General features: G+C 59.4%; 218 protein-coding genes, 2 tRNA genes and 7 pseudogenes (1 of these 227 running past the window's edge). 88 read left to right on the top strand and 139 right to left on the bottom strand.

Annotation, left to right across the window (positions count from 1 at the left end; all coding sequences use genetic code 11):
* Window positions 1–382: 382 nt before the first annotated feature.
* Window positions 383–1,006, top strand: a complete 624-nt coding sequence (gene coq7 / locus HEQ17_RS15940) for a 2-polyprenyl-3-methyl-6-methoxy-1,4-benzoquinone monooxygenase (protein ID WP_296293652.1) — start codon at window positions 383–385, stop codon at window positions 1,004–1,006.
* Between the two features lie 70 nt (window positions 1,007–1,076).
* Here the strand turns inward: coq7 and HEQ17_RS15935 are convergent, their stop codons facing one another.
* Window positions 1,077–1,529, bottom strand: a complete 453-nt coding sequence (locus tag HEQ17_RS15935) for an OsmC family protein (RefSeq protein ID WP_296293651.1) — start codon at window positions 1,527–1,529, stop codon at window positions 1,077–1,079.
* A gap of 316 nt (window positions 1,530–1,845) precedes the next feature.
* Between HEQ17_RS15935 and HEQ17_RS15930 the strand changes: the two genes are divergently transcribed.
* Together HEQ17_RS15930 and ilvA are read left to right on the top strand one after the other, a co-directional pair.
* Window positions 1,846–2,421 (top strand): transcriptional regulator, encoded by a 576-nt coding sequence (locus HEQ17_RS15930; protein ID WP_296293650.1) that lies wholly within the window; start codon window positions 1,846–1,848, stop codon window positions 2,419–2,421.
* Between the two features lie 99 nt (window positions 2,422–2,520).
* Window positions 2,521–4,068, top strand: a complete 1,548-nt coding sequence (ilvA, locus tag HEQ17_RS15925) for a threonine ammonia-lyase, biosynthetic (protein WP_296293649.1) — start codon at window positions 2,521–2,523, stop codon at window positions 4,066–4,068.
* 16 nt (window positions 4,069–4,084) lie between these two features.
* Here the strand turns inward: ilvA and HEQ17_RS15920 are convergent, their stop codons facing one another.
* Window positions 4,085–4,555 (bottom strand): general secretion pathway protein C, encoded by a 471-nt coding sequence (locus HEQ17_RS15920; RefSeq protein WP_296293648.1) that lies wholly within the window; start codon window positions 4,553–4,555, stop codon window positions 4,085–4,087.
* Between the two features lie 9 nt (window positions 4,556–4,564).
* Here HEQ17_RS15920 and HEQ17_RS15915 point away from each other — a divergent pair, with 9 nt between their 5' ends.
* The 3 genes and pseudogenes from HEQ17_RS15915 to HEQ17_RS15905 all read left to right on the top strand — a co-directional run bounded on the left by HEQ17_RS15915 (window position 4,565) and on the right by HEQ17_RS15905 (window position 6,212).
* Window positions 4,565–4,690, top strand: a complete 126-nt coding sequence (locus HEQ17_RS15915; protein ID WP_366938055.1) for a prepilin-type N-terminal cleavage/methylation domain-containing protein — start codon at window positions 4,565–4,567, stop codon at window positions 4,688–4,690.
* Window positions 4,684–5,244, top strand: a pseudogene (locus tag HEQ17_RS15910) (type II secretion system F family protein); the annotation flags it as partial. The gene HEQ17_RS15915 and the pseudogene HEQ17_RS15910, both read left to right, overlap by 7 nt.
* A gap of 68 nt (window positions 5,245–5,312) precedes the next feature.
* A complete protein-coding gene (locus HEQ17_RS15905; RefSeq protein WP_296293646.1) occupies window positions 5,313–6,212 on the top strand; it encodes a 5'-nucleotidase in 900 nt (299 codons plus the stop codon).
* Here the strand turns inward: HEQ17_RS15905 and HEQ17_RS15900 are convergent, their stop codons facing one another.
* The 7 genes from HEQ17_RS15900 to tyrS all read right to left on the bottom strand — a co-directional run bounded on the left by HEQ17_RS15900 (window position 6,213) and on the right by tyrS (window position 12,608).
* Entirely contained in the window at window positions 6,213–6,839 is a 627-nt protein-coding gene (locus HEQ17_RS15900; RefSeq protein ID WP_296293645.1) for a DUF3299 domain-containing protein, read from the bottom strand.
* Between the two features lie 19 nt (window positions 6,840–6,858).
* Window positions 6,859–8,148: an ABC transporter permease gene (locus tag HEQ17_RS15895; RefSeq protein WP_296293644.1), complete on the bottom strand. Its 1,290-nt coding sequence runs from the start codon at window positions 8,146–8,148 to the stop codon at window positions 6,859–6,861.
* Window positions 8,145–8,834: an ABC transporter ATP-binding protein gene (locus HEQ17_RS15890; protein ID WP_296293643.1), complete on the bottom strand. Its 690-nt coding sequence runs from the start codon at window positions 8,832–8,834 to the stop codon at window positions 8,145–8,147. Before HEQ17_RS15890 ends, HEQ17_RS15895 begins: the two co-directional genes overlap by 4 nt.
* A 113-nt stretch (window positions 8,835–8,947) precedes the next feature.
* Window positions 8,948–9,886, bottom strand: a complete 939-nt coding sequence (locus tag HEQ17_RS15885; protein ID WP_296293642.1) for a DMT family transporter — start codon at window positions 9,884–9,886, stop codon at window positions 8,948–8,950.
* A gap of 73 nt (window positions 9,887–9,959) precedes the next feature.
* Complete coding sequence (gene dtd / locus HEQ17_RS15880) at window positions 9,960–10,403, bottom strand: D-aminoacyl-tRNA deacylase (protein ID WP_296293641.1); 444 nt, start codon at window positions 10,401–10,403, stop codon at window positions 9,960–9,962.
* Window positions 10,400–11,326 carry a cation diffusion facilitator family transporter gene (locus tag HEQ17_RS15875; RefSeq protein ID WP_296293640.1) on the bottom strand — a complete coding sequence of 309 codons (927 nt, stop codon included), beginning with the start codon at window positions 11,324–11,326 and terminating at the stop codon, window positions 10,400–10,402. The genes dtd and HEQ17_RS15875 overlap by 4 nt, the downstream gene beginning before the upstream one ends.
* Window positions 11,327–11,375: 49 nt before the next feature.
* Window positions 11,376–12,608: a tyrosine--tRNA ligase gene (gene tyrS, locus HEQ17_RS15870; RefSeq protein ID WP_296293639.1), complete on the bottom strand. Its 1,233-nt coding sequence runs from the start codon at window positions 12,606–12,608 to the stop codon at window positions 11,376–11,378.
* Between the two features lie 85 nt (window positions 12,609–12,693).
* Between tyrS and HEQ17_RS15865 the strand changes: the two genes are divergently transcribed.
* Both HEQ17_RS15865 and HEQ17_RS15860 read left to right on the top strand, forming a co-directional pair.
* Window positions 12,694–14,217: a peptidoglycan DD-metalloendopeptidase family protein gene (locus HEQ17_RS15865; protein WP_366938054.1), complete on the top strand. Its 1,524-nt coding sequence runs from the start codon at window positions 12,694–12,696 to the stop codon at window positions 14,215–14,217.
* A 66-nt stretch (window positions 14,218–14,283) separates the two neighbouring features.
* Window positions 14,284–15,423 (top strand): anhydro-N-acetylmuramic acid kinase, encoded by a 1,140-nt coding sequence (locus HEQ17_RS15860; RefSeq protein ID WP_296293638.1) that lies wholly within the window; start codon window positions 14,284–14,286, stop codon window positions 15,421–15,423.
* A gap of 32 nt (window positions 15,424–15,455) precedes the next feature.
* Here HEQ17_RS15860 and erpA read toward each other — a convergent pair whose 3' ends face one another.
* The 3 genes from erpA to rplM all read right to left on the bottom strand — a co-directional run bounded on the left by erpA (window position 15,456) and on the right by rplM (window position 16,825).
* Window positions 15,456–15,821, bottom strand: a complete 366-nt coding sequence (erpA, locus tag HEQ17_RS15855; RefSeq protein WP_108354256.1) for an iron-sulfur cluster insertion protein ErpA — start codon at window positions 15,819–15,821, stop codon at window positions 15,456–15,458.
* 168 nt (window positions 15,822–15,989) lie between these two features.
* On the bottom strand, window positions 15,990–16,382 hold the full coding sequence (gene rpsI, locus HEQ17_RS15850) for a 30S ribosomal protein S9 (RefSeq protein ID WP_053172304.1): 393 nt from the start codon (window positions 16,380–16,382) through the stop codon (window positions 15,990–15,992).
* Between the two features lie 11 nt (window positions 16,383–16,393).
* Entirely contained in the window at window positions 16,394–16,825 is a 432-nt protein-coding gene (gene rplM / locus HEQ17_RS15845) for a 50S ribosomal protein L13 (protein WP_296293637.1), read from the bottom strand.
* A 197-nt stretch (window positions 16,826–17,022) separates the two neighbouring features.
* On the opposite strand from rplM, the gene rlmJ reads away from it, so the two are divergent.
* From rlmJ to HEQ17_RS15815, 6 genes are all read left to right on the top strand, one after another.
* Window positions 17,023–17,910: a 23S rRNA (adenine(2030)-N(6))-methyltransferase RlmJ gene (gene rlmJ, locus HEQ17_RS15840; RefSeq protein ID WP_296293636.1), complete on the top strand. Its 888-nt coding sequence runs from the start codon at window positions 17,023–17,025 to the stop codon at window positions 17,908–17,910.
* A 177-nt stretch (window positions 17,911–18,087) separates the two neighbouring features.
* Window positions 18,088–19,119 carry a 1,2-phenylacetyl-CoA epoxidase subunit PaaA gene (gene paaA / locus HEQ17_RS15835; protein ID WP_296293635.1) on the top strand — a complete coding sequence of 344 codons (1,032 nt, stop codon included), beginning with the start codon at window positions 18,088–18,090 and terminating at the stop codon, window positions 19,117–19,119.
* On the top strand, window positions 19,116–19,424 hold the full coding sequence (paaB, locus tag HEQ17_RS15830; protein ID WP_296293634.1) for a 1,2-phenylacetyl-CoA epoxidase subunit PaaB: 309 nt from the start codon (window positions 19,116–19,118) through the stop codon (window positions 19,422–19,424). Before paaA ends, paaB begins: the two co-directional genes overlap by 4 nt.
* Window positions 19,425–19,480: 56 nt before the next feature.
* Entirely contained in the window at window positions 19,481–20,293 is an 813-nt protein-coding gene (gene paaC, locus HEQ17_RS15825) for a 1,2-phenylacetyl-CoA epoxidase subunit PaaC (RefSeq protein ID WP_296293633.1), read from the top strand.
* Between the two features lie 9 nt (window positions 20,294–20,302).
* The gene (gene paaD, locus HEQ17_RS15820; RefSeq protein WP_296293632.1) at window positions 20,303–20,839 is read left to right on the top strand and encodes a 1,2-phenylacetyl-CoA epoxidase subunit PaaD; all 537 of its coding nucleotides are present in this window, start codon (window positions 20,303–20,305) and stop codon (window positions 20,837–20,839) included.
* 36 nt (window positions 20,840–20,875) lie between these two features.
* A complete protein-coding gene (locus HEQ17_RS15815; RefSeq protein ID WP_296293631.1) occupies window positions 20,876–21,979 on the top strand; it encodes a 2Fe-2S iron-sulfur cluster-binding protein in 1,104 nt (367 codons plus the stop codon).
* An 80-nt stretch (window positions 21,980–22,059) separates the two neighbouring features.
* Here HEQ17_RS15815 and HEQ17_RS15810 read toward each other — a convergent pair whose 3' ends face one another.
* Entirely contained in the window at window positions 22,060–23,904 is a 1,845-nt protein-coding gene (locus HEQ17_RS15810; protein WP_296293630.1) for an ABC transporter ATP-binding protein/permease, read from the bottom strand.
* 39 nt (window positions 23,905–23,943) lie between these two features.
* Here HEQ17_RS15810 and HEQ17_RS15805 point away from each other — a divergent pair, with 39 nt between their 5' ends.
* A complete protein-coding gene (locus HEQ17_RS15805) occupies window positions 23,944–24,354 on the top strand; it encodes an acyl-CoA thioesterase (RefSeq protein ID WP_296293629.1) in 411 nt (136 codons plus the stop codon).
* A 29-nt stretch (window positions 24,355–24,383) separates the two neighbouring features.
* Here the strand turns inward: HEQ17_RS15805 and HEQ17_RS15800 are convergent, their stop codons facing one another.
* Both HEQ17_RS15800 and HEQ17_RS15795 read right to left on the bottom strand, forming a co-directional pair.
* Window positions 24,384–24,866, bottom strand: a complete 483-nt coding sequence (locus HEQ17_RS15800) for a thioesterase family protein (RefSeq protein ID WP_296293628.1) — start codon at window positions 24,864–24,866, stop codon at window positions 24,384–24,386.
* A gap of 52 nt (window positions 24,867–24,918) precedes the next feature.
* On the bottom strand, window positions 24,919–31,215 hold the full coding sequence (locus HEQ17_RS15795) for an excinuclease ABC subunit UvrA (protein ID WP_296293627.1): 6,297 nt from the start codon (window positions 31,213–31,215) through the stop codon (window positions 24,919–24,921).
* Between the two features lie 188 nt (window positions 31,216–31,403).
* Here HEQ17_RS15795 and HEQ17_RS15790 point away from each other — a divergent pair, with 188 nt between their 5' ends.
* Window positions 31,404–33,263, top strand: a complete 1,860-nt coding sequence (locus HEQ17_RS15790; RefSeq protein ID WP_296293626.1) for a DUF294 nucleotidyltransferase-like domain-containing protein — start codon at window positions 31,404–31,406, stop codon at window positions 33,261–33,263.
* A gap of 13 nt (window positions 33,264–33,276) precedes the next feature.
* On the opposite strand, the gene HEQ17_RS15785 is transcribed toward HEQ17_RS15790, so the two are convergent.
* Window positions 33,277–35,460: a 3'-5' exonuclease gene (locus tag HEQ17_RS15785; RefSeq protein ID WP_296293625.1), complete on the bottom strand. Its 2,184-nt coding sequence runs from the start codon at window positions 35,458–35,460 to the stop codon at window positions 33,277–33,279.
* A complete protein-coding gene (locus tag HEQ17_RS15780; protein ID WP_296293624.1) occupies window positions 35,457–35,831 on the bottom strand; it encodes a response regulator in 375 nt (124 codons plus the stop codon). Before HEQ17_RS15780 ends, HEQ17_RS15785 begins: the two co-directional genes overlap by 4 nt.
* A gap of 320 nt (window positions 35,832–36,151) precedes the next feature.
* Here HEQ17_RS15780 and HEQ17_RS15775 point away from each other — a divergent pair, with 320 nt between their 5' ends.
* From HEQ17_RS15775 to HEQ17_RS15755, 5 genes are all read left to right on the top strand, one after another.
* Window positions 36,152–36,442, top strand: a complete 291-nt coding sequence (locus tag HEQ17_RS15775; protein WP_296293774.1) for a DUF4212 domain-containing protein — start codon at window positions 36,152–36,154, stop codon at window positions 36,440–36,442.
* Between the two features lie 342 nt (window positions 36,443–36,784).
* The gene (locus tag HEQ17_RS15770; protein ID WP_296293623.1) at window positions 36,785–37,081 is read left to right on the top strand and encodes a hypothetical protein; all 297 of its coding nucleotides are present in this window, start codon (window positions 36,785–36,787) and stop codon (window positions 37,079–37,081) included.
* Window positions 37,072–37,689, top strand: coding sequence for a tetratricopeptide repeat protein (locus tag HEQ17_RS15765; protein ID WP_296293622.1), 618 nt, complete (start codon window positions 37,072–37,074; stop codon window positions 37,687–37,689). The genes HEQ17_RS15770 and HEQ17_RS15765 overlap by 10 nt, the downstream gene beginning before the upstream one ends.
* Before the next feature lie 79 nt (window positions 37,690–37,768).
* Complete coding sequence (locus HEQ17_RS15760) at window positions 37,769–38,032, top strand: DUF4212 domain-containing protein (protein WP_296293621.1); 264 nt, start codon at window positions 37,769–37,771, stop codon at window positions 38,030–38,032.
* Window positions 38,029–40,143, top strand: coding sequence for a sodium:solute symporter family protein (locus HEQ17_RS15755; protein ID WP_296293620.1), 2,115 nt, complete (start codon window positions 38,029–38,031; stop codon window positions 40,141–40,143). The genes HEQ17_RS15760 and HEQ17_RS15755 overlap by 4 nt, the downstream gene beginning before the upstream one ends.
* Window positions 40,144–40,255: 112 nt before the next feature.
* Here HEQ17_RS15755 and HEQ17_RS15750 read toward each other — a convergent pair whose 3' ends face one another.
* Window positions 40,256–40,894, bottom strand: a complete 639-nt coding sequence (locus tag HEQ17_RS15750) for a 2-hydroxychromene-2-carboxylate isomerase (protein ID WP_296293619.1) — start codon at window positions 40,892–40,894, stop codon at window positions 40,256–40,258.
* Window positions 40,895–41,043: 149 nt separating this feature from the next.
* Here HEQ17_RS15750 and HEQ17_RS15745 point away from each other — a divergent pair, with 149 nt between their 5' ends.
* Window positions 41,044–41,499: a universal stress protein gene (locus HEQ17_RS15745; protein WP_296293618.1), complete on the top strand. Its 456-nt coding sequence runs from the start codon at window positions 41,044–41,046 to the stop codon at window positions 41,497–41,499.
* A gap of 55 nt (window positions 41,500–41,554) precedes the next feature.
* Here HEQ17_RS15745 and HEQ17_RS15740 read toward each other — a convergent pair whose 3' ends face one another.
* From HEQ17_RS15740 to HEQ17_RS15690, 11 genes are all read right to left on the bottom strand, one after another.
* A complete protein-coding gene (locus HEQ17_RS15740; protein ID WP_296293616.1) occupies window positions 41,555–41,794 on the bottom strand; it encodes a DUF1289 domain-containing protein in 240 nt (79 codons plus the stop codon).
* Window positions 41,791–42,345, bottom strand: coding sequence for a YbaK/EbsC family protein (locus HEQ17_RS15735; protein WP_296293615.1), 555 nt, complete (start codon window positions 42,343–42,345; stop codon window positions 41,791–41,793). The genes HEQ17_RS15740 and HEQ17_RS15735 overlap by 4 nt, the downstream gene beginning before the upstream one ends.
* Before the next feature lie 3 nt (window positions 42,346–42,348).
* Entirely contained in the window at window positions 42,349–43,257 is a 909-nt protein-coding gene (locus HEQ17_RS15730; protein ID WP_296293614.1) for a hydroxymethylglutaryl-CoA lyase, read from the bottom strand.
* A 16-nt stretch (window positions 43,258–43,273) separates the two neighbouring features.
* The gene (locus tag HEQ17_RS15725; RefSeq protein ID WP_296293613.1) at window positions 43,274–44,194 is read right to left on the bottom strand and encodes a glyoxylate/hydroxypyruvate reductase A; all 921 of its coding nucleotides are present in this window, start codon (window positions 44,192–44,194) and stop codon (window positions 43,274–43,276) included.
* 147 nt (window positions 44,195–44,341) lie between these two features.
* Entirely contained in the window at window positions 44,342–46,351 is a 2,010-nt protein-coding gene (locus tag HEQ17_RS15720; RefSeq protein WP_296293612.1) for an acetyl/propionyl/methylcrotonyl-CoA carboxylase subunit alpha, read from the bottom strand.
* Between the two features lies 1 nt (window position 46,352).
* Window positions 46,353–47,510, bottom strand: a complete 1,158-nt coding sequence (locus HEQ17_RS15715) for a hypothetical protein (protein WP_296293611.1) — start codon at window positions 47,508–47,510, stop codon at window positions 46,353–46,355.
* Window positions 47,511–47,520: 10 nt separating this feature from the next.
* A complete protein-coding gene (locus HEQ17_RS15710; RefSeq protein WP_296293610.1) occupies window positions 47,521–48,306 on the bottom strand; it encodes an enoyl-CoA hydratase/isomerase family protein in 786 nt (261 codons plus the stop codon).
* Window positions 48,303–48,836 carry a DinB family protein gene (locus HEQ17_RS15705; protein WP_296293609.1) on the bottom strand — a complete coding sequence of 178 codons (534 nt, stop codon included), beginning with the start codon at window positions 48,834–48,836 and terminating at the stop codon, window positions 48,303–48,305. Before HEQ17_RS15705 ends, HEQ17_RS15710 begins: the two co-directional genes overlap by 4 nt.
* Window positions 48,824–49,231, bottom strand: coding sequence for a PIN domain-containing protein (locus tag HEQ17_RS15700; protein WP_296293608.1), 408 nt, complete (start codon window positions 49,229–49,231; stop codon window positions 48,824–48,826). Before HEQ17_RS15700 ends, HEQ17_RS15705 begins: the two co-directional genes overlap by 13 nt.
* The gene (locus tag HEQ17_RS15695) at window positions 49,228–49,548 is read right to left on the bottom strand and encodes a type II toxin-antitoxin system VapB family antitoxin (protein WP_296293607.1); all 321 of its coding nucleotides are present in this window, start codon (window positions 49,546–49,548) and stop codon (window positions 49,228–49,230) included. The genes HEQ17_RS15700 and HEQ17_RS15695 overlap by 4 nt, the downstream gene beginning before the upstream one ends.
* Before the next feature lie 44 nt (window positions 49,549–49,592).
* Complete coding sequence (locus HEQ17_RS15690; protein WP_296293606.1) at window positions 49,593–51,200, bottom strand: carboxyl transferase domain-containing protein; 1,608 nt, start codon at window positions 51,198–51,200, stop codon at window positions 49,593–49,595.
* A gap of 132 nt (window positions 51,201–51,332) precedes the next feature.
* Between HEQ17_RS15690 and HEQ17_RS15685 the strand changes: the two genes are divergently transcribed.
* Window positions 51,333–52,385, top strand: a complete 1,053-nt coding sequence (locus HEQ17_RS15685) for an AraC family transcriptional regulator (RefSeq protein ID WP_296293605.1) — start codon at window positions 51,333–51,335, stop codon at window positions 52,383–52,385.
* Between the two features lie 289 nt (window positions 52,386–52,674).
* Here the strand turns inward: HEQ17_RS15685 and HEQ17_RS15680 are convergent, their stop codons facing one another.
* The 20 genes and pseudogenes from HEQ17_RS15680 to HEQ17_RS15585 all read right to left on the bottom strand — a co-directional run bounded on the left by HEQ17_RS15680 (window position 52,675) and on the right by HEQ17_RS15585 (window position 71,178).
* Window positions 52,675–53,322: an HAD family phosphatase gene (locus HEQ17_RS15680; RefSeq protein WP_296293773.1), complete on the bottom strand. Its 648-nt coding sequence runs from the start codon at window positions 53,320–53,322 to the stop codon at window positions 52,675–52,677.
* Between the two features lie 33 nt (window positions 53,323–53,355).
* Complete coding sequence (locus HEQ17_RS15675) at window positions 53,356–53,745, bottom strand: YchJ family metal-binding protein (RefSeq protein WP_296293604.1); 390 nt, start codon at window positions 53,743–53,745, stop codon at window positions 53,356–53,358.
* On the bottom strand, window positions 53,745–54,176 hold the full coding sequence (locus HEQ17_RS15670; protein WP_296293603.1) for a rhodanese-like domain-containing protein: 432 nt from the start codon (window positions 54,174–54,176) through the stop codon (window positions 53,745–53,747). Before HEQ17_RS15670 ends, HEQ17_RS15675 begins: the two co-directional genes overlap by 1 nt.
* Before the next feature lie 45 nt (window positions 54,177–54,221).
* Complete coding sequence (locus HEQ17_RS15665; RefSeq protein WP_296293602.1) at window positions 54,222–55,685, bottom strand: potassium transporter TrkG; 1,464 nt, start codon at window positions 55,683–55,685, stop codon at window positions 54,222–54,224.
* Complete coding sequence (gene trkA / locus HEQ17_RS15660; protein ID WP_296293601.1) at window positions 55,685–57,076, bottom strand: Trk system potassium transporter TrkA; 1,392 nt, start codon at window positions 57,074–57,076, stop codon at window positions 55,685–55,687. Before trkA ends, HEQ17_RS15665 begins: the two co-directional genes overlap by 1 nt.
* 49 nt (window positions 57,077–57,125) lie before the next feature.
* Window positions 57,126–58,253 carry an acyl-CoA dehydrogenase family protein gene (locus HEQ17_RS15655; RefSeq protein ID WP_296293600.1) on the bottom strand — a complete coding sequence of 376 codons (1,128 nt, stop codon included), beginning with the start codon at window positions 58,251–58,253 and terminating at the stop codon, window positions 57,126–57,128.
* Between the two features lie 34 nt (window positions 58,254–58,287).
* Window positions 58,288–59,046 carry a DUF1028 domain-containing protein gene (locus HEQ17_RS15650; RefSeq protein ID WP_296293599.1) on the bottom strand — a complete coding sequence of 253 codons (759 nt, stop codon included), beginning with the start codon at window positions 59,044–59,046 and terminating at the stop codon, window positions 58,288–58,290.
* 43 nt (window positions 59,047–59,089) lie between these two features.
* Window positions 59,090–59,767, bottom strand: a complete 678-nt coding sequence (locus tag HEQ17_RS15645) for an SDR family oxidoreductase (protein ID WP_296293598.1) — start codon at window positions 59,765–59,767, stop codon at window positions 59,090–59,092.
* Window positions 59,768–59,770: 3 nt separating this feature from the next.
* Window positions 59,771–60,955, bottom strand: coding sequence for an acetyl-CoA C-acyltransferase (locus HEQ17_RS15640; protein WP_296293597.1), 1,185 nt, complete (start codon window positions 60,953–60,955; stop codon window positions 59,771–59,773).
* An 11-nt stretch (window positions 60,956–60,966) separates the two neighbouring features.
* Complete coding sequence (locus HEQ17_RS15635; protein WP_296293596.1) at window positions 60,967–61,467, bottom strand: hypothetical protein; 501 nt, start codon at window positions 61,465–61,467, stop codon at window positions 60,967–60,969.
* A gap of 13 nt (window positions 61,468–61,480) precedes the next feature.
* A pseudogene (gene can, locus HEQ17_RS15630) lies at window positions 61,481–62,125 on the bottom strand (carbonate dehydratase).
* A gap of 10 nt (window positions 62,126–62,135) precedes the next feature.
* Window positions 62,136–63,317 (bottom strand): isovaleryl-CoA dehydrogenase, encoded by a 1,182-nt coding sequence (locus HEQ17_RS15625; protein ID WP_296293595.1) that lies wholly within the window; start codon window positions 63,315–63,317, stop codon window positions 62,136–62,138.
* 100 nt (window positions 63,318–63,417) lie between these two features.
* Window positions 63,418–63,852, bottom strand: coding sequence for a PaaI family thioesterase (locus HEQ17_RS15620; protein ID WP_296293594.1), 435 nt, complete (start codon window positions 63,850–63,852; stop codon window positions 63,418–63,420).
* A gap of 89 nt (window positions 63,853–63,941) precedes the next feature.
* Entirely contained in the window at window positions 63,942–64,346 is a 405-nt protein-coding gene (locus tag HEQ17_RS15615; RefSeq protein ID WP_296293593.1) for a MerR family DNA-binding transcriptional regulator, read from the bottom strand.
* 307 nt (window positions 64,347–64,653) lie between these two features.
* Complete coding sequence (locus tag HEQ17_RS15610) at window positions 64,654–65,604, bottom strand: SprT family zinc-dependent metalloprotease (RefSeq protein WP_296293592.1); 951 nt, start codon at window positions 65,602–65,604, stop codon at window positions 64,654–64,656.
* An 18-nt stretch (window positions 65,605–65,622) separates the two neighbouring features.
* On the bottom strand, window positions 65,623–66,390 hold the full coding sequence (locus HEQ17_RS15605) for a 1-acyl-sn-glycerol-3-phosphate acyltransferase (RefSeq protein ID WP_296293591.1): 768 nt from the start codon (window positions 66,388–66,390) through the stop codon (window positions 65,623–65,625).
* A 31-nt stretch (window positions 66,391–66,421) separates the two neighbouring features.
* Complete coding sequence (gmhB, locus tag HEQ17_RS15600; protein WP_296293590.1) at window positions 66,422–66,997, bottom strand: D-glycero-beta-D-manno-heptose 1,7-bisphosphate 7-phosphatase; 576 nt, start codon at window positions 66,995–66,997, stop codon at window positions 66,422–66,424.
* A 13-nt stretch (window positions 66,998–67,010) separates the two neighbouring features.
* Window positions 67,011–69,149 carry a glycine--tRNA ligase subunit beta gene (glyS, locus tag HEQ17_RS15595; protein WP_296293589.1) on the bottom strand — a complete coding sequence of 713 codons (2,139 nt, stop codon included), beginning with the start codon at window positions 69,147–69,149 and terminating at the stop codon, window positions 67,011–67,013.
* A gap of 10 nt (window positions 69,150–69,159) precedes the next feature.
* Window positions 69,160–70,065 (bottom strand): glycine--tRNA ligase subunit alpha, encoded by a 906-nt coding sequence (gene glyQ, locus HEQ17_RS15590; protein WP_296293588.1) that lies wholly within the window; start codon window positions 70,063–70,065, stop codon window positions 69,160–69,162.
* 144 nt (window positions 70,066–70,209) lie between these two features.
* The gene (locus HEQ17_RS15585) at window positions 70,210–71,178 is read right to left on the bottom strand and encodes an AEC family transporter (RefSeq protein WP_296293587.1); all 969 of its coding nucleotides are present in this window, start codon (window positions 71,176–71,178) and stop codon (window positions 70,210–70,212) included.
* 119 nt (window positions 71,179–71,297) lie between these two features.
* Here HEQ17_RS15585 and HEQ17_RS15580 point away from each other — a divergent pair, with 119 nt between their 5' ends.
* The 8 genes from HEQ17_RS15580 (at window position 71,298) to HEQ17_RS15545 (ending at window position 77,145) form a co-directional block, all read left to right on the top strand.
* Window positions 71,298–71,552, top strand: coding sequence for a type II toxin-antitoxin system prevent-host-death family antitoxin (locus HEQ17_RS15580; RefSeq protein ID WP_296293586.1), 255 nt, complete (start codon window positions 71,298–71,300; stop codon window positions 71,550–71,552).
* Window positions 71,549–71,983, top strand: a complete 435-nt coding sequence (locus HEQ17_RS15575; RefSeq protein WP_296293585.1) for a type II toxin-antitoxin system VapC family toxin — start codon at window positions 71,549–71,551, stop codon at window positions 71,981–71,983. Before HEQ17_RS15580 ends, HEQ17_RS15575 begins: the two co-directional genes overlap by 4 nt.
* Window positions 71,984–72,017: 34 nt before the next feature.
* On the top strand, window positions 72,018–74,105 hold the full coding sequence (locus HEQ17_RS15570) for an ATP-dependent helicase (protein ID WP_296293584.1): 2,088 nt from the start codon (window positions 72,018–72,020) through the stop codon (window positions 74,103–74,105).
* Entirely contained in the window at window positions 74,102–74,536 is a 435-nt protein-coding gene (locus HEQ17_RS15565; protein ID WP_296293583.1) for a hypothetical protein, read from the top strand. The genes HEQ17_RS15570 and HEQ17_RS15565 overlap by 4 nt, the downstream gene beginning before the upstream one ends.
* 91 nt (window positions 74,537–74,627) lie before the next feature.
* Entirely contained in the window at window positions 74,628–75,326 is a 699-nt protein-coding gene (locus HEQ17_RS15560) for an energy transducer TonB (protein WP_296293582.1), read from the top strand.
* Between the two features lie 77 nt (window positions 75,327–75,403).
* Entirely contained in the window at window positions 75,404–76,264 is an 861-nt protein-coding gene (locus HEQ17_RS15555) for a MotA/TolQ/ExbB proton channel family protein (protein WP_296293581.1), read from the top strand.
* Window positions 76,264–76,692, top strand: coding sequence for a biopolymer transporter ExbD (locus tag HEQ17_RS15550; protein ID WP_296293580.1), 429 nt, complete (start codon window positions 76,264–76,266; stop codon window positions 76,690–76,692). Before HEQ17_RS15555 ends, HEQ17_RS15550 begins: the two co-directional genes overlap by 1 nt.
* Window positions 76,693–76,716: 24 nt before the next feature.
* Complete coding sequence (locus HEQ17_RS15545) at window positions 76,717–77,145, top strand: biopolymer transporter ExbD (protein ID WP_296293579.1); 429 nt, start codon at window positions 76,717–76,719, stop codon at window positions 77,143–77,145.
* Window positions 77,146–77,217: 72 nt separating this feature from the next.
* On the opposite strand, the gene HEQ17_RS15540 is transcribed toward HEQ17_RS15545, so the two are convergent.
* From HEQ17_RS15540 to HEQ17_RS15505, 8 genes are all read right to left on the bottom strand, one after another.
* Window positions 77,218–78,204 carry a tripartite tricarboxylate transporter substrate-binding protein gene (locus HEQ17_RS15540; protein WP_296293578.1) on the bottom strand — a complete coding sequence of 329 codons (987 nt, stop codon included), beginning with the start codon at window positions 78,202–78,204 and terminating at the stop codon, window positions 77,218–77,220.
* 143 nt (window positions 78,205–78,347) lie between these two features.
* A complete protein-coding gene (locus HEQ17_RS15535; RefSeq protein ID WP_296293577.1) occupies window positions 78,348–79,604 on the bottom strand; it encodes an AMP-binding protein in 1,257 nt (418 codons plus the stop codon).
* 53 nt (window positions 79,605–79,657) lie between these two features.
* Complete coding sequence (locus HEQ17_RS15530; RefSeq protein WP_296293576.1) at window positions 79,658–80,467, bottom strand: ABC transporter ATP-binding protein; 810 nt, start codon at window positions 80,465–80,467, stop codon at window positions 79,658–79,660.
* Window positions 80,468–80,604: 137 nt separating this feature from the next.
* A complete protein-coding gene (locus HEQ17_RS15525; protein WP_296293575.1) occupies window positions 80,605–81,939 on the bottom strand; it encodes an ABC transporter substrate-binding protein in 1,335 nt (444 codons plus the stop codon).
* 106 nt (window positions 81,940–82,045) lie between these two features.
* Window positions 82,046–83,122, bottom strand: a complete 1,077-nt coding sequence (locus HEQ17_RS15520; RefSeq protein ID WP_296293573.1) for a branched-chain amino acid ABC transporter permease — start codon at window positions 83,120–83,122, stop codon at window positions 82,046–82,048.
* 12 nt (window positions 83,123–83,134) lie between these two features.
* A complete protein-coding gene (locus HEQ17_RS15515; RefSeq protein WP_296293572.1) occupies window positions 83,135–84,064 on the bottom strand; it encodes a branched-chain amino acid ABC transporter permease in 930 nt (309 codons plus the stop codon).
* A 12-nt stretch (window positions 84,065–84,076) separates the two neighbouring features.
* Window positions 84,077–84,859, bottom strand: a complete 783-nt coding sequence (locus tag HEQ17_RS15510) for an ABC transporter ATP-binding protein (protein WP_296293571.1) — start codon at window positions 84,857–84,859, stop codon at window positions 84,077–84,079.
* Window positions 84,856–86,802, bottom strand: a complete 1,947-nt coding sequence (locus HEQ17_RS15505) for an AMP-binding protein (RefSeq protein WP_296293570.1) — start codon at window positions 86,800–86,802, stop codon at window positions 84,856–84,858. The genes HEQ17_RS15510 and HEQ17_RS15505 overlap by 4 nt, the downstream gene beginning before the upstream one ends.
* Before the next feature lie 156 nt (window positions 86,803–86,958).
* Between HEQ17_RS15505 and HEQ17_RS15500 the strand changes: the two genes are divergently transcribed.
* The 3 genes from HEQ17_RS15500 to htpG all read left to right on the top strand — a co-directional run bounded on the left by HEQ17_RS15500 (window position 86,959) and on the right by htpG (window position 90,683).
* Window positions 86,959–87,669: a Crp/Fnr family transcriptional regulator gene (locus tag HEQ17_RS15500; protein WP_296293569.1), complete on the top strand. Its 711-nt coding sequence runs from the start codon at window positions 86,959–86,961 to the stop codon at window positions 87,667–87,669.
* Between the two features lie 61 nt (window positions 87,670–87,730).
* Window positions 87,731–88,639, top strand: coding sequence for a pseudouridine synthase (locus HEQ17_RS15495; RefSeq protein WP_296293568.1), 909 nt, complete (start codon window positions 87,731–87,733; stop codon window positions 88,637–88,639).
* Between the two features lie 76 nt (window positions 88,640–88,715).
* Complete coding sequence (gene htpG, locus HEQ17_RS15490; RefSeq protein ID WP_296293566.1) at window positions 88,716–90,683, top strand: molecular chaperone HtpG; 1,968 nt, start codon at window positions 88,716–88,718, stop codon at window positions 90,681–90,683.
* A 97-nt stretch (window positions 90,684–90,780) separates the two neighbouring features.
* Here the strand turns inward: htpG and HEQ17_RS15485 are convergent, their stop codons facing one another.
* Entirely contained in the window at window positions 90,781–91,800 is a 1,020-nt protein-coding gene (locus HEQ17_RS15485; protein ID WP_296293564.1) for a serine/threonine protein kinase, read from the bottom strand.
* A 78-nt stretch (window positions 91,801–91,878) separates the two neighbouring features.
* Between HEQ17_RS15485 and HEQ17_RS15480 the strand changes: the two genes are divergently transcribed.
* The gene (locus HEQ17_RS15480) at window positions 91,879–92,331 is read left to right on the top strand and encodes a potassium channel family protein (RefSeq protein WP_296293563.1); all 453 of its coding nucleotides are present in this window, start codon (window positions 91,879–91,881) and stop codon (window positions 92,329–92,331) included.
* A gap of 87 nt (window positions 92,332–92,418) precedes the next feature.
* On the opposite strand, the gene HEQ17_RS15475 is transcribed toward HEQ17_RS15480, so the two are convergent.
* Entirely contained in the window at window positions 92,419–93,267 is an 849-nt protein-coding gene (locus HEQ17_RS15475) for a 3-hydroxybutyryl-CoA dehydrogenase (protein WP_296293562.1), read from the bottom strand.
* Window positions 93,268–93,799: 532 nt separating this feature from the next.
* On the opposite strand from HEQ17_RS15475, the gene HEQ17_RS15470 reads away from it, so the two are divergent.
* The gene (locus HEQ17_RS15470) at window positions 93,800–94,048 is read left to right on the top strand and encodes a DUF2789 family protein (protein ID WP_296293772.1); all 249 of its coding nucleotides are present in this window, start codon (window positions 93,800–93,802) and stop codon (window positions 94,046–94,048) included.
* A gap of 100 nt (window positions 94,049–94,148) precedes the next feature.
* On the opposite strand, the gene HEQ17_RS15465 is transcribed toward HEQ17_RS15470, so the two are convergent.
* A complete protein-coding gene (locus HEQ17_RS15465; RefSeq protein WP_296293561.1) occupies window positions 94,149–94,955 on the bottom strand; it encodes an ABC transporter permease in 807 nt (268 codons plus the stop codon).
* Window positions 94,956–94,957: 2 nt separating this feature from the next.
* Window positions 94,958–95,887 (bottom strand): ATP-binding cassette domain-containing protein, encoded by a 930-nt coding sequence (locus HEQ17_RS15460; RefSeq protein ID WP_296293560.1) that lies wholly within the window; start codon window positions 95,885–95,887, stop codon window positions 94,958–94,960.
* Window positions 95,888–95,980: 93 nt separating this feature from the next.
* On the opposite strand from HEQ17_RS15460, the gene asd reads away from it, so the two are divergent.
* On the top strand, window positions 95,981–96,844 hold the full coding sequence (gene asd, locus HEQ17_RS15455) for an archaetidylserine decarboxylase (protein WP_296293559.1): 864 nt from the start codon (window positions 95,981–95,983) through the stop codon (window positions 96,842–96,844).
* Window positions 96,845–96,883: 39 nt separating this feature from the next.
* Here asd and HEQ17_RS15450 read toward each other — a convergent pair whose 3' ends face one another.
* From HEQ17_RS15450 to HEQ17_RS15435, 4 genes are read right to left on the bottom strand one after another with little or no spacing between them, the layout of a single operon-like run.
* Window positions 96,884–97,771 (bottom strand): uracil-DNA glycosylase, encoded by an 888-nt coding sequence (locus HEQ17_RS15450; RefSeq protein ID WP_296293558.1) that lies wholly within the window; start codon window positions 97,769–97,771, stop codon window positions 96,884–96,886.
* Between the two features lie 8 nt (window positions 97,772–97,779).
* Window positions 97,780–98,271, bottom strand: coding sequence for a ribosomal protein S18-alanine N-acetyltransferase (gene rimI / locus HEQ17_RS15445; protein WP_296293557.1), 492 nt, complete (start codon window positions 98,269–98,271; stop codon window positions 97,780–97,782).
* Between the two features lie 8 nt (window positions 98,272–98,279).
* Entirely contained in the window at window positions 98,280–99,080 is an 801-nt protein-coding gene (gene tsaB, locus HEQ17_RS15440) for a tRNA (adenosine(37)-N6)-threonylcarbamoyltransferase complex dimerization subunit type 1 TsaB (RefSeq protein ID WP_296293556.1), read from the bottom strand.
* Entirely contained in the window at window positions 99,077–99,385 is a 309-nt protein-coding gene (locus HEQ17_RS15435) for a hypothetical protein (RefSeq protein ID WP_296293555.1), read from the bottom strand. Before HEQ17_RS15435 ends, tsaB begins: the two co-directional genes overlap by 4 nt.
* Window positions 99,386–99,551: 166 nt before the next feature.
* On the opposite strand from HEQ17_RS15435, the gene dacB reads away from it, so the two are divergent.
* Window positions 99,552–101,006 (top strand): D-alanyl-D-alanine carboxypeptidase/D-alanyl-D-alanine-endopeptidase, encoded by a 1,455-nt coding sequence (gene dacB / locus HEQ17_RS15430; RefSeq protein WP_296293554.1) that lies wholly within the window; start codon window positions 99,552–99,554, stop codon window positions 101,004–101,006.
* Window positions 101,003–101,257, top strand: coding sequence for a SemiSWEET transporter (locus HEQ17_RS15425; protein WP_296293553.1), 255 nt, complete (start codon window positions 101,003–101,005; stop codon window positions 101,255–101,257). The genes dacB and HEQ17_RS15425 overlap by 4 nt, the downstream gene beginning before the upstream one ends.
* Window positions 101,258–101,546: 289 nt before the next feature.
* Here the strand turns inward: HEQ17_RS15425 and HEQ17_RS15420 are convergent, their stop codons facing one another.
* From HEQ17_RS15420 to purE, 3 genes are read right to left on the bottom strand one after another with little or no spacing between them, the layout of a single operon-like run.
* A complete protein-coding gene (locus HEQ17_RS15420) occupies window positions 101,547–102,545 on the bottom strand; it encodes an L-threonylcarbamoyladenylate synthase (RefSeq protein WP_296293552.1) in 999 nt (332 codons plus the stop codon).
* An 8-nt stretch (window positions 102,546–102,553) separates the two neighbouring features.
* Complete coding sequence (locus HEQ17_RS15415; RefSeq protein WP_296293551.1) at window positions 102,554–103,738, bottom strand: 5-(carboxyamino)imidazole ribonucleotide synthase; 1,185 nt, start codon at window positions 103,736–103,738, stop codon at window positions 102,554–102,556.
* Window positions 103,735–104,244, bottom strand: a complete 510-nt coding sequence (gene purE / locus HEQ17_RS15410; RefSeq protein ID WP_296293550.1) for a 5-(carboxyamino)imidazole ribonucleotide mutase — start codon at window positions 104,242–104,244, stop codon at window positions 103,735–103,737. Before purE ends, HEQ17_RS15415 begins: the two co-directional genes overlap by 4 nt.
* 81 nt (window positions 104,245–104,325) lie before the next feature.
* Between purE and trxA the strand changes: the two genes are divergently transcribed.
* Window positions 104,326–105,279, top strand: a complete 954-nt coding sequence (gene trxA / locus HEQ17_RS15405; RefSeq protein ID WP_296293549.1) for a thioredoxin — start codon at window positions 104,326–104,328, stop codon at window positions 105,277–105,279.
* A gap of 57 nt (window positions 105,280–105,336) precedes the next feature.
* Here the strand turns inward: trxA and HEQ17_RS15400 are convergent, their stop codons facing one another.
* From HEQ17_RS15400 to pyk, 3 genes are all read right to left on the bottom strand, one after another.
* Window positions 105,337–106,257: a phosphoribosylaminoimidazolesuccinocarboxamide synthase gene (locus HEQ17_RS15400; RefSeq protein WP_296293548.1), complete on the bottom strand. Its 921-nt coding sequence runs from the start codon at window positions 106,255–106,257 to the stop codon at window positions 105,337–105,339.
* Between the two features lie 73 nt (window positions 106,258–106,330).
* The gene (fba, locus tag HEQ17_RS15395; protein ID WP_296293547.1) at window positions 106,331–107,395 is read right to left on the bottom strand and encodes a class II fructose-bisphosphate aldolase; all 1,065 of its coding nucleotides are present in this window, start codon (window positions 107,393–107,395) and stop codon (window positions 106,331–106,333) included.
* Between the two features lie 151 nt (window positions 107,396–107,546).
* Window positions 107,547–108,977, bottom strand: coding sequence for a pyruvate kinase (pyk, locus tag HEQ17_RS15390; RefSeq protein ID WP_296293546.1), 1,431 nt, complete (start codon window positions 108,975–108,977; stop codon window positions 107,547–107,549).
* A 184-nt stretch (window positions 108,978–109,161) separates the two neighbouring features.
* Between pyk and HEQ17_RS15385 the strand changes: the two genes are divergently transcribed.
* A complete protein-coding gene (locus tag HEQ17_RS15385; protein WP_296293545.1) occupies window positions 109,162–110,274 on the top strand; it encodes a fatty acid desaturase in 1,113 nt (370 codons plus the stop codon).
* 14 nt (window positions 110,275–110,288) lie between these two features.
* Here the strand turns inward: HEQ17_RS15385 and HEQ17_RS15380 are convergent, their stop codons facing one another.
* The 6 genes from HEQ17_RS15380 to HEQ17_RS15355 form a co-directional block, all read right to left on the bottom strand.
* Window positions 110,289–111,506, bottom strand: coding sequence for a phosphoglycerate kinase (locus HEQ17_RS15380; protein WP_296293544.1), 1,218 nt, complete (start codon window positions 111,504–111,506; stop codon window positions 110,289–110,291).
* Window positions 111,507–111,610: 104 nt separating this feature from the next.
* Window positions 111,611–111,946, bottom strand: a complete 336-nt coding sequence (locus HEQ17_RS15375; RefSeq protein ID WP_296293543.1) for an AzlD domain-containing protein — start codon at window positions 111,944–111,946, stop codon at window positions 111,611–111,613.
* The gene (locus HEQ17_RS15370) at window positions 111,943–112,674 is read right to left on the bottom strand and encodes an AzlC family ABC transporter permease (protein WP_296293542.1); all 732 of its coding nucleotides are present in this window, start codon (window positions 112,672–112,674) and stop codon (window positions 111,943–111,945) included. Before HEQ17_RS15370 ends, HEQ17_RS15375 begins: the two co-directional genes overlap by 4 nt.
* Window positions 112,674–113,648, bottom strand: coding sequence for a methionyl-tRNA formyltransferase (gene fmt, locus HEQ17_RS15365; RefSeq protein WP_296293541.1), 975 nt, complete (start codon window positions 113,646–113,648; stop codon window positions 112,674–112,676). The genes HEQ17_RS15370 and fmt overlap by 1 nt, the downstream gene beginning before the upstream one ends.
* A 7-nt stretch (window positions 113,649–113,655) precedes the next feature.
* The gene (gene def / locus HEQ17_RS15360) at window positions 113,656–114,162 is read right to left on the bottom strand and encodes a peptide deformylase (RefSeq protein ID WP_296293540.1); all 507 of its coding nucleotides are present in this window, start codon (window positions 114,160–114,162) and stop codon (window positions 113,656–113,658) included.
* Between the two features lie 26 nt (window positions 114,163–114,188).
* Window positions 114,189–114,452 carry a hypothetical protein gene (locus HEQ17_RS15355; protein WP_296293539.1) on the bottom strand — a complete coding sequence of 88 codons (264 nt, stop codon included), beginning with the start codon at window positions 114,450–114,452 and terminating at the stop codon, window positions 114,189–114,191.
* Between the two features lie 164 nt (window positions 114,453–114,616).
* Between HEQ17_RS15355 and dprA the strand changes: the two genes are divergently transcribed.
* Complete coding sequence (gene dprA, locus HEQ17_RS15350) at window positions 114,617–115,804, top strand: DNA-processing protein DprA (RefSeq protein WP_296293538.1); 1,188 nt, start codon at window positions 114,617–114,619, stop codon at window positions 115,802–115,804.
* Between the two features lie 4 nt (window positions 115,805–115,808).
* Here the strand turns inward: dprA and secF are convergent, their stop codons facing one another.
* The 3 genes from secF to yajC all read right to left on the bottom strand — a co-directional run bounded on the left by secF (window position 115,809) and on the right by yajC (window position 119,054).
* A complete protein-coding gene (gene secF / locus HEQ17_RS15345) occupies window positions 115,809–116,759 on the bottom strand; it encodes a protein translocase subunit SecF (protein WP_296293537.1) in 951 nt (316 codons plus the stop codon).
* A 12-nt stretch (window positions 116,760–116,771) separates the two neighbouring features.
* Window positions 116,772–118,652 carry a protein translocase subunit SecD gene (gene secD / locus HEQ17_RS15340; RefSeq protein WP_296293536.1) on the bottom strand — a complete coding sequence of 627 codons (1,881 nt, stop codon included), beginning with the start codon at window positions 118,650–118,652 and terminating at the stop codon, window positions 116,772–116,774.
* A 69-nt stretch (window positions 118,653–118,721) separates the two neighbouring features.
* Window positions 118,722–119,054 (bottom strand): preprotein translocase subunit YajC, encoded by a 333-nt coding sequence (yajC, locus tag HEQ17_RS15335; protein ID WP_296293535.1) that lies wholly within the window; start codon window positions 119,052–119,054, stop codon window positions 118,722–118,724.
* A gap of 238 nt (window positions 119,055–119,292) precedes the next feature.
* Between yajC and HEQ17_RS15330 the strand changes: the two genes are divergently transcribed.
* Window positions 119,293–120,147 carry a DMT family transporter gene (locus tag HEQ17_RS15330; protein WP_296293534.1) on the top strand — a complete coding sequence of 285 codons (855 nt, stop codon included), beginning with the start codon at window positions 119,293–119,295 and terminating at the stop codon, window positions 120,145–120,147.
* A gap of 38 nt (window positions 120,148–120,185) precedes the next feature.
* Here HEQ17_RS15330 and HEQ17_RS15325 read toward each other — a convergent pair whose 3' ends face one another.
* Window positions 120,186–121,283 carry a hypothetical protein gene (locus HEQ17_RS15325; protein ID WP_296293533.1) on the bottom strand — a complete coding sequence of 366 codons (1,098 nt, stop codon included), beginning with the start codon at window positions 121,281–121,283 and terminating at the stop codon, window positions 120,186–120,188.
* A gap of 325 nt (window positions 121,284–121,608) precedes the next feature.
* Window positions 121,609–122,166, bottom strand: coding sequence for a TIGR01841 family phasin (gene phaP / locus HEQ17_RS15320; protein WP_296293532.1), 558 nt, complete (start codon window positions 122,164–122,166; stop codon window positions 121,609–121,611).
* A 240-nt stretch (window positions 122,167–122,406) separates the two neighbouring features.
* On the opposite strand from phaP, the gene HEQ17_RS15315 reads away from it, so the two are divergent.
* Window positions 122,407–123,006 carry a hypothetical protein gene (locus HEQ17_RS15315; RefSeq protein ID WP_296293531.1) on the top strand — a complete coding sequence of 200 codons (600 nt, stop codon included), beginning with the start codon at window positions 122,407–122,409 and terminating at the stop codon, window positions 123,004–123,006.
* Window positions 123,007–123,020: 14 nt separating this feature from the next.
* On the opposite strand, the gene HEQ17_RS15310 is transcribed toward HEQ17_RS15315, so the two are convergent.
* A complete protein-coding gene (locus HEQ17_RS15310) occupies window positions 123,021–125,042 on the bottom strand; it encodes a hybrid sensor histidine kinase/response regulator (protein ID WP_296293530.1) in 2,022 nt (673 codons plus the stop codon).
* 83 nt (window positions 125,043–125,125) lie between these two features.
* A pseudogene (locus HEQ17_RS15305) lies at window positions 125,126–125,283 on the bottom strand (3'-5' exonuclease); the annotation flags it as partial.
* Window positions 125,284–125,326: 43 nt separating this feature from the next.
* Here HEQ17_RS15305 and HEQ17_RS15300 point away from each other — a divergent pair.
* The 4 genes from HEQ17_RS15300 to HEQ17_RS15285 all read left to right on the top strand — a co-directional run bounded on the left by HEQ17_RS15300 (window position 125,327) and on the right by HEQ17_RS15285 (window position 129,799).
* Complete coding sequence (locus HEQ17_RS15300) at window positions 125,327–126,415, top strand: alkene reductase (protein WP_296293529.1); 1,089 nt, start codon at window positions 125,327–125,329, stop codon at window positions 126,413–126,415.
* 183 nt (window positions 126,416–126,598) lie between these two features.
* Window positions 126,599–127,777, top strand: coding sequence for an ATP-binding protein (locus HEQ17_RS15295; RefSeq protein WP_296293528.1), 1,179 nt, complete (start codon window positions 126,599–126,601; stop codon window positions 127,775–127,777).
* A 23-nt stretch (window positions 127,778–127,800) separates the two neighbouring features.
* Window positions 127,801–128,472 (top strand): metallophosphoesterase, encoded by a 672-nt coding sequence (locus tag HEQ17_RS15290; protein ID WP_296293527.1) that lies wholly within the window; start codon window positions 127,801–127,803, stop codon window positions 128,470–128,472.
* A 94-nt stretch (window positions 128,473–128,566) separates the two neighbouring features.
* On the top strand, window positions 128,567–129,799 hold the full coding sequence (locus HEQ17_RS15285; RefSeq protein ID WP_296293526.1) for a hypothetical protein: 1,233 nt from the start codon (window positions 128,567–128,569) through the stop codon (window positions 129,797–129,799).
* A gap of 75 nt (window positions 129,800–129,874) precedes the next feature.
* On the opposite strand, the gene HEQ17_RS15280 is transcribed toward HEQ17_RS15285, so the two are convergent.
* The 6 genes from HEQ17_RS15280 to HEQ17_RS15255 form a co-directional block, all read right to left on the bottom strand.
* A complete protein-coding gene (locus tag HEQ17_RS15280) occupies window positions 129,875–130,972 on the bottom strand; it encodes a MaoC/PaaZ C-terminal domain-containing protein (RefSeq protein WP_296293525.1) in 1,098 nt (365 codons plus the stop codon).
* A gap of 445 nt (window positions 130,973–131,417) precedes the next feature.
* Entirely contained in the window at window positions 131,418–133,034 is a 1,617-nt protein-coding gene (locus HEQ17_RS15275) for a Na/Pi symporter (RefSeq protein WP_296293524.1), read from the bottom strand.
* A gap of 19 nt (window positions 133,035–133,053) precedes the next feature.
* Complete coding sequence (locus HEQ17_RS15270) at window positions 133,054–133,398, bottom strand: STAS domain-containing protein (protein WP_296293523.1); 345 nt, start codon at window positions 133,396–133,398, stop codon at window positions 133,054–133,056.
* Between the two features lie 61 nt (window positions 133,399–133,459).
* The gene (locus HEQ17_RS15265; protein WP_296293522.1) at window positions 133,460–136,000 is read right to left on the bottom strand and encodes a SpoIIE family protein phosphatase; all 2,541 of its coding nucleotides are present in this window, start codon (window positions 135,998–136,000) and stop codon (window positions 133,460–133,462) included.
* A 5-nt stretch (window positions 136,001–136,005) separates the two neighbouring features.
* The gene (locus HEQ17_RS15260; RefSeq protein WP_296293521.1) at window positions 136,006–136,482 is read right to left on the bottom strand and encodes a hypothetical protein; all 477 of its coding nucleotides are present in this window, start codon (window positions 136,480–136,482) and stop codon (window positions 136,006–136,008) included.
* 13 nt (window positions 136,483–136,495) lie between these two features.
* The gene (locus HEQ17_RS15255) at window positions 136,496–137,869 is read right to left on the bottom strand and encodes a hypothetical protein (RefSeq protein ID WP_296293520.1); all 1,374 of its coding nucleotides are present in this window, start codon (window positions 137,867–137,869) and stop codon (window positions 136,496–136,498) included.
* Between the two features lie 85 nt (window positions 137,870–137,954).
* Between HEQ17_RS15255 and HEQ17_RS15250 the strand changes: the two genes are divergently transcribed.
* The gene (locus HEQ17_RS15250; RefSeq protein ID WP_296293519.1) at window positions 137,955–138,296 is read left to right on the top strand and encodes a DUF924 family protein; all 342 of its coding nucleotides are present in this window, start codon (window positions 137,955–137,957) and stop codon (window positions 138,294–138,296) included.
* Between the two features lie 237 nt (window positions 138,297–138,533).
* On the opposite strand, the gene HEQ17_RS15245 is transcribed toward HEQ17_RS15250, so the two are convergent.
* The 4 genes and pseudogenes from HEQ17_RS15245 to HEQ17_RS15230 form a co-directional block, all read right to left on the bottom strand.
* On the bottom strand, window positions 138,534–140,537 hold the full coding sequence (locus HEQ17_RS15245) for a CPBP family glutamic-type intramembrane protease (protein ID WP_296293518.1): 2,004 nt from the start codon (window positions 140,535–140,537) through the stop codon (window positions 138,534–138,536).
* Window positions 140,534–141,406, bottom strand: a complete 873-nt coding sequence (locus HEQ17_RS15240) for a class I SAM-dependent methyltransferase (protein ID WP_296293517.1) — start codon at window positions 141,404–141,406, stop codon at window positions 140,534–140,536. Before HEQ17_RS15240 ends, HEQ17_RS15245 begins: the two co-directional genes overlap by 4 nt.
* Before the next feature lie 35 nt (window positions 141,407–141,441).
* Window positions 141,442–145,215, bottom strand: a complete 3,774-nt coding sequence (locus tag HEQ17_RS15235) for an AAA family ATPase (RefSeq protein ID WP_296293516.1) — start codon at window positions 145,213–145,215, stop codon at window positions 141,442–141,444.
* A gap of 211 nt (window positions 145,216–145,426) precedes the next feature.
* Window positions 145,427–145,633 (bottom strand): annotated as a pseudogene (locus HEQ17_RS15230) (transposase); the annotation flags it as partial.
* A 254-nt stretch (window positions 145,634–145,887) separates the two neighbouring features.
* On the opposite strand from HEQ17_RS15230, the gene HEQ17_RS15225 reads away from it, so the two are divergent.
* From HEQ17_RS15225 to HEQ17_RS15215, 3 genes are all read left to right on the top strand, one after another.
* Window positions 145,888–146,745, top strand: a complete 858-nt coding sequence (locus HEQ17_RS15225) for a dienelactone hydrolase family protein (RefSeq protein ID WP_296293515.1) — start codon at window positions 145,888–145,890, stop codon at window positions 146,743–146,745.
* A gap of 701 nt (window positions 146,746–147,446) precedes the next feature.
* On the top strand, window positions 147,447–147,731 hold the full coding sequence (locus HEQ17_RS15220; RefSeq protein WP_296293514.1) for a hypothetical protein: 285 nt from the start codon (window positions 147,447–147,449) through the stop codon (window positions 147,729–147,731).
* A 236-nt stretch (window positions 147,732–147,967) separates the two neighbouring features.
* On the top strand, window positions 147,968–149,530 hold the full coding sequence (locus HEQ17_RS15215) for a DNA cytosine methyltransferase (protein ID WP_296293513.1): 1,563 nt from the start codon (window positions 147,968–147,970) through the stop codon (window positions 149,528–149,530).
* Between the two features lie 101 nt (window positions 149,531–149,631).
* Here HEQ17_RS15215 and HEQ17_RS15210 read toward each other — a convergent pair whose 3' ends face one another.
* A complete protein-coding gene (locus tag HEQ17_RS15210; RefSeq protein WP_296293512.1) occupies window positions 149,632–151,701 on the bottom strand; it encodes an AIPR family protein in 2,070 nt (689 codons plus the stop codon).
* A gap of 128 nt (window positions 151,702–151,829) precedes the next feature.
* On the opposite strand from HEQ17_RS15210, the gene HEQ17_RS15205 reads away from it, so the two are divergent.
* The 6 genes from HEQ17_RS15205 to HEQ17_RS15180 all read left to right on the top strand — a co-directional run bounded on the left by HEQ17_RS15205 (window position 151,830) and on the right by HEQ17_RS15180 (window position 162,959).
* Window positions 151,830–152,831: a hypothetical protein gene (locus tag HEQ17_RS15205; RefSeq protein ID WP_296293511.1), complete on the top strand. Its 1,002-nt coding sequence runs from the start codon at window positions 151,830–151,832 to the stop codon at window positions 152,829–152,831.
* 8 nt (window positions 152,832–152,839) lie between these two features.
* Complete coding sequence (locus HEQ17_RS15200; protein ID WP_296293510.1) at window positions 152,840–154,504, top strand: hypothetical protein; 1,665 nt, start codon at window positions 152,840–152,842, stop codon at window positions 154,502–154,504.
* Window positions 154,504–156,285 (top strand): NERD domain-containing protein, encoded by a 1,782-nt coding sequence (locus HEQ17_RS15195; protein WP_366938051.1) that lies wholly within the window; start codon window positions 154,504–154,506, stop codon window positions 156,283–156,285. The genes HEQ17_RS15200 and HEQ17_RS15195 overlap by 1 nt, the downstream gene beginning before the upstream one ends.
* Window positions 156,285–159,971: a helicase-related protein gene (locus HEQ17_RS15190; RefSeq protein WP_296293509.1), complete on the top strand. Its 3,687-nt coding sequence runs from the start codon at window positions 156,285–156,287 to the stop codon at window positions 159,969–159,971. The genes HEQ17_RS15195 and HEQ17_RS15190 overlap by 1 nt, the downstream gene beginning before the upstream one ends.
* Window positions 159,968–162,085, top strand: a complete 2,118-nt coding sequence (locus HEQ17_RS15185; RefSeq protein WP_296293508.1) for a DUF1998 domain-containing protein — start codon at window positions 159,968–159,970, stop codon at window positions 162,083–162,085. Before HEQ17_RS15190 ends, HEQ17_RS15185 begins: the two co-directional genes overlap by 4 nt.
* A gap of 238 nt (window positions 162,086–162,323) precedes the next feature.
* Window positions 162,324–162,959 (top strand): DUF3427 domain-containing protein, encoded by a 636-nt coding sequence (locus HEQ17_RS15180; RefSeq protein WP_296293507.1) that lies wholly within the window; start codon window positions 162,324–162,326, stop codon window positions 162,957–162,959.
* 108 nt (window positions 162,960–163,067) lie between these two features.
* Here the strand turns inward: HEQ17_RS15180 and HEQ17_RS15175 are convergent, their stop codons facing one another.
* Window positions 163,068–163,379: a helix-turn-helix domain-containing protein gene (locus tag HEQ17_RS15175; RefSeq protein ID WP_296293506.1), complete on the bottom strand. Its 312-nt coding sequence runs from the start codon at window positions 163,377–163,379 to the stop codon at window positions 163,068–163,070.
* Window positions 163,380–163,554: 175 nt separating this feature from the next.
* Here HEQ17_RS15175 and HEQ17_RS15170 point away from each other — a divergent pair, with 175 nt between their 5' ends.
* The 3 genes from HEQ17_RS15170 to HEQ17_RS15160 all read left to right on the top strand — a co-directional run bounded on the left by HEQ17_RS15170 (window position 163,555) and on the right by HEQ17_RS15160 (window position 164,988).
* A complete protein-coding gene (locus HEQ17_RS15170) occupies window positions 163,555–163,929 on the top strand; it encodes an antitoxin Xre/MbcA/ParS toxin-binding domain-containing protein (RefSeq protein WP_296293505.1) in 375 nt (124 codons plus the stop codon).
* Between the two features lie 56 nt (window positions 163,930–163,985).
* Complete coding sequence (locus HEQ17_RS15165; protein ID WP_296293504.1) at window positions 163,986–164,630, top strand: RES family NAD+ phosphorylase; 645 nt, start codon at window positions 163,986–163,988, stop codon at window positions 164,628–164,630.
* A 187-nt stretch (window positions 164,631–164,817) separates the two neighbouring features.
* Window positions 164,818–164,988: a hypothetical protein gene (locus HEQ17_RS15160; RefSeq protein WP_366938067.1), complete on the top strand. Its 171-nt coding sequence runs from the start codon at window positions 164,818–164,820 to the stop codon at window positions 164,986–164,988.
* Window positions 164,989–165,019: 31 nt separating this feature from the next.
* Here HEQ17_RS15160 and HEQ17_RS15155 read toward each other — a convergent pair whose 3' ends face one another.
* The gene (locus HEQ17_RS15155) at window positions 165,020–166,291 is read right to left on the bottom strand and encodes a type II toxin-antitoxin system HipA family toxin (protein WP_296293503.1); all 1,272 of its coding nucleotides are present in this window, start codon (window positions 166,289–166,291) and stop codon (window positions 165,020–165,022) included.
* Between the two features lie 87 nt (window positions 166,292–166,378).
* Window positions 166,379–166,720, bottom strand: a complete 342-nt coding sequence (locus HEQ17_RS15150) for a helix-turn-helix domain-containing protein (RefSeq protein ID WP_296293502.1) — start codon at window positions 166,718–166,720, stop codon at window positions 166,379–166,381.
* Between the two features lie 35 nt (window positions 166,721–166,755).
* Between HEQ17_RS15150 and HEQ17_RS15145 the strand changes: the two genes are divergently transcribed.
* Window positions 166,756–167,067 carry a DUF3427 domain-containing protein gene (locus HEQ17_RS15145; RefSeq protein WP_366938066.1) on the top strand — a complete coding sequence of 104 codons (312 nt, stop codon included), beginning with the start codon at window positions 166,756–166,758 and terminating at the stop codon, window positions 167,065–167,067.
* Window positions 167,068–167,079: 12 nt separating this feature from the next.
* Here HEQ17_RS15145 and HEQ17_RS15140 read toward each other — a convergent pair whose 3' ends face one another.
* The 5 genes from HEQ17_RS15140 to dnaA form a co-directional block, all read right to left on the bottom strand.
* On the bottom strand, window positions 167,080–167,670 hold the full coding sequence (locus HEQ17_RS15140) for a mobile mystery protein B (protein WP_296293501.1): 591 nt from the start codon (window positions 167,668–167,670) through the stop codon (window positions 167,080–167,082).
* Window positions 167,661–168,122 carry a mobile mystery protein A gene (locus HEQ17_RS15135; RefSeq protein WP_296293500.1) on the bottom strand — a complete coding sequence of 154 codons (462 nt, stop codon included), beginning with the start codon at window positions 168,120–168,122 and terminating at the stop codon, window positions 167,661–167,663. The genes HEQ17_RS15140 and HEQ17_RS15135 overlap by 10 nt, the downstream gene beginning before the upstream one ends.
* A 216-nt stretch (window positions 168,123–168,338) precedes the next feature.
* Window positions 168,339–170,942 (bottom strand): DNA topoisomerase (ATP-hydrolyzing) subunit B, encoded by a 2,604-nt coding sequence (gene gyrB / locus HEQ17_RS15130; RefSeq protein WP_296293499.1) that lies wholly within the window; start codon window positions 170,940–170,942, stop codon window positions 168,339–168,341.
* An 85-nt stretch (window positions 170,943–171,027) separates the two neighbouring features.
* Window positions 171,028–172,137: a DNA polymerase III subunit beta gene (gene dnaN / locus HEQ17_RS15125; RefSeq protein ID WP_296293498.1), complete on the bottom strand. Its 1,110-nt coding sequence runs from the start codon at window positions 172,135–172,137 to the stop codon at window positions 171,028–171,030.
* Window positions 172,138–172,288: 151 nt separating this feature from the next.
* Window positions 172,289–173,689: a chromosomal replication initiator protein DnaA gene (gene dnaA / locus HEQ17_RS15120; RefSeq protein WP_296293497.1), complete on the bottom strand. Its 1,401-nt coding sequence runs from the start codon at window positions 173,687–173,689 to the stop codon at window positions 172,289–172,291.
* Window positions 173,690–173,929: 240 nt separating this feature from the next.
* On the opposite strand from dnaA, the gene rpmH reads away from it, so the two are divergent.
* The 5 genes from rpmH (at window position 173,930) to mnmE (ending at window position 178,037) form a co-directional block, all read left to right on the top strand.
* On the top strand, window positions 173,930–174,064 hold the full coding sequence (gene rpmH / locus HEQ17_RS15115) for a 50S ribosomal protein L34 (protein WP_028820859.1): 135 nt from the start codon (window positions 173,930–173,932) through the stop codon (window positions 174,062–174,064).
* Window positions 174,065–174,131: 67 nt separating this feature from the next.
* The gene (locus HEQ17_RS15110) at window positions 174,132–174,581 is read left to right on the top strand and encodes a ribonuclease P protein component (RefSeq protein WP_296293768.1); all 450 of its coding nucleotides are present in this window, start codon (window positions 174,132–174,134) and stop codon (window positions 174,579–174,581) included.
* Window positions 174,581–174,853: a membrane protein insertion efficiency factor YidD gene (gene yidD, locus HEQ17_RS15105; protein ID WP_296293767.1), complete on the top strand. Its 273-nt coding sequence runs from the start codon at window positions 174,581–174,583 to the stop codon at window positions 174,851–174,853. Before HEQ17_RS15110 ends, yidD begins: the two co-directional genes overlap by 1 nt.
* On the top strand, window positions 174,850–176,553 hold the full coding sequence (gene yidC / locus HEQ17_RS15100) for a membrane protein insertase YidC (RefSeq protein WP_296293496.1): 1,704 nt from the start codon (window positions 174,850–174,852) through the stop codon (window positions 176,551–176,553). Before yidD ends, yidC begins: the two co-directional genes overlap by 4 nt.
* Window positions 176,554–176,624: 71 nt before the next feature.
* Window positions 176,625–178,037 (top strand): tRNA uridine-5-carboxymethylaminomethyl(34) synthesis GTPase MnmE, encoded by a 1,413-nt coding sequence (gene mnmE, locus HEQ17_RS15095; protein ID WP_296293495.1) that lies wholly within the window; start codon window positions 176,625–176,627, stop codon window positions 178,035–178,037.
* Between the two features lie 61 nt (window positions 178,038–178,098).
* Here mnmE and HEQ17_RS15090 read toward each other — a convergent pair whose 3' ends face one another.
* Window positions 178,099–178,653: an adenine phosphoribosyltransferase gene (locus HEQ17_RS15090; protein ID WP_296293494.1), complete on the bottom strand. Its 555-nt coding sequence runs from the start codon at window positions 178,651–178,653 to the stop codon at window positions 178,099–178,101.
* Between the two features lie 129 nt (window positions 178,654–178,782).
* On the opposite strand from HEQ17_RS15090, the gene HEQ17_RS15085 reads away from it, so the two are divergent.
* Genes HEQ17_RS15085 through lptC form a run of 3 tightly spaced genes read left to right on the top strand, consistent with a single transcriptional unit; the run spans window position 178,783 to window position 180,948 of the window.
* Window positions 178,783–179,760: a KpsF/GutQ family sugar-phosphate isomerase gene (locus HEQ17_RS15085; protein WP_296293493.1), complete on the top strand. Its 978-nt coding sequence runs from the start codon at window positions 178,783–178,785 to the stop codon at window positions 179,758–179,760.
* Between the two features lies 1 nt (window position 179,761).
* On the top strand, window positions 179,762–180,340 hold the full coding sequence (locus HEQ17_RS15080) for an HAD hydrolase family protein (RefSeq protein ID WP_296293492.1): 579 nt from the start codon (window positions 179,762–179,764) through the stop codon (window positions 180,338–180,340).
* A complete protein-coding gene (gene lptC, locus HEQ17_RS15075; RefSeq protein WP_296293491.1) occupies window positions 180,337–180,948 on the top strand; it encodes an LPS export ABC transporter periplasmic protein LptC in 612 nt (203 codons plus the stop codon). Before HEQ17_RS15080 ends, lptC begins: the two co-directional genes overlap by 4 nt.
* 65 nt (window positions 180,949–181,013) lie before the next feature.
* On the opposite strand, the gene HEQ17_RS15070 is transcribed toward lptC, so the two are convergent.
* Window positions 181,014–181,586: an RNA-binding protein gene (locus HEQ17_RS15070; protein WP_296293490.1), complete on the bottom strand. Its 573-nt coding sequence runs from the start codon at window positions 181,584–181,586 to the stop codon at window positions 181,014–181,016.
* Window positions 181,587–182,133: 547 nt separating this feature from the next.
* Here HEQ17_RS15070 and HEQ17_RS15065 point away from each other — a divergent pair.
* The gene (locus HEQ17_RS15065) at window positions 182,134–182,700 is read left to right on the top strand and encodes a TMEM165/GDT1 family protein (RefSeq protein ID WP_296293489.1); all 567 of its coding nucleotides are present in this window, start codon (window positions 182,134–182,136) and stop codon (window positions 182,698–182,700) included.
* Window positions 182,701–182,818: 118 nt separating this feature from the next.
* Here HEQ17_RS15065 and HEQ17_RS15060 read toward each other — a convergent pair whose 3' ends face one another.
* A complete protein-coding gene (locus HEQ17_RS15060) occupies window positions 182,819–183,634 on the bottom strand; it encodes a formate/nitrite transporter family protein (RefSeq protein ID WP_296293488.1) in 816 nt (271 codons plus the stop codon).
* Window positions 183,635–183,824: 190 nt separating this feature from the next.
* Between HEQ17_RS15060 and HEQ17_RS15055 the strand changes: the two genes are divergently transcribed.
* Both HEQ17_RS15055 and metW read left to right on the top strand, forming a co-directional pair.
* On the top strand, window positions 183,825–184,979 hold the full coding sequence (locus HEQ17_RS15055; protein ID WP_296293487.1) for a homoserine O-acetyltransferase: 1,155 nt from the start codon (window positions 183,825–183,827) through the stop codon (window positions 184,977–184,979).
* Window positions 184,976–185,560, top strand: a complete 585-nt coding sequence (gene metW, locus HEQ17_RS15050; protein ID WP_296293486.1) for a methionine biosynthesis protein MetW — start codon at window positions 184,976–184,978, stop codon at window positions 185,558–185,560. The genes HEQ17_RS15055 and metW overlap by 4 nt, the downstream gene beginning before the upstream one ends.
* Window positions 185,561–185,620: 60 nt before the next feature.
* On the opposite strand, the gene HEQ17_RS15045 is transcribed toward metW, so the two are convergent.
* The 3 genes from HEQ17_RS15045 to HEQ17_RS15035 are packed head-to-tail and all read right to left on the bottom strand — an operon-like array spanning window position 185,621 to window position 188,159.
* Window positions 185,621–186,157 carry a VOC family protein gene (locus tag HEQ17_RS15045; protein ID WP_296293485.1) on the bottom strand — a complete coding sequence of 179 codons (537 nt, stop codon included), beginning with the start codon at window positions 186,155–186,157 and terminating at the stop codon, window positions 185,621–185,623.
* A 37-nt stretch (window positions 186,158–186,194) separates the two neighbouring features.
* The gene (locus HEQ17_RS15040; RefSeq protein ID WP_296293484.1) at window positions 186,195–186,437 is read right to left on the bottom strand and encodes a DUF2783 domain-containing protein; all 243 of its coding nucleotides are present in this window, start codon (window positions 186,435–186,437) and stop codon (window positions 186,195–186,197) included.
* Window positions 186,438–186,455: 18 nt separating this feature from the next.
* On the bottom strand, window positions 186,456–188,159 hold the full coding sequence (locus HEQ17_RS15035) for an FAD-dependent oxidoreductase (protein ID WP_296293483.1): 1,704 nt from the start codon (window positions 188,157–188,159) through the stop codon (window positions 186,456–186,458).
* A gap of 179 nt (window positions 188,160–188,338) precedes the next feature.
* Between HEQ17_RS15035 and HEQ17_RS15030 the strand changes: the two are divergent.
* Window positions 188,339–188,641, top strand: a pseudogene (locus tag HEQ17_RS15030) (GntR family transcriptional regulator); the annotation flags it as partial.
* An 18-nt stretch (window positions 188,642–188,659) separates the two neighbouring features.
* Here the strand turns inward: HEQ17_RS15030 and HEQ17_RS15025 are convergent.
* The 13 genes from HEQ17_RS15025 to hpaR form a co-directional block, all read right to left on the bottom strand.
* Window positions 188,660–189,589 carry a DMT family transporter gene (locus HEQ17_RS15025; protein WP_296293482.1) on the bottom strand — a complete coding sequence of 310 codons (930 nt, stop codon included), beginning with the start codon at window positions 189,587–189,589 and terminating at the stop codon, window positions 188,660–188,662.
* Window positions 189,590–189,593: 4 nt separating this feature from the next.
* The gene (locus tag HEQ17_RS15020; RefSeq protein WP_296293481.1) at window positions 189,594–190,601 is read right to left on the bottom strand and encodes a 2-dehydropantoate 2-reductase; all 1,008 of its coding nucleotides are present in this window, start codon (window positions 190,599–190,601) and stop codon (window positions 189,594–189,596) included.
* Window positions 190,598–190,825 carry a hypothetical protein gene (locus tag HEQ17_RS15015; RefSeq protein ID WP_296293480.1) on the bottom strand — a complete coding sequence of 76 codons (228 nt, stop codon included), beginning with the start codon at window positions 190,823–190,825 and terminating at the stop codon, window positions 190,598–190,600. The genes HEQ17_RS15020 and HEQ17_RS15015 overlap by 4 nt, the downstream gene beginning before the upstream one ends.
* A gap of 66 nt (window positions 190,826–190,891) precedes the next feature.
* Window positions 190,892–191,707 (bottom strand): HpcH/HpaI aldolase/citrate lyase family protein, encoded by an 816-nt coding sequence (locus HEQ17_RS15010; protein ID WP_296293479.1) that lies wholly within the window; start codon window positions 191,705–191,707, stop codon window positions 190,892–190,894.
* Window positions 191,708–191,859: 152 nt separating this feature from the next.
* Window positions 191,860–192,675 carry a 2-oxo-hept-4-ene-1,7-dioate hydratase gene (gene hpaH / locus HEQ17_RS15005; protein ID WP_296293766.1) on the bottom strand — a complete coding sequence of 272 codons (816 nt, stop codon included), beginning with the start codon at window positions 192,673–192,675 and terminating at the stop codon, window positions 191,860–191,862.
* Between the two features lie 9 nt (window positions 192,676–192,684).
* Window positions 192,685–193,116 (bottom strand): 5-carboxymethyl-2-hydroxymuconate isomerase, encoded by a 432-nt coding sequence (locus HEQ17_RS15000; RefSeq protein WP_296293478.1) that lies wholly within the window; start codon window positions 193,114–193,116, stop codon window positions 192,685–192,687.
* A gap of 2 nt (window positions 193,117–193,118) precedes the next feature.
* Window positions 193,119–194,045, bottom strand: coding sequence for a 3,4-dihydroxyphenylacetate 2,3-dioxygenase (gene hpaD / locus HEQ17_RS14995; RefSeq protein WP_296293477.1), 927 nt, complete (start codon window positions 194,043–194,045; stop codon window positions 193,119–193,121).
* A 37-nt stretch (window positions 194,046–194,082) separates the two neighbouring features.
* Window positions 194,083–194,478, bottom strand: coding sequence for a type II toxin-antitoxin system VapC family toxin (locus HEQ17_RS14990; protein WP_296293476.1), 396 nt, complete (start codon window positions 194,476–194,478; stop codon window positions 194,083–194,085).
* Window positions 194,475–194,750, bottom strand: coding sequence for a hypothetical protein (locus HEQ17_RS14985; protein ID WP_296293475.1), 276 nt, complete (start codon window positions 194,748–194,750; stop codon window positions 194,475–194,477). Before HEQ17_RS14985 ends, HEQ17_RS14990 begins: the two co-directional genes overlap by 4 nt.
* 69 nt (window positions 194,751–194,819) lie before the next feature.
* Window positions 194,820–196,289, bottom strand: a complete 1,470-nt coding sequence (hpaE, locus tag HEQ17_RS14980) for a 5-carboxymethyl-2-hydroxymuconate semialdehyde dehydrogenase (protein WP_296293474.1) — start codon at window positions 196,287–196,289, stop codon at window positions 194,820–194,822.
* Window positions 196,286–197,056: a fumarylacetoacetate hydrolase family protein gene (locus HEQ17_RS14975; RefSeq protein WP_296293473.1), complete on the bottom strand. Its 771-nt coding sequence runs from the start codon at window positions 197,054–197,056 to the stop codon at window positions 196,286–196,288. The genes hpaE and HEQ17_RS14975 overlap by 4 nt, the downstream gene beginning before the upstream one ends.
* Window positions 197,053–197,700: a fumarylacetoacetate hydrolase family protein gene (locus HEQ17_RS14970; RefSeq protein WP_296293472.1), complete on the bottom strand. Its 648-nt coding sequence runs from the start codon at window positions 197,698–197,700 to the stop codon at window positions 197,053–197,055. The genes HEQ17_RS14975 and HEQ17_RS14970 overlap by 4 nt, the downstream gene beginning before the upstream one ends.
* Window positions 197,697–198,191: a homoprotocatechuate degradation operon regulator HpaR gene (gene hpaR / locus HEQ17_RS14965; RefSeq protein ID WP_296293471.1), complete on the bottom strand. Its 495-nt coding sequence runs from the start codon at window positions 198,189–198,191 to the stop codon at window positions 197,697–197,699. Before hpaR ends, HEQ17_RS14970 begins: the two co-directional genes overlap by 4 nt.
* Before the next feature lie 152 nt (window positions 198,192–198,343).
* Here hpaR and HEQ17_RS14960 point away from each other — a divergent pair, with 152 nt between their 5' ends.
* The 6 genes from HEQ17_RS14960 to HEQ17_RS14935 are packed head-to-tail and all read left to right on the top strand — an operon-like array spanning window position 198,344 to window position 203,369.
* Window positions 198,344–199,387 carry a nitronate monooxygenase gene (locus HEQ17_RS14960; RefSeq protein WP_296293470.1) on the top strand — a complete coding sequence of 348 codons (1,044 nt, stop codon included), beginning with the start codon at window positions 198,344–198,346 and terminating at the stop codon, window positions 199,385–199,387.
* Between the two features lie 47 nt (window positions 199,388–199,434).
* The gene (gene radA, locus HEQ17_RS14955; RefSeq protein WP_296293469.1) at window positions 199,435–200,820 is read left to right on the top strand and encodes a DNA repair protein RadA; all 1,386 of its coding nucleotides are present in this window, start codon (window positions 199,435–199,437) and stop codon (window positions 200,818–200,820) included.
* Between the two features lie 31 nt (window positions 200,821–200,851).
* Entirely contained in the window at window positions 200,852–201,253 is a 402-nt protein-coding gene (locus tag HEQ17_RS14950; protein WP_296293468.1) for a glycerate kinase, read from the top strand.
* Window positions 201,254–201,300: 47 nt separating this feature from the next.
* Window positions 201,301–202,251: a branched-chain amino acid transaminase gene (locus tag HEQ17_RS14945; RefSeq protein WP_296293467.1), complete on the top strand. Its 951-nt coding sequence runs from the start codon at window positions 201,301–201,303 to the stop codon at window positions 202,249–202,251.
* A gap of 11 nt (window positions 202,252–202,262) precedes the next feature.
* Window positions 202,263–202,469: a zinc-finger domain-containing protein gene (locus HEQ17_RS14940; protein ID WP_108428199.1), complete on the top strand. Its 207-nt coding sequence runs from the start codon at window positions 202,263–202,265 to the stop codon at window positions 202,467–202,469.
* A gap of 6 nt (window positions 202,470–202,475) precedes the next feature.
* The gene (locus HEQ17_RS14935; protein ID WP_296293466.1) at window positions 202,476–203,369 is read left to right on the top strand and encodes a glycosyltransferase family 2 protein; all 894 of its coding nucleotides are present in this window, start codon (window positions 202,476–202,478) and stop codon (window positions 203,367–203,369) included.
* A 268-nt stretch (window positions 203,370–203,637) separates the two neighbouring features.
* Here HEQ17_RS14935 and HEQ17_RS14930 read toward each other — a convergent pair.
* Window positions 203,638–204,015: pseudogene (locus HEQ17_RS14930) on the bottom strand (transposase family protein); the annotation flags it as partial.
* A gap of 52 nt (window positions 204,016–204,067) precedes the next feature.
* On the opposite strand from HEQ17_RS14930, the gene HEQ17_RS14925 reads away from it, so the two are divergent.
* Together HEQ17_RS14925 and HEQ17_RS14920 are read left to right on the top strand one after the other, a co-directional pair.
* Window positions 204,068–204,394, top strand: a complete 327-nt coding sequence (locus HEQ17_RS14925) for a hypothetical protein (protein WP_296293465.1) — start codon at window positions 204,068–204,070, stop codon at window positions 204,392–204,394.
* 77 nt (window positions 204,395–204,471) lie between these two features.
* Complete coding sequence (locus HEQ17_RS14920; RefSeq protein WP_296293464.1) at window positions 204,472–204,873, top strand: hypothetical protein; 402 nt, start codon at window positions 204,472–204,474, stop codon at window positions 204,871–204,873.
* A 259-nt stretch (window positions 204,874–205,132) separates the two neighbouring features.
* Here HEQ17_RS14920 and HEQ17_RS14915 read toward each other — a convergent pair whose 3' ends face one another.
* Together HEQ17_RS14915 and HEQ17_RS14910 are read right to left on the bottom strand one after the other, a co-directional pair.
* A complete protein-coding gene (locus HEQ17_RS14915) occupies window positions 205,133–205,441 on the bottom strand; it encodes a hypothetical protein (protein WP_296293463.1) in 309 nt (102 codons plus the stop codon).
* 8 nt (window positions 205,442–205,449) lie between these two features.
* The gene (locus HEQ17_RS14910) at window positions 205,450–206,163 is read right to left on the bottom strand and encodes a hypothetical protein (RefSeq protein ID WP_296293462.1); all 714 of its coding nucleotides are present in this window, start codon (window positions 206,161–206,163) and stop codon (window positions 205,450–205,452) included.
* A gap of 161 nt (window positions 206,164–206,324) precedes the next feature.
* Here HEQ17_RS14910 and HEQ17_RS14905 point away from each other — a divergent pair.
* Together HEQ17_RS14905 and HEQ17_RS14900 are read left to right on the top strand one after the other, a co-directional pair.
* Window positions 206,325–207,542 (top strand): annotated as a pseudogene (locus HEQ17_RS14905) (ISL3 family transposase); the annotation flags it as partial.
* Between the two features lie 112 nt (window positions 207,543–207,654).
* Complete coding sequence (locus HEQ17_RS14900) at window positions 207,655–208,605, top strand: hypothetical protein (protein WP_296293461.1); 951 nt, start codon at window positions 207,655–207,657, stop codon at window positions 208,603–208,605.
* On the opposite strand, the gene galE is transcribed toward HEQ17_RS14900, so the two are convergent.
* On the bottom strand, window positions 208,602–209,585 hold the full coding sequence (gene galE, locus HEQ17_RS14895; RefSeq protein WP_296293460.1) for a UDP-glucose 4-epimerase GalE: 984 nt from the start codon (window positions 209,583–209,585) through the stop codon (window positions 208,602–208,604). The genes HEQ17_RS14900 and galE overlap by 4 nt on opposite strands.
* Before the next feature lie 120 nt (window positions 209,586–209,705).
* Window positions 209,706–211,052, bottom strand: a complete 1,347-nt coding sequence (locus tag HEQ17_RS14890) for an AmpG family muropeptide MFS transporter (protein WP_296293459.1) — start codon at window positions 211,050–211,052, stop codon at window positions 209,706–209,708.
* Between the two features lie 85 nt (window positions 211,053–211,137).
* Between HEQ17_RS14890 and HEQ17_RS14885 the strand changes: the two genes are divergently transcribed.
* A complete protein-coding gene (locus tag HEQ17_RS14885) occupies window positions 211,138–212,010 on the top strand; it encodes a M48 family metallopeptidase (RefSeq protein WP_296293458.1) in 873 nt (290 codons plus the stop codon).
* A 15-nt stretch (window positions 212,011–212,025) separates the two neighbouring features.
* On the opposite strand, the gene HEQ17_RS14880 is transcribed toward HEQ17_RS14885, so the two are convergent.
* Together HEQ17_RS14880 and HEQ17_RS14875 are read right to left on the bottom strand one after the other, a co-directional pair.
* Window positions 212,026–212,667, bottom strand: a complete 642-nt coding sequence (locus HEQ17_RS14880) for an MBL fold metallo-hydrolase (RefSeq protein WP_296293457.1) — start codon at window positions 212,665–212,667, stop codon at window positions 212,026–212,028.
* A 238-nt stretch (window positions 212,668–212,905) separates the two neighbouring features.
* Window positions 212,906–213,709, bottom strand: a complete 804-nt coding sequence (locus HEQ17_RS14875; protein WP_296293456.1) for an exodeoxyribonuclease III — start codon at window positions 213,707–213,709, stop codon at window positions 212,906–212,908.
* On the opposite strand from HEQ17_RS14875, the gene pyrE reads away from it, so the two are divergent.
* Complete coding sequence (gene pyrE, locus HEQ17_RS14870) at window positions 213,708–214,412, top strand: orotate phosphoribosyltransferase (RefSeq protein WP_296293455.1); 705 nt, start codon at window positions 213,708–213,710, stop codon at window positions 214,410–214,412. The two genes, HEQ17_RS14875 and pyrE, sit on opposite strands and share 2 nt — an antisense overlap.
* Window positions 214,413–214,456: 44 nt before the next feature.
* Here the strand turns inward: pyrE and HEQ17_RS14865 are convergent, their stop codons facing one another.
* Window positions 214,457–215,791 carry a transposase gene (locus HEQ17_RS14865; RefSeq protein ID WP_296293454.1) on the bottom strand — a complete coding sequence of 445 codons (1,335 nt, stop codon included), beginning with the start codon at window positions 215,789–215,791 and terminating at the stop codon, window positions 214,457–214,459.
* Between the two features lie 419 nt (window positions 215,792–216,210).
* Window positions 216,211–217,251 carry a MobA/MobL family protein gene (locus HEQ17_RS14860; protein WP_296293453.1) on the bottom strand — a complete coding sequence of 347 codons (1,041 nt, stop codon included), beginning with the start codon at window positions 217,249–217,251 and terminating at the stop codon, window positions 216,211–216,213.
* Between the two features lie 264 nt (window positions 217,252–217,515).
* On the opposite strand from HEQ17_RS14860, the gene HEQ17_RS14855 reads away from it, so the two are divergent.
* On the top strand, window positions 217,516–217,767 hold the full coding sequence (locus tag HEQ17_RS14855) for a hypothetical protein (protein WP_296293452.1): 252 nt from the start codon (window positions 217,516–217,518) through the stop codon (window positions 217,765–217,767).
* 337 nt (window positions 217,768–218,104) lie between these two features.
* Here the strand turns inward: HEQ17_RS14855 and HEQ17_RS14850 are convergent, their stop codons facing one another.
* From HEQ17_RS14850 to HEQ17_RS14830, 5 genes are all read right to left on the bottom strand, one after another.
* The gene (locus tag HEQ17_RS14850; RefSeq protein ID WP_296293451.1) at window positions 218,105–218,506 is read right to left on the bottom strand and encodes a hypothetical protein; all 402 of its coding nucleotides are present in this window, start codon (window positions 218,504–218,506) and stop codon (window positions 218,105–218,107) included.
* Window positions 218,503–219,495 carry an IS481 family transposase gene (locus HEQ17_RS14845; RefSeq protein WP_296293450.1) on the bottom strand — a complete coding sequence of 331 codons (993 nt, stop codon included), beginning with the start codon at window positions 219,493–219,495 and terminating at the stop codon, window positions 218,503–218,505. Before HEQ17_RS14845 ends, HEQ17_RS14850 begins: the two co-directional genes overlap by 4 nt.
* A gap of 1,284 nt (window positions 219,496–220,779) precedes the next feature.
* A tRNA-Ile gene (locus tag HEQ17_RS14840) sits at window positions 220,780–220,880 on the bottom strand.
* 55 nt (window positions 220,881–220,935) lie between these two features.
* Window positions 220,936–222,171, bottom strand: a complete 1,236-nt coding sequence (locus HEQ17_RS14835; RefSeq protein ID WP_296293449.1) for a site-specific integrase — start codon at window positions 222,169–222,171, stop codon at window positions 220,936–220,938.
* A gap of 252 nt (window positions 222,172–222,423) precedes the next feature.
* Window positions 222,424–222,499, bottom strand: a tRNA-Arg gene (locus tag HEQ17_RS14830).
* Window positions 222,500–222,639: 140 nt separating this feature from the next.
* On the opposite strand from HEQ17_RS14830, the gene HEQ17_RS14825 reads away from it, so the two are divergent.
* On the top strand, window positions 222,640–223,161 hold the full coding sequence (locus tag HEQ17_RS14825; protein WP_296293448.1) for a c-type cytochrome: 522 nt from the start codon (window positions 222,640–222,642) through the stop codon (window positions 223,159–223,161).
* A 40-nt stretch (window positions 223,162–223,201) separates the two neighbouring features.
* On the opposite strand, the gene HEQ17_RS14820 is transcribed toward HEQ17_RS14825, so the two are convergent.
* The 3 genes in view from HEQ17_RS14820 to HEQ17_RS14810 are tightly spaced (at most 4 nt apart) and all read right to left on the bottom strand, a layout consistent with a single transcriptional unit that may run on beyond the window.
* Window positions 223,202–223,759: a DUF2946 family protein gene (locus HEQ17_RS14820; protein ID WP_296293447.1), complete on the bottom strand. Its 558-nt coding sequence runs from the start codon at window positions 223,757–223,759 to the stop codon at window positions 223,202–223,204.
* Complete coding sequence (locus tag HEQ17_RS14815) at window positions 223,752–224,765, bottom strand: alpha/beta fold hydrolase (RefSeq protein WP_296293445.1); 1,014 nt, start codon at window positions 224,763–224,765, stop codon at window positions 223,752–223,754. The genes HEQ17_RS14820 and HEQ17_RS14815 overlap by 8 nt, the downstream gene beginning before the upstream one ends.
* Before the next feature lie 4 nt (window positions 224,766–224,769).
* Window positions 224,770–225,052: the 3' portion of a nuclear transport factor 2 family protein gene (locus HEQ17_RS14810; protein ID WP_296293444.1), read on the bottom strand. Its footprint extends 167 nt past the window's final position; the window shows 283 of its 450 coding nt (coding positions 168–450); its start codon lies off the right edge, out of view — the gene reads right to left on this strand; the stop codon is at window positions 224,770–224,772.

Below are 225,052 nucleotides of genomic sequence, written 5' to 3'. Positions count from 1 at the left end.
CAAAGCAGCCAGAGCAATCAGAGTTTTTTTCATTGCAAATTTCTCCAAGGTTAATAAAGGGCCCAAATCAGGTAGGTGGTTGTCACCCTTCGAGACCCTGAGCCAACCTCCAATTCAGGAAGTTGTGTGTATTCCACCAGACGTAAATGACTTCGCCAAGACATATGCAAAAGATAAGGCCTTTTTGTTGCTGTCGTGCAACAGACCCTAGGAGCACCCCTTGATTCCAGCATTCAGGTGTGCGTTTCCACCAATGAATTCAATGACTTCCGTCAAGTTTCGAATTGAAAGCATCAAAACCTCAAAAACCATTTTGGCTACCTGTGCATCGGTCTGGCCCTTGCCGCAGACAGGCTTTGCGCCGCCTAGGTAAACTTTGCCCATGATGAATGCTCTGATTTTGGCCACCGACAGCGCTTTGCGCACCCTGTTTGCCGAGCCCCGCGCCAGCCGTCCCAACCCGGCTGCCAACGTAGCTGATTTGGAATTGAATGAAGCTGAACGCCGCCAATCGGGCGCGCTGATGCGCATCAACCATGTGGGCGAGGTCTGTGCCCAGGCGCTTTACACCGGTCAGGCCTTGGCCTGCCAGAGCCCGGCGCTGCGGGCCCAACTGGCCGAAGCCAGCCGCGAAGAGACGGACCACCTGGCCTGGACCCAGCAAAGGCTCCATGATTTAAGCGACCGCCCGTCTTGGCTCAACCCGCTTTGGTATGCGGGGGCTTTTGCCATTGGCTTTGCTGCGGGCAAGTTGGGGGGCGACAAGGTGAGTTTGGGCTTTGTGGTGGAGACCGAGCGGCAGGTGGAGGCGCACTTGCAAAGCCACATGGATTTGCTGCCGGCCTCAGATTTGGCGTCGCGCGCCATCGTGTCGGCCATGAAAGCCGATGAGATCGCCCATGCCCAGATGGCGCAACAAGCGGGCGCGGTGGAGCTGCCCACCCCCGTCAAGGCCCTCATGCAGGCCGCAGCCAAGGTGATGACGACGGTGGCGCGCCGGGTTTGATGTCGGTGCGAGAGGTCTAAGGGGGATCAATCTCAGAATAAATGGAAAGCGATTCCATTTATTCAAAATTTCACGCCATTTCGACCACTTCAAAACTGGTCGTGATCTCAGCGGTCTTGCCCAGCATGATGCTGGCCGAGCAGTATTTGTCGTGGCTCATGGCAATGGCGCGCTCGACGGCGCTGGCGGGCACGCCTTTGGCAGTGACAGTGAAATGCATGTTGATGCGGGTGAACACCTTGGGGTCGACCTCGGCGCGTTCGCTGCTGAGCTTGACGCTGCAGCCGCGCACGTCGTGGCGTCCGCGCTTCAAGATCAGCACCACGTCATAGGCGGTGCAACCACCCGCGCCAGCCAGCAGCATTTCCATGGGTCGGGGGGCCAGGTTTTGGCCGCCGTTTTCGGGCTTGGCGGCGTCAGGGGCGCCGTCCATGGCGACCATGTGGCCTGAGCCGGTTTCGGCCAAAAAGCCCATACCTGAGCGGGTGCCGGCAGCGCCGGTCCAAGTGACTCTGCAATCCATAATTTTTCCTAAAGAAGTGGTGGCTTGGCATGCCGAAGCTCGACCGAGATGGTAACCAAGCAAGTAAAAGCCAAACGGTGACTGTGCGCTTGCACAAACCATGGCCAACAAGTCGCACATTTTTTCATTTTGATCTGCCAATTCTGCTGCATTGCAACAATTCGCGCCTACAATTGCGAACAGGCGTGCTTTTTTAGCCCGCACCGTTTGTCTCCTCCACCCTCTGAAAAGGTGGATTTGCCCCAAGTCGCAAGACTTGGGGCATTTTTTGACTTGTTCATGCTATTTTTTGGCTTGATCATGCTAAATTCTCGACATGCCGCTGGCCAATGCCTTGTTCACAGACCGCCGCTCCCGCCTTTTTCGGTGGTTGTTTGGCCTGCCTGAACGTTCTTTCCACCTCAACGAGCTGCTTCGGCTGACTCAGCTGGGCAGCGCATCTCTGCAACAAGAACTGAAACATCTGACCGAAGCCGGAATTGTTCGGGCAGAGCGCGTTGGAAATTTGAGGATTTTTCAGGCCAATCCTGACAGCCCTGTGTTCAAAGACTTGGTCTCACTGACCCGCAAAACGGTTGGCATGCAAGCACTTTTGACGCGAGCACTATTGCCCATCAAACACAAACTGGCGAAAGCATGCATTTATGGGTCAGTGGCTCAACAAACTGACACGGCTGCCAGCGACATTGACCTGCTGCTGGTCGGCGATGGCTTGAGCTTGTCAGAAGTGCTTCAATGCTTGGGCGACTTGGAGTCTGAGTTGGGAAGGAAAATCAACCCCAACTGCTACACACAGCAAGAATTTGCCATTCGGCAGGCGGACCCCAGTTCGTTTGTGAACAAAGTTTTGCAAAAATCCGTCCTCGATTTACTGGAAGAGAAATTTGGCTGAATACGAGGGCTATTGGGACATTGAAGAAAGTGCAATCGTCGAAATTTGCGACTTGCTGCCCCAATTGATTGCTGCAACAGAAAAACTCAAATCAACAACATGACCACCCCACACCTCCAACCCGCTGATTACCTGATCAAAATTCTCAACGCCAAGGTCTATGACGTGGCGACCGAGTCCGCCTTGGAAACGGCCAAAAACCTGTCCAAGCGCTTGGGCAACCAGGTGCTTTTGAAGCGCGAAGACCAGCAACCGGTGCACAGCTTCAAGCTGCGCGGGGCTTACAACAAGATGGCGCACCTGAGTCCTGAGCAGCTCAAAAAGGGCGTGATCTGCGCATCAGCCGGCAACCACGCGCAAGGCGTGGCGCTCAGCGCCAGCCGCTTGGGCACGCGCGCCATCATCGTCATGCCCACCACCACGCCGCAGGTCAAGATCGATGCGGTCAAAGGCTTTGGCGGCGAGGTGGTCTTGTTTGGCGACAGCTATTCAGACGCCTACAACCACTCGCTGGCGCTTCAGAAAAAGCAGGGCCTCACGTTTGTGCACCCCTTTGACGACCCGGACGTGATCGCGGGCCAAGGTACGATTGCCATGGAAATGCTGCGCCAGCACCCAGGGCCGCTGGATGCGGTGTTTGTGGCCATTGGCGGCGGTGGCCTGATCAGCGGCGTGGCCAACTACATCAAGGCGGTGCGTCCAGGCGTCAAGGTGATTGGCGTGCAGATGAACGACTCGGATGCCATGATTCAGTCGGTGGCCGCTCAAAAGCGCGTGACATTGGCCGATGTGGGCCTGTTCTCGGACGGCACGGCCGTGAAACTGGTGGGCGAAGAGACCTTCCGCGTGGCCAGCAATTTGGTGGACGCCTACATGACGGTGGACACCGATGCGGTGTGCGCGGCCATCAAGGATGTGTTTGTGGACACCCGCTCGATCGTGGAGCCCGCAGGCGCGCTGGCCGTGGCGGCCATCAAGCAATACGTGGCCACGCACAAATGCAAGGGCCAGACCTTTGCGGCCATCTTGTGCGGTGCCAACATGAACTTTGACCGCCTGCGCTTTGTGGCCGAGCGGGCCGATGTGGGCGAAGAAAAAGAAGCGCTGTTTGCCGTCACCATTCCGGAAGAGCGCGGCAGCTTCAAACGCTTTTTGGAGCTGATCGGCAGCCTGCCCGGTGGCCCGCGCAATGTGACCGAGTTCAACTACCGAATGAGCGACTCGGACAAGGCCCATGTTTTTTTGGGCCTGAGCACGCACGGCAAAGGCGAAAGCGGCAAGATCACCGCCAAGTTCAACAAGCAGCAGTTCAAAGCCATTGACCTGTCGCACGACGAGCTGGCCAAAGAGCACATCCGCCACATGGTGGGCGGGCATTCGGCCCTGTCACAAGACGAACGCTTGCTGCGCTTTGAGTTCCCCGAACGCCCGGGCGCGTTGCTGAAGTTTTTGAGCCTGATGCGTCCAGGCTGGAACATCTCTTTGTTCCACTACCGCAACCAGGGTGCCGATTACGGTCGCATTTTGGTGGGCTTGCAGGTTCCCGCCAAAGACGACAAAGCCTTTAAAAAGTTCTTGCAAGCGCTGGGGTATCCGTATGCGGAAGAGACCGACAATCCGGTTTATCGCTTGTTTTTGCGGGCTTGAGATGCCGGAGTCCAGGTCAAAGGGCTTGGTCCTGACCCTGCAAGGACAAGGTGAATGTCCCTACACCCCCGCCCTGAGGGCCCAGACTGGCCTGCCTCGGACCCAGGTTGAGCAGGGCCACACCCTCACTGACCACTTGTTCCACACGAAAAGCCTTGGGCGGCAGCCCATCGACCGAAATCAAGGCGCTGCCTTGGCCGGAAGCACTGGCCACCACGCCCCACAACTGAAAACGCGCCGACAGGCCCATGCTCACTTGCGGGGCCGCAGTGGCAACACCCCAAACACGGGCGCTTTGGGCCGAGGCGTCTGAGACCGGACCCACGCTGGCAGCAGTCACCGGCACTGCCCCCTGAGCGCCCCCTTCTTGTGCTCGTGGAAAAGCCAAGACCCAAAACACCGCTGTAGCAAAGGCCACCAACCAAATCACGGCCGTCAAAATGTCGAGTCGACGTTGCTGGAATTGGGAAACGGGAGATTGAAACATTCGCAGATTATGATTCAAGGCATGCAAAACCCAGCCCCCACCTTGAACCACCCCGCTGCCCGCCACCAACGCGGCTTTACCCTGATCGAGCTGATGGTCGTGCTGGCCATCATTGGCGTGTTGGCCGCGCCGTGATAGCAGCGGGCGAACAAAGCGGCCACCTGGCCGACGTGCTCAACCCACTGGCCAATGATCTGGAAGACCAGCAAACGCTGCGTGCAAAACTGCTGTCAGCATCGCTTTATCCGGCCATCGTGAGCTTGGTAGCGCTGGCTATTGTGATTTTTTTGGTCACTTCGGTGGTGCCCCAAGTCGCAGGGGTGTTTGCAGGCACCAAGCAGCAATTGCCTGGTTTTACGGTCGCCTTGCTGGCCATCAGCGACTTTGTGCGAACTTGGGGCTGGTTGATCTTGCTGGTGTTGGTTGCTGGTGCCTGGACGTTGCGGCTGGCCTTGCGTCAAAGCGCACTGCGGCTGGGTGAGCAAACCGGACAACTGCCCGTCATGCTGCAGCGCGCGGCGCAGCAACTGTCCGGCGAAGTGCAGCGCCGCGCCCTGGCGCTGGCCACCGTGCTCGAACCCCTGCTGATCGTGGCCATGGGCGGTGTGGTCATGCTGATCGTGCTGGCGGTGCTGATGCCGATGCCGATGCCGATGCCGATCATGCAACCGAACCAGTGGGTCAAGTGATCGTCCTTCTTGAACGGCCCCACCAGACCCCAAAACCATGACCCGAACATTTTTGGAAGGAGCCCGCGATGCCCGCATCTCTTGAAGGCCAGTTGGTGGTGGCGATTTCGTCGCGGGCCTTGTTCGACTTCGAGGAAGAAAACCGGGTGTTTGAACAAGGCGACGACCGCGCTTACATGCAACTGCAGTTGGGCCGTCTGCATGCGCCCGCCAAGCCGGGCGTGGCGTTTTCGTTGGTGCGCAAGCTGCTGGCCTTCAACACCGCCGAGGCCCAGCGGGTGGAGGTGGTGATCCTGTCACGCAATGACCCGGTTTCGGGCATGCGGGTGTTCCGCTCGGCGCAGCATTACGGGCTGCCCATCCAGCGCGGCAGCTTCACGCGGGGGCAGCCCCCTTGGCGTTACCTCAAGCCCCTGAACGCCAACCTTTTTTTGTCGGCGCATTTGTCGGATGTGCGGGCGGCGCTCGAAGCGGGTGTGCCAGCGGCGCAGGTTTACCCGCATTCGGCTTTGGCGTCGGAGGCGCACCCGCATGAAGTGCGCATCGCCTTTGACGGTGATGCCGTGTTGTTTTCGGATGAAGCCGAGCGGGTGTTTCAGGCCGAGGGTTTGTCGGCGTTCCAGGCGCACGAGCGGGACAAGGCTGGCCAACCTTTGCTGGCAGGCCCCTTCAAACCGCTGCTCGAAGCCTTGCATCGGCTGCAACAGGCCGGCACCCCATCGATGCGCATCCGCACCGCGCTGGTGACCGCGCGCAGCGCCCCGGCGCACGAGCGCGCCATCCGCACCCTGATGGACTGGAACATCGAGGTCGACGAGGCGATGTTTTTGGGAGGCTTGCCCAAGGGCGAGTTCCTGCGGGAGTTCGAGCCCGACTTTTTCTTTGACGATCAAACGGGCCACATCGAATCGGCCGCCCGGCATGTGCCATCCGGCCATGTGGCTTCGGGCGTTTCCAACACCGGATGATCAGCGTTTTTTCTCGTTGTAGGGCGCTACTTGCCGGGCTTCGATGCGGTAACTGGCCACCCCCATGTGCGAATCGGTTTGGGTGGCGCTCAGGGGGCCAGTCACCCAAACCACATCCATCAGACGCAAGCGTTTGGCGGGTTTGGCGAGCACCACGTGAACGATTTGGTTGGCCGGGGGCGGAGGCGAATGGATGCATGCGCCAAAGTAGGGCACCAACAAAAATTCTTTCATCCCCTCTGGCAGGTCTTCCAGCGGCACCACATAGCCGGGCAGGCGAACAGACAGTCCCAGTACAGATGGGTTAATGGGGGCGTTGTCCCACATCTTGCGTATTTTTTTGAGTGCCTCTTCGGCCCTGGGGTCGTTGTCTTTGAGTGAATCCAGGTTCAAAGCCTTGAGTTCCTTGAAAGGGTCCCAACCCGCAGGAATCAATTGCTCCCATGTCAGGGTACGTACCGCTGCTGGGGCGCTGGCACCCAGCGGCGGCGCTTCAGACGACAGCGCGGGTTGAATCTGCGGCACCAGTTCGCGGGCGGTCTCGCGCACACTTTGGGCCATGGCCTGGCTTAACAGCCCGCCACTCAAGAAGCTCAAGCCCACCAATACGGTTGTTCGGGTGTTCATGCCCCTAAGCCCTTTCCTCTCATACCCGCGGCGACAAGCCATCAGCCAAGGACATGCGATAGGCGCGCCAAGCCGGACCCAGACTGGCGAGCCACCCTGCACACAACACCGCAGCCGCCAACCCCATCTGGGTGGGCAATGGCGCTGCCCATTGCAAACGAATACCCAGCGACTGCTGCAACCATGGGGTCAGCCATGTCATCCCTACTTGGGCCAACAACACCCCGACCAACACCCCGGCACAGGTGACCCACAAGCCCTCGAGCGTGAGCAAGGCCAACACATGGCGCGGCCCCGCACCCACGGCGCGCAGCACAGCCAATTCGCGGCGGCGCTCATTGAGACCAGCCAGCACCACCGCCATGAGCGAGACCACACTCACCAAAGCCACCAGCGCAGACACCGCCAGCAAAGCGTTTTCACCCACGCCCAGCACGGACCACAACTCACCCAGGGCCACACCGGGCATCACCGCCATCAGGGCCTCGTCTTCGTAAAAGTTGACAAATCGCTGTACATTGAAAACCGCTGCACGGGTTTTCAAGCCAACCAAAGCGGCGGTGACTTCTTCGGGCTCGAGCTTGAATTTCCGTGCCTGCTCTGCAGGAATGTGCCCACCCGGCATGGGGGCACCAGCCACCCAATCCAGATGCAGCGCCTCCAGGGCTTGCAAACTGACATGCACGGTGCGGTCCACCGGGGTGCCGGTAGGCGCCAGGATGCCCACCACCTTGAACGGTTTGTCGGCATGGTCATCTTGTGACTCATCGGCATGGTCATGTTCGTGCAAGCCGTGCGACAAGGTGATGCTTTGGTCCAGGCCATAGCCCATTTGACGGGCCACCTCGGCACCAATCACCGCTTCGTACAAACCATCCAGGGTGTCTGCAAATACCGCGCCTTGGCGCAAGACCAAGGGCTGTTTGTCACCGTAAGCAAAGTGTTGAAAAAAAGCGGGCGTGGTGCCCAGCACCGGAAATCCCCGATGCGAATCACCCAGACTCAGGGGCACCACCCATGAGACCGAGCGGTGTCGCGCCAGGGCGTGCACACTGTCCATGGACATGCTTTGCGGCACGCTGCCGATGTGGAAGACCGAGAACAGCAGTAGCTGTACCGGGCTGCTGCGCGACCCCACAATGAGATCGACTCCACTGACCGACTGGGAAAAACTGTTGCGTATGTCGTGGCGCAAGCGCTCCAGCGTCCAGAGCAAGGCCGTCGCCAGAGCCAGAGACACCACAACCCACACCAAGGTGCTGCGCCGATTCCAGGTGCTTTGCCTGGCCATGCGCCACAGGCTGTTCATGCGTCACCCCCCATTTTTTGCATCTCGGGCAAAGACCACTGCACATCAAAACGCGTAGCTTGTTGCTGGTCATGGCTGACGCACACCAAAGCGCTGCCTGCCTCACGCGCGGCTTGCAACAACAAGTCCATGAAGTCTTGACGCAATGCGGCATCGAGTGCCGAGGTAGGCTCATCGGCCAGGATCAATTCGGGCTGTCCGATCAGGGCGCGTGCAGCGGCCACACGCTGCTGCTGCCCGACCGACAAGGCGTCGGCGCGCCGCGCCCATAGCGTTTCCGGCAAATCCATGCGCTGCAACCAGTTTTGTGCCGCCGCCCGAGGCCCACCAGCGGCTTGACAACGCGCGTTGCGCAAACCCGAAAAACGGCATGGCAAAGTCACGTTATCCAACACGTTCATGTATGGCAATAAATTGAATTGCTGAAAAATCACGCCCACATGCTGCGCCCTGAAGGCGTCACGCTGGCTGGGCCGCAAGGCAGCCCAGTCCTGCCCCAGCAAGGACACACGCCCCTGTTGGGGTGACAAAACGCCCGCCAACAACCCCAGCAGGGTGCTTTTGCCACAACCGCTGGGGCCTTGCAAAAAAACGGTTTGGCCTGGCTCCACTCGCCAGCGACCCAAAGCCAGGGTGTCGGTGCCCCCACGGGTCCATGCAAAGCGCAGTGGCTCAATGTCGATCACAAATCCTCTCCCGTTCAAAGTGCCGTCATCGATGGGCGACCCCGGGGTGACTTGGCGATGGCAGCGGCGCTCGTCATGGAGTGCGCTGCGGGCAATATAACCGCTTGGGATCTTCAGGGTGTCTTTCTCCGACCTTCCCTGCGGGCAATCCACACCGTAGCCCACAAAATCACAAATGCCCCCAACCAAGTGGACTGGCTGGGCACATCATCAAACACCAGCCATCCCAGCAGCGAGGCCCAGACCAGGTCCAGGAATCGCAGCGACTGAGTGGACGAAATGTCGGCCAGAGCGAATGCCCGGGTCAGGCAATAGTGGGCCAGCGTCCCAAGCACTCCGGTGGCGGCAAAGCCCCACCATTGCATGGTCGTGGGCATTTGCCAGTTGGGCACGGCCATGGGCAAACTCAGCACGGTCACCGTGATGGCTTGCCACAACACGATGACACCCGGTTTTTCGTAACGGGTCAGCGCTTTGGTGATGAGGAACGAGGCCGCAAACACAGGGGCAGACGCCAACATGACCAGGTTGTACCACCCACCATCTCCCGTCATTTTGGGCAAGACCACCACCATGACACCCGCAAAACCAATGATCGCAGCGATCCACCGGTCTTTGCGCATGGGCTCGCCCAGAAACCAGGCTGCACCGATCATGATGAATATCGGTCCGGTAAAACCAATGGCAGTCATGTCGGCCAGCGATATTTTAGGCAAAGCCGTGAACCACAGCACCAGCCCCAGGGTATGCACGCCACCGCGCCAGAACTGGCCGACCATGTTGACAGGCATACAGGCCCGCCAACCGTCCCTGTAAACCCAGGGCAGGATCACCAACAAACCAAAAAGGTAACGCAAGAATTGGGACTGATAGACATCCAGATGCAGCGTCAGATCTCGGGCGATGGTGTTGAGAACGGAAAACAACAATCCACCCAGAACCATCCAGACCATACCGCGCACGGCCGGGGGCCAGTTGGCGAGTGTGCGCAAACCCCGTCGTTGGGCCAGGGACCAACGGCGTCTGGGGTCAGAGGGTTTGCGCCGACTCAAGCGTTAACCCGTGGTGAGAAAAGCATCACACCGGCATCTTAGGGGGTGGACGGGGCCCAATGCGTCGCTTGGGTTACGCGCTCATGCGCATGGGAATGGTGACGGGACCGTCATTGATGAGCGTCACTTTCATGTCGGCAGCAAAGCGACCGGTTTGCACCACAGGGTGCGCCTTTTTCGCCTGGGCTACAAAGTGCTCGTACAAACGGCGGCCATCTTCTGGAGCGGCGGCCTGAGTGAAGCTCGGGCGATTGCCTGCAGTCACATCCGCCGCCAGGGTGAATTGACTCACCACCAGCAAGCCACCGGCCACATCTTGAACACTCCAATTCATCTTGCCGGCTGCGTCACTGAAGATGCGCAGCTTGAGCATTTTGCTCAGCAGGCGTTCGGCCACAGCTTCGGTATCGCTTTTTTCGGCGCACAACAGCACCAGCAACCCCGCGCCGATCTGGCCCACCACAGCGCCCTCCACTTTGACGCTCGCTTCGCTCACCCGTTGCAGCAGCGCCATCATTTCAAGTCCTTTGCATCGCCAAAATGCCCTTCCACATCGCTGGGCAAGAGCTGAATGGTGGCGCGCAAACCGGGCACCTCGCTCATCAATGCCTGCTCTACGCTGGTGCGCAAAGCAGCGGCACGGCCCAAGGTCCAGCTGGCGGGCATGTGCATGTGCACATCCACAAAACGGCGTTGTCCGGCTTTGCGGGTGTTCAGGTGATCAAAACGGATGATCTCGGTCTCGCCACGCTGGTGCGCAAAGCCATCCAGAACCCTTTGCACATCGGCCAGCACCTCTGGCTCCAGTGCCTCGTCCATCAGGCCTTGCGAGGAGCGCCAGACCAAGCTCCAGCCTTCTTTCAGAATGTTCAGGGCCACGCCGATGGCGACCACCGCATCCAGCCACAGCCAGCCACTGACACTCACCAGACCGATGCCCACCACCACCCCGACCGAGGTCCAGACGTCGGTCACCAAATGCCGGGCATCGGCCTCCAGGGCCAGTGAGCGGTGTTGCCGGGCGGCGCGAAACATCAGCCAGGCCAGCAACCCGTTCAGGGCCGAGCTGCCCACCGACAAGGCCAGGCCCCAGCCTACCTGCTCAATCGGTTGTGGGTCGAACAAGCGATGAACCGCCACCCAAATGATGCCCAGGGCAGCCACCAAAATCAGGATGCCTTCGAAGCCGGAAGAAAAATACTCGGCCTTGTGGTGACCGTAGGGATGGTCGTCGTCTGCGGGGCGCGCCGCGATGGTGACCATCATCAAGCCAAACACCGCACTGGCCAGATTGACCAGCGACTCCATCGCGTCCGACAGCAAGCCGACTGAATCGGTCAGCCACCAGGCACCGGTTTTGAGCGCGATGGTGATGCACGCCACCACCACCGCAGCCCACAGCATGCGCTTGGGTGTCATCCAAAGGTCAACCGTTTTCATGTGCTCAAAATAAACCCGCCAAAGCGATCTGTCCGTGCGTCAGCCCCGCTCAAGCCAGCGTCACCTTGGCAAACTTGCGCTTGCCCACTTGCACCACGTAAGTGCCCGCTTCCAGCCTCAGCCCCTTGTCGCTGACCAAACCGGAGTCCACGCGCACGCCGCCGCCGTCCACCAAGCGGCCTGCTTCGGTGGTTGAAGGCGCCAAGCCGGCGGCCTTGAGCAAGGCCCCAATGCCCATGGGCGCACCGGATAAAGACACTTCGGCGATGTCGTCGGGTACGCCGCCCTTGCTGCGGTTGATGAAGTCCTGCTCGGCCGCTTCGGCTGCTGCCGCGCTGTGGAATCGCGTGGTGATCTCCTTGGCCAACATGCCCTTGACGTCTTTGGGGTTGCGGCCAACCTCGACCTCTTTTTTGAGCGTCTCGATCTCGGCCATCGATTTGAAGGACAGCAGGGTGTACCAGCGCCACATCAGGGTGTCCGAGATGGAGAGCACCTTGGCGAACATGGTGTTGGGCTCTTCGGTGATGCCGATGTAGTTGTTCTTGGACTTGGACATCTTGTCCACGCCATCCAGGCCTTCGAGCAGCGGCATGGTCAGGATGCACTGCGGCTCCTGGCCGTATTCAGCCTGCAGGTGTCGGCCCATCAACAGGTTGAACTTCTGGTCTGTGCCGCCCAGCTCCAGGTCGGCCTTGAGGGCCACCGAGTCGTAGCCCTGCATCAGCGGGTACAAAAACTCGTGCACCGATATCGGCGAGCCCGCCTTGAAGCGATCATGGAAGTCGTTGCGCTCCATCATACGGGCCACGGTGTACTTGGCCGCCAACTGGATCATGCCCATCGAACCCAAAGGTAGCGACCACTCGCTGTTGTACCGGATCTCTGTTTTGGAGGGGTCCAACACCAGACTGGCCTGTTTGTAATAGGTCTCGGCGTTCGCCTTGATCTGCTCAGGTGTGAGCGGCGGGCGGGTGCTGTTGCGGCCCGACGGGTCGCCTATCAGGCTGGTGAAGTCGCCAATCAAGAAGATCACCTGATGCCCCAGGTCCTGGAGCTGGCGCATTTTATTGAGCACCACGGTGTGGCCGATGTGGATGTCGGGCGCGGTCGGGTCCAGCCCCAGCTTGATGCGCAGCGGCACACCCGTGGCCTCGGACTTGGCCAGTTTATGCAGCCAGTCCTTCTGCGGAATCAGCTCCTCACAGCCCCTCAAAGTGACTGCCATGGCCTCACGGGTCTCGTCCGTGACCGGGAGTTTTGTATCAAGCGCTTGATTCATAAGGGTTTTTTCTGAAGTCAGATGGTTTTAGACAGGTACAATACCCCGTTCTGTCCAAGTCGCCCATTTTAGGACGGCCAGAAGATTGCTCACCGCCCCCTTGCAGGCTTTGATCTACAAGGGGATGAAGACCCTCGAATTCATGTCGTTTTTTGCTGCCCTCCTGTCTCGTCTGGCTTCCCTGTTAACCCGTATTTTGTTCCTGTGCACCTCCGTGCTGGGCGCATTGTTGGCGGGTGTGCAGCGCGTGCTGAATTGGTTGGATGGGCAACACCCCGTCCTTGCCTCCAGCACCAAAGCCCTGACCGCTTGGCTGGCCCGCCACCCCAAAACCATCAGCGCCAGCGTGGCTTCGATTTTGCTGGCTGGCGGGGGCGGAGCATTTGCCATTGCCAACCTGGGGCCTGATATCGCCGACTCGCCCGTGGTCATGGTCACCGTTCCTGTGGCCATTGCCCAACTCCAGGAGCAAGCCCAAACGCTCGATCAGTTCAGCATCAACCTGACGCGCAGCGATACCACCCGCTCGTCTGACAACCCCGCAAGTCTGCTTCGCCGATTGGGAATCGTGGACGCAGAGTCTGCCCTTTTCTTGCGCAACCACCCCTTGGCCAAGCAGGCCCTGCGTCCTGCCGGACGAGCCGTCACGGCCGAAGTGGACAACCAGCAACGCCTGCTGACCCTGAATGTTCGTTGGCTCAACAAAGAAACGGACACCTTTTTTCAGCGCTTGGTGATTCAACGTGGCGACAAGGGACTGCAAGCGGCGCTTGAAACCTCTCCCATGAACACCAGTATCCGCATGACCAGCGGTACAGTGACCCGCTCTCTCTACGATGCGGCCGACGAAGCCCGTTTGCCCGACGCCGTGATCAACCAGCTCACCCAGATTTTCTCCAACCAAATCGACTTTCATCGGACCTTGAAAAGAGGTGCCCGTTTTTCGGTGGTTTATGAGGTCCTGGAAGCCGATGGTGAACCGGTCCGCACCGGACGCGTGCTGACCGCGGAGTTCAACAATGGCAACAACACCTATGAAGCCATATGGTTCCAGGAACCCGGTCAAAAAGGCAGTTACTACAGCCTTCAGGGGAAAAGCCTGAGCCGCGCCTATTTGGCATCGCCTGTCCCCTTCTCTCGCCGAACCAGTGGTTTCACCATGCGTTTGCACCCAATCTTCAAAACCCTACAGGCCCACCGGGGCGTTGACTATGCAGCCCCCACCGGAACGCCTGCCCAATCCGTGGGAGATGGTGTCGTGATTTTCGCGGGCATGCAGGGCGGGTATGGCAATGTGGTTGAGATCCGCCACGGCACTGGTCACACCACCTTGTACGCGCACTTGAGCAAGATCCATGTGCGAAAGGGTCAATCTGTGCAAAAAGGCCAAACCATTGGCGCTGTCGGCTCCACAGGCTGGTCCACTGGACCCCATCTGCATTTCGAATTCCGAGTCAACGGTGTTCATGTAGACCCACAAAAAGTCATTCAGCAAGCGCAAGCGCTGCCTGTCGCGCCAGCTGCCATGCCCCGGTTCAACGCCCACGTAGCTCAGGCCAAGGCTCAGCTCTTGGCTGCAGCGCAAATGCGAGAAAGCAATATCCAGTGACGACAAAGGGCCGCAAGGCCCTTTTTTGATGCCCAACCTTTTTTCTACCCGCCTTTTGTCCTTTTGATGGCTTCCTCGTTCTTCATCGGCCTGATGTCGGGAACCTCGCTGGATGGCGTGGATGGCGTCCTCGCGCAAGTGGAAAGTGGCGGCCGTCTGATTGTGATCGCCCATGAATTTGAGGCTTTCTCAGCGCCATTCCGCAGCGAATTGCTGCGACTCAACGAACCTGGACCGGATGAACTGCACCGCAGCGCTTTGGCGGGCAACGCCATTTCGCGCCATTATGCGCAGGTGGTTCATCAATTGCTGCAAACGACCGGCTTGTCCCCTGCACAACTGGTTGCCATAGGCGCACATGGCCAAACCGTTCGCCACCGCCCCCTGGCTTTTGATGGCGACGCTGCGACCCAACAACCTGCCAACGGCTACACACTGCAACTGATCAACCCCTCCTTGCTGGCCGAGCTGACCGGCATCGACGTAGTCGCTGACTTTCGCAACCGTGACCTGGCCGCAGGTGGCCAGGGCGCGCCGCTGGTCCCCGCTTTTCATCAGGGCGTGTTCGCGCAAAACTCGGCTTGTGTGGCTGTACTCAACATAGGTGGCATTTCCAACCTGAGCGTACTGGGCGAAGACTCAAGCGTGCGCGGCTGGGACTGTGGGCCCGGCAACGCCCTGATGGATTTTTGGTGCCACACCCACATGGACCAGCCCTTTGACCACGATGGAGCCTGGGCTGCACAAGGCCGCATTCAGCCCGCCTTGTTGCAGACGCTGATGGCCGAAGACTTTTTGCACCAAACGCCCCCAAAAAGCACTGGGCGCGACCTGTTCAATCCGGCTTGGCTGCAACACAAACTTGCCCAGCATGCAGACCTGGCCCCACAGGACATTCAGGCCACACTGACCGAATTCACCGCGCTGGCCTGCGCCAAAGATGTGCTGCAACATGCAGCCAAGGCCTGCGAGCTGGTGGTGTGTGGCGGCGGTGCCTTGAATGGCCACTTGATGACACGACTGGCATTGCACCTGCCCCGCTTGAATGTGCTCAGCAGCGATGCACGGGGATTGCCACCCCTGCAAGTCGAAGCGGCGGCTTTTGCATGGTTGGCCTACAAAACCATGCGGCGTGAAACCTCCAGCCTTCCCAGCGTCACGGGCGCCCGAGGCGCCCGTATTTTGGGGGCGATTTACCCCCGCTGATGCCCGGCGAGTCCAGCTCGCCGATGAAAAATTCAGGTCGAAAAAGATGAACCGCAGCCGCAAGTCGACGTGGCGTTCGGGTTCTTGATCACAAACTGTGCACCTTGCAGGTCTTCTTTGTAATCGATCTCGGCACCCGTCAGATACTGGTAGCTCATGGCATCGATCAGCAGGGACACCCCGTTTTTGCTCATGGTGGTATCGTCTTCGTTGGTGATTTCATCGAAAGTGAAACCATACGAAAAACCCGAGCAACCACCACCTTGCACAAACACGCGCAACTTCAAATCTGGGTTGCCTTCTTCTGCGATCAGATCGGCCACTTTGGCGGCCGCACTGTCGGTAAAGACAATCGGATCGGGCATGACAGTTTGGATATTTTCAGCAACAGCGCTCATGGTGTTTCTCCGGTTCAGTGCAGAATAGTATAGCGCGCTGATCGGGAATTACCGACTGTGCCAAGCAGTAACGCTACTGGCCTCATGGGCTTTTCGCCCAACAAGCGCCCAAACAAAAAGCCGCCACGGCGAACCGGTGCGGCTTTTTGATGAAGCAGAAAAAGCGGATTAACGCTTGGAGAACTGCTTGCGGCGGCGAGCGGAGTGCAAGCCGACCTTTTTACGTTCGACTTCACGAGCATCGCGAGTGACGAAACCAGCTTGGCTCAGCATAGGCTTGAGCGAAGCATCGTAGTCAATCAGGGCGCGGGTGATGCCGTGGCGCGATGCGCCGGCTTGACCGGATTCGCCACCGCCGTGCACGTTGATCATGATGTCGAAAGTTTCGGCATGGTTGGTCAACATGAGGGGTTGCTTGGCGATCATGATCGAAGTCTCGCGACCAAAGTAGGCTTGGATGTCCTTGCCATTGACCGTGATCTTGCCAGTGCCTTTTTTCAGAAACACGCGGGCGACGCTGGATTTGCGACGGCCTGTGCCATTGTTCCATTCACCAATCATCTCAAGGCTCCTTAGATGTCCAGCACTTTAGGCTGTTGGGCGGTGTGTGGGTGCTCAGCGCCACCGTACACCTTGAGTTTTTTGATCATGGCGTAACCGAGTGGGCCCTTGGGCAGCATGCCCTTGACAGCCTTCTCGAGTGCGCGGCCAGGGTGCTTGGCTTGCATGTCGCGGAAGTTGGTGGCAGTGATGCCGCCTGGGTAGCCGGAATGGCGGTAATAAATCTTGTCGGTCGTCTTGGCGCCCGTCACTTTGAGCTGGGCAGCATTGATGATGACGATGAAGTCACCGGTGTCGACGTGAGGCGTGTAAATGGCCTTGTGTTTGCCGCGCAAACGGAGAGCAACTTCGCTGGCTACTCGTCCGAGGACCTTGTCGGTCGCGTCAATCACAAACCACTCGTGCACGACCTCAGCGGGTTTGGCGCTGAAAGTTGTTGTCATGAGTTTTCTCTTTGAAGAAAGGTTTGTCGGGCCCTTTTCCACGGTCGGTGCTCCTCTTTTGGGAGCCTCTTAGGTGGGAGATTGCTTGAACCTTTTCAGGATCAGGCATCTTCGCCGCGGGGCCACAAAATCGCTGCGAAGCCCGCCATTATACGAAAAATCAAGGACTTGCAGAAGTTATTGGTTACCATCAAGCCATGTTCAGTTACCGACACGCTTTTCACGCGGGCAACCATGCCGATGTGCTCAAACACATCACATTGCTCGCCACCATGCGCCACCTCATGCAAAAAGAGGCTGGCATCACCCTGATTGACACCCATGCTGGGGCGGGCTTGTACCGTTTGGACGGCGATTACTCGCAAAAGGGAGGAGAGGCTGAAGACGGCTTGTTCAAACTTCTGGCCGCCGCCGAAAAGCTCGACACTCTGCCTGACCCCGTCCAAGACTACCTCGAGCAAATTGCCAGCTTCAACCCGAACGGGCAAGCCAAGATTTACCCCGGCTCGCCATTTTTGATGCACAAACTCATGCGCCACGCGTCACGCGACCGCCTGCGTCTGTTTGAGCTGCACCCCACCGACAGCAAATCTCTGACCTCCAACGTGGCGCAACTGGAAGCCGGTCGCACCATCACCGTCAGCCGCGAAGACGGCTTTGAGGCGCTCAAAAAGATCCTTCCGCCCCCGCCATCGGCCACTGGCTCCAAGCGGGCCATGGTGCTGATCGACCCCAGCTACGAGATCAAATCGGATTACAGCAAGGTCGCCGGCGTCATTCAGGAATACCTCAAGCGCTTTTCGACCGGCACATACTTGGTTTGGTACCCCATCATTCCAAGGCCTGAAGCGCACGACCTGCCCAAACGCCTGCGCACCCTGTCCAACCAGGCTCAAAAGCCCTGGCTCAATGCCACGCTGGCGATTGGTAGGGGACCCGGCGACGAAGGCGGCCTGGTGGCCAGCGGCATGTTTGTCATCAACCCGCCTTTCACGCTGAAGGACCAGATCCGCAAGGCTCTGGACATGGTGGGACCGGCTTTGGCTCGCGGATCCGGCAAAAACTGGGCCGTTGAGTCCTCTTGAACGTCATGGCTTGGCCTGCATTGACGATCTTGGCCAGGCCTTTTTGATTCCAAAAATCAGGATCAGGGAAAAACCTGATCGCCGAGTCTCCAGATTAACCGACCGCACGGTCGGTTAATGGGTATACTGGCACCTGCGCCAAGATCATTCCGTCCTGTTTGGCGCAGGAGACCCGCCATGTACACCCAATCATTCAGCGTCCCGGACGGTTCCGAAGACGTCAAGTCGGCCAACCTGAAGGCCGTGCCCAAAGCCCTGAGTGCGCAAGACGCTGCCCTGCAAGCGGCCTTTGACGCCCGCATCGACGCCGATGGCCGCATTGAACCCCGCGAGTGGATGCCCGAGGCCTACCGCAAGACCCTGGTGCGCCAAATCAGCCAGCACGCCCACAGCGAAATCGTGGGCATGCTGCCTGAGGCCAACTGGATCAGCCGAGCCCCCAGCCTCAAGCGCAAAACGATTTTGATCGCCAAGGTGCAAGACGAAGCCGGGCACGGCCTGTACCTGTACAGCGCCGCCGAAACCCTGGGCACCAGCCGCGACCAGATGCTGGATGCGCTGCACACCGGCAAGGCCAAATACAGCTCCATCTTCAACTACCCCACGCTCAACTGGGCCGATGTGGGCGTGGTCGGCTGGCTGGTCGATGGCGCGGCCATCATGAACCAGGTGCCCCTGTGCCGCTGCTCTTATGGCCCCTATGCCCGCGCCATGGTGCGCGTATGCAAAGAAGAAAGCTTCCACCAGCGCCAGGGCTACGAAGCCTTACTGGTGATGATGCAAGGCACGGCCGAGCAAAAAGCCATGGTGCAAGACGCCGTCAACCGTTGGTGGTGGAAGTGCCTGGCCATGTTTGGCCCACCCGATGCCGACAGCCCCAACAGCGCGCAAGGCATGCGCTGGGGCATCAAACGCATCAGCAACGACGATCTGCGCCAGAAGTTTGTGGACGCCACCGTGCCACAAGCCAAGGTGCTGGGCGTGACCCTGCCCGACCCGGATTTGAAGTGGAACGAGGCGCGTGGTCAACACGACTACGGCCAGATCGACTGGGACGAGTTTTGGGCCACGGTGAATGGCAACGGGCCTTGCAACAAAGAACGCCTGGGCGCCCGCGTCAAGGCTTGGAACGATGGCGCCTGGGTGCGCGAAGCGGCTCTGGCCCACGCCCGCAAACAACAAGCACGCCAAATGAAGGAGGCCGCATGAACGCCACTGCCAACACCGCCGCATTGAAAGAATGGCCCCTGTGGGAAATTTTTGTTCGCTCCAAGCAAGGCCTGGAGCACAAGCACTGCGGCAGCCTGCACGCATCCGATTCGGAACATGCCCTTCAAATGGCACGCGATGTGTACACCCGCCGCCAAGAAGGCGTGAGCATCTGGGTGGTGCCCTCGGCCAACATCTCGGCCAGCGAGCCCAACGACAAGCCCGAGTTCTTCGACCCGGCCAGCGACAAGGTGTACCGCCACCCGACCTTTTACCAAATCCCCGACGAGGTCGGCCACATGTGATTCATGTTTGGCGTTCAGCGATCAGCGTTGAGCGTCAAGCCCACGACTCGTCCAATATGAACACGCTCAACACCCAACACTCAAAGCCCAACGCGCCAGTCGACTACCTGCTGCACTTGGCCGACAACGCGCTCATCCTCGGTCAGCGCAATGCCGAATGGTGTGGCCACGGCCCCATCCTCGAAGAAGACATCGCGCTGTCCAACAACAGCCTGGACCTGATCGGCCAGGCCCGCATGCTTTACCAGCACGCGGCCTCGCTGCAAGGCGCCGGTGCCACCGAAGACACGCTGGCTTATTTCCGTGATGTGCCGGACTTCAAGAACTACACTTTGTGCGAATTGCCGCACACACCTTTGATGTCGGCCACAGCGCAGGGCGACCGCGATTTCGCCATGACCATGGCACGCAACTTTCTGTACAGCAGCCTGATGGTGCTGGTCTGGGACCAGTTGCAAAACTCCAAAGATACGCAATTGGCAGCGATTGCCGCCAAGTCGCTCAAGGAAGTGCGTTACCACTTGCGCCACTCGCGCGACTGGCTGGTGCGTCTGGGCGACGGCACTGACGAGTCCCACGCCAAAGCGCAATCGGCCATCGACCAGCTGCTGCCTTACACCCAGGAGTTTTGGGCCAGCAGCCCGCATGAAGCCGCCGCACTGGCCAATGGCACGGGCGTCGACCTGGCCGCCTTGCAAAAAGACTGGAACCAGATCGTTCAGGATGCCCTGCAAGAAGCCACCCTGCAGCGCCCAGCCGATGGCGGCTTTGTGCCCACAGGCAAGCAAGGCCTTCACTCCGAGCACCTGGGTTTCGTGTTGGCCGAGATGCAAAGCCTGGCCCGCACCCACCCACAAGCCACCTGGTAAGCCCTGCGCATGTCTTCCTTCACTTCGCAGCCCAGCACCGCCGATGTGGCCCGCGCTTGGACCCTGCTCGACAGCTTGACCGACCCGGAAATCCCGGTGGTCACTTTGCGCGAGCTGGGCATTTTGCGCGACGTGCGCGCAAGTGATGAGGGGTTGGAGGTGGTCATCACGCCCACTTACAGCGGCTGCCCCGCCATGGGCGCGATCGAGGACGATGTGAAAGCCCTGTTGCAGGTCCACGGCTTGCAAGGCCGCGTGGTCACGCAGCTGGCCCCCGCCTGGACCACCGACTGGATGAGCGAAGCCGCCAAAGACAAGCTGCGCGCTTATGGCATCGCGCCGCCGCATGCCTGCGCCAGCAGCGGCACAGGGGCGGCCAGCGTAGTGCAGTTTGCAGCGCGCGGGGCCAAAGCCGAGGTGGTGCACTGCCCGCAGTGTGGCTCGACCAACACCACCGAAACTTCCCATTTCGGCTCGACCGCTTGCAAGGCCCTTTACCGGTGCCTGGCCTGCATGGAGCCCTTCGATTACTTCAAACCTTACTGAGCGGCCACAAGCCGCCCAGCTTCAGAGCCTCAAGCCATGTCCGCACCCCGATTTCATGACCTCCCGATCGCACGCATCAACCCCGAAGCGGCTGGAGCGGTGGCGATCACGCTGAACGTGCCCACCGAGCTGCGCAGCAGCTTCGACTTCCAGCCCGGCCAGTTCCTGACCTTGCGCGCCGACATTGCTGGCACCGATGTGCGACGCAGCTACTCCATCAGCTCGGCCCGCAGCCAGCTGCAAAAACAAGGCATGCTCGAGGTGGGCATTCGCCCGGTGCATGGGGGCGTGTTCTCCAACTGGGCCGCCACCCAACTCCAAGCAGGCGACACCTTGCGCGTGATGCCGCCCGATGGGCGCTTTGTGGTGCAGCGCCCCCGTGCGATTCACCGCGTGGGCTTTGCAGCAGGCTCGGGCATCACGCCCATCCTGTCCATCTTGTCGAGCACCCTCGAAGAGCAACCCGACTCGAAGTTCACCTTGGTCTACGGCAACCGCCGCATGGACAGCGTGATGTTCAACGAAGCGCTGCAAGACCTGAAAGACCGCTACCCTTCGCGCCTGACGCTGATCCACATCCTGTCGCGCCAAGCGCAAGAAGTGCCCTTGCTCGAAGGCCGCATTGATGCCGACAAAGTGCAAGCCATCATCGACGCGTTTTTGCCTGTGGGCAGCATGGACGAGGTGTTTGTGTGCGGACCCGAGGCCATGATCGAAGCCACCGAGCAAGCCTTGCTGACGGCCGGCGTGAAAGCCGAACGCATCCGCACAGAGCGCTTCAGCTCACCCACACTCGATGCACTGCCGCCCGAAACCCGCGCCAAAGCCGTGCTGGGCCATCCCGCCACGCGCGAGCAAGGCGAAGTGCAGCTCACGCTGGTGTTGGACGGCAAGCCCTACAACCTGCCGATGAACCGCAACGAAAAGATTCTGGACATCGCCTTATCGCTGGGCCTGGACCTGCCCTACTCGTGCAAGGCCGGGGTGTGCTGCACCTGCCGCTGCAAAGTCATGGAAGGCACAACCGAGATGGAGAAGAACTTCACCCTCGAAAAACCCGAAGTCGAGCAAGGGTTCATCTTGTCCTGCCAGGCACGCCCCACCAGCGGCCGCGTGGTGGTGAGTTTCGACGAGCGCTGATCAAGGAAGCACCCGTCAAAGAACGGCTTGCTCGCGTCAGCTCAGGCGTAGATGCAGCGACATCTTGGCAGGGCCGGCACTCATTCGGCCGACTGCTGCATCGCCCACATGCTGGCGTAGCGGCCTTGCTGGGCCAGCAACTCGGCATGGTTGCCGCGCTCGATGATTTGCCCGGCCTCCATCACCAAAATCTCGTGCGCGTCCACCACCGTGGACAGGCGGTGCGCAATCACCAGCGTGGTTTTGTTTTGCGCCACGCTGGCCAACTCGGCCTGAATGGCGCGCTCGTTGGCAGAGTCGAGCGCCGAAGTGGCTTCGTCAAACACCAGAATCGGTGGGTCTTTGAGCAATGTCCGGGCAATGGCCACGCGCTGCTTTTCGCCACCCGATAACTTCAGGCCGCGCTCGCCAACCGAAGTTTGGTAACCCTTGGGCGTAGAGGCGATGAAGTCGTGGATGCGGGCCGAACGGGCTGCACCCTCGATCTCGGCCTGGCTGGCACCGGGCCGACCATAGGCGATGTTGTAGGCCACGCTGTCGTTGAACAGCACCGTGTCTTGCGGCACGATGCCCAAGGCTTGGCGCACACTCGATTGCGTGACCTGCCGAATGTCTTGCCCTGCAATGCGGATGAAGCCCTGCTGCACATCGTAAAAACGGAACATCAGGCGCGCCAGCGTGGACTTGCCCGAGCCCGAAGGGCCGACCACCGCCACGGTTTTGCCGGCCGGAATCATGAAGCTGATGTCTTTCAAGATCGGGCGATCGGGTTCGTAAGCAAACGACACGCGGTCAAACACCACATCGGGTGCGCCTTGCAAGGTCAGAGCGGGCGCACCCGGCGCATCGGCCACTTCGCGCTCGCGGTCCATCAGCACAAACATCTTGTCCAGGTCGGTCAGGCTTTGCTTGATCTCCCGGTACAGCACACCCAGAAAGTTGAGCGGGATGTAGAGCTGGATCATGAAGGCATTGATCATGACCAAATCGCCCAAGGTCATGCGCCCAGCCACCACACCTTCGGTAGCGCGCCAAAGCATGGTCACCAGAGCCGCAGCGATGATGAGCTGCTGCCCGGTATTGAGCAAGGACAAAGAGGTTTGCGCCTTCAGGCGCGACAAGCGCAGGCGCTCCAGGCTTTCGTCGTAGCGACCCGCCTCGAACCGCTCATTGCCAAAGTATTTGACGGTTTCGTAGTTCAGCAGCGAGTCTATGGCGCGGGTGTGTGCCGCCGAATCGAACTCGTTGGCTTGCTTGCGGTAAATGGTGCGCCACTCGGTGACGCGCACCGTGAAAAAGATATACAAGCTCAAAGCCATCAAGGTGATACCGGCAAACCAGGCATCGAATTTGACAGCCAGAATCGTCAATACCAAACACACCTCGATCAAGGTGGGCACGATGCTGTACAGAGAGTAAGAAATCAAGGACTCGATGCCGCGCACCCCGCGTTCAATGTCCCGCGTCATACCGCCGGTCTGCCGCGCCAGGTGGAAACGCAGGCTCAGCGCGTGCAAGTGCTCAAAGGTCTGCAAGGCAATGCTGCGCGATGCGCCTTGTGTAGCTTTGGCAAACACCAACTCGCGCAACTCGGTGAAGGCCGAGGTCAGCAAGCGCAAAGCGCCGTAACCCAACAGCAGCGCCACCGGCACCACCAACACCGCTTGCGGATCGCTGGGTTTGAGGCTCATGGCATCGACCAACTCCTTGAGCAGCAGGGGCACACTCACATTGGCCAGCTTGGCAAACACCATCAGACTCAGTGCAATGCCCACCCGCCACTTGTACTGCCACAGGTAAGGCATGAGACGCGAAAGGGTTTTCCAGTCGCCGCCTGGAAGCGACTTGACCATCGCCCCGGCGACGGCGTCCGACTGGGGTGAATGGGGAGTTGCAGAGGCAGCAGGCTCGCCGTGGTGGCGCATAGGGGACAATCCGGTTTTGAGTTCAACCCCATTGTGCCCATGTCTAACGCCCCTAACCCTCAAACCATGTCTTTGCCCACTGACCAGGAGTTGGTGCTCAAGGTCATCCCCATGCCCGCCGATTGCAACGCCAGCGGCGATATCTTTGGCGGTTGGGTCATGGCCCAGGTTGACCTGGCCGGGGCTGTGCTGCCCGCGCGGCGCGTGCGAGGACGCATGGTCACAGTGGCCGTGAACGAGTTCATCTTCAAGCAACCGGTCAAAGTGGGCGACATCCTGTCGTTTTTCTCACGCATCGTGCGCGTGGGCCGCACCTCGGTCACTGTCAAGGTGGAGGTGTTTGCCGAGCGTTTTCGGCTGCAGGGCCAGTACATCAAGGTGACTGAGGCGAACCTGACCTATGTGGCAGTAGACGAACAAGGTCACCCGCGCGCCGTTCCCACCGAATGAGCGTTGAGGCCAGGGTCTCAGATGCAGAATCAGGACACGATGTAGGCGGCCGCACCCGTGGACATCAAAGTCCCGTCCGGACCAAAAAACTCCATACGAGACGAACCCACCCGCGAGCCCACGCGCAAGGCGTTTGCGGTGATGATGAAGTAATCGCCAATACCGGGGCGCAAGTAATCCACCCGCAAATCGATGGTGCCCAGCTTGGCAAAGCGCTCGAGGCGTTTGGAAGGAGGCTCGTCCATGTGCTTGGCCGCCAGCGCAGCCATCACGGCCGCGCTGCCAATGGCATCCAGCACCGCGCTGATGACCCCGCCGTGAATACGGTTGTAGGCAAAATGCCCCACCAGCTCGGGTCGCATGTCGATGCGGGCCTCCACCCCTTCGGGCGCGATTTTGACCAGCTTCAGACCCAGCGTCTTGTTGAAAACGATTTTTTCTTCATAGATCTGGCGAAAGCCTTCGATGTATTCAGGCTCCAGAGCAACGGATGTGTGTGGGCGGCTGGGCATGACCTGATTCTATTGAATGCCGGGGCACCGACCTGATTCGTCTTGAATCACATCAAACCCGGGCCAGCACCGGCCCCAGCGCCACGCCGGTGTGCGTGCCCAACAGCACCAAGGCCTCGGGCGTCATGGCCGCCACAATACGGCCTCCAGCGTTGCCGCCTTCAGGTCCCAGGTCAATGACCCAGTCGGCTTCGGCGATCACATCCAGGTCGTGTTCGATCACGATCACGCTGTGACCGGCGTTGACCAGTCTGTGCAGCACGCTGATGAGTTTGTCCACGTCGGCCATGTGCAGGCCCACCGTGGGTTCGTCCAGCACATACAGGGTGTGCGGCGCTTTGTTGCCGCGCTTGCCCACCTCGTCGCGCACCTTGGTCAGCTCGGTCACCAGCTTGATGCGCTGGGCCTCACCACCGCTCAATGTCGGTGAAGGCTGGCCCAGCGTGAGGTAACCCAAACCCACATCCTTGAGCAACTGCAGCGGGTGCGCGATGCTGGGCATGCTGGCAAAGAAGTCCACGGCCTCGTCGACTTCCATCTTCAGCACATCGCCAATGCTTTTGCCGCGCCAGGTGACCGCCAGCGTCTCGGGGTTAAAGCGGGCGCCACGGCAAGTTTCGCAAGGCACTTTCACGTCGGGCAAAAAGCTCATCTCGATGGTGCGCATGCCCTGGCCTTCGCAGCCGGGGCAACGGCCTTCACCGGTGTTGAAGCTGAAGCGCCCGGCGTCATAACCACGGGCTTTGGCCTCCAAAGTTTCGGCGAACAGTTTGCGAACCGTGTCCCAAAAGCCGATGTAAGTGGCAGGGCAGGAGCGCGGTGTTTTGCCAATCGGTGTCTGGTCCACTTCGAGCACGCGGTCAATGGTTTCAAAGCCTTGTACATCCGTGCAGGCCGACAAAGCCACGCGTTGGCCAGCGTCTTGTGCGGTGCGTCCGGCAAAGGTCGATCGCTGGTTGACCAGCGCTTGCACGTTGGTCAACAACACATCGCGGGCCAAGGTGGATTTGCCCGAACCGCTGACGCCGGTCACGGCCACCAGTCGCTTGAGAGGCACCTGCACATCGACCTGGCGAAGGTTGTGCAGGTTGGCACCTGTCAAGCTAAGCCATTGCAGGGGAGTCGCTGCAGTCTCTGAAGCTTCTGCGTGGGGCCGTGGCGTGGGCGCTGATTTTGGCGTACCCCCGCCATATGAAGCGGCCGCGCCACCGCCCCGCGCAGAAGTACCCACAACGCGACGAACCTGCATCGGATGTTTCATCGCATGCAACAAATAGCGCCCGGTTTGCGAATCGGTCGACGCCGTGATGTCAGCCACCGACCCTTGGGCCACCAAGCGGCCACCGCGTTTGCCAGCACTCGGGCCGATGTCGATGATGTGGTCGGCGCGGCGGATGGTGTCTTCGTCGTGCTCCACCACCACCAGCGTGTTGCCCTTGTCGCTCAGGCTTTGCAAGGCGTTGAGCAAAATCCGGTTGTCGCGCGCGTGCAGGCCAATGGTGGGCTCGTCCAGCACGTAGCACACGCCTTGCAAGTTGCTGCCCAGTTGCGCGGCCAGGCGAATGCGCTGCGCCTCGCCGCCCGACAACGTGGGCGCACCCCGATCCAGCGTGAGGTAACCCAGGCCCACTTCTTCCAAAAATTCAAGGCGGCTCTTGATCTCGGGCACCAGATCGCGGGCAATGTCGGCGTCGCGGCCGGTGAGGTGCAGCTTGTCAACCCATTGCCGCACATCGGTGACCGACAAACTGGCGATGTCGGTGATGCGCCAGCCCTGGCCTGGGGCTGCGCCCAAACGCACAGCACGCGCCGTGGCATTCAGACGGGTGCCTTCGCAGCGGGGGCAGGCCACATTGGCCAGGTCTTCGATCTCGGGCTCAGCAAAGGTCTGCTCGCGGCCCTTGTCTTTGTCGTCGCGCACCGAGTCGTCGAACACTTGGCGTTCGTCTTTGCTGAGCTTGACGCCCGTGCCCACACAGTCGGGGCACCAGCCATGTTTGCTGTTGTACGAAAACAGACGTGGGTCGAGTTCGGCATACGAGGTGTCGCATGCGGGGCAAGCGCGCAGTGTGGAGAAAACGCGGTGCTGCCCGATGCGGGCGGTGGACTCGCCACTGAACATGGCTTCACGCAAACCGTCCAGATCGCTCAGCACATGGACCACGCCTTTGCCGTGCTCCAGCGTTTTGGTCAGGACTTGGCGCAGCGCGGTTTCTTGGGCGGGCAACACATCCAGGCTCGCCACGGGCAACTCGATGTTGTGTTCTTTGAACCGGTCAATGCGCGGAAAACCTTGCGTGGGCAAAAAGTCGCCGTCCACGCGCAAGTGCGTGTAACCCCGCGGCCGCGCCCAATCGGCCAGCTCGGTGTACACGCCCTTGCGGTTGACGACCAGCGGCGCCAGCAGGCCAATGTGCTGGCCCTTGAACTGCGTCATCAACTGGGCAATGATGCTGTCGGGCGTTTGCGGCTGCACGGGTGTGTTGTCGTGCACGCAGTGCTGAATGCCGAGCTTCACGAACAAAAGACGCAAGAAGTGCCAAACCTCGGTGGTGGTGCCCACGGTGGATTTTCGACCACCGCGCGACAAACGCTGCTCAATGGCCACGGTGGGCGGAATGCCATACACCGCATCGACCTCGGGGCGGCCTGCGGGCTGCACGATGCTTCGGGCATAAGCGTTCAGGCTTTCCAGATAGCGGCGCTGCCCTTCGTTGAACAGGATGTCAAACGCCAGCGTGGACTTGCCCGAACCGCTGACGCCGGTGACCACGTTGAACTTGCCGCGGGGAATGTCCACGCTCAGGTTTTTGAGGTTGTGCTCTTTGGCGTTGACGATCTGAATGTTGTTGTTCAAAACAGGCGCGCGTTTGGCAGGTATTGCGAGAGATCCTGCAGCCTCGCGACCCCGAACGCTCGCCAGCGAGGCTGCGGTGTCAGAGGGTGACGATTTGGGCGTACCCCCGCCGTATGAGGAACCCGGTGACACCGCAGCCTCGCCCCCATAGACATTCGATCGACCACCCTCACCCCCATAAGTGCTCAAACGCTCAGCCACACCCAACACCTCCCCCATGGACTCGGCGTACTCACGCAACGCCAGCCCCGTGTGCGATGTCGCGTGCTGACGCACATCTTCGGGCGTGCCCTCGGCCACGATCAAGCCCCCGGCATAACCACCCTCTGGCCCAAGATCGATCAACCAATCGCTGGCGCGGATCACATCCAGGTTGTGCTCGATGACGACGAGCGAATGCCCGGCTTCGAGCAGCTTGCGCAAAGCGCGCATGAGCTTGGCAATGTCGTCAAAGTGCAGGCCGGTGGTCGGCTCGTCAAACAAGAACAGCGTGCCTTTGCGCGCCAAACTCTGACGACTCTTGGACGCGCTTTTGGCGGCCTCGGCCAAAAAGCCTGCGAGCTTGAGGCGCTGCGCCTCACCACCCGACAAGGTGGGCACGGGCTGACCCAGACGCACGTATTCCAGGCCCACATCCACAATGGGCTGCAGGGCGCGGATGACTTCGCGGTCTTGCGCAAACAAAGCTGCAGCCTCGCTCACGGTGAGCTGCAAAATGTCGGCCACGTTGAGGTGGCGCACCCCGCCGCCGATGGCCTGGCGCTCGATGGTGATCTCCAAAATTTCGGGGCGGTAGCGCTTGCCGTCGCAATCGGGGCAACGCAGATACACATCGCTCAAGAACTGCATCTCGACATGCTCAAAGCCCGAGCCACCGCAGGTGGGGCAGCGGCCATCGCCACCGTTGAAGCTGAATTTGCTGGCGGTGTAGCCGCGCTGGCGCGAGAGTGGCGCGGTGGCAAAAATCTCGCGGATCGCATCCCATGCACCCACATAGCTCACCGGGTTGGAGCGGGCGGTTTTGCCAATCGGTGACTGGTCCACAAACACCACATCGCTCAGGTGGTCCGCACCCAGCAGGCGGTCGTGCGCGCCGGGTGTTTCGGTGGCTTTGCCAAAGTGGCGCATCAGCGCCGGGGCCAACACGTCCTGGATCAAACTCGACTTGCCCGAACCACTGACACCCGTGATGGTGACCAGGCGCTGAAGCGGAAAGTCCACGCTGATGTTTTGCAGGTTGTGCTCGCGGGCGCCTTCCAGAATCAAACGCGGTGTGCTGTCGCTCACCATGCGCTTGAAGCCCAGGCCGACTTGCTTGCGCCCGCCCAAATAAGCGCCCGTCAGCGTGTCGGCGTTGCGCAGGTCTGCGGTGGTGCCGTCAAAAACGATCTGCCCGCCGCGCTCACCGGGGCCGGGGCCCATGTCGATCATGCGGTCGGCCGCCATCATCACGGCCGGGTCGTGCTCGACCACCACCAACGTGTTGCCCGCGTCGCGCAGGCGGTGCATGGCCAAGGTGATGCGGTGCATGTCACGCGGGTGCAGGCCGATGCTGGGCTCGTCGAGCACAAACAGCGTATTGACCAGGCTGGTGCCCAAGGCGGTGGTGAGGTTGATGCGCTGCACTTCGCCGCCGCTGAGGGTGCGGCTTTGGCGGTCAAGGGTGAGGTAGCCAATGCCCACGTCGCACAGGTATTTGAGGCGGGTGGTGATTTCTTCTAACAGCAGTTGCAGGGCTTTTTGTTCGGCGCTTTTGCTTTGCCCTGGTTCTTTGGAGGTTCGGTCTGCATCAGAGCGGGGGGCGGGCTCCTCATGAGGCGGGGGTACGCCAAAATCGTCGCCCGCCCCCCGCTCTGACGCAGACCTTGTGGTCGATCGAGCGTCTAGCGACATCTCTGTCGCTGCCTGTGTCTGTGCCTTTGCCTGTGCTTCTGTGTGTGCACCCGCCCCTACGGCTTCGGCCGGGGATGGGCTGGGCGACGATTTTGACGTACCCCCGCCGTATGAGGAGCCCAGCCCATCCCCAGCCGGAGCCTCCCCAGTAACCAGGGACACATGCCCAGAAGCAGACACCCGGTCGAAGAACAAGCGCAACCGATCTAGCGGCATGATCATCATGTCGTGCAAGCTCAAACCCGGCAGCGCCTCCAACTGCGCGCGGGTCCACTTCACACCTGCGGGCATGAAGCGTTTTTCAACAGGCAACACCCCATCGGCATCTGAATGACTGCCAATGCGCCACAACAAACTCTCGGTCTTCAGACGTGCCCCTTGGCAACTGGGGCATTCGGTGTAGCTGCGGTACTTGGACAAGAGCACGCGGATGTGCATCTTGTAGGCCTTGCTCTCCAGGTACTCAAAAAAGCGCTTCACGCCGTACCACTGGTGGTTCCAGCGGCCCTTCCACTCGGGCGAACCGTTGATGACCCAGTCTTGCTGGGCTTTGGTCAGCTTGTCCCACGGCGTGTCACGCGGAATGCCCGCCGCCTCGGCATGCCGCATCAGGTCGTCCTGGTTTTCTTGCCATGCCGGGGTTTGCAAGGTCTTGATGGCCCCAGCGCGCAACGTGAGCTTGGGGTTGGGAATGACCAGGCCGTAGTCGACTCCGATGACGCGGCCAAATCCCCGGCAGGTCTCGCACGCGCCCACGGCCGAGTTGAAGGAAAACATCGACGGGATCGGATCGGTGTAGCGCTGGTCGCTGTCGGGGCAATGCAGACCTGTGGAAAAGCGCCAGATGTCGAAAGCGGGCTCAGAGGAAGAAGATAAATTGGGATCTGACCCCAATTTTTCTACATACACATTCAGACGACCGCCACGTTTGAGGGCCACTTCAATGGCTTCGACCACGCGGGCTTTTTCGGCGGTGCCGATGCGAAAGCGGTCGGCGATCACGTCCAACATTTTGCGCGGGCCGGTGGGGGTGGCCACTTCGCGCTCGGCCTGCACCTTGGTGAAGCCGCTGGCCGAGAGCCATTGCTCAACCTGCTCGGCGCTGGTGTTGGCAGGCAGCTCGACCGGGAAGGTCAGGTACAAGCGCGGGTCACCCGCTTGCGCGGCACGCTGCGCCAGCTCGGCATAAACCGTGTCGGGGTTGTCGTGGCGTACCGGCTGGGCGGTGTCTTTGTCAAACAACTGGCCCAAGCGTGCAAACAACAACTTGAGGTGGTCGTTCAGCTCGGTCATGGTGCCCACAGTGGAGCGTGAGCTGCGCACCGGGTTGGTCTGGTCAATCGCAATGGCCGGGGGCACGCCTTCGACCTTGTCGACTGCCGGTTTGTCCATGCGGTCCAAAAACTGGCGGGCGTAGGCGCTGAAGGTCTCGACATAGCGGCGCTGGCCCTCGGCGTACAGCGTGTCAAACACCAGGCTCGATTTGCCCGAACCGCTGGGGCCAGTGACCACCGTGAGTTCACCGGTGCGGATGTCCAGGTCGAGGTTTTTGAGGTTGTGCTGACGGGCACCACGGATGCGGATGAGACCTGGGGACATGCTGGGCTTTGGGGTATGGAGGCCAAACATTCTAGGGCCCGCAGCGATGACCCACGCGTTGGCGTGCCTTCTGAGGGTTTATTGACCCAGGTCATGAACCAGGCTAGCCCCAACACCCCCCAGGCACATCATCTGCCACAATAAAATTGATTCACCGTTGTGAAGGATCGGCTTTGCGAACAACACCCATGCCCCCTGACCTGTTGGGCTTTTTGGCGCAGCACCGCGTCTGGGGTTTGATCAGCGACAGCGCACGACAAGAACTGTTGGCGCACAGCGAAGTGCTGAGCCTGCACGCTGGCGAACAGGTGTGCAGGGCGGGCCAGTGGAGCGCGCACCTCTGGCTGATCGTGCAAGGCGGTGTGAACCTGGACGACCCCGAATTGGCACAAACCCACACCCTGCTCCCCGGCGAGTCCTTGGGCGCGGGCATGACGCCCTGGCCACTACAGCAAAACTGTCACATTCTTTGCACCACCGACACGCGCTTGCTGCAAGTGCCCGAAGCCATGCTGAAACAACTGCTCTCGCTTGAGCCTGCTTTGGCCCCGTTTTTGCCTTTGCCGCTCAACGGCCGAAACGCAGAGACTGCAGCAGACCGCCAGATCGCAACCCCAAGCCACGACACCCAGTTGCTGAGCATGCGCCTGCAGGCCTTGATCAAGCACACACCAGTGACCTTGCCACCCGAGGCCAGCGTGCTGGAAGTGGCGCGCACCATGCGCGAGCGCGGTGTGTCTTCGGTCATGCTGGTCCAGGACGAGCAATTGCTGGGCCTGGTGACTGACCGCGATCTGCGCAACCGGATACTTGCGAACGGGCTGGATCTTTCAACACCAGCGGTCGAAATCGCCACCCTGAACCCCATGACGCTGGACCCACGCAGCCCAGCATGCGAAGCCTTGCTGCTGATGTCCAGGCACAACATCCACCATGTGCCCATCACCCATGGCAAACGCTTGGTGGGCATGGTGACCGCCACCGACCTGACCCAACAACAAAGCACATCGCCGATCTACCTGGCGGGTGACATTCACCGTCAAAACACTCTGGAAGGTCTGGTGAGCATCAGCCGTCGCATCAAACGTCTGCAACAAAACCTGAGCGCCGCGCACACCAGCGCCTACAACACCGGCCATGTCATCACCACCATCACCGACGCGCTGACCAGCCGCCTGATCCACTTGGCCGAAGCCGAACTCGGCCCATCGCCCGTGGACTATGTGTGGGTGGCGGCCGGCTCGCAAGGGCGCTGCGAGCAAACCGCCAAGTCTGACCAGGACAATTGCATGGTGCTCCATGACGCCTACGACCCGGCGCTGCACGGCGACTATTTCAAGGCCCTGGCCCGCCGCGTGTGCGATGGCCTGGCCGCTTGCGGCTACATCCATTGCCCCGGCGAAATGATGGCCATGACCGACCAGTGGCGTCAGCCCCTGCGTGTTTGGAGGCAGTATTTTCATCACTGGATCAAAGTTCCGGATCCCAAGGCCTTGATGCTGGTCACGGTGTTTTTTGACCTGCGGGTCGTATATGGCCAACACGCGCTGCTGCACAGCTTGCGCCAAGAGGTGCTGGCGCACACCGCCAAACAAAGCCTGTTTATCGGGCATGTGGTGAACAATGCTTTAAAACAGCGCCCTCCGCTCAACCTGTTCGGACAGATCGCACTCATCCGCAACGGCGAGCACGCTGGCACTGTGGACCTGAAGCATCAGGCGATTGCCCCCATCGTGGACCTGGGCCGCATTTATGCACTGGCCGCTGGCTTGCACGATGTCAACACCAGCGACCGCATCGAAAAAGCCGCTGGGGCGGTCGATCTGTCCGAGCAAGGCTCACGCGACCTGTGCGACGCCCTCGAGTTCGTCTCCAGCCAACGCATTGCGCACCAGAGCCAGCGCATGCAGCAAGGCTTGGAGCCAGACAACTACCTGCACCTGGCCGAGCTGTCCAACTTCGAGCGCAGCCATCTGCGCGATGCCTTCTCGGTCATCCAGTCCTTGCAGGAAGTCCTGGGCCAGCGCTACCAGTCAGGCCTGCTCTAAAAAACCTGGCACCTCAGTACTCCAGGCGTGCGTGATAGGTTTTTTGTGCCGCTTCGCGGGCTTGCCCCAGGGTGAGGATGCCCATCTCGGCCAACAACGGGATCATGCGCAGAAACACCTCGGCCGTGACCAAGGCATCACCCAAAGCGGTGTGGCGCCCCAACACCGTGATGTTCATGCGCTGGGCAATGGCTTCCAGGCGGTGCGAATCTTGGTGCGGGTGAATCACGGCCGACAAGAGCAAGGTGTCCAGCACCGGCTGGTCAAAGCGCAAGCCAGTGCTGCGCTCCTTGAGCTGCAAGAACTTCATGTCGAAAGCGGCGTTGTGCGCCACCAGCACGGTGTCGCTGGCATAGGCATGGAAGACGGGCAAGACCTGCCCAATGCGCGGCTGGCCTTGCACCATGGCGGGCGTGATGCCATGGATCGGGATGGATGCGGCCGGAATGCTGCGCCCCGGATCGATCAGTTGCTCAAATGCGTCCTGACGCAGCAGCTTGCCGTTGACGATGCGGGTGGCCCCGATCTGGATGATCTCGTCGCCTTGCGAAGGGTTGAGTCCGGTTGTTTCGGTGTCAAACACGGTGTAAATCAGACTTCTCAGCGGACGGTCATCCAGCGCGTGGTGGCCTTCCGACATCTGAAACAGGTCAAAGTCGTAGTACTCGGGTCGACTGTCGTTGGGCAGCAGTTGCGCAGACTCAGTGCCCTCTTGCGCCCTCGCCATCGGCAGCACCATCCGGAAGAATGCCTGATGGCGCGAGCGTTCGCGCTCGAACCAGATCACGCCGCCATGGCGGTCCATCACATCGCGCACGGTTAGCGGATTGCGCTCAGCCACCAAGTGCATCGGGTTCAGCTCCCAGCTCATCACAGTTTCGGTGCTCATGGCCTGGCCTGTCCAAACCAGGTCCAGGTGCACCTTGCCCGCCTCCGGCGAACACCCCAAGCGCAGCTGCACAAAGCGCACCTCGAACTCGTCAAACAAACGGCTGGCCAGGTAGGTCAAGGCCTGCAGCAAAGCAAAGCTGTCCACCTTGAGCCAGACCTGCGGGTCCACCGCATCCAGCACCACATCGCGCCCGCAGTGCGCGGCCATGTGCCGCTGCGCCGCATGCAACAGGTCGACCCCCAACATGTTTTCCAGCGGCCAGCGGGTTTTCAGGGTTTCATGAGAGCGTGCAAGCAGGTCGGTGATGCGCTGGCCCATCGCGCCAACCTCTTCACGCACCACGCATAAAAACTTCGTGCGCATCTCGGGTGCCAGGTCGTCAAGGGCCAGCATCTCTACAGCGGCCTGTACATTGGCCAGCGAGGCACGCGAGCCCTCGGTCAGATCCAGCAGCAGCTGGTCGCGCCGGGTGTCTTCTTCGAAGCTGTGGGTCACGTTGTCCAGCGTCAACACAAAGCCGTGGATGTCGGTCCCACCTTCGGCCACCTCGCTGCCCGAGCGCACCGGAGCCATGTGCACGCGCAGCAACTGGCCCGAGGCGGTGCTGGTCAAAAACTGGGTGGTAGGCTGGCTGGCCCCACGCGCCATGCGCTGGCGAATGTTGTCCAAACTGTGCGCCAGCAAGGCGCGGTCGAGCACCGCATAAATCGAGCGGCCAATGCCCACCCATTCGGCCCCACCCGCCCCCGAAGCATCGGGTACCCCGCAAGCGCCGCCCGGCATGCGTTTGAACTGCAAACGCGCCCGGTGGTTGAACAGCACGATGCGGCCATCGAGGTTGCACACCACCACGCTTTGGTTCAATTCGGACATGAGCGCGGCCAGGCGGTTGCGTTCTTGCTGCAAGCTTTGGTTGGCCTGGGCCACCTGCGCTTGCACATCGCTGCGCCAGCGGTCGCGCTCAGCGGCCAGCGCGTTGATGGCCTGTGTCAGGCGGGCCATGGCGGGTGAATCTTGCGCCGCCTCGATCTGCTGGCTTTGCGTGGCGGCACTGAGCAGCTTGACCTTTTCCATCAGACGGTCAGGTGCCTTGTCCTCCCGCGCATCATGCAAGTGCCAAAACCACACCGCCAGTCCCGACAGCGGCAATACGGCCAGCAACACCACGGGCCAAACTCCTGACAAAGCCTGAACCACCCCAAAGCGCGCCGCCTCGCCCAAGGTCAGCAGCATCAAGCCCAGCGACAGCGCCGCAAACAACAGGGCCACCGCCACACTGATCGCGGCTTTGAGCGCCCAGTTCATGCCACTGCCTGCAGCATCTGGGCCACTTTTTGCGTCAAGCCCTGGGTTGAAAACGGTTGGGTCATGCAGGCATTGGCTCCCAACGTTAGGCCCTTGGCGATGTCGGCCTCGCGGCCTTTGGCAGACAACATCATGATTTGGATGTCATCGCATTCGTGGCAGACACGAACCGCGGCGCAAACTTCATCGCCATTTTTTCGGGGCATCGTCACATCCAGCACGACCCGCGCCGGGTGCAGCTTTGCCAAGGCCTCCATGGCCTCTTGTCCGTCGCAGGCCATGTGCACCTCATACCCTTCACGCCTGGGCAAGGAGTTGAGCGACACCAAGAGGTTCGGATCATCGTCAACGATCAATACTTTGATGGCCATGGCCCCTCCAAAACATCCATAACTGCTTCGAGCCATTCTGATCAGATTCTTCCTTGTTATTCGCATCCAAACCGTGCGCTTGGCGACAAAAAACCGATGAGGCATGTCAGTAGAACCACAAAGTAGAATTTGCCAAGAATGTGGCCTCCATTCCGCTCGACAGCACGGTGATTATCCTACCCAACAGATGGGTCATCGGCATGCAGGTGTAACCTTTTCCACAACAAATGCTTAACTCTTGAAGCCCAAGACAAGTGATCACCATCATCACTGGGCATCTAACACGACTGAACTGGATGGGTCTTTAAATAGCCTTGTGCATGATTGAAATACACACACCCTCCGCTGCACTCAAAAAGCGTCAAGGCCGTTTGCGGTTGACCTTGATGCTGATTTGGTTCTGCGCCAGTTTTGGTCCCAGTTTTTTTGCTCGCGACTTGACCATGGACGTCAACGGTTGGCCACTTTATTTCTGGATGGCGGCACAGGGTTCTGTGTTGGTGTTTGTGGCCATTGTGGTGCTCTACGCATGGCTGATGAACCGGTGGGAAGCGGAAGAAGCAGCCAACATGCCACCGAAAAATAATGGCCTGCATGACAAGGAAAATTGAAGACCCATCCGCGCCATTGGACACCCGAGTCAGCGCATGTCGGACCCGTTTGGTCCTGCGCTCAACATGCAAGACCCACCGTTAAATCAACTTCACAAGACGTTTTTTGCTAAGTGTTTTCCCTTGAATTTAGAGTGCATGAGAGAGATGCAAAAGAACCCAAAGATGTCAGGTGCTTGTCAGAAAAATAATTTTCCCGAATGAGGCAGGTGAATTGATCATTCAAAAAAAGGCAGACTGATGCGCAGATGGTGTTTTGACCATGATTTGCACACTTTGAACTTTTGCAAACTTGCCCATAGAATCAAAAAAATTGATTTGGTCAACCCCAACTGAAATCTTATGCTGTTAGCTGTAGTTATCGCCAAGAGTCTGATTGAACTTTCCTTGATGTTCATCATCGGGCGTTTCTTGCTGGGATTGCTGGCGGGGTCCAACCGTGACAACAATGTTTTTTGGCAATTGCTCGACGTGGCCTCCAGACCTGCGCTTTGGATCACTCGCAAAATCAGCCCCAAATTGATCCTGGACCAACACATCCCTTTGGCCACCAGCAGTTGGCTGCTCATTGCGTGGGTGGTGGTGGTGCAGTTGAAAATCGAGATTTGCCTTGAGTTGGGAGTGGCCGCATGTCAGTGAACGCCCATGTGGCCCCCGCCAAGCTTGACACCTCCCTGCGCAGCAAGTGCCTGTGGTTGCGATTCAAGGCCAAGGTTCTTTTGGTGTTTGGCCTGCGCACGCAAGCCCATGCTGTTTTCCTAGAGATCCTCGACATCAACCCACAGGATGTTTTGTCACTCAACAGCCTCGGTTACAACGAACTGAGCAACCGCCGGTTGGTGCAGGCTCTGGGGTTTTTTGAGCGCGCCTTGATGCTCACACCGAACAACGCCAACGCCCACTTCAACGTCGGCTTTGTCTGCGAAGAATTAGGGCGCAGCCAAGAAGCAGAACACGCTTTCAGGGCCGCCCTCCAAATTGACGAAAAAATGGACCGCGCCTGGTATGGCCTCGGCTTGGTGCTGGTGCGTCAGCGCCGCTTCGAAGAATCTTTGGTGGCCTTCAAGCGCAACACCGAGTTGCAATCCATGAGCCCTTACGCCTGGTACCAAATGGCTCGGGTTCACATGGAATTGCATCAACCCGAAAAAGCCCTGGAGGTGATGCGACACCTCAAGGGGTTCGAGCCCAAGGTGGCCGCCCAATTGGAGCGGGAAACAGGGCTCAGGCTCGACAGCCTGGTTTGAGGCCTTTGTCCGCCCGCGTTGGCGAAAATTTCAAGAGTGACAGTCGGTAGTTTGGTTTTTTAACGAGAAGGAGAAGACAATGCAGCTCACTGCTAGGCACCAGGAATACTGGGGCAAAAACTTAAGAATCACGGGGCTGTTGCTGGCCTTATGGTTCTTTGTCACGTTCGTACTTTTGTACTTTGCGCGTGATTTGACGTTCAACTTTTTTGGCTGGCCGTTCTCGTTTTGGGTTGCAGCCCAAGGCGCATTGATCGTGTACTGCCTGATCATTTGGTACTACGCCCGCTATATGAACAAGCTTGATGAGGAATATGGCGTTGCAGAAGGAGAAGAAGCATGAGCGTTTTCAGCGGCGAAGGCCAAACCCAAAGCCAGTTTCAGAAATCTCTGAACAAGGTTTTCCTTTTCTACGGCGGTGGCTTTGCGGCCTTCGTCATCGTGCTGGCTGTCCTTGAGCAAATGGGCATGCCCAAAGAGTACATCGGTTACGCCTTCTTGGCGGCCACTGTGCTCTTGTACGGCGGCATTGGTGTGATGAGTCGCACCAACGATGCGGCCGAATACTACGTGGCGGGCCGACGCGTGCCAGCCATTTACAACGGCATGGCCACCGGCTCTGACTGGATGTCGGCGGCTTCCTTCATCGGTATGGCCGGTACGCTCTACCTGACCGGTTACGGCGGTTTGGCCTTCATCTTGGGCTGGACAGGCGGTTACTGTTTGGTGGCCTTGTTCTTGGCCCCTTACCTGCGTAAGTTTGGCCAGTTCACCATCCCCGACTTCTTGGGCGCTCGCTACGGCGGCAACATGGCTCGCCTGATTGGCGTGTTTGCGGCCATCTTGGTGTCCTTCGTTTACGTGGTGGCGCAGATCTTCGGCGTGGGCCTGATCACAGCCCGTCTGACAGGCCTGTCCTTCGACGTGGGCGTGTATGTCGGCTTGGCCGGTATCTTGGTTTGCTCGTTCTTGGGCGGTATGCGTGCTGTGACCTGGACCCAGGTGGCGCAATACCTGATCCTGATCGTGGCTTACATGATTCCCGTGGTTTGGTTGTCGGTGAAACACACCAGCAATCCTCTGCCTCAAGTCTCCTATGGCTACTTGCTTGAAAAAGTGACGGCCAAAGAAGAGCAATTGCTGAAAGACCCCAAAGAACTCGAAGTTCGCGGTATCTTCAAAGCACGTGCTGATGCAGCCGCTGAAAAGCTGAAGGATGTGCCAGCAGCCATGGCCGCTGACAAAGAAGCAGCCACCAAAAAGCTGGAAGAGTTGAAAGCAGCCAACGCACCTGAAGCAGACATCCAGGCCGCTGAAAAGGCTTTGGCTGGTTTGCCCAAAGACGAAGCGGCTGCCAAAGCCGCCTACACCGCTGCGCGCGCTGCCAATGCACCCCGTGCAGCACCGCCCCTGCGCCATGCTGAGCCCTTCCCAGGCAAGGACGACGCTGCCCGAGATGTGGCCCGCAAGAACTTCTTGGCGTTGGTCTTCTGTTTGATGATCGGTACGGCTGCCTTACCGCACATCCTGATGCGCTTTTACACCGTGCCTTCGGTGCGTGAAGCGCGTGAGTCGGTGGCTTGGTCGCTGTTCTTCATCTCGCTGCTGTACTTCACAGCGCCTGCTTTGGCGGTGTTGGTCAAGTTCGACATCTACACGCTGCTGGTGGGCACACCGTTTAACGAATTGCCGGGATGGATTGCACGCTGGAACGTGGTCGACCCCACGCTGATGGCAGTCAGTGACATCAACAAAGATGGCATCTTGCAATTGGCAGAGATCCGCTTGGGCGGTGACATCGTGGTCTTGGCCACACCTGAAATCGGTGGCTTGCCCTTCGTGATTTCCGGTCTGGTGGCGGCCGGTGGTTTGGCTGCGGCTTTGTCCACAGCCGATGGCTTGTTGCTGACCATTGCCAACGCCTTGTCGCACGACGTGTACTACAAAGTGATTGACCCTAACGCTTCGGCGAACCGCCGTGTTGCGATCTCCAAAACCATTTTGGTGTTCGTGGCCTTGGCAGCGGCTTATGTCGCATCGCTGCGCATGGCGGACATTTTGTTCCTCGTGTCTGCGGCCTTCTCGTTCGCTGCGGCAGCCTTCTTCCCTGCGTTGACCCTGGGCATCTTCTGGAAGCGTGCCAACAAATGGGGCGCCTCGCTGGGCATGGTGGCTGGTTTGGGCATCTCGTTCTACTACATGGTCAAGACCCATCCCTGGATGTACGGCTTGTTCCATGAGGGTTCGCTGACACCTGAAATCCTCAAAGCCAACACCTGGTGGGACATTGCCCCCATCTCGGCCGGTATCTTCGGCGTGCCAGTTGGCTTCGCAGTGATCATCATCGTGTCGCTGCTGACCAAGGCACCGGACCAAGAAGTGCAGGAAATGGTCGAAAACGTCCGCTTCCCCAGCTTTGACGGCACCACCTCACAAGGTACTGCTGCTCACTAAAAGGTCGATGTTGGCAAGACCTGTCTTGCCAACCTGAACCCTTCCAATAAAAAACCCCGATCGCATTCAGCGATCGGGGTTTTTTTATGGCGCTTGTGCGCGGCCCGTCAGGTCATGAACGCCGAACACCCACCCCACACAAGGCGGGCGCCTGCCAATCGGGCCCCTCAAACCAAGGGTCACCCTGCAGATAGGCGCTCAGCATGGGCAAAGCGTCTTGCCCCCAAAATACTTTGTCGTCCACCCGGAAGCTGGGCACGCCAAACACCCCATGCGCCAGCGCTTCGTGGGTGTTCACCTGCAGGGCTTGCTTGACATCGGCATCCGAGGGGTCTCTGGCAGGCTTCAGTTGCGCCGTCAATTGCGCCAAGCGCTGCGGATCAGCGGCCTCCAGGCCCGAGCACCACACATGGCGAAAAATCTGCTCGCACACATAGCGGTTGGGCTGACCGTCTGCATCGCACGCGGTGGCCAAGCGCAACAAATCCAAAGGGTTGAACGGATGGGTGGCAGGCAGTTGCATGGGCGTGCCTTGTTGCCGTGCTTGCCAGAGCACTTGCCGGTAAGTCCAGTCGCGCTTGGCCGGGATTTCGGCGGGGCCGAGCTGACCGTTGTGCTTGAGCATGGCCGCAAACAGCACCGGCTTGTGCACCACCCGGTGGCTGATGCCTTGCAGTGCCCTGGGCAAGGCATCAAAGCCCAACCAGGCATAGGGCGAAATGAAGTCAAGATAAAACTCAATGGTTTTCATGGCGTGTCTCCGGGTCTTGGGGCGTGTCAGGCCAAGTCTATAGGGTCAACACCAGCTTGCGCTTTTGGACCACTCCAGCACATGATTTTGTCATTTCAACCCTTGCCGGTTGTTGCATTCCACCATCCCATCACCATGAGGAGGCAAGCATGTACAAACACATCATCCTGGCTTATGACGGCTCCATGACCGGGCAAAGGGCCTTGCTCGAACTCAAGGAATTGGCCCATTGGGGTCAACCCCACCTGACTTTGGTGGCGGTGGCCCCCAACCCGCTGGATGTGGGGTCGATGGAGATGGGCTACTACACCTCGACCAACAACGGGCCAATGGAAGAAAACTTGAAAGAACAACTGGCTCAAGGCGTGCAAACCCTGCAAGCCATGGGTTACGCGGTGCAAGGCGAGGTGCTCAAGGGCGAGGTGATCCGCGAACTGTCGGGTTTTGCCGAACGCGTGGGGGCAGACCTGATCGTGGTCGGTCACAAGCATGAGCCCAACCTGCTGCGCCGTTGGTGGAGCGGCTCCACCGCCAAATCGTTGGTGGAAGAATCACCCTGCAATGTCTTGATTGTGGTGGACCGAAGCCAGGCAGAGGGACCCTGAGGGCGGCCCAAGCGCCCATTTGTTGGGCGAATGAACCCCTGCAGGCTGCTCGCGTTCAGGTCGTCCCGCTCACGCCCGTCAGGCGCTGCTGTATGCGCTGCCAGACCTGGCGCTTGGCCTCATCCGACATGCGGCTCCAAACACCGATTTCTTCAAGGGTGCGCCAACACCCTGCACACACCGCAGTCTGCGGGTCCATGACGCACACCGACAAACACGGTGAAGGCACATGGGGCTGGGCATGGGCCAGCACCTGCTCAGCGCGCTGCGCCAACTGCTTGATGCGCGCATTCATAGGGCCTCCTGGGGTTTGGGTGCTTGCGCAGAACTTGACTGCGCCGTGTCATGGCTGCTGCCCTGGACCACATCGGCAGGACTGGCCTGGGTCAAATCGGGCAAGTCCTGGGGTCGCAAGCGAAACACGCCGTGGGGATGCCCGGCAGCGGCCCAGACTTCCTGGAAGCGCCACAGGTCTTGGTCGAGCAAGGTCACCGGGGAATTCAGGTGCGCCACGGGGGACACACCACCAATCGTGAAGCCCGTGCGGGCCTTGACGAAATCGGCATCGGCACGGCCGATCTTGCCCACCAGGGCGGCGACTTTTTTCTCGTCCACGCGCCGGTCGCCCGAGGTGACCACCAGCACAGCCACGCCGTCTTCCTTGCGACGGAAGATCACGCTCTTGGCGATCTGTCCCAACTGCACGCCCAGGCTTTCGGCAGCTTCTTGTGCCGTGCGGGCCGCGCCACCCAGCATGACCGGGGCATGCGGATGCCCGGCGTCTTGCAGCGCGCGCGAGACACGCTGCACGCCTTCGGGCAGGGCATGGAGTTCGGCACCGCACATCGTTCAGCCTGCCCGCTTGTTGAGGATGGCCTTGGCCACGTTCGAGTTGGGTTTGCGGTCCAAAAAGTCGCTGATGAACGCGCCGGCATCCACCAGCTTGTCCAGGTCAATGCCGGTGGCAATGCCCATGCCGTGCAGCATGTACACCACGTCTTCAGTGGCCACGTTGCCCGTGGCGCCCTTGGCATACGGGCAGCCGCCCAGGCCCGCCACCGAGGACTGAAAATTCCAGACCCCCATTTGCAAAGCCGCCAAGGTGTTGGCCAGTGCCTGACCGTAGGTGTCGTGAAAGTGGCCGCAGATGTGGTCGATGTCGAAATGCTGCAGCGTGGCCTCGACGGCTTTTTGCACCTTGAGCGGCGTGCCGGTGCCAATGGTGTCGGCCACGTCCACGCGCTGCACGCCGATCTGCTTCATCAATCCCGCCAAGTGGGCCACACTGGCTGGCGACACTTCGCCTTCGTAGGGGCAGCCCACGGTGCAGCTCATGGCCCCACGCACCGCAATGCCCGCCGCTAACGCCACTTGCACCACGGGCGCAAAGCGCTCCATGCTTTCTTCGATCGAGCAGTTGATGTTCTTCTGGCTGAAGGCCTGGCTGGCCGCACCAAAGACCACAATCTCGTCGGGGCGCGACGCCACCGCCGCTTGGTAACCCACCATGTTGGGCGTGAGCACCGAATAACGCACACCCGCTTGACGCTGGATGCCCGCCATCACAACCGCGTTGTCGGCCATTTGCGGCACCCACTTCGGGGACACAAAACTGGTGACCTCGATCTCAGTCAGGCCTGCGGCCTGAAGGCGGTGCACCAGTTCGATTTTGACCTCTGCAGGCACGGTTTGCTTTTCGTTTTGCAAGCCGTCGCGGGGGCCGACGTCGATGAGTTGAACGCGTGAAGGAATGTTCATGAGGTTCTCTGGATATTCAATAACCGCGCTGGTGGTCCACCACGCCGTTGATCGGCTCGCCGCGCTGCAGTGCCTGCATTTTGCCCACGATTTGCGCGATGCTCTCTTCGCGCAAAGTGCGGGCCGAGGTGTGGGGCGTGACGGTGATTTTCGGGTGTTGCCAAAACACATGGTCGGCGGGCAGCGGCTCGGTGCGGAACACATCGAGCGCAGCCCCAGCCAGGTGGCCGTTGTCGATCAGGGCCAAGAGGTCTTCGTCCACCAGGTGTTTGCCACGGGCCACATTGATCACATAGCCGCCCTTTTGCAACTGCGACAGGGTGGTGTGGTTCAGGATATTTTCAGTTTCGGGCGTGAGCGGCATCAGGTTGACCAGCACGCGCGTGGCGGCCAAAAACTCGGGCAAGGCCTGCGCCCCGCTGAAGCAGCGGATACCGGCTAAGTCTTTGGGGCTGCGGCTGTAACCGTTGACGGAGAAGTCAAATACCTGCAGCGCTTTGGCCACACGCTCGCCCAACACACCCAAGCCCATCACGCCGACCGCAAAATCGGCGCGGCTGCGGGGTTTGCGGTACGACCATTTGCCCGCTTGGGTGTCGGCGTCGTAGCCGTCGAACTCGCGGAAGTGCCGGATCACCGCATGGCACACGAACTCGGCCATTTGCACCGACATGCCCGCATCGTCCAGACGCACCACTTTCAGGCTGGGCGGCAGTTTCAATTGCAGCAAAGCGTCCACGCCCGCGCCAATGTTGAACAAGGTCTGCAAACCCGGCTGCTCGTCGATGAATTGCTGGAGCGGGGCCCAGACGATGGCGTGATCGGCCTGCGGTGACCCAGGCGTCCAGGCGGAGACCGTCGCGCCAGGGAAAGCAAGTTGCAAGCCCTGCACCCAGGGCGTCGGGTCGAGCTTGTCAAAGCAGATGGTGATGTTCATGGTAGGAATTGTCTCAGCGGCGAGATATCCGGGCTGTCGCGCGGGTTGTCGTCTTGTAGGTCGGTGGCTTTAGCCCCGACGTGAGACCTCCGCCAAACCGGTCATGTCGGAGCTGAAGCTCCGACCTACAGCTCCGTGCTGCAAAACTCACGCAGCCAGTTTGAGCAGCTCTGCCCCATCGGCGACTTGGTCGCCCGGGGCGTAGAGCAACTCAGCCACGGTGCCATCTTTGGGCGCGCTGATGGTGTGCTCCATCTTCATGGCTTCCATCACGGCCAGGGCCTGGCCCGCTTTGACCTTGTCACCCGCCTTGACGGCAAAGGAGACGACCTTGCCCGGCATCGGGGCCGTGAGGCGCCCGCCTTCTTGCGCTGCTTCGCCAGCGTGGGCCAGCGGGTCGAGCACGGTGATGCGGGTCGCGCCTTTGGGTGTGAAAATGTGTGCGGTTTCGCCTTGCCAGTCGATCTGACTGAAACAGCGCGCACCGCCCCACTGCACCCACAGGCCTGCGCCATCGGGGGCAAAGTTCAACGTGCCCGACACAGGCTCTTCACCTTCCAGCGAGAGGCTCAGCGCACCGTCGTGCAAATAACTCAGGCGGGCCGATCGGGGTTGGTCTTGCCAGACGAATTCAAAACGGCGCTGCGCCACCCCGTGCGACTGCCAGCCATCGCGGCGGCTGAACGGGTCTTGCCCCTGCAAGGCCTTGTCGGCCTGCAGGCTGTGGGCCACCACGGCGGCCACAGCGGCAGGCAAACCCACCTTGTCTTGCTTGAACAAAACGGCGGCTTCACGCTGGATGAGCGCGGTGTCGAGCTTGGCCGTGGCAAACGCATCGCTGCGCACCACGTACCGCAAGAACTGCACATTGGTGTTCAGGCCCACGATGTGGGTTTGCGCCAGCGCCGTGTCCAAACGCGCCAGTGTTTGCGCGCGGGTGTCGCCGTGCACGATGAGCTTGGCCACCATCGAGTCGTAAAACGGGCTGATGGTGTCGCCTTCCCGCACGCCGTCGTCGACACGGATGGTGCCCCGCTCAAAACTGCTGGCTTGTGGCTTGCGGTACACCTGCAGCGTGCCGGTAGCGGGCAAGAAGTTGTTGTCGGGGTTTTCGGCGCAGATGCGCGCCTCGATCGCATGACCCTGGATGCGCAGCTGGTCTTGCTGCAAGGGCAGCGGCTCGCCACTGGCCACACGCAATTGCCACTCGACCAAATCAAGACCGGTGATGGCCTCGGTGACGGGGTGCTCCACCTGCAAACGGGTGTTCATTTCCATGAAGAAAAAGCGCATGGATTCAGGTTGGTCGTACGCCGTTTGCTCGACAATGAATTCCACCGTGCCCGCGCCCACATAGTTCACTGCTTTGGCCGCAGCCACGGCCGCTGCGCCCATTTGGGCACGCAGGGCTTCGGTCATGCCGGGGGCAGGGGCTTCTTCCAAGACCTTTTGGTGGCGGCGCTGCACCGAGCAGTCGCGCTCAAACAAGTACACGCAGTTGCCGTGGGTGTCGCCAAACACCTGGATCTCGATGTGGCGCGGGCGCTGCACGTACTTTTCGATCAGCACCGCGTCGCTGCCAAAGCTGTTGATGGCTTCGCGTTGGCAACTGGCGAGAGCCGCTGCAAAATCTTCTGACTTTTCGACCACGCGCATGCCCTTGCCACCGCCGCCAGCGCTGGCTTTGATGAGGGCGGGGTAACCGATGCGGTCCGCTTCTGCTTGCAACAAGGCCGGGTCTTGGTCCGCGCCGTGGTAGCCGGGCACCAGCGGCACACCAGCCGATTCCATCAAACGCTTGGATTCGGCCTTGAGGCCCATGGCCAAAATCGCCGAGGCGGGCGGGCCGATGAACACCAAACCCGCGGCGGCGCAGGCCTTGGCAAAGTCTTCGTTCTCGCTCAAAAAGCCATAGCCGGGGTGAACGGCTTCAGCGCCTGTGGCCTTAGCGGCTTCCAGAATCCGCTCCCAGCGCAGATAGCTGTCTTTGGGCGCACTGCCGCCCACATGCACGGCTTCGTCACACGCTTGCACATGCTTGGCCCCTGCGTCGGCGTCTGAATAAACAGCCACGGTCTGGATGCCCATTCGGCGGGCGGTGGCTGCAACACGGCAGGCGATTTCGCCTCGGTTGGCGATCAGTATTTTCTTGAACATGTCAGTTTCTCCAAACCACTTGGTTATCTACGGCGTACAACTTGCAGGTGATGCCACGGCGTGCCTGGCAAAAACCCAATGCGCGACCCACGGCCCAATCGCCGGTGGCAAAGCCAGCGCCACCCGGGCCAATGGCAAAAGCGCGCGGGGAGGGGCTGGCCAGAAAACGGCTGTACAGGTTTTGCCGGGTCTCGGCACTCACCGGCACTTTGTCGATCTCGTCCACTTGTGCGAAACCACTCGGCTCAGGGGCCGGTGGCAACGCGGGCTGGGTGTACCCGGCCTTGGCCAGAAAAGCATCCACCCAGGGGACCCAGCGGTCCATGTCGATGCTGAACCCCGAGTGGCCATCCTGGCCCACGGGCGCGAGTTGGTGGAACTCGGCTTGCCCACCACCGTCAACCCAGGCGCGATGCCAATCACGCGGTGCTTGCGCACCCCAGAACAAATCGTTTTCCCAATACAGCCAAAGCATGGGCACTTGGGCTTGAGCAGCACGGGCCTTCCAGAGCCGTTCGATCTGAGTCGCAGCACAAGAACGACCTGGACGGCCCACCGGATCACCCCCGGTGCCGCCCGCGAAATTGACCGCCCCTTGCAAGCCTGCCGGGTTACGCCAGGCGGTGGCCACGCTGGTCAAGCCGCCGACCGATTGGCCCATGACCCACCACCGCGAAGCGTCAACGAAGGGCAAGCTGCGCGCAAATTCGGCCACCGCAATCACTTGGTCCGATGCGGCAAGGCTCATGGGTTCGATGCGGGGCTGGCTACAACCGCCGTTGGTTTCCGGGTCAAAACCATCGTAGGTCTCGCCATAGCCCACACGGGTGGGCACCATCACCACAAAACCCTTGCCCACAAAATAGCGGGCCTGCTGCTCATACCGAAAGCGAGTGGGCTGTGCCATCTTCTCGCGGCTGGTGGCTCGGCCGTGGTTGAGCACCACCATTGGGAAAGGTCCATCCCCTGCGGGCTTGAACACCGTCACCGGGATTTGGCGCTGTTCACGCCGACCATAAAGGTCCTGCGCCGAAACCGGTATGCGGTGAACCACTTCATGCAGATCTTTGGCGACCGGCAATTCGGCAGGCGTTTGCGCGCACGCCAAAACCGCCCACCAGTAAGCACCGAACCCCAACAGACCACGAAGCCATGTCATGCCAGCACGCTCAAGCCAACAGCCAGTTGGGTTTGCGTTTTTGCAAAAAGGACTGCACGCCCTCCTTGCCTTCTCTGCTGGCACGGATGTCGGCGATGCCCGCCACCGTCTGCGCGACCAGCGCGTCGTTGATTTCGCGTTCGGCCACGTCTTGCACCAGCTTTTTGCAAGCGCGCACGGCGTGAGGGCTTGCGCTCACCAGCGCTTGGGTCAGATCGGCCACTTTGGCGTCCAGCGCGTCGGCGCTCACCACCTCGTGCACCAGTCCGATCCGGTGCGCCTCGGCCGCGCCAAAGTGCTCGGCCGTCAAAAAGTAGCGGTGCGCCGCACGCGCGCCCATGGCGCGGATCACATAGGGGCTGATGGTCGCGGGGATCAGGCCCAGCTTGACTTCGCTCAGGCAGTAGTTCGCCGTGTCCACGCTCACCGCCATGTCACACGCCGCCACCAGGCCCATGCCGCCCGCGTACACATCGCCTTGCACACGGGCGATGGTGGGTTGGGGGCATGCGTAAATGGCCCGCAACATGGCGGCCAGATCGCCCGCGTCGGCCAAGTTTTCTTCGCGGGTGTAGTCGGCCATGCGCCGCATCCAGTTCAGGTCGGCGCCAGCGCAAAAGGCGGGGCCCTCTGCGGCCAACACCACGCAGCGCACGGCCGGGTCTTGGGCCACCGCCAGAAAAGCGGTTTTCAGCTCGGCTATGACGTCGTCGTTGAAGGCGTTGCGCACATCGGGGCGCGACAGCGTGATGGTGTGCACGCCGTTTTGGGTGGAAATTTTCAGGGCGTTGCTCATGCTTTGGGGGCCTGTTCTGCCAAAAGGAAATAAACCATGTCCAGCTCTGGGCAAGGCTGACCCATGGCTGTCAGTGCCGCCGTGATCTGCCCGCGGTGGTGGGTGGCGTGGTTGAAGACATGGGCCAAGGTGGCCGCAAACGGCAAGGACAGGGGGGCGCCTTGGCTGGTCTGGTAGTCCAGTTGACCGTCAAAACGCTCGGCGCTCCAGCTGGCGATGAGTGGCGTCCAGTTGGCCGATCCGCCCTTGAGCGCCTGCGCCAGGCGTTCGCGGTGGGGCTCGATTTCAGCATCGAGGGCCAGCACCGGAGACGCGCCTTTGGCAAAACGCGCATACCAAAGCAAGTGCTCGGCCACCAGCATGTGGTTCAGCGTGCCGTGGATGCTTTTGAAGAACAGGCCCACGTCGCGTTGGTAGTCTTCGGCTGACACGCACGAGACCGCTTCGAGCAAGCGGTGTGTGGCCCCGACGTGGTAACGCGCCAGACCGCTGAAGTGGGTATGCCAAATCGATGTGTTCATTGTGGCCATGTGTCCAGTCCTCCCAAAGTTTTGAGCGATTCAAAATCCGCGTCGCGGTGCAGCAGCGTGTGGCCGTGGGTCATGCAGTAGCTGGCCAGCAGCACGTCGATGGGGCTGTGCACGGTACGGCCAGACTGGCGCAACCGTTGATAAAGCGTGGCCGCCTGCAAGGCGTTGTCGAGGCCACCGATCTCCACCACTTCCAAGTCCAGCAAAAGGTCGCGCACCCGGGCCTGGGCACTGGCCGTGGAGAAGCCTCGCAACACCTCAAAAATAACCAAATCGGCCACACCAATGTCGGGTGGTCCCTCTTGCCCGGAGAGCCAGTGCTTGAGCTGTTGGGTCTGTGGGTTGATCGTGCCTCGAAAGTGATCGATCAGCACGCTGGAGTCCACCAAAATCATGCTGATTTACCTTTAGCTGGCAGTCGGGTGTCAGTTGCTGCTCGGGATTTGCGGCCCTTCACCGCTGGTTTGACCACATAAGCAGCCACAGGTTCTTGCACGGTTTCTGCAAGTTGCCTCTCTTCGCGCGCCTTGGCCCAGGCGTCGTCGGAATCGTCCCAAAACAAAGTGCCACGCGCGGCCAACAACGCCGCATAAGCCTTCTTGCGCTTGAGCAAGCGCAAGCCCTCTTCGACCGCGTCCCTCTTTGTCTTGAAATCACCCGAGGCCATGACATCGGCCATGAGCTTGTCGTCGATCACGATGTTGGTGCGCACTTTGAAACCTCTTGAATGTGTATGAATTTATAAAATGATACACATCACATGCGGAAAAGTCCAAATTTCGTCTCGGGAATCGGTGCATTGAGCGATGCACTCAAGCCCAGCGCCAGCACGCGGCGGGTGTCGGCCGGGTCGATGATGCCGTCGTCCCACAGGCGGGCGGTGGCGTAATAAGGGTGGCCTTGCACCTCGTACTGTTCTTTGATGGGGGCCTTGAACGCGGCCTCTTCGTCGGCGCTCCATTGGCCACCCTTGCCCTCGATGCCGTCACGCTTGACCGTGGCCAAGACGCTCGCCGCCTGCTCGCCGCCCATGACGGAGATGCGGGCGTTGGGCCACATCCACAAGAAACGGGGCGAGTAAGCGCGGCCACACATGCCGTAGTTGCCTGCACCAAAGCTGCCGCCAATGATGATGGTGAACTTGGGCACAGCGGCCGTCGCCACAGCCGTGACCATCTTCGCGCCGTTGCGGGCGATGCCTTCGTTTTCGTATTTGCGGCCCACCATGAAGCCGGTGATGTTTTGCAAAAACACCAGCGGGATCTTGCGCTGGCAGCACAGCTCGATGAAGTGCGCGCCCTTGAGCGCCGACTCGCTGAACAAGATGCCGTTGTTGGCGATGATGCCCACCGGCATGCCTTCGATGCGGGCAAAGCCACAGATCAAGGTGGTGCCAAAGCGCGATTTGAATTCGTCGAACTCCGAGCCGTCGACGATGCGGGCGATGATCTCGCGCACATCAAAAGGCTTGCGCGTGTCGGTGGGGATCACGCCATACAACTCTTGCGCATCCAACAGCGGCGGCACGGGTGCGTGCGTGGCGATGTTGGGGGCCTTTTGGGCGTTCAGATTTTTCACAGCCTGGCGCGCCAAGGCCAGGGCATGCACATCGTTTTGCGCCAAATGGTCGGCCACACCCGACAGTCGCGTGTGCACATCGCCACCGCCCAAGTCTTCGGCACTCACCACCTCACCCGTGGCGGCCTTGACCAGTGGCGGGCCGCCCAAAAAGATGGTGCCCTGGTTTTTGACAATGATGGTTTCGTCACTCATGGCGGGCACGTACGCGCCACCTGCGGTGCACGAGCCCATGACCACGGCGATCTGCGAAATGCCCAACGCGCTCATGTTGGCCTGGTTGAAGAAGATGCGGCCAAAGTGGTCGCGATCCGGAAAGACCTCGTCCTGGTTGGGCAAGTTGGCACCGCCAGAGTCCACCAAATAGATGCAGGGCAAGTGGTTTTGCTGCGCGATCTCTTGCGCGCGCAAATGCTTTTTTACCGTGAGGGGGTAATAGGTGCCGCCCTTCACCGTGGCGTCGTTGCACACGATCATGCAGTCCACCCCGCTCACGCGGCCAATGCCCACGATCACGCCCGAACTGGGCGCATCGTTGTTGTACATGTTGAGGGCAGCCAATGGCGCGACTTCGAGGAAAGGCGTGCCGGGGTCGAGCAGCATCTGCACGCGGTCACGCGGCAGCAGTTTGCCCCGGGCGGTGTGCTTGGCGCGGGGCGCATCACCGCCACCCAAAGCCACGCGCTCCAGGTGGGCGCGCAGGTCGTCCACCAAGCCACGCATGGCGGCGGCATTGGCTTGAAAGTCGGCCGAACGCGGGTTCAGTTGGGAGTGCAAAACAGTCATGTGTCTTCCTTGGCTGTGGCCCCGGGCACACGGCAAACACCGCGCCTGTGGGGCAATGCCTGCCAGCTTAAGACCTGCGCCCGGTTGGAGGGTGTCAAATGGGTTGCAAATCGTGCCACAATTTCAAGGCCCATGAACCCGCACTCGCCTGACCCACCTCGCCCGACCCACACCGGCCGCGCCGAGACACCCATGACTTTCGTCAAAGCGATCGCACAGGCCTATACCCAACGCGGCATGGACCCGCTGCCCGCCCTGACCGAGGCACAAATTGCGCCAGACACCCTGCACCAGCCCGAGGCACGCATCACCGCCCTGCAAATGGAATGGCTGTCGGCCACCGCCATGCGGGCGCTGGACGACGAAGCCCTGGGCTGGTTCAGCCGTCGCCTGCCTTGGGGCAGCTACGGCATGCTGGTGCGCGCCTCACTGACCGCGCCCACCTTGGGTGTGGCCCTGCAGCGCTGGTGCCGCCACCACGGGTTATTGACCGACGACATCCACCTGCAAGTCAGCACCGAGGCGGGCGTGGCGCACCTGCAATTGCACGAACACCGCCCGCTGGGAACATTGCAGGAGTTTGCCGTGGTCTCGGTACTGCGCAATGCACTGGGCGTGGCCTGCTGGCTGACCGACTCGCGCATTCCGCTGGTGCAAACCACTTTGCGCTTTGCCCCGCCACTGCATGAAGAAAGTTACCGTGTGCTGTTTGACGGCCCCACGCAATTCAACGCGCCCACGCACAGCCTGCAGTTCGACGCCGGTTACCTGAGCTTGCCGGTGCGCCGCGACGAAGCGGCTTTGCAGCGCATGCTGCAACGCGCCCTGCTGCTCACGGTGCGCCCTTACCGCCGCGACCGCTTGCTGGTGGAAAAAGTGCGCCAAACCCTGGCCGAACACCCCGAACACAGCCGCAACGCCGACGACCTGGCGGCCTGGCTCAACTTGTCGGCGCGCACCCTGCACCGGCAACTGAAAGAAGAGGGCGCCAGCCTGCAGCAACTCAAAGACGCCGTTCGCCGCGACCTGGCCACCGAGCTGCTGCTGCGCACGCAGCGTCCCATCAAACAGATCGCCGCCGAGGTCGGGTTTCAGAACGAAAAAAGCTTCATGCGGGCCTTCAAGGGGTGGACGGGGGTCACGCCGGAGGGGGTGAGGTCTCATCAGCCATCTCAGCCCAGCTAAACTGGCTTTTACCTGTAGGAAAAACCCTCAAAATTTAAATTTGCCCGATCTTGTCTTTAAATTTGTCCAAGATCTAATGCCTGATCAAGCAACTTACAAGCAAATAAGCGGCACCCGAATGAGCCAGAAATCCGTTGCTTCGATCATGCAAAAGTGGTCATTGACAAAACCACTTCAATTCACCAGCAGAACTAAAGACTTGCTGAGAAAAGCGACTATCTATTTTTAGAGTCAGCGTGCCAACTCAGAAGTAATCATGAAATCCTAACCCCATCAACCCAGCACCTCTTCACCCGAGCCGCAAACCCCGCATGTGCTCAAACACCTGCGCCGCACCGGCCTGGCGCAGGGCATGGGCGTCAGCGCCGGGTGGCGCATAAGCCCACACCGTGGCCCCTGCAGCCACCCCCGCCGTGATGCCCACGGTGGTGTCTTCCACCACCAGGCAGCGCGCCGGATCAATTTGCAAGTGCGCTGCTGCGGCCAAATACACATCAGGGTGCGGTTTGCTGCGCGGCATTTCATGGCCGCTGAAAATGCGGCCTTCAAAAAAGTCCATCAGACCGACTTGCTTGAGCATCATCTCGACCTTGAACCGGTCGGCCCCCGATGCCACCGCGATGCGGCCTTGGCAGTGCTCGTGCAGGTGCGCCACCGCTTCGTGCACGCCCTCAATGGCAGCGATGTCTTGGGTGAGGCGTTCGTTGCGAAGGGCGTAAAACTGCTCCAGCCAAACGTCGGTCAGCGGCACGCCGGTGTGCGCTTCGATGATGCTGCGTTGGCTTTTGACGGTGTGGCCCACAAAGCGCTGCATGCACTCGGCCAGCGTCATGCGCCAACCCTGCTCTTCAAACATGTCACGTAGCACGCCGCAGGTGATGGCTTCGCTGTCCACCAGCACACCGTCGCAATCAAAAAGAATGGCTTCAAAGTTCATGCGGGGGATCATACGGTCAGTCACTGGGGCCGCTCAAAGCTCATCGCCATCCACATAAAACCAGCGACCGTCTTCGCGCACAAAACGGCTGCGTTCGTGCTGTCGCACGGCTTTGCCGCCCAACCTGAAACGTGTAACGAAATCGACCTCGGCCGAATCGGCACCGGTGACGTGGTGCTGCTTGATTTCCAGACCCAGCCACTTGGCCCCGGCTTCGAGCGTCAGCTCAGCGGGGCGCTGACTGCTGTGCCAAGTGGCCAGCAGATAAGGCACATCGCCCCGCACAAAAGCGCTGTAGCGCGAGCGCATCAGGCTTTCGGCATCGGGCGCGTTCTGGTTGGCGTGGTAAGGGCCGCAGCATGCCTCCAGGGTCATCGCTTGGCCTTTGGCCGTGCTGCGGCCGCAGGGACAAGGCGTCACCATCAAGCGCCTTTTCGCGCTGCGCTTTCGGCCTTGTGTTGTTCCATGGTGACGATGGGTGCCGCAGCTTTTTTCCAGGCGGTGAATCCGCCGTCGATGTGGGCGACGTTGCTCATGCCCATGTCTTGCAGGGTTTTGGTGGCCAGGGCGCTGCGCCAGCCTGCGCCACAAAACAAGATGAACTGCTTGCTCTCGTCGGCGAACACGGGCTTGAAGTAGGGCGAAGCCGGGTCTACCCAAAACTCGAGCATGCCGCGTGGGGCCAGCAAAGCGCCCGGCACGGTGCCTTCGCGTTCCAGTTCACGCGGGTCACGGATGTCGACGATCTGCACGTTCGGGTCGCTCATGCGGGCGCGCACCGCGTCCACGCTGTGCGTTGTGACCTGGGCCATGGCTTCGTCCACGAGCGCCTGAAATCCTTTGGTGATGGGCATGTCTGTCTCCTTGTGTGTATTGAACAGCGGCGATTGAGGGTGGGTTTATTTTCGCCAAAAGTGCGAGCTGAACAGCACCAGCACCGACAGCAACTCCAGGCGGCCCAGCAACATGGCAAAGGTCAGCACGCCCAGCTGAAAGGGGTTCAGGCCGCCATAGTTGCCCGAGGGCCCCACTTCGCCCAGCCCCGGGCCGATGTTGTTGACGGTGGCGATCACCGCAGAAAACGCGGTGACGATGTCCATGCCACTGAGCAAAAGCAACATGCTCAGGCCCATGGTGGCCCCGCCATAAATGAGCATGAAGCCCAGCACCGCCGTCATGACCGACATGGGCATGATCCCACCTCCCAGCGTGACCGGGTTGATGACGCGCGGGTGAATGATGCGCACCAGCTCTCGTCGCGCTTGCTTGACCAGCAAGATCATGCGCACCATTTTGATGCCGCCCCCGGTGGAGCCCGCGCACGAGACAAAGCAGCCCAAAAACATCAGCAAGACCGGCGCAAACACGGGCCACAGCGCATAGTCGGTGGCCGCATAGCCGGTGGTGGTGGCCAGAGACACGACATGGAAAGCGCTCACGCGCAGGGCATGGGCCCAGTCGTTGTACACGCCATGGACCATCAACAAACCCGTCAGCAGCACAGTGGCCAAGACCAGCACAGCAAAGTAGGTCCGAATTTCATGGTCGTTGGTCACAGGCTTGAGCGACAAGGTGCGCAGCACCACAAAGTAACGCACAAAGCTGATGCCTGCCAACGTCATGAAGACGATGGCCACGCTTTCTATCAAGGGCGAGTTGAAATGCGCAAAGCTGGCATCGTAGGAAGAGAATCCGCCCAAGCCCATGGTGGTGCACATGTGCATGAAGGCATCGGCCCAGCTCATGCCCGCCCAGCGGTAGGCCAGCAAGCAAGCACCCGAAAACACAAAGTACACGCCCCACAGGCCGCGCGCCGTCTCGGAAATGCGTGGCGTGAATTTGGTGTCTTTCATGGGACCGGGGGTTTCGGCCTTGTACAGCTGCACGCCGCCCAGACCCAGCATGGGCAACACCGCCACCACCAGCAGCATGATGCCCAGGCCGCCGATGAGTTGTAGAAAACAGCGCCAGATGTTCACCGACACAGGCAAGTGCTCCAACCCCGACAAGGCCGTCGCCCCGGTGGCCGTGAGCGCGCTCATGGCTTCAAAGTAGGCCTTGAACCAGGAGATGTCGGGCACCAGAAACATGAGCGGCAATGCCGAGTAAGCAGGCAAGACCAACCAAACCATGTTGACCAACAAAAAGCCGTCTTTGGCCAGCATTTCTCGGCGGTGGCGTTGCGTGATGGCCGCCAGCAGCAAACCGCTCGCTGCCGTCAAGCCAAAACCCGCCAGCCAGATCCACTGCAGGTCGTGGTGGTCTTCAAACCAGGCCCAGATGCCCGGCACCAAAAAAGTGAACGAGAACGCGATCAAGATGCGCGCCATCACGGACAGCACGGGGAAGAAGGTTTTGAGCATCAGCCAAAAAAGGTCGCACCGACCTGAAAGAGTTTTTCCACCGCGCGCACATCGCGCTTGTTGGGGATGAACAAGATGATGTGGTCATCGGCCTCGATCAGGGTGTCGTGGTGCGGCATCAGCACTTCGGATTTTTTACCCTCGCCGCGCACAATGGCCCCCATGCTGACCCCCTTGGGCAGTTTGACTTCTTCGACACGTCGGCCCACCAGTTTGGAGGTTTTGATGTCACCCCGCGCAATGCCCTCCAGGGCTTCTGCCGCGCCCCGGCGCAGGCTGTGCACCGCCGCCACATCGCCCCGCCGCAAATGCGCCAGCAGCTCGCCAATGACGGTTTGCGCGGGCGAAATCGCGATGTCGATGGTGCTGCCTTGCATCATGTCGGCATAAGCGCGGCGGTTGATCAGCGCCATGACGCGACGTGCCCCCATGCGCTTGGCCAGCATGGCCGACATGATGTTGTCCTCATCGTCGCTGGTCAAGGCCAGAAACAGGTCCATCTCACCCACGTTCTCTTCGTGCAGCAGGTCTTCGTCAGCGCCGTCACCGTTGAGAATCAGCATGCTGGACGGCAGTTGGCTGGCCAGGTATTCGCAGCGTTTTTTGTCGCGCTCGATCAGCTTGACGTCATACTGGCCCGCCAGAATGCGCGCCAAACGCAAGCCGACTTTGCCGCCCCCTGCCAGCATCAGTCGCTGCACCGGCTTGTCGGTGGTGTGAATACCTGCCAAAACGAGGCGAATTTTGTCCTTGTCGGCCAGCACAAACACCTCGTCACCGGGCAGGATGCGCGTGTCGGGCGTGGCATCGATCCGGGTGTCTTGGCGGTACAAGGCCACCACGCGCATCTCGGCATGCGGCAATCTCTGACGGAACTCGGCGATGCTGCGGTTGACCAGCAAGCTGTCGGCCGCTGCACGCACCACGATCAGGCTGACGCGGCCCTCGGCAAATTCGAGCACCTGCAAGGCCTCAGGGTACTGGATGAGCTGCTCGATGTAGCGCATCACCGATTCTTCGGGGCAGATCACATGGTTGACCGAAAAACCGGTTTTGCCCAACAATTCATCGCCCTCATTGAACTCGGGTGAACGCAGTCGGGCAATGGTCGTCGGCACGTTGAACACATCGTGGGCGATCTTGCAGACCACCAGGTTCGATTCATCGGCCGCCGCGCAGGCGATGATCATGTCGGCGTCTTTGGCCCCCGCCTCGCGCAACACAGAAGGCTGGATGCCGTTGCCCACCACGCCACGCAAGTCCAAGCGCTCTTCCAGAAGCCTCAGACGAGCCGGGTCCTGGTCGATGACGGTGATGTCATTTTGCTCGGAAACCAGGCTTTCAGCGACGCTTTCGCCCACGCGGCCAGCGCCGAGGATGATGATATTCATAAGTTGAAATCATACGTCAATGACCGGCGTCAGACGGTCATTCAGGCGTTCAAAGTGCGCGCTGGATGATGATTTTCTGCACGTCGCTGGTGCCTTCATAAATTTGGCACACCCGCACATCGCGGTAAATGCGCTCCACCGGGAAGTCGCTCACATAGCCGTAACCCCCCAGGGTCTGGATGGCCGCTGAGCAGACTTTTTCAGCGACTTCGCTGGCAAACAGCTTGGCCATGGCGGCTTCTTTGAGGCACGGGCGGCCCGCATCGCGCAAGCTGGCCGCGTGCCAAATCAGCTGGCGCGCGGCTTCGAGTTGCGTGGCGCAATCGGCCAAACGAAAGCCCACCGCCTGGTGGTTGAAGATGGCGGTGCCAAAGCTTTCGCGCTGCTTGGCGTAGTCAATCGCCACCTCCAAAGCACTGCGGGCCATGCCCAGGCTTTGCGCGGCGATGCCGATGCGTCCGCCCTCCAAAGACGACAGGGCGATCTTGTAGCCCTCGCCTTCTTGGCCAATCAGGTTTTCGGCGGGGATGCGGCAGTTCTCGAAGTTGATCTGCGCGGTGTCGCTGCTGTGTTGGCCCAGCTTGTCTTCCAGGCGCGCCACCACGTAGCCCGGGGTGCGGGTGGGCACGATGAAAGCGCTCAGTCCTTTTTTGCCCGCGCCCTTGTCGGTCACCGCGATCACGATGGCCACATCACCGTTTTGGCCGCTGGTGATGAACTGCTTCACGCCGTTGATGACGTAGCCGTCGCCTTCTTTCACGGCGGTGGTCCGCAGGGCCGAAGCGTCCGAGCCCACATGCGGCTCGGTCAGGCAAAACGCACCCAGCATCTGGCCATGGGCCAAGGGCGTGAGCCACTGCGCTTTTTGCGCGGCGTTGCCGTACATCATCAAAATGGCGTTCACAGGGCAGTTGGTCACGCTGATCACGGTGCTGGTGCCGCCGTCACCGGCTGCGATTTCTTCAAGCACCAGCGCCATCGTCACGTAGTTCAAGCCCGCGCCGCCCAAGGCTTCGGGCACACAAATGCCATACGCGCCCAGCTCGGCCAGGCCTTTGTGCACGTCTTTGGGGAAGTGGTGCTTCTTGTCCCACTCGGCGGCGTGGGGCCACAGCTCGCGCTTGGCAAAATCGCGTACCGCTTCGCGAATCATTTCCTGGTCGGGGGTCAAGAGCATGGGGCATTCGCCTTTCAGATAAATAATGAAAAGGTTATTGGGGTGGGAACAAAGTTTTGTGACTGTTGTAAATCCGCAGTAACTCATTGATTGGATCTGGATGATCGTCTACACGCAAATCTCGATAGCGATCATTTTGACCTGCATATCCTGCATTTTTTTTCACTATCAACAAGGCAGCCGATTGGCGCCCCCTCCTGTCGCCGCCAGCCTTCTCACCTGCGTCTAAAGCTTGAATGAGACGTTCGCCAAAGTCACCTCTTGCTTGCTCGTAGGCGGTGGCCATGGCATTCACAACACCGGGTCCCGCCAAAATATTGCCTTGAATTGCATAATTTTTTCCTGTTTTCCCGCCCGCCCATTCCATTGCTTTAAGTCCAGTGAAAGTTGCAACTCCGCCCTGCGCATCCACCACGCCCAGTTGCCGCAGGTCACGGTTCGAATCCCTGTCCGTTAGTATTTTCACAACCTCGCTGGCACTTTTCCCAGACGCCAATAAATCCAACCCGTCGGCTCCATATGTCACGTTTGCAAATGCTTGAGTGGCTATCGCACCAACCCCACTTTGAGCCCAGGGTACAACAGCACCCACGGCGACAAATTTCGACTGGACTGCAACACCCCATTGTTTATTTTGAGGATCAAAAGCCACTATCGAATAAGTGGCCACAGTCGGCACATGGGGTGATACTTCCAAAGTTTCCTGCGCCACAGCCAAGCGGCTTGCCAATGAAATCAGTCCCATTGAGACCAACACCATCCACAAAACAACATGCTTCTTTTGAGATTTCATTGGGTTAATCCTTTGTTAGTTGATTTACCTGACATGGGCCGATTCACCAGGGCAGGATCTGCCCATCGTGGTTCAAAAATGCGCCACGGTCTTCAGGGCGCGGTTGTGTGCGTATGCGTTCGAGCGTCTGGCGCAGACTGCTGACGCTTTGTTCGGGCGTGAGCGGGGCGGATGGGCCTCCCATGTCGGTCTGCACCCAACCGGGGTGCAAGGCCACGCAAGAAATTTCTGGGAAATCGTGCTGCGCGCATCGGATGTACATGTTCAATGCCGCCTTGCTCATTCGATACAACACCGCCATGCTGGTTTGCGTCAGTGTCAGGCTGCCAAAGTGGCTGCTGATGACGGCAAATACGCCCTTTTTATCCAACAACATGGGCGCGATCTGCGGCAACACCATCATCGGGCCCATGGCGTTGGTGTGCATCAAGAGGTCGAATTTTTCACGGGTCGGCGGCGAAGCGGTGGTCTCTCGATCCCCCACGCCCGCCACATAAATGGCCAAATCGATTTTTTCGCCGTCGAGTTGCCACGCCAGCCCCGAGTTGCTGGCTGGGTTGGCCACGTCCACGCACAGGGTTTGCGCGCCCAAGGCCTTCAGGCGTTCAAGCCCCTCATCGCTTCGGGCTGTCGCGATCACACGCCAGCCGCCTGCGATGTACTGGCTGGCCAGTTCAAAACCGATGCCGCGCGATGCGCCGATGAGGAGGACAGTTTTCATGCATCACACCAATTCCAGCGCCACAGCCGTGCCTTCGCCACCACCGATGCACAGCGTAGCCAGGCCTTTTTTGAGGCCACGGGCTTTGAGCGCGTGGATCAAGGTCACCATGATGCGCGCGCCGGAGGCACCGATGGGGTGACCCAAGGCGCAAGCGCCGCCATTCACATTGACCTTGTCGTGCGGCACGTTCAGCTCTTTCATGAGGGCCATGGGCACCACGGCAAAGGCTTCGTTGACTTCCCACAGGTCGACGTCTTGCACTGTCCAACCCGCTTTGGCCAGGGCTTTTTGGGTGGCGCCCACCGGGGCGGTGGCAAACCACTCGGGCTCTTGCGCGTGGGTGGCGTGGCTGACGATGCGGGCCAGCGGTTTGCAGCCGAGCTTGGCCGCGGAGCTTTCGCGCATCAGCACCATGGCGGCCGCGCCGTCGTTGATGGACGAGCTGCTGGCGGCGGTGATGGTGCCGTCTTTCTTGAAAGCGGGCTTGAGCGATGTGATCTTGTCGAGCTTGACTTTGCCGGGGCCTTCGTCGGTGGACACCACGCGTTCGCCGCTGCGGTCTTTCACCGTGACGGGCGTGATCTCGGCCGCAAAAGCACCCGACTCGGTGGCGGCCTTGGCGCGCTGCACGCTGGTGGTGGCAAAGTGGTCTTGCTCGGCACGTGTGAAGCTGTATTTGGCCGCGCAGTCTTCGCCAAAGGTGCCCATGCTGCGACCGGCTTCGTAGGCGTCTTCCAGTCCGTCGAGCATCATGTGGTCGTAAATTTTGTCGTGGCCCATGCGGTAGCCACCTCGGCCCTTGAGCAGAAGAAAGGGCGCGTTGGTCATGCTCTCCATGCCACCAGCCACCAGCACGTCATGGGTGCCTGCGACCAGCATGTCGTGGGCGAACATGGCCGCGCGCATGCCCGAGCCGCACATTTTGGACAGCGTGACCGCGCCCGCGCTCTTGGGCAAACCGCCCTTGAAGCCTGCTTGACGCGCTGGCGCCTGGCCCTGGCCTGCCATCAGGCAGTTGCCAAACAGCACCTCGGTGACCAGCTCGGGGCTGATGCCGGCGCGCTCAACGGCGGCTTTGATGGCTGCGCCACCCAAGTCGTGGGCGGCCAGTGCAGAAAAGTCACCCTGAAAGCTGCCCATGGGGGTGCGCGCTGCGCTGACGATGACGATGGGGTCGTGTGACATGTGGATTCCTTTCAGGCGTGGATGTCGGCAATGATGAGGTGTTCGCCGGTTTCTTCTTCGGCGATGCGGCGGATGTAGGCCACAAAATCGGGGTCTTCGCCGCGCAGCAAGAGGGGCAGGGATCGGCGGAAGTCGTCCCGGCGGCACCACTCGCGCATGTAGTCGTCCCAGGAGTTCCAGCGCCGCTGTTCGGTGGCGCTCATTTCCTCTCGGAACGCGATCAGGAAAGCGCGCTCAAACAGCGCAATGAGCATGTCGAAAATGATCAACATGCGCTCTTTTTGCTCAGGGCTGGGGTTGGGCAGGGCCTGGTTGGTGCGCAGCTGCAGATCGGCGTGGTCCAGCACCACCTTCAAAAAGTCGTTGTAGGCGTCCGACAGGTGTTGGTAGGCCTCTTCTTCTTCGTTTTCGCGCTCCTTGCGCTGCTCGAGCCAGAACACCCAGACGGCGTAGGGCAGACCGAACACGGTCACCGCATAACTGCCCATCTCCAAGAATTCTGCCAAGCTCATGGGCACTCGGCGCTCAGCCGCCTCTCGGATAGCGCTTGAGCGCATGGCGAAACACACCCAGCACCTCACCGGGATGGGTCATGCTCACCCCCAGGTCTTTGGCCAAGCCATCCTTGAGCCCATAGCACCAGCCGTGCACGCTGAGTTTTTGGCCTCGGGCCCAGGCGTCTTGCACCACATTGGTCAGCGCCACATTGCCCACTTGTTCGATCACATTCATCTCGCACAGGGCATCTTCTTGCTCGGGCACTGTGAGGTGATCCAGGCGGCGGCGGTGGCGCACTTTCACATCGTGCACATGGCGCAACCAATTGTCGGCCAAACCCACACGCAGGTGCCACGCAAAGTGGCCAAGACGCCGCCACAACCGTAGTGGCCCACCACCATGATCTGCTCCACCTTGAGCGCATCGACCGCGTACTGAATGACCGACAACGCGTTCAGGTCGGAATGCACCACCAAATTGGCCACATTGCGGTGCACAAACACCTCACCGGGGTCCAGGCCTGTGATTTGGTTGGCGGGCACCCGACTGTCCGAGCAACCGATCCACAAAAATTTGGGGTTTTGCTGGTTCGCCAAATCGTGTGAAAAACTCAGGGTCTTCGCGCTTCATGCGCGCAGCCCATTCGCGGTTTTTAGCCAGCAGTGTTTGCATGGTGGGTGCCTCAGCAGGTTTCGGCAAACAACTCGCGGCCGATCAGCATGCGGCGAATCTCGCTCGTGCCCGCGCCGATTTCGTACAACTTGGCATCGCGCCACAAACGGCCCAGCGGGTATTCGTTGATGTAGCCGTTGCCACCAAAAATCTGCACGCCTTCGCCCGCCATCCAGGTGGCTTTTTCGGCGGTCCACAAGATGACAGAGGCGCAATCCTTGCGCACTTGGCGCACATGCTCGGCACCCAGCAAGTCAAGGTTTTTGGCCACGGTGTACGCAAAGCTGCGACCGGCTTGCAGCACGGTGTACATGTCAGCCACTTTGCCCTGGATCAGCTGGAATTCGCCAATGCTTTGGCCAAACTGCTTGCGGTCGTGGATGTAGGGGATGACGTTGTCCATGACAGCTTGCATGATGCCCAGCGGACCGCCGGTGAGCACAGCGCGCTCGTAGTCCAGGCCACTCATCAGCACCTTGGCGCCATTGTTCAGTCCACCCAGAATGTTTTCAGCAGGCACTTCGACGTTGTTGAACACCAGTTCGCCCGTGTGGCTGCCGCGCATGCCCAGCTTGTCGAGCTTTTGCGCAATCGAAAAGCCTTTCATGCCCTTCTCGATCAAAAAGGCGGTCACGCCGCGCGCGCCCAGCTCGGGCTCGCTCTTGGCATACACCACCAAAGTGTCGGCGTCAGGCCCGTTGGTGATCCACATCTTGGAGCCGTTGAGCAGGTAGTAACCACCCTTGTCTTCGGCCTTGAGCTTCATGCTCAGCACGTCCGAGCCCGCGCCAGGTTCGGACATGGCCAGTGCACCGACGTGCTCACCGCTGATGAGCTTAGGCAGGTACTTGGCGCGCTGCTCAGGCGTGCCGTTTCGCTTGATCTGGTTGACGCACAGGTTGGAGTGCGCGCCGTAGCTCAGACCCACAGAAGCGCTGGCACGGGAAATTTCTTCCATGGCGATCATGTGGGCCAAGTAGCCCATGTTCGCGCCGCCGTACTCCTCACCCACGGTGATGCCCAACACCCCGAGATCACCCATCTTGCGCCACAGATCCATCGGGAACTGGTCGCTGCGGTCGATCTCGGCAGCGCGGGGGGCGATTTCGGCTTGGGCAAAGTCGCGCACGGCGTCGCGCAGGGCGTCGATGTCTTCACCGAGTTGGAAATTCAGGCCGGGCAGGTTGTTCATGGGGGCTCCTAATGGGGGTTGCGTTGAGCGTTGTTTGTTTGTGCGGGTGTACCGGGTTTTCAAATTGAACGCTGGACGTTCCCCTTGAAAACCGACCGCGCTAGTAAGTCTTGGTCACAGGCACCAGGGTTTGTTGCATCAAGGCGCAGTCAGAGCGTTTTCCGCTGTCATCGACATGCACCAACTCGGCCGTGGTCACAATGATGCGTTTGCCCGCTTTGGTGACGCGGCCAATGGCGCGAATTTCGCCGCCCTGAAAACTGGCGAGAAAGTTGATTTTGTATTCCACCGTGGTGACCTCCATGCCTTCGGGCGCGACCGTCAAGGCGGCATAACCGCCCGCGATGTCTGCCAAAGCCCCCATGGCCCCGCCATGAAAGCCGCCCTGCTGTTGGGTCACTTTGTCGCTGAAGGGCAAAGCCAACTCCACCTGGCCCTCGGTGGCCGACAACAAGCGAACGCCCAAGTGGTTCATCATGCCTTGGCGCGCCAGGCTTTGGGCAACGCGCTCGTGGGCAGAAATGGCAGAAGTCACATCACATCCAAGGTTGAATCACAGACCGTCACTGTAATTGACGTTTACGTCAACGTCAATCCAAAAACCACAGATATCCAGCAACAGCCTCAGGCCGGTTTGCCATTTTTGGTGGCTTTGACCAAGAGGTTGCGGGTTTCTTTTTCATGGGTTTTGACCTCGTCCAAGGTTGCCTCGAGGTCGGACAACTGCGACTCCAGTTGTTGGCGGTGCTCCGCCAAAACCACCAAAAACTTCTTCAACTGGGGCACCGTGTCGCGTGGGCTGTCGTACATGTCGATCAGGTCTTTGGCCTCATTGAGCGACAAGCCCAGTCGCTTGGCACGCAAGGTGAGTTTGAGCCGGGTGCGGTCGCGTGCCGAATAAACACGGTTACGTCCTCCGGGACCGGAGCGCTCGGGCTCCAACAGCCCCATGTCTTCATAAAAACGAATGGCGCGGGTGGTCAGGTCAAATTCCTGAGCCAAATCGCTGATCGTGTACGTGTTCGCCATGGCTTGCATTTCTCGTCTTGCTTGCACCATCAGGACACACGGCTGCACAACCGCGCCCCAGAATGCATTGTCATCTTTGACGTTAACGTCAACGTCAATTTCTCGAATGCTAACCCAAACCAGCCCTTGCATCCCCTCTTCGCACCCGACCACATCAGCACCCGAGCGATGCAAGGCTTTGCCCCTGATTTTCGAACCCAACCTGGGTGTACACCGGACCACCGATGCGATGCGCCAGGTGGTGGACCATTTGGACTTGCTCAGACTTCTAGGCTCGCCTGTCTCGCCGCCGGGTTCAGGCGGGAGTTTAGCGTTTCACAGGCCCTGCACCCTGGTCGTGCGTCAAGCCCATCGGAGATTGACGCAAGGCCTGACGCCGCTGGGCATAGTCGGGCATGACATCGCCCACGGTTTCCCAAAATCGGGGGCTGTGGTTCATCTCGCGCAAGTGCGCCAGCTCGTGTACCACAACGTAATCTATCTGGCTGATGGGCAGGTGGATCAGTCGCCAGTTGAGCCGGATATGGCCGTCAGTGCGGGCACTGCCCCACCGAGTGCTGGCACTGGACAAGCTGAGCTTTTGCCAGCGCACCCCCAGCAATGGCGCAAAGTGCTGCAAGCGTTGCTCGAACAAGACCAGAGCCTGCTTTTTCAGCCAGACTTGCGCCGCATCGCGTACCTGAGACACACTGGCGCCCGGTGGCACCGAAACGGGCAGCAGCCGATCGGTCGGGATATCCTGCCCTTGGATACGGCCCACTCCGCGCTCCATCACACAAAGCTGCACCATACGGCCCAGAAACGGCACTTCGGCACCGTGACGCCATTCGATGGCATGCTGGAACTGCTCTGTTTGCTGCTGCCTGAATTGCTGCAGTTTGGCCACGATCCACGCGCCCTTTTCCTGCACCGCAGCATCGACCTCTCGCAGCGGCACCCAATTGGGCGCGCGCACCACCAGGCCATCTGCCCCGACCAGAAAACCAATGCTTTTGCGGCGCGAACGCTCGAAGCGATAAGACACCGTCATGCCCTGCAAATGCGCATGGCGGTTGGCTGCTGGGTGAGTAAAACCCACAGACCCAGCGGGCACTGCAAGCGAGTCCGGCTGGGCTTCGGGTGCGGGAGGCGTTGCTGGATCGGCGGCCAACAGGGAGGAAGGCGAAGCCACTGGGGGGCTCGCGGGCCTGGCCTGCGGCCCAGGCGACGGATCAGCGGCCGTGAAAAAGTCCAACACAAACTGGATCGGTGCGCGCATGCTTCGCCCTGAAGGGGTTCAGTGGTCTCTGGAGGCAGCGGTAAGTGCGTCAGCCGGATAAGCCTCTGGGTCCAGGCGGTGCATTTCAGATTCGATCCAGGTCTCGACCTCCAGCATCAACTCGTCGGCTCTGCGGCCTTCACTGGGGATGGCCTGCCCAATCGAGATGTCCACCACCCCGGGTTTTTTGACGAAAGCACGGGTGGGCCAGCAACGCGCCGAGGTCACGGCAATCGGAATCACCGGCACACCGGCGGCAATGGCCAAGCGCGCACCACCGCTTTTGTACTCCCCCTTTTGGCCACGCGGAATGCGTGTCCCTTCAGGGAACATGATGACCCACACCCCCTCGGCCATCAACCTGCGGCCTTGCTGCACCACTTTGGCAAAGGCACGCGAGCGCTGCTTGCGGTCGATGTGGATCATGTCCATGCGCGCCATGGCCCAGCCAAAGAACGGCACATGCAGCAGCTCTTTTTTGAACACATAGGCCAAAGGGTGCGGCATGATGACGGGCATCACAAAGGTCTCCCAGGTGGACTGGTGCTTGACCAACAAGACGGCTGGGTCCTTGGTGCCCTGGGGCAAGTTTTCCATGCCCTGGATGCGGTTTTCGATGCCCAAAATCCAGGTGCCACTGTTGACAGCGAGGCGCAGCCAGCCAGCGCAGATCCAGTACAAGCGCGTGCTGCTGACAAAGTAGGAAATCAGGACAACAAAAAGAGCCCAAGGGATGACGGTGATGGCCATCCACAACAAGTGGGCAAAAGAGCGGAAAAAATTCATGGGGCGAGGACTCTTGGGTCAAAGGTACAACTCAGGCAGGAATACCCGACGTGGCCACACCGCCGAGCAAGCAATCGACAAACGCCGCCAGATCGGCATGCACTTGCGTCGTGCTGGGAAACTCGGCGGGCAGCGGCTGACCGGCGAGATCTGCATGCCGCCCGGTCAACACCAGATGCGGGCTGCAAGCGGCGGCATGGGCGGCTTGCATATCATGCAAGCTGTCGCCCACATACGGCACCCCCAACGTTGGCACACCATAGCGTTCGGCAATTTGCTGCAGCAAACCAGGCGCAGGCTTGCGGCAAACACAAGTCTCATCGGGGGCGTGCGGGCAATAAAAAATGGCGTCAATGCGCCCCCCCACTGCCGCCAGCGACTTGAGCATGTGGGCATGCATGGCATTGAGCACGCCCATGTCGAACACCCCCCGGCCAATGCCCGACTGGTTGGTGGCCAATACCACGTGAAAGCCCGCATGGTTCAGGCGGCCAATGGCCTCCAGCGCACCGGGCAAGGGATGCCACTTTTCGGGTGATTTGACGAACTCATCACTGAGCTGGTTGAGGGTGCCATCACAGTCCAGAATGACGAGTTTGTGGGGCATGGCTTGGGCTCGTTCAAGCCGCCAGACGCGACAAGTCGGCCACGCGGTTCATGGCCACATGCAGCGACATGAGCAGGCCCTGTCGGTTCAGGCGCAAGTCCATGGCCTCGGCGTTGACCATCACGTCGTCAAAGAACGCATCGACCGGGGCGCGCAGCGCGGCCAGGGTTTGCAGGCTGGCGGTGTAGTCGCCCGCCTTGAACTGCGCCTCGGATTCGGGCAACAACTTTTGCATGGCGGCGTACAGGCCTTTTTCGGCGTCTTCTTGCAGCAGGGCGGGGTTGACGTGGGCGTCCACCTCGCCGGCTTTCTTGAGGATGTTGCCGATGCGCTTGTTGGCCGCAGCCAAAGCGGGTGCTTCGGGCAGGGCCGCAAAAGCTCGCACCGCCTGAAGACGAGTGGGAATGGATGACCACTGGCCGAGCTTTTGCGCGAAGATGGCGGCATCAACTTCCGCGATTGAAAACCCGGCCTCACGGAAGTAACCGCGAAGTCGTTCGACCAAAAACTCGTCCAATTCGACGCTCTTGTCATGGACCACTGCAGCCGGAAAGACGGTGAGGGCCTGGCGGGTCAGCTCGAAAAAATTGAGCTTCAAGCGGGCTTCTACCAACATCCGCACCACGCCCAAAGCGTGGCGACGCAGCGCAAACGGGTCTTTGTCGCCCGTGGGCACGTTGCCGATGCCGAACATGCCCACCAAAGTTTCGAGCTTGTCGGCCAGCGCCACCACCAGACCCACGTGGTTGCGCGGCAAGTCGTCGCCTGCAAAACGGGGTTTGTAATGGTCTTCGATCGCCTCGGCCACTTCGCTGGAAAGGCCATCGTGACGAGCGTAGTAGCCGCCCATGATGCCTTGCAGCTCAGGGAACTCGCCCACCATGTCGGTCAGCAAATCGGTCTTGGCCAACCGGGCAGCTTGCTCGGCTTGCTTGGCCAGAAGATCGCCACCGACTTGCTGGCCAATCGCCTTGGCAATCGCGCAGACCCGCGCCATGCGCTCGCCTTGGGTGCCCAGCTTGTTGTGGTAGACCACCTTGGACAGGCCTTCAACGCGCGACTCGAGCGTCTTTTTGCGGTCTTGGTCAAAGAAGAACTTGGCATCGGCCAAGCGTGGGCGCACCACGCGCTCGTTGCCGCCGATCACCAAAGATGCGTCGTCGGGCGTGATGTTGCTCACCACCAAAAAACGGTTCGTCAGTTTGCCCGATGTGTCGATCAACGGGAAATATTTCTGGTTGGCCTTCATCGTGAGGATCAGGCACTCTTGCGGCACACCCAAGAACTCGGTCTCGAACTGGCAGGTCAGCACATTGGGGCGCTCGACCAGGGCGGTCACTTCGTCCAGCAGGGCTTCGTCCTCAACCGGTTGGCAACCGCCACCGACTTTGGCCGCAGCAGCTTGCAACTGGCGCACGATCTCGGCGCGGCGCTCGGCGAAGCTGGCGATGACCGAGCCGTCGTTCTTCAAGGTCTCGGCGTATTGGTCGGCGTGTTGCAAGACCACAGGCGAGACCTTGGCCTCAAAGCGGTGGCCTTGCGTGCGGTTACCCGCTGTCAGGCCCAGCGCCTTGACCTGCACCACGGTGCTGCCATGCAGCGCGATCAGGCTGTGCGCGGGGCGCACGAAATTCACACTGCTCCAGCCGGGCAGTTCGCAGTCGGTTTCCAACTGGTACTGCATGACTTTGGGGATCGGCAGCTTGGCGAGCGCTTCGTCCAGCGCTTTTTGAAGGCCTGCTTGCAGCGAAGCGCCTTGGACGATGCTGTCGTAAAACAGGGCTTCTGCTTTGCCGTCCGGTGCGCGCTTGAGCGCGGCCACGGCAGCGGCCGGGTCACTCACAACAGCCCCCAGGGCTTGCAGTTTTTTGAGCAAAGCGGGCGTGGCGTGGCCAGCGGCATCGAGGCCCACAGCCACCGGCATCAGCTTTTGTTGCACGGCCTTGTCAGCACCTTGTGCCAGCACGCCGGTCACATGCGCGGCTAAGCGGCGCGGCGATGCAAAAGCAGTCACCACCGTATCGGCCGCAGCCAGGCCTTGGGCCTTGAGTTGTTCGGCCAGCACGCCCGAAAAAGCAGCACCCAACTTGTTGAGCGCCTTGGGCGGCAACTCTTCCACAAACAATTCCACCAGCAAATTTTGTGTCGTCATGTCGTGCTCCTCACGCGGCTTTCTTGGGCATTTGGGCTACCCATTCACGCGGGGCCATCGGGAAGTCCAGACGTTCGCGGCTCTCGTAATAACTCTGCGCCACGCTGCGGGCCAGATTGCGGATGCGGCCGATGTAGGCGGCGCGCTCGGTCACGCTGATCGCACCGCGCGCGTCCAGCAGGTTGAAGGTGTGGGCGGCCTTGAGCACTTGCTCGTAGGCGGGCAGCGCCAGCTTTTCCACGATCAGGTTTTGCGCCTGTTTTTCGTGCGCACCGAAGGCGGTGAACAAGAAGTCCGCATCGCTGTGCTCAAAGTTGTACGCCGACTGCTCTTGCTCGTTTTGCAAATACACGTCGCCATAACTCAGGATGTCGGTCCACTTCAGGTTGTAGACGTTGTCCACGCCCTGCAGGTACATGGCCAAGCGCTCCAAGCCGTAGGTGATCTCGCCGGTGATCGGCTTGCAGTCAATGCCGCCGACTTGCTGGAAGTAGGTGAATTGCGTGACTTCCATGCCGTTGAGCCAAACTTCCCAGCCCAAGCCCCAGGCGCCGAGCGTCGGGTTTTCCCAATCGTCTTCAACGAAGCGGATGTCGTTTTTCTTGAGGTCAAAGCCCAGCGCTTCCAAGCTGCCCAAATACAACTCCAAGATGTTGCTGGGCGCGGGTTTCAAGACCACTTGGTATTGGTAGTAATGCTGCAGGCGGTTGGGGTTTTCGCCGTAGCGGCCGTCCTTGGGACGGCGGCTGGGCTGCACGTAGGCGGCTTTCCAGGGCTCGGGGCCGATGGCCCGCAAGAACGTGGCGGTGTGGCTGGTGCCCGCGCCGACTTCCATGTCGTAGGGCTGAAGCAAAGCGCAGCCCTGGGCGTCCCAGTACTGCTGCAATTTGAGAATGATCTGCTGGAAGGTCAACATGGCCGAAGCGGAGCCAGCAGCGAGCTGGCCTGAGTTGGATGGGCGCAAGCTTTGCGCGAGCATAAGATTTTACGGGCTTTAAAGCGAGCCAAGCCCCGGCATGGGCCTGACGCCACGTGCCCGGACGGCACAAACACCGACGTCTTAGGCCTTGAAGAAATTGACGGCAGCCGAAAAGGTCACAAATGCCACCACCGTGGTCACCAGGATGATGCGGGCAATGCGGCCATTGTCCGCCCCCAAACGTTCGGCCAGCAAAGACACATTGCTGGCACTGGGCAATGCTGCGACCAGCACCATGACCTGCAAGGCAAAGGGCTCCAGCGGCACGCCCCACTGAATCGCAAACAAGCCCACCAGCAACACCAACACCGGGTGCACCACCAGCTTGATCAAGGCCATCGGCAGGTAGTCGATGGCACGCAAGGGGCCATCGGGGCGCTCATGCGCCAACATGACGGAGCGCGCCAACACCGCGCCAATGGTGAACAAAGCCACCGGAGAAGCGGCATCGGCCAAGAACCCCACGGTTTGGTTGACAGGGCCGATCAGCGCCAGGTTCCAGTATGAAAACGCTGCCCCTGCGCTGATGGCCCAAGGCATTGGGTTACGCAACACCCCCGCCAGAGCCTTGCGAGCAGCCACCGCTGCACCATGCTGGCCCGCCGCATCCATGCGCGACAAGGCCACACACAGCGACGAAGTGATCACCAGATCCACCACGATGGTCACAATCGCAGGGCCAACCGCCTGTGCCCCCAACAAAGCCACCAACAAAGGCACACCCATGAAGCCCGTGTTGGGAAAAGCCGCCACCAAGGCCCCGAAGGACGCATCGTTCCACCGAACGCGCTCATTCAAACTGATGGCAATGCTCAGGGCCACCATCAACAAGGCACACAACAGGTAGGTGAAAAACACCCCTGCGTCCAGCAATTGCGCGATGGGCGTATCTGCGCCGAACCTGAACAACATGCAAGGCAGCGCAAAAAACAGGACAAACCCGTTCAAGCCAGGAATGGCCTCCAAAGGCAAGAACCGCCAACGTGCAGCCAGATAGCCGCACAAAACCAACGCAAAAAAAGGAAAGGTGACGCGGAAGATTTCAAGCATCCCCCGATTGTCGCGGCAAACCATGGGGCCTATCAGGCAAGACAAGTCGCTCAACCGACCAACCAGTCTATTGAACCGGTCTAAAATCACTTTTCCAATCCCTCGAAAAGCCGTTCACCATGACGATCCAAACCATCGGTGCTTATGAAGCCAAGACCCACTTGCCGCAGTTTTTGCGCCAAGTTCAGGCCGGGCAAACATTTGACATCTCGGTGCGGGGTGTGACCGTGGCACGCTTGACGCCCGTCGATACGCCCGACCAACAACGCGCCGAGGCGGTGGCCAAAATGCGAGCGTTCACGCGGCAACAACAGGACAACGGTGCTGGCACAGGGGTGGATTTGGCCGCACTGATTCGCGAAGGTCGGGCATGAGTTTTGTGCTCGACAACTCGGTGGCCATGCTGTGGCTGCTGCCACAAAGCAACCGCGCCGGGCTGACTTTGGCCCAGCAAGTGCTGGACCGCTTGCAAGACACAGGGGCCCAGGTGCCTTCACTTTGGCATTTGGAGGCGGCCAATGTGATGGCCAAAAGCCTGCGTCTGGACAAAATCACCCAAGCCCAAGCCTCGACTTTTGTGGCTTTGCTCGAGGCTCTTGACATCCGTACAGACGGTGAAGCCAGCCTGCGTTCCTTGCACGACACCTTGGACCTGGCCCGGCGCTACAGCCTGAGCGCTTACGACGCGGCCTATCTGGAGTTGGCCCTGCGAAAAAGCCTGCCACTGGCCACACTGGATGCACAACTGGGCGCGGCAGCGCAGCAAGCCGGTGTGCCGGTGTTGTCCTTAACCACTGTCAGCTAGACATTGACGCCTAAATATTCTCGCCAAGTCATCCATGTCAGCCGGACTCAACAACGCCCAACTCGAGGCCGTGAACTTTGTCTCCGGCCCTTGCCTGGTGCTGGCCGGGGCGGGTTCGGGCAAAACGCGGGTGATCACGCACAAGATCGGGCGGTTGATCGAGGCGGGGCTCGAGCCCAAGCGCATCGCCGCCATCACCTTCACCAACAAAGCCGCCGCCGAAATGCGCGAGCGGGCCAAGCAGCTGATTGGCCGCGCCGCCAAGGATGTGCTGATCTGCACCTTCCACGCTCTGGGCGTGCGCATCATGCGCGAAGACGGCGCGGTGCTGGGCCTGAAACCGCAGTTCAGCATCATGGATGCGGACGACGTGACCAGCATCTTGAAGGATTGCGGCGGCACCACCGATGCGGCCACCGCCCGCCAGTGGCAGTGGACCATCAGCCTGTGGAAAAACATGGGCCTGAACGCCGAGCAGGCCGCAGCCCAGGCCCCCGACGACAACGCCCGGGTGATCGCCCGCATCATGGCGCTCTACCAAGAACGGCTGACCGCTTACCAAAGTGTGGACTTTGACGACCTGATCGGCTTGCCCCTGAAGCTGCTGGCCGAGTTTCCCGAGGTGCGCGAGCGCTGGCAGGTCAAGATGGGCCATGTGCTGGTGGACGAATACCAAGACACCAACGCCACCCAATACGAGGTGCTGAAACACCTGGTGGGCGAGCGGGCGCGCTTCACGGCGGTGGGTGACGACGACCAATCGATTTATGGCTGGCGCGGCGCGACGCTGGACAACCTCAAGCGACTGCCGGTGGATTTTCCGAAGCTCAAAGTCATCAAGCTGGAGCAGAACTACCGCTCCACCAGCGCTATTCTGCGAGCCGCCAACCACGTCATCGAGTCCAACCCCAAGCTCTACCCCAAAACCCTGTTTTCAGAGCTGGGCGAGGGCGAGCCGGTGCGGGTGGTCGACGCGGTGAACGAAGAGCACGAGGCCGATCGGGCGATTGCCCGCATCCAGTCGATCCGCAGTGGGCATTCGATCGAATCCAAACACCGCGAATTCAAGGACTTCGCCATCCTGTACCGGGCCAACCACATGGCGCGTCCGTTTGAACAAGCCCTGCGCCGCGCCAACATCCCCTACAAGGTGTCGGGCGGGCAGAGCTTTTTTGACAAGGCCGAGATCAAGGACTTGTGCGCCTGGTTTCGCCTGTGGATCAACAACGACGACGACCCGGCTTTTTTGCGCGCCATCACCAGCCCCAAACGCGGCATCGGCCACCAGACGCTGGGCCAGCTGGGCACCTTCGCCACCCAGTACAAGCTCAGCCTGTTCGAATCGCTTTTTGCGGGCAGCTTGCCCAGCGCGGTCAATGCGCGGGCGGTGGCGGGGCTGCATGAATTTGGCCGGTATATCAATGACTTGGAGCACCGCGCCCGACTGACTTTGGGCAAAACCGATGCCCTCGCGTTCTTGCTGGAGTGGCTGAAAGAAATCGGCTACGAGTCGCACCTGTACGACGGCGAAGACAACGAAAAGGTGGCCAGCGCCCGCTGGTCCAACGTGCTGGAGTTTTGCGACTGGATGGCGGGGCGCTGCGGCGGCGAGATCGAAGACGCGACCGGCGCTCAAACAGGGGCCGAGGCGGCTGAGACCAAAAACCTGCTCGACGTGGCGCAAACCATCTCCCTCATCTCCACCCTGAGCGATCGCGAAAAAGACCAAAACGTGGTCACGCTGTCGACCTTGCACGCCTCCAAGGGTTTGGAGTGGCCACACGTCACGCTGGTGGGGGTGAACGAAGGCTTACTGCCTTTCAAGCTGGGCGACGACACCACCGAAGGGGCCAGCCAAGAGGGCATCTTGCTGCGCCTGCAAGAAGAGCGCCGCCTGATGTATGTGGGCATCACCCGCGCCCAGCGCAGCCTGTCCGTGAGCTGGACCCGCCGCCGCAAAAAAGGCCGAGAAACCGTGGCCGCCCTGCCCAGCCGTTTTATTGCCGAAATGCGGCTGGACGAAAACACCGCCAAAGAAGACCCGCGCGAGAAACTCAAAGCGCTGCGGGCTGAATTTGCACAACGCGCGGCCATTGCCGCCGCCACACAGACTCTGCCATGACGACGCCACCTAACCGATTTGGACCCACCCGGCGCACGGCCACAGCTTTGCTGCTGGCTGGGCTTTTGAGCGGCTGCATCACCTTGCCAGGCCGAAATGCTTGCCCGCAAAGCGAAAAGGCCGAATCACTGCAGGGCTCATGGCTTGCCCAATTGGCAGGCAGCGACGCGGTCTGGACACTGAGACTTGCCCCCCACCCCGAGCACAAGGGCAGCTGGCGCGGTGAACTGATACAAGGCGACAAGCGTTATGCCGTGGTGGCCGACTTGGACGATGGCGAGTTCACCATGGAAGAGACACACGATGGTCAGCGCATTGCCGCCACCTGGCTGGGCAGCCGCCTTGCCGGAGATTGCACCCGCACCCTGCAAGGCCATAGAATTGAGAATGATCAAACCCGGCAGGCGTTCACATTGAGGCCTGCACCTTAGTGCGGCATCGTGGATTGAGGACTGGGCCAACTTCATCCAATGGCTTGGTTTCTCACGCAAAATACAGGCTCTCTTTCGTTCCAGCCAGAACATGTCCAGCAACACCTACCTTCAGCCTCCCTCCCAACGCAAGCTCATGGGCCTGGCGATGGCCGTGCTGTTGCACCTGTTGTTGCTGTGGGCACTGCAAGCAGGCTTGGCACAACAATGGGTGAAGGAAATACCCAATGTGGTGCAAGCGGTTCTGCTGCAAGAAGCCCCGGTGTTGACCCCGCCGCCGGCAACACCGCCCTCCCCTGCGAGCGCACCCAAACCTCCGACTCCAAGCCAAACCGCCCCTGCGCCTCCCCTCCCTCAGCAGCCTGCCTATGTGCCGCCGAGCGATGTGCCCGCCAATGTGAACCCCAGCGTCTCGACGGCAATATCGGCGGTCAGCAGCACACCGCCCGCCAGCCTTGCGAACAGTACCGCACCTGTGCCAGCGCCCGCCAGCGTGCGACAGACAGCCCCCAGCCGCACAGCGGCCACGGTGAGCGCTGCCCATTGCGAAAAGCCCGACTACCCCAGCGTCTCTCGCCGCATGGAAGAAGAAGGCACCGTGAGCCTGCGTTTTCTGGTGGGTGTGGACGGTCGGGTATCGCAGTCCGAGATTGAAAAAAGCTCCGGTTTTCCCCGTCTGGATCAGGCAGCCCGTGCGGCTTTGTCAAAATGCCGCTTTCAGCCCGCCACAGTGGATGGCCAACCCGAACAAGCCTGGGCCAGCTTGAAGTACAGATGGCGTCTGGACTGAGCCGGGCCATCACCGCCCATACCACTTACCACTTACGCTGCCTCCCTGCACACTGATTCCACAGGAGTTTCTTTTTTATGCATTACCCCCTTTTCAAATCTGATCTGTTGCGCGCATCATTGACGGGCCTGGCCCTTTCGCTGGCCATGTTGCTGACGCCAACAGGTCTTGTCGCTGCGCCCAATGTCACGACGCCCGCTGAGGCAGCGGCCACCGTTGCGGTAGGCACCGCCATAAGCACTCCCGGCGCCAGTGCACCCCTTGGCACTCCATCCTCCCTGCCAGACAACCCCTATGGCTTGAGTGCGCTGTGGGCGCAAGGTGACGCCATTGCCAAAATCACCTTGCTGGTTCTGGTGCTCATGAGTGTGAGCAGCTGGTACGTCATCTTCAGCAAATGGGCTGAACAAAGGCGCATGCATGTATTTGCCCAAGCCGCACAGGGACTTTGGAGGGCCACCAGCAGTTTGCGCGAGGCCAGCTTGGGCCTGGAGGCCAGCAGCCCCTTCCGATTCATTGCCGAAAAAAGCCTGGAAGGCGCTGCGAAACACAGCAACATGGTGGTTAGCGTGGACTTCAACACTTGGGTCAGCTTGAGCATTCAGCGCGCCCTGAGCACGGTACAAAGTCGGCTGCAAAACGGTTTGACGGTGTTGGCCACGGTCGGCGCAACTGCTCCCTTTGTCGGTTTGTTCGGCACCGTTTGGGGCATCTACCATGCACTGGTCAAGATCGGCATTTCGGGCCAAGCCAGCATCGACAAAGTAGCTGGCCCGGTGGGCGAGGCACTGATCATGACCGCCATCGGTTTGGCTGTGGCCGTGCCTGCGGTGCTGGGCTACAACTGGCTGGTGCGCCGCAACAAAGCGGTGATGGAAGAGGTCCATGCTTTCGGAGCCGACCTGCACGCCGTGCTGCTGGCCTCGGCGGGCAAGTGATGGGCATGAACCTCGACCCCGCGCTGGGCTCACAGGACGACGATGAGGTGTTAAGCACCATCAACACCACTCCCCTGGTGGATGTGATGCTGGTGCTGTTGATCATTTTCTTAATCACCATCCCGGTGGTGACCACTTCCATCAAGGTGGATCTGCCGCGAGAGTCCAATGTGGTGCGCCAGACCCTGCCCGAAAACGTCATCATCTCGGTGGATCGAACGGGCCGGATTTACCTGTACGACACCCCCATGAAAAACCAAGACGATTTGCTGGCCAGGCTGCACAAGTTTGCCGCCATGCAACCTCAACCCGAAGTGCAAATCCGGGGTGATGCCCAAAGCGAATTCGCTGCCGTGGGTCGCGTCATCAACGCCGTGCAACGCGTTGGCATCACCCAAGTCGGCTTCATCACCGAGCCTGGCCCTTAAGGCCTGCCGCACAAGGAACCTCACATGGCCATGAACCTAGGCACCAACCCAATCAATGAACCCGAAGTGATGATGGACATCAACACCACGCCGCTGATCGACGTGATGCTGGTGCTGCTCATCATGCTGATCATCACCATCCCGGTGCAGTTGCATGCGGTGAACATGGACATGCCCGCCCCCAGCGTCAACAAGCCGCCCACACCTCCTGAAGTGGTGCGCATCGACATTGCAGCCGACGCGGTCATCTCGTGGAATGGCCAAGCCTTGCTCGACCGTCAGGCGCTGCAGACGCGTCTGACCGAGGCCGCTTTGCGTCAACCCCAGCCCGAGCTACACATCCGCTCGCACGCCCAAGCGCCCTATGGCGCGACCGCTGCGGTGCTGGCTGGCGCACAGCGTCAAGGCCTGAACAAAATGGGTATTTTGGGCATCGAGCGCTTCGCTGACTGATGTAGGGGTCCGGCTCACGCCCAAAGAAAAAGCCGCTTGAACAGCGGCTTTTTCAGGGAGCGGGATTGAAGATCAGTCTGCGAACTTGCCTGCCGCGTCCACGGCAGCCTTGATCTTGATCATCTCGGCAGCCACAAATTTCTTGTGCTCTTCGGGCTCCACGCGCTTGTCGCTGACCACCAGCGCGCCAAGGCTTTCGTTCTTCTTGATGAACTCAGGGTCCTTCAGGGATTTCTTGAGCGCATCGTTCAACATTTTGGTGATGGCGGCTGGCGTGCCTTTGGGGGCATACAAACCGTGCCAGATGGTCAGGTTGAAGTTCTTCATGCCCATTTCCTGCAAGCTGGGGTAGTGCTTGAGAACAGGGTGACCGCTCAGGGGTTGGGCCGTGGTGACCGCAAACGCCTTGATGCGGCCGCCTTCGATCTGGGCCGTGGTGTTGGTGGTTTGATCACACATCATGTCTACCTGACCACCGATCAAGGCCGTCATGGCAGGCGCTGTTCCGCCAAACGGGATGGTGGTCATGGCCTCTTTGGTCTTCATGTTGGTCTGCCAGAGCAAGCCACAAATGTGGGAAGCAGAGCCCAAACCCGCGTGAGCGATGTTCAACTTGCCTGCATTGGCACGGATGTAGTTTTCAAAGTCACGGTAAGTGTTGGCGGTTAACTGGGGCTTGCCGACCAAAGTCATCGGCACATCATTGACCATGCCCAAAAACTCGAAGTCTTCAAGGGGCTTGTAAGACAGCTTGCGATACAGCGCCGGCGTAGCCGCCATGCCAATATGGAACAACAACAAAGTGTGACCATCAGGTGCAGCCTTGGCAACTTTGGTTGCACCAATCGTGCCGCCAGCGCCAGCCGCATTTTCAACCACAAAGTTGCTGCCAGGAATATGCTTGCGCATGGCTTCGGCCAAATCACGCGCCACGCGGTCTGTCGGGCCGCCTGCGGTGAATGGAACAACGATAGACACAGGCTTGTTGCCCGGGAAGGACTGAGCGTAAGCGCCCACAGAGAAAGCAGCCAGAGTGGCCAGTGCAATCCATTGCTTCATGAACAAACTCCTTAAAGGTGATGTGATTGTAAAAACCACCACAGTGTCATGAAATATCGGGAAACACTTAGCCGAATACCCTTGGTTACCCTTGATTTGATTGAGGATTTTGAGGGCACAGGCAGAGCATCATCGGCATTGACTCACTGGTAGCTGCGGGCGTCCTCGATGACTTTGCCGTCATTGGCCAAACTCCCATGCGCCACCAAGTGGACATCACCCCGCAATTTGGTCACATCGCGCACCGCTTCGGCCACGCGCGCCTTGAGCACGTCATCGGCCAGCCGATCGGTCTCCACATGCAAGGCCATCTGGTCATTGGCCATCTCACCCGTCACCACAAGTCGGGCCTTACCCACTTCGGGGAAGCGTTTGACAATCTGGGCCACCTGTGCCGGGTGCACAAACATGCCCCGGATTTTGGTGGTCTGGTCAGCACGGCCCATCCAGCCCCTGATGCGCTGTCCGGTGCGGCCGGTGGGGCAAGTGCCGGGCAAGATGGCCGACAAATCGCCCGTGCCAAAACGGATCAAGGGGTAGTCGGGGTTGAGCGTGGTGATGATCAGCTCGCCCACTTCGCCCTCGGGCACCGGGTCGCCGGTGCCGGGGCGCACGATCTCGACGATCACGCCCTCGTCCAACACCAGACCTTCACGCGCAGCGGTTTCGTAAGCAATCAAGCCGACATCGGCGGTGGCGTAGCACTGGTAAGCATCGACGCCGTGCGCGGTCATCCACTCGCGCAGGCTGGGCGGAAAGGCCTCGCCCGACACCAGCGCTTTGCGAACACTGGTCAGAGCCACGCCCATCTCGGCGGCTTTTTCGAGGATGATTTTCAAAAAGCTGGGCGTGCCAATGTAGCCCGCAGGCTGCAACTCGGCCATGGCCGTCACTTGTTGCTCGGTCTGGCCTGTGCCCCCCGGGAACACGGTGCAGCCCAGCGCATGCGCGCCGGTTTCCATCATCGAGCCCGCGGGGGTGAAGTGGTAGCTGAAGCAGTTGTGGATCAACTCGCCCGGGCGAAAGCCGGCCGCAAACAGGGTGCGGGCCATGCGCCAGTAATCGGCACGGGTGCCCTCGGGTTCGTAAATCGTGCCAGGGCTGGCAAACACGCGGGTCATGCCTTGGCCAAAGCCCAAGGTGCTGAAACCGCCGAACACATTGCCGCCCGCTGCACGCGCAGACTTCTGGCGCTCCAGCAATTCGGTTTTGCGGATCACCGGCAATCGGACCAGCGCTGCGCGGCTGTTGACACTGGCAGCGGCCACGTCCTTGAGCAACTCGGCAAAGGCCGGGGCACGGACTTTGGCCTGGGCAACCTGCGCGGGCAAAGCGGCCATCAGTGCGGCTTCGCGGACTTCTGGGGCGAGCGTTTCCAACGCATCAAAGTGCTGAGACATGGATTTCTTTCTGGGATACTGCGCAGAGAAAGTCAAGGGGTAAAGTCAGCGTATCAAGCCAACCAGCGCTTGCGGCGCTTGTAGCTCTTGACATCCTTGAAGCTCTTGCGCTCGCCACCGCCCATGCCCAAGTAAAACTCTTTCACGTCTTCGTTGGTACGCAGGTCTTCAGCCACGCCGTCCATCACGATGCGACCCGACTCCATGATGTAGCCGTAGTCAGAATATTTGAGCGCCATGTTGGTGTTTTGCTCAGCGATCAAGAAAGTGACCTTTTCTTTCTCGTTCAGGTCTTTGACGATGTTGAACACCTCTTCCACGATCTGTGGAGCCAGACCCATGGAGGGCTCATCGAGCAACATCACACTGGGGTTGGTCATCAGGGCGCGGCCAATGGCACACATCTGTTGCTCACCGCCCGAGGTGTAGGCAGCTTGCGAAGTACGGCGGGTTTTGAGGCGCGGGAAATAGGTGTAAACCTTGTCCAGGTTGGCCGCGATCTCGCCCTTGTCCTTGCGGGTATAACTTCCAGTCAACAGGTTGTCTTCGATCGACAAGTGGGCAAAGCAGTGTCGCCCTTCCATGACCTGCACCACGCCACGGTTGACCAGGTCGGCTGGCGTGAGGTTTTCGATGCGCTCACCGCGCAGCTCGATGCTGCCTTTGGTCACGTCGCCGCGCTCGCCCTGCAGCAAATTGGAGATCGCGCGCAGCGTGGTGGTTTTGCCTGCGCCGTTACCGCCGAGCAAAGCCACGATGCCTTGCTCTGGCACCTGCAGGGACACGCCCTTGAGTACCAAGATGACGTGGTTGTAAATGACTTCGATGCCATTGACGTTGAGAACAATGTTTTGGTCGCTCATGGACTGTGCCTTTTCAAATTCTGGGGTTCAAGCCAAATGAAATCGCTGCACGCAAGGGTTCCATTTGGCAGCTGTTGGCGGGCCAATGCCCGCTGCAGCTGACCACCTGCCGCTTGCGCGGCAGGCGTGGTTTCAGATCAAGACTGGCAATCCGCAGGAGCGCGGCGCGTGATCTTCTTCTCGGCGGCGTACTTGTCGGCTGAAGCTTTGACCAATGGCTTGATGATTTGCTCATCAGCCTGCATCCAATCGGACGCCCAGACAAATTTACTGCCGTCCCATGTGTGAACACGCGCCCATGCAGAGCCCATGTGATCCGCACAAGAGGTGGAAACCGGACGCATGACGCCCTTGAAGCCCAACGCATCCAATTTGGCCTGCGTCAAGTTCAGGTTCTCGTAGCCCCAGCGTGCTTGCTCGCCAGTCATGACCTTGCCCTTGCCATATTTTTCCTGGGCTTGGCGAACGCCTTCAACAGCGAGCATCGCACCAACCACTCCCCGCATGTACAACACCTCACCCACTTCTGCTTTCGGCCCGGTTCCCTGGCCTTTGTCATGCACTTTGGCCAGAATTTCCTTAACCACAGCAGACTGCGGTTCTGCGCCGTGCTGCATCATGACGGCGTTGTAGCCTTTGGCTGCGGCCCCAATGTCCTTGATGTCAGGTTCAGCACCAGACCACCAGGTACCAAACATTTTTTCACGCGGGTAACCTGTTGCAATAGCCTCTTTGATCGAGGTGGCCGTCATGACACCCCAAGTTTGAAGCATCACGTAATCGGGTCGCTGTTGGCGCACTTGAAGCCAAATGGCCTTTTGTTCGACACCGGGTGCAGGAATGGGCAACAACTGAAGGGTAAAGCCATGTGTGGCTGCTCGCTCTTGCACAATGGGCAAAAGCTCTTTGCCAAATGGACTGTCGTGGTAGGCAACCGCTATTTTTTTGCCTTTGAGTTTGTCCCAGCCACCAGCCTGTTTTGCAATGTGCTGCAACAAAACATCCCCCGCCACCCAATAGTGACCAATCAGCGGGAAATTCCACTTGAAGACACCACCGTCAGCAGAGTCGCTGCGCCCGTAACCTGAAGTGATCATAGGGATTTTGTCAGTCGGTATTTTTTCGGTCAAAGCAAACGTGATGCCGGTTGACAAAGGCTGAAAGACCGTGGCACCTCCATGCTTGCCCTTCAGTCGTTCATAGCACTCGACACCACGGTCTGTTGCATATGCGGTTTCGCATTCCTCAACAAGGGTTTTCACACCGTTGATGCCACCGCGGGCATTCACCAACTTCATGTAGTCAGCATAGCCATTCGCGAAAGGTGTTGCGTTTGGTGCGACTGGTCCCGTGCGGCCCGTCAAGCTGGGGAAGAACTGGACTTTCTCTTGTGCCATGACTGAAGTGGTGACTACCGCTGACAAACCTGCACAAGCCAAAGTGGCCAACATGGCTAACTTTTTGAGCTTCATTGAACTGTCTCCTTAAATCGTGTGTGAAATACCAATGGACCCATCATTCAAGTTGCAATGATGTGATGGCAGAGCAATCAATGCCCACGCCAACACACCCTTTCACTCAGTGCGGGAAGGGCCACAACCGCAACTTCTGCTTGGCAATGCTCCAGAGCTTAGCCAGGCCGTGAGGCTCGGCAATCAAGAACCAGACAATCAAAGCACCAAAAATCATGTACTCGACATGGGAGACCAAGGCCGTCGAGATTTCAATCCCGAAAACCGCCCCCACAGCCGGCAAAAACTGGTTCAAGAAAATGGGCAACACCACGATGAAGGCCGCGCCAAAGAAACTGCCCATGATGGAGCCCATGCCGCCAATGATGACCATGAACAGCAACTGAAAGGAGCGGTCAATCGAGAACGCCGCAGGTTCCCAGGAGCCCAAGTGCACAAAGCCCCACAGAGCGCCGGCCACCCCCACGATGAAAGAGCTGACAGCAAAGGCACTGAGTTTGGCGTACATGGGGCGAATGCCAATGACGGCAGCGGCCACGTCCATGTCACGGATCGCCATCCATTCCCGGCCAATGGCCGAGCGCACCAGGTTTTTGGCAAGCAAACCAAACACCACCAAGAAGCTCAAGGCAAACAGGTATTTGTCAACCGGCGAATCAATGACCCAACCCAACACTTGGAAATCAGAGACCGCCACAGAGCCAGAAGAGCTGTTGTTTGTGAACCAGCTGATGCGGCTGAATGCCCAATCGCAAAAGAACTGGGCCGCCAAGGTGGCCACCGCCAAATAAAGGCCCTTGACTCGCAAGCTGGGAATCCCAAAGAAGATACCTACCAATGTGGCGAAGAATCCCCCTGCAAGCAAGGCCAAAATGACCGGCATGCCCTCGATGCGCACATAGGTGTTGTAGGCCATGTAAGCGCCCACGGCCATGAAAGCCCCTGAACCCAGGGAAATTTGACCGCAATAACCGACCAGGATGTTCACTCCCAATGCGGCCAACGACAAGATCAGGAAGGGGATCAAGATGGCGCGGAACATGTATTCATCGGCGATAAGGGGCACGCCGACGAAAGCGAAGGCAATCAGCGCCAGGATGGCCCAGCGGTCTTGCGCAATCGCAAAGATCTGCTGGTCGCTGCGGTAAGAGGTCTTGAACTGACCGTTTTCTCTGTAAAACATGTTTTTCTCTCCTTACACGCGGTCAATGATCTTTTCGCCGAACAAGCCTTGCGGACGGAACAACAAAAAGACGAGAGCCAGCATGTACGCAAACCAAATTTCAATGCCACCGCCCACATAGGGGCCCAGGTAAACCTCAGACAATTTCTCGCCCACACCGATGATCAGGCCGCCGATGATGGCACCGGGCACCGAAGTCAGGCCACCCAAAATGATCACCGGCAAAGCACGCAAAGCCACGGTGGTCAGGGAGAACTGCACACCCAATTTAGAGCCCCAGATGATGCCGGCGACCAAGGCGGTGATACCCGCCACGAACCAGACGATCACCCAAATGCGGTTGAGCGGGATGCCAATGGATTGAGCGGCTTGGTGGTCATCGGCCACAGCACGCAGGGCGCGACCGGTACCGGTCTTCTGGAAAAACAGCGACAGAACCACCACCAACAAAGCCGCGATACAAGCTGCGTAAACATCCTCCAAACTGATCAGTACTCCGCCAGGGAACACCGACTCGAAAAGGAAGACGGGCTCTTTGGGCATACCCACATCAATTTTGTAAATGGCGCTTCCAAAAATGGTCTGCCCCAAGCCATCCAAAAAGTAGGTGATGCCCAAAGTGGCCATCAGCAAAGTCACGCCCTCTTGGTTGACCAAGTGGCGCAGCACCAGGCGCTCGATCAGCCAAGCCAGCACATACATGATGGCGGCAGCCAGCACAAAGGCAATCAGATTGCCCATGAACTTGTCTTCGATGCCCAGCCAGCCTGGGACCCACTCTGAAAAACGGGCCATGGCCAAGGCGGCAAACAGCACCATCGCGCCTTGCGCGAAATTAAACACGCCTGAGGCTTTGAAAATCAAGACAAAACCCAGGGCGACCAAGGAATAAAGCATGCCGGCCATGAGGCCGCCAAAAAGGGCTTCCAGAAAAAATGCCATGTCTTTTTCTCCTCAGTGGCTGGTGCCCAGATAGGCACTGATCACTTCTTCGTTGTTGCGCACTTCTTCGGGAGTCCCGTCGCCGATTTTTTTGCCGTAGTCCAGCACCACCACGCGGTCCGAGATGTCCATCACCACGCCCATGTCGTGCTCGATCAACACGATGGTGGTGCCGAACTCATCGTTCACATCCAAGATGAAGCGGCACATGTCCTGCTTTTCTTCCATGTTCATGCCGGCCATGGGTTCGTCGAGCAAGAGCACCTTGGGCTCCATGGCCAAGGCGCGACCCAAGTCCACCCGCTTTTGCAAGCCATAAGGCAACTGACCCACGGGTGTTTTGCGAAAGGCCTGGATCTCCAGAAAGTCGATGATGTGTTCGACGAATTCGCGGTGCTTTTCTTCTTCGCGCTGGGCGGGACCGATGCGCAAAGCCTGCAAGAACAGGTTGCTCTTGATGTGCAGGTTGCGGCCGGTCATGATGTTGTCGATCACGCTCATGCCCTTGAACAAGGCCAAATTCTGGAACGTGCGGGCAATGCCCATCTCGGCCACTTGGCGGCTGTTCATGTGGTCAAACTTTTGCCCACGGAAAGTGATACTGCCCTCTTGCGGCTGGTAAACACCGTTGATGCAGTTGAGCATCGAGCTCTTGCCCGCGCCGTTGGGGCCAATGATGGCGCGCACTTCGTGCTCGCGCACGTTGAACGAGATGTCGGTCAGCGCCTTCACGCCGCCGAAGCGCAAACTGATGTGGTTGACGTCCATGATGACGTCGCCGATTTTCTTGGTCATGCTGCGGCCTTCACGGGTGTGAATGTTTTGGCGTCGGAAATCTTGAGCGTGGCGCTCACGGTGCCGGTGCGGCCATCTTCAAACTTGACCACCGTCTCGATGAACTGCTCGGCTTTGCCCTCGTACAGGCCATCCACCAGCGGTTTGTATTTGTCGGCAATGAAGCCACGGCGGACTTTGTTGGTGCGGGTGAGTTCACCGTCGTCGGCGTCCAGTTCTTTGTGCAAGACCAAGAATCGGCTGATCTGGCTGCCCGCCAGCATGGCGTCTTCTGCCAAGTCAGCGTTGACCTTTTCCACGCAATCCTGGATGAGCTGGTAGACCTCGGGCTTTTGGGCCAGATCGGTGTAGCCCGCATAAGACAGGTTGCGGCGCTCTGCCCAGTTGCCCACGGCATCAAAGTCGATGTTGAGCATGACGCAAACTTTTTCGCGCTGGTCGCCGTAAGCCACCACCTCTTTGATGAAAGGGAAAAACTTGAGCTTGTTTTCGACGTATTTGGGCGCGAACATCGCGCCGTCGTTGGCACCGCCCTGAATGCGGCCCACGTCTTTCACGCGGTCAATGATTTTGAGGTGGCCGTGGCTGTCGATGAAACCCGCATCGCTGGTGTGGTACCAACCGTCGGCCGTCAGCACTTCGTCGGTGGCTTTCTGGTTTTTGTAGTAGCCCTTGAGCAAGCCGGGCGACTTGACCAAGATCTCGCCGTTGTCGGCCACCTTGATCTCCACACCCTTGCAAGGCACGCCCACCGTGTCGGCGCGCGCTTCGTTGTCGGGCTGCAAGCAAACGAACACGGCGGTTTCGGTGGAACCATACAGCTGCTTGATGTTCACGCCGATCGAGCGGAAGAAAGTGAACAGGTCAGGGCCAATCGCCTCGCCCGCGGTGTAGGCCACACGCACGCGGCTGAAACCCATGTTGTTGCGCAAGGGGCCGAAAACCATCAGGTTACCCAAGCCATACACCAAACGGTCCATGAAGCCGACCGACTGGCCGTCCATCAAGGCCGGGCCGACTTTTTTGGCCACAGACATGAAGTGGTGAAAGAGCTTGCGCTTGAAGCTGCCCGCATCTTCCATGCGGATCATCACGCTGGTGAGCATGCCTTCAAACACCCGGGGCGGTGCGAAATAATACGTTGGGCCAATTTCTTTCAGGTCGATGGTCACCGTGGCCGAAGACTCGGGGCAGTTGACCACGTAGCCGCACACCAACCACTGCGCGTAGCTGAAGATGTTTTGCCCAATCCAGGCTGGCGGCATGTAGGCCAGCACGTCTTCGGCATGGGTCAGCTTGTCGAATTCAGCGCCGGCGTCGGCGCGGTCGATCAATGAGCTGTGCGTATGCACCACGCCCTTGGGGTTGCCGGTCGTACCCGAAGTGAAGAACATCGCCGCCACATCGGTATGGGCCGCTTTTTCAACTTCTTCGTTGAAAAACTGAGGGTGCTGCTGGGCAAACACCCCACCGGCCGCGATCAACTCTTCGAGTGAGCCCAAACCGTCTTCGGTGTACTTGCGCAAGCCGCGTGGGTCGTCGTAATAAATGTGGGTCAGTTGTGGGCATTGCTCACGCACTTCCAGCATCTTGTCAACTTGCTCCTGGTCTTCCACCACCGCAAAGCGCACCTCGGCGTTGGTGATGGGGAACACGCACTCGGCGGCAGCCGCGTCCTGATACAGCGGCACCGGAATAACGCCCAAGGACTGTGCGGCCAGCATCGTGGCGTAAAGACGTGGGCGGTTGGAGCCCACCACGATCAGGTGCTCGCCGCGCTGCAGACCCGCCTGGTGCAAGCCACAGGCGACAGACTGGACCAGGCTGGCCAAATCCGACCAGCTGGTGGTTTGCCAAATGCCATATATTTTCTCGCGCAATGCGGGCGCTGTGGGGCGCTCGGCAGCATGCTTGAGCATCAAGCGGGGAAACGTTGTTTGCATGACCTGACCTGTCTCCAAAAACGGCGCATTGGATGCAATGCGGCTGAACTTGTTGGAGATCGTAGGCAGTCATTTGACGCTAAGTTGTCGTTTGGACGACAATTCAGGGAAGACCCCTAGCCCACCTGACCGTCAACTGACAGACAGACCATCGCCATGGCCAAAGAAAACAGCGTTTACCAGCGCCGCCGCGCTCCCACCGAAGCCGATCTCCAGGAAATCCCGTGGCTGCATCTGTTGCGCCCGCCAGAGCGCCTGGAAATCGTGCCACAACTGGTGGTGAGTGACCCTCAGGCAGGCGACTATGTCTGCCGCGTTGGCCGTCCTGTGACTTTCTGGTTTGGCGTGATTTCGGGCCTGCTCAAGATGAGCAGCGACAACGAAAGCGGTCAGACCATGACCTTTACGGGTGTGCCACCCGGAGGCTGGTTTGGCGAGGGGACGGCGCTCAAGCGCGAGGTCTACCGCTACAACATCCAGGCCCTGCGCCCGAGTGTGGTGGCGGGGCTACCTCTGGAAACTTTTCACTGGCTGATTGACCACTCGCTGGGTTTCAACCGCTTCATCATGCAGCAACTCAACGAACGTCTGGGCCAATTCATCGCTGCCCGCGAACTGGATCGCATGAACAACCCCGAATTGCGCTTGGCTCGTCATCTGGCGGCTTTGTTCAATCCAGTCTTGTTCTCGGGTGTGGGCGAAGTGTTGCGCATCACGCAACAAGAGCTGGCTTACTTGGTTGGTTTGTCTCGTCAACGGGTGAACGAAGCCCTGCGCGTGCTGCAAGCGCGCCAACTGATTCGCGTCGAATACGGCGGTCTGCGCATCCTGGACTTGCAGGGGCTGCGCACCGCCCAATTTGGCTGACACAAAACAAGGGACAATCAGCGTCAAGCCTATCTGGCCCCATCCTGTCAGCGCTAACCCCATGACCCAGCCCCCTGCATTCAAACGCGCCCCCCGCCCCGAAGGCAAAGGCGAAACGGCCGAACCCAGCGGCACCTCGCGCCTGAACAAGCGCATGGCCGAGTTGCGCATGTGCTCGCGCCGCGAAGCCGACGCCTGGATCGAACAAGGCTGGGTGATGGTCAACGGCCTGCCCGCCAGCATGGGCCAGCAGGTCACGCTGTCTGACCGCATCACCATCGACAAAGCGGCCGAGCAACAACAAGACCGACAAGTGACTATTCTTTTGCACAAGCCCTTGGGCTATGTGAGCGGCCAGGCCGAAGACGGACACGAACCCGCGATCACCCTGATCAACCCGCGCAGCCACTGGGGTGGTGACCCATCCAAGCTTCGTTTCACCCCGCCGCACCTGCGCGGCTTGGCCCCGGCAGGGCGCTTGGACATCGACTCCACAGGCTTGTTGGTGCTGACACAAGACGGCCGCGTGGCGCGCCAGTTGATTGGCGAAGACTCCGAGATGGAAAAAGAGTATCTGGTGCGCGTGGCCTATACCGGCCACGAAAACACCGCCGCCGCCTCGGCTGCGTCCGCCACCTATGGCGGCAAGGCCAACCCGCTCACCGTCATTGGCGACTTTGACCGCGTGAGCGCCAACGTGCAAGCCATCTTCCCGAAAGAGCAACTGGAGCGCCTGCGCCACGGCCTGAGCTTGGACGGCAAACCCCTCAAGCCCGCCAAGGTGGACTGGCAAAACCCCGAACAGCTGCGCTTTGTGCTGACCGAGGGCAAAAAGCGTCAGATACGCCGCATGTGCGAACAAGTCGGCCTGAAAGTCGTGGGCCTCAAACGCATCCGCATGGGCGGCGTGCAACTGGGCCAGATGCCTGCAGGGACATGGCGGTATCTGGGGCCGAACGAGTCATTTTGACCCCTTGAAATTCACCCGTGACGCCCCAAGCTGTGGGGCGTTCTTGTTTTCTGATCTTTTTTACTGTTGAACCGCTATGAGCAAACAAACCCATGCCTTTCAGGCCGAAGTCGCGCAACTGCTGCACCTGGTCACCCACTCGCTGTATTCCAACCAAGAAATCTTTCTGCGCGAGCTGATCTCCAACGCCTCAGACGCCTGCGACAAACTTCGCTTTGAAGCGCTGAACAACACCGCGCTGTACGAAGACGCGCCCGACTTGCAAGTGCGCCTGTCGTTTGACAAAGCCGCCAAGACGCTCACCATCACCGACAACGGCATCGGCATGACGGCGCAAGAAGCCATTAACCACCTAGGCACGATTGCCAAGAGCGGCACCAAAGACTTTGTGAGCCAACTGAGCGGCGACCAGAAGTCGGACGCGCAGTTGATTGGCCAGTTCGGTGTGGGCTTTTATTCGGGCTTCATTGTGGCCGACAAGATCACCGTCGAGACCCGCCGCGCAGGTGCCACGCCTGCTGAAGGCGTGCGCTGGATCAGCGGCGGCACGGGCGACTTTGAGGTCGAGACCATCACCCGCGCCGAACGCGGCACCAGCGTGATCTTGCACCTGCGCGAAGAAGCGCTGGAGTACGCCAACACCTGGAAGCTGAAAGAAATCGTTGGCAAATACTCTGACCACATCAGCCTGCCCATCTTGATGGAGAAGGAAGACTGGAAAGACGGCGAGCTGATCGATCCGAACAACGAAGGAGGTGGCCGCCAGCCCGGCGGCATGGTCAAGACCGGCGAATGGGAAACCATCAACAAAGCCAGCGCCTTGTGGACCCGCCCCAAGAAAGACATCACCGACGAGCAATACGCCGACTTCTACAAACAGATCAGCCGCGACTTTGAAGCCCCACTGACTTGGACCCACAACCGCGTGGAAGGCAGCACCGAATACACGCAACTGCTCTACATCCCGTCCAAAGCCCCGCAAGACCTGTGGAACCGCGACAAGAAGGCGGGCATCAAGCTCTACGTTAAGCGCGTGTTCATCATGGACGAAGCCGAAGCGCTGATGCCCAGCTACCTGCGCTTTGTGAAGGGCGTGGTGGACTCGGCCGACCTGCCCCTGAACGTGAGCCGCGAGTTGCTGCAAGAAAGCCGCGACGTGAGAGCCATCCGCGAAGGCTGCACCAAGCGTGTGCTGTCGATGCTGGAAGATCTGGCGAAACACGACAAGGCACCTGAGGAGACCGACGGCGTGACCGACGTTCTGAGCGACGAAGACAAGGCCAAGCAGGGCCAGTATTCCAAGTTCTACGCCGAGTTCGGCGCGGTGCTCAAAGAAGGCCTGGGCGAAGACTTTGGCAACCAAGCGCGTTTATCCAAGCTGCTGCGTTTTGCGTCATCGACCCACGACACCGTGAGCGTGAGCTTTGCCGACTACAAAGCCCGCATGAAAGAAGGCCAGGACGCGATTTACTACATCACCGCCGACACCCTGGCCGCCGCCAAGAACAGCCCGCAACTCGAAGTCTTCAAGAAAAAAGGCATCGAAGTGCTGCTGATGACCGACCGCGTGGACGAGTGGGCCCTCAACTTTGTGCACGAGTTTGACGGCACCCCGCTGCAAAGCGTGGCCAAGGGCGCGTTTGATCTGGGCAAGCTGCAAGACGAAGAAGAAAAGAAAGCCGCCGAAGACGCGGCCGAAACCTTCAAGCCCGTGCTGGCCAAACTCAAAGAAGCGCTGAAAGACAAAGCCGAAGACGTGCGCGTGACCAGCCGCCTGGTGGACAGCCCCGCCTGCCTGGTGGTGACCGACGACGGCATGAGCATGCAACTGGCCCGCATGCTCAAGCAAGCTGGGCAAAGCGCCCCCGAAGTCAAGCCCGTGCTCGAAGTCAACCCCGAACACGCGCTGGTGAAAAAACTCGACGGCTCGGTCCACTTCCACGACCTGGCCCACATCCTGTTTGACCAGGCCCTGCTGGCCGAAGGCGGCTTGCCCGCAGACCCAGCGGCGTATGTGAAACGGGTGAATGCGCTGTTGAGCTGATCGTTCTTACTCAACAAAAAGCCCTTCCAGACAGCTGCCTGGCAGGGCTTTTTTACGGGTCATGAGATCGAGCCAGCAGTGGCGTGGCTGTGAGCTCTCACACCACCAACGGCGCTTCTTGCATTTGCTCAACCTGCTCTTGCAGCATCAGCACCTGACCACGCCAGTAATCGGGCGTGCCAAACCACGGAAAGTTGATCGGGAAAATCGGATCATCCCAGCGCCGTGCCAGCCAGGCGCTGTAGTGGATCAGGCGCAGCGTGCGCAGCGGCTCGATCAGGTTCAGCTCGGCCCGGTCAAAGTCGCGCACTTGTTCGTACCCATCGAGCAAAGCCGACAGTTGCTGCGTGCGCTGCGCCCGGTCGCCCGAGAGCAGCATCCACAGGTCTTGCACGGCCGGGCCCATGCGCGCGTCGTCCAGGTCCACAAAGTGCGGGCCACCACCGGGCAGCTCGGCAGGCGTCCACAAAATATTGCCCGGGTGACAGTCGCCGTGCAGGCGAATCAGGCGACGGTCTGCTGCGCCTTGCGCCATTTTTTCTTGCACCAGCGCCAGCGCCGCAGCAAAGACCTCGCGCCATTCGCGCTCCACTTCCAACGGAATCATCTGGTGCTTTTGCAGCCACTCGGCGGGCTCAAGCGCAAAGGTCTGCACATCGAGCGTAGGGCGGTGAGCAAAAGGCTTGGCCGCGCCCACGGTGTGGATGCGGGCAAGAAAACGGCCAATCCATTCCAGCACCTCAAAGTCATCCAACTCGGGCGTGCGGCCGCCGCGCAAGGGGCTGACCGAAAAATCAAACCCCGCACTTTGATGCAGCGTCTGGCCGTTCAGCAACATCGGCGGCACCACCGGCACTTCGGCCGCCAGCAACTCGGCCGCAAAGTCGTGTTCTTCTTGAATTTGCTCGCGGCTCCAGCGCCCAGGCCGGTAAAACTTGAGCACCACCGCCGCGCTGCCTTGCACCGGCTCGTCCAAGTGCGCACGGTACACGCGGTTTTCGTAAGAGCTGAGCGCCAGCAAACGGCCATCGGGCCACAAGCCCAGTTCCTGCAAGGCGTCCATCACCCGGTCGGGGGTGAGATCGGTGTAGGGGTGAGATGCGTTCATTTCTGTCATGCACCGATTGTGGCGCAGGGCAGACTGGCGTCAGCGCCAGGGCCTGAGCACTCAGACGCTTTGGTGGAAAATCACAGGATGCAACAACCTCCCAAACGCCTTAACCGCCTGATTCGACAGGGCCTTGTGTATTCACTCTTGTTGGCCTTGGCCATCCTGGGGCTTGGCGGTGTGGGGTTTTGGGTCATCGACCCGGGCATCGAAACCTTGTCCGATGGCCTGTGGTTGGCCTTCACCACTGCAGCCACCGTTGGCTTTGGCGACGTGGTGCCCTCCACCCAGGCCTCACGCGCCTTTTCGGTGATCGTGGTGCTGCTGGGACTGGCCGTGCTGTCGCTCGTCACCGCCTCGCTGTCGGCGATCTTTGTCGAAAAGGAAGTCGAAGACGAAGAGCGCCAAATTGAAAAAGACCTGATGCAGGAAATCGGTATCCTGCGCTACGAAGTGGCTCAATTGCGCCGCGAAATTCAGGCCATGGACAGATCAAACCAGAAAATAATCTCTGGTGAATCGGATCTCTATGGCCTATAAAACGGGCCACGCACTTTTCCACCAACGAAGACCGCCACCCGCAAGCCATGCGCCACGGCATTAAGCACCTTCTCGCAAGTGGCACGCTCAGTAGCTGTAAACACCTTGCCCGGTCTTTCGGCCCAAGCGACCGGCGGCGACCATTTCTTTGAGCAAGGGGCTAGGGCGGTATTTGCTGTCACCGAATTCCTTGAGGTAGACCTCCATCACGGCCAGGCACACATCGAGGCCAATCATGTCGGCCAGCGCCAGCGGGCCAATAGGCTGGTTGCAGCCGAGCTTCATGCCTGCGTCAATGGCTTCGGCCTCGGCCAGGCCTTCGCCCAGCACAAAGAAAGCTTCGTTGATCATGGGCACCAAGATGCGGTTGACGACAAAGCCGGGGGCGTTCTTCACGGTGATGGGTGTCTTGCCCAGCGCCAGCGCCATGTCGTGCACCGCGTCGTGGGTGGCGTCGCTGGTCTGCAGGCCACGAATAATTTCGACCAGCGCCATCATGGGCACGGGGTTGAAGAAGTGCATGCCGATGAAACGGTCAGCGCGCTGCGTGGCGGCGGCCAACTGCGTGATCGAGATCGACGAGGTGTTGGACGCGATGATCACGTTGGGGGCCAGCATGCCGTCGAGCTGCTTCAAGATCTTGACCTTGAGTTCGTGGTTTTCTGTCGCGGCTTCGATGACCAGCTGTGCACCCTTGAGGTCGTCGTAGCTGCTGGAGCCCTGGATGCGGGCCAATGCGGCGGCCTTGTCGGCTTCGCTGATTTTTTCTTTGTTGACCAAGCGGTCCAGGCTTTTGGTCACATTGGCCAAGCCCTTGACCACGGCCGCGTCCGAAATGTCGATCATCACGACGTTGATGCCCGAGACGGCGCACGCCTGTGCAATGCCATTGCCCATGGTGCCTGCGCCAATGATGCCTACGGTCTGGATGCTCATGTTTTTGATTCCTTCAAAACGGAGTAAATTGGTTCAACAGGCATCTTAACGGGACGAGCTCACAGCGCCCTGACACCCGCTGGACATGCGAGGGCCACCCCCGGACCACGCAACACCAACATCGATTTTTTCCACCAGAACTTGCCTGACCCATTCACACCCGCCAGGATCAAGGGCAACAGTGGAAAGACACAGCCTCTGGATTTCTCATGCAAGGTGCTCAGATTCAATCCCACTTGGGCTCGTGTCTGTTCACCCCTTCACTCTGGTCCCCACAGGTCTGTAGCCCAGGCCTGCTATTCCCACCAGGCCATCGTTGACCGCTTTGGGACAACTGTGCCCTTCAGCCTGCAGCGGTCTCAAGTGACTTGATGAGTTAGCCCCAATGGAGATGGCCGCTGACTTCAATTGGGACGCCGAAGCCTTTGACCCCAAGCCTGCAGTAGATGTCCATCCATTGACATGGGACAAAAAGAACATTCAGCCAGCGAGTAAATTGAAGCGTGGTCACTCAACTGTGCAAAAGACTTTCATGAAATGGCTTGGTCATACGACCCGATTTCTTTTCTTCACCGGCAAAGGTGGTGTGGGCAAGACATCGATCTCGGCGGCAACAGCCATAGAGCTGTTCCTGAAAACACACCGTCCACTCCATGCCAATACCCGATTGGAAGATGACTCGTTCTGGAATCCAGGTCAACGCCATTTCCTGAAAGAGCAACTCTCGATGGATGCAGAATGGGCCGGGTTGATTGACCAACTGAGCTTGGCCCTGCGATGAAAAACAGAAAGCCGATTTGAGCCTTGCCAAGCAATGATCTTGTTCGCTCATGGGAGCGCGACTGTTGCGCAACAGGTCTGCTCTGAGCCTGGTCATGCCCTCAACTCCTGAACCGCTTCCTCGTCAACGCCAGCGCAATCCAGAACGACACCCCCGCATACACCGCCAGCACCAAGACGAGGCGCACGGGCGTATCAGGCCAGCGGTCCAAGAACATCGGGCGCACCAAATCGACGGCCACCGACAGCGGCAGCCAGTCGGCGATCACGCGCACAAACGCGGGCAGTTGCTCACGCGGAAAAAAGATGCCCGAGAGGAACATCATGGGCGTGAGGAACAGGGTGAAGTAGTAGGTAAAAAAGTCGTAGCCCTTGGCCAGCGCATTGAAGATGAGCGCCATGCAGCTGAAGGTGATGCCCACGCCCAGCAACACGGGCCAGGCCACCAGCAGCTTCCAGCTGTGGCTGATGTCCAGCACCAGCATCACCAGCAAAATGGCCGTGACGCTGAACAGCGCCTTGAACGCGGCCCACAGCATTTCGGCCAGCACCACATCGTCCAGCCGCACCGGGGCGTTCATGATGCCGTCCCAGGTTTTTTGCACATGCATGCGCGAGAACGCCGAGTACAGCGCCTCAAAGGTGGCTGCGTTCATGGCGCTCATGCAGATGCTGCCGCTGGCCAAGAACAAAATGTAGGGCACCTTCTCGCCGCCCATCTCGACCTGCCCAATGAGCGCGCCCATGCCATAGCCAAAGGCCACCAGCCACATGAGCGGCTCGGCGATGTTGCCCACCAAGCTGGGGATGGCCAGCTTTTTCCAGACCAGCCAGTTGCGCTGTAACACAGGCCACCAGCGCATGGACAGGCGGGGCGCGGCCCAGATGTTGTTTTGGATTTGACTCATGATCAGCCTTCTTCCCGAATCTGGCGTCCGGTCAACTTCAAAAACAGGTCTTCCAAATTAGAAGGGCGGTGCAAGGTGCGCAGCGTCGGCCAGGCCTCCAGTGCATGCATCAAGGCACGGCTGTCTTGGGTATAGAAGAAAACCGTCTCACCGCTGACCTCAACCCGACCGGCCAGCGCCTTCAAATTGGCCTCTTGCGCCAGCTGCACAGCGCCTTGGCCAAAGACCTCCACCACGTCGGGCTCCAGGTGCTCGGCGATCAAGTCACGCGGTTTGCCTTCGGCGATCTTGCGGCCTTGGTCCAGCACCAAGAGGCGTGAGCACAGGCGCTCGGCCTCGTCCATGAAATGGGTGGTGAGCAAGATGGATTTGCCTTCTTGCAGCAGCAACTGCAGCCGCTCCCACATCAGGTGCCGCGCTTGCGGGTCCAGGCCCGTGGTGGGTTCGTCCAGCATCAAGAGCTGCGGGTGGTTGATGAGGGCGCGCGACAAACTCAGGCGCCGCTTCATGCCGCCCGACAACTCACCGGGTTTGGCTTTGGCTTTGTGGCTGAGCGCGCCAAACTCCAGCAGTTGCGGAATGCGTTCGCGGATCACGGCGTCGGCTATGCCAAAGTACCGACCAAACACCAGCAAGTTTTCTTCTGCGGTGAAGTCCGGGTCCAGCGTGTCGGATTGCGCCACAACGCCCAGGCGGGCTTTGATGGCCAGCGCATCACGCGGCATTTGCAGGTGATCAAAGTAGCGGATGCTGCCACTGTCGGGCTGAGACAAACCCAAGCACATGCGCAGCGTGGTGGTTTTGCCCGCACCGTTGGGGCCGATCACGCCCAGGCATTCGCCGGGGTTGATGTGGAAAGACAGGTCATTGACCACCGTGGTGTCGCCGTAGCGTTTGACCAGATGTTCGACCGATAGCAAGGGGGTGTTCATGCCCGGATTGTGCCCGTGACCACATGCCTGAGCAGGTTTGCGGGTGACCGATAAAATCAGGGCCTTCTCCTGCACCGCGCTGGCGGCCCCTTCATGTCAAGTTCCCCCTCTTTTTCGGATCGCCTGGCCGTCCTGCCGCAGTACCTGATGCCCAAACAAGCCCTGACCGCCTTTGCCGGCTGGGTCGCGGACAGCCAATGGGGCGGCGCGACCACGGGCATCATCAACTGGTTTGTCAAGCGCTACAACGTGAACATGATGGAGGCCGCCAACCCCGACACGGCCAGTTACAAGAGTTTCAACGAATTCTTCACCCGCCCGCTCAAGGCCAGCTCTCGCCCATTGGCCACCGCAGCGTATGTCAGCCCGGTGGACGGGGCCATCAGCCAGTGCGGCCCCATTCTGGGCGATCAGGTGTTCCAGGCCAAGGGCCACAGCTACAGCACCCGCGCTTTGGTGGGCGGCGACGCGGCACTGGCCGCGCATTTTCAAGACGGCGAATTTGCCACGTTGTACCTCAGCCCACGCGACTACCACCGCATCCACATGCCTTGCGCGGGGCGCTTGACCCGCATGATTCACGTGCCGGGCGATTTGTTCTCCGTCAACCCGACCACCGCCTGTGGCGTGCCTGGCCTGTTTGCCCGCAACGAGCGGGTGGTGTGCGTGTTTGAGAGCGAGCACGGCCCCTTTGTGATGGTGCTGGTGGGGGCCACCATCGTGGGCAGCATGGCCACCGTATGGCACGGCGTGGTCAATCCACCCCGCCCCGGCACGGTGCGCGAATGGACTTACGAGATGGGCAGCATCACCCTGGCGCAAGGCGAGGAAATGGGTCGATTTTTGCTGGGCTCCACCGTGGTGATGCTGTTCCCGAGCGGGGTGATGCGGTTCAACCCCGACTGGACACCGACCCGCCCCATCGTCATGGGCGAGGCCATGGGCAGCCTGTCCTGAACTCAGGCGATCAGGGCGCTGAAGCGCCGACCGACGACATCAGCCTTTGACCACCTGCAAGGCCAACACCAGATCGGCCCAGGCTTTGGCCTTGTCGGCAGGCTGGCGCAGCAAGTTGCCGGGGGGGTAAGTGGTCACCACGGGCACTCCCTGAAAGGCGTGCAATCGCCCGCGCAATTGACCCAGGGGCTCTGTGCTGCCCAACAAAGACTGGATGGCAAAACGACCCATGGCCAAAATCACTCTCGGCTGAACCAATTGGACCTGGCGGGACAAATAGGCCGCGCAAACCGATAACTCAGCTGCATCAGGGTTGCGCCCACGCGGTGGGCGGCATTTGACAGCGTGCGTCAGGTAAGCCAGGGCTTGCGTGGGATTGGCCGCAGCAACTTGGTCGGCGCTTTGCCGGCGCACACCCACGGCTTGTAGCATGTTGTCGAGTAACTGCCCCTCGGGCCCGTTGAAAGGTGTGCCCTTGTCATCGTCCTCTTCGCTGGGCAAGTCGCCCACCACCATCCAGTAGGCCGGGGCATGGGCTGTGCCCAAAATCGGCGATTGGCGTGCCGCACACAAGGCGCAAGATGCACAGTGGTTGGCAGTGGCTTGCAGCTCAGGCCAGGCCATGCCCGGCAAACCTTCGGGCAAAGGTGCAAAAGCCGGAGCAGCAGTCGCAGCCTGGGGTGTTACCGGTCGAACGGATGGCGCTGCGCGCACGGACGAGGCCACCAGCGGGGCGGCTGCGGATGGCACAACGGCAGCGGTCAATGCTGGGGCGGACACACTTTGGACTGAGGCGGCAGGTGCTGTGGCCTCGGCCAGCGCATGGGACGCACCACCGGAGCGCTGCGGCCACCAGACGCGCACGCCCATTTCGGCCAGCATGGCGCGCTGGCGCTCATCAAGGTCAAATCGGGTTGGGTCGCTCATGTCCTGGCTCACAGTTCCAAACTCATTACCACCGCATGTTCTCGCTGCTGGTGGCTTGCCGGATAGTAATCCTTGCGGACACCCACTTGTTTGAAACCATAGTGCGCATACACCTGCAAGGCGCGCTGGTTGCTCTGGCGCACCTCCAGCCAAAGCGATTGGGCACCTGTGTGGCGTGATATCAGCGCCAGCGCATCCAGCATCATGCGGCCCCAGCCCTGAGCCTGGTGCGCGGGGGCCAGGGTGATGTTGAGCAAATGCATCTCCGTAAAGCCGCGCATGGCCAGAAAGTAACCCAGCAACTCGCCCTTCAGCCAGAGGCATTGGGCATCAAACAGCGGATTGAGCGAATCCATGAAATTGCCGCGCGACCAAGGGTGGCTGTAAACGGTTTGCTCGATGGCCATGACCGCGTCCAAATCATCCAGCGTCATGGCCGCCAAAGTGGCCGCATCGCGCACGGCCTGTGCAATCACTGTGCGTTGGGAGCTCGAAGGCATGGTCTGACTCATGGCTGGCTTACCGCCGGGTTCTGCAAAGCTGGCACCTGGGCCTGGATTTTCAGGGCCTCGCGCTCGGCGGTGGTGTGGGCCACTTTGTCCCGGATGTACAGTGGCATGGCCTGTTCGGCAGGCACCACCTGGCCTTGCGCCCAAGCGGCCGGAGCCAGGCGCAGCAAAGCCGCTGCTGTGGGCATGGCTACCCAGCGCTGGCCTGCGGGCAGGCGCTCTGGATAAACGGCAAAGGCATTGCCTGCCAGCAGCACCCCAGGGCCCTCGGGCAGTTGCACGAGTTCGGGCGGACCCACTTGCAAGGGCGTCACGGTTTGCCACTGACCCCGCACATCCGCTGCCTCATCTCCCGGCTGCACTTGCCAACGGTAGGCCGCGCTGTACACCTCGCCCATGCGGGCGTCCAGCAGTGCCAGCACCGTCAAAGGGACCTTGAAAGCCCACAGGCCTGCTTGATGCTGCGCCCAGCGCGCCTGTTCGGCCACCGCCAGCAAGGTATCGATGGGCAGCACCGGCACACCGGCTCCAAAAGCCAGGCCTTGCGCCACGGCGCAAGCGGTGCGCAAGCCGGTGAACGAACCCGGCCCCCGACCAAACACAATGGCATCCAGCGTGGCCAGCGTCATCTCGGCCTCGGACAGCATGGCAAACACCGCCGGAATCAGGCCGCTGGATGATTGCGCCCCGCCAGGCAGGGTTTGGGTCCAGACCTGATCGCCTCGGGCCACAGCCAAAGACAGCTCGTCGGTGCTGGTGTCAAACGCCAGCCAACGGCCTGCTGCAACCGGGGCGCTCAAGGCCTGCCTCCGGACATGGGCAGGGCCACAGCAGGTACTGTTGCGGTTTGGGGCTGACGCTCACCCCACAAGATCTTCGAGCGCAGGCCCGACATGACCACCGATATCCCACCCACAAACGCAGTATGGAACAAGATTGCGGGCCACGTTGCCGGGTGCAACTGAGTGGGCAAGATCTGCAAGCCCACCAAAACGGCCAAACAGGGCACAAAACACACAAACGCCCTGAGCAAGCGTGCGCCTCGCAGCAGCACATCGCCGGGCACGATGCAGCCCAAGTCCACGGTTTTTGGAGACAGTCGCATGGTCCGAATCATAAGGGCCTCAAGTCCCGGCCTCAGGGAACCCGTGGTGGCGGGTTAGACTTACGCGATGATGCCGCGCGCCTCCCGAAAACCTTGGCTCAAGCTTGCCAGTGCAAGCTGCTTGACACTCCTGACTGTCGTTGGGAGTCCGTCCGCAGCCACACCGGTGACTGAAACATCAGCCCTCCCCTCTGGCAAAACCCGCGCGTCTCACACGGACTTGCCACCCGAGGTCCTGAAAACCCTGCGTCAGGCTCAAGTGCCCGCCTCTGCATTGAGCGTGGTGATCGCACCGCTGCCAGCCCACCCCCGGACTAACCGCGAAACGCCTGTGCGCTTGGCGCATCAAGCACACATCAGCGTCAACCCCGCTTCGGTCATGAAGCTATTCACCACATACGCGGCCTTGAGATTGCTCGGGCCGGAACACCTGTGGCGCAACCGTGTTTACGCCGATGGGCCTGTTCGGGATGGCGTGCTGCAGGGCAATTTGGTGGTGCGCGGCAGTGGCGACCCCAAACTGGTCGTCGAACGTTTACAGGATTTGCTGACCCAAGTGCAAGCAGCAGGGGTGCGTGAAGTGCGTGGCGACATCGTGCTCGACCGCAGCGTGTTTGACGTGCGCGAGCGCAGCGAACCCTTTGACGAAGAGCCCCTGCGCCCTTACAACGTGGCACCAGACGGGCTACTGATCAACTTCAAGGCCGTGGTTTACAAGTTCACCCCCGATGCGGCCAACGGCCATGTGCAAGTCCAGCATGAGCCGCCCTTGGCAGGCCTGAAAGTCACCCCCCAACTGCCTTTGTCGTCCGTTCCTTGCAGCGACTGGCGACGCCAGCTACAGGCCGACTTCAGCCAGGCCCTGCAGGTGCGCTTTGTGGGCAACTATCCCGCCAGTTGTGGTGCGCGCGAATGGCCTGTGGCCTATCCGGAACCCAACCAATACGCCCCTTTGGTGATGCAGGCCATGTGGCGCAACACGGGAGGGCAAATCACCGGGCAAGTGCGCTATGGCGCACGTCCGGCAGATGCGCGCTTGCTGGTGGAAGCACCCTCGCTGCCCTTGTCGCAAGTGATCAAAGACATCAACAAGTTGTCCAACAACGTGATGGCACAACAGTTGTATTTGTCGCTGTCGAGCGAGTTGGGAGCCCCCGGTCGCTTTGAAGCCTCCCGCGTGCGCTTGTCGCAATGGTGGCGACATGAATTTCCAGGTCAACCCGAACCCGTTTTAGACAACGGTTCTGGCCTCTCGCGCAACGAGCGCAGCACAGCACACGCCTTGACGGCCTTGCTGCAAGCAGCGCATGCAGGCCCTCACGCCCAAGTCTTTGTGGACTCATTGGCCGTGGCCGGGGTGGATGGCACAGCCGCCCGCCTGAAGGACCGCAACCCCAACTCTCCGGCCATCGGCAACGCCTGGCTCAAAACCGGTTCACTGCGCGATGTGGCCTCGGTCGCAGGCTATGTACAAGGCCAAAGCGGCCAACGCTACACCCTGGTGGCGGTGCTGCACCACCCCCAGGCACCTCAGGCGCGTGCCGCATTGGACCAGTTGCTCGAATGGACCGTGCGTGACACGGTGCCACCGCACAAAACCTTGCCCCAACGCACACCATGAACCCGATCGACTGGGTCGGCTCCCTGGCCGCCCTCCTCACCACGGCCAGCTTCATCCCCCAAGCATGGCAAACTTTTCGCACCCGAGACGTGAGCGGCATCTCACTGGGCATGTACAGCCTGTTCACTGCAGGGGTGGCGCTGTGGCTGGTCTACGGCATCTTGATGGTGGCTTGGCCCATCATCATCGCCAACGCCATCACCACCAGCCTGGCGCTGATGATTTTGGTGATGAAGATGCGTTACCGCTGAGCTTCAAGGGATACCGGTAAATGGGTAGTAGCCCGATGGTCAACAAGGAATACAAGCTTTAGGATTTAACAAAATCGCACGGTCGTTCGGTTTAATCCTAAATCACACAGAGTCTCCTACGCGGATTGGTCTCCCAAGTCGCAAACCATGCTCTGCAGCGGCAGTGGTGACCCGACTGTGCCTCAGGCCATGCACCAAACGGTCATGAAAGCCGCGTTTGACGCCAAAGGACTGACGAACGTGACTTCGGTCGATGTTCACCCCTTGATTGTTCAAACTGACGCAAGACTCAAGCCGCCGCCCTCTGCAGCCGGTCCCGCACGCCCTCCCACTCGGACGTGTCGGGCGGCAGTTGCACCCAGATTTGCGTCACGCCCCGGGCGTCCAAATCGCGCAGCACACCAAACAAGTCGTGCGCGGCCTGCTCGGCGCTGTGCGGCTGGGCACGCCACAGCACACCGGCACCGGCGCTGCCATCCGGTCGTTCGTTTGACCACAACCCCAAGTTGTTCGCGTGCGGCCCCAAGGCCTGCAGTTTGGCGGTGATGTCTTGCGCGGTCATCAGGCGCACCTTGGCGCGTGGCGCGTAGTGCGATTCGAGCGTGCCTGAGGCACGCGGCGCGGCCTGGCCACTCACATCCAGTGGCGCGTCTTTGCCTCGGACCGCTCGGCCACACGCGGCCTCGACCTGCGCCCGCGTGATCTGCCCCGGGCGCAGCAGCACCGGCTCGCCCCGCGTGCAGTCGATGATGGTGGACTCGATGCCCACATCGCAGTCGCCGCCGTCCAGAATCAACAAGTCAGAGCCCAGCTCGGACTGCACATGCGCGGCGCTGGTGGGGCTCACGCGGCCAAAGCGGTTGGCGCTGGGAGCCGACACGCCCAGCACACCCAGCGGCAGACAAGCCCGCAACAAAGCTTGCGCCACCGGGTGCGAAGGGCAACGCAGACCAATCGAGTCTTGCCCCCCGGCTGATGTAGCGGCCACGCCGCTCCAACGCGGCAAGATCAAGGTGAGCGGGCCAGGCCAAAAAGCTTGCATGAGCTTTTGCGCAAAGTCGGGCACTTGCGCGGCAAACAGCGGCACCTGGTCCACACCGGCCACGTGCACGATCAGCGGGTGGTCGGCCGGGCGGCCCTTGGCCACAAAGATTTTCACCACGGCCGCGTCGTCGGTCGCATTGGCGGCCAGGCCGTACACCGTCTCGGTGGGCAGGCCGAGCAGCTGGCCATCACGCAGCGCTAGCGCCGCCTGGGCAATGGTTGCCTCGTTGGCACTCAAGATCATGGCGGTCTTTAAAACGCTTCGATGCCGAGCAAAGCGGCCGCTTGCAAGGCGGTGGCGCGCACGGCCTCAGGCGTGGCACCCGTGATGTTCAGGTGTCCCATCTTGCGGCCGGGCCGAGCCGACAACTTGCCGTACAGGTGCAAATGCGTGCCCGGCAGCGCCAGCACCTGGGACCATGCAGGGCTGCTGGGACCCTTGACCGACTCTTGGGGCCACAGTTCGCCCAGCAAATTGAGCATGATGGCCGCTGAGTGTTGACGCGGCTGCGTCAGCGGCAAACCCGCCAGCGTGCGCACCTGCAATTCAAACTGCGACTGGTCGCAGGCGTTCATCGTGTAGTGGCCGCTGTTGTGCGGGCGGGGGGCCATTTCGTTGACCACCAGCTCGCCGCCTTCGAGCAGGAAAAACTCCACACACAGCACGCCCACGTAATTTAGACCCTCGGCAATGGCGCGGGTGGCGGCCACGGCTTGCGCCGCCACGTCTAAGGGCACGGCACCTTCATACACGCGGGTCACGGCCAAAATGCCATCGCGGTGCAAATTCGATTGCACCGGAAAATTCACCATCTGCCCATCGGCCCCACGCGCCACGATGACCGAGCACTCGGCCTGAAGCGGCAGCATTTTTTCGAGCACGCAGGGCACGCCCTTCAACTCTGCCCAAGCGGCCCCCAACGCTTCGCGGGTCTTGACGCGGATCTGGCCCTTGCCGTCGTAACCCATGCGGGCGGTCTTCAAAATACCGGGCAGCAAATTTTCGGCCACCGCAGCCAGATGAGCGGGGGTCTCGATCACCGCATGCGGAGCCACCGGCACGCCGCAGCGCACAAAGTGGGCTTTTTCGGCAACCCGGTCTTGCGCAATCGCCACCGACTCAGACGCCGGTGCCACCGGGCGGTGAGCGCCCAAAGTGATCAGCGCGGGAGCGGGCACGTTTTCAAACTCGGTGGTGATGGCCGCGCAGCGCTGCATCAGCTGCGCCAGGCCCTGCTCGTCCAAATACCCGGTCTGGATGTGGTGGTGGCTCACCCGCCCGGCGGGGCTGGCCGCATCGGGATCGAGCACCGCGGTGAAGTAGCCCATGGCCTGGGCCGCGTGCACAAACATGCGGCCCAGCTGGCCGCCCCCCATCACGCCCAACGTGGCCATCTGGCCATTGACCATGGCACCCGGCAAAATGGCGCGGCTCATGCGGCACCTGCTGGTGGAACGGGAGGAAGCGTCATGGCGCGGGCCATGGCGGTTTGTTCGGCGCGGAAAGCTTCAAGCTTATGGCGCAGGGCCGGGTCGTTGTTGGCCAACATGGCCACGGCAAACAGGGCGGCATTGGCAGCGCCTGCTGCGCCAATGGCAAAGGTGGCCACCGGCACGCCCTTGGGCATTTGCACAATGCTGTGCAGCGAATCCACGCCCGACAGGGCCTTGGTCTGCACCGGCACACCCAGCACCGGCACCACGGTTTTGGCAGCGATCATGCCGGGCAAATGGGCTGCGCCGCCAGCGCCGGCGATGATGGCCTGCAGGCCCCGCTCGGCCGCGCTCTGTGCATAAGCAAACATATCGTCCGGCATTCTGTGGGCCGAAACCACGCGGGCGTCGTGAGGGATGCCAAACTGTTGGAGAATCTGGACTGCGTGCTGCATGGTGTCCCAGTCGGAGCTGGAACCCATGACGACGCCGATGAGCGCTTGAGTCATTGGGTGCTTTTCGTGATCAATGTTGAATTTTAAGGTTTCACCCGCTTGGGGTCTGAAACACAACCCGGAACACTGCCCACCATGATGGACGTCACGATACAAAACTTTGAAGCCGAGGTCATCGAAGCCTCCATGACCACGCCCGTGTTGGTGGACTTTTGGGCCCCTTGGTGCGGCCCTTGCAAGTCTTTGGGCCCTGTGCTCGAAAAAGTCGAAGCCGCCTACGAAGGCCGCTTCAAGCTGGTCAAAATCGACTCAGATCAGGAGCAGCAACTGGCTCAAGCATTCGGCATCAAAAGTATCCCAACTTGTGTGCTGCTGAAAAACGGCCAGCCCGTCGATGGCTTCATGGGCGCTTTGCCCGAGGGTCAGGTCAAACAGTTTTTGGACAAACACCTGCCCGCCGCCGAAGCACTGCAGGCCATGGCCGCCGCCGAACAAGCCCAGCAACACCTGCAAGCGGGCGACGAGCACAGCGCCCGTGCCGCCCTAGAACAGGCCTTGGCCACCGACCCAGGCAACGACGACGCCCGCTTTGACCTGGTCAAGCTGCTGATCGGCTTGGGCGAGTTGGCCGAGGCCGCCGCCTTGCTGGCCCCGACCATGGCCCGCATCCCGGTGCCGCTGCGCTTTGAGGCGCAAACCCAGTGGCTCAACGCGCTGGAATTCGTGACCACCGACCCACGCGGCCAATGGGAATTGGCGAAATTTGACGAATTGATTGGGCAGAACAAGCGCGACTTTGAAACCCGCTTTGCCAAGAGTCGCCTGCTGATCGCCGTCGGCCAGTGGGAAGCGGCCATGGACGAGCTGCTTGAAATCATCATGCGCGACAAAAAGTGGGACGACGAAGCCCCCCGCAAGACCTTTGTCGCCTTGCTGGAATTGATGACGCCCCCCAAATCCAAAACGCAAGACGCCACCGGCAAGTCCGCAGGTGGCATCGAGTTGATGGGCAAGGCCGCCATGCAAGAAGACCCGCACATGGCCATGATCTCCAGCTACCGGCGCAAGCTGAGCATGATGCTCAACTGAGGCTGCTCATCACAGCCGTGCACCAACTCAGGGGCCAGGGCACCGCAAGGGCAAAGCTCAAGCCATCAGCTTTTTCATGGCCTCTGCGTATTTGGCGGCCGTCTTCTCGATCACTTCACGCGGCAAACGCGGTGCAGGCGGGGTCTTGTCCCACGGCTCGCCGTTGACCTGGGCGGTTTCCAGCCAGTCGCGCAAAAACTGTTTGTCGTAGCTCGGTGGATTGGCGCCTTGCGCATAACTCTGTTCATAAGAGTCTGTGGGCCAATAACGCGACGAATCGGGCGTCAGCACCTCGTCCATCAGCACCAAAGTGCCGTCGGCATCCAGGCCAAACTCGAACTTGGTGTCGGCAATGATGATGCCTTTGACCGCCGCGATGTCACGCGCCGCCTTGTAAAGCTGGAGGCTGATGTCGCGGATGCGGGTGGCCAGATCGGCACCGATCATGGACATGGTTTGCTCGAAGGTGATGTTTTCGTCGTGCTCGCCCACGGCGGCTTTGGCTGCGGGGGTGTAAATGGGCTCGGGCAGGCGGCTGGCGTTTTTCAGGCCAGCAGGCAGTTTCACACCGCACACCGCCTGGTTGTCCTGGTATTCCTTCCAGCCGCTGCCCGCCAAATAGCCGCGCACCACCGCCTCGACCGGGATGGGTTTGAGGCGCTTGACCAGCATCGAGCGACCCGTGACCTGCGGCACCTCTTCGGCACTCACCACGCTCTCGGGGGCTTCGCCCGTCAGGTGGATTGGGCAAATGTTCAGGCCTTTGGGGCCGAGCTGGTCAAACCAAAACAGCGCCATTTGCGTGAGCAGCACGCCCTTGCCCGGAATCGGCTCGCCCATGATCACGTCGAATGCGCTGATGCGGTCCGACGCCACCATCAGGATGCGGTCATCACCCACGGCGTAGTTGTCGCGCACCTTGCCTCGGGCCAGCAAAGGCAGGGAAGTCAGGGCCGAGGTGTGAAGCGCAGAGGTCATGGAAAAACAGTCCAGCAAAAAAGAAAAAGGCCCGTTGAACCGTCAACGGGCCATTCGGGTCAATTATCGCGCCTCAGTTCACCACCTGGGCCAATTCACCCCGCGCATAACGGGCCGCCACCACCTGCAGGTTATCGCCCTTGATCTTGGGCGCTTGGCCTTCGCAGCCGAACTGCAAAAAACGCTGCTTGCAGATTTGTTTGGCCGCTTCGCGGGCGGGCTTGAGCCATTCGCGGGCATCGAACTTGTCGGGGTTCTCAAACAGGAACTTGCGGCATGCGGCCGTCATGGCCAAACGGATATCGGTGTCAATGTTGATCTTGCGCACGCCGTGCTTGATGGCTTCCTGGATCTCCTCGACCGGCACGCCGTAGGTTTCCTTCATCTTGCCACCGTACTGGTTGATCATGGCCAGCAACTCTTGTGGCACGCTGGACGAGCCGTGCATCACCAGATGGGTGTTGGGAATGCGGGCATGGATTTCCTTGACACGGCTGATGGCCAGGATGTCGCCCGTGGGCTTGCGGCTGAACTTGTAGGCGCCGTGGCTGGTGCCGATCGCAATGGCCAGCGCATCCAGACCTGTGGCCTTGACGAATTGGGCCGCTTCTTCGGGGTCGGTCAGCATCTGGCTGTGGTCCAGCTTGCCTTCGGCGCCAATGCCGTCTTCCTCACCGGCTTCGCCGGTTTCCAGGTTGCCCAAGCAGCCGAGTTCGCCCTCGACAGACACACCGACCAAGTGGGCCATCTCGACCACACGGCGTGTCACGTCCACGTTGTAGCCGAAGTCGGCGGGGGTTTTGCCATCTTCCAGCAAGGAGCCGTCCATCATCACCGACGAAAAACCGAGGTTGATCGCACCCTGGCAAACCGCCGGACTTTGCCCGTGGTCCTGGTGCATGACCAGCGGGATGTGGGGCCACTGCTCGGTGGCCGCCTGGATCAGGTGCTTGATGAAGGGTTCACCCGCGTATTTGCGGGCACCTGCGCTGGCCTGCAAGATGACTGGGGCACCGACCTCGTCGGCGGCGGTCATGACGGCCTGGACCTGCTCCAGGTTGTTGACGTTGAAAGCTGGAATGCCGTAGCCGTTGACGGCTGCATGGTCCAGCAGCTCGCGCATTGAAACGAGTGCCATGGTGATGATTTCCCAGAAGTTTGAAGAGGGGGCGGCGCCGGTGTGTACCCGGCTGCTTACTGGGCGAGATTTTAAAGCCTCTGATGGGCATCAGGCCAAGTCATGCGCCCCCCTCAGGGCGCGTGTCCGGTCCCGAGCCCAGCGTGCGGATTCAGGTGGCCCGGCAAATTTTGAGGGTGTTGGTGCCGCCCGGCGTGCCCATGGGTTCGCCCACGGTGATGGCGTAGACATCCCCCGTTTGCACAATGCCGCGCTTTTTCAGGTGCGCCTCGGCATCGGCCAAGGCCGTGTCGCGGTCGGCGCTGGTGTCCATCAACAAGGGGCTGACGTTGCGCATCAGCGCCATCTTGCGCTGGGTGGCCACTTTGGGCGTGAGTGCATAAATGGGCATGCGGACGCTGTGCCGGCTCATCCACAGCGGGGTTGAGCCCGAATCGGTCAAGGCCACAATCGCTTTGGCCTTGAGGTGGTGCGCGGTGAACAACGCCCCCATGGCGATGGCGTGGTCAATGCGGTTGAAGTGCGCGTCCACAAAATCGTCGTCCAGCGGGTCGTGATCGGTTTTTTCGGCCTCCAGACACACCGCAGCCATCATCTCCACCGTCTCCAGCGGGTACTTGCCCGCAGCGGTCTCGGCGCTGAGCATCACCGCGTCGGTGCCGTCGAGCACCGCGTTGGCCACGTCGCTCACCTCGGCGCGGGTGGGCACCGGGTTGACGATCATGCTTTCCATCATCTGCGTGGCGGTGATGACCAGTTTGTCCAGTTCCCGGGCCCGTTTGATCATGTGCTTTTGTAAGCCCGGCACAGCCGCGTTGCCCACCTCCACCGCCAAATCACCGCGCGCCACCATGATGCCGTCGGACACGGCCAGGATGCGGTCCAGCTCGGGGATGGCTTCGGCCCGCTCGATTTTGGCGATCAAACCCGGGCGGTGTCCGTTGGTGCAGGCCACGTTGCACAGCTGTCGCGCCATTTCCATGTCGGTGGCGTTTTTGGGAAAGCTCACCGCCACATAGTCGGCATGGAAGCTCATGGCCGTGCGGATGTCGTCCATGTCCTTGGCCGTGAGGGCAGCAGCCGTCAAGCCGCCGCCTTGTTTGTTGATGCCCTTGTTGTTGGACAATTCACCGCCCAACTTGACGGTGGTGTGCACCTGCTCGCCCTTGACGGCGGTCACTGTGAGGACAATCAGGCCATCGTTGAGCAGCAGCACGTCGCCGGCCTTGACATCGCGCGGCAACTCTTTGTAATCCAGGCCCACACCCTGCAAGTCACCCGGCTCGGTGCGCGAGGCATCCAGCACAAAGGGCGCGCCAGGCTCCAGCATCACTTTGCCCTCGGCAAACTTGCCCACCCGGATCTTGGGACCCTGCAGGTCGGCCATGATGGCCACCTCGCGGCCCGCGCGTTGCGAGGCTTCGCGCACCAAACGGGCGCGGTCCACATGGTCTTGCGCCTTGCCGTGGCTGAAGTTCAGGCGAACCACATTCACACCGGCCCGGATCATGGCCTCCAACAGTGCGGGATCGCTGGAAGCAGGGCCTAAAGTGGCAACAATCTTGGTGGCACGACGGGGCATTTGAAGATCTCCATGTAATTTGGTTTCAATTCTCACACGAAACGCGTTACATCCCAGCGACATCCGGCAGCTTCGCTCTCAGAGCGGCTCCATACCCCTGCCAAAGCCCTTGAATTGATCGCAGTCAGGGCTTTGCAACGTCAAGCAGCTAAACTTGCGCACAAGAGAATTACATTCCTGACCCATGACTGCCTTACCCCCTACCGCCGATCAGCCGATTGACTTGGACCAACCCCTGCCGCACCGCAAAACCTTGCGCGAATGGCTGGTGCCCTTGTCCGGGCGCAGTACGGCACGCGCTTTTGTGTTGCTGGCTTTTGACTACGCCCTGTTCTTTGCACTGATTGCAGGCACCATCGCTTTGGAATCGGTGTGGCTCAAAGTGCTCTGCGCCCTGGCCGCCGGTTTCGTGATTGGTCGCCTTTTCATCATCGGCCATGACGCTTGCCACCAAAGCCTGACACCCCACCGCGAACTGAACAAGGTGCTGGGCCGTATCGCGTTTTTGCCTTCGCTCACGCCTTACAGCCTGTGGGATACCGGCCACAACGTGGTGCACCACGGCTACACCAACCTCAAAGGCGTGGACTTTGTCTGGACACCCCTGACTGCCGCCGAATTTGAAGCCCTGAGCCCCATGCAAAAGCTGCTCGAGCGCGCCTACCGCAGCGGCTGGGCACCGGGCCTGTATTACATGATCGAGATCTGGTGGAAGCGCGAGTTCTTCCCCAACAAGACCCACATGCCCACCCGTCGCCCGATTTTCTTCAAGGACAGCCTGCTGGTCAGCGCCTTTGCCGTGCTGTGGATCGCCACCATCACTGCGGCGGCCCTCTACACCGGGCAGTCGGTCTGGCTGTCCTTGCTCATGGGCGTGGCGATCCCCTTCTTTTTCTGGAACACCATGATCGGCTTTGTGGTCTATGTGCACCACACCCACGTCAAGGTGTCCTGGCACGACAACAAAGCCGCTTGGACCAAGGCCGCGCCCTTTGTGTCCACCACGGTGCACCTGACCTTTCCGTTCAACATTGGCGGCATGATGCACCACATCATGGAGCACACCGCCCACCATGTGGACATGAGCATTCCGCTGTATCGCTTGAAGCAAGCCCAGGCCAAGCTTGAAGAAATGCTGCCGGGCCGCATCATCGTGCAACCCTTCTCCTGGAAGTGGTACTTCGAGACCGCTCAAAACTGCAAACTGTACGATTTCGGCCGTGAATGCTGGACCGACTTCAAAGGCAGCATGACCAGCCCGGTGCGCGGCAACTTGCCACCGGCGGCTCAGGCCTGATCGGGTCAACGCGCTCAGTCTGCAGCGCGCTTGGCCAAAATCTCGAAGGCGGGCAAAGTCTTGCCTTCCAGAATTTCCAGGAACGCGCCACCACCGGTCGAGATGTAGCCCACCTGCTCTTCGATGCCGTATTTGGCAATCGCCGCCAGCGTGTCCCCGCCGCCTGCGATGCTGAACGCGCTCGACTCGGCAATCGCCTGGGCAATGACCTGGGTGCCGTTTTCAAAGGCCGCAAACTCGAACACGCCCACCGGGCCGTTCCACACAATCGTGCCCGCTTGCTTGAGCTGCGCGGCGAGCTGGGCCGCCGTCTCGGGGCCAATGTCCAAAATCATGTCGTCGTCGGCCACGTCGGTGGCTTTTTTCACCGTGGCCACGGCGTCGGCCGCAAAAGTTTTGGCCACCACCACATCGGTCGGAATCGGCACTTCGGCCCCACGCGCCTTCATGGCCTCGATCACGGCTTTGGCCTCGGTCACCAAATCGGCTTCGGCCAAGCTTTTGCCGATCTTCAGACCCGCCGCCAGCATGAAGGTGTTGGCAATGCCGCCGCCCACGATCAACTGGTCCACGTTTTTGGACAGGCTCTTCAAGATGGTCAGCTTGGTGGACACCTTGCTGCCCGCCACGATGGCAACCAACGGGCGTTTGGGGTTGGTCAAGGCCTGGGTGATGGCATCGATCTCGGCCGCCAGCAAGGGGCCAGCGCAGGCGATGGGCGCAAACTGGGCGATGCCGTAGGTGGTGCCTTCGGCGCGGTGGGCGGTGCCAAAGGCGTCGTTCACGTAGATGTCGCACAACTTGGCCATCTTGCGGGCCAGCGCTTCGTCGTTCTTTTTCTCGCCTTTGTTGACGCGGCAGTTTTCGAGCAGCACCACCTGGCCGGGGGCGACGGTCACGCCCGCAACACTGGCGTTGCCTTCTGAACCTACCCAGTTGGCGATCAAAGGCACTTCGCGGCCCAACAATTCACCCAGACGTTTGGCCACCGGGGCCAGCGAATCTTCGGGCTTGAACTCGCCCTCGGTCGGACGGCCCAGATGCGATGTGACCATCACGGCCGCACCGGCTGCCAGCGCCATCTGGATGCAGGGCACGCTGGCGCGGATGCGGGTGTCCTCGGTGATGCTGCCGTCATCGGCTTGCGGCACATTCAAGTCGGCGCGGATGAAAACGCGTTGGCCAGCGGCTTGGCCGTTGGCACACAAATCAGAAAAACGGATGACGTTCATGGTGTGAAGAAAAAGTAGATGGATCAATTCGCGTTGATTTTAAAAGCCTGGATTGACCGCGATGGACGCCCCCGGGTACGAACGCCAAACAAAGCCGGCGTGAATTACCAGCCCAGCCCCAGACGCAAAGGCAGGTACACCGCCATCCCCACCACAATCGTGACCAGTACATCGCGCCGCCAAAAATAAGCTGCCACCCCAGCCAGTGCAGCGAACAATCGCGCGTCTTGCCAGGTGCCGATCAAATCACCCTGCACAGTGATGATTTCTGGCACCACCACCGCCGACAAAGCGGCAATCGGAGCGTACTGCAGACCACGCTGCGCCCAATGCGGCAGTTGCCAGGATTTGCTGGAGATGAAAAAGAAACTGCGCGCCACCACGGTGACCACAGCCAAGCCCACGATCACCGCCAGGGTCCACAAGTCTGTGCCGTTCATGCCGCCACCTTGTGTTCTGGACGGATTTTTTCGACCGTCAGGCACAGGATCACGGCCACCGCAATGGCCACCACGATGTTGAGTTTGAGCGGCAGGTGGTATGCGGCCACTGCGGCCACACCCGCCACCGCCGCCGACAAGATGCGCATGCGCGAACTGGCCAGTGAGCACTGAATCCCCAGCAAACACAAAATGCCCGCAAAGCCCAAACCCCATTCGGGCGGGATCAGATTGGCCAGCCCAATGCCCAGCAAACTGGCCACCATCCAGCTGGCCCAATTCAGAAAATAGTTGCCCGCCAGATAGGCCTCCTGGTGTATGCGTTCGGCCTCGGAGCCACCCGGTTCGTGAAAACGCCGGGTGAACAACACATAGCTGATGTCGGCGGTAAAGTAACCATGACACATGCGCTGCCAACGGGGCAGGTGCATCAGATATGGCCGAAGGTGCAGGCTGAACACCACAAAGCGCAGGTTCACGCAAAAGCCGGTGGCCAAAATCACCCAAGCCGGGGCGCCAGCCACCAACAGCGGAATGGCCGCCAGCTGCGAGCTGCCCGCAAACACCAGCAGGGTCATGGCCACCGCCTCGAACACGCTCATGCCCGACTTGACCATGGCCACGCCCGTCATCAGGCCCCAAGCTGCCACACCCGGCGCTTGCGGGGCCAAATCACGAAAGCCTTGCCAGAACTCGGCGCGGCGGTAGAGCGTGGGCCGAAAAAACATCAGGCCACCAAACGCTGGCCAGGCTGCAAGGGGCAGCCACGCAAAAAGTCGGCTGCACCCAGGCGCTTGCCACCGGGCCGCTGCAACTGCGTCAGGCACAGCTGACCCTCACCGCAGGCCACGCGCACGCCCGAGGCATCGGCGCTGAGCACGGTGCCGGGTTGAGCGGTCTGCACGGACGCTTGCGCCGTGGCTTGCCAGAGCTTGAGGGTTTCCACGCCCGAATCTGTGGTTAATGGCACGGTCATGCCCGGAAACGGATCAAAGGCCCGGATGCGCCGCGCCAGCACCTCGGCGCTCAAGGCCCAGTCCAGCGCCGCTTCGGCCTTGTCGATCTTGTGCGCATAGGTCACGCCTTCATCGGGCTGGGGCTGGTGCGGCAAGGCATCGAGTGAGGCCAGCGCTTGCACGATGGCCTGCCCGCCCAGCGCAGCCAGGCGGTTGTGCAGCACGGCGGTGGTGTCGGTGGGCGCGATGGCGCAGGGCAAAACCAGCAACATGTCGCCGGTGTCCAGGCCCGCGTCCATCTGCATGATGGTGATGCCGGTTTGCGCATCGCCTGCCTCGATGGCACGGTGAATCGGCGCGGCCCCGCGCCAGCGTGGCAACAAAGAGGCGTGGATGTTCAGGCACCCCTTGGGCAGCAAGTGCAGCACCCACTGCGGCAGGATCAGGCCGTAAGCCGCCACGATCATGGCGTCGGCCTGATGGTCGAGTTTTGCGTCCAGCAAAGTCTGGCGGGCGGCAGCCGCGTCTTCGGGGTATTTGCCATCGAGCCGCAAGCTGCGCGGCTGAGCCACTGGAACCGCATGGTCCACGGCCCACTGCTTGACAGGCGAAGGTTGCAGCTTCATGCCGCGCCCTGCAGGTCGGTCAGGCTGGGTCAGGACCAGGACGATCTCGTGGCCAGCGGCGTGCAGGGCCGCCACGGCCACCTGCGCAAATTCGGGCGTGCCCGCAAAAATCAGCCGCATGCCGTGCTCAGCGTCCGGCTTTTTGGGCTTTGACCATCTTGGTCTTGATGCGGCCTTGCTTGAGCGGCGAGAGGTATTCCACAAACACCTTGCCCATCAGGTGGTCCAACTCGTGCTGGATGCAGATGGCCAGCATGCCCTCGGCCTCGAGGGTGCGCGATTGACCGTTGCGGTCCAGGGCCGTCACTTTGAGGGCGGTGGCGCGCTCCACGCCGTCGTAAATGCCGGGCACCGACAAGCAGCCCTCTTCCCCCTTCACGCGCTCGTCGTTCATCCAGGTGATCTCGGGGTTGATCAGCACCATCGGTTGGTTGCGCTCTTCAGAGGTGTCGATCACCACCAGACGCTCGTGCACATCCACCTGCGTGGCCGCCAGGCCAATGCCGCCCGCCTCGTACATGGTCTCCAGCATGTCGTCGATCAGGGCGTGCACGCGCGCGTCTACCGCCTGCACAGGCTGGGCCACCTTGTGCAGGCGAGGGTCGGGGTAACAAAGGATGGTGAGCAGTGCCATGGTTTTGAAGGTCAACAAGAATGTGTTTATTTTCGGTCATTTCGGTGCACGCCCCCAGCACCACCGCCCGATAACCCATATTGGACAAAATGGATCATGAAACCCGCCAGCGCCAAACCATCATGCGTTTTGGGCAAACTGCTCATTCCGCGAAAGTCGTGGTCCTCACCCCAAAGCGCCCGGCGCTTGTGCCACAAAAATGCACACATCTCGGGCGTGAACTCCGGGTGGGGCTGGAGGCCCAACACCTGATCCTGGTGGCTGGCCACACGGGTATAGCCCTGCACCATGGGGCATCCAGATCGTCGTTTTCCCAAATAAACAGCCGCAGGCGCTGAATAGACTTGAAATCGGGGGGAGCATGGTGGGCTCTAGCTGGGGCTTTCATTTTATGGACTTGGCGCGCATCTGACTTTGCAACACAATCACAGCACCCACAAAAACCAGAACGGCCATGATGGCCGTGCAGGGAGACAAGATGGTCAACACCCCAAAAGAACTGGGCGCTTGGCTGCGCCTGAGCATGACACCCGGCGTGGGCCCTGAAAGCGCGCGCCGGCTTTTGGCTGCCTTTGGCGAGCCCGAGCTGATTTTTCAGCAAACCGAAGCCGCCTTGTGCCAAGTGCTCAGCCCGCTTCAAGCCCAGGCAGTGCAGCGCATGCCCGAGGGTTGTGCCGCGCTCACGCAGGAAACCCTGGATTGGCTGGACCAACATGCCCAACAGGGCTGTTGCGTGCTGACGCTCGGTGATGCCGACTACCCGGGGGTCTGGCTCGACATCCCTGACCCGCCACTCATGCTCTACGGCATGGGGCAAACCTCCCAACTGGGCTCGCTGTCCGGCAAGCCATCACTGGCCATCGTAGGCAGTCGCAACCCCAGCCCCCAAGGCGCGGACAACGCCCGCGAATTTGCCCGCAGTCTGGCTGCCAGTGGTTTGACGATCATCTCGGGCCTGGCCTTGGGCGTGGATGGCGCTGCGCACGAAGGCGCTCTGCAGGGACATACCGGACCAGGCCTGGCCACCATCGCCATCGTCGGCACCGGACTGGACCGGGTCTACCCGCGTCAGCACCGGGACCTGGCGCACCGCATTGCACAAAACGGACTGATCCTGAGCGAATACCCCCTGGGCACGCCCCCCTTGCCACCCAACTTTCCGCGTCGCAATCGCCTGATATCAGGCCTCTCACAGGCCACACTGGTGGTCGAGGCTGCCTTGCAATCGGGCTCGCTCATCACGGCAAAGCAAGCGCTGGAGCAGGGGCGCGATGTGATGGCCATCCCCGGCTCGATCCACTCGCCCCAGTCCAAAGGCTGTCATCTGCTGATCAAACAAGGTGCCAAGCTGGTGGAATCGGCCCAGGATGTGCTCGAAGAATTGCGCCTGCCCGACTCGCTGGCGCAGCGCTGCCTGCCCCTGGCACCAGAACCGGGCGACTCGCCACACACGGGCAAGGACGATTCACCGGAAGCCGAACTGCTGCGGGCCATGGGCCATGACCCAGTGAGTCTGGACGCCCTGCAAGCGCGCTGCGGATGGCCCACATCACAATTGCAGGCACAGTTGCTGGAGCTGGAACTGACAGGCCTGGTTGGGCGTTTGCCTGGCGGCCTGTTTCAGCGAATCGGATCGGCCTGAAAACTCAGACCACCGCGCCCGAGTTTTCGTCGCTTGGGTCGTTGTCTTTCTTGATCGGCTTGACCATGTCTTCACGGCTGATGCCCAGCCACATGGCCACCGCAGCGCCCACAAACACCGACGAGTAAATGCCAAAGCAAATGCCAATCGTCAAAGCCAGCGCGAAGTAATACAGCGTCTCGCCGCCAAACAGCAGCATGGACAACACCATGATCTGGGTCGATCCGTGGGTGATGATGGTGCGGCTGATGGTGGAGGTGATCGCGTTGTCGATGATCTCCACCGTGTTCATCTTGCGGTAGCGTCGGAAGTTCTCGCGAATTCGGTCAAAAATCACCACCGACTCGTTCACCGAATAACCCAGCACCGCCAGCACCGCCGCCAGCACCGCCAGTGAAAACTCCCACTGGAAGAAGGCAAAAAAGCCCAGGATGATGACCACATCGTGCAAGTTGGCAATGATGGCCGAGACGGCGAACTTCCACTCGAAGCGAATGGCCAAGTACAGCATGATGCCGCCCACCACAAAGGCCAGCGCCATCAGGCCGTCTTCCACCAGTTCGTCGCCCACTTGCGGACCCACAAATTCGGCGCGGCGCAGGGTCACATCGGGGTCGTTGGCTTTCAGGGCTGACAAGACTTTTTCGCTTTGCTGGGCCGAGTTCACACCTTTTTGCGTGGGCAACCTGATCATCACATCGCGTGCCGAGCCAAAGTTCTGCACAAACACTTCGCCATAACCGAGTGTGGCCACCGTGCCGCGCACCTTTTGCAGGTCGGCGGGCTGGCTGTAGCTCACCTCCATCAAGGTGCCGCCCGTGAACTCCACCGACAGGTGCAGACCCCGGCTGAACAAGAAAAACACCGCCAAAGCGAAGGTGATGAAGGAGATCGCGTTGAGCACCAAGGCATGGCGCATGAACGGGATGTCTTTTTTGATTTTGAACAATTCCATGGTCTTTTACCCTTAGTCGGCTTTCACCGCAGTGCCAGCCTCGGGCCGCCAGACGGTGCCGATCGACACCGATTTGAGTTTCTTTTGGCCGCCATACCAAAGATTGACCAGACCTCGCGAGAAGAACACCGCCGAGAACATGCTCGTCAAAATGCCGATGGTGTGCACCACCGCAAACCCGCGCACCGGGCCGGAGCCAAAGGCCAGCAAGGCCACACCCGCGATCAAGGTGGTGATGTTGGAGTCAAAAATCGTGGCCCAGGCGCGGTCATAGCCCGCGTGGATGGCCGCTTGGGGGCTTGCCCCATTTCGCAGCTCTTCACGCACACGCTCGTTGATCAGCACGTTCGAGTCGATCGCCATGCCCAGTGCCAGCGCCATCGCGGCCATGCCGGGCAGGGTCAGGGTCGCTTGCAGCGTCGACAAAATGGCCACCAGTAACAGCAGGTTCACACCCAGCGCAATGCCGGAGAACAGGCCGAACATGGCGTAGTAAATGACCATGAAGGCCCCGATCACCAGGAAACCCCAGGTCACGCTGTTGAAGCCTTTGGCGATGTTTTCTGCGCCCAGGCTGGGGCCAATGGTGCGCTCTTCGATGATCTCCATGGGCGCAGCCAATGAACCAGCGCGCAGCAGCAGCGCGGTGTCGTTGGCCTCAACCGTGGTCATGCGGCCAGAAATCTGCACACGACCGCCGCCAATCTCGGCACGGATCACCGGGGCCGTGACCACCTCGCCCTTGCCCTTTTCGAACAAGATGATGGCCATGCGCTTGCCCACGTTGTCGCGGGTTACATCCTTGAAGATGCGGGCGCCCTTGCCGTCGAGCGTCAGGTTCACGACCGGCTCTTGGGTCTGGCTGTCAAAGCCAGGCTGGGCATCGGTCAGGTTGTCGCCCGTGAGCACCACCTGTTTTTTGACGATCAACGCACGCCCATCGCGCTCCAAATAGCGCTCGGTGCCAAAAGGCACCATGCCCCCAGGCTGCTCGGCGGCACGCGCTTCTGTGCTTTCGTCCACCATGCGCACCTCAAGGGTGGCGGTGCGGCCCAAAATGTCTTTGGCCTTGGCCGTGTCCTGCACACCGGGCAACTGCACCACGATGCGGTCCAGCCCCTGCTGCTGGATCACCGGCTCAGCCACGCCCAGCTCGTTGATCCGGTTGTGAAGTGTGGTGATGTTTTGCTTGAGCGCTTGCTCTTGCACCTTGCGGGCGGATTCAGGCTTGATGTTGACCCCCAAACGCAGCTCGGCGCCATCGGTCACTTCGCGCGTTTGCAGATCGGGGAACTGGTCGGTGATCAGGCGCTTGGCGGCTTCTTGTTGTTGCGCGTCGCGCACGCGGATTTCGATGTTCTGGCCATTGCGTGAAATGCCGCCATGGCGAATGTCTTTTTCGCGCATGACACTGCGCAACTCCCCGGTCAGGGCCTCCACGCGCTGGTTCAGCGCAGCTTGCATGTCCACTTGCAGCATGAAGTGCACGCCACCGCGCAAATCCAGGCCCAGGTACATGGGCGAGGCATACAAGGCGGTCAGCCAGCCGGGTGATCTTGACACCAGATTCAGGGCCACCACGAATTGCGGATCCGAGGCGTCCGGGATCAAGGCTTTCTGGATGGCATCCTTGGCCTTGAGCTGCTCATCGGTGCTCTCCAGGCGCACCCGAACCGAGCCCCCATCGAGCACCAGACCCCGAGTGTTGATGCTGTTGGCGTTGAGCGCATCTTCGACTTTTTGCAAAGTCGAAGTGTCCACCTTGATGGTGGCCTTGCCCGAAGACACCTGCACAGCAGGCGCCTCTCCAAAGAAATTGGGCAAGGTGTAGACCGCACCCAACAACAAGGCGATCACGATGACCACATATTTCCAGACCGGGTAACGGTTCATAAAGACTCGCGTGCAGGAAAGAAACAAGGGGCTCGGTGAATCCGGGTCCCCGAAGAGTTGACGCTCAAATCACTTGATCGTGCCTTTGGGCAAAACCTGCACCACGGCGCTGCGCTGCATCTGAATTTCCACGCCAGCGGCCATCTCCACGCCTATATAGGCATCACCGATCTTGCTGACCTTGCCCAGCAGACCACCCGCCGTCACCACCTCATCGCCCTTGGCCAGGGCGTCCACCATGGCGCGGTGCTCTTTTTGCTTCTTCATCTGGGGGCGGATCATCACGAAATACAGCACCACAAACATCAGCAGCAGCGGCAGCATGCTCATCAGGGTGGACTGCATGTCACCACCTGAGGCGGCGGCGGGAGCGGTTTGGGCAAAAGCAGAAGAAATGAACATGGGAACTCCACTGAAAGTCAAATTCGGGTTGTGCGGGTGACGCCTGGGCGTCCTGCGGGCGAAGCCGCCATTGTATGCGGCGCTATGATCACTTCCAAAAGCCCGGCTTGTAGAGGGTCGCGCCCCAAGAAAGCATCGGGGCCACCCCATCAACCCCGTCCAAACCCCGACAAAAAACAAACATGCCAACCACCCACGGCCAACCCATCGTGTTGGAACTCACAGAAAGAGGCCCCGTTTGAACTTGCGTTTGTGGGCCATCCTGGCCTTGCTGGGCAGCCTGATTTCCCTGGCAGTGGGCACCTCGTTTGCCAAAAGCCTGTTTCCTGCATTGGGCGCGGAGGGCACCACCGCCTACCGCATCGTATTTGCCATGCTGATGCTGATGACGGTGTTTCGGCCCTGGCGCAGAAAGTGGGTCTGGGCAGACGCGCTGCCACTGGGCCTGTATGGCGTCACCCTCGGGGTCATGAACCTGCTGTTTTACAGCGCCATCAAAACCATCCCGTTTGGCGTGGCCATTGCCATCGAATTCACCGGCCCGCTGGCCTTGGCGGTCTGGACCTCCAAAAAAACCAGTGACTGGCTTTGGGTGTCTTTGGCCATCGCCGGGCTGGCCTTGCTGCTGCCCCTGCCCGGGGGCGAGGCCAACTCGGCGCTCGACCCCATGGGCATGTTTTTTGCCTTCACAGCGGGTATTTGCTGGGCGCTGTACATCGTTTTCGGACAACGGGTGGCCCTGCGCTACGGCAGCATGGCCACCCCCATGGGCATGCTGGCGGCGGCCATCATGGTGACACCCATTGGGTTCTACCATGCTGGCACAGCCATGCTCGACCCGCAATGGTTGGTGGCCGGCCTGGCCGTGGCCTTGCTGTCCAGTGCGATCCCCTACGCACTGGAGATGTTTTCCCTGCACCACCTGTCCAAAAACACTTTCAGCATTCTGCTCAGCCTGGAGCCCGCCGTTGGCGCACTGGCAGGCTGGCTGGTGTTGGCGGAACACCTGAGCCTGACCCAAGGCTTGGCGATTGTCTTGGTCATGGTCGCTTCCATGGGCACCGCCTGGTCAGCCGGTCAAGCCAAGTCCTGAGACCACAGAACAAACGCAATCCCCTGCCTGGCCGGAGATCACTTCGCCACAGGGGCTGCCACTGCCGGATTGCCCGGAGCGGCGGCGGGTGTTGCGGGTGTTGCGGGTGTTGCGGGCTGCGGGCTGCCCGTGATTTTGTCCACCTGCTTGAGCAACCAATTGCGGTTTTCTTGGCGCTGCTTTTCCTGCAGCGCATTTTCTTGTGCAACCTGCGCGCGCAAAGCTACGATTTTGTCCTGCAAAGCACGTTCCTTTGCCGATTTGACCTCTGCGACCTGACGCTCGGCCAATGCACGCGCCTCCTCAATCGCCTGAATCCTCGCCGCCTCTTGAGCCGCCTTCCGAGCAGCCTCTTGAGCTGCCGCTTGGGCCACCCGGTCTTGCTCTGCCTTGATGCGCGAAGACCTGACCCCGGCCATCTCGCGCACCCCGGTGCTCCAGGGCAAGTTCTCCAATTGGCGGCGAATGGCCTCTTCGCGTGAAATCACCCGCGACTGGCCTTGCAAGGATGCCGTGAAGTAGCCCTCGCAACGGCTCCGAATGCCCCCCGCCACCGTACAAGCATGCCCCGCCGGGTTTTGCGCCCCCCATGCTTTGGGTTGCGCCACAAATGCATCGCAGCGGGTAAAAGCCCGCTGGATCCGGGCGTCTTCTGCACTCGGCTGGGGGTCTGTGAAATCAAACCATTGCGGGCGCACCAGATCGTGCGCCAAGGCCACGCTCACACACTCACTTTTGGCAGGCGGCATTTGCGCCAGCATGGCCGCCCAGATCGCCTGCGTCGTGCCATTGTCACGGACCACCTTGAACCGCGCCTGGCCTTGCACAGGGCAGGCATTGATCAACTGGTCATCAACACGCCTAAACTGTCCGCGCCAATACACCGTGACCCACTCAGCCTCGCCCGGGTTGATCGCCACGCGGGCGTCAAAGAACGGTGCGCGCACCACGCGCTCGACAGGGGCTTGCCCGGGGACGGTGATCTCCAGATTGCAAACCTGCTCACCATTGAGCACCCGGGCCGAAACGGGCACGGTCTGGGTTTGACCCGCCAGCAGCACGTACTGACCCGCCCATGCCCACGGCACGGCCCCCAGCACAAGCACTGTCACGCACCACCAACGACTTGAACCCATTGCACCACCGTTGCCCAAAAAACATCGTCTTACAGTATCGGCAGCAACAGGCCCGACTTGATAGCCCCTCAAAGCCACCCCCAAAACGACTGGCGGTGATCGGCCAATGCGGCGAGACCCCCGGCAAAGACTGCGCTTTGTCAGGTCATGAGCTCAATCGCATGCCAAACGGTCAGAACGGCCAAGTCCCCCTTCGGTCTGCAAAACGGGTGCACAGGCCAAAACCCAAGCAGATGACCTGGGTGAAACCCAAAACAAACAGGGTGCCCGATGGCACCCTGATGGCAGGCAGCCGACCCTCTTGGCCGGCGTGTGTGGCAATTGCTCAGGCCTTGGCTTTAGGCTTGGACATGGCAGCTTTGACCGAAGCTTCGGCTTGGGCAGTGGCCGCCTTCAGGCTGGCTTCGGCGCTCTCAGCGGCTTGCTTGGCCACTTTTTTCAGGGTTTCGGCGGCGCTCTGGCTGGCGTCGAAAGCGGTCTTGATGGCGGCCACGGCGACATCGGAGCCAGCAGGTGCGTTCTTCAGGCTGCTTTCGACCAGGCTTTTGACAGCCTTCTCGGACTCGGCCATTTTGCCCTCCACGACCTTGGTGAAGACGGCGCTGGTGCTGTTGGCAATGTCAGCGATGTGTCGGCCATAAGACACCGACTTTTCGAGTGCCGGCTGCACCAAAGCGGCATGCACAGCCATCAGGTCTTGCGGGTTCTTGACAGCCAACAGGGCTTGCATGTTGGCGAAAGACTCACCCACAGCAGCTTTGCCAGCGGCCATGTTCAAATCGACCAAACGCTCGAAACCGGCAAAAGCGGTTTGCGACAGGTCGGCAACGGCAGCCATGTTGGCTTGTTGGGTGGCGGTGAAATGTTCAGCGTTGAAGTTCATGACGTGATCCTTGAAGGGGTTTTTGTTGCAATGCAGCAATTTGAACAGCATGAAGAAGCCGGGGCAAGGGAGAAGCTGCACTTTAGAGTCCGCTCTCCAATAAAGCGTTTGTGAGCGCCAACGCGCTGAACACCCTGCTTCAGCCCGTGCCATTCCCTGGGCAGGGCCTTTGCCCCTGTTGGGGCTTTCAATCACTAAACTCGGCGCTCGATCAATTCTGGCCGCAAACTTTGTATCTTTATGGAACTCATCCTCCTGTTGTTCATCTCGGCCATGGGTATCCACTGGCTCAACCTGCAAGGACAGCGCAAACGCACCGCCTTGCTGGCCCAGCAACTGCGCCCCTACCAGATCGAAAAGCTCATGTCACAACTGACCACCTCGTACATGCGCGCGCTGGGCGAACCAGACCCCGAGCGACAACAACAAATTTGGCAACTTCAAGAACAAGCCGAGCAACAAATGGCGGCCGATTTTCAGCATCTGGCGCGCGAGTTCGCAAAATTGCCCGCCCCCGAGACCCGTGGCTTGAAGCTGGCACTGCCCTTCATTGACCAACTCACGCCGAAGTTTTGTTTTGACATGCGCCGCCTGCTGGAGGTGCACGCACTAGGCATCGAGCGGGCCGTGGACAACCGTGAGGGCTTGTCCAACAAGGCCCGATCATTCCGCATGATGGGCGAGATGTTTTTGATGCAACACAGTTGCCATTGGTTTTGCCGCTCCAAAACCATCGCCTCTGCCCGCATGCTGGCCCAGCACCAGACACGCCATGAGCAAGCGCTCGAAGCTGTCAGCCCCGAAACGCACCAGGCCTACCTGGCCGTGATTCAGAGCTGACGGTGCTGACGGCTTTACAGGTGGCCCTGAGCCCCTGTGACTTTCGTCCATTGGGTGATCGCGCTGCACAAGGCCTCCAGGGTGATGGGCTTGGGGACGTGCATGTTGAATCCGGCTTGTTTGCAACGGAACACGTCCTCGGGCATGGCATTGGCGGTCAGGGCCAAGATGGGGGTTTGAGCCGCCTGTTCGCCCGCTTCGCCTGCCCGAATGCGTCGGACCGCTTCATAGCCATCCATGATGGGCATCTGGCAGTCCATGAGCACGATGTCAAAGTGTCGTTCCCGAAGGATCTGAAGGGTTGCAAGTCCATTGTCCACCAGTTGATGGCTTGCCCCCAATTTTTCGAGCATGGAGAGGATCATCTTTTGATTGAGTGGGTGATCCTCTGCCACGAGCACGCTTGGCCCTTGTTTGAAAATGAGGTCGGCCTGGTTGTTTTGCTCCGACTGTGTCAGTTTGTTCCTGGGCTGTCTGTCATCAGGTGGGTATAAATCTTTGTTCAGGGGCAGTCTGAACCAAAAACATGAGCCGTTGCCCACGCTGCTTTTGACGCCAATTTCACCACCCATGGCTTCAATCAAGCGTTTACTGATCGAAAGTCCAAGGCCCGTTCCGCCATGATGTCGCGTGCTGGAGTCATCCACTTGTGAAAATGGTTTGAACAGCAGCGCTTGCTGAGCCTCAGAAATCCCAATGCCAGAGTCTTGAACTTCACATTGCCAATAACCTTCGTGGCAACTGGCACTCAGTTGGATTTGCCCCTGGCGGGTGAACTTGATGGCATTGTTGAGCAGGTTGTTGATGATTTGCCGCAAGCGATAGGGATCGATGAGCAGTATGGATGGCAGTCCCGGTGCCAGTTTCGTGTTGACTTGCAGCCCTTTGGCCTGCGCACCCGCAGCATGCAATTGGGTGCAACTGTTGATGAGATCATGCAAGTGAACAAGTTCATTGCGAAATGCCATTTTGCCGGCCTCAATCTTGGAGAGGTCCAAAATTTCGTCGATGAGTTGCGTCAATGCATCGGCACTTTGCTTGATCATGTGCGCTTGCTCAGTTTGCTCTTGATTCAGACCAGAGGCCTCAAGCAGACTGAGCATGCCAACAACACCGTTCATGGGTGTTCGAATTTCATGGCTCATGTTGGCCAAGAAAATGCTCTTTGCCTTATTGGCCAGTTCAGCCTGATGTTTGGCTTCGACCAAGTCGATCTCAACTTGTTTGCGTTGTTGAATGTTTGAAAAACTGCCCACCATGCGCAGAGGACGGCCTTCGGAAGTTCGCTCAACCACCTCACCTCTGTCGAGTACCCAGATCCAGTCACCATTGCGATGGCGCATACGGTGTTCATGGTGGTAATGCTGACCGTGTTCCAGACTGTCCTGCAAAAGGAGCTCGACTTCATCCTTTTCATCAGGGTGCAGCAGTGAGGTGAAATCTTTTACGGTGCCCGTCAGATCGTCAACGCTGTAGCCGAGTATTTCGTACCAGCGATTGTTGTGGCGCAGTTCACCGGTGTCGATTCGCCAGTCCCACAGGCCTTCTCCGGTGGCTTGCATGGCCAGGCTGAGTTGGCGTTCGCTGGCCTCGACGCGTGCCTGTGCAGCGCGGATGTCGCTGATGTCGTGGGCGATGACGAGGATGCAGTTTTCTCCATCCTTGTTTTTGAAGGGCTTCTTGATGGATTTGAAGTAGCGCACTTTGCCGGTGCGGTCGTCGGTCGATTCTTCCATGACGATTTGCGTGACGCCCGAACGCATGATGCCCATCACGTTGTCGCGGAAAAAGGCATCTTGTTCGGGGGTGGCGCTGAAGTGGCCGTCAGACTTGCCGATCATGGCTTCGGGGGTTGTGCCGTAGAGGGCGGCCACGGTGCGGTTGCACAGCAGAAAGTCGCCCTTGGCATCCTTGAGAACGACGACGTCTGGACTTTCGTCCAGGGCTGTACGCAGCAGTTCATTCTCTCTCTCAAGGCGTGCCAGTTTTTGCTGCAGAGCTACAAATTCAGAATTGATATGCGTGGCATTGCTCATGATGGTTGTGATGGTGAACGGACAGTCAATCCAAGCAAATGCGCTCGATTATGGACCAGCGTATGGGCACTAGCGGGTTATCAGCCGGTGAGCTGGGTGATGAAAGCGTTCAACCGCACCCCGGCGTTCATCAGTCTCTGAAAGCGGTCCACCACCTGCCCCCCTCCAGCATCACCACCGCCACCTCGGTGGCGCGTTCGCGCACATTGGACGAGATGCCCATGTTTTCGCCACCAACCATAATCAACAGATTACTTTTGGCCCACCCACATTGCAAAGCCCCCATGACCGACACCCTTGCCCAACTCTTCCAACCCACCCGCATCGGCGACATCGAGATGGCCAACCGCGTGGTCATGGCCCCGCTGACCCGTTGCCGCGCCGACGAAGCTGCAGGCGACATCCCCGGCAGCGCCATGAACATCGCGTATTACCGCCAGCGCAGCAACGCAGGCCTGATCATCAGCGAAGGCACACAGGTCTCGCCCGGTGGCAAAGGCTACATGGCCACCCCCGGCATTTATTCGGACGCCCAGGTCGAAGGCTGGAAGCCCATCACTCAGGCCGTGCACGCGGCGGGCGGCAAGATCGTGGCGCAAATCTGGCATGTGGGCCGCATCTCGCACCCCGACCTGACCGGCGGCGCTGCGCCCATCGCCCCATCGGCCGTGGCCGCCAGGGTCATGGCCTACGGCCACAACGGCAAAGTGCCCGCCCCGGTGCCACACGCCCTGAGCGCAGAAGAAATCAAAGAAGTTGTGCAGCAATACCGCCAAGGCGCGGCCAACGCCATGCGCGCCGGTTTTGACGGTGTGGAAATCCACGGTGCCAACGGTTACCTGATCGACCAGTTTCTGCGCGAGACCACCAACCTGCGCACCGACGGCTACGGCGGCTCGCCCCAAAACCGCATCCGCTTTGCGCTGGAGGTGGTGGACGCCGTGGCCGCCGAAATCGGCGCAGGCCGCACCGGCATTCGCCTGTCGCCTGTGTCGCCCGCCAACGACTCGGCCGAGAGCAACCCCCAGGCCGTGTTCGGCCCGCTGGTCGAAGCGCTCAGCCAACGCGGCATCGCCTTCATCCACTTTGTGGAAGGTGCCACCGGTGGCCCGCGTGACCTGACCGGCTTTGACTTTGCGTGGGCACGCCAAGCCTTCAAAGGCGCCTACATCGCCAACAACGGCTACACCCGCGACATGGCCCTCGACGCCATCGCATCCGGCAGCGCCGACGCCGTTGCTTTTGGTCGCGCCTACATCTCCAACCCCGACCTGGTGCAACGCCTCAAAGCCAACGCCCCACTGGCCAAAGCGAACTCCAGCACCTTCTATGCACCGGGGCCTGAAGGGTACATCGACTACCCGGCGATGTGAGGCGGCGGTTGACGGGCGACCACATTGCCCGCATCTCGATCAACCCCGCCGACCACGACCTCTCGCCCCAGAAGACGGGTCTCTACAAAATGCAGTCACCGGCTGGGGCTTTCGTGCAGGATGTTACTGAGTCACACCTCAAATAACCCCGTAAATCAAATATATGATGTATGATTTACGGTAATGATAACTCGACAAATCGCCTCCATCGTTCAACAACGGCTCAGCTCTGGCGTACCCGCTGCGGTATTGCTCGGACCCCGTCAGGTGGGAAAAACCACGCTTGCGCGTCAACTGGCGGCCCACTGGCCCCAAGGCGCGGTGTACCTGGATCTGGAACTTCCCTCAGATCGCCGCCGCTTGGAAGACCCCGAAACCTATTTAAGGGCACAAGCCCCCAAACTCGTCATCATCGATGAAATCCACCGCGTGCCTGAACTTTTTGCCGTGTTGCGCGGACTGATTGACGAAAGACGCGCAGCCGGGCAGCTTTACGGCCATTTTTTGCTCTTGGGTTCAGCCGCCATGGCACTGATGCAGCAGTCATCCGAAACCTTGGCCGGTCGCGTGGCCTATCTGGACATGCATGCCATCCATTTGAGCGAAGCCATTTCTGCAGGACTGTCTGAATCTGTCCTGTGGAACCGGGGCGGCTTTCCAGACAGTTTGCTGGCGCAAGACGACGCACACAGCATGTCGTGGCGGCAAGACTTCATCCGCTCTTATTTAGAACGTGACGTGCCCATGTTTGCACCTCGCATGTCCGCTGAAACACTGGGTCGCCTGTGGACCATGTTGGCGCACCAACAAGGCGGCCAAATCAATCAAGCGCAACTGGCAGCGAGCTTGGGTGTCAGCGCCCCTACCGTAGGCCGCTACATCGACCTGCTCACCGACCTGCACTTGGTCCGCCGACTACAGCCCTGGTTTGCCAATGTGGGCAAGCGCTTGGTCAAGACGCCCAAAGTGTTTGTGCGCGACAGCGGTTTGGTGCATGCCTTGCTGGGCCTGAAAGACGAAAACGATGTGCTGGGTCATCCTGTTGCAGGTGCCAGTTACGAAGGCTTTGTTTTGGAAACACTGATCACGCAAGCCGGACCTTCGCTCAAACCCTATTTTTATCGAACGCACGATGGTGCGGAAATTGACCTGCTGTTTGAACGCGGCGGGCAACCCGACATCGCGATCGAGGTCAAACGGTCCAGTGCGCCATCTCCCGAACGGGGGTTCAAACACGCGTGTGACGATCTGGGCATCACCCAGCGATACGTGGTCTACCCGGGTACCGAAAGTTTCAGCCTGCGACAAGGCACACAGGCCATTGGCTTGCAAGGCATGCTCGAATTGCTGAACCCCGAATAGACCACAACACACAGACTGAGCACATGCACCCCGGCCCCCTCCTCTTTTGCGGCGACCCGCACGGCCAATGGCAGCACATCATCGATGCCGCGCTGCAAACCGATGCCCGCGCCGTCATCTTGCTGGGCGACCTGGAGCCCGCACGCCCGCTGCACACCGAGCTGGCGGCCATCCGCGAACGCGTCTGGTACATCCACGGCAACCACGACACCGACCACGAGGGCAACTTTGCCAACGTTTGGCACAGCGAACTGGCCGAGCGCAACATCCATGGCCGAGTGGTCACGCTGCCCTGCGGCACGCGCATTGGCGGGCTGGGCGGCGTGTTTCGGGGTGCGGTGTGGTACCCCAAAGACCGGCAAACGCCCAAGTTTCGCAACCGCGAAGAACATGCCAGCAAAACCCCGCGCCAAGACCGCTGGCAGAGCGGCGTGCACCTCAAACACTGGTCCACCATCTACCCCGACGAGGTGGAGCAACTGGCCACACTGCAGGCCGACATCCTCATCACCCACGAAGCCCCCGGCTACCACGAACACGGCTTTGCGCCGCTGGACGAACTGGCCCGCCGCATGGGCGTGCGCATGACGGTGCATGGCCACCAACACGACAACATTGACAGCAGCGCGCGTTGGGCTGAGCAGGGGTTTGAAAGTTATGGGGTGGGGCTGCGGGGGGTCATGGCGTGGCCTTGACCTGCCGCCTAGCTTCTCGTCCTTCCTTTACCCTCACCATCCATCACCACCTAAAAATATTGACATTGACTGAAAAACGTTAATAATTTCTGACATGCGTACATCTGAAATGATCAGGCAAGCCATGGCAGACAAACCCCTTGGGGCGGTCTTCTCAAGTGCTGACTTTTTGTCGGTGGGGACTCGCGCAGCCGTGGACCAGGCGCTCTTTCGGATGATGAGTGCCGGGATCATCGAACGGGTCGCCAGAGGGCTGTATGTCACAGCCGGTCAGCGTGTGGACGCACAAACCATTGCCCATGCAATGGCGCAAAAGACGGGGGAGCAAGTAGGGCTTGCGCCAGCCGGAGGCACGAATAATCTGCTCGTGGTGCCCACTTCTGGTCTGTCACGCACGGTCAAAGCCGCTGGGCACACCGTGCAATTTCGCCGCATGAGTCAAAGAAAAGTCCAGCTGGCTGCCAGCCCCAAGGGCAGGGTCTTGCTTGAGCTGTGGACCCGAGGCATGCAAAACCTCACAACGCTGGAGATCCAACGTGCCACGGGTGACTGGGCAGAAGGGGAAATGGACAACTACGCAGCGCTTATCCCGGCGTGGCTGCGCACCGTCATTGCGCAAGCCAACGCGCCACGCAAGTCCGTCAAGATCGGTTTATCGGGCGCTTATGACTGGTCAAACCCCAACATCAAAGACGACGTGTTGATCGGCAAAGTGCTCGAAAAGCACAAGTTCGAGGATGTGGCTCGGTTGTGCTTTTACTACGGCGTCCCCAAGGTCAAGCGCGTGTTCAAGCGGCGCGCTTATGAACCCATGACCAGCGCCAGTGTGACGCGAATGCTGGGCAACATCAGCAAAGGCTTGCGAACATCCCGGGGAAAAGCGAATTCCAAGGTCACGTTTCATTCCCGCAATGAAAGCGATCGACCCAAGGCGCAAATTGCGTACTTGAAGGCAACGCCCAAGGTGACGGTTTCAGAGGGAGGCTTTGATGTGCTGGGCATCGATGGGCTGCTTGCCATGAAAAGCATCGTTGTCTATGACCGCGTGAAGTCTCGTGACCTCTACGATTTGATGGTCCTCACCAAGGATCACGGCTATACCCTCGACGACATCTTTGCATGCATCGATCGCTATCAACCCATCAGGAACAAAGACCCCGAACGCTTCAAAAGCGTGGTCACGGGCGTGATCCCGCTGGACAAAAATGATGAAGGTTTTGCCAGCATCCAGCTGAATGTGAAGATGGCCGACATTTACAAGTACTTCAAAAAGCTGATCAACGACTACGAAATCAGGGCCGTTCAGCATATGCGGCCAAGCCCTTGAACGGAAATTGGGGTCAGATCCCAATTGATTCAGGGAAATTGGGGTCAGATCCCAATTGATTCAGCAACGGATGCCTCAGTACCGCGATGCCTCAAAGCGGCCGCTGGCCAGCAACTGCGTGCCGCTGGCGTTGGCGAGCTCGAAACTCTGGCCGTCGTGCGACAGCAGCACCGGCTCGCCGCAGGGCACCGGCCGGCACAGGTGCAGGTCGAGGCGGTGCACCTGCCAGCCGGCCTGCGCCAGCTGGCCGACGATCATCGAGCGCGTGGCCAGCCCTTGGAGAAACGGCTTTGGGTGGCCAAAGAGCCGCGCAGCCCAGGGCGTGGTGTGCACCGGGTTGGCGTCACCGCTGAGCTGGCCGTAACGCTGACCCAGGTCGTTGGAGACGTCGATGCGCGCCTGCCAGGGCGCCGTGTCTGGCGCCCAGCGCGGTGTTCGGCGCAGCAGCGCCTCGAACGGCGGTCCGGGGTGGCGTGCCAGCGCGGCCAGCTGGCCCGGGCGGTAGCCGCGCACGATGAAGTCGTCCTGCACGTTCAGCAGCACGAGGCCGTCCTCGCTGCTCACGGTGCAGGCGATGTGCACCACGGCCTTGTGCACCACAGACTTGTGCGCGCCCAGCGAGTGCACGGCCGCGACCCGCGCCGAGACGATCTGACTTCCCAGTTGAGCGGCCTGAGGTGCCGGCCGGTGTGTCGCGCGGTGGCGCAGGTGCAGCAGGTGGCGGAAGTTCAGGCCCAGGTCGGCGAAGAGCCGCATGTACAGCAGCGTGCCGGTGGCCTGGCTGAAGAGAAAAGGCGCGCCAGCGGCTGCGCCTGCGTCCAGCCCGAAGGCCTGGCACCAGCGCGTGTGTTCGTCGCGCCGCGGCTGAAAGGGCGCTGCGTATGACCCCTGGGCAGCCGAAGGGTTGAGCCGGTGCGGCGAGAGCAGGCTGCGCAGCGTGGCTGGCCAGTAGGCCAGCGCGTAGCGGCCGCGCTTTTGAGGCGAGGGCACCGACAGCAGCCGCGCCGAGGTGGGCTCTTGGGCCGGGCTCTGGCCCAGCAGTGGCAGGAAGATCGCTTCGCTCAAGTCGTTCATGGCATTTTCCAGCTGGCGCGGCAGACCCACGGGGGGGGCTGCCAGCCCGGCTTGATCGTCCGATGCCGTGATGATCGAATCTAGTGCCGTCTGAGTCATGGCTGTGTCCTCTTTGGTTTTGGGGGTTGGTTCGTTGAACGATGGGTGGTGAGGCGCCCATCACCTCACTGGATTTCAATGTGAACGCTGCTGTCGGCCACGGCCACGGCCGCGCAGGCCCAGGCCAACCAGCGCCAAGGCGGCGGCTCGTCTGCTGAGTTGTCTTGGTTTTGTGAGCATCAATGCATCTCCTCGGTGTGACCCGCGTCGTGGTCGACGGGCCTGAAACTGAGTGAGAGCTTGCTGGCCTAGCGTTGAATTTGCGTTGAACGAGCCCGGTTCTGGGCGGTGTTTTTTGCCTTACAGAAAAATCTTTTCTGTCTTGCTTGTGATTGAGCATTCACGCGGTTCAATCTGGCAATCTTGGCGGCGGCCAGCACATGGGAGCTCGGGGCCAGCACTGTGGCCGCACGCTGAAGGGCCAGCCAGCGGCTCAGAGCTTGCATCACTTTGGATGGCCGGGCGAGGCGGCTGGGCCGTCCAGCAGCAGCATATAACGCCGCGCCAGCCAGACGCAGCGCTCAAACACAGTGGTGGCGCTGAACACCGCCTGGCGCAGGCCGGGTTCCAGATCGCTGCCTTGCAGGCGGCGTCGGATGCTGTCCATCAGATCCGAGCGATCATGGGTGAGGCTGCGCAGCAGCTCCAGATCTTCGGCGTCGGGCTGGGCGAGTGCGGCGGTTTCGGCCAGGGTCTCCAGCACTATGTGCAGGCTTTGCACAAGATGGTCCAGCAGCTGGGCGACGGTGGGGTCGCTCATCACGGCTTGGGTGCTCTGGTGCAGTTCCGCCAGCGACTCTTGCAATGAGCCGAGCAGGCGGTTGCGGTCGCGCAGCACCATGCTGCGCTCCAGAACATCGCGGCTGCGTTGGCGGTCGGCCAGTTCTACCAAGAACTGCTCACAGAGCAGCAGCACCTGGCTTTCGGCGGCCTGGCGTTTGTCGGCGGATGCAAGGGCGGCAGGCGCGTCTTGCCGCAGTGCGTCGAGATAAGCGGGCAGGCAGGCGAGCAGGCGTTGCTGCTCTTTGTCGGCCAGCAGCAGGGCGGTTTCGGCTTCGTCCAGGGCCTCGTCATGCACAAAGTGCGGCTTACTCAGGTTCTCCTGCAGCGAGGGCGCGGCCCAGGCTTCCAGCCAGCGCAGGCTGGGCTTTTCTAGGGTGCGGCTGCCCAGATCGCTGAGCAGTTGCACCACCATGTAGAAGGCCGCGAAGCGGGCCGGCAAGCCTAGCTGGAAGTGGTCCAGCAGGCGGTTGAAAGGGTCGTCCAAGAGCCAGCGGTTGCAGGCGTAGAAGATAAAGGTGAGCAGCAGGCCTTGCAGGCGCAACAGAACCTGGAACAGCACCAATTGGCGGGCGCTGCCCTGCAAGCGGCCGGCCAAGTTCCAGGCCGAGACGGCGGAACCCAGGCCTGCGCCCATCACCAGCATGGCGCCGCCGTTCCAGCTGATCAGGCCGCCGGCTGCCAGGCTCATGGTGATGACCACCACCGTGGTCGAAGACTGCGCGACCCAAGCCACTGCCGCACCGATGGCGAAGCTGGGCAGCAGCCAGAGGCCCAGCTCGCTGATGTGCAGGCGCAGCCAGGGTTCGGTGCGCAGCAAGGCGGCGCCGCTCTTGATGAAGTCGGTGCCCAAGAACAGCAGGCCCAAGCCCAGCAGGGCGCCCACGGCGTGGCGCCAGCGCGTGGACTGGTCGATTTGCTGGTAGTAGGCAATGCCGGTCAAGCCGACCAAGCACAGTGCCAGGGCATGCAGATCAATGGCGGCCACCAGGACCAGCAGCGAGGTGCCGATATTGGCCCAGCGGATGATGGGAAAGGCGCGCTTGCGGTCCATGGCACCGGCGGTGACCAGGGAGACCAACACGTGAATCACCGCATTGACGCTTTGCATCACCGCCCCGGCCAGCAGGCCGAACAATGCCAGCGAGCCCGCGCCGGTGACGGCACGCGCAATCAGTTGGCGCAGGCGCCGGCCGATCACCTGGCGCAAGTTGTTGCTGACCAGGCGGATGCCGATGAAGAACAGGCCCAGCCCTGCGAACAGGCTGAAAAAGATGCTCATGAACCCGTGTGAATCCGCGTCAGGCGTTCAGTTGTCGCAGGCCTTCGCTGCGGTCGGCCACGCTGTCGATGATCTTCAGAAAACCGCTGATCTCGAAGACTTCGCGCACATGCTGACTCATGCCGCAGAGCAGCAGCCGGCCTTGCGCCTGCTTGGCCCGCTTGGCGGCCATCAGCACCACGCGCAGGCCGGCGCTGGAGATGTAGTCCACTGCGGAAAAATCCAGCAAGGCGCGGGCGTTGTGCGTGGCAAACAGATCTTGTGTGGCCTGCTCGAAGGCGCTGGCGGTGGCACTGTCGATACGCCCCTTGAGGCTGACCAGGCGGGTGCCTTGTTCATCGTTGATGTCGTGTTCGAAGCTCATGGCGGGGACTCTTTCTTTGGCAAAGGGGTTGGGTGGTTTTGGGGCGCTGGCCTTCCGGCCGTTAGCGCTTGAGGGTCTTGAGCAGCACGATCAAGTTGCCGCTGCCGTCATAGAAGGCGCGCACCTCGTCCATCATGGTTTTGACCATATGCACGCCCAGGCCGCCCACGGCGCGCTCTTCCACCCCGGCTTCGAGGCCGGGGGCGGGCGCTTCCACAAAGGGGTCGAAGGGTGGAGCGTCGTCTTTGACGATGATTTCCAGCCACTCGTCCGAGCGTGACAGACGCACATAGATGAGACGGTTGGGCGCGCCGTGGAGGCCGTGCTGGATGGTGTTGGTGAGCAGCTCTTCCAGACAGAGGTTGACGGCAAAGGCCACGTCCGGCCGCTCGGTCAGGGCCTGGTCCACGGCCTCGGCCAGATGGGCGATTTCCTCGACACGGCTGAGCAGCTTATGCTCCAGCAGCAAGGTTTTGTTATTCAGTTCCAGGGGGGCGTGGCTCACGGTCATAGCTCCTAGGTCAAGTGGGTAGGCGGACGGGGCGGTGGAATCGGGATGGGCATCGCTGAGCGCCACGCAGTCTTCGCGCGCCTTGCGGCACAGCAGCAGGGCGGTCAGGTCGTCGCTGGGTTCGGCGCCGCCGACGAAGTCGGCCACATCGCGCACCAGACTGACCAGCTTGGCGGCGGCTTGCGGCTCTTGGTTTCGCTGCAGCCACGCGATCAGGTGTTTTTCGCCGTAGGCGTTTTCGGCAGCGTCGAAGGCTTCGGTGATGCCGTCGGTGTAGAGCAGGAGCGTGTCGCCGTAGGCCAAATGTGCGTGGCGGCGGCTATAGCTCATGCCGGGCATCACGCCCAGGGCGATGTCGTTCGCGCAGTCCAGGTTCAGCACCTCACCTTGGGCGGTGCGCAGAAGCGGCGGGGGATGGCCGGCGCTGGCGTAGGCCAAGCTACCGTCACGCGGGTCGTAGATGCAGTAGCAAGCGGTGACGAACAGTTCCATCGGGTTGCGCCCGCTGAGCAGATCGTTGGCGCGGCCCAGCACCTCTTCGGGGCCCAGCTCGTCTTGGGCGAGGTCTTGCAGCACGGTGCGTGAGACGGCCATGAAAAATGCCGCGCCCACACCCTTGCCCGCCACATCGGCGACCAGAAAGCCCCAGCGGCCCTCCGACAGCGCAAAGCAGTCATAAAAGTCACCGCCTAGCTCGCGCGCCGGGTGCATGCAGGCCTGCATGGAGAAGTCGGTCGTGTCGGGGAAATGCTGCGGCAGTATGGCCTGCTGCATATCGCGGGCCGATGCCAGCTCTTCTTGCACGCGCAGGGCGGCCAGGTGCAGTTGGTCATTCTTGTCGGCCAGCTCCAGGGTGCGAAGTTGCACCAAGCGCTCCAACTCGCGCTGGCGCGATTCGTTTTGCTCGCGGATCACATCGAGCAAGCGTCCGACCTCCGAGGCCACGGTGTTGAAGTTGCCCGCAACCAAAACCAGTTCGTCCTGCGTGTCGATGTGGATGCGGGTGTCCAGCCGGCCGGCGCAGAAGTCTTGCGTGCCTTGCGAGAGCCGGCGCAGCGAGCGCAGGGTGGAGACGTAAATACCAGCAAACAAGTAGGCAATCGCCGCCATTGCGCCCACCAGCAAGGCGCCCACCTGCCACTGGCTACGGCGCAGCTGGGTCAGGCGTTCTTGCAGCATGGCATCTGCCTGCGCGGTGCTGGCCACCAGCAGGGCTTGCGCTTGGGCCAGATTGGCACCGGCGATGGGGCGCAGCTCGGCGAGGGCCTGGGGCGATTCAAGCACCTTGTCAACCGCGTCTTGCTGGCGTTCGATGCGGGACAGCAGTTCGTCCAGTTGGGCTTGCAAGCCGGCGCGGTCGTCCGGGGTCAACAACTGCCGCATGCCGGCGTGCAGGGCGGGCGTTGCCTCACTCAGCACCACCTGGGCGGCCACGGCGTAGCTGGTCAGGCTGTCGCTGGACATGGCCAGCGCGTCTTGCTGTTTGGCCAGCGTCTCCATCACCAGCGGCAGGCGGTGGGTGAGCATCTCGAAGGCCGCGTCCAGTCGGGGGTCCACATTGAGGCGGTGGGCCCGTCCGCTCTCGCGCATCAATGCCAGCAAGGCGTTGATAGTGCCGGTGTGGGCGGCGAAGCGGCGCTGGGCATCGTCCTCTTGCGTCCCCAGGTCTTGCAATTGCTGCCACTGCTGCTGCAGGCGCTGGCCCAGGGCGGGCAAGGTGTTGGGCGGGGCACTGGGGGGCAGCTGCGGGCTTGTGGCCCAGGCCAGCAGGGGTTGCAGTTTGGCTTTGGCCGCCGGCGTCTGACTGCGCACCCCGTTGAGTTCACCGCGCTGACGCACCAGCGTGTCGAGTACGGCGGCCTGCTGCGCCAGCGCGGTCAGGCCGCGGCGTTCCAGCTCAGCGGTTTGCGCGTCTTGCCCGGCTTTGCGCAGCAGCGGCCAGCTCAGCAAGGCCAGAGTCACCAGCATGACTGATCCGACCAGCAAAAACTTGCGCGAAAAGCTCAGTCGCCCCGACAACCAGCTCGCAGGCGCCAGCACACGGCTCCATCGGTAGGGTGCCCGTACGGTGGCGGGTACAGCAGCGCTCATGTGACTCAGTCGAGGCTGGCGGTTAAGAGCACCTTGACGGTTGCACCGCTGGGCCTGCGCGACACATAGCCAATCGCACCCGGCGTGCTCTGCACCAAGCGGGTCACTTCTTCGTCACTGTCCACCTGACGCGGTGGCAAGCCCATGCCGGTGAAGCTCTGGCGGGCCCAGAAGGCACGAAGCTGGCCGGGGCTGCGGCCTGTGATTTGGTCATAAAAGGCGCGGCGTATGCCGCTGCCTTCGCGCAGGTCGATGGGCTGGATGGCCTGACCGTCGGGCCAGCTCTGTTGCTGGAGCAGATAGATCTGCGTCACGCGCTCGGGGCTGATCTTGTTCAGGGCCACATCTTTGTGGGCGATGACGATCAGCTCATTGCCGGCCAAGGTTGGTTGCACCACAGTGAAGCACAGCAAGGCCAGCACAGTGGGCAGCGAGAACAGGGCCAAGCGAGCGCGATGAACGTGTTGATGATTGAGTTTCATGACCGGCCCCTCCTCAGAACACCATGTCCAGCGTGACGCTGAACAGCAGGAGCTTGTTGTCGAAGGGCAGCGCGGGCACGGCCAGCGGGCCGGGCGTGTTGGCGTTAGGCGTGCGCACCAAGTCGAGCTGGGTCTTGATTGCCATGTTCTCGCGCCAGTCCCAGCGCAGGCCTACGCCGACAGAGCGGCTGCTGATGTTGGCGAACTGCTGGGCGCGATCAAAGCCTTGAAGGAGTTGGCTCAACGAGCCGTCGAGTTGAGCGTCCATGCCGGTGGGGGCCAGGGCGCTGGTGTTGAGCTTGGCGCTGGAGCGCTTGAGCTGTGCCAGGCTCAAATAGGGCGTGAAGTCCCCGAAGCTGCGCGCCAGCGTCAGGCTGTAGCCGGTGCCGCGGCCGACCAGATCGTTGCGCGGGTCCATCGAGGTCAGCTCGGCCAACAAGCGCCAGCGCTGCCAGTTGCCGTCCAGACCCACGCTGGTGTAGACGGGACGGTTGTCGAAGGGATTGCGTAGCGCCTCCAGGCCTTGTGCCTTGGCTTTCAAGCTGGCCAGCGTCGTGGGTGGCAGCAGGGGGTTGAGCGCCATTTGCTGTAGTGCGCCGCTAAGCTGGTTTAGGCCGCTGTTGATCTGGCTGACCTGCTCGGAGCGCAGCGCATAAAGGTCAATTTCGGTGCGTGAGACGCGCACAGTCAGGTTTTGCAGATTGGCGCTGAGGCTGAAGCCACGCAGGCCGCTCAGGCTGGCGTCGGCCGACATGGCGGGCGAGAAATTGTTGAAGCGGTGGGTGTAGTCGTTTCGGCCGCCAAAAACTTGCGCCAGCAGGCTGGCGTCGCCGAGGTTGAGGCGCCATTGCAGATCGGCGCCATCCAGACTGGCCACGCTGTTGACCGCGGCGTAGATGGTCGGTGCCGGGCGCACCGTCAGATTGGCATAGCCGATCTCGGCAATGCTCGAGTCGAAGAACAGCGGGCTGCGCATGCGGCCCAGATTTAGGCTCAGGCCTTGGCCCAGTTGCTGGCGCAAGGCTGCGATGCGCAGGCGCGGCTGCATGTTCTCACCGGCCCGGGCCACGCCTTGCACTTGAAAGGTGGTCCCGCTCAGCGGCTGCCATTCCAACTGCAGGCCCAGCACCGTGTCCATATTGGCCGACCAGCCTTGCTGCACCGGCTTGAGCTGAGAAAAGGAGGTGATGGCGCCAGCGGTAGCGTTGTTGTTGTGGGCCAGGCCCAAAGTGGCAAAGCCGGAAAAGCGCAGCGGCTTAGCAACAAGGCCTTCGCTGCCTTCAATCACGTCCTCGGCAGCCTGCGTGCTGGCGCCGGCCAGCAGGCCCAGGCCCGCCAGCGCCAAGGCGGCGGCTCGTCTCCTGAGTTGTCTTGGTTTTGTAAGCATCAATCCATCTCCTCGGTGTGACCCGCGTCGTGGTCGACGGGCCTGAAATTGAATGAGAGCTTGCTGGCCTAGCGTTGAATTTGCGTTGAATCGCTGCAGCGCCGATGGGCGCGGACATTTACACGCCAAGGTCAACGGCCACCCCATCGAGCTGAACTATTTGCAGCGTGGCGAGGTGCTGGACTTGCATCACACCGGCGTAGACCCGGCCCTGCAGGTGCGCGGCCTGGCCGCCAAACTGGTGGCGCATGGGCTGCAATGGCTGACCAGCGCCGACCCGCGTCTGGAAGGCGCGCTGGAATACGCCCCTAAACACCAGGCCGTGATCGAACAGTTAGGTCGCTTCCCGCATCGCAACGCCCTCTTGGGCCGAAGCTCCAGCGCTGCAGAAGCAGACTATTTGGCTCAGCCTGGCGCGGGGTTTTGAGCTGCCAGAAGGCTGTCACCCTCCTTGCTAAGGCTAGGCTGAATAAGTCCCTGTGATGCTGCGAACCCCGGTTCGGGATGCGCAACAAGGCGCAAGCCACAGCCCTGGCAGGCCATCGAACTGCGCACCACCACAGGCCTGGCAAGCGCACGACACCCGACAGCCCACCCGTCATGAGTCCCATCAAGCGCCCCTCTAGAGCCCGCTCAACAGCCCCGCAGACTTCAGCATGGCTGCTCAGGCTGCCTGCACGAACGCCGCCAGATCCAGCACGCCGGTCACCCACAGGCCGATGAGCAGATGAGAAACGCTGACACCCACCAGTGTTTGGTGACGCAGATACAGCCAACCCCAAAACAAGCCGGGCACGAACACCAGCAAGGCATAGCCTAGGCCTAGATGCTGGTGGCTGATGGAGAACACGGCGTTAGAAACCAAGATGGCGCGCAGTGCCGCACCCCGCCCGCTGAGCATATGCTGCAAGCAGCCCTGGATGACGCCTCGCGCCACGAACTCCTGCACTGGGGAAAACAGCGCATACAGCGCGTAAGCGCCCACTGTGGCCCATAGCCCGGCCGCTGAGACCCAGGGCGAAAACACCCGCAGCTCAGCAAAAGCAGGCACAAAGCTGATGCACGCCAGCTTGAGCACGGTGCACAGCGCGCACACCAGTACGCTCCAGCGCAAGGCATCGCGCACATCAGCCTGCCAGCCTTGGAGACGCAGACCGAAGACTGGCAGCGGCAGGCCTGTTTGCCTCACCGTCCAGCCCGCCACCAAAGCCATCAAAAAAAGGGCCCCGGAGCTGATCCAGGTGCTGGCGCCAGCGGCATTGGCCCAATGCTGCAGCGCCCCCAGCGCCGAGGTGTAGACAAAGATCAGCAGGATCAGATGCGTGAGCAGGGTGCCAAAGGCCGAGCGGTGCTGCGAAGCCTGCAGGGCCTGATGCAGAGCGGCTAATGTGCGCAGCTGGGCCTGATCGACCTGTTCGCTCAAGGCCAAGGTCTGGCTGGCCAGGCTTTGGGTGAGCAGGTCTTGGCCGGTCTGAAGCTTGTAAGTGGTCAGGTCCGTGCTGGGCAGGTACCAGGCCAATACCGCGCTCGAACAGCGCGCACGCCATGCACTCGGTTCTTGGCGCAACAGGCTCTCGACACCGGTGAACTGCTTGGACCCTAAGCGCCCCATCTCCACCCATTCGGTCGGCGCGGTGTCTTGCAAAGCCACCGGGCGCTCCAGCACCACCTGACCCTCGCCCAGCAGCCACAGCCCGTCGGGTGGCGCGTGCAAGGGGTGGAGCAAGGCGCCCGGCGACAGCGTTTGCCGAATCAGCAGCGGGGCCAAGGCATCAAGCTGGGCGCTGCTGAGGCTGCTGATCAGGTCATTGCTGCGCCAGCCCTTCGCAAGCAGCGCCTTGCGTGCCGCCAGCGCGCGCTCGGACTGGCACGCAATCCGGTGCACCAGCCAGCGTATCTGATCCAGCGTTTTGCGCATGGGATCGGGCCAGTCACGCATGGCGCTAACGCTGTGGTCTTGGTCAAGGTTGCGCGTGAGGGCGGCCAGCTCATCGGCACCCATGGCCATGGGGTCGGCTGCGGCATCTTCGGGGGCGGCACAGACTTCCGCCAACAAGTCCAACCAGGTGGCCACGCTGAGCGCGGCAGCATGACGCTGGGTCGCCGTGGTCTGCAGGGTCTGCATCTGCAAGCGCAGATGCTGCAGGCGCTCAAGCAACTCGCGCTCTTCAAAAGAGAGCTTGGCACGACCCGCCACATCGGGCAGAGACAGCTCTGGTATGGGCTGCGGCACATCCCAATCCTGATCCTGCCATTGCGCTGCCAACCGAGCCTGCCACGCCAGGGCGTGCGCGCTGCTGTCTGGCCTGGCCCGGTCCCGCCTGCTCTGACGCCAATGCAACAGGGGCAGCAGCGCTGCGCCGAACGCGCAGCAACTGAGCATCAAGGCGAGCCGAATCGATAAATCGGGCGACCAAGCCAGCGCTTGTTGCAACAGCTTCAACAGGGCCCAAGCGCCCATCGCGCACAGTGCCATGCCCAGCGCCGCGCGCTCGCGCCGCCCCAGCGCACCACGCCGCCGCACCAGCACCACACCGCTGATCAGGATCAGCAGGGCGGCGGCCGCCTCGTGAAATGCCGTGGCCACAGCGATCAGGGCCAGCGCCAGCTTTTGCGTGTGGGCCAAAGTGCGCTTGGCGACAGCAGGAGCCGTCGAATGAACCGTCATGCAGAGACGATCTCGAGCACCTCGGTGGTATGTTGCCAGCACAGCGGATAGCGGAACTGGCGCATGCCCCACAGCAACAGCGCCTTGGTCAGGGGAGCGGGCAATTGGGGGCATTGCGCCAGAATGTTGACGCCCCAGCCCTCGGTGATGCAGAAGCGATAGGCCTCCTGCGCGTCTTCAAAACAAACCGGGTCGCGCAGGGTATAGCTGCGCTCCACCCGCATGCCCTGGGCCTGGCAGGCCTGCTTGATATCGTCCAGCGCGCGCGGCACATGGCTGGCCTTCAGGGCTTGCTCAATCGCACGACCCACCCAACGCTTCCAGGGCCAGGGCGAAAGCTCGAAGCAGCGTCGACTCTCCACCAGCAATGGGCTGATCCCCACATGGGTGGAACTGACCAGGGACAGAACGCCACCGGGCCTGAGCAGCTTGCGCGCCTGTTGCAGCACATCGCTCAGCGGCACATACGCCAGGATGAAGTGCGCCAACACCCAATCAAAGGACTGCGCCTGCAAATGGTGCTCCGCATCTTGGGCCGCCGCGAGCACGGCCCGCAGGGGCAGGCGCGCACTTGCTGCGGCCAGCATGGCGGGCGAGATGTCCAGGCCGGTAAAGCGCAGCGGATGCTGCAAGCACTGCAACTGGGCCAGCAAGGCGCCATCGCCCACGCCAAGGTCGAGCACGTCCAAGGGCACCGCATCATCGGCGCCGCGACCCGTGCCGAGCTCATGCAAGCGTTGCGCCAGCATATGCAGTACGGTGTCATTCTTGCGCCCAATAATCCCGCTATGAGAGTTATAGCCCTGCGCTACCGCATCGTGAATACGCGTCAGGCGCGAGGCGGGCAGCCTCAAAGTGATGTCGTCCATATTTGCCCCCTGAAACTGAGTGAGAGCTTGCTGGCCTAGCGTTGAATTTGCGTTGAATCGCTGCTGGCGGTCTTGGACAAGGCCTGGCGTTGAGCTGTGCTGCGTTGCAAAAGCAGCTCGGCACCCATCGCTTGAGCAGTCTGCATGGCTTTGTCCAGCGCCTGTTCGATGTCGGCGCGTGGCGCGCCTTGGGCTGCCAAGGCCTGGGCGCGCATGCGCCAGAGTTCGGGCAGCAGGTAGGGCTCTTGGCGCTCATGTGCCTTGGGCAGGCAGGCGTCTATCTGTGCCAGGGCTTCCTCGGCCTGGTCGAGGTTCAGCAGCGCTTCGATCAGGAAGGAAAGAAAAGTCGCTTCGGTGCTTGGCATGGCCACGGCTGAAGCGCTGGCGGCTTGGCGTATGGGCAGCAGGCCGGCCGGGTCGCCACCGGCTGCCTGGCTCCAGCCCAGCACCAGTGCGCCAACCGCCTGCCACAGGGCCAGGCCATGACGCTGGGTGAGGCTCAGCAGCTCGATGCTGAGGGGCAGCGCGGCCTCGGGCCGGCGCAAGTGGCGTTGCAGCACCCCCGCCATGCCCAAAGCAAATGCCAGGGTCTGGGCATGGCCGAGCGTGCGTGCCTGCTGCAGGCCCAGGTAGGTTTGTTCCAGGGCTTCGTCAATGCGGCCCAACATGGCCAGCGGCCAGCCCAGCATGGCGCGGGCGGCAATGCCGCCATGCTCGCCAAAACGCTGGGTCAATTGGGCGCGCTGGCGCGGCGGCAGGCGATCACCGGCGGCGGCGGCCTCGGCCAGGGCCTCGCAGGAGGCTTGAAACTGACCGAGAAAGAACAGGTTGTTGCCCAAGGCATAACGCGCTTGCACGTCGGCAGTGGCGTCATTTGTGTCGGCGGCCACGTCCAGCAGTTCTTGCGCCAGAGTGAGCACCGGGCTTTCGCCCGGGCCGCTGCGGCTGCCCAACCACAGGCCCCAGAGCGCCTGAAAGCGTTGGCCCGGGCCGCTGGCGGCACCAGGCTCATCGCAGGCCTGCAGCGCCTGGCGCAAGCACTGGCGAGCGGACGCAGAGCCGTAGCCCTCCAGGGCCAACAGGCTGCGCCCCAGGCCCAGCAGCAATGGCAGGCGCAGGCGTTGGATCAGGGTTGGTGCGGCCCCGGTCATCTGCAAGGCGGCCAGGCCTTGCTCGAAGCCGTGGCGGGCTTCTTGGTGGGCCGATTGAGCGGCGGCGCGCTCAGCTGCCTGCAGCCAGTAGTGCGCGGCCACCGGGTCGCCGGCCGCCTGCAGGTGCTGGGCCAGGGCCTCGGGCGCATCAGCGGCCAGGGCGGAGAAGGGACCCATCAAGGCCTGGGCGGCGCGCCGGTGCAAGGCTCGGCGCTTGCTGGTGCTGAGGGTTTCCAGAGCGGCGTCGCGGATCAATGCATGGCGGAACTGCCAGTGCTGTAGGTCAATGCTCTGCAGCAGGTCGAGCCGCTGCAACTGGGCCAGCTGCTGCGCCAGTGGCCCGGCCGGCAGCTGCAGCAGCTCTTGCAGCAAGGCGGGCGAGCTGGTGCTGCCCAACAGAGCCGCGCCCTGAGCCACGTGCTTGGTCTCGGGCGGCAGGCGGTCCAGGCTCGCTGCCAGCAAGTCCCAGAGCGTGGCCGGCACTTTGTCGGACGGGCGCAGGCGCATCGAGCGCGCCAGCTCTTCTGCAAACAGTGGCACGCCGCCGGCGCGTTGCAGCACTTGCAGGCGTTGCGCGGCCGAAGCCGGGGCGGTGTCGAGTTGCTCGATCAGGCGGGCCATGTCTTCGGGCGGCAGGGGCTGCAGATTCAGGCACAAGTCCAGGCTGGCGCGCACTTCGTCGTGCGGCGCCTCGCGCGAGCTCAGCAGCAGCAGGCCCGGGGCGCGCTGCGGGGCGGGGTGCTCAAGTTGCCGTTGGAGATGCAGTTGCAGCAGCTCCAGCGTCGACGGGTCGGCCCAGTGCAGATCTTCCAGCAGCATGAGCTCCGGCCGACCCTGGGCCAAGCCTTCGAAAAGTTCGCACAGCAAGGTGTACAGCTCACGCTTGTGCAAAGGCTCCGCCGGGGCCGACGTGTTCTGGTGTTGCAGCAGCAACGGGCGCAGCAGGGCGCGCGCGGCCTCATGACCAGCCAGTGGCAGGCCGGCTTGCTGCAGCAGTGCGCTGAGGGCGGCCTCTGCCTGCCCTGCATCGCCCTTCAGTGCGGTACCCATGCGCCGGCGCAGCGTGGCCCGCACTGGCTCCAAAGGCGTGTAGCGATACTCGGGGCGGCACTGCAGCTCGTAGATCGGCGTTGGCGCGTTATCCGCAGCGGCCGCCACATGCTGGTGCAAGGCCTGCAGCAGCCGGGTCTTGCCCAGGCCAGGCTCGCCTTGCACCCAGACCGTGCGCGCGCTGCCTTGAGCCAAGAGCCATTCTTGCCGAAGCAGCGCCAGTTCGGCGCTGCGGCCGACCATGGGATTGAGCGCGTATATCCGGCTGCTGGCTTTGGCTGAGCGGATGCCCAGCAGGCTGGCGCCGCGGCCGGGTTCTGCCGTGGCTGCAAAGCGATGGTGGCGTTCGCTTTGCTGCTGTAGCTCGGCGCTGACATGGATGCTGTTGGCTTCGGCCTGAAGGGCCAGCTTGCGTGCTTGGCGCGAGAGCGCGCCCACGCTGTCGGGTGAGGCCAGCTCTGGGTCGGCATGCACCCAGCCCACATGCAGGCCCTGGCGCAGGGCGCGGGGCGCAAGGCTGTTTCTTTTGTCCGTGGCGGCCAATTCCAGCGCGGCGTCCAGGGCCAGGCGTGGCGCCTGCTCTTGCGCGCGCGGGTGGCCAAAAAAGGCCAGCAGCGCGCCGCCTTCTGCGCGTTGCACATGGGCACCGCGCGCTTGAAGGAGCACGCGGGCTTGTTGCAGCCGGGCTTGTAAGGCGGTGGCCAGGGCCTCGGCCTCGCGGGCGGCCTCGTCCGACGAAACTTCCCATTCACAAGCCAGGGCGACGACCCGGCGGCGCTCGGCGTGTGCGGCCGGGGCTTGGGGTGTCTGGGCGGCGCTGTTGCGCAGACGCTCGGCGAGGGCCTGAGTGGCCGCTTGCGGCGGGATCTGTAGATCGCTCTGCAGTTGCAGGCGAAACTGTTCGAACAAGGCCAGGGCTTCGCCCGCGGACGTGGGCGCCAGCATGCGCATGCAGCGGCGCAGGGCGGGTTCACACCAGGGGTCTTGGGCCAGAGCGCGCCGGGCGCAGGCCAGTGCGGCCTCGGCTTCGCCGGCGTCCTCAAACAGTTGGCCCAACGTCTCCAGCAACTGCTGAGCCTGGCGCAGCAGCGCCTCGCGTCGCGGTTGCAGCCAGGCTTCGAAGCCCGGCGCTTCGGGCAGCTGCAAACCGTCGAGCAAGGGACCGCGGTAGAGGTTCAGAGCTTGCTGCAGGGCTTGGCGGCGCGCCTGCGGTTGCGGCGTGGCGGCAGCCAGTTGGGCCAGGGCGAAGTCCCGGCAGTCTAATTGCCAGGCCAAATCCTCGCGCAGCTGCAAATGTTTCTTGTCGGACAGCAGCGGCTCCAGATCGGGCTGATCGGGCCAGAGTTGGGCCAGCACCCTGCGCAAGTCAAACAGCGCTCGGCGCAAATTGGCTCGCGCCTGCTCCAGTGGGGAGTCGGGCCATAGGGTTTCGGCCAGAGTTTCCCGCGCCAGCGGCCCGGTCTGCAGCGCCAGCATGGCCAGCAGGGCGCGCACCTTGTCGTAGGGCAAGGGCAAGACACGACCCAGGCAATCGCGTAACTCGAAGCCACCCAACAGACGCAGCAGGGAGCCTTTGGCGTGGGAAGTTTGCTTGCTCACAGCGGGCATGGCTGTCAAAAAATTGAATACCAATATATCAGATTGACATCACATATGACGTAAAAAAAATTCAACCACACGAGCCGATGTATCGCGCACCAGTAAAAGGCTTCGAAGCCCGAGCGAACCCGGGATTTCCCGCCCGTGTGGCATTCTGAGTCGACGCCGATGTGATCGAGAATCCGACGGATCTGCACGCCCTCGGTCATCAAGGCGATCAGGCGCAGTACCTCAGCAGCCGCTCCAGTGCAGCGCGGTCGTGTGCCTCGATGCACACACCAGCGTCCACCGAGAAGCCGCTGTGCTGGTAGGCCAGCATGTCTTTGGCATCTGCCTTCTCGATCAGGCCCCGGCCCACGAAGGCGCGCAGAATGCGTCGGCGCAAATCGGCCTGTACCTGGGCCGCAGCGGTGGCATCGATAGCACTGACCGACTTTGAGGTCGATCAGCGCATCAGTTGGTGAGGGCCAAAGCAGCGAGCTGACCGCCGCTGCGAGGCAGGCTGCACCTTGCACCCCCCAAGAGTGGGGAAATCGGCAGATTTTGGGCAACTGGACCTGAACCAGTGCTTACGCAGGCTCAGCCTGGAGGCTGGTGATGCCCAAAACCCGGGCCATAATCTTGATCAAGTGGTCGGATTTCCTCTCCGCCACCCACCGTAACTCCCAGGAGAAACATCCCATGCGATCCATCTTGATTGGGCTGATGGCGTGCCTGTCAGCGTGTGTTTGGGCAGCCTCTGAGCAAGTGTCGTTCCCAGGTGCCGTAGGTGCCGGGTTCCCTGTACAAGAGAAGGTCACCGCCACCTTGCAATGGCCTGCAGCTGCTCAGCGGCCTGTGCCAGCGGTGGTCATCCTGCATGGCAGCGGCGGCATAGACGGACGCGGCGCGTTTCACGCGCAAGCCCTGAACAAGTCAGGCATCGCGACACTGGAACTCTTCATGTTTCCGCAGGGCGGGCGCTTCAAGGGCGGCCACACCACCACGTTGACGCATGCTTATGGCGCTCTGCGGTTTTTGGCCAGCCACCCAGCGGTGGATTCAAAGAAAATCGGCGTGATGGGTTTTTCGTGGGGTGGTAACTTGGCGCTGCGCACTGCGTCCAAGCAAACGCACCGCAGCTTCTTTGCAGATGGTCAACCAGCATTTGCCGCGCACGCGGCGTACTACGGGGTCTGGTGGGCGCACGAGAAGCTTGCCAAGGAAGCCGCCACGGTTGGGGTGTATGCCGAGCTGACCGGCGCCCCCGTCCTGCTGGTCTCGGGCGGCAAAGACGACTACGGCCCGCCGGACGCGGCTCAATTGTTCTACAACGCCCTGCCCGCATCAGCCAGCGCATTGATGACCCTGCAGCACTACCCCGGTGCCACCCACGGATTCGACTCGCCTGCAGGGTCCGACCGTTTGATCTTCGACCCCACAGCCCATCAGGGTAAAGGCGGACAGGTGCGCTTCTATCGCGATGCAGATGCCGCCGAGGATGCACGCAGCAAGACACTGGCATTTTTCCTCAAAGCCTTCACCGGTGAGGTACGCTGAGCGAGTGCAGGCGAGACGGTCTCATCGCCAAGGGATCCGGGGCAACAGGGTGTTCTTTGCGGGTGCTCACACCCGCGCAATGTCGAGGTGGCCAAGCTAGTGAGCTTGTTTGGAGGGGCTTGATTCCTCGGGCCTCGTGCCCGTGGTTCAATCCGTTGCCTCCATCCTGCACCTTGCCCTCGCTCGCCTTCTTGCGTGGGAACGACGCCACTGGGGCGGAAAAGATGGAGACATGCCAGTCTATGGCCCGCAATTCCAAGAAAAGATCGTCAATTTCTGATTGAAAACCGGGGAGCGTCGGACAAACTGTCTCTGCCCACGCCCCACATCAAGAAAGATTATTCGTCCCCGTCTTCTGGTATCGGACTAAAGCAGTACGTACACAGCCCCGCGCCATCAACAGGCACTTCGCTGTCGCAATCCTCGCAAAAAATCAAATCGCGCAACCGCTGTTGTCGCATCAAGTTCATTGACGCTTGTTAGTCCGCCACGCTCAAAAACATACGGGCCAGCAACTGCTGATTGGTTCATGTGGCTCATGCGCAACTCCCCATAAAAAGATGCACATAAATTAACTGTATGTCTATACATGTACTGTATTTTTATACACAATGGATGAATAAATTCGCAAATCAGTGCAAGCAGCGACTGCGGATTCAACACGAAACTGCTGCGCAACTCAAAAGATCATTGGAGGTAGCATGAACAAGCAAAATCGCATCCCTGCAATCCCGGGCAAAAGCCGCTTCGCTTTGGAGCGCTGGTTTAACAAGTTGTATCTGGAAGGCCTTCTTTTTCATCCTGATGACCAGCCTGAAGACATTGTTTCAATTGAGACTGGTGAACAGGTCTTCGCCCCCCTAGAGTGCCAAAAATTGCAAGAGGGCATTCACATCTTGTTCGAGAGCCATGGTGATTTGGTCTACGAGGTGGCTCTCAACTATTTCCAGAAGTCCATGAAAGTCAAGCAAGCCGTAGTCCACTAATGAACCTGTGCTGTGTGAATTTTTTCTATTCTTGGTTGCATACTCACAAAGTTGCTGATTTCATTTCAACCACGTACAGAGCGGAATGGTGGAAGCTAGTCCGGGGATCTTTCATCTGCCATTCCCAGTCGGATAATGACCAAAAACCAAAATTTATCACTGCGTTAATGGCCGTCGCCTCAAGCAGTGATAGATTTTTTCGCAGCAAATAAAGTCGCCCTCCTGGCAATCTAAACATGAGTGGACTTGCGCGCCATACCCAAAAAATGACATACAAAATCATCGATCTCTTTGCAGGCCCAGGCGGTCTTGGAGAGGGCTTTGCAACCTACAAGAAGGGCACCATTTTTGACATTGCACTGTCTGCAGAAATGGAATCCAGTGCTCACCAAACACTCACTCTGCGTAGCTTCTTTCGCAAGATACAGGGCGATCAAAAGGCACTGAATGCCTATTACAGTTTCTGCGAATCAGCGGATTCACCGCACCCGCGCGATCTTTTCCCACTTGCGTGGAAGGCTGCAAGCGCAGAGGCACACCAATTGACGCTTGGCAATCCAGAACACAACCAGCAACTGGATGCTCTACTTAAACAAGCAAAACTGCGTGAAGATGAGACTGTGCTGATCGGCGGGCCCCCTTGTCAGGCCTACTCGCTTGTGGGACGCGCCCGCAACATGGGCAAGCAGGACTACATAGCGGAAAACGATCACCGTCACTTTCTGTACAAAGAATATTTGCGCATCTTGCATCGCAGCCGACCTGCAGTTTTCGTGATGGAAAACGTGAAAGGTATTCTTTCAGCGAAGGTGGGCGGCAAACTCGTCTTTCACGACATTCTCAGAGACCTGACGGACCCGGGCCAAGCGCTTGGCAAAAGAGACGGTGCGCGATACACCATTCACTCACTTGTTTCACCTGCGAAATTCGTGCATGGTGACGACCCCGAAGAACTGGATGCCAGTGAATTCGTTATCAAAGCAGAAAAATTTGGAATTCCACAGGCAAGACATCGCGTGATTTTGCTAGGCGTGCGAGAGGACCTTGGCTACGACGGAAAAAAATTCTTACGGGAATCTGATCCGCTTTGTGTTGAAGATGCATTTTCAGGAATGCCACTTTTACGTAGCAAACTCAGCACAAGCGACAGCGATAAAGGATGGTGTGAAGCGGTTCTTAGCAACGCCAATATGCTCTACAAAGATGCTATTGCACAGCGCATGGGCACGCTGGCTGAAGAACTTAAAGCGGGGATGCTTCGCATGAACGGAAGTCTCGCAACAGGAGCGCTCAGATTTCCCCGCCACAACGCCTTTCATGGGCAGACAACATTTCACAAATGGGTAACCGATCCAAGGCTCAACGTTTGGCTGAACCATGAGGCACGCTCACACATGTCCAGTGACCTTGCCCGCTACTATTTCACCGCCGTTTTCGGCAAGACCTTCAACCGGTCACCCAAGGGCCACCATGATTTTTCACTCAAAGGTCTTGCCCCTGACCATGCTAACTGGGAATCAGGCAAGTTCGCTGATCGATTTAGAGTGCAGCTACAGAAGGCACCAAGTACGACTGTGACTAGCCACATCGCCAAAGACGGCCACTACTTCATTCATCCTGACCCCCGGCAATGTCGCAGCCTCACGGTAAGAGAGGCGGCAAGACTACAGACATTCCCGGACAACTATTTCTTCCAAGGAAATCGGACTCAGCAATACCACCAAGTCGGGAATGCGGTGCCATCGCTGCTTGCTAACCAGATTGCTCATGTAGTGAACTTGATAGTGTCAGGCGCGTAAATGAAAAAATGTTGAACGAAGCGACATGCTTCGCTTCGCGTCTAGATACAAATTTAGATTTCAATTTAACCAAATGCGCTCAACGCCTAAACTGTGCGCGACTAACTACCTTGGTAGCCCGCCTGCTCTAGACGTTTGCGAATCAGGAGAATTGCCACTGCTTGCTTGGAAGTTGGAACCCGACCAGATGAGCCAGCCAACATCAAAAGTTGGTCTTCCTTTGGAGTCAGCTCCTTGCATTGAATTCCCCAATCACGAAGCTTTCGCCAATTCGAATATTTGTAGTTCACTACCTCCGTGATTGCAGCAATATCCGAGTCAATGCGTGCAACTACAACGGCGTCCTCCATGCGATGCTGAACTTCTGTCTGAGACACAAGCTCTGCTGCCAACGCCGGCAGCAGCTGAGCCTGCTTCTGTTGAGCACGCTGCCAAGCCAGTTCTTTCTTGCACCATTCCGTGATGTTTTCTATCCCCTGTTCAGGGGATGTAATCACTTCGTACATGTTTTTTGCAATCACCTTCAGCTGCTCGGTTAGTGCTGGAGAAATCGCCTGCGCCCGCCAGATGGATTGAAGGTTCAAAACCCTTCCCGCCCCCTGCTCTGAAATTACTTGGATCAGCTTCGCAATAGTGAATGTAATGATGTTTGCTCGATAGCCACCGTCATACCAATCAGTCTGTGTTGGAATGAGTTGCTCCAGATCGCGGAACACAATCGCATGTGCAGCTACTGCCTTGAAAAACTCATCGTTGAACTGAAGAGGATTGTTCAGCCATTCGGCAACAATAAATCGGCTGTAAACATCAAAGTTCTTTTGTGCGCCTTTACTGACCTCATGTGGCATCTGTCGCCAAGAGTTTTCAATTTTGGCCAAATCTGTCTTTGTGATGAGTTGACGCCTGGGATTATCGGCTTCAAATCGAAGCTTTTCAGACGGACTCATCTTTGTCGTCTCGATGCGATACTGGCCTTTTGCGCGTTCGTAGAACCAAGTCGTTGGTCTCTGCGATCCTGCCCTCGGTGGTGCCTTGATCCGTCTCGACAACTCCTCCATCTTTCTATGAAAAGCGTGATTCGAGAAAAGGTCTGAGTCGGACACCTTGGTTTGCCTGTTTGCAAACTCAGAGATTTTGGGAATCATCTCATCTGATCTTCCTGCATCCACAACAGAAAGCTTCATTGGCACAAAAATCCCACCAAGCTCTGCTCCGTCTTTTCGACGTGCATGTGCCAGAGATGCAGTGGTCTGTCCGCCATTCACGATCTGCAGGTCGGTTGCAGAAAGAAGCCTCATGCCATCAGGGGTGAGCAAGGTTTCGACCGAAGTCGCGGTAGCTGCGATCCCGTTGTTGAAAGCAAAGAACATCTCGGGGCTACGCAGGGTGGTCTCACGAATAGCCTTGTTCACCTTCACAGCCTTCCCCAAGAAACTTCTGACATTTCCTTCAAGAAGACGACTGCCATATTCTTCATACATACGAGCCAGGGCATCGCCGGGAAGAACGCAAAGATAGCCACTGTATTCTGACTGATTCAGGCTGGCCTTAAGACACGGGACCCCATCATCAACTAGCTTTTTGAAGTTGACTATCAAGGCCTCGCGCCCTGAACTAGATGTGAATGCGTCATGAAAACGGGCAATATCCCAGATGTGGAACTCGGCAGGAATTCCACCTACAGTCTCCTCTGGCCAGTTACGGATATGGTCGCTCATGAGCGCATCAGTCGCCAGATAGATCCGCAACCTCGTGATATTTGCCCTATGCAGATGCATTAAAGCAGACAGATCTGTGGCGGGATCTTCGTCTGCTGGAAGGTGGTCATCGTTACCTGACAATGCTTCGTCGACAAATGCAATAACCCTTCCGAAGATGGTCTTCGCCGTAGTCTGCGTGAGAGTGACCGGGAGCTTGTCCCCGCTGAACTCGACAATGACCAGACGTAAGGAGCCATCCACCTCATCGAACGCATATCCGTCTATTCCGAGACTCCTGCGCCTCGCCCCTGTGCCGCGGTATGGACTGGCCACGAAATCAGTCAGCTCCTCAGCATCTTCCAACAATTGCCCTGCAACAACGCCGAATCCAGCCTCGGGGTCTCGGCCGCCGAACTCTTCAATTGCGCGTTTAACTACTCCATCACGGAATATTGCCAAGTTCTCGTCCATCCAACTCTCTCCATGTAAGTTGACTTTGCCAAAAGCTATGAATTCGCAATATGAACATTCTTAGTTCTGACAAGAATGGAGCACCATAATAAGTCAATAATTCAACCAAATGGAGGAGTGTTTGTACTGTGCAAGTAAACATCGATGAAGTCATTCAAGCCCTTAAGCGCGACAACTTGGCCCTCTCTGACGGTGTGAAGTCAATTGCACCACCCCCTTGGATCGACTGGCTTGTATGGCTTGGTCAGTGGATGAGGGTCCAGACCGCCTTTAGAGGCCGACGGGTTGCCGTCGTGAGATTACCAAGCAGAAGGCTGGCCGCTGCTTTCACGGCATTGGGTGCCACATTCGCATCAGCCCGACTTTATGACGATTCGCTAGACTGGGAGGAGTTGAAGGATCTTGCTCCCGGCCGGAAGGTCTTCTGGCGTGAATCTGCGTCGGGCAAGTACATTCGTCGATCAGGTATGGTTGTCGGGGTTCGCCAAATTGAAACGGGCGAATTTTTGGAGGTTGTCATGCAAGGGCAGAGGAAGTCTCATCAGGGCAGCCGCTTCTTTGCCAAGTCTGCAGCACTTTCCTATGGAATAACCCTCGGCACAGTGAGCACCATCACTGATGCCAGACTGACTGATGCAGAGCTGGTCATCGAGGCGATTCTGAACGGCGCTCCTAAAGGCTGGTTCAGGTCGCCTACTATCGAATGTACCGTCATCACTGAGTTGACATCCTTTATGGGGGATCTCGAAGGCTTGGCCGTTCACGCGGCCGGAATTGCCCAAGCCGACTGCTCGGCTATTTTGGCAATAGCTGACGCTTCGGGCAGGACGCATGGCAAGACTAGGGTAGCTCACGCTCGCAGCGAAGGCATCCCCGATGAGCCCGGGTTGATGACAATTCTCGACGGCGCCGCCGCGGCGCGCCGAATGAAGGACACCACAGCGAGTAGCGTAGTGGTCCTGCTTGATCAAGCGGAATACGACGAGGACTTGGAGCAACTTTTCCAGACTTATCTTGACCATGCAGTCGATGACGGTATCCACCTGCCAAAGAATGGTGTCATGACCCCGCCCATGAGCGTTCAGCTCTTCATATTCGGTCTGCCAATGCAGGTCGAGTCAACGGCATGAGGCGCCACATGAGTGCGCAAGGCACCCTCATGATTCAACCATTTCAGACGGAGTCAACAGTGCCTAGTGCTGCAGTCGCAACAATAACTACCCTAGATCTGATAACCGCATACCATGCAAATGCTGTTGAGACCAGACCGCGGATAGTAGTCATCGACTTTCAGCCGATCCAGAGTATTGCCAAAGCCTGCTCGTTGATTTTCTCAGGCGTTGACCGAGAGGATCCGCTCCAATGCGAAGCAGCACGACACGCGTGGCTAGTGAAGACATCGCTCATGCTCACAGCATTGCCATTCGATGATCCGCGTCTAGGTGTGAACGAGCATCTAGACAAGCTGCTGCACGCGTCCTTAAGCATGCCAGCAATCCGAACTGCAGTAGATGACTTGATAAGCGCCGTCCAGTCGCTCATTTCAAGCGCAGTCAATCCAAAACGAGACGCAGTGCTGACAGTTCTTAGAGAGCCGATGCGAAGCAACCTTCCTCCAGCTGCTCTCGCCAATGTCTGCGGATCGCCTACACCTGGGTGGCCCTCATCCGTTGATTCAGAATCCGACTTCCACCTCGCAGCATTGAAACTCATTCGACGCAGGCGTCAGACAAGAGACTCACTTTACGCTCGATTAATCATCCCTGGAAATCCTTGGCTTGCCCCAAGGGGCCTTCTCTTCGACCTGCTTTATGGAGGACTGACTGCGGACGTCGTTGTAATAGGCTATCGATCAGAACACGCATCCTTGCCAGCCCCCAAGGATCTTCCAAAGGACCACTTCTTTCCGTCAACCGCTCATCATCCCCGCGAGAAGCAGGAATCAGACGTGTTTATTGAGGCTACTGAGATCGACAATGGATGGGCAAAAGAATCGCTCTGGGCGTCCATCCACGCCCAACACAATAATTTTTCCCCAACCTCGGAAAGTGATCTCACCGTAGACGCCCAGTTCATCCTGTTCGCGGACGGAAGCGGCACTTTTCTACCTATATCTGGACGTGTAGTGGAGGTCTCTGATCTATTCGAAAAAGGGGCCAGCTTCAACATCGCAGAAGATAAGCTTCCCCGTGTCCTAGTAAGGGACCTTGACGAGGGCGACCTAGTGATGCTGAGGCTGTCTGGAAGCGGCGACTATTTAGACGATGTTGCTGACGCTCTGATTCAGCAGGCCGGCGAAGAAGGATTGCGCCGCAGCGCTCTTCAATGGAAAGATAAGCTCGAACGAGTTATCAAGCTACACGGGGAAGGCGTAGTAGCAGTGAAGATGCAAGGTCTTGGCGTCAAACTCCGATCGCCCCAGTACCTCTGGGAATGGGCGGGGGCTGCCGTGATGGCGCCCCATGATCGCGAAACATTCCAGCACCTGATAGCGACCATTTGGCAACTAGAGGGCATGGACATAGATGATGCGCCCAAGTTCTATGCCGATGCAAGATGGGAGGAAATGGAAAGATTAAAGGCATACCATCAGAAGGCTGGCGTCGCCATTCGCACGGAGCTGCTCGACCAAGTCCGTAAATTCGTTGTCGAACGTCGTCACATCGAGACGGTCGAAGCGATTGAATTGACGGGCGTGGCAGCCGGCCGGATGGGCCTGCTTCGAGTGGCTGCCATCGACACCATGACAAGAAAAGTGCCCACGTCTGCTTTGTTCCATCTGACAAAGCTAAAGGTGACCTAATGGCAAGGATGATTCCTCCTTTGGTCTCCTCGGGTGCGCCTTGGGGCGAAAGACAGTTATTTTCTAGGCTCCGGGATGATCCCATGACTAGGGACTGGCTGGTACTTCACTCATTCGACATACGTCGCCATGTAGCTCGTGCAGAAGGTGAAGCTGACATGCTCATCATTGCGCCAGGCCTTGGCGTTCTCTGCATCGAAGTGAAGGGCTGCAATGTTATCAGAGAGGATGGGCTCTGGAAGTACTCCTACGATCCACCTAAGACGTCCACAGTAGGCCCGTTCCGTCAGGCGAGTCAAGCCGCACATTCGATTCGACAATACTTATCGCATAAAGATCGGTCCCTCGGTTCTCTTCTTTTCTACTCCGCCGTCCTCTTCACCGAAATCGATTTTTTAGAAAAGTCGCTCGAGTGGGAACCCTGGCAAATAATCGGAAGGACCGACTTTCTAAGGCAACCGATATCGGCAGTTGTGACCCAAGTGCTCGAGGCTGCCCATTCCCAGTGCCGGGCCCGCAATCCAAAACCTGCCTGGTACAGCAACCAGAGCCGTCCCACCCTACGGCAGCTCGAATCCATGCTCCGGCTCCTGCGACCCAACTTCGAATACGTTGCTTCCAGCCGCAATGATGTGGAACTGGCTGAAGATGCCATACGCAGATTCACGGAAGAACAATTCGAAGCACTGGATCACCTTGATGACAACCGTCGAGTCATATTCAAGGGGCCAGCCGGCACGGGCAAGACGTTTCTTGCGATCGAAGCTGCTCGAAGAGCTATTTTCGATGGCCGCAGCGTTGCCTTGTTATGTTTCAACGGTCTTCTAGCCATGTGGCTTAAGAGAGAGACCGCCGCGATCGGAGATGAAGCAAAGGCACGATCTATTCCTTTCTATGTCGGGAACCTTTCAGGACTCATGCGCCAAGTTGCGGATGCCGATGTTCCAGCAACTGCCGACAGCAGGTTCTGGGAAATCGAGCTGCCAGGGCGTGCCGTCGATGCATTACTGGTCGATGATCGCAAAACACCGACCTTCGATCTGCTGCTCGTAGACGAAGCGCAGGACCTGCTGTCAAACCCATTTCTTGATGTTATGGAGCTGCTGCTGCGCGGTGGTCTTGCAAGCGGACAATGGGCACTGTTCGGTGACTTCGAACGACAGGCAATCTACGCCGATAACAGTGCAGGTTCCGGACTTGATCGACTGCTAAGGCGCACCGCGGACAGTATTTCGACATACCGGTTGCGCATCAATTGCCGGAATGCCACTAGGATCGCGGAGGCAGTTACGATTACATGTGGATTGTCACCGGGCTACAGCAAGATCCTCAGTACCACCGATTCAGCAGATGTCGAACCCGTCTTCTACCGAAGCACATCACATCAGGGTGAGCTCCTACTCGCGACCATTACAAAGCTCCTGAAATCCTTTGCGCCAGCAGAGATCATCGTCCTGTCAATGCGTTCCGACTCATCTTCCTGCGTCTCCCGGCTACCTCGCGAACAAGACCACTGGCAATTCAATTCCTATCGAGGAATGCCTGATAGCGGGGCTTCTGTCAGATATACCAGTGTCCATGCGTTCAAGGGACTAGAGGCTCCCGCCATCATCCTTACTGACATCGAAAACGTAGATGACGAACAGTCCAAGGCACTGCTCTATGTCGGCATGTCTCGAGCAAGGGTTCGGCTTCATGTTTTCATGCATGAGCGTCTGCGTTCTAGATACGACTCAATGGTAGATGCGGGCCTCAAAGCAGCACTTAAGGGGAATTTCTGATGTCATCACTAGATAAGAATCTTGCTAACAGAGAGCAGATGCTAACTCGCCTACGGGCCGAGATCGTGGGGCCGGATCCAGCCGGCAAACCTGTATCCCTAGTTGATAAGCAAACGATGACTTGGGAAGAGTACCGGATCCCACGAATGCAAGAGGACGGGCAGGAAATCGTCTGGCAAGACCCCCCAACCAAACGGTTTGGCGCAGGCATCCTTTACCCACTTGGCGCCACCGAAGAGACTGTGGTCAATGCGACTGAGACTGAGGAGGCAATACTTAGCAATGTGCCTGAGGTGCCCCACCCGGGGCTGCTGTCTGGAGATGAAAAATCGCCATTTGAGCGAGCATCTTCATTCGGCGCGCCGGCAGACGAGCCAGAAGAAGAAGACGTCACGCTAGCCAATGCATTTCGACCTTCGGCAATAGGCGTCAGCTTCCTAGCCGATCTGGCATCAGAACCCGAGGGAATCTCTATCGAGCTTGTGAACGTCGGCCGGGTTGGACTAGAGAAAACCATCGAACAACCATGCGGCGTCTATGCACCACTTACTCTTCAGCTGGGCAGCAGTGTCGGTAAGAAGCCGACGCCGCGCAAGGTTTGGCTAAGAAAGCCGGTTGTCGACGGGCATGGCAAAGTGCCGGTCATTCACTTAGCGACGTCAGATCTTCTTAACGCACGCCGTCCTTTGCGGTGCTCGATCGGACCCGCAGCACTCGGACTTGAACTGATCGTCGTTTCACGAACTTGGCATTCAGCACCGAGCACGGTGCACCGGCTACTGACCATTTCAGTTGCCAACAAGAAGCAGGTCAATGAAGCTGAGCTCGAAACTCAGTGCCTCTTTCAGGCTGGAATCCGGGTTAGCGGTTTAAGCAGCAGTGAATGGATCGATCCGTATCCGGACAGTCTGGTCGCTGATTTCCAAGCTTCGGATCCGTTGGCGGACGAAAACGTCAACCGTGTTCTTTACAGGGAAAACCGGACATTTGCCATCGGCCACGGCAGCGGCGCCGACTGGATGAGTGGGCGTCCGAAAAGGGTCAAGACGGTGTGGTCGGACGTCCTGCCTGTTTTCGAGACGCCCGCAACAAGTGCCGATCTCCAGATAAAAGACCCGGAAGGCAGACTTGTACCACTGCGCGTTAGCATGAGATTGCTGGCAGGTCTTCAGCCTAATGACGATGGATTGGCTGACATTGACCATCTGCTGAAGGAGTATCACGCCTGGATTTCTTCACTTGAATCGACGGTAATTACGATTGCAGAACCGTATCGGCCAACAGCAACTGAACTCTTAGAAAATTGCCGTCGATGCGCCGATCGTATTGCCGATGGACTGTCGATTCTGCGGCAGCATGACTCCATAGGAGATGTAGCACGCAAGGCTTTTAGTCTGACAAACCAAGCCATGCTAGTTGCCCAACTACGAGCACGACAAGAATTGCGTCTGCCAGGGCACGACACTAGCGGGAGACTGACTTGGTCACGTCCGGTCGCGGACTTAGATCCATCGGTACCGAACGAGAGGCAAGGCTATTGGCGTCCGTTCCAAATTGCATTTCTACTCATGTCGTTGCGGGGAATATGTGACCCGTCCCATCGCGACAGGACTGAAGTCGACCTCATTTGGTTTCCCACTGGCGGTGGTAAGACGGAGGCATATCTTGGGTTAACCGCCTTCACGGTCTTCTTCAATGCGATAACGGGTGTTTCCAACGGCGGTGTCGATGTACTTATGCGTTACACGCTGCGGCTGCTAACCGCACAACAGTTCCAGCGCGCCGCCACACTCTTTTGCGCGATGGAGCAGCTGAGACGTAAGGATGTAGTCGCCTTAGGAGATAGGCCATTTCGTATCGGGCTTTGGGTGGGCAGTTCTGCTACGCCAAACAAGCGGGACGACGCAGTCGCCAAGCTGCAGAAGCTGCGGAGGGATCCAGACGCAGAGAATCCATACGTGCTGCTCAGATGCCCATGGTGCGCAGCAAAGTTCGGCCCCCACCAAGACGGACCCTCCACAGAACAGCGGGGGCGAGGCAGGGGTGGACGACAAGCGGCAAGTGTCCAAGTGTATGGTTATGAGAGGGAGCACGGTCCTTCCGGTGACACTGTCGTATTCCGCTGCCGTGACGCCGCCTGTGAATTCGGCGGTCTGCCCGGACCCGGAAAGCCTCCTCTGCCGATTGTTGTGATTGATGAGGATCTGCTAGATTCGCCACCCAATCTTCTGATCGGGACAGTAGACAAGTTCGCGATGCTGGCCTGGTCACCGGCGGCAAGGAGCATTTTCGGACTTGATGAATCGGGCCGCCATCGTGGCATCCCGCCCACATTGATCATCCAAGACGAGCTGCACCTGATATCTGGGCCGCTGGGTTCTATGGTTGGCGCCTATGAAACGGTCATAGAGGCGCTGTGCATTGATCCTCTCGGAGGAATGATACTTCCAAAGATTGTTGCATCGACTGCAACGATCAGTCGTGCCCGCGAACAGATTGTGGGTCTGTATGCTCGTTCAGGTGTCATGCTTTTTCCGCCCTCAGGGCTCGATGCTGCCGACTCATTCTTTGCGCGTGAAGCATGCGACGAGCAAGGTAGGCCGAAGCCAGGGAGGCTCTATGCAGGGGTGCTTGCCCCTGCACACACTTCACTACAGACATCTGAAGCCAGGGTTTTCGCAACCTTGATGCAACATGCCTCCCTCCTAGAGGGTGATGCATGCGATCTAGATCCATGGTGGACCCTGCTCGTATTCTTCAACTCCTTGCGAGAACTGGGTGGTGCTGCAACCCTTTTCACCGCTGATACACGTGAATATCTCAAGGTAATCTTGAACCGCCATGGTCTCGATTACTCAAGGATCCGCCAGCTCTTTCACGTCGAGGAGCTGACTAGCCGCATCCGCGGCGACCACATTCCACGCCTGCTGGAGCAACTGGAGGTGTCAGTCACGGTCCGCGAAGGAAAAGGAGCGACAGCCCCCAACCCGGCTCCCATAGACGCGTGTCTTGCGTCAAACATCATCGAAGTGGGAGTGGACGTCCCAAGGCTGTCTCTGATGGCGATCGTTGGGCAACCCAAGACTACGTCACAGTACATACAAGTCTCCAGTCGCGTCGGCCGGGATCTTGAGCGCCCAGGTCTGGTAGTAGTGATCTATGGACAGACGAAACCCCGTGACCGTAGCCACTATGAACGGTTTCGTTCTTACCACCAGCAACTCTACGCCCAAGTTGAGCCGACCAGCGTCACCCCGTTCAGTCCGCCGGCGATCGACCGGGCCCTTCATGGAATGATCGTCGCATTGGTACGGCAGCTCGGTCACAGAGGCCGCGAGGCTGATACACCAGATCCCTTTCCGCTCGCACTTGGCACTGCACTGAGGAATCGGATCGAGGAGATCATCTGCGATCGAGTTAAGGCCGTAGCACCTGATGAGTTAACGTCCGTAATGAGCCGACTCAGGCTGCGCCTTGACCAGTGGAAGGCTTGGAATCCAGCTGAGTATGGGGATTTTTCTAGGTCGCCTGAACACCCGCCCCTGATGCATCCTGCAGGCAGAACGGAACTAGCCCAGTGGGATGGGCGCAGCTGGGCAACGATGTCTTCACTACGAAATGTCGATGCGAGCTGCGAGGCTGATCTCACAATGCATTACAACAACATTCCAGGGGGAAACCCATGACCCGCCCAATCAGACGATCACAGGCCGTGTCACCGTTCGGTGTCGGTGCTATGGTTGACTTCCCAGGACCAGTCTCATTGATCCACGCCGGTCTAGACGCTTGGCCCTTCGATGAGAGGAACCCTGATCATCGTGAATTCCGAGTAGATGATGAACCGAGGCTCGCGAAGCGTCTCGGCGTCGATTTCTTTGTCCAGCCTCCAGACTTCCGGATGGTAGAAGGCGGCGGCGCGGGAAGCGCCGTCAACCTTGGCCTAAAACTGCCTTTCCTGAGATTCCCGCTGTGGCACTCGTGCCCCCGCTGCGGTCGTATGTTCGAGGCAAAGTATCACCATCGATCTGCACCAGATTGTCTAGGGCCCATTGGTAGCGGCGCAGAAAAAGGACGGAGTCATTCTAGGAGGCGAGCTGTCCAAGTCCGTTTTGTCAGTGCATGCCAGTCGGGTCACCTGCGAGATTTCCCGTGGATCGAGTGGCTTGGCCTTGATCGTTCCGATTGGGATGGCATCAGGAATGACCGCTGGCTGCGCATCATTTCCACAGGCTCTGCGTCAATTGCTGGCGTGGTTATCGTTGCCGAGCGCCAAAATGATTCAGGAATTATCGAAGTAGCACGCAGGTCGCTCGCCGGTGCGTTCAGCGTCGAACCCGATGGCACGTCGGCCCTCACCGCAATGAACATCATGTGCAATGGACAGAACCCTGCACTCGGACTGGGCGATGGCGGCGAAGACCCTACCGATCCATGTGGGCAGAACCTGAGGGCGGTGCTTCGCGGAGCAAGCAACCTCTACTTCGGCGATGTCCGTAGCTCGATCTACGTTCCGGATATTGAAGACAATGGTCTGCCCCAACCGGTGCTCGATCTACTCGACGATTACACATTCAAACAAGAACTCCTTAACGGAGCACTAGCAGCGGAAAACGGAACGCTGGGGCCAAAGGCAGCAGGTATTATCTTGCGACGTCGTCATCCGGAGTCCGAGGTTAAGCCGGAGGTCCTCGCTGGTGCGGTCAACACGCACATCCTGCACGAAATACTGACCCACCCACGGCTAACCGCCAGTGCCTTGGTTCAGAAGGTCAAGGTAGCGGCAGATGGAAAGGTTTCTTCCAAAATTCTCGCTGATCTCATTAACACCGCTGCTCCAGACTGGTCAATCGATCCGGGACTGCTAGTGGAATCAGTGACCATATGGCTGAAACGTCGTGAAGGAATTGGATCGGAGGGCGATTCACAACTCACGGAGGACGTTTCGGACAAAACCTATCGCGCAGAGGAGTACCGCGCTTTCTGCCGGGATGGGCAGGACGGACTTCCAAAAGTGAATCTGCTAGTGCGGAGCAAGCCCATTGAGAGCTACACCGACCTAGTGCGCAGTAACTTCTCCCGTGTTGCGCTGCTCGACAAGTTGCGGGAGACGCGGGCATTTGTCGGCTTCAGCAGAATCTACGCCAGTTCAAACATGCCGCCAGCCCAACGCTGGAAGCTCATCTCGAGGACTCAACGCAACTGGCTTCCTGCCGCTGTAGTCCGCGGCGAAGGAATTTTCCTCAGGTTCGATGAAGAGCGTCTTGCCAATTGGGACAAGGAATTCGGTGCTCTGCACAGGGAGCGGCTTCGCCAAGTTAATCGGAATCTCCAAGCTCAGGCAGCGAGGCGCCAGATTCATGTTGATGACGCATCCCCTGTTCTCGTTCTAATGCACACATTTGCACATGTTCTGATCAGCCAACTCGTGTTCGACTGCGGATATGGTTCATCCTCACTGCGTGAACGCATCTACTTCTCAGATACTCAACCGCAGATGTCCGGAATCCTGATTTACACCGCCGCAGGAGATTCGGAAGGCACTATGGGAGGACTCGTTCGGATGGGTGAGCCAGAACAGCTCGACCGCACAATTGCTCGGGCACTTGATCGCGCTCGCTGGTGTTCAAGTGATCCTGTTTGCATCGAGAGCACCGGCCAAGGTCCGGACAACTGCAATCTCGCTGCATGCCATTCCTGCGGCCTGTTGCCGGAGACCTCATGTGAGATGCAGAATCGGCTACTGGATCGAGGCATGCTGATAGGGGATCTGAATCGGCCGGAAATAGGCTTTTTCTCATAGTGCTAAACAGATTGAGACGCGTACACGGCTGACCGTTTACGCACCATACGAAAAAACCGCAGCCGGATAATTTCGAAATGATCAAAGAAATCAGAATGCAGTGATGGAGGTTTTTTCAAAACCTGCTAACCGCCATATTTTGGAGTTACTGGAGACCGCTAGTGGAACTGACGCATCAAATATCCGACATCGTATCTATTGTGCTCTGTAGCAGGACACTCCATTCTGATCATACGAATTGATCACGCCCAGCCGTGCGGGTTCGATCACGGGGAGCGTGGTGGCCATCGAGCGGCAAGACGACAGTGGCGACAACCAATACCTGCTGCGCGTGGTCACCAAAACCCGTGACGGCCAATACATCTTGAAGGCCAACAACCCGGACTACGAAGACTTGCTCGCCACCGACGACATGCGCACGCTGGCCCGTTTGCGCCACATCATTGACCCGCTCGATCTGGCCATTGGTGAACCATTCATGCGCGAAGACATTCCGCCGCTGTTTGGTGAAACCTTCAATCCGGGTAATTGGAATGTCGGTCATGTGGTGCTCGCCCCCAAAAAGGCGCACATCCTGTTGGTCACGATCAACAAGCAAGGCAAGGCCGACGAGCACAAGTACATGGACCACTGGCTCGATGACAGCCACTTTCACTGGCAAAGCCAAAACGCCACTGACCCGAGCAGCAAGCGCGGCCAAGAGATCATCCGCCACGCCGCTTTGGGCATCGACATCCATTTGTTTGTGCGCGAAAACAAACTGGCCGCAGGCAAAGCGGCCCCCTTCACCTACCACGGCCGCGTGGTCTACCAATCACACCAGGGCAGCCAGCCTATGAGTGTGGTGTTTGGGTTGCAAAGTGAGGCGGGTTGATGGGCTGAGCGCTGGCGGTGAAGGCCGGTGGCGATGTTTGTTGGTGTAGGAGCCCACCCCTGTGGGCGATGGTTTGCAGGGCGAAGCTGAGGGCGTGTTCCACGCCTTTTAAACAAAGGTCGCGGAAGAAACGCCGAACCGTTCGCTGAGCGCTCGCACCTGGCGAATGTTGAGTTCGCGCTTGCCCGTCAGGATTTCGGACACCACGCCCTGACTGCCGATCTCGCTAAGGTCGCTTTGCTTCAGCCCGTGTTGTTCCATCAGGAATTTCAGAGCTTGCACACCCGTGACTTCAGGCAGAGGGTGTTGCTTGGCTTCATAGTCCTCGATCAGATCGCCCACGATGTCGACCAAGCCCATCGCGGGATGCTTTTCTTCACCTTGGGTTTCGTCCAGCAGGGCTTGGAGCATCTCGGTCATGAGAGCGTCGTCATGTTCTTGACGAGTACACGTCACCCCTGTCATGTCGCCAAAATTCAATTTTGAGAACATGACAAGTGTCAGTTTACATATGTCAATGGTGAATGAGTTCATAAAACATGTAAATATTTTGTTTTTATGGTAAATTATTTCCATAGAAATAGTGGAGCACGCCATGCTAACCAACGCAGTCACTGCCCCCGACAAATTCATGGTGCTGGGTAAAGCCACCATGCGCGCTGCCCAAGAGTTGCATCTGTCGAGTGCGGCTTTGGCCCGCGTGATCGGGTTCAGTGAGCCGACCATCAGCCGCATTGCCAACGGCAGCCGGGGCATCGACCCAACGTCTAAAGAGGGACAACTGGCGCTGCTGTTGGTGCGTTTGTTCCGCTCTTTGGACCCTCTTGTGGGTGGCGATGCACAAAAGCGGCAGGATTGGCTGCGCAGCCACAACAAAGCGTTGAACGGCATTCCGGCCACGCTGATTGAAAGCCCTCAGGGCCTTGTGACTGCACTGTCTTATCTGGATGGCATGCGGGGTGCGGCTTGACGTCATCGGCTTCATGGAACCCGGATTGGGTTCATGAATTCACCGCCGACTTGCACATGCCTGCGTTTCGAATGGTGGAGACGCAGCACATCGCAGCCACCATGCGCTTGGTGGATTCTGCCGATGAGCAACTGTTGCTGGAAGAAATGCTGGAGACCAGCAAGCCGCCGCTCCCACCACAGGCAAACGGTTTGCACTACCTTTTGGCTGCGCCTTTTCGGTATGTGCCCCAAACGGGCTCCCGCTTTCGCGCTGTCCATTCGCCGGGCATTTGGTACGGGGCTGATGACGCATATTGCGCCTGTGCAGAAGTTGCCTATTGGCGTCAGCGCTTTTTGCTGGACAGCGCAGGGCTCATGAAGCAGTCGATCAGCACAGAGCACTCGATGTACGAAGCCTCTGTTCAGGGTCGCGCTTTGGATTTGCTGTCGCACCCGTGGGTTTTGGCGCAGGCGCTCTGGATGCATCCGGGCGACTACACCGAAACCCAAAAACTGGCCACGCTGGTTCGGGACTCTCAGACAGAGGTGACATGGATTCGCTACGCGTCGGTGCGTGCCACCGACCATGTGTGCGCAGCAGTTTTTGACCCGAGCAGTTTGACCATGGTGACACCCGATGGCCGTTATGAACAATGGCACTGCCACACCACGGCAGACAGGGTGACGCTGTCGAATGGCCGTGCGCGGTTTGATTTCTAGACGTCGGCACGCCACTCAAATATCAACATTCCCTGCCACCTGCTGCGGGTGGTCACCAAAAACCGTGACGGCCAATACATCTTGAAGGCCAACAACCCGGACTACGAAGACTTGCCCGCCACCGACGACATGCGCACGCTGGCAAAGCCAAAACGCCACTGACCCGAGCAGCAAGCGCGGCCAAGAGATCATCCGCCACGCCGCTTTGGGCATCGACATCCATTTGTTTGTGCGCGAAAACAAACTGGCCGCAGGCAAAGCGGCCCCCTTCACCTACCACGGCCGCGTGCTCTACCAATCACACCAGGGCAGCCAGCCTATGAGTGTGGTGTTTGGGTTGCAAAGTGGGGCGGGTTGATGGGCTGAGAGCTGGCGGTGCTGCGCCTGACCTACGGCAGCGACTTGCGCAGTTCGGGTGTCGACACCTTGTCCAAATGCCGGAACGCTGGCGCGATCTTGCCGATTTCCGGGTCAGTGACGCCGAATTGCTCAAAATAGACTTTCCACTCCCTGACGGTCTGCCAGACCTGCGCCATCATCAGCAGGGCTTCGGCCTTGGAGAGGGTGAAACGTGCATGCGCGGCCAGTGCGTTGTCCAGGGTGGCCAGTCGCCCTTGCGGGCCCACGCCCAGATGCAGGAAGCGTTCGGTAGCGTGGCTTGCTCGGGGCAAGACGTCATACAAGGGGCTCAAGCGCCAGCCGTGCAGCCTGGGGTCCCACAAAAAGCCGTGGTTGCGCAGGTGGTCATCGTCGTTGCTCACCAAGATGTTGAAGACCATGCGTTTGAAAAGCTCTGCGTTGTCTGCTCGGATAACACTGGGGTGGCAGTGGTCACGCACAGCTTGGGCGAGGTCGGTATAAGCCTTGGTGCGCGACTCGGTTTCGTCGCAGGCGACCATGGTCAAGCCGCTGACAAACCCCAATCGGTGCTCCATTCGGCCTTCCCCCGGTTGTGTTTGAAACAAGTTGTCTGACGCGCCAACGACACCATCCGGTGCTAGCCAGTAGCGGTCGAAGCGCCGAATGAGCATGATCTTGCGTTCACCGATGGTGCACATGTCGAGTGCGGGAACATTCAAGCCAGCCTCTGCGGCCAGCCGGAGTGCAGCACTTTCCACGCCGGGCACATCGAAGCTGTCTTTTTGACTGGAAAACTTGGCTAGCCACAGCACGCCTTGTGCATCACGCACTGAGGCTTTGGGCCGCGCACCACCGAGTCCTGTGCCATCCACAAAAATGGCTTCGAGGTGCGCAGGTACGGGCAGCCCTTCCTCGATGCGGTCTGCTGCATCTATCAGGTGCGATAGGTCGTGCGAAACATGGGGGCCATGACTGGGGCCGTCGTGGATGCTGGTTCTGATGTCGAGCGCCCCCACACGGTCGCTGCCTGCATGGAGCAAATACTGAGACTCTGGCAGGCTGTTGGCGGGTACTTTGAGCTTGGCTTCGATGACGCGACGACCCCATGAGTCAGGTGCCGCGTCACGAATACCGCCGAACATGGGCAATTGGTTGGCAGGCAGGAGCCGCTTGCCCAACACGTCATCGCGCTTTTTCAGGCTCAGGCTCACGGGATCAATTTCCAGTGCATCTGGCCGACGTGCGTAGTTCATGCCATAAGCAAAACTCGAAGCAAGTACCTCGGTGTTTTCTTCTGTCATGAGCAACTGCCCACAAGGGTTCCAGTTCTGCCCCAGGTGGGCAAAGACCATCAGTTTCAGGGCTTTAGCGGTCAATTTTGTCCCCCCTTAAAAGTCCAGTTCTTCGCGCTCAGCCGCGCTCAGGTCGCGGACCCGCTGGGTTTTTTCACGCGCACTGAGCGCCAGCAACGCCGGATCTTTTTCAGACAACAAGTCCAACAGCGTGCTGCCTGGCGAGATGGCCTGCAGGTAGCGCAAAACTTGCCCAAGCGCGATGCCGGGCTCTCCCTTTTCAAGGCGATAGGCCGTGTTGCGAGACAGCCCTGCACGCAGCGCAGCGTCAGCCTGCTTGACTTGACGCGCCAACCGCAGGCGCGCCAGAAGTTGCCCCAAGCGGGCGCACTCTTCTTGCTGTGACGGCATGAGCATGGCAGATTGATTGATTTTCATGTTCGTTAAATCGATATTTATTTACAGAATGATCGATTAAACGTACATGTTACCTGAAATTACTTCTGCAAGGCACTGCTGATGCTCACAAGTACATGGACCACTGGATCGATGACAGCCACTTTCACTGGCAAAGCCAGAACGCCACCGACCCAAGCAGCATGCGCGGCCAAGAGATCATCCGCCACGCCGCTTTGGACATCGACATCCATTTGTTTGTGCGCGAAAACAAACTGGCCGCAGGCAAAGCGGCCCCCTTCACTTACCACGGCCGCGTGCTCTACCAATCACACCAGGGCAGCCAGCCTATGAGTGTGGTGTTTGGGTTGCAAAGTGGGGTGGGTTGATGGGTTGAGCGCTCAACTGCGGACAAACGCAAGCAGAAGCTGATAGTCACCTTGGTCTGCAGCTCGCAGTGCTGCCAGGTACCGTGCCCGAACATCGTTGGCGGCAACCAGACTGCCGCCGCTTCCCCATGTGAACGCAGCTTGGCCAAGGCTTCGCAGCAAGGCGTCAGCCATCATGCGTGAATGTCGGCCATTGCCATTGGGGAAGGGATGAATCCAGACCAAGTCGCGGTGAAAGCGTGCTGCGATTTCATCGGGAGGAAACGTGGCGTTGTCGACCCACCAACGCGTGTTGTCGAACAGGTTCTTGAGCTGCACCGCAACCTGTGTCCAATCGCAGCCGATGTTTTTGTCGGACTTGCGAAACGTACCCGCCCATGCCCAAGTCTTCCCGAACATCTGCTCGTGCAGCTCTCGGCAAAACCCTTCGCTGAGCACTTGCGGTGCTTTGACCCGCTTGAGCCAGCGCACGGCGCGCAAGATGTTCTCCTGCTCCCAGTCGTTCAGATCCCCCTGGGTGGCCAGGTGCCCCGGGATGAGCCCGGTCTTTTCGTCGGGGTCCAGGGGTGTCTGGCCGTCTTGTTCGTCCAGGTCTATCGCCATAGGTCTGACCAGCGGCCGCGCAGCAATTCTTCGGTCCTGCGTTCCACCTGTTTGCGCAGCCGTTCTGCGCCGGGGCGCTGGTCTTCAAGACCCATGGTGTGGGCTACGCTGCCAACCTCTTCCATCGCGATGGCACGAGCGCGTTCCTGAACCACGTCCGTGAGCGGGCGTCTGGGAACCAGTGCATAAACCAGTTCGCAATCCAGTCCATCAGCGAGTTTGCGCAGTTGTCCGAGGGAGATGCGATCCTCCGCTTCGGACTGTTCAGACTTGTGCAGCGTCGCCCCTGAGATGCCCAGCCGCTGAGCCTGCTGACGTTCCGTTCGACCCAGGGCTTCTCGGATGAGCTTCAGCCATCCCCGTGACGGTGGCTGCCGCTTGACCAAGTCCGCGTAGCCGGAAAGGGTGTACTGCACTTGTTCGAGTCGAAGCTGGTTCAGTTCAGAAGACATTGCTAGCCTATAGGCTGGTTAATCTGATTTTAATAATAGCCTAAATGGAAGCGGTTTGCAATCAGTTGCTTCCTTAAAGGAAATCAGTCAAAGTCATTTTGCTGCACTTTTAGCAAGCATACAAGGCCACATTGGGCGCGCCAAAGCAAAGGGCCCATCAGTTTCACAACTGATGGGCCCCTTTTTCTCAGCTTAAGGGTACGGCTGCAAGATCGATCAAATATCGATGTTCCCCGCCCGCAGCGCGTTGCTCTCGATGAAGTGGCGGCGTGGCTCCACCTCGTCGCCCATGAGCATGGTGAACACGCGGTCGGCTTCGATGGCGTCGTCGATCTGCACGCGCAGCAGGCGGCGCACGGTGGGGTCCATGGTGGTTTCCCACAGTTGGGCGGGGTTCATTTCGCCCAGACCCTTATAGCGCTGGCGGCTGGTGGTGCGTTCGGCTTCGCTGATGAGCCAATGCATGGCTTGGCGGAAGTCGCCCACTTTTTCTTCTTTCTGGCGCTCGCCTTCACCGCGCAGGGCTTTGGCGCCTTCGCTGAGCAAGCCCCGGAAGGTCTCGGCCGCTTCGGCCAGCGCGCCGTAATCGGCACCGTGCACAAAGTCTTGCGTGATGATGCTGCTCTTGATGTTGCCGTGGTGGCGGCGGCTGATGCGCAGAATCGGTTTGTCGGTGCGCACGTCAAACTCGGCGGCCACTTCGGCCGGGATGCCGGTGGTGTTGAGTTCGCGCAGCTTGGCTTGCAGCGCGGGGGCGCAGGCGGCGGCTTGTTCCATGGTGTCGAGGTTGAGCGACACGCCGTCGGCCATGGCGCGCAGGGCTTCGGCGTCCATGAAGTTGGACAGGCGGGCTATGACGTGTTCGGCCACTTGGTGTTTGCGGGCCAGGGCTTCGAGGGTGTCGCCTGTGAGCACTTGCGGCGCAGCCCCACCGGTGCTGATGCTGGCGTCTTTGAGCGCGATGCGCAGCAAGAAGCCGTCGAGTGCCGGGCCGTCTTTGAGGTACAGCTCTTCTTTGCCCGCTTTGACTTTGTAGAGCGGTGGCTGGGCAATGTAGATGTGACCGCGCTCGACCAGGTCGGGCATTTGGCGATAAAAGAAGGTGAGCAGCAGGGTGCGGATGTGCGCGCCGTCCACGTCGGCGTCGGTCATGATGATGATGCGGTGGTAACGCAGTTTGTCGACATTGAAGTCGTCGGTGCCGCTCTTGCCGCTTTCAGCGCTGGCTTTGCCAATGCCGGTGCCAAGCGCCGTGATGAGCGTGACGATTTCGTTGCTGGTCAGCAGCTTTTCGTAGCGGGCTTTTTCGACGTTCAGGATCTTGCCGCGCAGGGGCAAGATGGCTTGGAATTTGCGGTCGCGGCCTTGTTTGGCCGAGCCGCCTGCGGAGTCGCCCTCAACGATGTAGATTTCGCACAGGGCGGGGTCTTTTTCTTGGCAGTCGGCCAGTTTGCCGGGCAGACCCATGCCGTCGAGCACGCCTTTGCGGCGCGTCATTTCGCGGGCTTTGCGAGCGGCTTCGCGGGCGCGGGCTGCTTCCACGATCTTGCCGCAAATGATCTTGGCGTCGTTCGGGCGCTCTTCCAAAAAGTCGGTCAAGGCTTTGGCCACGATGTCTTCGACCGGGGCACGCACTTCACTCGAGACCAGCTTGTCTTTGGTCTGGCTGCTGAACTTGGGCTCGGGCACTTTGACGCTCAGCACGCAGCACAGGCCTTCGCGCATGTCGTCGCCACTGACTTCGACTTTTTGTTTTTTGGCGATCTCGTTTTGCTCGATGTACTTGCCAATCACGCGGGTCATGGCCGCGCGCAAGCCCGTGAGGTGGGTGCCGCCGTCACGCTGTGGAATGTTGTTGGTGAAGCACAGCACCGATTCGTTGTAGCCGTCGTTCCATTGCATGGCGACTTCGACACCGATGCTGGTGCCGGGGATGCCGCCGTAGCTGTCAGCAGGGCGCTCGCCGTTGGCGTGGAAGGCGTTGGGGTGCAGCACTTTTTTGTTGGCGTTGATGAAGTCCACAAAGCCCTTGACGCCACCGGCGCCCGAAAAGTCGTCTTCTTTGCCGCTGCGTTCGTCCTTCAGGCGAATGCGCACGCCGTTGTTCAAGAAGGACAGCTCGCGCAAACGCTTGGCCAAAATCTCGTAATGGAAATCGGTGTTTTGCGTGAAGATTTCGATGTCGGGCAAAAAGTGCACTTCGGTGCCCCGTTTGTCGGTGGCACCGGTGACGCGCATGGGCGAAATTTCGATGCCGTCCACAGTCTCGAGCAAACGGTTTTGCACAAAGCCTTTGGCAAAGTCGATCTGGTGCACTTTGCCTTCGCGGCGCACTGTGAGGCGCAGCCATTTGCTCAGGGCGTTGACGCAAGACACGCCCACGCCGTGCAAACCGCCCGAGACCTTGTAGCTGTTTTGATTGAACTTGCCGCCCGCGTGCAGCTCGGTCAAGGCGATCTCTGACGCACTGCGCTTGGGCTCGTGCTTGTCGTCCATCTTGACACCGGTGGGGATGCCACGGCCGTTGTCGGTGACGGAAATCGAGTTGTCGGTGTGGATGGTGACGACGATGTCATCGCAGTGGCCCGCCAGTGCTTCGTCGATCGAGTTGTCGACCACCTCGAACACCAAGTGGTGCAGACCGGTGCCGTCTGACGTGTCACCGATGTACATGCCGGGGCGCTTGCGCACCGCCTCCAGGCCTTCCAGAATCTGGATGGAGCCTTCGCCGTAGCCTTCGGATGCGCCCGCCTGGTTGGCGTCGATCTTGGGTTGCGCGGTGGTGAAGGTGTCTTCGCTGGGGGTGATGTCGTCGGTCATGTGGGTTTTTCTGTGTCGCTTGAATGGCCGAAACCCGCGAGGGGTCGCGGGTTTCGATGGGGTCTATTGGCGTATGGTGCGAGCCTTAAATGCGCATGGGCATCACCACATACTTGAAGTTGTCGTTGTCGGGGATGGTGATCAGCGCCGAGCTGTTGCCATCGGCCAGATCGATGCGGACCATGTCCTGGCCCATGTTGCTGAGCACGTCGATGATGTAGGTGACGTTGAAGCCGATTTCGATGGCGTCGCCGCCGTAATCGATGTCGAGTTCGTCCACGGCTTCTTCTTGCTCGGCGTTGGTGGAGGCCACGCGCAGACTGCCGGGGTCGAGGTTCAGGCGCACACCCTTGAATTTGTCGCTGGTCAGGATGGCGGTGCGCTGCAAGCAAGACAGCAAGGCCTGACGGCCCAAGGTCAGGTTGTTGCGGTGGCCTTTGGGGATGACGCGGTTGTAGTCAGGGAACTTGCCTTCGACCAGCTTGGTCACGAATTCCATGCCGTCAAAACTGAACTTGGCCTGGTTGCTGGCAAATTGCATCTCGATCGCGCCGTCGGCGTCCGAAAGCAAACGCTGCAATTCGGTCACGGTCTTGCGGGGCAGGATGACTTCTTGTTTGGTGGGCACTTCCACGTCGAGCGTGGCGGCGGTGAAAGCCAGGCGGTGGCCGTCGGTGGCGACCAGGCTCAGCCGGTTGCCTTCGGCCACAAACAGGATGCCGTTGAGGTAGTAGCGGATGTCATGCAGGGCCATGGCAAACGAGACTTCGCCGAGCAACTGTTTGAGTGTTTTTTGTGGCACGCTGAACACGGGGCCAAAGCTGGCGGCTTCTTGCACCAGTGGAAAGTCTTCTGCGGGCAGCGTCTGCACGGTGAATTTGGACTTGCCACCCTTCAAGATCAGCTTGGCTTGCGAGGATTCCAGACTGACGGTCTGGTCAGCAGGCATGGTGCGCAGGATGTCGATGAGTTTGCGAGCCCCCACGGTGGTGGTGAAGTCTCCCGGGTCGCCATCCATCTCGGCGGTGGTGCGGATCTGGATTTCGAGGTCGCTGGTGGTCAGTTGCACGGCGCGGCCTGTCTTGCGAATCAGCACATTTGCCAGCACCGGAAGGGTGTTGCGGCGTTCGACAATGCCGGACACGGATTGCAGGATAGACAGCAATTTGTCTTGGGTGGCCTTGAGGACGATCATTTGTCTACCTTTGTTGGTTTATCTGGTGTCAGCTTGCGGCAGGCACCGATTTCAAAATCAGCATGCATTTTCGCTGTTTTTTGGCCTCAAAAAGACCAGAAAACATGTCAAACCCATGAAATTGAAGCATCAAGCCAGCTTGCATGGGGTTTCAGCCCTTGAGGGTCTGCTCCAGCACGTGCAGTTGGTGGTTCAGATCGGTCATTTGCAGTCGTTCGGCACCGATTTTACGGACGGCGTGCAAGACGGTGGTGTGGTCGCGCCCGCCAAACAGCTCACCGATCTCGGGCAGGCTCTTTTGGGTCATTTCCTTGGCCAGGTACATGGCGATCTGGCGCGGGCGGGCGATGCTGGCGGGGCGCTTTTTGCTGTACATGTCGGCGACCTTGATCTTGTAGTAGTCGGCCACTGTTTTCTGGATGTTTTCGACGCTGATCTGGCGGTTCTGGATGGACAGCAGGTCGCGCAGGGCGTCGCGGGCCAGTTGGATGGAGATGTCCTTTTGGTTAAAGCGCGAATACGCCAGAATTTTGCGTAACGCGCCTTCGAGCTCTCGCACATTGGAGCGCACGTTTTTGGCCACAAAAAACGCCACTTCTTCGGGCATTTCGCTGCCTTCGCTGATGGCTTTGTTGATCAGGATGGCCACACGCATTTCGAGCTCGGGTGGCTCCATCGCCACCGTGAGGCCCGAATCGAAACGCGAGACCAGGCGCTCGTGTATGTCGGCCAGGCCCTTGGGGTAGGTGTCGCTGGTCATCACGATGTGCGACTTTTTGGCCAGCAGGGCTTCGAAGGCATTGAAGAACTCTTCTTGCGTGCGGTCCTTGTTGGCAAATAACTGCACGTCGTCGATGAGCAGCAAATCGAGCGAGTGGTAATGGAATTTAAATTCGTCAAAAGTCTTGCGCTGGTAGGCTTTAACCACATCCGAAACGAATTGTTCAGCATGGATGTAAAGAACCTTGGCCTCCGGGCGCTCGGCCAGCAGTTTGTTGCCAATCGCATGCATCAGGTGGGTCTTGCCCAAACCCACACCACCATAGATGAACAGGGGGTTGTAAAGCTGCCCCGGCGAGCCCGCGACGTGCATGGCAGCAGCACGCGCCATGCGGTTGGCTGTGCCCTCGACCAGGTTGTCAAAGTTCAAGGACGCGTTGAGTCGGCTGCGAAAGGCGCTGGTGGCCCCTTCATCGGCCACCGCAGAGGCTTGCACGGGCATTTCCATGGATGATGGCGTGGATGCCATTCCAGATCTGACAATACGTTCACGAGGAGTGATCGCTAACTCGATCTTGATTGGGTGCCCCTGGATTTTTTCGAGCAGGGCCGCCAGCCGGCCCGCATATTGCGACCGAATCCAGTCCAGCTTGAATCGGTTTGCAACGAACAGGGTGATTGTTTGCTGGTCTTGCGATGCTTGCGCGGTGAGCGGTTTGATCCAGGTATTGAACTGGTTTTCCGGCAGCTCACGCGCAAGGTCTTCAACGCATGCCTGCCACAGGGCGTGGCCCGCATCCATCTGGAAATCAGGGGAAATTCCCTCGGTCATTGAGTACTTTTTATTGTGGACAGAATTGATCACGAGGCACTGGACAGGCAGCTTTATCAAGAGCTTATCCACATACCGATTCGAAAACGAGAGGGCATGATAAACCACATCATGGCGACATCAACCCGGGGACACCCTGATGGACGAAAAAACAGTTTGTTTGGTTCTGTTTGGAAAGTTTGCGATAATCCCCGGTTTCGTCCAAAGCCGATCCATGGCTCTGGGCACAAAGGAAGAGTCATGAAACGCACCTACCAACCCTCCAAAACTCGTCGCGCCCGTACCCACGGTTTTCTGGTTCGCATGAAAACACGCGGTGGCCGCGCAGTGATCAATGCCCGCCGCGCCAAGGGCCGCAAGCGCCTGGCTGCCTAATGAATGTTCAGCCGTCTGTTCGTGGTCTGTTGACACTGCGGGCGGTTGAATCCGGGGCTTGGCCATCGTGCAGCGTTTAAAAACACGCCCACAGTTTCAGGCTGCCCTGGCGGGCGGTACGGTCTCGCGGACTGCGCACTTTGCGCTGCATCGCCTGAGCCTGACTCAGCCCTCTGACACCTGTGTGACTCCCGGCGAACAACTGGGGCTTGCTCCTTCACTGGAGCAGGCCCTTTTTGATTTGCGGGATGTCTGGCTGGGCGCCATGGTGCCCAAGCGATGGGCCCGCCGTGCGGTGACCCGAAACGCGATCAAGCGCCAGATCTACAACGTGAGTCAACGGTTCTGCGTCGATTTGCCAGTGGCCGTCCATGTGGTTCGCTTGCGCGCCACGTTTGATCGGAAGGCGTTCATCAGCGCCAGCTCGGACCACCTCAAGCTTGCGGTGCGCCAGGAGCTGGAGCAACTTTTTGTGCACGCTTTGCACTTGGACAAGCGCCAAGAGGTGCGCGCATGATCGTTCAACGCTTTTTGATGGGCTTGGTGCGCGTTTACCGCTTGGTGCTCAGCCCCTGGCTGGGGTCCTCTTGCCGGTTTGAGCCGACTTGCTCGGTGTATGCGCTCGATGCCTTGTCATCGCATGGCGCTGCTGCTGGCGCTTACCTGACCTTGCACCGCTTGGTGCGTTGCGGTCCGTGGTGCAAGGGTGGCCACGATCCCGTTCCCGTGCAGGTGCCTCGCTTGTTCTCTGCTTTGTTATCCCCCCCGTCGTCAAAGAAGACCCCATGAACGATATCCGTCGCACCATCCTTTGGGTGATTTTTGGTTTTTCCCTGGTTTTGCTTTGGGATCAGTGGCAATTGCATAACGGCAAAAAAGCCACCTTCTTCCCCAAACCGGAAGTCGCATCCGCAGCCAGCGGCAATGCCGCTGCCGCCAACAACCCGGTCGCCAGCAGCGCCAATGCCCTGCCTTCGGCCACGGTCGCCATCGCGGCTTCGCCCGGGCAGGTGCCGTCGTCTGCACCCGCTGCCTCGGCCCCGACGCCTCGCGAAAAAATCGAGGTCGAGACCGATGTGCTCAAGCTGAGCTTTGACACCGAAGGAGGCTCTTTGGTGCGCAGCGAATTCACACAGCACCGCGATCTGGTCGACCCCAAAAAGAACATGGTGTTGCTGGACCAAAGCGCAAGCCGCGTTTACATGGCCCAGACGGGTCTGATTGGCGGCAACTTTCCGACGCACAAAACAGCCATGAAGTTCAGCGGTGAGCGCACCCTCAAAGACGGTCAAAACGAGTTGAACTTGCGCTTTGAGTCCGACGAGCTGAATGGCGTGAAGCTGGTCAAGACCTACACGCTCAAGCGAGGCAGTTACGTGATCGACGTGAAGCACGAGGTGGTCAACAACGGTCAGGCCAGCGTGTCGCCGCAGCTGTACATGCAGCTGGTGCGCGATGGCAACGCGCCCGAGGGCGAGTCGGCGTTCTACTTCACTTTCACCGGCCCCGCGATTTACACCGATGCCAAGAAGTACAACAAGGTGGACTTTGGAGACATCGAAAAGAACAAGGCCGAGATCGACAAGACATCGACCAACGGTTATGTGGCCATGGTGCAGCATTACTTTGCCAGCGCCTGGTTGTTGCCCGATGGCGTGCAGCGCGAAAACTTTGTGCGCAAAGTCGATACCAACCTGTATGCCGTGGGCATGATCACCCCCTTGGCCGAGTTGGCGCCAGGCCAGTCGAAGGTCTTGACCAATCAGTTGTTCAGCGGCCCCCAAGAAGAGAAAGTGCTGGAGTCCTTGTCCCCCGGTCTGGATCTGGTGAAAGACTACGGCTGGCTGGCCATGCTGTCCAAGCCTTTGTATTGGCTGCTGGACCAATTGCACAGTGTTTTGCAAAACTGGGGCTGGGCCATCGTCGCCTTGGTGCTCTTGCTCAAGATCGCTTTTTATTGGCTCAATGCCAAGGCCTACGCCAGCATGGCCAAGATGAAGGCCATTAACCCCAAGATCATGGAAATGCGTGAACGCCTCAAGAGCAATCCGCAGCAAATGCAGCAGGAGATGATGAAGATCTACCGCGAGGAAAAGGTCAACCCGATGGGGGGCTGCTTCCCGATCATGGTTCAGATCCCGGTGTTCATTGCCCTGTATTGGGTGTTGTTGTCCAGCGTCGAGATGCGCAACGCGCCTTGGGTGCTCTGGATCCACGATCTGTCGGCACCCGATCCGTATTTCATCTTGCCCTTGGTCATGACCTTGACCACCTTGCTGCAAACGGCCCTGAATCCCGCGCCACCGGACCCGATGCAAGCCAAGCTGATGTGGATGATGCCGCTGATTTTCTCGGTCATGTTTTTCTTCTTCCCGGCAGGTCTGGTGCTGTACTGGATCACGAACAACATTTTGTCGATTGCCCAGCAATGGATGATCAACACCCGCATGGGCGTGCCGCCGCAGTTCAACCTGCCCAAGTTCAAGTAACTTAAAAAAGGCCGCGCAAGCGGCCTTTTTTTGGATTGGCCCGTCCACACCCTTACCCGCGCTAACCGACCATGCTTGCCAGGCACCTCGAACCCATCGTGGCCATTGCCACCGCGCCCGGTCGCGGGGCGGTGGGCATTGTGCGGGTCTCGGGCAAGCATCTGTCGCCCTTGATTGAGGCCCTGTGCGGGCGCAGCCTGAAAGCCCGAGAGGCCACGTATTTGCCCTTTGCCGATGCCACTGGCAGCCCGATTGACCATGGTTTGGCGCTGCATTTTGTAGGCCCCCATTCGTTCACGGGCGAAGATGTGCTGGAGTTGCAGGCGCATGGCGGGCCCGTGGTTTTGCAATTGCTGGTGGCGCGGTGTTTGCAGGCCGCCGCCGAAATCAACCCAACCACAGGCCAGCCGCGTCTGGCGGGTTTGCGGGTGGCGCAACCGGGCGAGTTTTCTGAGCGGGCCTTTCTGAACGACAAGATCGACCTGGCCCAAGCCGAGGCGATTGCCGACCTGATCGATGCCAGCACCGAAGCCGCAGCGCGCAGCGCCAGCCGGTCTTTGGCAGGTGACTTTTCCAAAGAGATTCATGTGCTGCGCGATGCGCTGATCCACCTGCGCATGTTGGTGGAGGCCACGCTGGACTTCCCGGAAGAGGAGATCGACTTCTTGCAAAAGGCAGATGCACAAGGCCAATTGAATCGCCTGCAAGCGGCATTGAACACGGTGCTGGGCAAAGCCAAACAAGGCGCGCTGCTGCGCGAGGGCATCAAGGTGGTGATCGCAGGCCAGCCCAATGCGGGCAAGAGTTCACTGCTCAACGCGCTGGCCGGGGCCGAGTTGGCCATCGTCACGCCGATTGCGGGCACCACGCGTGATGTGGTGCAGCAAACCATCCAGATCGAAGGCGTGCCGCTGCATGTGATCGACACCGCCGGTCTGCGCGAAGGCGAGGGCGTGGACGAGGTGGAGCAAATTGGCATTGCCCGCGCTTGGGGCCAGATTGAAGCGGCCGATGCCGTGCTGTTTTTGCACGACCTGACGCGTGCAGGCCAAGCCGATTACGACAGCGCCGATGCCGACATCGATGCAGCCTTGAAGACGCGATTGCCCGCCAGCGTGAGCGTGATCGATGTGTGGAACAAAGCCGACGCAGCGAGCAGCGCAAAAGAACGCACGGGCTTGACGCTCTCGGCCCGCACGGGTGAGGGCCTGCAAGCCCTGCGCCAGCAACTGCTGCAGCAAGCCGGTTGGCAACAAGCCAGCGAAGGTTTGTTCATCGCCCGCGAGCGCCATGTGCAGGCCCTGCATCGCGTCCGCGAGCATCTTGAAATCGCCAATGCCCATTTGGCCGCGCAAGCGCAAAACCTCGACCTGCTGGCCGAGGAGCTGCGGCTGGGCCAAAACGCGCTCAATGAGATCACGGGCGAGTTCAGCGCCGACGATTTGCTGGGGGTGATTTTTTCGAGTTTTTGCATCGGAAAGTGAACTGCCACTGCAGCCAACCGCATCAGTCCTGCCTGCGTCGTGCGCGACACCCGGGGCAGATTCAATGCCCCTCGAAAGAGACCAGCGTGAACAATTTCAGGCCGCTGCCCTCGATGCGCTGCGAGCCACCCAGCTCGGGCAGGTCCACAATGGCTGCGCCTTCAATCACGCTGGCTCCGAGTTTTTCGAGCAGCTTTTTGCCCGCCATCATGGTGCCGCCCGTGGCGATCAAGTCGTCGATCAGCAGCACCCGCTGCCCGGGTTGGACGGCGTCGGTGTGCAGCTCGACCGTGGCGCTGCCGTACTCCAGCTCGTAGGTTTCTTCCACGGTGCTGAAGGGCAGCTTGCCTTTCTTGCGGATGGGCACAAAGCCCACGCCCAATTCATAGGCCACCACCGAGCCCAGAATAAAGCCCCGCGCATCCAGCCCCGCCACCACATCCGGGCGCAGGGCGGGCTGCATGTAACGGTGCACAAAGGCATCGATCAGGACGCGAAACACGCGCGGGTCCTGCAGCAGCGGTGTGATGTCGCGGAACTGCACGCCCGGCGCAGGCCAGTCGGGCACCGTGCGGATGTGGCTTTTCAGGTAGTTGTTGACGTTCAGGTCGTCCATGTCTTGGCTCGCTTGTTGTGTCTTGGGAGGTGGCCGCCGCAAGTGGCCCACAGCCCTGCGGCGCAACCTGGAAATGCCGAAGCGCATATTAACAAGCCACCACATTACCGAGCCGATAAAATAGCTTGCATGCTTGCCCAACCCTCGACCACCCTGAAACTTGCCCGCGAAACCCTCGACATTGAAGCAGCGGCGCTGCTTCAACTCAAGGACCGTCTGGACGAGCGCTTTGTCAAAGCTGTCAACATGGTGCTCACCATTCAGGGTCGGGTGGTGGTCACTGGCATGGGCAAAAGCGGTCACATCGGGCGCAAGATTGCGGCCACCCTGGCCTCTACCGGCACCCCGGCCATGTTTGTGCACCCCGGTGAGGCCAGCCATGGCGATTTGGGCATGATCAAGACGGTGGATGTGGTGCTGGCCATCTCCAACAGTGGCGAGAGCGAAGAGCTGGTGGCCATCCTGCCAGTGCTCAAGCGACAGGGGGTGCCCTTGATCGCGCTGACGGGCGGTCTGCAATCGTCCTTGGCTCGGCATGCTGACGTGGTGCTCGATTGCTCGGTCGACAAGGAGGCCTGCCCTTTGAACCTCGCGCCCACTGCCAGCACCACGGCCCAACTGGCCATGGGCGATGCGCTTGCGGTGGCCTTGCTGGATGCCCGGGGCTTCAAGCCAGAAGACTTTGCGCGCTCGCACCCTGGCGGCGCTTTGGGGCGCAAGCTGCTCACGCATGTGGGCGATGTCATGCGCATAGACCAGGATGTGCCACAAGTTGGTCCTGATGCCGGATTCACCATACTGATGCGAGAGATGAGCGCCAAAGGCCTTGGAGCCACCGCGGTCACCGATGCAGCCGGTCTGGTGTTGGGCGTGTTCACCGATGGGGATTTGCGCCGCCTGATTGAAAAAGGGGTGGACCTGCGAGACCTCAAGGCTCGCGAGGTGATGCACCCCAACCCGCGCACCATCCGGCACGATGCGCTGGCGGTTGAGGCCGCTGAAATGATGGAGCTGCACCGCATCACGAGTATCCTGGTGGTCGATGCAAAGGGACTGCTGTGCGGTGCCATCAACTCCAACGACCTGATGCGGGCCAAGGTGATCTGACATGCAAGCCATCACCCCGGCCCTGAACTACCCGCCCGAATTGCTGCTACAGGCCCAAGGCGTGCGCGTGGCGTTTTTCGATATCGACGGCGTCTTGACCGATGGCGGCCTGTACTTTTCAGAGTCCGGCGAAACCCTCAAGCGCTTCAACACGCTGGATGGTCAGGGCCTGAAGCTGTTGCAAAAGGCGGGCATCACGCCGGTCGTCATCACAGGGCGTGACTCTGCCCCTTTGCGCTTGCGCCTGAAGGCTCTGGGCATCAGCCATGCCCGTTTTGGCACCGAAGACAAACGCCCGGCCGCCGAAGACTTCTTGAGTCAACTGGGCCTGAGCTGGTCACAGGCTGCCGCCATGGGCGATGACTGGCCGGATCTGCCTGTGATGCAGCGGGCCGCTTTTGCCTGTGCACCGGCCAATGCCCATGCACAAGCCAAGGCACTGGCCCATCACACCACTTCCGAACGCGGCGGCGAAGGTGCCGCCCGCGCGTTTTGTGATCTGTTGCTGGTTGCAGGGGGGCATTACGCGGCTTTGCTCGCTCAAGTGGGCATCCATGAGTTGCCGGGTGGCTCCGCATGAGTGCCTGGATGCGTCTGCGTCGAATACTTGACCGACTCACCATTTATCTGCCTTTGATTCTTTTTGCCTTGTTGGCCTTGGGCAGTTGGTGGCTGGTGCGCAGCATCCCAGAGCTGCAACCCCAACGCATTGACAAGCAACTGCGGCAGGCTCCGGACTACCGGCTGGAGAGGTTCACCGTCAAATCCTTCGATGCTTCGGGTCGCATGATGCGTCAAGTCAACGGCCAGAGCGCCACCCATTTTCCGGCTGAGCAAGAGTTGCACATCCGGAGTGTTTTGATCTTTGCCGAAAACGAGCTGGGCACCCGCGTCCAGGCGCAAGCCCCCAAAGGGGTTTCCAATGAACCCATGCAAACTGTCATCTTGAGCGGTGGGGTACTGGCTGTGCGAGCGGCCGACGCCCAAGGCCCACACCTGACCCTCAAGGCGGAGGCTGTGACGGCCTGGCTGGATCAGGAGCGCCTGACTTCACAGGTGCCCGTTGAAATCGTCAGGGGTGCCGATGTCTTGACGGGGCAAACCATGGACTTTGACACGCGCAGTGGGCTTTACACATTGGATGGTCGGGTGAAATCCGTGTTGGCACCCACAAAACGCCAACCCTGAAAGCACAAAGCCCCGCAATGCAGGGCTTTGTGCGCTGGTGGCTGAAGCCTCAGCCCATGGGTGCATCAGTAACCGTAGCCGCCGCCTTCACGGCCACCGCCTTCTCGACCACCGCCTTCTCGGCGACCCCCGCCACCGCGAGGACCCGAGCCGTAGGGGCTGCGAAAGCCACCACCACCCTCGCCGCCTTCACGGCGACCGCCGCCATATCCACCGCCGCCGCCTTCGCGACCGCCGCCATATCCACCACCGCCGCCTTCGCGACCGCCGCCATATCCACCGCCGCCGCCTTCACGACCGCCACCATATCCACCACCACCGCCTTCACGGCGACCACCGCCGTAACCTCCGCCACCAAAGCCTCCCCCCCCTGCGCGGGGTGGGCGCGCCTCCATGGGGCGGGCTTCGTTCACCACGACATCGCGCCCCCCCAAAGGCTGGCCATTCATGCCGTTGATGGCGGCTTGCGCTTCATCATCGCTGCCCATTTCGACAAAACCAAAGCCCTTGGAGCGGCCCGTGTCACGTTCCATCATGACTTTGGCGCTGGTGACAGCACCGAAAGCTCCAAAGGCTTGTTCCAGATCGCCGTCACGAACAGAGTAAGGAAGGTTGCCGACGTAAAGTTTGTTGCCCATGAAGGGGACTCCTCAAAACACAGGGATAAAAGCGATGGAGCTTCGAAAACGCATTCGACATACCTGAAAACATCGGAAGGAAAGCGCAAATGATTGGATCACCGCAAACATGACTTCGCTGCAAATTGCTTCGAAGCCGTTGAATTATGAGTGATAAAACAAAAAAAATGACAAGGGGAAATCCCCCAATACCCGTACAAAACGGGGCTTGCAACCGAGATCTGTTGTTTTGCTAACGCATCGTCTGGTCAGGGGCGCACCGATTTTGTGAATACGCCAATATGCCCGTCATATTTTAAAAACCATCCTTTACACAAGCGCCCAAGCACCATGAAACGCACACCTGCGCTTTGTGCTGGGGTTGCCATGATCGTTTTCTGTACGCCCTTGAATGGTTTTGGCCCCTTGAGTGCCGAAACGCCCAGTTTGCAGAGAATCCAAACAAAAAGCCGGCCCAATGGATGTTCAGCCCCCGCAAGCTGCGCGAATTTGTCCCCGACTGCCCGTTAAGATGTCCGGTCTTTTTCGACTGAGAACCCCTTCGAACATGGAAGCCTTCCTCGTCTCAACCGGCATCGTGGCCTTGGCCGAAATGGGTGACAAAACCCAGCTTTTGTCACTCGTGCTGGCCGCCCGTTTTCGCAAGCCCTGGCCCATCGTGCTCGGCATTTTGGTGGCCACGCTGGCCAACCACGGCCTGGCAGGCGCAGTAGGCACTTGGGTCACCACCGTGCTGGGGCCCGAGGTGCTGCGCTGGGTGTTGGGCGCATCCTTCCTCGCCATGGCAGCTTGGATGCTGATCCCCGACAAGCTGGATGACGAAGATGGTGACAGCGCGCCACGCATGGGGGTGTTCTTGACCACCGTGGTGGCGTTCTTTCTGGCCGAGATGGGCGACAAGACGCAAATCGCCACCGTCATGCTGGCGGCGCAGTACAACGCCTGGTTTGCCGTGGTGGTGGGCACCACGCTGGGCATGATGCTGGCCAACGCCCCGGTGGTGTGGCTGGGCGACGCCATCACCCGGCGCGTGCCCCTGCGTCTGGTGCATCTGATCTCGGCAGGGATTTTTGCCGTGCTGGGTGTGATCGCGCTGTCGGGTTGGGGCGCTTAAGGCCACAAGGACCGTCGACGGCCATCGATGGCGTGTCTCAAGCCGTTCACCCTCGGCGTGGGTTCTTGCAAACAGGCAGCGCGGCCCCTTGTCGCAGCGCACCCTTTGCGCGATGGTTTCAGTTGGGCGGCTGGCGTTTGTAAATGACGTGATAGACCCCGGCCACCAACACCGCGCCGCCCAGCACATTGCCGAAAATCACGGACAGCAAGTTGCCCAACATGCCGCCCCAGGTGATGGCGGCGTGACCCGTTAGGCCATCAAGCTGCAGCAGCATGGCCAGCGGCATCAGGTACATGTTGGCGATGCTGTGCTCAAAACCTGCCGCTACAAAAGCCATCACCGGCAGCACCACGGCCACCGCCTTGTCGGTCACACTGCGCCCGCCCATGGCCATCCAAACAGCCATGCACACCAGCACATTGCACAGCACGCCACGCAACAAGGCCGTGACAAAGGGCAACTCTTGTTTGGCCACGGCGAACTGCACCACTTTGTGGCCAATCGCGCCGCCGTTCAGGCTGGTGTGGCCGCTGGCCCAGACCAGCAGCGCCAGTCCAGCGGCCCCCACAAAGTTGGCCACGCACACAATGGCCCAGTTGCGCAGCACCTGCGCCGTGCTGACCCGGCCATCGGCCCAAGCCATGACGATCAGGTTGTTGCCGGTGAACAGCTCGGCCCCTGCCACCACGACCATGAACAAGCCCACGGCAAACACCAGCCCGCCCAGCACCGCGCTGGCGGCAAAACCCAAAGTGGGGTCGGACTTGACCAGCACAAACAGCATGGCCCCCAGACCAATGAAGACCCCGGCCAACACGCCCAGCAAAGCCAGCGGCAGCCAGGCCATGCGCGCCTTGGCCTCGCCCACCGCCTCGATGCGGCGGGCAATTTCGGCGGGGCTGTAGGCATCCGAGCCGTAGAGTTCTGCCATGCGTGCTCCTGTCAAGTGGGGACTGTTCGCCCTTATACTCGCCCCATGCGCCGATTTGAACCCGATTGCGGGCGCCGGAACCAGCATGGTTTCGAAATTCAGCTAAATGGCGTGTGTTTCATCTCACAGAAACTCGGCCCAGCTGACTGCGAAGCCGGGTTTTGTTTTTTTGCACACCAGAACACATTCGATGCTGATCGCCGAATCCCAAAGCATGCTGTTTGAAGCCCCTTTGCCCTTGCAAAGCGGTGCGTCCATTCGCAGCTATTCATTGAGTTACGAAACCTACGGCACGCTCAACGCCGATAAGTCCAACGCGGTGCTGATCTGTCACGCGCTGAACGCCTCACACCATGTGGCGGGTGTGTACGCCGACCAACCCAAAAACCTGGGCTGGTGGGACAACATGATCGGCCCCGGCAAGTCGCTCGACACCGACCGCTTTTTTGTCATTGGCGTGAACAACCTGGGTTCTTGCTTTGGCTCGACGGGCCCCATGCATGAGAACCCCGACACCGGCCGCGTCTATGGTGCCGACTTCCCGGTGGTCACGGTGGAAGACTGGGTCAACGCACAAGCGCGCTTGCTGGACGCGCTGGGCATTGATCAACTGGCCGCCGTGATGGGCGGAAGTCTTGGCGGCATGCAGGCGCTGTCGTGGACGCTGCAATACCCCGAGCGCGTGAAGCATGCGGTGGTGGTGGCCAGTGCGCCCAACCTGAACGCCGAAAACATCGCCTTCAACGAAGTGGCCCGCCGCGCCATCGTGACCGACCCGGACTTTCACAACGGGCACTTTTATGCGCAAGGCGTGGTGCCCAAGCGCGGCTTGCGCATCGCCCGCATGATTGGCCACATCACGTACCTGAGCGACGACGTGATGAACGAAAAGTTTGGCCGAGAGCTGCGCGAGGCCGTCACCCACAACGCCACCGGCTACAAATACTCTACGCAAGAAGTCGAGTTTCAGATTGAAAGCTACCTGCGCTACCAGGGCGACAAGTTCAGCGAATACTTCGACGCCAACACCTATTTGCTGATCACCCGGGCGCTCGATTACTTTGACCCGGCCCGCGCCTTCGGCGGCGACCTGTCCAAAGCGCTGGCCCGCGCCAGTTGCAAATTTTTGCTGGTCAGCTTTTCCACCGATTGGCGCTTCTCGCCCGCCCGCAGCCGCGAGATGGTCAAGGCCTTGCTCGACAACCGCCGCGACGTGAGCTATGCCGAAATCGATGCACCGCACGGGCATGATGCCTTCTTGCTGGAAGACCCCCGCTACATGAACGTGGTGCGTTCTTACTTTGACAACATGGCGAAGACTTTGAACGAAGGATGTGCGGCATGAGCGACCCCTTGATCATGCAAGCCATGGCCCGCCTGGTGCCGCAAGGCGCCCGCGTGCTCGATTTGGGTTGCGGCGATGGCGCTTTGTTGGCCTATCTGCAGCAACACAAGGGCTGTACCGGTTACGGCGTGGAGCTGGACGACACCAATGTGCACGCCTGCGTGCAGCGCGGCGTGAACGTGATTCAGCTGAACCTGGACGAAGGCCTGAGCCTGTTTGCCGACCAGTCGTTTGACGTGGTGCTGCAGATCGACACGCTGCAACACCTGCGCAACGCCGAGACCATGCTGCGCGAGACGGTGCGCGTGGGCCGTGTGGGTATCGTGGCCTTCCCCAATTTTGCGCATTGGTTCAACCGCTTGAGCGTGTTGCAAGGCCGCATGCCGGTGACCAAGCGCCTGCCCTACCAGTGGTACGACACGCCCAATATCCGCGTGGGCACTTACGCTGACTTTGGCGACTTGGCACGTAAAAACGGGCTGCGTGTGGTGGATGCTTTTGGCCTGCAAAACGGTCAAGAAGTGCGTCTGTGTCCTAACCTGATGGCGGGCACGGCGGTCTACAAGTTGCAGCGCAACTGAGCTGCTGGGCATATCTGGCTCTGGTCAGAGCAACCGCATCCGCGCTGAGCGCGCATGGCTTCAGCTTTGCTTCTCGGTCTCGTGCATCCAGGCCGCGTGTTTGGGGGCACGTTTGGTTTGCGCCCACTCGTTGAGCATCTCCCATTTGCACTCGTCAAGCTTGGCGTACATCTCGGGCGTGCCCACATCGGCAGCCAGTTCGAGGCGGTGGCCATTGGGGTCGAAGAAATAAATGCTCTTGAAAATGGTGTGGTTGGTGGGGCCCAACACCTCTACGCCATTGGCTTGCAATCGGGCTTTGGCGTCTTCCAGCGCTTGCAGGCTGTCAACCTTGAAGGCGATGTGCTGCACCCATTCAGGGGTGTTGGTGTCGCGACCCATCGCGGGCGAATTGGGCAATTCAAAAAACGCCAACACGTTGCCTGCACCTGCGTCCAGGAACACATGCATGTAGGGGTCCGGGGCCTTGGTGGAGGGCACCAGGTCTTCGGCGATGGCCAGCACGAAATCCATGTTCATGTTTTTTACATACCATTCGACGGTGGCTTTGGCGTCTTTGCAGCGGTAAGCGACGTGGTGAATGCGGTCGATTTTCATGGGGGTCTCCGGTGTTCGTTGAGGCTTGTCGGTGGGCTCAGGCGGTTTGACGGGCGGCGTGCAGCGCCTCTCGCAACACGCCCAAATCGCCAATGTGGTTGGCCAGCAGCAGGATCAGGCGGGCATTGAGGGCTTCGCTTTGTTCGTCGTTCAGGCCGTTGTGGGCTTCGATCAGGTGTTCATAAAACTCGTCGCCCGGTGAGAAGTCGCGGAAGAAACGGCGACCGGGTTCGTGGAAGTTGAGCTCCGTTTTCAGGGCGGTGTGCATGTCGGTGGTCATGTCAATCCTTGGTGCGGTTCAGGCTTGGCCGATGTTGGCACCGATGGCGCGAGCCAAGGCAGCTTGCAGTTGGTCGATGCTCAGTGTGCGCCAGCGGGCCACCACATGTTGGTCCGGACGCAGCAGGTAGGTGGTGCCGGGCGTGGCGTTGTAGCGCTTGGCCACCAAGCCTTGAGCATCGACGATGACGTTCATGCCAGGAATGTCCAGCGCACGCGGGCTGATGATGAGGGGTGTCACTGCCACGGCATTTTTTGGGGGATTCGCGCCCGGGATTGCGGGACTGCAGCCCGCCAGGGCATTGAGCTGCGCCAGCACTTCGGGCTTGGGCGGTGCATCCGCAAACAACATGGCCTGAAAGCCCTTGCCCACCTGGTCGAGCAGCCAGGCGTCTCGCCCGTTTACTTGCACCGGCGCATCGTCCATCGGCGCACCGGGCACCATCTGCCCTTCAAAACTGTCGGCATCGGGCGTGTTGAGCACCGAGTCGGTCAGGAAAGACGGCATGGACAAGCGGCCCGAATTGACCAGCTTGCGCGCAAACGGGTGGTGCTTGGCCAGCGCCAGCACTTGGTTGCGGAAGGTCTTGCTGGTGCGGCTCTTGGGCGTGATGAAGTCGGTCGAGCGCGTCGAGTTCATGATGTTCTCGTCGGCCGCAAACTGGCGATCGAGTGCATAGGCGTCGAGCAACTGTTCGCTGGCCTGGCCTTTGATGACCAGGCCCAGTTTCCACATCAAATCGTCGGCGTCCTGAAAGCCCGAGTTGGCCCCGCGTGCACCAAAGGGCGAAACCTGGTGCGCCGCGTCGCCCACGAACAGCACACGGCCATGGCGAAAGTCCGTCATGCGGCGGCACTGGAAGGTGTAGATGCTGACCCATTCCAGCTCAAACGGCCTGTCGTCACCCAGCATGGCCTGCAAGCGAGGGATGACTTTTTCAGGCTTTTTTTCCTCCTCGGGGTCGGCGTCCCAGCCCAGCTGAAAGTCGATGCGCCAAACGTTGTTGCTCTGCTTGTGCAGCAGCACGCTTTGGTTGGGGTGAAAAGGCGGGTCAAACCAGAACCAGCGCTCTGCGGGGTAGTCGGCTTTCATGATCACGTCGGCAATCAGAAAGCGGTCCTGGAACACGCGGCCTTCAATGTCCAGGCCCAGATGGCGGCGGATTGGGCTGCGTGCGCCATCGGCCACCACCAGCCAGTCGGCCTCGATGTCGAACGGACCCTCTGGTGTTTCCACCGTCAGCGTGGCGTGGGCGTCATGAGGTGTGACGGCGGTCACCTTGTGCTGCCAGCGGATGTCGGCTCCCAGCTCCAGAGCGCGGGCGATCAGCATTTCCTCCACATGGTATTGCTGCAGGTTGATCATGCCGGGGCGTTTGTGGCCCGCTTCGGGCACCAGGTTGAACTGGTAGACCTCGTCTTCTTCGAGGAAGGTGCGCCCGATGTTCCAGCTCACGCCCATGTCGCAGGCCTGGTTGGCAATGCCCAGGCGGTCCAGAATTTCGAGCGAACGCTTGGCGTAGCACACCGCCCGCGAGCCGACCGACACGGTCTTGTCGTCGTCCAGCACCAGCACCTCAAGCCCCTGCAAACGCGCATCAATGGCTGCGGCCAGGCCCACCGGCCCCGCGCCAATGACGATCAGCGGTTTGCGCTGCGGCGGCGTGGACATCAAGTCGGCAGGCGATTTGTAGGGATAGATCGGGTTGACGTATGCACCCATGGGAAGCACTCCAAATTGTTCGGCGAGCATCTCGTGATGCCCAAGCTGTAATTTACCATTGATAAATCAATTTACCTAAACGTAACTCAAAAAGACCCAGCGCCCTCATGGCTCACCAAGGTGACAAGCCGAAAAACGCAAATCCGCTACTCTGATTGAACGAATTTGGACGCACGCTCATGCGTCAGCACTTCACCCCCGTCTCCAGCGGTGCCCGCTTATCCGTTCAGGTGGCAGCGCAACTGGGTGCCGAAATCCAGCAAGGCCGTTTGCAGCCTGGTGCCAAATTGCCCACGGAAGCCCGTTTGGCCGAAAACTTTCAGGTCAGCCGCACCGTGGTGCGAGAAGCGGTGTCGCGCCTCAAGTCCCTGGGTCTGGTGGACTCGCGTCAGGGCAGTGGGGTTTTTGTCAGGGCCTCGCTGCCCCTGGCGCCTTTGCAGTTCGAGTCGCAACATGCCGCCTCACAGTCGGCCGTCATCCAGAGCTGGCGCAGCCCCTGGTCAAGGGCCTGCAGGGTTGAGCTTGGGCTTGTGCAAGCCCAACCAAAGCACCGTGCAAACCACGACCGCCGCACCCACCAACTGCACGGGCGAGATCGATTGCCCCAAAAGAAACCACGCCAGGACCAAGGCAAAAACAGGCTCTGCGTTCATGATGGCCGAATTGCCCACCACCCCCAGTTTGGGCAAAACGGTGAACATGATGGTGAAGGCCGTGCCATACAACAAGGTCAGCATCACCAGGCCCCACCAACCCGGCTGGGCTTGAGGCCACTGAAAGCCCCCTTGGGTGCTGGCCAGCAAAGCCGTCAGCACACCCACGATGGACAAGGACGTGAAAGTGCGCAAGCGCCCATCCACCCCTACCGTCTCGTGTTGGGTCAACACCAGCGCCAGCCCGAATGCGACCGAAGCAATCAAGGCAAAAACCACACCCATGCCGATTTGCCCCCAATGCCGGGCTGTTCCCAAGCCCGAAGCCGCACCGAATACATCCAGCGCCAAGGCCAAGCCGAGCATCATCACGGGCATGGCCATCAAGAGGGTGCGCTCAGGCTTGTGGCCGTACAAAATTCGGGCCCACAGAGCGGTGGTCAGCGGGTAAGTGTTGAAAGCCAACAAGGCCAACGCCACCGGCAAACGGGCCACAGCGGCATACAGGCATACGCTTTGAACTGCGATCAGCAAGCCCACTGCCACCAGGTATTTGCGCTGTCGAGGCAACACCTGCAACGCAACCTTTTGTTGCCACAAAATCAGCGCCACCACCCCTGCGGTCACCATGCTGCGCACCGTCACTGCCGTCAGCACATCCAGCCCATGGTTGAACGCGGTTCGGGCCGCCACATGGTTGGCCCCCATCATGAAGGCGGTCAGCAACAAGGTGGCAAAAGCGGCTCCCGTCAAATGGGATGGGGCAAGGCTGCGCATGGGTTCAAGGCCTTGTCGGTTGGCCGCGCTCAGGGTGAGGGTAGAGACCCAAGCGTGCGGCATGGACTCGGCTCAAGCCCAGCAAGGCGTCGGTGAAGGGCGTGGCCACGCCGGTCAAGCCACCGAGCTCGCGCACGGCTGAGACCAAGGCGTCCAGTTCGACCGGTTTGCCCGCATCCACGTCCTGCAGCATCGAGGTGCGAAAGGCCCCGAGTTTGCGGGTGACGGCATGGCGGTCTTCGGGTGTCTGCGCGAGCGGGATGCCGATGCGCTCACCAATGGCCTTGGCTTCGAGCATGACGCTGGAGACAAAGCCGCGCACCAGCGGGTCGTCCAGGATCACATCGGTCGTGGCCCCGGTGAAGGCGCTGATGGGGTTGATCGTCATGTTGCCCCACAATTTGTACCAAACGTCTTTCTGGATTTGTGCCGACGCCGTGGCATTGAAACCGGCTTGCCTCAACAGCGCCACCAGGTCGCGCAGGCGCGGCGAATCTGCCCCAGAGGGCTCGCCCAAAATCAAGCCGTTGCCAAAGTGGTGCCGGATCACGCCGGGCATGTCCAACGAACAACTGGCATGCACCACACCGCCGATCACCTGGTCTGTGGGAATGTGCCGGGCCATCACACCGCACGGGTCCACCGACTGCAAGGTGGTGCCCGCAAGCGACCCGCCAAAGCCTTGTAAAAACCACCAGGGCACGCCGTTCATGGCCGTCAGCACCAACGTTTGCGGCCCCAGCAGCGGGCCAATGTGCCGCGCCACATCGGCCATGGCGGGGGCTTTGACGGCCACGATCACCAGGTCTTGCTGGCCCAACTCAGCCGCATTGGCGATGGTTTTCAAAGAGACTGCCATCTCCTGATCGCCCTGGCGCAACACCAGGCCCCCTCGCTGCAAAGCCTCCAGCGTGGCCCCACGCGCCACTGCACTGAGCGTGCAGCCTTGGCGCGCCAGATGCACCCCCAGCCAGCCACCGATGGCGCCAGCGCCGTATATACAGACCTTCATGCACGCCACCTTTTGTCTTGCCGGTTGACTTGGCGCACCGGCGATTGAAGAACGCGCTCGCCCGCACCGTGGTTCGGGTAGAACTGCAAAGCATCACGGATGCAGTGGCCGGCAATGGCCTCGGGCACCGCAATGGACTGGCCCATGTCCAAGGTGGCCAGATCGGTTTCACAGGCGCGCTGCAAAGTCCAGAGCACCGCAAAGCTGGGGGGAGTGGGTAACATGGTGGCCCTTGACACAGCGTCGGTTGAATTGGGGTCATTCATTGGGATCTGACCCCAATTCACCAATTAATACGTTGCGCCTTTGGCGGGTGCAGCGACTGGCCAGCTCGACTTGAAATGCGCTGCCAGCTCGGTGGTGTGTCGCATCAAAAGCTGCGTGTCCAAGCCCACAGCCACAAACACCGCGCCCAGCTTCAGGTAATGCTCGGCCAGTTGACGGTCGGGCGTGAGGATGCCGGGGGCTTTGCCGGCTTTCAGGATGCGGGTGATGGCGTCTTCTATGGCCGTTTGCACGGCGGGGTGCGCGGCGTTGCCCACATGGCCCATGGAAGCCGAGAGGTCGGCCGGGCCGATGAACACGCCGTCTACGCCGGGCGTGGCGGCAATGGCGTCGAGGTTCTTCAGCGCTTCACGCGATTCGACTTGCACCAACAGGCAAACTTCTTGGTTGGCGCGCTTGAAGTAATCCGGGTAGTGGCCCCAACGCGAAGCGCGCGCCCCGGCCATGCCGCGCACGCCGCCTTGGCCATCGTCTTGTGGGTAGCGCATGGCTTGCACCAATTGCGCGGCTTGCGCAGCGGTGTCGACCATGGGCACCAGGATGTTTTGCGCGCCCAAATCGAGGTATTGCTTGATGAGCGCTGTTTCGCCTAAAGGTACGCGGCACACCGGGTGGCTGGCGGGGTAAGCGGCCACGGTTTGCAGCTGAGCCTGAATGCTGCGCAGGTCGTTCGGCGCATGCTCGCCATCGATGACCAGCCAGTCAAACCCCGCCAAGGCGCAGATTTCGGCGGTGTAGGCGCTGGCCAGGCCCATCCACAGACCGATTTGGGGCTGCTTGTTTTGAAGGGCTTGTTTGAAAAGGTTTGTGGGAGTGTTCATGGGACGTTTGCTCGTTTTAAAGGGAAGAAGGCTTGCAGCTTGTTGGGGGCGGGGTGGCGGCTCGGGCGATGTGGCAAAGCAAAGCGCCTCTGAGCCCGGGCCGCCACCCCGTCCCCAACAACCCACCACCGACGTTGAACGAAGCCATGTGTTCAAACAAACCGGAACTCCAGTTTGCCCAACGGCCCATAGTCCACATCGAACACATCGCCCACCTTGGCCAAAGCCGGTTTGGTGAATGAGCCCGCCAAAACGATTTCGCCCGCTTGCAGGTGCTCGCCCCAAGGCGCCAATTTGTTGGCCAGCCAGGCGATGCCCACTGCGGGGTGGCCTTGCACGCCAGCGGCCAGGCCGGTTTCTTCGACCACGCCGTTTTGCCGCAGCACCGCCCCGCACCAAGGCAGATCGGTGGTCAGCGGATCGACCCGCTTGGCCCCGAGCACGATGCCCGCATTGGCCGCGTTGTCGCTGATGGTGTCGTAGACCTTGCGCATCACCTGGGTGTGGCGGTCGAACTGTTCAATGCGCGAGTCGATGATCTCGATGGCGGGCGTGACGTAATCGGTGGCTTCAAGCACTTGTTGCACGGTCACGTTGGGGCCGCGCAGTTCTTTCTTGAGGACAAAGGCCAGCTCCACCTCGACACGCGGCGCGATGAAATCGGTGAAGGGAATGCTCAACACTTGGCCCGGCGTGCAGGTGTAGAGCATGTCATCCAGCAGCGTGCCGTAATCGGGCTCGTCGATCTGGCTGGACACTTGCATGGCGCGGCTGGTCAGCCCGATCTTGTGGCCGATCATGGTGCGCCCTTGCGCAAACTTGAGCTGCATCCAGGCGCGGTTGATGCGGTAGCCGTCATCGATCGTCATGCCCGGGAAGCGCTTGGAAAAGTGCTCGATCTGGACACGGGATTGTTCGGACTGGTGCAGCTCGCGGGCGAGCTGCTGGATTTGGTTGTCGGTGAACACGGACATGGTTCAGGCCTTGTTGAAAAGCGGATGCAGGTTGCTGAGCTTGGCATCAAACACCTCGGTGCCGACATCGATTTGCAGCGTGATGCCGATGTGGCGCTGCACCATCACGGGCGCAAAAAAGGCCTTGGCCACTGCGAGCAGGGTTTGTCCGGCGCGTTGCTGCGTGGCCTCGCTGCGGCCCCGGCCCATGCGCAGGTTCAGGTACACGAAGGCGTAGTCGCCCGTGCCTCCTGCTGCGCGCCCCGCCGCACCGCCATCGGCCACCGCATGATGCGGCGCGGGGTAGGCCAGCACGCGCGTGCCGCCGGTCGGAAAAACCGGTTGGCCTTGCTCGTCCTTCACGTTGAGCATGGCGTCCGCCAGTGCGCGGCACAAGGTGGTCATCTGGACTTCGGCGTCCAATTGCCCGGTGTAGAGGATGACGAGATGGGGCATGGTTACAACCTCGTGCTCACAGCCGTGTAACCCGCTGCGCTGCTGGCCTGCGCAGGCGGAATGTGCTGCCCGCTTTGCGGCGTCACCTCAAAAATCGCGTTGAGCTGGCCTGTGCCACTGGCCCCGAAATAGGGCGTCACCATGTCCACGCCGCCGTCATAACCCGACCAACCCAAAGCCCCCATCAGCATGGCGGTGTCGTGCATGAAGCCTTCGCCGTGGCCTTTGCTGGCGTATTCGGGCAGCATCTCGCAAAAGGTTTTCCATTCGCGTTGGTCCCACATGCGCAGCACTTGCTCGTCGAGTTTTTCGAGGAAAGGGCTCCAAATTTTGTGGGCGAATTCCGGGGCCAAGCCGTTTTGCGCAAAGCGGTGACTGAGCGAGCCACTGGCCAAAAAAGCCACCTTGCCGTCGTAATGCTTTTCCACCGCCTCGCGCATGGCCCAACCCAGGCGTGCGCTGTCATTCAGGTAGTGCGATGTGCATAAGGCAGAGACCGAGACCACCTTGAAGTGCTGGTCTTCGTTCATGTAGCGCAGGGGCACCAGCGTGCCGTATTCGGGCTGCAAAGTGGTGGCGTCGTGGGCCAGGGTTTCCACGCCGTATTCGTTGGCCACTTGGGCCAGCAAGTGCCCGAGCGCTGGATTGCCTGGCGACTCAAAGGCCAGGTTGCTGATGAAGTGTGGCAACTCATTGCTGGTGTACACGCCCTTGAAGTGTGCGCCGCAGTTGATGTGGTAACTGGCGTTGACCAGCCAGTGCGTGTCAAACACCACCAGCGTGTCCACGCCCATGGCCCGGCAGCGGCGGCTGATTTCCTTGTGGCCATCGATGGCGCTTTGGCGCGTGCCAAAACGCGGGCCCGGGATCTCGCTCAGGTACATGCTGGGTACGTGGGTGATTTTGGCGGCGAGGGCGAGTTGTCCCATGGGGTGTCCTGTGGATGCGTGTGCGTGTGGGGGAGGGTCAGGGACTGATCAGGTCAATGTCCGGGAAGTAGCTGCGGTAGCGGCCTGCATCGCGGGTCAGCAATTTGTAGCCATCGGCCTGGGCGTGCGCGCCAATGAAAAAATCGGGCAGCACGCCGGTTTTGGTGCCGCCGCGTTGACGGTAAGACCTGAACACGTTGGCGGCCAATTGCGCAGCTGGCCGCGTCAAATCCAGAACTTGCACGCCCAACTTTTGCAAAAACGCATCGATGTGCGGCCCTGCAGTGTTGTGGGTGTGCAATTCGGCATAGACCACAAAGTTGGTCACGATCTGCTGGCTTTTGGCTTTGCTCAACTCGCGCAGCGACCAGTCCAACCAAATCGGGTCCTGATGGATCACATCCACAAACACGTTGGTGTCCACCAGAATCATGGCTGATTCCAATCATCGCCACGGGTCATCCGCATCAGTTCATCGGTGCTCATGCCATCTTTGGCAATGCCAATGAATTGACGGATCGGGTCATCCGGCGCCAGAAACGACAGATCGGGCTCTGGTGCCGCGTTGTGGCCGGAGGCCGTTTTGGCCGCCACCAAATACTTGGCCAGGGCTTCTTGCACGACGTGCGATTTGCTCAGTTTGCGTGCGGCGCAATACTGGGTCAATTCGCGTTCAACGGTTTCGGGCAAGCGGACGGACAGCATGATTCATTCCTTGTCATACACATTCAAAATGGATGTATGACATCAAGTATGACAGATGACGGTAATTTGTCATACACCCCAATGCGGGATGTGGTGACCGCCCAACGAAACCGCCACGTTTTTGGGCTCGCAAAACACTTCGTAGCTCCAGGTGCCGCCTTCGCGGCCGGTGCCGCTGGCCTTGGTGCCGCCAAAGGGTTGACGCAGGTCGCGCACGTTTTGGCTGTTCACAAAGCACATGCCCGCCTCCACCGCGGCCGCCACGCGGTGCGCTTTGCCCAGGTTCTCGGTCCAGACGTAGCTGCTCAAGCCGTATTCGATGTCGTTGGCCTTGGCAATCGCGTCGGCCTCGTCCTTGAACGGAATCAGACAAGCCACAGGGCCGAAGATTTCTTCTTGCGCGATGCGCATGCGGTTGTCCACGTCGGCAAACACGGTGGGCCAGACGAAGTTGCCGTTTTTGACATGCGCGGGCAAGTCAGCTGCGTAGTCGGGTTGGCCCAGACCGCCGCAGAGCATCGTCGCGCCCTCTTTGGGGCCGAGTTCGATGTAGCTGCGCACCTTGGCCAGATGGGCTTTGGAGATCATCGGGCCGACGATGGTTTTTTCATCCAGCGGGTCGCCGACTGTGATGCGCTTGGCGCGCTCTGCAAATTTGACGGCAAAGTCGGCGTAGATGCTTTGCTGCACCAGGATGCGGCTGCCGGCGGTGCAGCGCTCGCCGTTGTTGCTGAAGATCATGAAGATGGCGGCATCCAGGGCGCGGTCCAGGTCGGCGTCTTCAAAGATCACAAAGGGGCTCTTTCCGCCCAGCTCCATGCTGAACTTCTTCAAGCCCGCGCTTTGCACGATGCGGTTGCCGGTGACGGTGGAGCCGGTGAAGCTGATGGCACGCACATCGCGGTGCGAGACCAATGGCTCACCCGCCTCTTTGCCATAGCCGTGCACCAGGTTGAGCACGCCAGCGGGCACACCGGCTTCGAGTGCCAGCTCGCCCAAGCGGGCAGCGCTCAGGGGCGAGAGTTCGCTCATCTTGAGCACGGCGGTGTTGCCAAAGGCGAGACACGGCGCGACCTTCCAGGTGGCGGTCATGAAAGGCACGTTCCAGGGGCTGATCAGTGCGCACACGCCCACCGGGTGAAACAGCGTGTAGTTCAGATGCGTGGGTGTGGGGTAGGTGTGGCCGTCCACGCGGGTGCACATCTCGGCAAAGTAATGGAAGTTGTCGGCCGCACGCGGCACCAATTGTTTGCCGGTTTGGCTGATGGTCTGACCGCAGTCGCGTGTCTCGGTTTCCGAAATTTCAGGGACGTGCTTCGTGATCAGGTCGCCCAGCTTGCGCATGATCTTCGCGCGCTCTGTGGCGGGGGTAGCGGCCCATTTGGGAAAGGCGGCTTTGGCGGCGGCCACAGCAGCATTCACTTCTGCCTCGCCACCCGAGGCGACCTCGGCCAGCACTTCTTGCGTGGCGGGGTTGATGGTCTCAAAGCAGTCGCTGCCTGCGACACTTTTGCCATGGATGAGGTGGTCGATTTTCATAGTTTTGCTTTCACGAGGGTATTGGTCAATGCCCCGATGCTTTCGATCTCGGTGACGACCACATCGCCCGGGTTCACGTTCACGATGCCGTCTGGCGTGCCCGTCAGGATCAGGTCGCCGGGGTTGAGTGTCATGAAGCTGCTGAAGTATTCGATCAGGGTGGGAACATCGAACACCATGTCGGCGGTGTTGCCGCTTTGCGTGACTTGGCCGTTGACGGTGGTTTGCAACTTGAGCGCCATCGGGTTAGAAACATCCGCGGCATCGACCAACCAAGGACCGATGGGCGTGCAGGTGTCGCGGTTTTTGACGCGCAGGTTGGGGCGGTACCAGTTTTCCAGGTAGTCGCGGATGGCGTAGTCGTTGGCCACGGTGTAACCGCCCACGTGGTCATAGGCGTCGGCCTTCTTCACATGACGCGCTGTGCGGCCGATCACTACCGCCAACTCGCATTCGTAATGCATGTACTTCACATCAGCGGGGCGGTTCGTGAAGGCTTTGTGGCCGATCAGCGAAGCCTCACCCTTCATAAAAGCCAGCGGTTCTTCGGGGGCTTTGAAGGCGAGTTCTTTGGCGTGGTCGGCGTAGTTCAGTCCCAGCGCGATGACGGTGCGCGGCTGCGGCACGGGGGCCAGTGGCGGCAGCCAGATGACCTCGTCAAAACCCACGCGATGGCCCTTGTGCGGGCCTTGGGTGATCAGCAACTGGCCATCTGACTCAACGGCTTGCTGAATGGCGCCCGACCAGGCGATGCGGGCGTGTTTCATGCCTGTCCTTTCACGTTGGTGGTCACTGTGGTGAAGCCCGTCGCAAAAATCTCCACCCGATCCCCCGCTTTAGCACGCGGGCGTGATCCGCCGGACAGGCAATCGGTGCCCACCATCAACACATCACCGGCTTGCAGTGTCATGAATTCGCCCACATCGGCCAGCAGCGTAGGCAGGTCGCGCATCAAATCGCGCAGGTCAACGGTTTGCACCTGCTCGCCATTGCGACGAACGTTGATCTGCAGCCCAGCCCAATCCACCACTTTGCCCACCGTCACTTGCTGCGGCAAGGCCAGAAAACCATCGCGGCAGCGGAACTTGACCGGCGGGCGGTAGTAACTCGCGTGCGGCACCGACCAGTCGCACAGCAGCACGGCACCAGCCACCTGGGCGTCGGCACCGATCACCAGGCCCAGCGTGGCACCGATGTCGACTTCGGTCACGCCGTCTTGCAGCAGCAGGTCTTGTCCGGCAGGGCTGAAGGTGTTGGCACTTTTCACATAAAGAATGGGGGCATTAGGCGCGGCCTTGTGCGGGTCTTGCGTCATGCGCGGGGCCCACAGGTCCCACTCGCGGCGAAAGTTGAGCAAAGTGCCATACACCGTGCCTTGGGGTCGCCAGTGCATGCGAGTCATGGGGCTCATCTGCTTGCCTTATTCATCAGGGGGTTTTTTGGATCGTCTGCGTCGGACACTTCCAATGCAATCAGCTTGTCGAGCAGTTCGTACAAGGCGGTGAGCTGTGACTTGCCCAGTTGTTGCGCCATCCAGGAGTAATGCGCTTCGATGGTTTGCGACAAGGCCTGCACTTTGGCCAGACCCACTGCGCTGGCGCGCACCACGGTGCGGCGGGCGTCTTGCGGACAGCGATGGCGCTCGATCAGGCCATCTCGCTCCATGCGGGTCAACACGCCGGAGAGGCTGGGGCCCAGCAAAAAAGCCTCGGTGGCGACACGGCCAGTTTCAACGCCGCCACTCTCGTGCGCATGCTCCCCCAACACGCGCAGCACGCGCCATTGTTGGTCCGACAAGCCATGCTCGCGCAGGCTGGGGCGGGTGTGGAACATCACCGCCTCACGGGCTTCGAGCAAAAGCCGGGGCAGGTTGCGGTGGGCAAAAGAAGGTTTGACCGTCATTCATTTAACATGTTAAATGAATCCCGCCAAACGGGCACAAGGGTTTTCACCAACTCAGCACGACACACACCGTCATCGGGCAAGCCTCCAGCTGGCACGCATCTCATAAGATGCGGGTTGGTCTTTCAGCCCTCCCTTTCAAAGAGTCGCACATGTCTTTTGCCGATTTGCTTTCTGATCTTGCAGGTCCCGTGATCCAGGCCCCCATGGCCGGGGTGCAAAACCACCGGCTGGCCGCCGCTGTGTGCGAGGCCGGTGGCTTGGGGTCTTTGGCGGCCGCCATGCTCACACCTGATGGTTTGCAGACTGAACTGCAAGCCCTGCGCAGTGCGACCGATCGGCCCTACAACGTCAACTTCTTTTGCCACACACCGCCAACGGCTGACCCTGCGCAGCAGGCCGCATGGCAAGAAGCTTTGGCGCCCTATTACTGCGACATGGGCATGGACCCGAACAGCATGCCCAGCGGCGCAGGCCGAGTTCCCTTTGGCCAAGACAGCGCCGATGTGCTGGAGGCCTTTCGCCCGGCGGTGGTCAGCTTTCACTTTGGCCTGCCTGCGCCCGACTTGTTGGCCCGCGTCAAAAGCTGGGGCAGTTGGGTGCTGTCGTCGGCCACCACCGTGCAAGAGGCGCTGTGGTTGCAAACCCATGGCGCAGACGCTGTGGTCGCCCAAGGGCTGGAGGCGGGCGGGCACCGGGGCATGTTTCTGACCGACGACCTCAGCACCCAGATGGGCACGTTCGCACTCTTGCCCCAAATCGTTCAGGCGGTGCAACTGCCCGTGATCGCTGCCGGGGGCATTGGTTCTGCACAAGGTGTGGCTGCGGCCCAAGCGCTGGGGGCAGCAGGTGTGCAAGTCGGCACGGCTTACTTGTGCAGCCACGAGGCCACCACCAGTGCCCTGCACCGTGCGGCCTTGCAATCGCCCGAGGCGCAGCACACCGCCCTGACCCGCTTGTTCAGTGGCCGCCCAGCGCGCGGCATCGTCAACCGCCTGATGCGCGAACTGGGGCCATTGAACCCCGCAGCTCCGGCTTTTCCATTGGCCACCGCGGGCATCGCCCCTTTGCGTGCAGCGGCAGAGGCGCAGGGCTTGAGCGACTTCACGCCCCTGTGGTCAGGCCAAAACGCCGCCGCTGCGCGCAGCCTGAGCGCGGCCGACATCACCCGGGACTTGGTGAACGCTTGGCAGTGAAACTCTTAGCAGTGAATGTTGCGAGCTGAAAGGCACAATCTCTCTCCATGGCCAAAGACAAATCGATATTCACCTGCACCGAATGCGGCGGCACCAGCGCCCGCTGGATGGGCAAATGCCCCAGCTGCAACGCCTGGAACACCCTGATCGAAGGCTCGGCTGAACCTGTTGTGGGCAAAAACCGCTTTGGTTCGGTGCACGCCTCGCTGGCCCCCACGTCCGAAGTGCTGCCCTTGGCCCAGATTCAAGCGGCCGACTTTGAGCGCCACCCTACGGGCATCGATGAGCTCGACCGGGTGCTGGGCGGCGGCATGGTCGAAGGCGGCGTGGTGCTGATTGGCGGCGACCCGGGCATCGGCAAATCCACCTTGCTGCTGCAGGCGGTGGATGCGCTGCAGCGCAACGGCATGAGCACCTTGTATGTGACGGGCGAAGAAAGTGGTGCACAAGTGGCCATGCGCTCACGCCGCCTGGGCCTGCCCGACTCGCAGGTGCCGGTGCTGCCCGAGATCCAGCTTGAAAAGATTTTGCACACGCTGCAATCGCGCCAACCGGGCATTGCCATCATCGACTCGATCCAGACGGTGTATTCAGACCAACTGACCAGCGCGCCGGGATCGGTGGCGCAGGTGCGCGAATGCGCGGCCCACCTCACGCGCACCGCCAAGTCGACCGGCACCACCATCGTGCTGGTCGGCCACGTCACCAAAGAAGGCGCGCTGGCTGGTCCCCGCGTGCTGGAGCACATGGTGGACACGGTGCTGTACTTTGAGGGCGACACGCACTCCAATTTCCGCCTGATCCGCGCCATCAAGAACCGCTTTGGCGCGGTGAATGAAATTGGTGTGTTCGCCATGACCGAAAAAGGCCTGAAGGGCGTGAGCAACCCGAGCGCCATCTTTTTGAGCCAACACGCCGAGCCCGTGCCCGGCAGCTGCGTGATGGTCACTCTCGAAGGCACACGCCCGCTGCTGGTCGAAATTCAAGCGCTGGTGGACAGCGGTGGACCCAGCCCCCGGCGCCTCTCTGTGGGCCTGGACCGCGATCGCCTGGCCATGCTGCTGGCGGTGCTGCACCGCCACGCGGGCGTGGCCTGCATGGACCAAGATGTGTTTGTGAACGCGGTGGGTGGCGTGCGCATCAGCGAGCCCGCGGCCGACTTGGCGGTCATGCTGGCGATCACCAGCAGCCTGCGCGGCAAAGCCTTGCCCAAAGGCTTCATCGCCTTTGGCGAGGTGGGTTTGGCGGGTGAAGTACGACCTGCGCCGCGTGGGCAAGACCGCCTGAAAGAAGCGGCCAAGCTGGGCTTCAAGGTGGCGGTGGTGCCCAAGGCGAATGCCCCCAAGAAAAATGACAAGGCTTTTGAAGGCCTGACCCTCTACCCGGTGGAGCGCATCGAAGAGGCCATGCAGGTGGTGCGCGGGTTGGATTGATCGGTGGCAAGACAAGGCACAATCTGCCCCCATGAATTTCAACAGAATCATAGCACCCCTGGCCATCGTTGTTTTCACCATTGGGGCCTGGCAAGCCTTTGAATGGGCGGGCATTGCACTGGCGGCAGGTGGCGTGGTCATGTGGGTCTTGCTGCACTTCACCCGCTTGCTGACCATCCTGAAAAAAGCCGCGGACAGCCCGATGGGGCATGTGGCCAGCGCCGTCATGCTCAACGCCAAACTGAAAAAAGGCGTCACTTTGATGCATGTCATCGCCATGACCCGGTCTTTGGGCGAGCTTTTGACCGATAAAGACGCCCAACCGGAGGTTTACCGCTGGACCGACGCCAGCCAATCCCGAGTGACTTGTACCTTTGTGGGTGGTAAGTTGATTGAGTGGTCTCTGGAGCGCCCTGAACAGGCCAACCCTTAAAATCCCGGTTTGCATTCATCCATGCCCCTTCTTCAAAGGACACTTTCATGAGCGTTGTCATCCCCTCCATGTCAGACCGTGACGGCAAAATCTGGATGGACGGCCAGATGGTCGATTGGCGCGATGCCAAGATCCATGTGCTAAGCCACACCCTGCACTACGGCTGCGGCGCTTTTGAGGGCGTGCGCGCCTACAAAACCGAGCAAGGCACGGCCATCTTCCGCCTGCAAGAGCACACCGAGCGCCTGTTCAACAGCGCCAAAATTTTGCGCATGAACATCCCATTCACGCAAGATCAGCTCAATGAAGCCCAGCGCGCCGTGGTGCGCGAGAACAACTTGGAGTCGGGCTACATCCGGCCTCTCACCTGGATTGGCGACAAAAAGCTGGGCGTCAGCCCCAAAGGCAACACCATCCACCTGATGGTCGCCGCCTGGACCTGGGGCGCTTACTTGGGTGAAGAAGGCCTCAAGCGCGGCATCCGCGTCAAGACCAGCAGCTACACCCGCCACCACGTCAACATCACCATGACGCAGGCCAAGGCGGTCAGCAATTACACCAACAGCATTTTGGCCAACATGGAAGTGACCGACGAAGGCTACGACGAAGCCCTGCTGCTCGACACTTCGGGCTTTGTGTCTGAAGGCGCGGGCGAAAACATTTTCGTGGTCAAAAACGGTGTGATTTACACCCCCGACCTGTCGGCTGGCGCCCTGAACGGCATCACCCGCAACACGGTATTCCACATTGCCAAAGACTTAGGGTTGGAGATCGTGCAAAAGCGCATCACCCGTGACGAGGTCTACATTGCCGACGAGGCTTTCTTCACCGGCACCGCCGCTGAAGTGACGCCCATCCGCGAACTCGACCGGATCGAGCTGGGCAAGGGCGACTACGTCGGCAGCCGCGGCCCGATCACCGAAAAAATCCAAACCGCCTTCTTTGACATTGTCAATGGCCGCAACCCCAAGTACGCCCACTGGCTGACCCAGGTTTGAGGAACGCCAACATGAGCACCCAAGCTGTTGAACTGCTGGCCACCGACCTTAACCCCCAAGGCGGTGTGTTTTGCCCCAGCCCCAAAGCTGACATGAAAATCTGGAACAGCCACCCCAAGGTGTACCTGGACGTGGCCAAAACCGGTGAAGCCAAGTGCCCCTATTGCGGCACGGTTTACAAATTGAAAGCTGGGGAGGTGGTGGGGCACCACCACTGAGGCCGTATGACAGACGGCACGGCGAGCGCCGTCAATCAGGGTCTGCTCAATGAAGTGACGATCGTGATCGTCACATTCAACAGTGCCCATTGCTTGCCCGAGTTAGGTCGACACCTTGCGGCTTGCCCCCACATTATTGTGGTGGACAACGGCAGTGACGATGGCTGTGCACAACTGGCGTTGACGCACCTGCCGCAGTCTCATGTATTGGCTCTGCCTGAAAATTTGGGGTTTGGAGCGGCCAACAACCGGGCTTTGGCGAAGGTAAAAACACCGTTTTCACTATTGCTCAATCCGGACTGTGAGTTGTCGCTAGCGCAGCTGGTCCAACTCTTGGTTGCAGCTGACCAATTCCCGGAAGCTGCCCTGCTGGCGCCTCAGCTGGTCGATGCCAGAGGCCGCCAAGAGGTGAACTACCGCTGGCCCAGTACCCTTTGGGAGTCCAAAGGGCCCGGCGCCACAGGCCCCACGAGTGTGGGCTTTGTGTGCGGCGCAGCCATGCTGCTGCGAATGAAAGCATGCCATCCCATAGGTTTTTTTGACGAAACCTTCTTCCTTTACTACGAAGACGATGACCTCTGCCTGCGCTTTTTCAAAGCTGGCCTGCCCATGCTAGTCGTGCCGAGCGTGCAAGCTCTGCACCGTTCGCGCGGCTCGGTTAAAGGCAATACACCCTACAGGGCCGAGTACCTGCGTGGCTACCACCATGCGCAATCAAAACTGCTGTTTGCTGCCAAGCATACAAGTGCTCCTTTGGCACGAAAACTGAGGTGGAAACTTGTGTGGCAAACAGCCATAACCTTGCCGTTACGTGTGCTGATGTTCTCACCCAAACTTATTGCCCGTATGTGGGGCCGCTTGCGGGGGGCCTTGCACTGGACTTTATTGGTCGATATCTAACTCGACATCTCTGCTTTGATTTTCGCTGAGAGTAACAGCTAAAACAACCAGCATCATCCCCAGCACTCCATCCCTGAACGGAGCAATCACGAGTGCCGTTACCATTAATGCCCAACCAATTATGGCTCTATGCCTTTTAGTGTGGAACGCAACGTTTTCATTTAGCCAACGCCGGTGCGAACGGATGGGCCGGCAGGTGCTTGAGCTTGGACATGCGCAAGTAGGCGATGGCGATGAAGTTGGATGCGGTTCTGTAGCCCCGTGCGGCCCGCTTGGCCGCTTGAAGTACCGGCAGCTCCTTGCACAGCGCCAGTGCGAGTGCCTCAAACAGCGCCGTAAAGCCCGAGCCCTCGCGTGCCCAAGGCACACTGGCTTGACAGGTTTTGCCGCAGCCAGTGCAAGCCACACGCGGCACATCGGCGTGAAGCCAAGCCTCAAACTGGAAGAAGTCCAGATGACGCCACGAGCGGCGCAACCGATCATGAACAGGCTGTTCGGCTGCGCCGCAGTGAGGGCACGACAACCGTTTGGCAGAGCAACGCACCTCAAAGTCGATACGCCGCAGCGTGGTGTCCAGGTCAACCTTTTCGACCTGCCACGGCGGCACCAAGCCCAACGCGCTGGTGAACAAACTCTCGACGCCAATACTCGTACAACCCTCGACTTCATCAATTCAATGCCGCCCAGTCGGAAACCACATGGACCGACTACTGGCGCCAATTGTGAATGTTGTATTCCACACTAAACGACGAGGGGCCGAAATTGGGGTTAAGGATCGCTGTGTGTTGATTGATATGAACGCTCCGCCAGACACTGCATTTTTGCCATTGGCTCGTCAAATCGCCGCTGACGAGAATGTCGTTTTAAGCGACGCACAGTTACTCACTTCCATTGCTGGCAACAACGGCTCGTTTCGCAGTGTGATTTTTGAAGTGCTGCGTTTAGCTAAACGTACGGCACGTCAGAACGACACTGCGGCCACAGCTGCTGCTGCAGTTATTCAGCAAGCTGCCAATAAGAAATAATCAATAAACCATTGAGGTGCTCAGCAGTTAATCTGCTGGCGTCTCAATATAAAATAATTTACACATTAGGAATTTATATGAAAATCAAATCCAAAACCGCTGTAGCCATAAATATGTTCGCCTATGGCATCACAACCATTGTTTCCACAACACAAGAGCAAATTGACTGGTACTTTAATGAGTTTAAAATTCAACCAGATAAAAAGTTCGGAAAAGGTGCTGGCAAAGATCAGTTGTGTGCTTTTCTTTACCAACAGATCAAAAGAGAAGATGCTTTCTTCAGCAGCGATATTTTCAATAGCGAAAAATATCCAAGCCGTTGGCAAGAATTTTTGGAGGATTGCATTGCTTTTGCTTGTATTGACAGCTATCTCAACAACACAGCTGTACCATTGGTTGATAATCCGCAGCTTGTCACACTGCTGAATTTTATGGGCGATACTGGTAAGATCAATAACCTTCCCTCGTTTAGTTATTAATTTAAAATGTCGTTATAAACAACAGTAAAAAAGCCCGCCAATGTGCGGGCTTTTTTTGCTGTCACCAATTGAATCGCTTATGTTGCCGTGCAAAATGGTTCGTTCCGCAGCATCATATTATGTGTGATGCGACTGGATAAACAGAATGCCCGCCAGAACGCTTTCGCTGCCAAAATAGCTGCTGCAGCTATTCATCAAGCAGCGACGAAGAAGTAAGTTCTCAAACATCAAAGAAAAACATAATGGTAAAGTTGATTTTTTATTCACAAGTTTCAAGCCATATATCCATTATTTCTTCAGCGTATTTCTTATATGTTTTATTTGGACGATTAATGCAAGTGTGGTGATAAGCATCTTTCAGAACCTTACCATTAATTATCTGAGGACCTTTGCTTGAGGTTTCCTTTTTCAATTCATCAAGCCTAATCCACAAATCGGTTCTTTTTGAAAACTCAATCTGTCTTATTGGCTCAATAATATTCATAGCTAAACAAACTCGCTTTCTAACATCACCTTCTGCCGTAGCTAGTGCCCGTAAAGCCAAATAAAGTCTGTCATTACCAATCATAATTAAACTTAAAAACAGTTTGTCATAGTACCCATAGTTGAACAATTAATCATTCGCCCATTAGGCAAAGTGATTGTCTGATTAATTGGAGAAGGCCGAGTTGGAGCAATCGGCGCTCCCGTACCCAAACTTCCCAATGCCTCAATAGGACGTTGTCCACCCATTATACGGGCACCAAGCTCTAAAAAGGCAGCGCCCCGTCTTCTTTCCTTCTCTCTTTCAATAGCAGCCAATTGCCTTTCGTATTGAGCTTGTTCTGCTCTGTAGCGCTCTTCAATCTCAGCACTCGTTCTCTTTGCTAATTCCAACTGAAGAACACAGTTGGAGAAGTTGGGGGTACCTTCTGAAAATCCAAATTCTTTACATTGTGTTTTTGAGTCGTTTGAATTTTTTTCGGTATCAGTGACAGTTGCTGCCACCGCAACTGGACTAGCGTTCGCTTCCTCTGGTGTTTTGATAACACAAGAAAACTTATACCTTCCGCTGCCTTGCGAGTAAAAATCTTTAATTCCATATCCATTTGGCATGCTCAAGCAATATGAGTGCGAACTAAATTTGGCTGTTTGTTCCTCACGCCCCAAAGCCGCACCTTCAACTAAAATAACACCACCCTTACCATCAAAATTCAATATGTTTGTATTTGCTGACTGAGTCGAGCCACATCCAACAAAAATTAATGGGCAAAGAAGAAATAAAAATCTGCGAACTTTTATTGAAAGCATTTTTTTCCTAAAATTTATACCGAAAGTTTAGCCGCCGCCATAGTTGCCGTCAACTTGGAATAGTGCCGCTCCAACATAGTTACCGAGGTTCTTCATCAATTGCACTGTGATTTTCCCCTTGCTGCAGGACAATCCAGCGATTCACTATTTCCGACTTGAACATGAAAGATAACGCACTGTATGAGCATCTTCTCGGACTGAAGGCCCCATGGTCGGTCAAGAAGGTGGACCTGTCCTTGGCCGACCAGCGCGTGGTGGTTGAAGTGGTCTTGAAGAAAGGCCAGGTCTGGGGCGACCCCACCGATGCCACCAAGAGAGCGCACATCAATGGCTGGACCGAGCGCCAGTGGCGTCACCTGGACACCTGCCAGTTCGAGACCATCATTAAGGCGCGTATTCCCCAACTTAAGTTCAGTGACGGTACGGTCGAAGAACTGACGGTGCCATGGGCACAGCGCTACAGCCGTGTGACCACCTTGATGGCAGCCTTCGTTATCAAGCTGCTTGAGGCCTGTCCCACTACGCAAGCAGTCTGTACGCTGACCCGGTTGTCCTGGAGTACGGTCAATGCCATCATGGTCAGCGCCGTGGAGCGCGGCATGTTGCGACGTACGGAGCAAGAGATTACGTACCTTGGCATAGATGAGAAGAGCTCTGAGAAGGGCCACACCTACGCCAGCATCCTGACCGACATTGACCGCTCGCGCGTACTGGACTTGGTGCCTGAGAGGAAACTGGTGGCGGCCGTGAGCCTGTTGGAGACACTTACTCCAGCGCAACGCGCGTCGGTCAAGGCGGTGGCCATGGACATGTGGCCAGCGTACATGAGTGCAACCAGGCAATGCATGCCGCAGGCAGACATCGTGCATGACAAGTTCCACGTCTCCAAGTACCTCGGTGAGGCGGTGGATGCGGTCAGAAAGCAAGAGCACCGCAAGCTGTCCCAGACAGGTGACTCGCCTTTGAAGGGCAGCAAGTGGGCCTGGTTGAGGAAATACCCAGATGGTCGAAGTGCTGAGGCTGTTTCGTTTCGGGTCTTGAACCAGCTTAACTTGAAGACGAGCAGGGCCTGGCGCATCAAGGAGAACTTCGGCCAGTTCTGGAGCTACAGCTACAAGGGCGCTGCCAAAAGATTCTTCAAAGCCTGGTCGAGCAACGCGATGAGAAGCCGTCTGGCACCTGTGAAGAAGGTCGTCAAGATGCTGCGCCGCCACGAGGAAGGACTGCTCAACTACAGTCAGCATGGAATTAGCAACGCCTGTGCAGAAGGCTTCAACAGTGCCATCCAACTGATCAAGGCCAATGCCCGAGGGTTTCGTAACTTCACCAATTACCGGGCGAGGATTTTGTTTCATTGTGGCAAGCTGAACTTGGCTATGGCTTGCATAATCACAGTGAATTCAACGAAGCTCCATAAATTTAAAAACATTTTATCGTATACAAATGAAGTTCATTTGGCTCTGCCACCCCATCAGAAAAGCCGTCGGGGGCGTGAAGGTCATCTACCGTCAAGCTGAGTTGGTCAACCAGCTCTTGCAACCGCTAGGTCACAGCGCTGTCGTGATGCACCCCAACACATGGAGGTTTCGGGTCCAGTGGTTCGACACTACAGTGCCAGTGGAACGCCGCTGGTTTCATTGGCGTTGGGTGGGCAAGCCTTCCATGTCGGGTATCGAAGGTTGTTTTGATTCCCAGCAAGAACTCGTAGTGGTGCCAGAGCTTTGGGCACGCAAGTACGGAGATCAGCTGGCGCGGCTAGGCGTTACCTATGCAATATATGTACAAAACGGCTACTACATCAGCAAGGGTGACCCAGCCGTTCTCAATGCAGCGTATGCCGGCGCCCGCTGCGTATTGACCATATCCGATGACGCCAGTCGGTGTGTGGCCATGGCCTTCCCCGGCACCGAAGAGCGGATTTTGCGTGTCCATTATTCGGTCGACGCGCAGCGTTTCAACACCCACCAGCCCAAAGAAAACCTGATCACCTACATGCCGCGTAAGTTGGCCGATCATTCGTCCAAGGTGCTGTTTTTCTTGCGCAACCACCTGCCCGCGGACTGGCGTATTCAGGCCATCGACGGGCTAAACGAAGCGGGTGTAGCTGACTTGATGCAGCGCTCAAAAATCTTCATGTCGTTTAGCCATTTCGAGGGTTGCCCACTACCGCCCTTGGAAGCAGCGCTGTGCGGCAACCAAGTCATTGGCTACACAGGGCAAGGCGCACAAGAGTACTGGTCGCCAGCGGTGTTCGAGGCTGTTGAATCGGGCAACGTGGTGGGCTTTGCTCAAAGTGTTTTGCGCAAAATCCATCAGCTGGATGCCGCACCCGAATTCCCCTTGGCGTTGGACCTCATCGAAGACCTGCGGGCTCGTTACAGCCCCGCTCAAGAGAAAAACGACATGAGCAATTTCATTCGCACCATGGGTTTGACGGTTTAAGTCAAACCGGCCATCCGCTGTTCCCAAGCCCAAGCGTGGCGCACCAAAGTGTCCAGGTCGGCAAACTGGGGCCTCCAGCCCAGTTGTTGGCGGGCCAAGGTGGCGTCAGCCACCAGCCGGGCAGGGTCGCCTTCGCGTAGTGGAGCATCCTGCACGGCAATGGTGCGCCCAGTCACCCGTTGGGCTGCCTCGATCACCGCTTGCACTGAGAAGCCTTGGCCGTTGCCCAAGTTGTACCGCTGGCTGCCAGCGCCTTGCATCAGGCTTTGCAGCGCTAGCCAATGAGCTTCACACAGGTCGTTGATGTGAATGTAGTCGCGAATGCAGGTGCCGTCGGGCGTGTCGTAGTCGCGCCCAAACACCGAAATATGCGAACGTCGCCCAGAAGCGGCTTGCAGCACCAAAGGGATCAGGTGGGTTTCGGGTTCGTGCCGTTCGCCCAGTTCGCCGTCCGGGTCGGCCCCGGCGGCGTTGAAGTATCGCAAACACACCGACTTCAAGCCGTAAGCTCGGTCATAGTCTTCCAGCACCTGCTCAATCATCAGCTTGCTGCGCCCATACGGGTTGATGGGTTGCTGGGGATGACGCTCATCTATGGGTGAATACTGGGGCTCACCAAAGGTGGCGGCGGTGGACGAAAAAATGAAGCGGTTCACCCGAGCAGCACGCATGGCGCCCAACAGGTGCAGGGTGTTGGTGACGTTGTTTTCGTAGTACTTGGCCGGATCTTGCACAGATTCGCCCACTTGAATGAACGAGGCAAAGTGCATCACCGCATCGAAGCGACCAGGCTGCAGCAGCCGTGCCAACAGCGCGGTATTGGCCAAGTCGCCGTGAATGAAGTCGCCACACAGCACCGCATCTCGATGGCCGCTGCTCAGGTTGTCCAGCGTGGTCACGGCGCAGCCCAACTGGCCCAACCGTTTGACCATGTGGCTGCCAATGTAGCCTGCACCGCCCACCACCAACACCTTGTGCATCACGTACTTTCAATAAACTGCAAATTTACAAAGCCACGAAGTTTCTGAATTGAAGGCTCCGACAAGAGCATTCACCCTGCGGCCATTCTCAATCCACGCCATAGAAAAAATTACATCAAGTCACCGTGGCACTCGCGCATGCACCCGCGCCGTCAACACCACCAGCACCAACACCGGCAAGCCCAGCCAAGCCGTGGCGGTGAAGAAGCTGGCGTAGCCGTAGGCGTCCACAAATTCCCCCGAAAAACCGGCAATGAACTTGGGCAGCAGCAGCATCATCGAGCTGAGCAAGGCGTATTGCGTGGCCGAATAACTGATGTTGGTGAGCGAGGACAAATAGGCGATGAACGCGGCAGAGGCAATGCCGCTGGCCAGGTTGTCGGCCGAGATGACCCACACCAGCGCCTGCACGTCGTGGCCCACGCCGCTGAGCCAGACAAACAGCAAATTGGTGAGCGCACTCAAGGCCGCACCCAGCATGAGCACACGCATCACGCCCAGCCGCGCCGACAGCACACCGCCCACAAACGCCCCCACCAAAGTCATGATGACACCGTACAGCTTGGTCACGCTGGCCACTTCGCTTTTTGTGAAACCCATGTCCACATAAAACGGGTTGGCCATGATGCCCATGACCACATCGCTGATGCGGTAGACCGCGATCAGCGCCAAGAGCAAAACCGCCTGCCAGCGGTAACGCAGCCAAAAATCGGCAAAAGGCTCGACCACCGCGCCCTTGAGCCACTCGACCACGGTGCGCGCAGGCGCAAAGGGGGCAGGCACCGGCTCGGGCGAGGCCAGCACCACCCACATGCCCGGCAGCATGCTCAGCGCCATGACCAGGTAGGCCGCTTGCCAAGCCGACTGGGCATAGCCCGTGGTTTGTTCGCCTTGTGCCCAGGCGGCGATCCACAACACCCCCGCCCCGGCCCAGATCATGGCCAAGCGGTAACCCGTTTGGTAACTGGCGGCCAATGCGGCTTGGGCATTCACCTCGGCCGACTCGATGCGGTAGGCGTCCAGCGCAATGTCTTGGGTGGCCGATGCGATGGCCACCGCCAAGGCACAGGCCACCAACGGGCCCAGCAACTGAGACGGGTCATTGAGCGCCATGCCCACCAAACCGCCAGCAATGACGATTTGCGACACCAGCAACCAGCTGCGCCTGCGCCCCAGCAGCCGCGTGAGCCAAGGAATGGGCATGCGGTCCACCAGCGGCGCCCACATCCATTTCACACCATAGGCCAAGCCCACCCAACTGAGGTAGCCAATCGTGCTGCGGTCAATGCCCGCCTCGCGCAACCTGAAACTGAGCGTGCCCAGCACCAGCAGCAACGGCAAGCCGGCGGCAAAGCCCAGCGCCAGCATGCGCAAACTGGCGGGCTGCAAATACAAGCGCAGCGCCTCGCGCCAGGTGCGCACGGTGGTGGGCGCGGAGGGGTTGTGTGGAGCAGCAGTTTCAAACATGGGCAGATTATCGGTTGCCGCACAGCATGGCGAAAAGCCCCTTGACCTGTGGCAAACCCAAAGCATTCGTTATGATTTCCAAACCATGTGCATTATTTGCGACCTCAAAACCCCCACAGCCGATGCCGCCACACCATCGGACTCACCCCGTTGGCAGGCCCGCCGCGCCTTCTTGCTGGCCGCTGGCGCCACTGCAGTTGCGGGCACCACAGGCGCCTTGGCCCAAGTAGATGTGGGCTCAGCGTCTGGCCTGCGCAAATTGGTTCCCGCCGAGACCCTAGAAGCCTCTGCACGCCAGCAGTACACACAAGTGCTGTCCGAAGCCCGCGCCAAGGGTGCACTGGCCCTTGACGATCACCCGCAATTGATGCGCCTGAGGGCCATTGCCAACAAACTGATCCCGCACAGCTCCCAGTGGAATGCTCGCTCCCGCGAATGGCGCTGGCAAGTCAACTTGATTGGCAGCAAACAAATCAACGCCTGGTGCATGCCCGGTGGCAAGATCGCTTTTTACACCGGTATCCTGGACCAACTGAAACTGACTGACGACGAAGCTGCAATGATCATGGGGCATGAGATGGCGCATGCCTTGCGCGAACATGCTCGCGCGCGTCTGGCCAAAAGCCAGGCCACCAGCATGGGCCTGTCCATCGCCTCGCAACTCTTGGGTTTGGGCGCTTTGGGCGATGCAGCAGCCAACTTGGGCACCCAGCTGCTCACCCTGAAGTACAGCCGCGATGACGAAACCGAGTCGGACCTGGTGGGCCTGGAAATCGCTGCCCGTGGTGGTTTTTTACCAGAGGCCAGCGTGAGCCTTTGGCAAAAAATGCAAGCGGCCAGTAGCAATGGTGGCCCGTCTTTCCTGTCCACACACCCCAGCGGCAGCAACCGCATTCAGGAACTTGAAGCCAACTTGCCCAAGGTGCAGCGCCTTTACGAACAAGCACGCACGGGCTGAGGGCCGCTGCGCGTTTCAGGTGCCGCCCACATAGGGGTTGCTTTGACGCTCGCGCCCAAAGGTGCTCTCAGGCCCGTGCCCGGGAATGAACACCGTGTCATTACCCATGGGCCACAGACGTTCGGTGATGCTCGCGATCAAATCATCGTGATTGCCTTGCGGGAAATCGGTCCGACCAATGCTGCCTGCAAACAGCACATCGCCCACAAAAGCGCGCTTGATTTCGGGTGAATAAAACACCACATGACCGGGTGTATGGCCCGGGCAGTGGCGCACCTGCAAAGTGTGCGCCCCCAGCGTGACGGTGTCGCCATCGGCCAGCCAGCGCGTGGGCTTGAACACCCGCGCGGGCGGAAACCCATATGCCGCAGCGGCCTGCGGCAAACCATCGATCCAGAACTGGTCTGCGGGATGCGGCCCGATGATGGGCAAGCCCCCGAGTTGCTCAGCCAGGTCGGCCGTGCCCGAGGCGTGGTCCAGGTGACCATGGGTGATCCAGATCTGCTCGAGCTTCAGTCGGAGTTCATGGACGGCAGCCAAAATCAGGTGCAGATCACCACCGGGGTCGACCACAGCCGCCTGGCGCGTCTGGTCGTCCCAGATCAAGGAGCAGTTTTGCTGGAAGGGGGTGACAGGGATGGTTTGGTATTGCAGCATGGGTGAATTATCAGCGCCCTGAGAACGCGACCCTGAACTTGGGCATTTCTTTTGGCACCTCGACCCTGTTTGCACTGCTCCGGCCCTTGGGTTCGCACATGGCCGCGCCCCGGTCAGAGCTGAGGTGGTTGGCCGCAACCGATTCAACCGCACCGCCATTCACAAGCACATGGAACGCACCGGCTTTGTGATGAGTCTTCGGTTTTTGGGCCTTGCTGCATGTGTTGGAAACGCCAACTTACAACTGGAAGTCGTATGCGACCGTGATCGGTGCATGGTCCGAAAACTTCTCGGCCTTGTAGATGGACTCTTTGCGTGCCTTTTCGGCCAGCGCGGGGGTGGCCAAGTGGTAGTCCAGCCGCCAGCCCACGTTGTTGGCATAGGCTTGGCCCCGGTTGCTCCACCAGGTGTAACAGTCGTCGGTGGTGTGCGGTTGCAGCTGGCGGTACACATCCACCACGCCGCCTTCGGTGGTCAGCCGGGTCATCCAGGCGCGTTCTTCGGGCAAAAAGCCGCTGTTTTTCTGGTTGCTGCGCCAGTTTTTCAGGTCGGCCTGCTGGTGGGCGATGTTGATGTCGCTGCACACCACAAATTCGCGCTCGCCTTTGAGCGCCATCAGGTGCGGGTACATCTTTTCTAGAAAGCGGAACTTGGCCTCTTGCCGCTCCGGACCAGACGAGCCACTGGGAAAGTAGCTGCTGATGATGGACATCTTGCGCTTCGGGGTGTCAAAGCGCAGCTCTACATAGCGGCCTTCGGCGTCAAACTCGCCACCGTCAAAGCCGACCACCACATCGCTGGGTTCGTGCCGTGTGTAAACGGCCACGCCCGAATAGCCTTTTTTCTGGGCAAAGTGAAAGTGCCCCTTCAGACCCGCGAGTTCTTCAAACTTGCCCGCCACGTCGGGGGCCTGGGCTTTGACTTCTTGCACGCAAATACAATCAGGCTTTTCTTGCGCCAGCCAGCTTTCGACCCCCTTGGTCGTGGCCGAACGGATGCCGTTGAGGTTGAGGCTGGTGAGTTTGAACAAGGATTTCCCCATGGTGACAGGACAGGCAAGCAGCGCCGAGATGCAGGCGCTCGCTCAGGAATTTGTGCAGTTTGCGGTCGATTCTGGCGTCATGCGCTTTGGGCAATTCAAGACCAAGGCCGGGCGCATGAGCCCTTACTTCTTCAACGCCGGCCTGTTTGACGACGGTGCCAAGCTGAGCCGACTGGCGCAATTCTATGCAAAAGCCTTGCTGGCCAGTGGCATCGGGTTCGACATGATCTTCGGCCCTGCCTACAAGGGCATTCCGCTGGGCGCGGCCGTGGCCATCGAGCTGGCCCGCTTGGGCAAGAACGTGCCCTTTGCCTACAACCGCAAGGAAGCCAAGGACCACGGCGAAGGCGGCTGCCTGGTCGGTGCGACCCTACAAGGCCGCGTGCTGATCGTGGACGATGTGATGAGCGCTGGCACCGCCGCCCGAGAGTCGATTGCCCTGATCCGGGCTGCCGGTGCGACCCCCCATGCCATCGCGATTGCCTTGGATCGTCAGGAAATGGCCACCGAAAAACAGGCCGATGGTTCGGTGCGGGATCTGCCCCACAGTGCGGTTCAATATGTGCGTGGCACGCTGGGTATGGAGGTATGCACCATCGCGCAGCTGTCTGATCTGCTCGAGTTTTTGTCCAGCCACAGCAACAGCGCCTTGGGCGAACATCTGCCTTTGGTGCAGGCATACCGAGATCGTTACGGGGTTTGAGACAACTTGCCAGCACTAAGGAGTCGTCCCTGAAAAATTCACTTTCAGACCAAGGCCAAGTTCATTGCTCCGGACTGGACCGAGGGACCTACAAAAATCTGCCGCAATCGGTGGCCCAACTCCCCCAAACCGGTGGACAAAAGCAGGCCCAAAAAAAGGCTGATGCCCTTTTCCGCGATCATGCGCAGCAGCCAGCGGATGTTGAAGCCTGCAGCGCACAGGACTGCATGCAAACTGTCACCGTTTGATCCCTTGAGGTGGCACCGGTTCATCCGGTGGTCCGCTTTCAAGTGGCCGATGATCGGCTCAATCGCTTGTCTTCGTTTGAGTGACTGCTTCTCATCGTCCGTCAGGCTGTTGAATTTGCCCCGGTGCTTGATGTCGAGAGCCAAGTTGTCCTTGTCCACACCCCGATAGCCCAGGTCAACGTAGGCTGTTTGCGGCTTGGTGCCAAGGGCTTGTATGAGGATGCTGGCTTGCTCCACTTGTTCGTTCAGCGTGTGGCCGTCATACGGATTGCCAGGGAAGGCTCTGGCGCCCACGATCAAGGTGCCTTTGAGCGTGGTGGCAATGCCCACCTTCACGCCCAAGGCCTCTTGAACGGCTTGGCTCAAAGTCGTCATCTTGCGTGAGATCTCGCGGTGCAATCGGCCCACGATGGTGCCTTGACGTTTGATGGCTTTGCGCATGCGTTTGAACTGGCGGGCATGGGCGTAGCGCCCAGCCTTGTAGCCCAGCAGTTGGCCTTCTTTGGCGTAAGATTGTTTGAGCTCGATGCCTTCTGCCTTGGCCGCTTCGACCAGTTTGACGCGAGCGGTCTCCAACAACTTGCTGTCGGTGGGGTGGGCGATGGCTTTCTCTTGCACGGTGGAGTCGACAATGATGCGGCTGAGTTCTTTGCTGGCAATCAGTTTCAAGGTGACCGCCACTTCAATGGTGCGGGCCAAGAGTTCTTCCACGCCTCCTTCGCCCAGCAGTTTGCGGAACTTGACCAGTTGGGTTGGGTCGCAAGGCCAGCGGTGTTCAAAGTATTCGTTGCCAGAAAAGTATTGCCAAGTGGGTGTCTCGCCCCAGCGCTGGATGAGGTCTTCGTCGCTCTCGTTGAAGGCGTGTTTGAGGTACAGCAGCGAGACCATCAAGCGGGTGGGCAAGCGCGGGCGTCCAGCTTTGGAGACGCCAGCACCGGCAATCACTTCGGTCGCACCAAACAAGTCCGAATCTTCGATCTTCTTGCCAGCGCGGACCTGGCGGGCAAAGAGGTGAGCCAATGAGGCTTCGATTTCTTGCCAAGGCATGCGGTTGGCCAAAACGGCCAGTGGATGACGCAGATCGATCATTTGATCGAGGCGGTTGCGAAAGAAATCGGCGGTGATGGACATATGGGCCTCAAGAACTCCCAGGAAACAGGCTCCATTGAATATCAATGTGGGAGTTTTGAACATTGGGAATGACCCTGAAAGCTAGCATTCATGCGGGTTTCAGTGGTTTCTCAGGGACGACTAAGGACTGGCGACAACGCCTTCTGGCTCGTCCTGGCTGGCACCGAGGCCATCGGCTGCTGATGCTGGTCACGCAGAACGAACTGGCCTCCTGGCGGTCAGCAGCTTTGGAGGCCTTGGCGGGTCGGTCTTGCACCGGGCAGGCTGTCGTTTTGCATATGGTGCGGCTGGCGGGGCCGAAACCCCTGCCGCTCATAAGTGGTTGATCCTGATCGACTTTTCCCGCATTTTTACCCTGGATCGGGACACTTTTTCGGGACACTTACTCGGGAACGGGTCCCGAGTGGCTGAATCATAACTTACTGCGGGCCTCGCGTTTTGAGCCTTGCCATGGTGCTGGTAGCAGGGCCAAAACTAAAATTGATTCCGTTCATGCTTTGCTCGATACGCTCGCGTTCTCTGCGTAGCCTGTCCAGCTCGGTTTGATGCCAAGTTTTGAACAGTTGCGCGAATTGTTGGGACAACTCGTCCGCCATCTCCTGCCAAGATTTCAACTTACCGTCTTTTTTCAAGGGTGAAGATATACGCGTGTGAACCTGTCGCATGGCTTTCATTGGCAATTTTGCGCGGCTGTGCGGCGCTGGCAAATAGTCTTTTTGAAACTTGGCCCCCTTATTAAACATTTCAATTTTTGGGCCTCTCTCGCAATACGCCCCGCGCTTCATCATGCCTGCACACTTCGCCCCCAGGTGCTTGGTCGGTATGTTTTCGATCCCTCTGGCTTCGTTGCTTCGGTGATCAATCGTGGCTTTTGAGCCTGCGTTTTTCAAGGCTTCGTTGGCCATGTTGGCCCACGCTTCACGGGTGGGGTTCAGCCATTGTTTGCCATTCAATTCTTGAGATTTGACCGCGCCGCCTTTCTTCGGATCTTTGGGGTTTGCGCGTTTGAACCATCTGGACGCATTGCGGTTGATGCCATCGTTCACACGTTCCGAGATCATCAGGTGGCAGTGTGGATTGTTGTTCTTTGGATCTGTGTGGATCGAAAAAGTGAAAGGCAGTTTGCCGCCTTCGTCTTTGATGTTGGTGATTTTTTCGGCGAAGGCATGGCAAAGCGCTTTTTGTTGATCAAGGCTCAATTCACGGGGAAGGGCAAATTCCAATTCACGATAAAGCCGCCCGTTATCGCGTTCATATATGTCCGCCGCTTTCCAATATTGGGAAGGGTCTTTTTGTGGGTCTACCTTCGGCCATTTCGGCATGTTGCCGCTCGCGCTATATGCGCACTCATCTGATTTTTTTGAATAGGCCTCGGTGCGTGTGATGTAAGCACATTTAGCGCCTGCGCTGTGCCCTTCTTGCTTGCTCCCAATCCGACAATTCAAATGATAAATAGCCATGTTATACCGCCGCGCGTTCGATTATTTTTCTTGGGTGTCGGGGCGTAGCCATGACCGCGACGAAAACCACTCCGTGGTTTTTTTAAGTTTCTAATGGAGCGAAGCGCAATGTCCCGAAGGGAGAAACTTCTAAGTGCGCTCTTCCTTTTGTCAGAGATATGGGTGAGGATATTCTTGATTGGCATGATTTAAGGGGTCTTGACTTACGGTTAGGCTTTAATTAAGTTAAATGGATATTGATAAATAAGTCAAGCGGGGTGATTCATGGTCTACGATGAAAAGTTAAAAACAGCGGAGGAAAAATTGAAAAAAGCCGAAGCGACTGTTAAAAGATTAAAAGCATTAAATGATAAAAAGATACGCACCGAAGAGACACGAAAAAAGGTTTTGGCAGGTGCGGCGTTGTTGAACTTCATGAGTAAAACAACGGATGAAAAAACAAAAAATTATCTCGTTGAATTGCTAAAACGCAATTTGGAACCAAAAGATTTTGAGTATTTGAATTCGAGAATTTAAATTTGTCTTTTACCCCATGCCCGCCCCTTTTTCACACGGGGCGAGTTTGACAATGCACGGGCAGCAAATGGCTTGGGACCAGCTTCTGGCGCTGACTACAACCGCTGGGAACGTAGCCGTGTAACACACGGGGAAAATCACTATGGCGCTGAAAAATATGTCGATGATATTCTTAACAAAGGCACTTCTAAAGGTGGATCCGCTTCTCGCGCTGCAGACAACCTCCCACCCTTTACTGGGCCAACGCATGGGACTGGGAATACCAGTGGAGAAAATAAGGGCGAAGGCCTATAAACCAAACCCGCCGATTGGCGGGTTTTTTAATGAGAAAAATAAATTAAGTCTTTTTGTATTTGGGTTTGAGATTTCGCTTAGCACGCTCCTCATCCTCTTTTTTATGAATATGTTCTTTTCTTGCTTCATCATTTTTCCCGAATTGATGGGCTTCATGGTTGGGGCAGGCTTTGATTTCTTCGCGGAGGGTGATGGCGAGGTCTTTCCAGGCTTCCATGGCGGATTGCCAGTCGGCGACGACGGCATTAGCTTCGGCGAGGGCTGCTTCGGCTTGTTGAAGACGTTCGGCCATTTGATTCATGCGGGCTCTGGCGATGGCTGGGTCCAAACCTCCACCCCCACTCCTTCGCGCTGGCGTTGAAGCCGCAATGTTTAAACCTTCTTGTTTGGCGGTCAAGGTTTCATATAAGGCTGCATTGATCAATCGTTGGTTGAGTTCGCTCACGGTGGTGACTCCTGTAGGTAGGTGTCGCATCCCGGATGATCGTAAGGCCGTTTTATAAACAAATGAGGATGAGAAGCGTACCAGTCTTTCATGGCCCTCATCGGTGTTTTGCTTTTGAGCGCTGACTGGGGTAACTGATGGTTGTACAGAGCCACGTAACGCATGAGCGTTTGCTCCAAATCTTCACCGCTGGTGAATCGGTGTGTCTTGAGCACATCAGCGATACGCCCGTTGAAGCGCTCGACCATGCCATTGGTGCGCGGCGTGCGTGGTTTGGTCAGGCGGTGTTCAATGTTCAAGGCTTGGCACAGTTGATCAAACTCATGGTTGCCCGTGGCCTGGCGCTCACGGCTGGCAAACAACCTGTCAGTGAACTCCTTGCCGTTGTCGGTCAGAATTTTCTGCATCTTGATCGGGCACGCCTTGTGCAGGGCATTGAGAAACGCTCGGGCTGCCGCTGCCGTCTTGTGGCTCTTGATCTGCACAAACACCCAGCGTGTGGCGCGGTCGATGGCCACAAACAGATAGCGCCTGCTGGTCTCGTCGGGCATCTGGGGCAGGTATTTGACATCGATGTGGATGAACCCCGGCTCATAGCTTTTGAAGGCTTTATGAGGCTCAGTGGGCTCTTTGGGCCTGAGCGCGTTGAGGTTGCCAACGCCGTGGCGACGCAAGCAACGGTCCAGACCCGAGCGTGTGGCCTGGGGGCAAAGAAACTCGCGGGTGACGGCCAGCAAATCATCCAGGGGCAACAGCAGCGTCTTTCTGAGTTCGACCACGATCTGTTCTTGCGCCGGTGTGAGCGTGGTTTGAAGCTTGTGCGGGGTGTGGGACGCGTCATGAAAGCTGACTCGACCCTTCCACTTGTAAACAGTGCCTTCACTCACGCCGAAGCGCAACGCCAAAGTGGCAGCAGTCTCCGTGCTGGCCGCCATCTCCGCACGGGTGGCGGGCGTAGTACGTGCGTTTTTGTGCAAGGCAATCATCATGACAAGGCTCCCGGGTGGACTGCTGAGGTGACGCAAAGATTGTCTATCAACTGCCGCATGACCTCTCTGGCCATGAACAGCGGATACCGTTTTGAGTCAATGCAATCATCCGGGACGCGACAGGTAGGTGAACTTAACTTTAGCATCAATGGATTCTTCGCCCCGTTAGATAAAACACTTTTTAACGTGTTTTCAGGGCTCAGGGGTCTTGGAGTGCCCTACCCCTTGGCGGGTGTAAAAGTCGGCTGATAGGTCGAGCAAAAGGGGCTTTGTCGGCCTTCGTGTTTGTGAGGCGATCAGTGTTGGCCGCTTCATGAGCGTGAGCGCTCATGCACGCTCTCGCGTGTGCGCGCGCGGCCCCCATTCCGTCCTTCGGACGGTCAGGCTTCGCCTGACACTTTTTTCTTTTTTTCTAACTTTTTCTTAAAAAGAGGGAGATTTATAGATCTATAAAATATGGATCATTGATCTACTGAATATATTTATTGACTTATTTTGGGGCTTTGCCCCAATTAGTGAGGATATGACACCGCTGAGTCTCTCGATGGCGAAGCCATCCCCTACTGTGGCGAAAATAGCCACAGAGGGACTCAAGGGTGTCATAAAAAATACGCTGGCGTTTTTTCATGCATACCGCACCATCACCGTCTAGCGGGTGTAGGTTGTCGCGTTCAAGAGCTAGACTCTCAATGACGTGGTCGCGACGCCATGTCTCTCACTTCCCCTGTGTCATTTGCCGTCAGGTTTTCGCCATCGGGCATTTTCCCATCCTAGGGGGGCGATTAGTGGCGGGATCGGGCTGTATGTCTCAGGACGCTTGCACCATAATCGATTGACTTTAGCGCCGCACCCTTTAAAACTTGACAAGATATTTTGTTTGATTTATCTTATATTTGTTGGCTGGGGCAAGCAGTCAATAATATAAAGATAGCGCCTGAAATTTGTTTGTCAAGTTTCGGGCGTTATTTTTTAACCCTTGACAAATTTATAATTTTGGATAGATTAAATGTATGAACTTTTTTTCAAAAATTATCTACCACTCATATTTTGAAAAGCCAGGTGTTGGTTTTGCTTGGTGTTTTCTATGTCATGTGGTGCTGTTAATAGCGGTTTTTAAATAATTAAGGCTTTAAAAAGATCGCGGCTACAGATGCTAACAATCCGAGTAGGCTTGGTATTTTTACATAAAGTGGCTCATCTGAAATGAAAAAACAATAAATAGATAACCATCCACAGATTAAAAATAATGCAATGATCATTAAGCTCAGCATAAATAACTCCTTTTGGTGGGGGTGGTGGGACTCGAACCCACACACTCTGGCTTATCTGGCCAGGGCTTTGGTCAGGTATAAGCTGACGTCTTTAACCAATTAAGCTACACCCCCCGAATGTGAATTCGGGAGGGTCATATACGTTCAATGAGGACGATATGAAAGCGTGTCATGGTTTGCGGGTCTTGGCCTTGCGTTGCTCTTGAAGTTGCCAGCGATTCAGGAAGAACAGAAATTTGGGTTCTTCGAGCTTGATTGCATTTAGATCAAAAGTATACGTCAACTTTTCCAGCGTGTCAGCCAGTGCTTTCAACCCCACGTCATGGGTGTAAGTCTGAAAGTGGACGCTCTGCGCGGTTTCGCCACGGTGGCCCGTGATCTGCATGACATGGGCAGGGTTGGCCCCTGTGGCGTGTAATCGCGTGATCAGGGTGTGCCTGAATGAGTGAAAAACCTTCCGCTCGTCTTTGATCTGCCGTTTGTCCAGTAATTTGGCGAACTGCCGCCCTGCGTTCTTGCCTCTGCCGTTTGCGCCATCGTTCAGGTATGGGAATAGCAACTCTTGCCCCATGCTTTGAAGGTGTTGGGCGTATTTCATGAAACCCAAGCCTTCCAACTGGGAGTGAACAGGCACCACACGGCGGGCATCCGCCGTTTTACCGCCTTCAATCAAGAAGCATGACACCCCGTCCACCTTTTTGACGTTTGAGGCTTTAAGGCTGGCGATTTCCTCGCGCCTTGCCCCTGTGAAGAGTGCCACGATGGGCAACCAGTAATGATCTGGTTTTGGCATTTCCTCGGGGTAGGTGCTGGAAAAAATCGCTGCCAGCTCGTCATTGCTGAACGGCTCGTAATGCTCCACCTGTGCGCCCAGCTTGCCTTTGCTACTGATAAACAAACCATCCACGGGACTGGTCGGGTGCGCGGTGTAATGACCATGGGCAATGCTCCATTTGAAAAGGTCATTCATTTGGCCCAAACGCTTGTTGATCCGATTGGTTCCAAGCCCTCGTTTGAGATCGGCGGTTTTCCATTGAACCATTTCGCCCTTGGTGTAAAGGTTCAGATCAAGGTCGCCGAAGATGTCCAGAAAGTCTTTGTAAGTGCGCCCTTTTTCCACGATGGTTTGGGGGGCGTTGTCACGCTTCTTCTCTTCGAGATATGCGTCCATCACCTGACTAAACGGCATGGACTTCGCCACGATGCGCGGGGAAGGTGTGCGCCCAATGTTCATGGACTCTTGGAGGGGTGGATAAGCCCCATGAATGGCCTTGTAGGCTTCGATGGCCTTCATCATCAGGGCATGGTCGTCGGGGTCGCTGGCTTCCATGATGCCGCGCCCAATGTCCAGTTTGTATTTGTTGACCAAATCGTCAAGGTTGGGCAATGTCGGCTTTGAGGTCATGGCGCGTTGTCGTTCATATGCTTCATTGAACTGTAGCGCCAAGATACGGGCGACGGTTGCGCTTTTTGTGCCAAGGCTGTGCAGGCTCTCGCGCAGCTTGCCCGCATCGTCTCGCCAGTAGACACGGACACAAAAAACACCATGCCGATTGGCTTTGAGTCGTGGAACTTTGATCACTCGGGACACCTATTCGGGACACCTCGCATCCACGGAATAGGGAAAAGTGATTTAAATTCAACAACTTACGAACTTTGGTGCGGCTGGCGGGGATCGAACCCACGACCCTCGGCTTCGGAGGCCGATACTCTATCCACTGAGCTACAGCCGCACTCGGAGTGCTTTTCATTATCTCACGGCTTCAGGATGGCTTGACCCGATTGAAAGATCGGCGAAGGGTGGGCCGTTATAATCAGCGGTTGATTTTGATCAACACATCAGCCCTTGCGGCCACGCCCCAAAGAGGATTTCATGAGCGACAACAGCCACGATCAACACGAAGCCCATACCGGTCCGGTAAAAACCCCAAAGCAAATGCTGATGGTGAGTGTCGCGTCCTTCGTTATTCCCGTTTTCATCATCATTGGTTTGGTGTTTTATGTCACATCGGACAACAAGCCCGCCGCGGGCGCGGTTGACATGGAAAAGGCCACAGCTCAACGCATTCAGAAGGTGGGCGTTGTGGAGGTGCGTGATGCCAACCGTCCGCTCAAAAACGGCGAAGAAGTTTACAAGGCCCAATGTGCGGCTTGCCACGATTCAGGTGCAGCTGGCGCCCCCAAATATGCGGTTGCAGCCGCTTGGAGCTCCCGATTGGGCTTGGGTCTGAATGGTTTGGTCAATTCCGCCTTGAAGGGAAAAGGGGCCATGGGCGCTCAAGGTGGTGGTGACTTCAATGACACCGAAATTGCCCGTGCTGTGGTTCACTTGGCCAACAGTGCCGGTGGTAAATTTGAGGTGCCCAAGGCACCTGCCGCTGAAGCCGCCAAATAAAATTCGGCCTCTCATCAAACCGATCCTTGGGGTCGGTTTTTTATGCCTTGTGCTGCTGGTTTTTTTCATGATCGTATTGTGGGCTGACGGCGTAGCCATACCTTTGAGGGAGTTCTCCGGACAGACATTCTTCGGGGGCCCATATTTGCCGCTCTAGCGCATTGGCGAGTCTTGACACATCCATGGTGTGCACCAGCCCGAAGCCCAGATTGGTCTCCAAATAGGCCCGCCCCAATTCGTCAACCAAGCAGGCTTTGACTTCGGTCAGGGCTCCGGTATGCGACTGTACTTCCAATGCGTCGCTGATTCGCCAAATGAATGGTGTCGTCTCCAGTTCGATGTATACCCGTTGGGGGCCATTTTGAAAAAACCACCAGCCTTTTTCATTGCCTGCGTAGTTGCGCTCGATGAATCCGATGAGTTTCTCGTGTTGCAGTACGGAACCCTTGGCCTGGCTTCGCCCTGACTGAAATGAACCCTGCGCCTGCACGCGTTCATCGCGCATTCGCCATTGGCCGCGCGCATCGAGTCCGAGCCAGCCAAAACAATCGGGCACATGGGGCCATTTGGCCATGGCCTGTCGAACAATGTCATCCATCAGTTACCCCTTGCTTGTCTGATGTTGCTCCCACTGCCGCCATGAGCCATTCACCGACTTTGTTGGGCATTTGCCTGATATGGCCTGGCCACGAACCGGCAGCAAATCCCACATGGCCACCATGTAAGGGTTGCCACAAGGTGACGCTGCGCGACACCTCTTCTTTTTGGGGTAGGCTGCTGACAGGCACAAAGGGGTCATTGCAGGTATTCAGGGCCAATGCAGGCAGTTGGATTGCCTGCATGAGTGGTTTTGCCGATGCTCTGGCCCAGTAATCCTGGGTGTTATTGAATCCATGCAATGGTGCGGTGAACACATTGTCAAATTCATACAGGTCCTTGGCGTTCAACATCGCTTCTTTGTCAAACAAGCCCGGAAACTGTGTCCATTTCGCCAAGGCTTTGGGTTTCATGGTTTTGAGAAACATGGGGGTGTAGATGTATCGGTTCAGCCCTTTTCCTATGGCATCTCCACTCAAGGCCAGATCCAGCGGCGAACAGACTGAAGCAATGGCATCGGCGGTTTTGACAGCCTCTTGGCCATGTTCAGCGGCCCAACGCATCAAGGCATTCCCGCCCAATGAGATGCCCACAACCAGCAAATGTTTTCCTAGCTTGTTTCGATGCGCTTGTCTCAAGCGCTTGAGCACCCAATCGATCTCCTCGTGGTCTCCGGAGTGGTATGCCCTGGGGGTCAAGTTGATTTGACCACTGCAGCCCCGAAAATGTGGCATGGTCAGCTGCACATCGTGCTCGCTGGCCCAATCTGAGAAGGCTTGTGCGTAATGGCTTTTCGACGAACCCTCCAAACCGTGGAACAACACCAGCAAGGGACGGTTTTGTGCACTGGCGTCTTGATGGTCTACATCGATGAAGTCGCCATCCGGCGTGGTCCATCGCTCTCGCTGCATTGGCCGAGGGACTTGCAGTCGTTTACGGGCATAAAGTGCAGGCCAAATGGTCTGCGCATGTCCGCCTGGCAACCAGGCTGGCGCTCTGTAGTCCATTGGCTCAGTGCAAAATCATTGGTTTTGCGCCCGTGTCCACCGCATCATTGGCTGTGCCCGGACTGGCATGGTGAGCCACCATTTTCCAGCCTTCGGCTGTCTTGTGGTAAACATTGGTGGCAATCACAAAGGCATGCTTGGCACCCTGCGGCGTGATGATCTCGACACGTTCAACCAAGTGATGCACAGAGCTGGCCAATGATTCGATTTTGTGTACCCGTTCAGGAAAGGCCTGAACGCTGCCGTTGTTGAACATGGCTTCAAAGGTGGCCCTGATGGCCCCAGCG

Origin of the sequence: Limnohabitans sp. (genome assembly GCF_023910625.1) — a bacterium.
Lineage (GTDB): Bacteria > Pseudomonadota > Gammaproteobacteria > Burkholderiales > Burkholderiaceae_C > Limnohabitans_A.
The sequence above is the reverse complement of the archived record's forward strand: the minus strand, read 5'-3'. Positions and strand labels throughout refer to the sequence as shown.

Coding starts and splice junctions, on each gene's coding strand:
- coq7 (WP_296293652.1), top strand. CDS start 383: ATGATGAATGCTCTGATTTTGGCCACCGACAGCGCTTTGCGCACCCTG.
- HEQ17_RS15935 (WP_296293651.1), bottom strand. CDS start 1,529: ATGGATTGCAGAGTCACTTGGACCGGCGCTGCCGGCACCCGCTCAGGT.
- HEQ17_RS15930 (WP_296293650.1), top strand. CDS start 1,846: ATGCCGCTGGCCAATGCCTTGTTCACAGACCGCCGCTCCCGCCTTTTT.
- ilvA (WP_296293649.1), top strand. CDS start 2,521: ATGACCACCCCACACCTCCAACCCGCTGATTACCTGATCAAAATTCTC.
- HEQ17_RS15920 (WP_296293648.1), bottom strand. CDS start 4,555: ATGTTTCAATCTCCCGTTTCCCAATTCCAGCAACGTCGACTCGACATT.
- HEQ17_RS15915 (WP_366938055.1), top strand. CDS start 4,565: ATGATTCAAGGCATGCAAAACCCAGCCCCCACCTTGAACCACCCCGCT.
- HEQ17_RS15905 (WP_296293646.1), top strand. CDS start 5,313: ATGCCCGCATCTCTTGAAGGCCAGTTGGTGGTGGCGATTTCGTCGCGG.
- HEQ17_RS15900 (WP_296293645.1), bottom strand. CDS start 6,839: ATGAACACCCGAACAACCGTATTGGTGGGCTTGAGCTTCTTGAGTGGC.
- HEQ17_RS15895 (WP_296293644.1), bottom strand. CDS start 8,148: ATGAACAGCCTGTGGCGCATGGCCAGGCAAAGCACCTGGAATCGGCGC.
- dtd (WP_296293641.1), bottom strand. CDS start 10,403: ATGATGGCGCTGCTGCAACGGGTGAGCGAAGCGAGCGTCAAAGTGGAG.
- HEQ17_RS15875 (WP_296293640.1), bottom strand. CDS start 11,326: ATGAAAACGGTTGACCTTTGGATGACACCCAAGCGCATGCTGTGGGCT.
- tyrS (WP_296293639.1), bottom strand. CDS start 12,608: ATGAATCAAGCGCTTGATACAAAACTCCCGGTCACGGACGAGACCCGT.
- HEQ17_RS15860 (WP_296293638.1), top strand. CDS start 14,284: ATGGCTTCCTCGTTCTTCATCGGCCTGATGTCGGGAACCTCGCTGGAT.
- erpA (WP_108354256.1), bottom strand. CDS start 15,821: ATGAGCGCTGTTGCTGAAAATATCCAAACTGTCATGCCCGATCCGATT.
- rpsI (WP_053172304.1), bottom strand. CDS start 16,382: ATGATTGGTGAATGGAACAATGGCACAGGCCGTCGCAAATCCAGCGTC.
- rplM (WP_296293637.1), bottom strand. CDS start 16,825: ATGACAACAACTTTCAGCGCCAAACCCGCTGAGGTCGTGCACGAGTGG.
- rlmJ (WP_296293636.1), top strand. CDS start 17,023: ATGTTCAGTTACCGACACGCTTTTCACGCGGGCAACCATGCCGATGTG.
- paaA (WP_296293635.1), top strand. CDS start 18,088: ATGTACACCCAATCATTCAGCGTCCCGGACGGTTCCGAAGACGTCAAG.
- paaB (WP_296293634.1), top strand. CDS start 19,116: ATGAACGCCACTGCCAACACCGCCGCATTGAAAGAATGGCCCCTGTGG.
- paaC (WP_296293633.1), top strand. CDS start 19,481: ATGAACACGCTCAACACCCAACACTCAAAGCCCAACGCGCCAGTCGAC.
- paaD (WP_296293632.1), top strand. CDS start 20,303: ATGTCTTCCTTCACTTCGCAGCCCAGCACCGCCGATGTGGCCCGCGCT.
- HEQ17_RS15815 (WP_296293631.1), top strand. CDS start 20,876: ATGTCCGCACCCCGATTTCATGACCTCCCGATCGCACGCATCAACCCC.
- HEQ17_RS15810 (WP_296293630.1), bottom strand. CDS start 23,904: ATGCGCCACCACGGCGAGCCTGCTGCCTCTGCAACTCCCCATTCACCC.
- HEQ17_RS15805 (WP_296293629.1), top strand. CDS start 23,944: ATGTCTAACGCCCCTAACCCTCAAACCATGTCTTTGCCCACTGACCAG.
- HEQ17_RS15800 (WP_296293628.1), bottom strand. CDS start 24,866: ATGCCCAGCCGCCCACACACATCCGTTGCTCTGGAGCCTGAATACATC.
- HEQ17_RS15795 (WP_296293627.1), bottom strand. CDS start 31,215: ATGTCCCCAGGTCTCATCCGCATCCGTGGTGCCCGTCAGCACAACCTC.
- HEQ17_RS15790 (WP_296293626.1), top strand. CDS start 31,404: ATGCCCCCTGACCTGTTGGGCTTTTTGGCGCAGCACCGCGTCTGGGGT.
- HEQ17_RS15785 (WP_296293625.1), bottom strand. CDS start 35,460: ATGAACTGGGCGCTCAAAGCCGCGATCAGTGTGGCGGTGGCCCTGTTG.
- HEQ17_RS15780 (WP_296293624.1), bottom strand. CDS start 35,831: ATGGCCATCAAAGTATTGATCGTTGACGATGATCCGAACCTCTTGGTG.
- HEQ17_RS15775 (WP_296293774.1), top strand. CDS start 36,152: ATGATTGAAATACACACACCCTCCGCTGCACTCAAAAAGCGTCAAGGC.
- HEQ17_RS15770 (WP_296293623.1), top strand. CDS start 36,785: ATGCTGTTAGCTGTAGTTATCGCCAAGAGTCTGATTGAACTTTCCTTG.
- HEQ17_RS15765 (WP_296293622.1), top strand. CDS start 37,072: ATGTCAGTGAACGCCCATGTGGCCCCCGCCAAGCTTGACACCTCCCTG.
- HEQ17_RS15760 (WP_296293621.1), top strand. CDS start 37,769: ATGCAGCTCACTGCTAGGCACCAGGAATACTGGGGCAAAAACTTAAGA.
- HEQ17_RS15755 (WP_296293620.1), top strand. CDS start 38,029: ATGAGCGTTTTCAGCGGCGAAGGCCAAACCCAAAGCCAGTTTCAGAAA.
- HEQ17_RS15750 (WP_296293619.1), bottom strand. CDS start 40,894: ATGAAAACCATTGAGTTTTATCTTGACTTCATTTCGCCCTATGCCTGG.
- HEQ17_RS15745 (WP_296293618.1), top strand. CDS start 41,044: ATGTACAAACACATCATCCTGGCTTATGACGGCTCCATGACCGGGCAA.
- HEQ17_RS15740 (WP_296293616.1), bottom strand. CDS start 41,794: ATGAATGCGCGCATCAAGCAGTTGGCGCAGCGCGCTGAGCAGGTGCTG.
- HEQ17_RS15735 (WP_296293615.1), bottom strand. CDS start 42,345: ATGTGCGGTGCCGAACTCCATGCCCTGCCCGAAGGCGTGCAGCGTGTC.
- HEQ17_RS15730 (WP_296293614.1), bottom strand. CDS start 43,257: ATGAACATTCCTTCACGCGTTCAACTCATCGACGTCGGCCCCCGCGAC.
- HEQ17_RS15725 (WP_296293613.1), bottom strand. CDS start 44,194: ATGAACATCACCATCTGCTTTGACAAGCTCGACCCGACGCCCTGGGTG.
- HEQ17_RS15720 (WP_296293612.1), bottom strand. CDS start 46,351: ATGTTCAAGAAAATACTGATCGCCAACCGAGGCGAAATCGCCTGCCGT.
- HEQ17_RS15715 (WP_296293611.1), bottom strand. CDS start 47,510: ATGACATGGCTTCGTGGTCTGTTGGGGTTCGGTGCTTACTGGTGGGCG.
- HEQ17_RS15710 (WP_296293610.1), bottom strand. CDS start 48,306: ATGAGCAACGCCCTGAAAATTTCCACCCAAAACGGCGTGCACACCATC.
- HEQ17_RS15705 (WP_296293609.1), bottom strand. CDS start 48,836: ATGGCCACAATGAACACATCGATTTGGCATACCCACTTCAGCGGTCTG.
- HEQ17_RS15700 (WP_296293608.1), bottom strand. CDS start 49,231: ATGATTTTGGTGGACTCCAGCGTGCTGATCGATCACTTTCGAGGCACG.
- HEQ17_RS15690 (WP_296293606.1), bottom strand. CDS start 51,200: ATGACTGTTTTGCACTCCCAACTGAACCCGCGTTCGGCCGACTTTCAA.
- HEQ17_RS15685 (WP_296293605.1), top strand. CDS start 51,333: ATGAACCCGCACTCGCCTGACCCACCTCGCCCGACCCACACCGGCCGC.
- HEQ17_RS15680 (WP_296293773.1), bottom strand. CDS start 53,322: ATGAACTTTGAAGCCATTCTTTTTGATTGCGACGGTGTGCTGGTGGAC.
- HEQ17_RS15675 (WP_296293604.1), bottom strand. CDS start 53,745: ATGGTGACGCCTTGTCCCTGCGGCCGCAGCACGGCCAAAGGCCAAGCG.
- HEQ17_RS15670 (WP_296293603.1), bottom strand. CDS start 54,176: ATGCCCATCACCAAAGGATTTCAGGCGCTCGTGGACGAAGCCATGGCC.
- HEQ17_RS15665 (WP_296293602.1), bottom strand. CDS start 55,685: ATGCTCAAAACCTTCTTCCCCGTGCTGTCCGTGATGGCGCGCATCTTG.
- trkA (WP_296293601.1), bottom strand. CDS start 57,076: ATGAATATCATCATCCTCGGCGCTGGCCGCGTGGGCGAAAGCGTCGCT.
- HEQ17_RS15655 (WP_296293600.1), bottom strand. CDS start 58,253: ATGCTCTTGACCCCCGACCAGGAAATGATTCGCGAAGCGGTACGCGAT.
- HEQ17_RS15650 (WP_296293599.1), bottom strand. CDS start 59,046: ATGAAATCTCAAAAGAAGCATGTTGTTTTGTGGATGGTGTTGGTCTCA.
- HEQ17_RS15645 (WP_296293598.1), bottom strand. CDS start 59,767: ATGAAAACTGTCCTCCTCATCGGCGCATCGCGCGGCATCGGTTTTGAA.
- HEQ17_RS15640 (WP_296293597.1), bottom strand. CDS start 60,955: ATGTCACACGACCCCATCGTCATCGTCAGCGCAGCGCGCACCCCCATG.
- HEQ17_RS15635 (WP_296293596.1), bottom strand. CDS start 61,467: ATGAGCTTGGCAGAATTCTTGGAGATGGGCAGTTATGCGGTGACCGTG.
- HEQ17_RS15625 (WP_296293595.1), bottom strand. CDS start 63,317: ATGAACAACCTGCCCGGCCTGAATTTCCAACTCGGTGAAGACATCGAC.
- HEQ17_RS15615 (WP_296293593.1), bottom strand. CDS start 64,346: ATGGCGAACACGTACACGATCAGCGATTTGGCTCAGGAATTTGACCTG.
- HEQ17_RS15610 (WP_296293592.1), bottom strand. CDS start 65,604: ATGCGCGCACCGATCCAGTTTGTGTTGGACTTTTTCACGGCCGCTGAT.
- HEQ17_RS15605 (WP_296293591.1), bottom strand. CDS start 66,390: ATGAATTTTTTCCGCTCTTTTGCCCACTTGTTGTGGATGGCCATCACC.
- gmhB (WP_296293590.1), bottom strand. CDS start 66,997: ATGCCCCACAAACTCGTCATTCTGGACTGTGATGGCACCCTCAACCAG.
- glyS (WP_296293589.1), bottom strand. CDS start 69,149: ATGACGACACAAAATTTGCTGGTGGAATTGTTTGTGGAAGAGTTGCCG.
- glyQ (WP_296293588.1), bottom strand. CDS start 70,065: ATGTTGACCTTCCAGCAGATCATTCTCAAATTGCAGCAGTACTGGGAC.
- HEQ17_RS15585 (WP_296293587.1), bottom strand. CDS start 71,178: ATGCTTGAAATCTTCCGCGTCACCTTTCCTTTTTTTGCGTTGGTTTTG.
- HEQ17_RS15580 (WP_296293586.1), top strand. CDS start 71,298: ATGACGATCCAAACCATCGGTGCTTATGAAGCCAAGACCCACTTGCCG.
- HEQ17_RS15575 (WP_296293585.1), top strand. CDS start 71,549: ATGAGTTTTGTGCTCGACAACTCGGTGGCCATGCTGTGGCTGCTGCCA.
- HEQ17_RS15570 (WP_296293584.1), top strand. CDS start 72,018: ATGTCAGCCGGACTCAACAACGCCCAACTCGAGGCCGTGAACTTTGTC.
- HEQ17_RS15565 (WP_296293583.1), top strand. CDS start 74,102: ATGACGACGCCACCTAACCGATTTGGACCCACCCGGCGCACGGCCACA.
- HEQ17_RS15560 (WP_296293582.1), top strand. CDS start 74,628: ATGTCCAGCAACACCTACCTTCAGCCTCCCTCCCAACGCAAGCTCATG.
- HEQ17_RS15555 (WP_296293581.1), top strand. CDS start 75,404: ATGCATTACCCCCTTTTCAAATCTGATCTGTTGCGCGCATCATTGACG.
- HEQ17_RS15550 (WP_296293580.1), top strand. CDS start 76,264: ATGGGCATGAACCTCGACCCCGCGCTGGGCTCACAGGACGACGATGAG.
- HEQ17_RS15545 (WP_296293579.1), top strand. CDS start 76,717: ATGGCCATGAACCTAGGCACCAACCCAATCAATGAACCCGAAGTGATG.
- HEQ17_RS15540 (WP_296293578.1), bottom strand. CDS start 78,204: ATGAAGCAATGGATTGCACTGGCCACTCTGGCTGCTTTCTCTGTGGGC.
- HEQ17_RS15535 (WP_296293577.1), bottom strand. CDS start 79,604: ATGTCTCAGCACTTTGATGCGTTGGAAACGCTCGCCCCAGAAGTCCGC.
- HEQ17_RS15530 (WP_296293576.1), bottom strand. CDS start 80,467: ATGAGCGACCAAAACATTGTTCTCAACGTCAATGGCATCGAAGTCATT.
- HEQ17_RS15525 (WP_296293575.1), bottom strand. CDS start 81,939: ATGAAGCTCAAAAAGTTAGCCATGTTGGCCACTTTGGCTTGTGCAGGT.
- HEQ17_RS15520 (WP_296293573.1), bottom strand. CDS start 83,122: ATGTTTTACAGAGAAAACGGTCAGTTCAAGACCTCTTACCGCAGCGAC.
- HEQ17_RS15515 (WP_296293572.1), bottom strand. CDS start 84,064: ATGGCATTTTTTCTGGAAGCCCTTTTTGGCGGCCTCATGGCCGGCATG.
- HEQ17_RS15510 (WP_296293571.1), bottom strand. CDS start 84,859: ATGACCAAGAAAATCGGCGACGTCATCATGGACGTCAACCACATCAGT.
- HEQ17_RS15505 (WP_296293570.1), bottom strand. CDS start 86,802: ATGCAAACAACGTTTCCCCGCTTGATGCTCAAGCATGCTGCCGAGCGC.
- HEQ17_RS15500 (WP_296293569.1), top strand. CDS start 86,959: ATGGCCAAAGAAAACAGCGTTTACCAGCGCCGCCGCGCTCCCACCGAA.
- HEQ17_RS15495 (WP_296293568.1), top strand. CDS start 87,731: ATGACCCAGCCCCCTGCATTCAAACGCGCCCCCCGCCCCGAAGGCAAA.
- htpG (WP_296293566.1), top strand. CDS start 88,716: ATGAGCAAACAAACCCATGCCTTTCAGGCCGAAGTCGCGCAACTGCTG.
- HEQ17_RS15485 (WP_296293564.1), bottom strand. CDS start 91,800: ATGACAGAAATGAACGCATCTCACCCCTACACCGATCTCACCCCCGAC.
- HEQ17_RS15480 (WP_296293563.1), top strand. CDS start 91,879: ATGCAACAACCTCCCAAACGCCTTAACCGCCTGATTCGACAGGGCCTT.
- HEQ17_RS15475 (WP_296293562.1), bottom strand. CDS start 93,267: ATGAGCATCCAGACCGTAGGCATCATTGGCGCAGGCACCATGGGCAAT.
- HEQ17_RS15470 (WP_296293772.1), top strand. CDS start 93,800: ATGAAATGGCTTGGTCATACGACCCGATTTCTTTTCTTCACCGGCAAA.
- HEQ17_RS15465 (WP_296293561.1), bottom strand. CDS start 94,955: ATGAGTCAAATCCAAAACAACATCTGGGCCGCGCCCCGCCTGTCCATG.
- HEQ17_RS15460 (WP_296293560.1), bottom strand. CDS start 95,887: ATGAACACCCCCTTGCTATCGGTCGAACATCTGGTCAAACGCTACGGC.
- asd (WP_296293559.1), top strand. CDS start 95,981: ATGTCAAGTTCCCCCTCTTTTTCGGATCGCCTGGCCGTCCTGCCGCAG.
- HEQ17_RS15450 (WP_296293558.1), bottom strand. CDS start 97,771: ATGAGCGACCCAACCCGATTTGACCTTGATGAGCGCCAGCGCGCCATG.
- rimI (WP_296293557.1), bottom strand. CDS start 98,271: ATGCCTTCGAGCTCCCAACGCACAGTGATTGCACAGGCCGTGCGCGAT.
- HEQ17_RS15435 (WP_296293555.1), bottom strand. CDS start 99,385: ATGCGACTGTCTCCAAAAACCGTGGACTTGGGCTGCATCGTGCCCGGC.
- HEQ17_RS15425 (WP_296293553.1), top strand. CDS start 101,003: ATGAACCCGATCGACTGGGTCGGCTCCCTGGCCGCCCTCCTCACCACG.
- HEQ17_RS15420 (WP_296293552.1), bottom strand. CDS start 102,545: ATGATCTTGAGTGCCAACGAGGCAACCATTGCCCAGGCGGCGCTAGCG.
- HEQ17_RS15415 (WP_296293551.1), bottom strand. CDS start 103,738: ATGAGCCGCGCCATTTTGCCGGGTGCCATGGTCAATGGCCAGATGGCC.
- purE (WP_296293550.1), bottom strand. CDS start 104,244: ATGACTCAAGCGCTCATCGGCGTCGTCATGGGTTCCAGCTCCGACTGG.
- trxA (WP_296293549.1), top strand. CDS start 104,326: ATGATGGACGTCACGATACAAAACTTTGAAGCCGAGGTCATCGAAGCC.
- HEQ17_RS15400 (WP_296293548.1), bottom strand. CDS start 106,257: ATGACCTCTGCGCTTCACACCTCGGCCCTGACTTCCCTGCCTTTGCTG.
- fba (WP_296293547.1), bottom strand. CDS start 107,395: ATGGCACTCGTTTCAATGCGCGAGCTGCTGGACCATGCAGCCGTCAAC.
- pyk (WP_296293546.1), bottom strand. CDS start 108,977: ATGCCCCGTCGTGCCACCAAGATTGTTGCCACTTTAGGCCCTGCTTCC.
- HEQ17_RS15385 (WP_296293545.1), top strand. CDS start 109,162: ATGACTGCCTTACCCCCTACCGCCGATCAGCCGATTGACTTGGACCAA.
- HEQ17_RS15380 (WP_296293544.1), bottom strand. CDS start 111,506: ATGAACGTCATCCGTTTTTCTGATTTGTGTGCCAACGGCCAAGCCGCT.
- HEQ17_RS15375 (WP_296293543.1), bottom strand. CDS start 111,946: ATGAACGGCACAGACTTGTGGACCCTGGCGGTGATCGTGGGCTTGGCT.
- HEQ17_RS15370 (WP_296293542.1), bottom strand. CDS start 112,674: ATGTTTTTTCGGCCCACGCTCTACCGCCGCGCCGAGTTCTGGCAAGGC.
- fmt (WP_296293541.1), bottom strand. CDS start 113,648: ATGCGGCTGATTTTTGCGGGCACGCCCGAATTTGCGCAGGTGGCCGTG.
- def (WP_296293540.1), bottom strand. CDS start 114,162: ATGGCACTGCTCACCATCCTTTGTTACCCCGACCCTCGCCTGCACAAG.
- HEQ17_RS15355 (WP_296293539.1), bottom strand. CDS start 114,452: ATGGTGCAGGGCTATACCCGTGTGGCCAGCCACCAGGATCAGGTGTTG.
- dprA (WP_296293538.1), top strand. CDS start 114,617: ATGATGGCCGTGCAGGGAGACAAGATGGTCAACACCCCAAAAGAACTG.
- secF (WP_296293537.1), bottom strand. CDS start 116,759: ATGGAATTGTTCAAAATCAAAAAAGACATCCCGTTCATGCGCCATGCC.
- secD (WP_296293536.1), bottom strand. CDS start 118,652: ATGAACCGTTACCCGGTCTGGAAATATGTGGTCATCGTGATCGCCTTG.
- yajC (WP_296293535.1), bottom strand. CDS start 119,054: ATGTTCATTTCTTCTGCTTTTGCCCAAACCGCTCCCGCCGCCGCCTCA.
- HEQ17_RS15325 (WP_296293533.1), bottom strand. CDS start 121,283: ATGGGTTCAAGTCGTTGGTGGTGCGTGACAGTGCTTGTGCTGGGGGCC.
- phaP (WP_296293532.1), bottom strand. CDS start 122,166: ATGAACTTCAACGCTGAACATTTCACCGCCACCCAACAAGCCAACATG.
- HEQ17_RS15315 (WP_296293531.1), top strand. CDS start 122,407: ATGGAACTCATCCTCCTGTTGTTCATCTCGGCCATGGGTATCCACTGG.
- HEQ17_RS15310 (WP_296293530.1), bottom strand. CDS start 125,042: ATGAGCAATGCCACGCATATCAATTCTGAATTTGTAGCTCTGCAGCAA.
- HEQ17_RS15300 (WP_296293529.1), top strand. CDS start 125,327: ATGACCGACACCCTTGCCCAACTCTTCCAACCCACCCGCATCGGCGAC.
- HEQ17_RS15295 (WP_296293528.1), top strand. CDS start 126,599: ATGATAACTCGACAAATCGCCTCCATCGTTCAACAACGGCTCAGCTCT.
- HEQ17_RS15290 (WP_296293527.1), top strand. CDS start 127,801: ATGCACCCCGGCCCCCTCCTCTTTTGCGGCGACCCGCACGGCCAATGG.
- HEQ17_RS15285 (WP_296293526.1), top strand. CDS start 128,567: ATGCGTACATCTGAAATGATCAGGCAAGCCATGGCAGACAAACCCCTT.
- HEQ17_RS15280 (WP_296293525.1), bottom strand. CDS start 130,972: ATGACTCAGACGGCACTAGATTCGATCATCACGGCATCGGACGATCAA.
- HEQ17_RS15275 (WP_296293524.1), bottom strand. CDS start 133,034: ATGAGCATCTTTTTCAGCCTGTTCGCAGGGCTGGGCCTGTTCTTCATC.
- HEQ17_RS15270 (WP_296293523.1), bottom strand. CDS start 133,398: ATGAGCTTCGAACACGACATCAACGATGAACAAGGCACCCGCCTGGTC.
- HEQ17_RS15265 (WP_296293522.1), bottom strand. CDS start 136,000: ATGAGCGCTGCTGTACCCGCCACCGTACGGGCACCCTACCGATGGAGC.
- HEQ17_RS15260 (WP_296293521.1), bottom strand. CDS start 136,482: ATGAAACTCAATCATCAACACGTTCATCGCGCTCGCTTGGCCCTGTTC.
- HEQ17_RS15255 (WP_296293520.1), bottom strand. CDS start 137,869: ATGCTTACAAAACCAAGACAACTCAGGAGACGAGCCGCCGCCTTGGCG.
- HEQ17_RS15245 (WP_296293518.1), bottom strand. CDS start 140,537: ATGACGGTTCATTCGACGGCTCCTGCTGTCGCCAAGCGCACTTTGGCC.
- HEQ17_RS15240 (WP_296293517.1), bottom strand. CDS start 141,406: ATGGACGACATCACTTTGAGGCTGCCCGCCTCGCGCCTGACGCGTATT.
- HEQ17_RS15235 (WP_296293516.1), bottom strand. CDS start 145,215: ATGCCCGCTGTGAGCAAGCAAACTTCCCACGCCAAAGGCTCCCTGCTG.
- HEQ17_RS15225 (WP_296293515.1), top strand. CDS start 145,888: ATGCGATCCATCTTGATTGGGCTGATGGCGTGCCTGTCAGCGTGTGTT.
- HEQ17_RS15220 (WP_296293514.1), top strand. CDS start 147,447: ATGAACAAGCAAAATCGCATCCCTGCAATCCCGGGCAAAAGCCGCTTC.
- HEQ17_RS15215 (WP_296293513.1), top strand. CDS start 147,968: ATGAGTGGACTTGCGCGCCATACCCAAAAAATGACATACAAAATCATC.
- HEQ17_RS15210 (WP_296293512.1), bottom strand. CDS start 151,701: ATGGACGAGAACTTGGCAATATTCCGTGATGGAGTAGTTAAACGCGCA.
- HEQ17_RS15200 (WP_296293510.1), top strand. CDS start 152,840: ATGAGTGCGCAAGGCACCCTCATGATTCAACCATTTCAGACGGAGTCA.
- HEQ17_RS15195 (WP_366938051.1), top strand. CDS start 154,504: ATGGCAAGGATGATTCCTCCTTTGGTCTCCTCGGGTGCGCCTTGGGGC.
- HEQ17_RS15190 (WP_296293509.1), top strand. CDS start 156,285: ATGTCATCACTAGATAAGAATCTTGCTAACAGAGAGCAGATGCTAACT.
- HEQ17_RS15185 (WP_296293508.1), top strand. CDS start 159,968: ATGACCCGCCCAATCAGACGATCACAGGCCGTGTCACCGTTCGGTGTC.
- HEQ17_RS15175 (WP_296293506.1), bottom strand. CDS start 163,379: ATGACCGAGATGCTCCAAGCCCTGCTGGACGAAACCCAAGGTGAAGAA.
- HEQ17_RS15170 (WP_296293505.1), top strand. CDS start 163,555: ATGCTAACCAACGCAGTCACTGCCCCCGACAAATTCATGGTGCTGGGT.
- HEQ17_RS15165 (WP_296293504.1), top strand. CDS start 163,986: ATGCCTGCGTTTCGAATGGTGGAGACGCAGCACATCGCAGCCACCATG.
- HEQ17_RS15155 (WP_296293503.1), bottom strand. CDS start 166,291: ATGACAGAAGAAAACACCGAGGTACTTGCTTCGAGTTTTGCTTATGGC.
- HEQ17_RS15150 (WP_296293502.1), bottom strand. CDS start 166,720: ATGAAAATCAATCAATCTGCCATGCTCATGCCGTCACAGCAAGAAGAG.
- HEQ17_RS15140 (WP_296293501.1), bottom strand. CDS start 167,670: ATGGCGATAGACCTGGACGAACAAGACGGCCAGACACCCCTGGACCCC.
- HEQ17_RS15135 (WP_296293500.1), bottom strand. CDS start 168,122: ATGTCTTCTGAACTGAACCAGCTTCGACTCGAACAAGTGCAGTACACC.
- gyrB (WP_296293499.1), bottom strand. CDS start 170,942: ATGACCGACGACATCACCCCCAGCGAAGACACCTTCACCACCGCGCAA.
- dnaN (WP_296293498.1), bottom strand. CDS start 172,137: ATGATCGTCCTCAAGGCCACCCAAGACAAATTGCTGTCTATCCTGCAA.
- dnaA (WP_296293497.1), bottom strand. CDS start 173,689: ATGACCGAGGGAATTTCCCCTGATTTCCAGATGGATGCGGGCCACGCC.
- rpmH (WP_028820859.1), top strand. CDS start 173,930: ATGAAACGCACCTACCAACCCTCCAAAACTCGTCGCGCCCGTACCCAC.
- yidC (WP_296293496.1), top strand. CDS start 174,850: ATGAACGATATCCGTCGCACCATCCTTTGGGTGATTTTTGGTTTTTCC.
- mnmE (WP_296293495.1), top strand. CDS start 176,625: ATGCTTGCCAGGCACCTCGAACCCATCGTGGCCATTGCCACCGCGCCC.
- HEQ17_RS15090 (WP_296293494.1), bottom strand. CDS start 178,653: ATGGACGACCTGAACGTCAACAACTACCTGAAAAGCCACATCCGCACG.
- HEQ17_RS15085 (WP_296293493.1), top strand. CDS start 178,783: ATGCTTGCCCAACCCTCGACCACCCTGAAACTTGCCCGCGAAACCCTC.
- HEQ17_RS15080 (WP_296293492.1), top strand. CDS start 179,762: ATGCAAGCCATCACCCCGGCCCTGAACTACCCGCCCGAATTGCTGCTA.
- lptC (WP_296293491.1), top strand. CDS start 180,337: ATGAGTGCCTGGATGCGTCTGCGTCGAATACTTGACCGACTCACCATT.
- HEQ17_RS15070 (WP_296293490.1), bottom strand. CDS start 181,586: ATGGGCAACAAACTTTACGTCGGCAACCTTCCTTACTCTGTTCGTGAC.
- HEQ17_RS15065 (WP_296293489.1), top strand. CDS start 182,134: ATGGAAGCCTTCCTCGTCTCAACCGGCATCGTGGCCTTGGCCGAAATG.
- HEQ17_RS15060 (WP_296293488.1), bottom strand. CDS start 183,634: ATGGCAGAACTCTACGGCTCGGATGCCTACAGCCCCGCCGAAATTGCC.
- HEQ17_RS15055 (WP_296293487.1), top strand. CDS start 183,825: ATGCTGATCGCCGAATCCCAAAGCATGCTGTTTGAAGCCCCTTTGCCC.
- metW (WP_296293486.1), top strand. CDS start 184,976: ATGAGCGACCCCTTGATCATGCAAGCCATGGCCCGCCTGGTGCCGCAA.
- HEQ17_RS15045 (WP_296293485.1), bottom strand. CDS start 186,157: ATGAAAATCGACCGCATTCACCACGTCGCTTACCGCTGCAAAGACGCC.
- HEQ17_RS15040 (WP_296293484.1), bottom strand. CDS start 186,437: ATGACCACCGACATGCACACCGCCCTGAAAACGGAGCTCAACTTCCAC.
- HEQ17_RS15035 (WP_296293483.1), bottom strand. CDS start 188,159: ATGGGTGCATACGTCAACCCGATCTATCCCTACAAATCGCCTGCCGAC.
- HEQ17_RS15025 (WP_296293482.1), bottom strand. CDS start 189,589: ATGCGCAGCCTTGCCCCATCCCATTTGACGGGAGCCGCTTTTGCCACC.
- HEQ17_RS15020 (WP_296293481.1), bottom strand. CDS start 190,601: ATGAAGGTCTGTATATACGGCGCTGGCGCCATCGGTGGCTGGCTGGGG.
- HEQ17_RS15015 (WP_296293480.1), bottom strand. CDS start 190,825: ATGTTACCCACTCCCCCCAGCTTTGCGGTGCTCTGGACTTTGCAGCGC.
- HEQ17_RS15010 (WP_296293479.1), bottom strand. CDS start 191,707: ATGAACACTCCCACAAACCTTTTCAAACAAGCCCTTCAAAACAAGCAG.
- HEQ17_RS15000 (WP_296293478.1), bottom strand. CDS start 193,116: ATGCCCCATCTCGTCATCCTCTACACCGGGCAATTGGACGCCGAAGTC.
- hpaD (WP_296293477.1), bottom strand. CDS start 194,045: ATGGGACAACTCGCCCTCGCCGCCAAAATCACCCACGTACCCAGCATG.
- HEQ17_RS14990 (WP_296293476.1), bottom strand. CDS start 194,478: ATGATTCTGGTGGACACCAACGTGTTTGTGGATGTGATCCATCAGGAC.
- HEQ17_RS14985 (WP_296293475.1), bottom strand. CDS start 194,750: ATGCTGTCCGTCCGCTTGCCCGAAACCGTTGAACGCGAATTGACCCAG.
- hpaE (WP_296293474.1), bottom strand. CDS start 196,289: ATGAAAATCGACCACCTCATCCATGGCAAAAGTGTCGCAGGCAGCGAC.
- HEQ17_RS14975 (WP_296293473.1), bottom strand. CDS start 197,056: ATGAAACACGCCCGCATCGCCTGGTCGGGCGCCATTCAGCAAGCCGTT.
- HEQ17_RS14970 (WP_296293472.1), bottom strand. CDS start 197,700: ATGAGCCCCATGACTCGCATGCACTGGCGACCCCAAGGCACGGTGTAT.
- hpaR (WP_296293471.1), bottom strand. CDS start 198,191: ATGACGGTCAAACCTTCTTTTGCCCACCGCAACCTGCCCCGGCTTTTG.
- HEQ17_RS14960 (WP_296293470.1), top strand. CDS start 198,344: ATGTCTTTTGCCGATTTGCTTTCTGATCTTGCAGGTCCCGTGATCCAG.
- radA (WP_296293469.1), top strand. CDS start 199,435: ATGGCCAAAGACAAATCGATATTCACCTGCACCGAATGCGGCGGCACC.
- HEQ17_RS14950 (WP_296293468.1), top strand. CDS start 200,852: ATGAATTTCAACAGAATCATAGCACCCCTGGCCATCGTTGTTTTCACC.
- HEQ17_RS14945 (WP_296293467.1), top strand. CDS start 201,301: ATGAGCGTTGTCATCCCCTCCATGTCAGACCGTGACGGCAAAATCTGG.
- HEQ17_RS14940 (WP_108428199.1), top strand. CDS start 202,263: ATGAGCACCCAAGCTGTTGAACTGCTGGCCACCGACCTTAACCCCCAA.
- HEQ17_RS14935 (WP_296293466.1), top strand. CDS start 202,476: ATGACAGACGGCACGGCGAGCGCCGTCAATCAGGGTCTGCTCAATGAA.
- HEQ17_RS14925 (WP_296293465.1), top strand. CDS start 204,068: ATGGACCGACTACTGGCGCCAATTGTGAATGTTGTATTCCACACTAAA.
- HEQ17_RS14920 (WP_296293464.1), top strand. CDS start 204,472: ATGAAAATCAAATCCAAAACCGCTGTAGCCATAAATATGTTCGCCTAT.
- HEQ17_RS14915 (WP_296293463.1), bottom strand. CDS start 205,441: ATGATTGGTAATGACAGACTTTATTTGGCTTTACGGGCACTAGCTACG.
- HEQ17_RS14910 (WP_296293462.1), bottom strand. CDS start 206,163: ATGCTTTCAATAAAAGTTCGCAGATTTTTATTTCTTCTTTGCCCATTA.
- galE (WP_296293460.1), bottom strand. CDS start 209,585: ATGCACAAGGTGTTGGTGGTGGGCGGTGCAGGCTACATTGGCAGCCAC.
- HEQ17_RS14890 (WP_296293459.1), bottom strand. CDS start 211,052: ATGTTTGAAACTGCTGCTCCACACAACCCCTCCGCGCCCACCACCGTG.
- HEQ17_RS14885 (WP_296293458.1), top strand. CDS start 211,138: ATGTGCATTATTTGCGACCTCAAAACCCCCACAGCCGATGCCGCCACA.
- HEQ17_RS14880 (WP_296293457.1), bottom strand. CDS start 212,667: ATGCTGCAATACCAAACCATCCCTGTCACCCCCTTCCAGCAAAACTGC.
- pyrE (WP_296293455.1), top strand. CDS start 213,708: ATGGTGACAGGACAGGCAAGCAGCGCCGAGATGCAGGCGCTCGCTCAG.
- HEQ17_RS14875 (WP_296293456.1), bottom strand. CDS start 213,709: ATGGGGAAATCCTTGTTCAAACTCACCAGCCTCAACCTCAACGGCATC.
- HEQ17_RS14865 (WP_296293454.1), bottom strand. CDS start 215,791: ATGTCCATCACCGCCGATTTCTTTCGCAACCGCCTCGATCAAATGATC.
- HEQ17_RS14860 (WP_296293453.1), bottom strand. CDS start 217,251: ATGGCTATTTATCATTTGAATTGTCGGATTGGGAGCAAGCAAGAAGGG.
- HEQ17_RS14855 (WP_296293452.1), top strand. CDS start 217,516: ATGGTCTACGATGAAAAGTTAAAAACAGCGGAGGAAAAATTGAAAAAA.
- HEQ17_RS14845 (WP_296293450.1), bottom strand. CDS start 219,495: ATGATGATTGCCTTGCACAAAAACGCACGTACTACGCCCGCCACCCGT.
- HEQ17_RS14835 (WP_296293449.1), bottom strand. CDS start 222,171: ATGACCTCAAAGCCGACATTGCCCAACCTTGACGATTTGGTCAACAAA.
- HEQ17_RS14825 (WP_296293448.1), top strand. CDS start 222,640: ATGAGCGACAACAGCCACGATCAACACGAAGCCCATACCGGTCCGGTA.
- HEQ17_RS14820 (WP_296293447.1), bottom strand. CDS start 223,759: ATGGATGACATTGTTCGACAGGCCATGGCCAAATGGCCCCATGTGCCC.
- HEQ17_RS14815 (WP_296293445.1), bottom strand. CDS start 224,765: ATGGACTACAGAGCGCCAGCCTGGTTGCCAGGCGGACATGCGCAGACC.